Origin of the sequence: Thermocrispum agreste DSM 44070, assembly GCF_000427905.1 — a bacterium.
Lineage (GTDB): Bacteria > Actinomycetota > Actinomycetes > Mycobacteriales > Pseudonocardiaceae > Thermocrispum > Thermocrispum agreste.
Genome location: NZ_KE386604.1, coordinates 543,106 through 769,164 on the forward strand (window position 1 = coordinate 543,106; position 226,059 = coordinate 769,164).

232 protein-coding genes, 1 pseudogene and 1 riboswitch (1 of these 234 only partly in view) are annotated in these 226,059 nt (G+C 70.1%); of the genes and pseudogenes, 143 read left to right on the forward strand and 90 right to left on the reverse strand.

Annotation, left to right across the window (positions count from 1 at the left end; translation table 11 throughout):
- The 3 genes from YWY_RS23405 to YWY_RS0117290 all read right to left on the reverse strand — a co-directional run.
- A partial coding sequence (locus tag YWY_RS23405) for a hypothetical protein (RefSeq protein ID WP_211227651.1) occupies positions 1–893 on the reverse strand: 893 nt, incomplete at its 3' end.
- 35 nt (positions 894–928) lie between these two features.
- Complete coding sequence (locus YWY_RS0117285; protein ID WP_028848638.1) at positions 929–1,279, reverse strand: PE domain-containing protein; 351 nt, start codon at positions 1,277–1,279, stop codon at positions 929–931.
- 252 nt (positions 1,280–1,531) lie between these two features.
- Positions 1,532–2,344 (reverse strand): SGNH/GDSL hydrolase family protein, encoded by an 813-nt coding sequence (locus YWY_RS0117290; RefSeq protein WP_028848639.1) that lies wholly within the window; start codon positions 2,342–2,344, stop codon positions 1,532–1,534.
- A gap of 307 nt (positions 2,345–2,651) precedes the next feature.
- On the opposite strand from YWY_RS0117290, the gene YWY_RS22630 reads away from it, so the two are divergent.
- Positions 2,652–3,341, forward strand: coding sequence for a DUF3159 domain-containing protein (locus YWY_RS22630; protein WP_038045496.1), 690 nt, complete (start codon positions 2,652–2,654; stop codon positions 3,339–3,341).
- On the opposite strand, the gene YWY_RS0117300 is transcribed toward YWY_RS22630, so the two are convergent.
- Complete coding sequence (locus tag YWY_RS0117300; protein WP_028848640.1) at positions 3,280–4,236, reverse strand: threonine ammonia-lyase; 957 nt, start codon at positions 4,234–4,236, stop codon at positions 3,280–3,282. The two genes, YWY_RS22630 and YWY_RS0117300, sit on opposite strands and share 62 nt — an antisense overlap.
- 186 nt (positions 4,237–4,422) lie before the next feature.
- Between YWY_RS0117300 and YWY_RS0117305 the strand changes: the two genes are divergently transcribed.
- Positions 4,423–5,451 carry a hypothetical protein gene (locus YWY_RS0117305; RefSeq protein ID WP_028848641.1) on the forward strand — a complete coding sequence of 343 codons (1,029 nt, stop codon included), beginning with the start codon at positions 4,423–4,425 and terminating at the stop codon, positions 5,449–5,451.
- 270 nt (positions 5,452–5,721) lie between these two features.
- Here YWY_RS0117305 and thiE read toward each other — a convergent pair whose 3' ends face one another.
- Complete coding sequence (gene thiE / locus YWY_RS0117310; RefSeq protein ID WP_028848642.1) at positions 5,722–6,393, reverse strand: thiamine phosphate synthase; 672 nt, start codon at positions 6,391–6,393, stop codon at positions 5,722–5,724.
- A gap of 167 nt (positions 6,394–6,560) precedes the next feature.
- A riboswitch (TPP riboswitch) is annotated at positions 6,561–6,667 on the forward strand.
- On the opposite strand from thiE, the gene thiO reads away from it, so the two are divergent.
- The 3 genes from thiO to thiG all read left to right on the forward strand — a co-directional run bounded on the left by thiO (position 6,659) and on the right by thiG (position 8,756).
- Positions 6,659–7,786 (forward strand): glycine oxidase ThiO, encoded by a 1,128-nt coding sequence (gene thiO, locus YWY_RS0117315; protein ID WP_028848643.1) that lies wholly within the window; start codon positions 6,659–6,661, stop codon positions 7,784–7,786. (Overlaps the previous riboswitch by 9 nt.)
- A complete protein-coding gene (gene thiS / locus YWY_RS0117320) occupies positions 7,783–7,986 on the forward strand; it encodes a sulfur carrier protein ThiS (protein WP_353744561.1) in 204 nt (67 codons plus the stop codon). The genes thiO and thiS overlap by 4 nt, the downstream gene beginning before the upstream one ends.
- A 2-nt stretch (positions 7,987–7,988) precedes the next feature.
- Positions 7,989–8,756 carry a thiazole synthase gene (gene thiG / locus YWY_RS0117325; RefSeq protein WP_245566715.1) on the forward strand — a complete coding sequence of 256 codons (768 nt, stop codon included), beginning with the start codon at positions 7,989–7,991 and terminating at the stop codon, positions 8,754–8,756.
- Positions 8,757–9,106: 350 nt separating this feature from the next.
- On the opposite strand, the gene YWY_RS22635 is transcribed toward thiG, so the two are convergent.
- The 5 genes from YWY_RS22635 to thiC all read right to left on the reverse strand — a co-directional run bounded on the left by YWY_RS22635 (position 9,107) and on the right by thiC (position 14,766).
- Positions 9,107–9,814 carry an HNH endonuclease family protein gene (locus tag YWY_RS22635; protein WP_051310382.1) on the reverse strand — a complete coding sequence of 236 codons (708 nt, stop codon included), beginning with the start codon at positions 9,812–9,814 and terminating at the stop codon, positions 9,107–9,109.
- Positions 9,815–10,346: 532 nt separating this feature from the next.
- Positions 10,347–11,183 (reverse strand): ion transporter, encoded by an 837-nt coding sequence (locus YWY_RS22640; RefSeq protein WP_051310383.1) that lies wholly within the window; start codon positions 11,181–11,183, stop codon positions 10,347–10,349.
- Positions 11,184–11,261: 78 nt separating this feature from the next.
- Positions 11,262–12,068 (reverse strand): ion transporter, encoded by an 807-nt coding sequence (locus YWY_RS0117345; protein WP_028848646.1) that lies wholly within the window; start codon positions 12,066–12,068, stop codon positions 11,262–11,264.
- A 167-nt stretch (positions 12,069–12,235) separates the two neighbouring features.
- Positions 12,236–13,072, reverse strand: coding sequence for a bifunctional hydroxymethylpyrimidine kinase/phosphomethylpyrimidine kinase (thiD, locus tag YWY_RS0117350; RefSeq protein ID WP_028848647.1), 837 nt, complete (start codon positions 13,070–13,072; stop codon positions 12,236–12,238).
- Positions 13,069–14,766, reverse strand: a complete 1,698-nt coding sequence (gene thiC / locus YWY_RS0117355; protein ID WP_084609337.1) for a phosphomethylpyrimidine synthase ThiC — start codon at positions 14,764–14,766, stop codon at positions 13,069–13,071. The genes thiD and thiC overlap by 4 nt, the downstream gene beginning before the upstream one ends.
- 218 nt (positions 14,767–14,984) lie before the next feature.
- Here thiC and YWY_RS0117360 point away from each other — a divergent pair, with 218 nt between their 5' ends.
- Positions 14,985–15,443, forward strand: a complete 459-nt coding sequence (locus YWY_RS0117360; protein WP_028848649.1) for a nitroreductase/quinone reductase family protein — start codon at positions 14,985–14,987, stop codon at positions 15,441–15,443.
- Between the two features lie 3 nt (positions 15,444–15,446).
- Here the strand turns inward: YWY_RS0117360 and YWY_RS0117365 are convergent, their stop codons facing one another.
- Entirely contained in the window at positions 15,447–16,391 is a 945-nt protein-coding gene (locus YWY_RS0117365; RefSeq protein WP_028848650.1) for a S1C family serine protease, read from the reverse strand.
- Positions 16,392–16,613: 222 nt separating this feature from the next.
- Positions 16,614–17,183 (reverse strand): peptide deformylase, encoded by a 570-nt coding sequence (locus YWY_RS0117370; RefSeq protein ID WP_028848651.1) that lies wholly within the window; start codon positions 17,181–17,183, stop codon positions 16,614–16,616.
- Positions 17,184–17,328: 145 nt separating this feature from the next.
- Here YWY_RS0117370 and YWY_RS0117375 point away from each other — a divergent pair, with 145 nt between their 5' ends.
- The 5 genes from YWY_RS0117375 to YWY_RS0117385 all read left to right on the forward strand — a co-directional run bounded on the left by YWY_RS0117375 (position 17,329) and on the right by YWY_RS0117385 (position 20,513).
- Positions 17,329–17,661 carry a DUF3263 domain-containing protein gene (locus tag YWY_RS0117375; protein WP_028848652.1) on the forward strand — a complete coding sequence of 111 codons (333 nt, stop codon included), beginning with the start codon at positions 17,329–17,331 and terminating at the stop codon, positions 17,659–17,661.
- Positions 17,662–17,687: 26 nt separating this feature from the next.
- Complete coding sequence (locus tag YWY_RS0117380; protein WP_028848653.1) at positions 17,688–18,317, forward strand: LytR C-terminal domain-containing protein; 630 nt, start codon at positions 17,688–17,690, stop codon at positions 18,315–18,317.
- A gap of 347 nt (positions 18,318–18,664) precedes the next feature.
- Complete coding sequence (locus YWY_RS24215) at positions 18,665–19,186, forward strand: hypothetical protein (protein WP_156899333.1); 522 nt, start codon at positions 18,665–18,667, stop codon at positions 19,184–19,186.
- Between the two features lie 62 nt (positions 19,187–19,248).
- On the forward strand, positions 19,249–19,797 hold the full coding sequence (locus YWY_RS23845; protein ID WP_169725262.1) for a DUF3558 family protein: 549 nt from the start codon (positions 19,249–19,251) through the stop codon (positions 19,795–19,797).
- A 128-nt stretch (positions 19,798–19,925) separates the two neighbouring features.
- On the forward strand, positions 19,926–20,513 hold the full coding sequence (locus tag YWY_RS0117385) for an HDIG domain-containing metalloprotein (protein ID WP_245566716.1): 588 nt from the start codon (positions 19,926–19,928) through the stop codon (positions 20,511–20,513).
- On the opposite strand, the gene YWY_RS0117390 is transcribed toward YWY_RS0117385, so the two are convergent.
- Both YWY_RS0117390 and YWY_RS23850 read right to left on the reverse strand, forming a co-directional pair.
- Positions 20,477–20,950, reverse strand: a complete 474-nt coding sequence (locus tag YWY_RS0117390; protein ID WP_028848655.1) for an NUDIX hydrolase — start codon at positions 20,948–20,950, stop codon at positions 20,477–20,479. The two genes, YWY_RS0117385 and YWY_RS0117390, sit on opposite strands and share 37 nt — an antisense overlap.
- Position 20,951: 1 nt before the next feature.
- Positions 20,952–21,614, reverse strand: coding sequence for a DUF5919 domain-containing protein (locus YWY_RS23850; protein WP_211227653.1), 663 nt, complete (start codon positions 21,612–21,614; stop codon positions 20,952–20,954).
- A 465-nt stretch (positions 21,615–22,079) separates the two neighbouring features.
- On the opposite strand from YWY_RS23850, the gene YWY_RS24220 reads away from it, so the two are divergent.
- A complete protein-coding gene (locus YWY_RS24220) occupies positions 22,080–22,280 on the forward strand; it encodes a hypothetical protein (protein ID WP_156899334.1) in 201 nt (66 codons plus the stop codon).
- 8 nt (positions 22,281–22,288) lie between these two features.
- Here YWY_RS24220 and YWY_RS0117400 read toward each other — a convergent pair whose 3' ends face one another.
- The 5 genes from YWY_RS0117400 to moeA form a co-directional block, all read right to left on the reverse strand.
- Positions 22,289–24,556 (reverse strand): AAA family ATPase, encoded by a 2,268-nt coding sequence (locus tag YWY_RS0117400; protein ID WP_028848656.1) that lies wholly within the window; start codon positions 24,554–24,556, stop codon positions 22,289–22,291.
- A 117-nt stretch (positions 24,557–24,673) separates the two neighbouring features.
- Positions 24,674–25,642, reverse strand: coding sequence for a CDP-diacylglycerol--serine O-phosphatidyltransferase (gene pssA, locus YWY_RS0117405; protein WP_028848657.1), 969 nt, complete (start codon positions 25,640–25,642; stop codon positions 24,674–24,676).
- Positions 25,639–26,349 carry a phosphatidylserine decarboxylase gene (locus tag YWY_RS0117410; protein ID WP_028848658.1) on the reverse strand — a complete coding sequence of 237 codons (711 nt, stop codon included), beginning with the start codon at positions 26,347–26,349 and terminating at the stop codon, positions 25,639–25,641. The genes pssA and YWY_RS0117410 overlap by 4 nt, the downstream gene beginning before the upstream one ends.
- A gap of 45 nt (positions 26,350–26,394) precedes the next feature.
- Positions 26,395–26,670 (reverse strand): GlsB/YeaQ/YmgE family stress response membrane protein, encoded by a 276-nt coding sequence (locus YWY_RS0117415; RefSeq protein ID WP_028848659.1) that lies wholly within the window; start codon positions 26,668–26,670, stop codon positions 26,395–26,397.
- Between the two features lie 30 nt (positions 26,671–26,700).
- A complete protein-coding gene (moeA, locus tag YWY_RS0117420; RefSeq protein ID WP_051310447.1) occupies positions 26,701–27,936 on the reverse strand; it encodes a molybdopterin molybdotransferase MoeA in 1,236 nt (411 codons plus the stop codon).
- Positions 27,937–28,019: 83 nt separating this feature from the next.
- Between moeA and YWY_RS0117425 the strand changes: the two genes are divergently transcribed.
- The 3 genes from YWY_RS0117425 to groL (YWY_RS0117435) all read left to right on the forward strand — a co-directional run bounded on the left by YWY_RS0117425 (position 28,020) and on the right by groL (YWY_RS0117435) (position 32,049).
- On the forward strand, positions 28,020–28,625 hold the full coding sequence (locus tag YWY_RS0117425; protein WP_028848661.1) for an AIM24 family protein: 606 nt from the start codon (positions 28,020–28,022) through the stop codon (positions 28,623–28,625).
- 33 nt (positions 28,626–28,658) lie between these two features.
- Entirely contained in the window at positions 28,659–29,873 is a 1,215-nt protein-coding gene (locus tag YWY_RS22645) for a serine/threonine-protein kinase (protein ID WP_084609383.1), read from the forward strand.
- A gap of 550 nt (positions 29,874–30,423) precedes the next feature.
- Positions 30,424–32,049: a chaperonin GroEL gene (groL, locus tag YWY_RS0117435; protein ID WP_028848662.1), complete on the forward strand. Its 1,626-nt coding sequence runs from the start codon at positions 30,424–30,426 to the stop codon at positions 32,047–32,049.
- Positions 32,050–32,462: 413 nt separating this feature from the next.
- Here the strand turns inward: groL (YWY_RS0117435) and YWY_RS25060 are convergent, their stop codons facing one another.
- The 3 genes from YWY_RS25060 to YWY_RS0117445 form a co-directional block, all read right to left on the reverse strand.
- The gene (locus YWY_RS25060) at positions 32,463–32,657 is read right to left on the reverse strand and encodes a DUF5701 family protein (RefSeq protein WP_425426149.1); all 195 of its coding nucleotides are present in this window, start codon (positions 32,655–32,657) and stop codon (positions 32,463–32,465) included.
- A complete protein-coding gene (locus YWY_RS24225) occupies positions 32,654–32,854 on the reverse strand; it encodes a DUF5701 family protein (protein ID WP_028848663.1) in 201 nt (66 codons plus the stop codon). Before YWY_RS24225 ends, YWY_RS25060 begins: the two co-directional genes overlap by 4 nt.
- A 439-nt stretch (positions 32,855–33,293) precedes the next feature.
- Positions 33,294–33,503 carry a PspC domain-containing protein gene (locus YWY_RS0117445; protein ID WP_028848664.1) on the reverse strand — a complete coding sequence of 70 codons (210 nt, stop codon included), beginning with the start codon at positions 33,501–33,503 and terminating at the stop codon, positions 33,294–33,296.
- A 173-nt stretch (positions 33,504–33,676) separates the two neighbouring features.
- Here YWY_RS0117445 and YWY_RS0117450 point away from each other — a divergent pair, with 173 nt between their 5' ends.
- Positions 33,677–34,264, forward strand: coding sequence for a type 1 glutamine amidotransferase domain-containing protein (locus tag YWY_RS0117450; protein WP_028848665.1), 588 nt, complete (start codon positions 33,677–33,679; stop codon positions 34,262–34,264).
- A 299-nt stretch (positions 34,265–34,563) separates the two neighbouring features.
- Here the strand turns inward: YWY_RS0117450 and YWY_RS0117455 are convergent, their stop codons facing one another.
- From YWY_RS0117455 to YWY_RS24815, 3 genes and pseudogenes are all read right to left on the reverse strand, one after another.
- Positions 34,564–34,752 (reverse strand): DUF397 domain-containing protein, encoded by a 189-nt coding sequence (locus YWY_RS0117455; protein ID WP_028848666.1) that lies wholly within the window; start codon positions 34,750–34,752, stop codon positions 34,564–34,566.
- Positions 34,734–35,336, reverse strand: a complete 603-nt coding sequence (locus YWY_RS0117460; protein WP_156899336.1) for a DUF5753 domain-containing protein — start codon at positions 35,334–35,336, stop codon at positions 34,734–34,736. The genes YWY_RS0117455 and YWY_RS0117460 overlap by 19 nt, the downstream gene beginning before the upstream one ends.
- Positions 35,313–35,441, reverse strand: a pseudogene (locus YWY_RS24815) (helix-turn-helix domain-containing protein); the annotation flags it as partial. The gene YWY_RS0117460 and the pseudogene YWY_RS24815, both read right to left, overlap by 24 nt.
- Positions 35,442–35,590: 149 nt before the next feature.
- Between YWY_RS24815 and YWY_RS0117465 the strand changes: the two are divergent.
- Both YWY_RS0117465 and YWY_RS0117470 read left to right on the forward strand, forming a co-directional pair.
- Entirely contained in the window at positions 35,591–35,809 is a 219-nt protein-coding gene (locus tag YWY_RS0117465; protein ID WP_028848668.1) for a hypothetical protein, read from the forward strand.
- Positions 35,806–36,036, forward strand: coding sequence for a hypothetical protein (locus YWY_RS0117470; protein WP_028848669.1), 231 nt, complete (start codon positions 35,806–35,808; stop codon positions 36,034–36,036). The genes YWY_RS0117465 and YWY_RS0117470 overlap by 4 nt, the downstream gene beginning before the upstream one ends.
- A 388-nt stretch (positions 36,037–36,424) precedes the next feature.
- Here YWY_RS0117470 and YWY_RS24230 read toward each other — a convergent pair whose 3' ends face one another.
- The 3 genes from YWY_RS24230 to YWY_RS22655 form a co-directional block, all read right to left on the reverse strand.
- Positions 36,425–36,589, reverse strand: coding sequence for a hypothetical protein (locus YWY_RS24230; RefSeq protein WP_156899338.1), 165 nt, complete (start codon positions 36,587–36,589; stop codon positions 36,425–36,427).
- Positions 36,590–36,790: 201 nt separating this feature from the next.
- Positions 36,791–38,431: a DNA repair helicase XPB gene (locus tag YWY_RS0117480; RefSeq protein WP_028848670.1), complete on the reverse strand. Its 1,641-nt coding sequence runs from the start codon at positions 38,429–38,431 to the stop codon at positions 36,791–36,793.
- A gap of 45 nt (positions 38,432–38,476) precedes the next feature.
- Positions 38,477–39,472, reverse strand: a complete 996-nt coding sequence (locus YWY_RS22655) for an ABC transporter substrate-binding protein (protein WP_051310385.1) — start codon at positions 39,470–39,472, stop codon at positions 38,477–38,479.
- A 385-nt stretch (positions 39,473–39,857) separates the two neighbouring features.
- Here YWY_RS22655 and YWY_RS22660 point away from each other — a divergent pair, with 385 nt between their 5' ends.
- From YWY_RS22660 to YWY_RS0117500, 3 genes are read left to right on the forward strand one after another with little or no spacing between them, the layout of a single operon-like run.
- The gene (locus tag YWY_RS22660) at positions 39,858–42,830 is read left to right on the forward strand and encodes a sensor histidine kinase (protein ID WP_156899340.1); all 2,973 of its coding nucleotides are present in this window, start codon (positions 39,858–39,860) and stop codon (positions 42,828–42,830) included.
- Positions 42,827–43,228, forward strand: coding sequence for a roadblock/LC7 domain-containing protein (locus YWY_RS0117495; protein WP_028848671.1), 402 nt, complete (start codon positions 42,827–42,829; stop codon positions 43,226–43,228). The genes YWY_RS22660 and YWY_RS0117495 overlap by 4 nt, the downstream gene beginning before the upstream one ends.
- 14 nt (positions 43,229–43,242) lie before the next feature.
- Positions 43,243–43,638 (forward strand): DUF742 domain-containing protein, encoded by a 396-nt coding sequence (locus YWY_RS0117500; protein ID WP_084609340.1) that lies wholly within the window; start codon positions 43,243–43,245, stop codon positions 43,636–43,638.
- A gap of 148 nt (positions 43,639–43,786) precedes the next feature.
- Here the strand turns inward: YWY_RS0117500 and YWY_RS0117505 are convergent, their stop codons facing one another.
- Positions 43,787–46,075, reverse strand: a complete 2,289-nt coding sequence (locus YWY_RS0117505; protein WP_028848673.1) for a helicase-associated domain-containing protein — start codon at positions 46,073–46,075, stop codon at positions 43,787–43,789.
- 105 nt (positions 46,076–46,180) lie between these two features.
- On the opposite strand from YWY_RS0117505, the gene YWY_RS0117510 reads away from it, so the two are divergent.
- From YWY_RS0117510 to YWY_RS0117525, 4 genes are all read left to right on the forward strand, one after another.
- On the forward strand, positions 46,181–46,399 hold the full coding sequence (locus YWY_RS0117510) for a hypothetical protein (RefSeq protein WP_211227676.1): 219 nt from the start codon (positions 46,181–46,183) through the stop codon (positions 46,397–46,399).
- 59 nt (positions 46,400–46,458) lie between these two features.
- The gene (locus tag YWY_RS0117515; protein WP_028848674.1) at positions 46,459–47,853 is read left to right on the forward strand and encodes an NAD-dependent malic enzyme; all 1,395 of its coding nucleotides are present in this window, start codon (positions 46,459–46,461) and stop codon (positions 47,851–47,853) included.
- 114 nt (positions 47,854–47,967) lie between these two features.
- Complete coding sequence (gene moaC / locus YWY_RS0117520; RefSeq protein ID WP_028848675.1) at positions 47,968–48,438, forward strand: cyclic pyranopterin monophosphate synthase MoaC; 471 nt, start codon at positions 47,968–47,970, stop codon at positions 48,436–48,438.
- Complete coding sequence (locus tag YWY_RS0117525) at positions 48,431–49,465, forward strand: molybdenum cofactor biosynthesis protein MoaE (RefSeq protein ID WP_051310388.1); 1,035 nt, start codon at positions 48,431–48,433, stop codon at positions 49,463–49,465. The genes moaC and YWY_RS0117525 overlap by 8 nt, the downstream gene beginning before the upstream one ends.
- 781 nt (positions 49,466–50,246) lie before the next feature.
- On the opposite strand, the gene YWY_RS0117530 is transcribed toward YWY_RS0117525, so the two are convergent.
- From YWY_RS0117530 to moaA, 3 genes are all read right to left on the reverse strand, one after another.
- Positions 50,247–50,909, reverse strand: coding sequence for a LysM peptidoglycan-binding domain-containing protein (locus YWY_RS0117530; protein WP_028848677.1), 663 nt, complete (start codon positions 50,907–50,909; stop codon positions 50,247–50,249).
- 412 nt (positions 50,910–51,321) lie between these two features.
- Complete coding sequence (locus YWY_RS0117535) at positions 51,322–51,576, reverse strand: MoaD/ThiS family protein (protein ID WP_028848678.1); 255 nt, start codon at positions 51,574–51,576, stop codon at positions 51,322–51,324.
- 1 nt (position 51,577) lies between these two features.
- Positions 51,578–52,588 (reverse strand): GTP 3',8-cyclase MoaA, encoded by a 1,011-nt coding sequence (gene moaA, locus YWY_RS0117540; protein WP_156899342.1) that lies wholly within the window; start codon positions 52,586–52,588, stop codon positions 51,578–51,580.
- A gap of 182 nt (positions 52,589–52,770) precedes the next feature.
- Between moaA and YWY_RS0117545 the strand changes: the two genes are divergently transcribed.
- The 6 genes from YWY_RS0117545 (at position 52,771) to YWY_RS23415 (ending at position 57,853) form a co-directional block, all read left to right on the forward strand.
- Positions 52,771–53,178, forward strand: coding sequence for a TOBE domain-containing protein (locus YWY_RS0117545; protein WP_028848680.1), 408 nt, complete (start codon positions 52,771–52,773; stop codon positions 53,176–53,178).
- Positions 53,175–53,918: a molybdate ABC transporter substrate-binding protein gene (gene modA, locus YWY_RS0117550; protein WP_038045502.1), complete on the forward strand. Its 744-nt coding sequence runs from the start codon at positions 53,175–53,177 to the stop codon at positions 53,916–53,918. The genes YWY_RS0117545 and modA overlap by 4 nt, the downstream gene beginning before the upstream one ends.
- Positions 53,893–54,714 carry an ABC transporter permease gene (locus YWY_RS0117555; RefSeq protein WP_051310389.1) on the forward strand — a complete coding sequence of 274 codons (822 nt, stop codon included), beginning with the start codon at positions 53,893–53,895 and terminating at the stop codon, positions 54,712–54,714. The genes modA and YWY_RS0117555 overlap by 26 nt, the downstream gene beginning before the upstream one ends.
- Complete coding sequence (locus YWY_RS0117560) at positions 54,711–55,805, forward strand: sulfate/molybdate ABC transporter ATP-binding protein (RefSeq protein ID WP_028848683.1); 1,095 nt, start codon at positions 54,711–54,713, stop codon at positions 55,803–55,805. The genes YWY_RS0117555 and YWY_RS0117560 overlap by 4 nt, the downstream gene beginning before the upstream one ends.
- Positions 55,806–55,868: 63 nt before the next feature.
- Entirely contained in the window at positions 55,869–56,705 is an 837-nt protein-coding gene (locus tag YWY_RS22665; RefSeq protein WP_038045504.1) for a metallophosphoesterase, read from the forward strand.
- A 233-nt stretch (positions 56,706–56,938) separates the two neighbouring features.
- Positions 56,939–57,853 carry a DUF742 domain-containing protein gene (locus tag YWY_RS23415; RefSeq protein WP_156899344.1) on the forward strand — a complete coding sequence of 305 codons (915 nt, stop codon included), beginning with the start codon at positions 56,939–56,941 and terminating at the stop codon, positions 57,851–57,853.
- 57 nt (positions 57,854–57,910) lie between these two features.
- Here the strand turns inward: YWY_RS23415 and YWY_RS0117575 are convergent, their stop codons facing one another.
- Positions 57,911–58,126 (reverse strand): hypothetical protein, encoded by a 216-nt coding sequence (locus YWY_RS0117575; protein ID WP_028848684.1) that lies wholly within the window; start codon positions 58,124–58,126, stop codon positions 57,911–57,913.
- A gap of 210 nt (positions 58,127–58,336) precedes the next feature.
- Between YWY_RS0117575 and YWY_RS0117580 the strand changes: the two genes are divergently transcribed.
- Positions 58,337–58,723: a cold-shock protein gene (locus tag YWY_RS0117580; protein ID WP_028848685.1), complete on the forward strand. Its 387-nt coding sequence runs from the start codon at positions 58,337–58,339 to the stop codon at positions 58,721–58,723.
- 163 nt (positions 58,724–58,886) lie between these two features.
- Here YWY_RS0117580 and YWY_RS0117585 read toward each other — a convergent pair whose 3' ends face one another.
- The 3 genes from YWY_RS0117585 to YWY_RS22680 all read right to left on the reverse strand — a co-directional run bounded on the left by YWY_RS0117585 (position 58,887) and on the right by YWY_RS22680 (position 62,429).
- Positions 58,887–59,348, reverse strand: a complete 462-nt coding sequence (locus YWY_RS0117585; protein ID WP_028848686.1) for a DUF2771 family protein — start codon at positions 59,346–59,348, stop codon at positions 58,887–58,889.
- Positions 59,349–59,358: 10 nt separating this feature from the next.
- Positions 59,359–61,506, reverse strand: coding sequence for an MFS transporter (locus tag YWY_RS22675; RefSeq protein WP_084609343.1), 2,148 nt, complete (start codon positions 61,504–61,506; stop codon positions 59,359–59,361).
- Between the two features lie 230 nt (positions 61,507–61,736).
- Positions 61,737–62,429, reverse strand: coding sequence for a glutaminyl-peptide cyclotransferase (locus YWY_RS22680; RefSeq protein WP_038045802.1), 693 nt, complete (start codon positions 62,427–62,429; stop codon positions 61,737–61,739).
- Between YWY_RS22680 and YWY_RS22685 the strand changes: the two genes are divergently transcribed.
- On the forward strand, positions 62,397–63,533 hold the full coding sequence (locus tag YWY_RS22685) for a DUF3027 domain-containing protein (protein WP_342665126.1): 1,137 nt from the start codon (positions 62,397–62,399) through the stop codon (positions 63,531–63,533). The genes YWY_RS22680 and YWY_RS22685 overlap by 33 nt on opposite strands.
- Here YWY_RS22685 and YWY_RS0117610 read toward each other — a convergent pair.
- Complete coding sequence (locus YWY_RS0117610; protein WP_051310393.1) at positions 63,518–63,811, reverse strand: DUF2530 domain-containing protein; 294 nt, start codon at positions 63,809–63,811, stop codon at positions 63,518–63,520. The two genes, YWY_RS22685 and YWY_RS0117610, sit on opposite strands and share 16 nt — an antisense overlap.
- Positions 63,812–63,919: 108 nt before the next feature.
- Here YWY_RS0117610 and YWY_RS0117615 point away from each other — a divergent pair, with 108 nt between their 5' ends.
- A complete protein-coding gene (locus YWY_RS0117615) occupies positions 63,920–64,357 on the forward strand; it encodes a MarR family winged helix-turn-helix transcriptional regulator (RefSeq protein WP_028848689.1) in 438 nt (145 codons plus the stop codon).
- Positions 64,358–65,230: 873 nt separating this feature from the next.
- Here YWY_RS0117615 and YWY_RS0117620 read toward each other — a convergent pair.
- Both YWY_RS0117620 and YWY_RS0117625 read right to left on the reverse strand, forming a co-directional pair.
- Entirely contained in the window at positions 65,231–65,851 is a 621-nt protein-coding gene (locus YWY_RS0117620) for a superoxide dismutase (protein ID WP_028848690.1), read from the reverse strand.
- Positions 65,852–66,127: 276 nt separating this feature from the next.
- Positions 66,128–67,618: a glutamate-cysteine ligase family protein gene (locus YWY_RS0117625; RefSeq protein WP_038045506.1), complete on the reverse strand. Its 1,491-nt coding sequence runs from the start codon at positions 67,616–67,618 to the stop codon at positions 66,128–66,130.
- Positions 67,619–67,809: 191 nt separating this feature from the next.
- Here YWY_RS0117625 and YWY_RS0117630 point away from each other — a divergent pair, with 191 nt between their 5' ends.
- From YWY_RS0117630 to YWY_RS0117645, 4 genes are read left to right on the forward strand one after another with little or no spacing between them, the layout of a single operon-like run.
- The gene (locus YWY_RS0117630) at positions 67,810–68,628 is read left to right on the forward strand and encodes a TrmH family RNA methyltransferase (protein ID WP_028848692.1); all 819 of its coding nucleotides are present in this window, start codon (positions 67,810–67,812) and stop codon (positions 68,626–68,628) included.
- A 29-nt stretch (positions 68,629–68,657) separates the two neighbouring features.
- Positions 68,658–69,275, forward strand: a complete 618-nt coding sequence (locus YWY_RS0117635; protein ID WP_028848693.1) for a DUF2537 domain-containing protein — start codon at positions 68,658–68,660, stop codon at positions 69,273–69,275.
- Between the two features lie 10 nt (positions 69,276–69,285).
- On the forward strand, positions 69,286–69,642 hold the full coding sequence (locus YWY_RS0117640) for an MmcQ/YjbR family DNA-binding protein (RefSeq protein ID WP_028848694.1): 357 nt from the start codon (positions 69,286–69,288) through the stop codon (positions 69,640–69,642).
- A gap of 17 nt (positions 69,643–69,659) precedes the next feature.
- Complete coding sequence (locus YWY_RS0117645; RefSeq protein ID WP_028848695.1) at positions 69,660–70,202, forward strand: MOSC domain-containing protein; 543 nt, start codon at positions 69,660–69,662, stop codon at positions 70,200–70,202.
- Positions 70,203–70,325: 123 nt separating this feature from the next.
- On the opposite strand, the gene sepH is transcribed toward YWY_RS0117645, so the two are convergent.
- The 4 genes from sepH to YWY_RS0117665 form a co-directional block, all read right to left on the reverse strand.
- Positions 70,326–71,180, reverse strand: a complete 855-nt coding sequence (sepH, locus tag YWY_RS0117650; RefSeq protein ID WP_028848696.1) for a septation protein SepH — start codon at positions 71,178–71,180, stop codon at positions 70,326–70,328.
- A gap of 213 nt (positions 71,181–71,393) precedes the next feature.
- Positions 71,394–72,512 (reverse strand): phosphoserine transaminase, encoded by a 1,119-nt coding sequence (gene serC / locus YWY_RS0117655; protein ID WP_425426139.1) that lies wholly within the window; start codon positions 72,510–72,512, stop codon positions 71,394–71,396.
- Between the two features lie 249 nt (positions 72,513–72,761).
- Complete coding sequence (locus tag YWY_RS0117660; protein ID WP_028848698.1) at positions 72,762–74,108, reverse strand: serine hydrolase domain-containing protein; 1,347 nt, start codon at positions 74,106–74,108, stop codon at positions 72,762–72,764.
- 217 nt (positions 74,109–74,325) lie between these two features.
- Entirely contained in the window at positions 74,326–75,486 is a 1,161-nt protein-coding gene (locus tag YWY_RS0117665; RefSeq protein WP_028848699.1) for a citrate synthase 2, read from the reverse strand.
- 255 nt (positions 75,487–75,741) lie between these two features.
- Between YWY_RS0117665 and pdxH the strand changes: the two genes are divergently transcribed.
- Entirely contained in the window at positions 75,742–76,425 is a 684-nt protein-coding gene (pdxH, locus tag YWY_RS0117675) for a pyridoxamine 5'-phosphate oxidase (RefSeq protein WP_028848700.1), read from the forward strand.
- A gap of 121 nt (positions 76,426–76,546) precedes the next feature.
- Here pdxH and YWY_RS0117680 read toward each other — a convergent pair whose 3' ends face one another.
- Positions 76,547–77,572: an SDR family NAD(P)-dependent oxidoreductase gene (locus YWY_RS0117680; protein ID WP_028848701.1), complete on the reverse strand. Its 1,026-nt coding sequence runs from the start codon at positions 77,570–77,572 to the stop codon at positions 76,547–76,549.
- A gap of 73 nt (positions 77,573–77,645) precedes the next feature.
- Here YWY_RS0117680 and YWY_RS0117685 point away from each other — a divergent pair, with 73 nt between their 5' ends.
- Complete coding sequence (locus YWY_RS0117685) at positions 77,646–78,596, forward strand: AraC family transcriptional regulator (RefSeq protein ID WP_038045807.1); 951 nt, start codon at positions 77,646–77,648, stop codon at positions 78,594–78,596.
- 15 nt (positions 78,597–78,611) lie between these two features.
- Here YWY_RS0117685 and YWY_RS0117690 read toward each other — a convergent pair whose 3' ends face one another.
- From YWY_RS0117690 to YWY_RS24465, 7 genes are all read right to left on the reverse strand, one after another.
- Entirely contained in the window at positions 78,612–79,946 is a 1,335-nt protein-coding gene (locus tag YWY_RS0117690; RefSeq protein WP_028848703.1) for a hypothetical protein, read from the reverse strand.
- A gap of 66 nt (positions 79,947–80,012) precedes the next feature.
- On the reverse strand, positions 80,013–81,194 hold the full coding sequence (locus tag YWY_RS0117695) for a hypothetical protein (protein ID WP_028848704.1): 1,182 nt from the start codon (positions 81,192–81,194) through the stop codon (positions 80,013–80,015).
- Complete coding sequence (locus tag YWY_RS22690; RefSeq protein WP_051310394.1) at positions 81,191–81,547, reverse strand: type VII secretion target; 357 nt, start codon at positions 81,545–81,547, stop codon at positions 81,191–81,193. Before YWY_RS22690 ends, YWY_RS0117695 begins: the two co-directional genes overlap by 4 nt.
- A 203-nt stretch (positions 81,548–81,750) precedes the next feature.
- Positions 81,751–82,953, reverse strand: coding sequence for a hypothetical protein (locus YWY_RS0117705; protein WP_028848705.1), 1,203 nt, complete (start codon positions 82,951–82,953; stop codon positions 81,751–81,753).
- Entirely contained in the window at positions 82,950–83,291 is a 342-nt protein-coding gene (locus YWY_RS0117710; protein WP_028848706.1) for a type VII secretion target, read from the reverse strand. The genes YWY_RS0117705 and YWY_RS0117710 overlap by 4 nt, the downstream gene beginning before the upstream one ends.
- 93 nt (positions 83,292–83,384) lie before the next feature.
- On the reverse strand, positions 83,385–84,740 hold the full coding sequence (locus YWY_RS0117715; protein ID WP_028848707.1) for a hypothetical protein: 1,356 nt from the start codon (positions 84,738–84,740) through the stop codon (positions 83,385–83,387).
- Positions 84,741–84,932: 192 nt separating this feature from the next.
- Positions 84,933–85,619 (reverse strand): YbaB/EbfC family nucleoid-associated protein, encoded by a 687-nt coding sequence (locus tag YWY_RS24465; RefSeq protein ID WP_211227655.1) that lies wholly within the window; start codon positions 85,617–85,619, stop codon positions 84,933–84,935.
- 984 nt (positions 85,620–86,603) lie between these two features.
- Between YWY_RS24465 and rpsL the strand changes: the two genes are divergently transcribed.
- The 37 genes from rpsL (at position 86,604) to truA (ending at position 109,149) form a co-directional block, all read left to right on the forward strand.
- Positions 86,604–86,978: a 30S ribosomal protein S12 gene (gene rpsL, locus YWY_RS0117725; protein ID WP_028848708.1), complete on the forward strand. Its 375-nt coding sequence runs from the start codon at positions 86,604–86,606 to the stop codon at positions 86,976–86,978.
- Positions 86,978–87,448 carry a 30S ribosomal protein S7 gene (gene rpsG / locus YWY_RS0117730; protein WP_028848709.1) on the forward strand — a complete coding sequence of 157 codons (471 nt, stop codon included), beginning with the start codon at positions 86,978–86,980 and terminating at the stop codon, positions 87,446–87,448. The genes rpsL and rpsG overlap by 1 nt, the downstream gene beginning before the upstream one ends.
- Before the next feature lie 70 nt (positions 87,449–87,518).
- Positions 87,519–89,624, forward strand: a complete 2,106-nt coding sequence (fusA, locus tag YWY_RS0117735; protein ID WP_028848710.1) for an elongation factor G — start codon at positions 87,519–87,521, stop codon at positions 89,622–89,624.
- 90 nt (positions 89,625–89,714) lie between these two features.
- On the forward strand, positions 89,715–90,908 hold the full coding sequence (tuf, locus tag YWY_RS0117740) for an elongation factor Tu (protein WP_028848711.1): 1,194 nt from the start codon (positions 89,715–89,717) through the stop codon (positions 90,906–90,908).
- Between the two features lie 412 nt (positions 90,909–91,320).
- Positions 91,321–91,626 carry a 30S ribosomal protein S10 gene (rpsJ, locus tag YWY_RS0117745; RefSeq protein WP_028848712.1) on the forward strand — a complete coding sequence of 102 codons (306 nt, stop codon included), beginning with the start codon at positions 91,321–91,323 and terminating at the stop codon, positions 91,624–91,626.
- A gap of 13 nt (positions 91,627–91,639) precedes the next feature.
- Entirely contained in the window at positions 91,640–92,368 is a 729-nt protein-coding gene (rplC, locus tag YWY_RS0117750) for a 50S ribosomal protein L3 (protein WP_028848713.1), read from the forward strand.
- Complete coding sequence (gene rplD, locus YWY_RS0117755) at positions 92,365–93,054, forward strand: 50S ribosomal protein L4 (RefSeq protein ID WP_028848714.1); 690 nt, start codon at positions 92,365–92,367, stop codon at positions 93,052–93,054. Before rplC ends, rplD begins: the two co-directional genes overlap by 4 nt.
- Positions 93,051–93,359, forward strand: a complete 309-nt coding sequence (rplW, locus tag YWY_RS0117760) for a 50S ribosomal protein L23 (RefSeq protein WP_028848715.1) — start codon at positions 93,051–93,053, stop codon at positions 93,357–93,359. The genes rplD and rplW overlap by 4 nt, the downstream gene beginning before the upstream one ends.
- A gap of 10 nt (positions 93,360–93,369) precedes the next feature.
- Entirely contained in the window at positions 93,370–94,203 is an 834-nt protein-coding gene (gene rplB / locus YWY_RS0117765) for a 50S ribosomal protein L2 (RefSeq protein ID WP_028848716.1), read from the forward strand.
- Between the two features lie 20 nt (positions 94,204–94,223).
- On the forward strand, positions 94,224–94,505 hold the full coding sequence (rpsS, locus tag YWY_RS0117770; protein ID WP_028848717.1) for a 30S ribosomal protein S19: 282 nt from the start codon (positions 94,224–94,226) through the stop codon (positions 94,503–94,505).
- An 18-nt stretch (positions 94,506–94,523) separates the two neighbouring features.
- Complete coding sequence (gene rplV / locus YWY_RS0117775) at positions 94,524–94,928, forward strand: 50S ribosomal protein L22 (RefSeq protein ID WP_038045510.1); 405 nt, start codon at positions 94,524–94,526, stop codon at positions 94,926–94,928.
- On the forward strand, positions 94,928–95,767 hold the full coding sequence (rpsC, locus tag YWY_RS0117780) for a 30S ribosomal protein S3 (protein WP_028848719.1): 840 nt from the start codon (positions 94,928–94,930) through the stop codon (positions 95,765–95,767). The genes rplV and rpsC overlap by 1 nt, the downstream gene beginning before the upstream one ends.
- Positions 95,768–95,770: 3 nt before the next feature.
- Positions 95,771–96,190 carry a 50S ribosomal protein L16 gene (rplP, locus tag YWY_RS0117785; protein ID WP_028848720.1) on the forward strand — a complete coding sequence of 140 codons (420 nt, stop codon included), beginning with the start codon at positions 95,771–95,773 and terminating at the stop codon, positions 96,188–96,190.
- Positions 96,191–96,442 (forward strand): 50S ribosomal protein L29, encoded by a 252-nt coding sequence (rpmC, locus tag YWY_RS0117790; RefSeq protein WP_028848721.1) that lies wholly within the window; start codon positions 96,191–96,193, stop codon positions 96,440–96,442.
- The gene (rpsQ, locus tag YWY_RS0117795; RefSeq protein ID WP_038045512.1) at positions 96,439–96,744 is read left to right on the forward strand and encodes a 30S ribosomal protein S17; all 306 of its coding nucleotides are present in this window, start codon (positions 96,439–96,441) and stop codon (positions 96,742–96,744) included. The genes rpmC and rpsQ overlap by 4 nt, the downstream gene beginning before the upstream one ends.
- Positions 96,741–97,112 carry a 50S ribosomal protein L14 gene (rplN, locus tag YWY_RS0117800; protein ID WP_028848723.1) on the forward strand — a complete coding sequence of 124 codons (372 nt, stop codon included), beginning with the start codon at positions 96,741–96,743 and terminating at the stop codon, positions 97,110–97,112. Before rpsQ ends, rplN begins: the two co-directional genes overlap by 4 nt.
- Complete coding sequence (gene rplX, locus YWY_RS0117805) at positions 97,113–97,427, forward strand: 50S ribosomal protein L24 (RefSeq protein ID WP_028848724.1); 315 nt, start codon at positions 97,113–97,115, stop codon at positions 97,425–97,427. It abuts the gene before it with no gap.
- Complete coding sequence (rplE, locus tag YWY_RS0117810; protein ID WP_028848725.1) at positions 97,427–97,993, forward strand: 50S ribosomal protein L5; 567 nt, start codon at positions 97,427–97,429, stop codon at positions 97,991–97,993. Before rplX ends, rplE begins: the two co-directional genes overlap by 1 nt.
- 4 nt (positions 97,994–97,997) lie before the next feature.
- On the forward strand, positions 97,998–98,183 hold the full coding sequence (locus YWY_RS0117815) for a type Z 30S ribosomal protein S14 (RefSeq protein WP_028848726.1): 186 nt from the start codon (positions 97,998–98,000) through the stop codon (positions 98,181–98,183).
- Positions 98,184–98,257: 74 nt separating this feature from the next.
- A complete protein-coding gene (rpsH, locus tag YWY_RS0117820) occupies positions 98,258–98,656 on the forward strand; it encodes a 30S ribosomal protein S8 (protein ID WP_028848727.1) in 399 nt (132 codons plus the stop codon).
- A gap of 17 nt (positions 98,657–98,673) precedes the next feature.
- Positions 98,674–99,213: a 50S ribosomal protein L6 gene (gene rplF, locus YWY_RS0117825; protein WP_028848728.1), complete on the forward strand. Its 540-nt coding sequence runs from the start codon at positions 98,674–98,676 to the stop codon at positions 99,211–99,213.
- On the forward strand, positions 99,213–99,620 hold the full coding sequence (gene rplR, locus YWY_RS0117830) for a 50S ribosomal protein L18 (protein WP_038045515.1): 408 nt from the start codon (positions 99,213–99,215) through the stop codon (positions 99,618–99,620). Before rplF ends, rplR begins: the two co-directional genes overlap by 1 nt.
- A 31-nt stretch (positions 99,621–99,651) precedes the next feature.
- Complete coding sequence (gene rpsE / locus YWY_RS0117835) at positions 99,652–100,272, forward strand: 30S ribosomal protein S5 (RefSeq protein ID WP_028848730.1); 621 nt, start codon at positions 99,652–99,654, stop codon at positions 100,270–100,272.
- 1 nt (position 100,273) lies between these two features.
- The gene (gene rpmD, locus YWY_RS0117840; protein WP_028848731.1) at positions 100,274–100,456 is read left to right on the forward strand and encodes a 50S ribosomal protein L30; all 183 of its coding nucleotides are present in this window, start codon (positions 100,274–100,276) and stop codon (positions 100,454–100,456) included.
- A 2-nt stretch (positions 100,457–100,458) separates the two neighbouring features.
- Positions 100,459–100,905, forward strand: coding sequence for a 50S ribosomal protein L15 (rplO, locus tag YWY_RS0117845; RefSeq protein WP_028848732.1), 447 nt, complete (start codon positions 100,459–100,461; stop codon positions 100,903–100,905).
- A gap of 318 nt (positions 100,906–101,223) precedes the next feature.
- Positions 101,224–102,531: a preprotein translocase subunit SecY gene (gene secY, locus YWY_RS0117850; protein WP_028848733.1), complete on the forward strand. Its 1,308-nt coding sequence runs from the start codon at positions 101,224–101,226 to the stop codon at positions 102,529–102,531.
- On the forward strand, positions 102,528–103,085 hold the full coding sequence (locus tag YWY_RS0117855) for an adenylate kinase (RefSeq protein WP_028848734.1): 558 nt from the start codon (positions 102,528–102,530) through the stop codon (positions 103,083–103,085). The genes secY and YWY_RS0117855 overlap by 4 nt, the downstream gene beginning before the upstream one ends.
- 5 nt (positions 103,086–103,090) lie before the next feature.
- Positions 103,091–103,900: a type I methionyl aminopeptidase gene (gene map / locus YWY_RS0117860; protein WP_028848735.1), complete on the forward strand. Its 810-nt coding sequence runs from the start codon at positions 103,091–103,093 to the stop codon at positions 103,898–103,900.
- A 324-nt stretch (positions 103,901–104,224) separates the two neighbouring features.
- A complete protein-coding gene (gene infA, locus YWY_RS0117865; RefSeq protein ID WP_005443304.1) occupies positions 104,225–104,446 on the forward strand; it encodes a translation initiation factor IF-1 in 222 nt (73 codons plus the stop codon).
- A gap of 35 nt (positions 104,447–104,481) precedes the next feature.
- A complete protein-coding gene (gene rpmJ / locus YWY_RS0117870; protein WP_028848736.1) occupies positions 104,482–104,595 on the forward strand; it encodes a 50S ribosomal protein L36 in 114 nt (37 codons plus the stop codon).
- 202 nt (positions 104,596–104,797) lie between these two features.
- Complete coding sequence (gene rpsM / locus YWY_RS0117875) at positions 104,798–105,172, forward strand: 30S ribosomal protein S13 (protein WP_028848737.1); 375 nt, start codon at positions 104,798–104,800, stop codon at positions 105,170–105,172.
- Between the two features lie 2 nt (positions 105,173–105,174).
- On the forward strand, positions 105,175–105,372 hold the full coding sequence (locus tag YWY_RS0117880; protein ID WP_028848738.1) for a hypothetical protein: 198 nt from the start codon (positions 105,175–105,177) through the stop codon (positions 105,370–105,372).
- Between the two features lie 12 nt (positions 105,373–105,384).
- Positions 105,385–105,786: a 30S ribosomal protein S11 gene (gene rpsK / locus YWY_RS0117885; protein WP_028848739.1), complete on the forward strand. Its 402-nt coding sequence runs from the start codon at positions 105,385–105,387 to the stop codon at positions 105,784–105,786.
- Positions 105,787–105,809: 23 nt separating this feature from the next.
- Entirely contained in the window at positions 105,810–106,415 is a 606-nt protein-coding gene (rpsD, locus tag YWY_RS0117890) for a 30S ribosomal protein S4 (protein ID WP_028848740.1), read from the forward strand.
- A gap of 150 nt (positions 106,416–106,565) precedes the next feature.
- Positions 106,566–107,639, forward strand: a complete 1,074-nt coding sequence (locus YWY_RS0117895; RefSeq protein ID WP_028848741.1) for a DNA-directed RNA polymerase subunit alpha — start codon at positions 106,566–106,568, stop codon at positions 107,637–107,639.
- Positions 107,639–108,283 carry a 50S ribosomal protein L17 gene (gene rplQ, locus YWY_RS0117900; RefSeq protein WP_028848742.1) on the forward strand — a complete coding sequence of 215 codons (645 nt, stop codon included), beginning with the start codon at positions 107,639–107,641 and terminating at the stop codon, positions 108,281–108,283. Before YWY_RS0117895 ends, rplQ begins: the two co-directional genes overlap by 1 nt.
- 59 nt (positions 108,284–108,342) lie before the next feature.
- Positions 108,343–109,149 carry a tRNA pseudouridine(38-40) synthase TruA gene (gene truA, locus YWY_RS0117905; protein WP_211227677.1) on the forward strand — a complete coding sequence of 269 codons (807 nt, stop codon included), beginning with the start codon at positions 108,343–108,345 and terminating at the stop codon, positions 109,147–109,149.
- Positions 109,150–109,715: 566 nt separating this feature from the next.
- On the opposite strand, the gene YWY_RS0117910 is transcribed toward truA, so the two are convergent.
- Positions 109,716–110,438 carry a hypothetical protein gene (locus YWY_RS0117910; RefSeq protein WP_028848744.1) on the reverse strand — a complete coding sequence of 241 codons (723 nt, stop codon included), beginning with the start codon at positions 110,436–110,438 and terminating at the stop codon, positions 109,716–109,718.
- Complete coding sequence (gene eccE / locus YWY_RS0117915; RefSeq protein WP_028848745.1) at positions 110,435–111,646, reverse strand: type VII secretion protein EccE; 1,212 nt, start codon at positions 111,644–111,646, stop codon at positions 110,435–110,437. Before eccE ends, YWY_RS0117910 begins: the two co-directional genes overlap by 4 nt.
- 895 nt (positions 111,647–112,541) lie before the next feature.
- Here eccE and eccB point away from each other — a divergent pair.
- Positions 112,542–114,176, forward strand: a complete 1,635-nt coding sequence (gene eccB / locus YWY_RS22700; protein WP_051310396.1) for a type VII secretion protein EccB — start codon at positions 112,542–112,544, stop codon at positions 114,174–114,176.
- A 713-nt stretch (positions 114,177–114,889) separates the two neighbouring features.
- On the opposite strand, the gene YWY_RS22705 is transcribed toward eccB, so the two are convergent.
- Both YWY_RS22705 and eccD read right to left on the reverse strand, forming a co-directional pair.
- Positions 114,890–116,620 carry a S8 family serine peptidase gene (locus tag YWY_RS22705; protein WP_281169004.1) on the reverse strand — a complete coding sequence of 577 codons (1,731 nt, stop codon included), beginning with the start codon at positions 116,618–116,620 and terminating at the stop codon, positions 114,890–114,892.
- Between the two features lie 221 nt (positions 116,621–116,841).
- Positions 116,842–118,224, reverse strand: coding sequence for a type VII secretion integral membrane protein EccD (gene eccD / locus YWY_RS0117935; RefSeq protein ID WP_028848747.1), 1,383 nt, complete (start codon positions 118,222–118,224; stop codon positions 116,842–116,844).
- A 221-nt stretch (positions 118,225–118,445) separates the two neighbouring features.
- Between eccD and YWY_RS0117940 the strand changes: the two genes are divergently transcribed.
- The 12 genes from YWY_RS0117940 to YWY_RS0117995 all read left to right on the forward strand — a co-directional run bounded on the left by YWY_RS0117940 (position 118,446) and on the right by YWY_RS0117995 (position 132,501).
- Entirely contained in the window at positions 118,446–122,483 is a 4,038-nt protein-coding gene (locus YWY_RS0117940; RefSeq protein ID WP_028848748.1) for a type VII secretion protein EccC, read from the forward strand.
- A gap of 19 nt (positions 122,484–122,502) precedes the next feature.
- Entirely contained in the window at positions 122,503–124,521 is a 2,019-nt protein-coding gene (locus tag YWY_RS0117945; RefSeq protein WP_028848749.1) for a type VII secretion-associated protein, read from the forward strand.
- Between the two features lie 304 nt (positions 124,522–124,825).
- Positions 124,826–125,140 carry a WXG100 family type VII secretion target gene (locus tag YWY_RS22710; protein WP_051310397.1) on the forward strand — a complete coding sequence of 105 codons (315 nt, stop codon included), beginning with the start codon at positions 124,826–124,828 and terminating at the stop codon, positions 125,138–125,140.
- Positions 125,141–125,189: 49 nt separating this feature from the next.
- Positions 125,190–125,477 carry a WXG100 family type VII secretion target gene (locus tag YWY_RS22715; RefSeq protein ID WP_051310398.1) on the forward strand — a complete coding sequence of 96 codons (288 nt, stop codon included), beginning with the start codon at positions 125,190–125,192 and terminating at the stop codon, positions 125,475–125,477.
- Positions 125,478–125,760: 283 nt separating this feature from the next.
- Positions 125,761–126,216, forward strand: a complete 456-nt coding sequence (rplM, locus tag YWY_RS0117960) for a 50S ribosomal protein L13 (RefSeq protein WP_028848750.1) — start codon at positions 125,761–125,763, stop codon at positions 126,214–126,216.
- 11 nt (positions 126,217–126,227) lie between these two features.
- The gene (gene rpsI, locus YWY_RS0117965; protein WP_084609384.1) at positions 126,228–126,707 is read left to right on the forward strand and encodes a 30S ribosomal protein S9; all 480 of its coding nucleotides are present in this window, start codon (positions 126,228–126,230) and stop codon (positions 126,705–126,707) included.
- A 59-nt stretch (positions 126,708–126,766) separates the two neighbouring features.
- Positions 126,767–126,898: a hypothetical protein gene (locus YWY_RS24820; RefSeq protein ID WP_281169005.1), complete on the forward strand. Its 132-nt coding sequence runs from the start codon at positions 126,767–126,769 to the stop codon at positions 126,896–126,898.
- An 88-nt stretch (positions 126,899–126,986) separates the two neighbouring features.
- Complete coding sequence (glmM, locus tag YWY_RS0117975) at positions 126,987–128,321, forward strand: phosphoglucosamine mutase (RefSeq protein WP_028848752.1); 1,335 nt, start codon at positions 126,987–126,989, stop codon at positions 128,319–128,321.
- Positions 128,322–128,479: 158 nt separating this feature from the next.
- On the forward strand, positions 128,480–128,821 hold the full coding sequence (locus YWY_RS0117980; protein ID WP_028848753.1) for a hypothetical protein: 342 nt from the start codon (positions 128,480–128,482) through the stop codon (positions 128,819–128,821).
- 8 nt (positions 128,822–128,829) lie between these two features.
- The gene (locus tag YWY_RS0117985; RefSeq protein ID WP_028848754.1) at positions 128,830–131,325 is read left to right on the forward strand and encodes a hypothetical protein; all 2,496 of its coding nucleotides are present in this window, start codon (positions 128,830–128,832) and stop codon (positions 131,323–131,325) included.
- 3 nt (positions 131,326–131,328) lie between these two features.
- Positions 131,329–131,817: a hypothetical protein gene (locus YWY_RS0117990; protein WP_028848755.1), complete on the forward strand. Its 489-nt coding sequence runs from the start codon at positions 131,329–131,331 to the stop codon at positions 131,815–131,817.
- A gap of 21 nt (positions 131,818–131,838) precedes the next feature.
- The gene (locus YWY_RS0117995) at positions 131,839–132,501 is read left to right on the forward strand and encodes a hypothetical protein (RefSeq protein ID WP_028848756.1); all 663 of its coding nucleotides are present in this window, start codon (positions 131,839–131,841) and stop codon (positions 132,499–132,501) included.
- A gap of 80 nt (positions 132,502–132,581) precedes the next feature.
- Here the strand turns inward: YWY_RS0117995 and YWY_RS0118000 are convergent, their stop codons facing one another.
- Positions 132,582–133,412, reverse strand: a complete 831-nt coding sequence (locus YWY_RS0118000) for a dienelactone hydrolase family protein (protein WP_028848757.1) — start codon at positions 133,410–133,412, stop codon at positions 132,582–132,584.
- 27 nt (positions 133,413–133,439) lie between these two features.
- On the opposite strand from YWY_RS0118000, the gene glmS reads away from it, so the two are divergent.
- From glmS to tsaD, 8 genes are all read left to right on the forward strand, one after another.
- Complete coding sequence (glmS, locus tag YWY_RS0118005) at positions 133,440–135,302, forward strand: glutamine--fructose-6-phosphate transaminase (isomerizing) (RefSeq protein ID WP_028848758.1); 1,863 nt, start codon at positions 133,440–133,442, stop codon at positions 135,300–135,302.
- A gap of 36 nt (positions 135,303–135,338) precedes the next feature.
- Positions 135,339–136,790 carry a bifunctional ADP-dependent NAD(P)H-hydrate dehydratase/NAD(P)H-hydrate epimerase gene (locus tag YWY_RS0118010; RefSeq protein WP_028848759.1) on the forward strand — a complete coding sequence of 484 codons (1,452 nt, stop codon included), beginning with the start codon at positions 135,339–135,341 and terminating at the stop codon, positions 136,788–136,790.
- A 5-nt stretch (positions 136,791–136,795) separates the two neighbouring features.
- The gene (gene alr, locus YWY_RS0118015; protein WP_028848760.1) at positions 136,796–137,938 is read left to right on the forward strand and encodes an alanine racemase; all 1,143 of its coding nucleotides are present in this window, start codon (positions 136,796–136,798) and stop codon (positions 137,936–137,938) included.
- Complete coding sequence (locus YWY_RS22720) at positions 137,935–138,987, forward strand: alpha/beta fold hydrolase (protein WP_245566718.1); 1,053 nt, start codon at positions 137,935–137,937, stop codon at positions 138,985–138,987. The genes alr and YWY_RS22720 overlap by 4 nt, the downstream gene beginning before the upstream one ends.
- Complete coding sequence (tsaE, locus tag YWY_RS0118025) at positions 138,975–139,436, forward strand: tRNA (adenosine(37)-N6)-threonylcarbamoyltransferase complex ATPase subunit type 1 TsaE (protein WP_425426140.1); 462 nt, start codon at positions 138,975–138,977, stop codon at positions 139,434–139,436. Before YWY_RS22720 ends, tsaE begins: the two co-directional genes overlap by 13 nt.
- A 67-nt stretch (positions 139,437–139,503) precedes the next feature.
- Positions 139,504–140,166 carry a tRNA (adenosine(37)-N6)-threonylcarbamoyltransferase complex dimerization subunit type 1 TsaB gene (gene tsaB / locus YWY_RS0118030; RefSeq protein WP_028848762.1) on the forward strand — a complete coding sequence of 221 codons (663 nt, stop codon included), beginning with the start codon at positions 139,504–139,506 and terminating at the stop codon, positions 140,164–140,166.
- Positions 140,163–140,684, forward strand: a complete 522-nt coding sequence (gene rimI / locus YWY_RS0118035; protein WP_028848763.1) for a ribosomal protein S18-alanine N-acetyltransferase — start codon at positions 140,163–140,165, stop codon at positions 140,682–140,684. The genes tsaB and rimI overlap by 4 nt, the downstream gene beginning before the upstream one ends.
- The gene (gene tsaD / locus YWY_RS0118040; RefSeq protein WP_028848764.1) at positions 140,684–141,730 is read left to right on the forward strand and encodes a tRNA (adenosine(37)-N6)-threonylcarbamoyltransferase complex transferase subunit TsaD; all 1,047 of its coding nucleotides are present in this window, start codon (positions 140,684–140,686) and stop codon (positions 141,728–141,730) included. The genes rimI and tsaD overlap by 1 nt, the downstream gene beginning before the upstream one ends.
- Before the next feature lie 32 nt (positions 141,731–141,762).
- On the opposite strand, the gene YWY_RS0118045 is transcribed toward tsaD, so the two are convergent.
- Entirely contained in the window at positions 141,763–143,337 is a 1,575-nt protein-coding gene (locus YWY_RS0118045) for an alkaline phosphatase D family protein (RefSeq protein ID WP_028848765.1), read from the reverse strand.
- A gap of 168 nt (positions 143,338–143,505) precedes the next feature.
- Complete coding sequence (locus YWY_RS0118050) at positions 143,506–144,102, reverse strand: hypothetical protein (protein WP_028848766.1); 597 nt, start codon at positions 144,100–144,102, stop codon at positions 143,506–143,508.
- Between the two features lie 430 nt (positions 144,103–144,532).
- On the opposite strand from YWY_RS0118050, the gene groES reads away from it, so the two are divergent.
- Both groES and groL (YWY_RS0118060) read left to right on the forward strand, forming a co-directional pair.
- Entirely contained in the window at positions 144,533–144,826 is a 294-nt protein-coding gene (gene groES, locus YWY_RS0118055) for a co-chaperone GroES (protein WP_028848767.1), read from the forward strand.
- 125 nt (positions 144,827–144,951) lie between these two features.
- Positions 144,952–146,559 (forward strand): chaperonin GroEL, encoded by a 1,608-nt coding sequence (gene groL / locus YWY_RS0118060; RefSeq protein ID WP_028848768.1) that lies wholly within the window; start codon positions 144,952–144,954, stop codon positions 146,557–146,559.
- Positions 146,560–147,281: 722 nt separating this feature from the next.
- Here the strand turns inward: groL (YWY_RS0118060) and YWY_RS0118065 are convergent.
- On the reverse strand, positions 147,282–147,596 hold the full coding sequence (locus YWY_RS0118065) for a WhiB family transcriptional regulator (RefSeq protein WP_028848769.1): 315 nt from the start codon (positions 147,594–147,596) through the stop codon (positions 147,282–147,284).
- 308 nt (positions 147,597–147,904) lie between these two features.
- On the opposite strand from YWY_RS0118065, the gene YWY_RS0118070 reads away from it, so the two are divergent.
- The 5 genes from YWY_RS0118070 (at position 147,905) to YWY_RS22730 (ending at position 152,239) form a co-directional block, all read left to right on the forward strand.
- The gene (locus tag YWY_RS0118070) at positions 147,905–148,855 is read left to right on the forward strand and encodes a MerR family transcriptional regulator (RefSeq protein ID WP_051310399.1); all 951 of its coding nucleotides are present in this window, start codon (positions 147,905–147,907) and stop codon (positions 148,853–148,855) included.
- A 48-nt stretch (positions 148,856–148,903) separates the two neighbouring features.
- A complete protein-coding gene (locus tag YWY_RS22725; protein ID WP_211227657.1) occupies positions 148,904–149,839 on the forward strand; it encodes a hypothetical protein in 936 nt (311 codons plus the stop codon).
- A gap of 187 nt (positions 149,840–150,026) precedes the next feature.
- A complete protein-coding gene (locus YWY_RS0118080; protein WP_028848771.1) occupies positions 150,027–150,623 on the forward strand; it encodes a response regulator transcription factor in 597 nt (198 codons plus the stop codon).
- Positions 150,624–150,811: 188 nt separating this feature from the next.
- Positions 150,812–151,384 (forward strand): sigma-70 family RNA polymerase sigma factor, encoded by a 573-nt coding sequence (locus YWY_RS0118085; protein WP_028848772.1) that lies wholly within the window; start codon positions 150,812–150,814, stop codon positions 151,382–151,384.
- Positions 151,385–152,239 carry an anti-sigma-D factor RsdA gene (locus YWY_RS22730; protein ID WP_051310400.1) on the forward strand — a complete coding sequence of 285 codons (855 nt, stop codon included), beginning with the start codon at positions 151,385–151,387 and terminating at the stop codon, positions 152,237–152,239. It abuts the gene before it with no gap.
- Positions 152,240–152,471: 232 nt separating this feature from the next.
- On the opposite strand, the gene YWY_RS0118095 is transcribed toward YWY_RS22730, so the two are convergent.
- The gene (locus YWY_RS0118095) at positions 152,472–152,843 is read right to left on the reverse strand and encodes a DUF5319 family protein (protein WP_028848773.1); all 372 of its coding nucleotides are present in this window, start codon (positions 152,841–152,843) and stop codon (positions 152,472–152,474) included.
- A 67-nt stretch (positions 152,844–152,910) separates the two neighbouring features.
- Here YWY_RS0118095 and guaB point away from each other — a divergent pair, with 67 nt between their 5' ends.
- The 4 genes from guaB (at position 152,911) to guaA (ending at position 159,186) form a co-directional block, all read left to right on the forward strand.
- Positions 152,911–154,431, forward strand: coding sequence for an IMP dehydrogenase (gene guaB, locus YWY_RS0118100; protein WP_028848774.1), 1,521 nt, complete (start codon positions 152,911–152,913; stop codon positions 154,429–154,431).
- A gap of 84 nt (positions 154,432–154,515) precedes the next feature.
- The gene (locus YWY_RS0118105; RefSeq protein ID WP_028848775.1) at positions 154,516–155,652 is read left to right on the forward strand and encodes a GuaB3 family IMP dehydrogenase-related protein; all 1,137 of its coding nucleotides are present in this window, start codon (positions 154,516–154,518) and stop codon (positions 155,650–155,652) included.
- Between the two features lie 78 nt (positions 155,653–155,730).
- Positions 155,731–157,431 (forward strand): FAD-dependent oxidoreductase, encoded by a 1,701-nt coding sequence (locus YWY_RS0118110; RefSeq protein WP_028848776.1) that lies wholly within the window; start codon positions 155,731–155,733, stop codon positions 157,429–157,431.
- Between the two features lie 198 nt (positions 157,432–157,629).
- The gene (guaA, locus tag YWY_RS0118115; RefSeq protein WP_028848777.1) at positions 157,630–159,186 is read left to right on the forward strand and encodes a glutamine-hydrolyzing GMP synthase; all 1,557 of its coding nucleotides are present in this window, start codon (positions 157,630–157,632) and stop codon (positions 159,184–159,186) included.
- Positions 159,187–159,190: 4 nt separating this feature from the next.
- On the opposite strand, the gene YWY_RS0118120 is transcribed toward guaA, so the two are convergent.
- Positions 159,191–159,382 (reverse strand): hypothetical protein, encoded by a 192-nt coding sequence (locus YWY_RS0118120; protein WP_028848778.1) that lies wholly within the window; start codon positions 159,380–159,382, stop codon positions 159,191–159,193.
- Positions 159,375–160,655: a PspC domain-containing protein gene (locus YWY_RS0118125; protein WP_028848779.1), complete on the reverse strand. Its 1,281-nt coding sequence runs from the start codon at positions 160,653–160,655 to the stop codon at positions 159,375–159,377. Before YWY_RS0118125 ends, YWY_RS0118120 begins: the two co-directional genes overlap by 8 nt.
- A gap of 126 nt (positions 160,656–160,781) precedes the next feature.
- On the opposite strand from YWY_RS0118125, the gene YWY_RS0118130 reads away from it, so the two are divergent.
- The 3 genes from YWY_RS0118130 to YWY_RS0118140 all read left to right on the forward strand — a co-directional run bounded on the left by YWY_RS0118130 (position 160,782) and on the right by YWY_RS0118140 (position 164,153).
- A complete protein-coding gene (locus YWY_RS0118130; RefSeq protein ID WP_425426141.1) occupies positions 160,782–162,125 on the forward strand; it encodes an ATP-binding protein in 1,344 nt (447 codons plus the stop codon).
- Positions 162,126–162,237: 112 nt separating this feature from the next.
- Positions 162,238–162,903 carry a response regulator gene (locus tag YWY_RS0118135; RefSeq protein ID WP_028848781.1) on the forward strand — a complete coding sequence of 222 codons (666 nt, stop codon included), beginning with the start codon at positions 162,238–162,240 and terminating at the stop codon, positions 162,901–162,903.
- Positions 162,904–163,085: 182 nt separating this feature from the next.
- A complete protein-coding gene (locus YWY_RS0118140) occupies positions 163,086–164,153 on the forward strand; it encodes a Glu/Leu/Phe/Val family dehydrogenase (protein ID WP_028848782.1) in 1,068 nt (355 codons plus the stop codon).
- Positions 164,154–164,215: 62 nt separating this feature from the next.
- Here the strand turns inward: YWY_RS0118140 and YWY_RS23425 are convergent, their stop codons facing one another.
- The 6 genes from YWY_RS23425 to YWY_RS0118170 all read right to left on the reverse strand — a co-directional run bounded on the left by YWY_RS23425 (position 164,216) and on the right by YWY_RS0118170 (position 170,350).
- Complete coding sequence (locus tag YWY_RS23425; RefSeq protein ID WP_051310402.1) at positions 164,216–165,436, reverse strand: serine/threonine-protein kinase; 1,221 nt, start codon at positions 165,434–165,436, stop codon at positions 164,216–164,218.
- Between the two features lie 12 nt (positions 165,437–165,448).
- Entirely contained in the window at positions 165,449–166,903 is a 1,455-nt protein-coding gene (locus tag YWY_RS23865) for a serine/threonine-protein kinase (protein ID WP_084609348.1), read from the reverse strand.
- 95 nt (positions 166,904–166,998) lie between these two features.
- Positions 166,999–167,823 (reverse strand): hypothetical protein, encoded by an 825-nt coding sequence (locus YWY_RS0118155; RefSeq protein ID WP_028848783.1) that lies wholly within the window; start codon positions 167,821–167,823, stop codon positions 166,999–167,001.
- A 188-nt stretch (positions 167,824–168,011) separates the two neighbouring features.
- Positions 168,012–169,010: a hypothetical protein gene (locus YWY_RS22745; RefSeq protein WP_051310403.1), complete on the reverse strand. Its 999-nt coding sequence runs from the start codon at positions 169,008–169,010 to the stop codon at positions 168,012–168,014.
- A gap of 635 nt (positions 169,011–169,645) precedes the next feature.
- Positions 169,646–169,963 (reverse strand): hypothetical protein, encoded by a 318-nt coding sequence (locus YWY_RS0118165; RefSeq protein WP_028848784.1) that lies wholly within the window; start codon positions 169,961–169,963, stop codon positions 169,646–169,648.
- Between the two features lie 114 nt (positions 169,964–170,077).
- Positions 170,078–170,350, reverse strand: coding sequence for a chorismate mutase (locus YWY_RS0118170; RefSeq protein ID WP_028848785.1), 273 nt, complete (start codon positions 170,348–170,350; stop codon positions 170,078–170,080).
- A 237-nt stretch (positions 170,351–170,587) separates the two neighbouring features.
- Between YWY_RS0118170 and pcrA the strand changes: the two genes are divergently transcribed.
- A complete protein-coding gene (pcrA, locus tag YWY_RS0118175) occupies positions 170,588–172,996 on the forward strand; it encodes a DNA helicase PcrA (RefSeq protein WP_028848786.1) in 2,409 nt (802 codons plus the stop codon).
- 567 nt (positions 172,997–173,563) lie between these two features.
- On the opposite strand, the gene YWY_RS24825 is transcribed toward pcrA, so the two are convergent.
- Both YWY_RS24825 and YWY_RS0118180 read right to left on the reverse strand, forming a co-directional pair.
- Positions 173,564–173,686 carry a hypothetical protein gene (locus YWY_RS24825; RefSeq protein ID WP_281169006.1) on the reverse strand — a complete coding sequence of 41 codons (123 nt, stop codon included), beginning with the start codon at positions 173,684–173,686 and terminating at the stop codon, positions 173,564–173,566.
- 315 nt (positions 173,687–174,001) lie between these two features.
- Positions 174,002–174,706, reverse strand: coding sequence for a M23 family metallopeptidase (locus YWY_RS0118180; protein ID WP_028848787.1), 705 nt, complete (start codon positions 174,704–174,706; stop codon positions 174,002–174,004).
- A gap of 1,024 nt (positions 174,707–175,730) precedes the next feature.
- Here YWY_RS0118180 and YWY_RS0118185 point away from each other — a divergent pair.
- From YWY_RS0118185 to purH, 7 genes are all read left to right on the forward strand, one after another.
- Positions 175,731–177,512, forward strand: a complete 1,782-nt coding sequence (locus tag YWY_RS0118185) for a hypothetical protein (protein WP_156899348.1) — start codon at positions 175,731–175,733, stop codon at positions 177,510–177,512.
- Positions 177,513–177,649: 137 nt separating this feature from the next.
- Positions 177,650–178,828 (forward strand): ADP-forming succinate--CoA ligase subunit beta, encoded by a 1,179-nt coding sequence (gene sucC / locus YWY_RS0118190; RefSeq protein WP_028848789.1) that lies wholly within the window; start codon positions 177,650–177,652, stop codon positions 178,826–178,828.
- A 5-nt stretch (positions 178,829–178,833) separates the two neighbouring features.
- A complete protein-coding gene (gene sucD / locus YWY_RS0118195; protein ID WP_028848790.1) occupies positions 178,834–179,721 on the forward strand; it encodes a succinate--CoA ligase subunit alpha in 888 nt (295 codons plus the stop codon).
- 233 nt (positions 179,722–179,954) lie between these two features.
- On the forward strand, positions 179,955–180,590 hold the full coding sequence (locus YWY_RS22750) for a DUF5336 domain-containing protein (RefSeq protein WP_084609349.1): 636 nt from the start codon (positions 179,955–179,957) through the stop codon (positions 180,588–180,590).
- Positions 180,591–180,738: 148 nt separating this feature from the next.
- On the forward strand, positions 180,739–182,196 hold the full coding sequence (locus YWY_RS22755; protein WP_051310404.1) for a cell division protein PerM: 1,458 nt from the start codon (positions 180,739–180,741) through the stop codon (positions 182,194–182,196).
- Between the two features lie 51 nt (positions 182,197–182,247).
- Positions 182,248–182,916 (forward strand): phosphoribosylglycinamide formyltransferase, encoded by a 669-nt coding sequence (gene purN, locus YWY_RS0118210; protein WP_245566719.1) that lies wholly within the window; start codon positions 182,248–182,250, stop codon positions 182,914–182,916.
- Positions 182,913–184,463: a bifunctional phosphoribosylaminoimidazolecarboxamide formyltransferase/IMP cyclohydrolase gene (gene purH, locus YWY_RS0118215; protein WP_028848792.1), complete on the forward strand. Its 1,551-nt coding sequence runs from the start codon at positions 182,913–182,915 to the stop codon at positions 184,461–184,463. Before purN ends, purH begins: the two co-directional genes overlap by 4 nt.
- Here the strand turns inward: purH and YWY_RS22760 are convergent.
- Entirely contained in the window at positions 184,435–185,184 is a 750-nt protein-coding gene (locus YWY_RS22760) for a MerR family transcriptional regulator (RefSeq protein WP_051310452.1), read from the reverse strand. The two genes, purH and YWY_RS22760, sit on opposite strands and share 29 nt — an antisense overlap.
- A gap of 158 nt (positions 185,185–185,342) precedes the next feature.
- On the opposite strand from YWY_RS22760, the gene YWY_RS22765 reads away from it, so the two are divergent.
- The 11 genes from YWY_RS22765 to YWY_RS0118275 all read left to right on the forward strand — a co-directional run bounded on the left by YWY_RS22765 (position 185,343) and on the right by YWY_RS0118275 (position 197,893).
- Positions 185,343–185,765: a DUF6194 family protein gene (locus YWY_RS22765; protein WP_245566749.1), complete on the forward strand. Its 423-nt coding sequence runs from the start codon at positions 185,343–185,345 to the stop codon at positions 185,763–185,765.
- A gap of 189 nt (positions 185,766–185,954) precedes the next feature.
- Positions 185,955–186,515: a hypothetical protein gene (locus YWY_RS0118230; RefSeq protein WP_028848793.1), complete on the forward strand. Its 561-nt coding sequence runs from the start codon at positions 185,955–185,957 to the stop codon at positions 186,513–186,515.
- Between the two features lie 531 nt (positions 186,516–187,046).
- Complete coding sequence (locus YWY_RS22770) at positions 187,047–187,739, forward strand: hypothetical protein (protein WP_156899350.1); 693 nt, start codon at positions 187,047–187,049, stop codon at positions 187,737–187,739.
- On the forward strand, positions 187,739–189,643 hold the full coding sequence (locus tag YWY_RS0118240; protein WP_084609350.1) for a DNA polymerase Y family protein: 1,905 nt from the start codon (positions 187,739–187,741) through the stop codon (positions 189,641–189,643). Before YWY_RS22770 ends, YWY_RS0118240 begins: the two co-directional genes overlap by 1 nt.
- Positions 189,643–193,077, forward strand: coding sequence for an error-prone DNA polymerase (locus YWY_RS0118245; protein WP_028848795.1), 3,435 nt, complete (start codon positions 189,643–189,645; stop codon positions 193,075–193,077). Before YWY_RS0118240 ends, YWY_RS0118245 begins: the two co-directional genes overlap by 1 nt.
- A 303-nt stretch (positions 193,078–193,380) precedes the next feature.
- Positions 193,381–193,623: a helix-turn-helix domain-containing protein gene (locus YWY_RS0118250; RefSeq protein WP_028848796.1), complete on the forward strand. Its 243-nt coding sequence runs from the start codon at positions 193,381–193,383 to the stop codon at positions 193,621–193,623.
- A 282-nt stretch (positions 193,624–193,905) separates the two neighbouring features.
- On the forward strand, positions 193,906–194,169 hold the full coding sequence (locus YWY_RS0118255) for a cytochrome P450 (protein WP_245566720.1): 264 nt from the start codon (positions 193,906–193,908) through the stop codon (positions 194,167–194,169).
- A gap of 25 nt (positions 194,170–194,194) precedes the next feature.
- Complete coding sequence (locus YWY_RS0118260; protein WP_028848798.1) at positions 194,195–194,755, forward strand: hypothetical protein; 561 nt, start codon at positions 194,195–194,197, stop codon at positions 194,753–194,755.
- 27 nt (positions 194,756–194,782) lie between these two features.
- Positions 194,783–195,637: a MaoC family dehydratase gene (locus YWY_RS0118265; RefSeq protein WP_028848799.1), complete on the forward strand. Its 855-nt coding sequence runs from the start codon at positions 194,783–194,785 to the stop codon at positions 195,635–195,637.
- Entirely contained in the window at positions 195,634–196,788 is a 1,155-nt protein-coding gene (locus tag YWY_RS0118270; RefSeq protein ID WP_028848800.1) for an NAD(P)/FAD-dependent oxidoreductase, read from the forward strand. Before YWY_RS0118265 ends, YWY_RS0118270 begins: the two co-directional genes overlap by 4 nt.
- Positions 196,789–196,798: 10 nt before the next feature.
- The gene (locus tag YWY_RS0118275; RefSeq protein WP_211227661.1) at positions 196,799–197,893 is read left to right on the forward strand and encodes a Gfo/Idh/MocA family protein; all 1,095 of its coding nucleotides are present in this window, start codon (positions 196,799–196,801) and stop codon (positions 197,891–197,893) included.
- 336 nt (positions 197,894–198,229) lie between these two features.
- Here YWY_RS0118275 and YWY_RS23430 read toward each other — a convergent pair whose 3' ends face one another.
- Both YWY_RS23430 and YWY_RS0118285 read right to left on the reverse strand, forming a co-directional pair.
- Positions 198,230–199,630, reverse strand: a complete 1,401-nt coding sequence (locus YWY_RS23430; protein WP_051310407.1) for a phosphotransferase family protein — start codon at positions 199,628–199,630, stop codon at positions 198,230–198,232.
- A gap of 700 nt (positions 199,631–200,330) precedes the next feature.
- On the reverse strand, positions 200,331–200,861 hold the full coding sequence (locus tag YWY_RS0118285) for a MarR family winged helix-turn-helix transcriptional regulator (RefSeq protein WP_028848802.1): 531 nt from the start codon (positions 200,859–200,861) through the stop codon (positions 200,331–200,333).
- A gap of 191 nt (positions 200,862–201,052) precedes the next feature.
- Between YWY_RS0118285 and YWY_RS0118290 the strand changes: the two genes are divergently transcribed.
- A complete protein-coding gene (locus YWY_RS0118290; protein WP_028848803.1) occupies positions 201,053–202,600 on the forward strand; it encodes an AMP-binding protein in 1,548 nt (515 codons plus the stop codon).
- 4 nt (positions 202,601–202,604) lie between these two features.
- Here YWY_RS0118290 and YWY_RS23435 read toward each other — a convergent pair whose 3' ends face one another.
- The 4 genes from YWY_RS23435 to YWY_RS24470 form a co-directional block, all read right to left on the reverse strand.
- Positions 202,605–203,714, reverse strand: a complete 1,110-nt coding sequence (locus YWY_RS23435; protein ID WP_051310408.1) for an Rv3169 family protein — start codon at positions 203,712–203,714, stop codon at positions 202,605–202,607.
- Positions 203,715–203,854: 140 nt separating this feature from the next.
- Positions 203,855–204,457 carry a pentapeptide repeat-containing protein gene (locus tag YWY_RS0118300; RefSeq protein WP_028848804.1) on the reverse strand — a complete coding sequence of 201 codons (603 nt, stop codon included), beginning with the start codon at positions 204,455–204,457 and terminating at the stop codon, positions 203,855–203,857.
- Positions 204,454–205,158, reverse strand: a complete 705-nt coding sequence (locus tag YWY_RS0118305; RefSeq protein ID WP_051310409.1) for a DUF3105 domain-containing protein — start codon at positions 205,156–205,158, stop codon at positions 204,454–204,456. Before YWY_RS0118305 ends, YWY_RS0118300 begins: the two co-directional genes overlap by 4 nt.
- 43 nt (positions 205,159–205,201) lie before the next feature.
- A complete protein-coding gene (locus YWY_RS24470) occupies positions 205,202–208,582 on the reverse strand; it encodes a TNT domain-containing protein (RefSeq protein ID WP_038045534.1) in 3,381 nt (1,126 codons plus the stop codon).
- Between the two features lie 98 nt (positions 208,583–208,680).
- On the opposite strand from YWY_RS24470, the gene YWY_RS22790 reads away from it, so the two are divergent.
- From YWY_RS22790 to YWY_RS0118330, 3 genes are all read left to right on the forward strand, one after another.
- Entirely contained in the window at positions 208,681–209,622 is a 942-nt protein-coding gene (locus YWY_RS22790; RefSeq protein WP_342665130.1) for a DMT family transporter, read from the forward strand.
- 156 nt (positions 209,623–209,778) lie between these two features.
- The gene (locus tag YWY_RS0118325; protein ID WP_028848806.1) at positions 209,779–210,630 is read left to right on the forward strand and encodes a bifunctional methylenetetrahydrofolate dehydrogenase/methenyltetrahydrofolate cyclohydrolase; all 852 of its coding nucleotides are present in this window, start codon (positions 209,779–209,781) and stop codon (positions 210,628–210,630) included.
- Complete coding sequence (locus YWY_RS0118330) at positions 210,627–210,899, forward strand: DUF3017 domain-containing protein (protein ID WP_028848807.1); 273 nt, start codon at positions 210,627–210,629, stop codon at positions 210,897–210,899. Before YWY_RS0118325 ends, YWY_RS0118330 begins: the two co-directional genes overlap by 4 nt.
- Here the strand turns inward: YWY_RS0118330 and YWY_RS0118335 are convergent.
- A complete protein-coding gene (locus tag YWY_RS0118335) occupies positions 210,896–211,081 on the reverse strand; it encodes a DUF1918 domain-containing protein (protein ID WP_028848808.1) in 186 nt (61 codons plus the stop codon). The two genes, YWY_RS0118330 and YWY_RS0118335, sit on opposite strands and share 4 nt — an antisense overlap.
- A gap of 268 nt (positions 211,082–211,349) precedes the next feature.
- Between YWY_RS0118335 and YWY_RS0118340 the strand changes: the two genes are divergently transcribed.
- Positions 211,350–211,607, forward strand: coding sequence for a hypothetical protein (locus tag YWY_RS0118340; protein ID WP_028848809.1), 258 nt, complete (start codon positions 211,350–211,352; stop codon positions 211,605–211,607).
- 29 nt (positions 211,608–211,636) lie between these two features.
- Here YWY_RS0118340 and YWY_RS0118345 read toward each other — a convergent pair whose 3' ends face one another.
- Both YWY_RS0118345 and YWY_RS0118350 read right to left on the reverse strand, forming a co-directional pair.
- Positions 211,637–212,341: an SDR family oxidoreductase gene (locus tag YWY_RS0118345; protein WP_028848810.1), complete on the reverse strand. Its 705-nt coding sequence runs from the start codon at positions 212,339–212,341 to the stop codon at positions 211,637–211,639.
- Between the two features lie 10 nt (positions 212,342–212,351).
- Positions 212,352–212,927: an HhH-GPD-type base excision DNA repair protein gene (locus YWY_RS0118350; RefSeq protein WP_028848811.1), complete on the reverse strand. Its 576-nt coding sequence runs from the start codon at positions 212,925–212,927 to the stop codon at positions 212,352–212,354.
- A gap of 722 nt (positions 212,928–213,649) precedes the next feature.
- On the opposite strand from YWY_RS0118350, the gene YWY_RS0118355 reads away from it, so the two are divergent.
- From YWY_RS0118355 to YWY_RS0118365, 3 genes are all read left to right on the forward strand, one after another.
- Positions 213,650–214,873, forward strand: a complete 1,224-nt coding sequence (locus YWY_RS0118355; protein WP_028848812.1) for an NADP-dependent isocitrate dehydrogenase — start codon at positions 213,650–213,652, stop codon at positions 214,871–214,873.
- A 179-nt stretch (positions 214,874–215,052) separates the two neighbouring features.
- Positions 215,053–215,388, forward strand: coding sequence for an SH3 domain-containing protein (locus YWY_RS0118360; RefSeq protein WP_028848813.1), 336 nt, complete (start codon positions 215,053–215,055; stop codon positions 215,386–215,388).
- Positions 215,389–215,489: 101 nt separating this feature from the next.
- Complete coding sequence (locus YWY_RS0118365) at positions 215,490–216,296, forward strand: exodeoxyribonuclease III (protein WP_028848814.1); 807 nt, start codon at positions 215,490–215,492, stop codon at positions 216,294–216,296.
- 111 nt (positions 216,297–216,407) lie between these two features.
- Here YWY_RS0118365 and YWY_RS22795 read toward each other — a convergent pair whose 3' ends face one another.
- Positions 216,408–216,734 carry a thiamine-binding protein gene (locus YWY_RS22795; protein ID WP_038045854.1) on the reverse strand — a complete coding sequence of 109 codons (327 nt, stop codon included), beginning with the start codon at positions 216,732–216,734 and terminating at the stop codon, positions 216,408–216,410.
- Positions 216,735–217,198: 464 nt separating this feature from the next.
- Between YWY_RS22795 and YWY_RS0118375 the strand changes: the two genes are divergently transcribed.
- The gene (locus YWY_RS0118375; protein WP_028848815.1) at positions 217,199–217,480 is read left to right on the forward strand and encodes an Lrp/AsnC family transcriptional regulator; all 282 of its coding nucleotides are present in this window, start codon (positions 217,199–217,201) and stop codon (positions 217,478–217,480) included.
- A 93-nt stretch (positions 217,481–217,573) separates the two neighbouring features.
- Here YWY_RS0118375 and YWY_RS0118380 read toward each other — a convergent pair whose 3' ends face one another.
- Both YWY_RS0118380 and YWY_RS22800 read right to left on the reverse strand, forming a co-directional pair.
- Positions 217,574–218,587 (reverse strand): cytochrome d ubiquinol oxidase subunit II, encoded by a 1,014-nt coding sequence (locus YWY_RS0118380; protein ID WP_028848816.1) that lies wholly within the window; start codon positions 218,585–218,587, stop codon positions 217,574–217,576.
- Positions 218,584–219,906, reverse strand: coding sequence for a cytochrome ubiquinol oxidase subunit I (locus tag YWY_RS22800; protein WP_051310412.1), 1,323 nt, complete (start codon positions 219,904–219,906; stop codon positions 218,584–218,586). The genes YWY_RS0118380 and YWY_RS22800 overlap by 4 nt, the downstream gene beginning before the upstream one ends.
- 55 nt (positions 219,907–219,961) lie before the next feature.
- On the opposite strand from YWY_RS22800, the gene YWY_RS0118390 reads away from it, so the two are divergent.
- Together YWY_RS0118390 and YWY_RS0118395 are read left to right on the forward strand one after the other, a co-directional pair.
- The gene (locus tag YWY_RS0118390) at positions 219,962–220,303 is read left to right on the forward strand and encodes a BlaI/MecI/CopY family transcriptional regulator (RefSeq protein ID WP_028848817.1); all 342 of its coding nucleotides are present in this window, start codon (positions 219,962–219,964) and stop codon (positions 220,301–220,303) included.
- A complete protein-coding gene (locus YWY_RS0118395; protein WP_028848818.1) occupies positions 220,300–221,184 on the forward strand; it encodes a M56 family metallopeptidase in 885 nt (294 codons plus the stop codon). The genes YWY_RS0118390 and YWY_RS0118395 overlap by 4 nt, the downstream gene beginning before the upstream one ends.
- A 95-nt stretch (positions 221,185–221,279) precedes the next feature.
- Here YWY_RS0118395 and YWY_RS0118400 read toward each other — a convergent pair whose 3' ends face one another.
- The 7 genes from YWY_RS0118400 to YWY_RS22810 are packed head-to-tail and all read right to left on the reverse strand — an operon-like array spanning position 221,280 to position 225,594.
- Complete coding sequence (locus YWY_RS0118400; RefSeq protein ID WP_028848819.1) at positions 221,280–222,671, reverse strand: cryptochrome/photolyase family protein; 1,392 nt, start codon at positions 222,669–222,671, stop codon at positions 221,280–221,282.
- Positions 222,658–222,873: a hypothetical protein gene (locus YWY_RS24950; RefSeq protein WP_342665127.1), complete on the reverse strand. Its 216-nt coding sequence runs from the start codon at positions 222,871–222,873 to the stop codon at positions 222,658–222,660. Before YWY_RS24950 ends, YWY_RS0118400 begins: the two co-directional genes overlap by 14 nt.
- Positions 222,870–223,277 (reverse strand): flavodoxin family protein, encoded by a 408-nt coding sequence (locus YWY_RS24955; RefSeq protein WP_342665128.1) that lies wholly within the window; start codon positions 223,275–223,277, stop codon positions 222,870–222,872. The genes YWY_RS24950 and YWY_RS24955 overlap by 4 nt, the downstream gene beginning before the upstream one ends.
- Positions 223,278–223,323: 46 nt before the next feature.
- On the reverse strand, positions 223,324–223,947 hold the full coding sequence (locus tag YWY_RS0118410) for a P-loop nucleotide/nucleoside kinase family protein (protein WP_028848820.1): 624 nt from the start codon (positions 223,945–223,947) through the stop codon (positions 223,324–223,326).
- A gap of 3 nt (positions 223,948–223,950) precedes the next feature.
- Positions 223,951–224,295, reverse strand: a complete 345-nt coding sequence (locus YWY_RS0118415; RefSeq protein ID WP_028848821.1) for a TFIIB-type zinc ribbon-containing protein — start codon at positions 224,293–224,295, stop codon at positions 223,951–223,953.
- A 25-nt stretch (positions 224,296–224,320) separates the two neighbouring features.
- Positions 224,321–224,974, reverse strand: a complete 654-nt coding sequence (locus YWY_RS0118420; RefSeq protein WP_028848822.1) for a response regulator — start codon at positions 224,972–224,974, stop codon at positions 224,321–224,323.
- Positions 224,971–225,594: a sensor histidine kinase gene (locus YWY_RS22810; protein WP_245566722.1), complete on the reverse strand. Its 624-nt coding sequence runs from the start codon at positions 225,592–225,594 to the stop codon at positions 224,971–224,973. The genes YWY_RS0118420 and YWY_RS22810 overlap by 4 nt, the downstream gene beginning before the upstream one ends.
- A 199-nt stretch (positions 225,595–225,793) precedes the next feature.
- Here YWY_RS22810 and YWY_RS0118430 point away from each other — a divergent pair, with 199 nt between their 5' ends.
- Positions 225,794–226,059, forward strand: the beginning of a protein-coding gene (locus YWY_RS0118430) for a DUF5134 domain-containing protein (RefSeq protein ID WP_028848823.1). Its footprint extends 316 nt past the window's final position; 266 of the gene's 582 nt are visible here — the first part of the coding sequence; it begins with the start codon at positions 225,794–225,796; its stop codon lies off the right edge, out of view.

Genomic DNA, 226,059 nt, shown 5'->3' on the forward strand with positions numbered 1-226,059 from the left:
TCTTCCATGCGGCGGCGGGCTTCTTCGGCCTGCCGCTGGGCTTCTTCCTGGCGGCGGCGCGCTTCCTCCTGCTGGCGCCGCGCTTCTTCTTCCATGCGGCGGCGGGCTTCTTCGGCCTGCCGCCGGGCTTCCTCCTGACGGCGGCGGGCCTCTTCCTCCATGCGACGCCTGGCCTCGTCGGCCTGCCGTTGCGCCTCTTCCTGACGGCGCCGTGCCTCTTCTTCCATGCGGCGGCGCTGCTCGTCGTGCTGGTTCGGGTCGTACTGGTACGGGTTGTTCTGTTGCCCCGGGTTGCCCGCGTTGCCGTACTTGTCGGTCAGCTGTTCGGCGTTGGACTTCGTGGTCTTCTCGTACTTCTCGTAGAGGGCGAGATTGTGCCGCGCCGCTTCCTGGTTCCGCTCGACCGCCTCCTCGGCCGCGGTGTCCCACGGCGCAAGGCGGTCCAGGAAACCCGCACCCTCCGGCGGAGGGTCGTCCATGTGCTTCATGTTCTTCCGCAAGTCGGAGAAGTTGTTGCCCTGGTTGTGGAAGCTCTGCGCGTTCTGCTGCAGCGACTGGCTCGTCTTGCGGGCTTCCTCGGCCAGCTTCTTGATCTTCTTGTTCGCCTTCTCGGCGGCCTCGCCACGCCACGCGCCGTCGAGCAGGAGGCGAAGCTTGTCGGCGTTCACGGCGAACTCGTCCTGCTTGCGCGAATGCTCGTCGGCCAGGCGCGACGCGGTGAACAAGGGCTCGGGGGTCCCCTCCTTGACGGCGAGATAGATCGGCAGCGCCTTGTGCACCTCGGTCAGGTCGTCGCTGCCGAAGATGGCCCAGCCCAGATAGAACGGGGCGGTGATCGGGTTGATCGCGAGCGCGGTGTTGCCTACGGTGGTGGCGACTTCTTTCCAGTCCATGGAATCCCCCTAAGCTCCCCGGAGCGGGCGGCCGGTCACAGCTGCCGTCCCGGGTCCCGCATGGAGTCGGCGGTGGCCTGCTCCATCGATTCGTAGGTGGTCAACGCGTTGCGCAGCTGCGGGATCAGCTGGTTGAGGTATGCCACCTGCGCGGAGAACGCCTGCTGATACGCCTGGTTGGTGAGCAGCTGCGAGTTGCGATTGGCGACCTTCTGGCCGGCGTGGTACTGGGTGGACACCTGGTCTGCGGCGGCCGCGGGGAGGTCGAGCATCTCGGCGATCTGCTCGTTGCGGTTCTCCAGCTCCTCCAGCATGTCCTCGGCGAGCTTGATCGCCTGGCGCATCTTGTCCGGGTCGATCTCGTAGCCCTGATCCTTGACCGTCATGGAGTCCCCTGTTCCCTTCGGGTCCGTCGCTCGCGACATCCGATCGGACGCCCGGCTCTCCGCCCTGGTTCCCAGCAGGCTCAGGGTAATGGACCGGAGCACCACGCGGAGGGTGATTCGGCCGCGGATCGACCGGCAGGAGCAGGCCGCGTCCTTGTCCCGACATGCGTCAGCCCCGCCGTGCAGGGCGGGGCTGAAATGGTCCTCTCGGGGCCGGGCCGAGTGCTGTCCCGGCCCGCGGCGGCGTCGGCGTCAGCCTGCCGCGTTCACCATCTCGCTGTCGCCGGTGAGCTGGGCGGGCGGCTTGAGCGGCATCAGCTTCGGCCGCTTCGGCTGCAGGCCGTCGCCGGTGGACACGCCGCGGATCTGCCGCACCAGCCACGGCCAGAAGTGCGTGCGCGCCCAGACCAGGTCGTCGCGGCGGGCGCGCAGCCAGTCCCGGCGGCGGGCCGGCTTCGGCCACGGCTCCCGCCAGTCCTCCTCCACCGGCAGGCCCAGCTCCTCGGCCACCCGCAGCGCGATCCGGCGGTGCGCCTCCGGGCTGAAGTGCAGCCTGTCCTCGCTGAACGCACGCGGGTCCCGCAGCACGTCCATCGCCCACAAGTCGACCACGCGGGTGCGGTACTTCTGCGCGATGGCGTGCAGGTGCGCGTTGTACAGCGCCACCTTGCCGCGCAGCCGGTTGACCACCGAGACCTGGCGGGGGTCCGGACCGGTGAACATGAGCACATCGATGCCCGCCTCGACCAGCTGCCGGATCATGCCGTCGAACATCTCGGCGACGAGGTCGACGTTCGAGCCCGGCTTGATGATGTCGTTGCCGCCTGCGCACACGGTCACCAGGTCCGGGCGCGCCTCCAGCGCCACCGGGAGCTGTTCGTCGATGATCTGGCGCAGCGTCTTGCCGCGGATCGCGAGGTTGGCGTAGGAGAATCCGGGATTGTCCTTGGCAAGCATCTCTGCGACGCGGTCGGCCCAGCCGCGGAAGGTGCCGTCAGGCAGTTCATCGTTCATACCCTCGGTGAAGCTGTCGCCCAAGGCCATGAAGCTGGTGAACCGATGCATGCAGAGTCTCCCTTCTCCTTCCCGGCGGGTCACTGCGCGACGACGTTCACGGCAAGGCAGCACGCCACGGGACCCCTTCGGGGCGTGCACCGATCAAGACGAGAATGCCGGATTGAACGCGACTTTCGCCACTACCAGTAATCCGGACGAACATCGCCATAGTAGCCTGTCCAGCTCCCCGCACGACCCTGACGAGGGCAAACGCCGGCGCACGTCATGCTGCCGGATTGATCACACGGACGTTCGACGCATCACGGCAAGGAAAGTAAGGCTTACCTTCCTTGGCTTTTTGCGGCAGGCTGGACGCGTGAGTGCCGCAGTCCGTCCGGAGTCGTTGGCGACGGTGCTCGGTGGCCGCCGGGGTGCCCTCGACGCCAGCATTCCGCCCGTCGCGTTCGTGCTGGGGTGGCTGGTGTCCGGAAACTCGATCGGCTGGGGCGCCGCGGCCGCGATCACCGTCGCCGTGCTGCTCGGCGTCGTCCGGCTGGTCCGCGGCCAGCGGGTCGCCGCCGTGGTCGTCAGCCTGACGGCCGTGGTGGCCGCCGCGCTGATCGCGCTGTACACCGGCCGGGCCCAGGACTTCTTCCTGCTGCAAGTGCTCGCCAACATCGCCAGCGCACTGACCTGGGCGGCGAGCATCCTGATCCGCTGGCCGCTGCTCGGTGTCGTCGTCGGAACGCTGCTGGGGCAGAAGACGCGGTGGCGGAGGGATCCGGCGTTGCTGCGCGCCTACTCGCTGGCCAGCTGGGTCTGGGTCGCGCAGTACGTGATCCGGGTCGTGGTGTTCGGCGTGCTGTGGTGGGGCGGGTACGTGGTGGCGCTCGGGGTCGCCAGGACGGTGCTGAGCTGGCCGCTGGTGGCTACGGTCATCGCGGTCAGCGGATGGGTGCTGCACCGGGCGCTGCCGGACGGGCATCCGGGCATCCGGCACCCCGTCACTGAGTCTGCTCCGTCAGCACCTCGGCCAGCAGACGAGCATCGACGTTGCCCCCGCTGACGATCGCCACCGTCGGCCCGGCGGGCAGTTCGTGCTGGTGGAACAGCCAGGCCGCGGTGCTGACCGCGCCGGACGGCTCGGCGACCAGCTTGGCCCGGGTGGCCAGCACCCGCATCGCCTGCCGGATCTCGTCCTCGGTCACGGTGACCACGCCGTCCAGCGTCGCCCGCAGGTGCGCGAACGTCAGCTGGGACGGCTCGGCTCGCAGGCCGTCGGCGATGGTGCGGGCGCGATCGGCGGGGTCCCACCGCACCAGCCGCCCGGCGCGCAGGGACTCGGCGGTGTCACCTGCCAGTTCCGGCTCGACGCCGATGACCCGGGCGTTGGGGCACAAGGTGGTGATGGCGACCCCGACCCCGGACGCCAGCCCGCCGCCGGAGACGGGGACCAGGACGGTGCGCACGTCCGGCAGGTCCTCGGCGATCTCCAGCCCGACGGTGCCCTGCCCGGCGATGACGTCGGCGTGATCGAACGGGGCGATGATCACCCGGTCCAGCCGCTCGGCCAGCCGATGGGCGACCGCGCTGCGCTCCGCCATCGGGGCTTCGACGACCTGTGCGCCGTAGGCCTTGGTGGCGGCGACTTTCACCTCCGGCGCGCCTTCCTGCACGACGATGGTGGCAGGCACATCGAACTGCCGCGCCGCGTAGGCGACCGCCTGGGCATGGTTGCCGCTGGAATAGCTGACCACCCCGCGTGCCCGCGTGGTCTCGTCCAGCGCGGCCAGCGCGTTGACGGCGCCGCGCACCTTGAACGCGCCGACCGGCTGCAGGTTCTCCGGTTTGAGCCACAGCTCGCGGCCGTCCCACACCTGGCGGAGCAGGGGAGTGTGCACGGCCTTGTCGCCGATCCGGTCGGCGGCGGCGCGAATGTCGTCGATGGTGATCAAGCGCATGTCCTCCAGATTGCCTTCGCTGCGCGGGCAAGCGTAAGGCAGCGCGGGGGACGAGCGGGCGGCGTTGGCAAATTGAGTCCATTGTGGACGGATGTGCGTGGTGTCCGTTACGTCCGGCAACTATTGCCGGGACCGGAACGTTGACGGTGTGGAGAGTGCAGCCGCGATTCGTTGGGATGTTGGCGAGTGTCGAAGGAAAGGGAACGGGACGGACTCCGGCCCGCCCAGGTCGTGGCTGGCGCACTGGCCGCCGTCACGGCTGCGTTCATCGGTGCGCAGATCGGGGTGTACGGCACCGTCATCGGCGCGGGCCTGCTCAGTCTGGGCACCACCATCGGCAGTGAGCTCTACCTGCGCTCGCTGGAGCGCACCAAGGAAGCGGCCAAGCGGACCAAACATGCCGCGCTGGCCAAGGTGGCGGGGCGGGTCTACGTGCGCGGCCGGGACGACGAACGCACCCAGGCGTTGCCCGAGCAGCGGCGCTGGGGGCAGGACGGCACGCGAGTGATGCCTGCCCGGCACGAAGATGAGCGCACCCGGGTCTTGGCCCGGCAACAGGGCGCAGCTCAGGACGGCACCAAAGTGCTGCCTGCTCAGCAGCAGTGGGCGCATGACTCCACCCGCGTCATGCGGCCCGGGCAGTCAGCCGATCCGGACCCGACGCGCCGCATGGGGGCGCAGGGTGATGTGGTCGACCCGGATGCGCCCACGGTGTACCTCCCGCGCGTTTCCGACGACACCACGGACGCGGACGAGGCCGACGAGACGTCCAAGCCGCGCCGCCGTGTTCGCTGGGGTGTGGTGATCGGCGGATCCGTGGCGGCGTTCGTGCTGGGCATGGCGGTGATCACCGGTATCGAGATGCTGACCGGGAACACGCTGTCCGGGGAGCAGGGGCGGACGATCACCAACGTGCTCGGCGGCCAGCCCGACGGTGATGACCAACAGGAGCGTCCGGCTCCCCAGAAGACCGAGGAGTCCGGCACACCCGAGGCTCCGCCGGAGCAGGACGAGAGCACCGAGGACGAGCAGGAGCCGCAGTCGCCGGAGGTTCCGCAGAACCCTCAGCAGCCGCAGCCGCCTGCGACGAGCGAGCCGCCGGCGTCCAGCGCACCGGCGCCGCCTTCGACGCCGCAAGAGCAGCCCGAGGAGGAGCTGCCGCCACAGCAGGGGCAGAACGAGCGCCCGGCCCAGCAGCAGCCGCCGGCCGAGTGAGCACGGGGTTGTGGCGGGNCGTGTGTGCTGGGCGCGTGGGTCGGCTGGCCGTTGTGGCGGCCGGTCGAGTGAGCAGGGGTTGTGGCGGGNNGTGTGTGCTGGGCGCGTGGGTCGGCTGGCCGTTGTGGCGGCCGGTCGAGTGAGCAGGGGTTGTGGCGGGTGGTGTGTGCTGGGCCGTGAGCCGGCCGCCCGTTGCCGTAGCCGGCCGATGGCGCCCGTGGCGCTGCGTAGCTCCGCCGCAGTGTGCTGGCGACCCGGCCGGGGAACGAATCAGTGCGAGAGCAGCGCGTCCTTGAGCGTGCGAGCGGCTGCCGTCGGATCCTCGGCCTCGGTGATGGCCCGCACCACGACGATGCGGCGGGCGCCGGCGTCGAGGACGGCGGGCAAGCGCTGGTGGTCGATGCCGCCGATGGCGAACCACGGCCGCGCCGGATTCGCCTCCGCCACCGCGCGAACCAGGCCGAGACCGGGCGCAGGCCGTCCTGGTTTGGTCGGGGTCGGCCAGCACGGCCCGGTGCAGAAGTAGTCCACGCCGTCGGCCGCGGCGGCCGCCGTCGCCTGCTCGACCGAGTGGGACGACAGGCCGACGACCATTTCGTCGCCCACCACCCGGCGCGCCAGCGCCACCGGGAGATCGTCCTGACCCAGGTGCAAGACGTCGGCTCCGGCCGCCAACGCCACGTCGGCGCGGTCGTTGACCGCCAGCAGCGCACCGTGCCGCTCGCATGCTTCGGCCAGGACCTCGAGCGCGGCCAGCTCCTCGCGCGCTTCCAGCGGCACGCCGCCGGGCTTGTGCCGCAGCTGGATGATGTCCACCCCGCCGGCCAGCGCCGCATCGGCGAACTCGGCCAGCTCGCTGCGTGAGCCCCTGGCGTCGGTGCACAAGTACAGCCGGGCCTCGGCCAACCGGGCGCGGATCTGATCGCCGTTTGCTCCAGGCACGTCGTCACGGTACCTGGCCCGCCACGAGCGGCCCTGGCCGCCGGTATGTGCTGCGGAGCAGGCCACGCCCGTGCATCCCGCGGCTTCCGGCGCGCGCCGCGCACCGCAACGTGGGAAGTGCCACGGTTGCGAAGTTGGCGCCGGTGCGTCCGGTCACGCTACGGTTGAGGCGTCCGCACGGGAGCCTGCGTATGCGGGCTGAGAGGGAGCTGCGGCTCCGACCGTGGAACCTGATCCGGGTCATGCCGGCGCAGGGAGCGTGATCATGACGACCGACACCCGCAATGGAGCCCGTGTTGCCGTCGTCGGGGGCGGGGTGATCGGGCTTTCCGTCGCGTGGCGAGCCGCCGTGGCAGGCCACGCGGTGACGCTGTTCGACCCCAAGCCCGCCGCGGGCGCCTCGTGGGTGGCCGGGGGCATGCTCGCCCCGGTGGCCGAGGCGTGGCCCGGCGAGGAAGCCGTGCTGGAACTCGGCGAGGAGTCGCTGGCCCGTTGGCCGCGATTCGTGCGCGAGCTGACCGCCGACGGCGCCGACCCGGTGATGAACACCGCGGGCACAGTGATCGCCGCATGGGACCCCGGCGACGCGGCGCAGCTGGAGGTGCTGGCCGGATACCTGCGTCGGGTGGGCCGTGGCGCCGAGCTGGTCGACCGGCGCCAGCTGCGGAAACGGGTCCCCGGGCTGTCCAGCAGGCTGCGGATCGGGCTGTGGGTGCCCGGCGACCTGGCGGTGGACAACCGCAAGTTGCTCCGCGCGCTGCAGCGCGCGTGCGATCACCGCGGAGTGCGGTTCCGGCACGAGTGGGTCGAGGCGGTGGAGCCGGCCACGGTCCGCACCGGCAGCGGAGAGTTCGCGTACGACGAAGTGGTGCTGGCCGCCGGGGCCCGCACCGGCATGCTGCACCGCGAGCTGAAGGACCTGGTGCGCCCGCTCAAGGGCGAGATCTTGCGGCTCCGGGCCCGCCGCACCAGCCTGCCGCCCCCGCCGTTGACCGTCCGGGCGGTGGTGGAGAATCGGCCGCTGTACTTGGTGCCGCGCACCGACGGCGAGGTCGTCGTCGGCGCCACCCAGTACGAGGCCGGCTTCGACGAGACGGTGGCCGCCGGTGGCGTGCGCGAGCTGCTGGACGCGGCGGAGCGGGTCTACCCGAGCGTGGCCGAGTACGAGCTGACCGAGGCCGCCGCCGGGCTGCGCTCGGCCAGCACGGACAACCTGCCGCTGATCGGCAGGCTGTCCGACGGCGTGATCGTGGCGACCGGTCATTACCGCAACGGTCTGCTGCACGCACCGGTCACGGCGGACGCCGTGGTCGCGCTGCTGGAGGACGACGAGCCGCCGGGCGCTGCCCGCGCGGCCGATCCGGCCAGGGCCAGGAAGGAGGCATCGGTGTGATCGAGGTCGAGGTCAACGGCGAGACGCGCCAGGTCGCCCCGGAGACGACGGTCGCCGCGCTGCTGGAGGAGCTCGGTGCCGCGCGCCCCGGTGTGGCGGTGGCGATGAACGGTCATGTCGTGGCCCGCAGCACGTGGGCGGACACGACGTTGTCGGATGGCGCTCGGGTAGAGATCCTCAGCGCCGTGCAAGGAGGCTGACGGTGGACTCCACGCCGCAGGACCCGCTGGTGATCGGCGACGAGAAGTTCGAATCACGGCTGATCATCGGCACCGGTGGGGCGAGCAGCCTCAGCGTGCTGGAACGGACCCTGGAAGCGTCCGGCACGCAGCTGACCACGGTGGCCATGCGCCGCGCCGACGCCGAGGGCGGGTCGGGCGTGCTGGACCTGATCCGCAGGCTGGGCATCAAGGTGCTGCCGAACACCGCAGGGTGCCGCAGCGCCGCGGACGCGGTGCTGACCGCCCAGCTGGCCAGGGACGCGCTGGAGACGAACTGGGTCAAGCTCGAGGTGCACGCCGACGACCGGACGCTGCTGCCCGACCCGGTGGAGACGCTGGAGGCAGCCGAACGGCTGGTCGCGGACGGCTTCACCGTCCTGGTCTACACCAACGACGACCCGGTGCTGGCGTTGCAGCTGGAAGAGGCCGGGTGCGCCGCGGTGATGCCGCTCGGCGCGCCGATCGGCACCGGGCTGGGGATCCGCAACCCGCACAACATCGAGCTCATCGTGGCGCGGGCATCGGTCCCGATCATCCTGGACGCGGGCATCGGCACCGCATCGGACGCCGCGCTGGCCATGGAGCTCGGGTGCGACGCCGTGCTGCTGTCCACCGCGGTGACGCGTGCCGAGGACCCGGTGGGCATGGCGACGGCGATGCGGCATGCGGTGATCGCGGGACGCTACGCCAGGTTGTCCGGCCGCGTGCCGAAGCGGTTCTGGGCGCAGGCATCCAGCCCGCCGCGCTGACCGCGATGGCCGCGCGCGGCGGGTGCGCGTTCTCGCCCGGCTGCGTGTGCCTGACCGTGATCCGGCCGGGCGTGCGCGGCGGGTTCGTGTTCTGGCCGGCTGCGTGCGTCTGATTGCGATCTGTCCGGCCGCGGTGACGTTTCGATCTTGTCGGGTGCGTGCGCCGGTCGCGATGTGACCACGCCCGCCGCGAGCGCGATGGCGCTGCCTGTGCGCGGCTGGGCCGCGATCGCCACAGGTGGCGCTCCACTGGGAATCGTCAGGGCGAAGAGGCCGCCGATGCACCCCGCGCGCAAGATCGAGTCCCGGCTCACCGGCAAGGTCGACGACGGTGTTCCGGGCCCTGCCGGTCAGTTCGGCTGGTCCTTCCAGCAGGCCGGGCTGGACAAGATCCGCCGGGCGGTGTCCTTTTCGCGGGCGTCCATCGCCAGCCCGTACTCCTTCTTGATCGACACCCACTCCGAGACGTAGGTGCAGCGATTGCGCTCGGGCAGCCACTCGGCCAGGTCCTTGTCGCCCTTGGCGCGATTGAGCGTGCCGCTCGCGGCCAGCACGTTCCGCGGGTCGTTGGCGAAGCGCTCCTTCTTCTCGGCAGGCCAGTTCGCTGCGCCCGACTGGTGGGCTTCGGCCAGCGGCACCAGGTGGTCGATGTCGATCGACTCGGGGGAGGGGTGCCTGCGGTTGTCGTAGCTGGTGCGCCAGGTGCCGTCGGTGATCCGGCAGCCCTCGCCGGTGCGCACTTTCCAGCCGTCCCGGATCAGCACCGCCTCGCGGGTGTTGCAGCCGGTGCGATCCCCGACCCATGCCCGCCAGCGCGGATCACCGGTCACCGTGATCCAGTGCCGCCACTCCTCACGGTCGTAGGTGCGGTGGCCGGTTTCCGGCCGGGTCGGAATCTCGTCGAGCAACGCCGCCACGTCAGCGGACTGCTCGGAGACCGCCACCTCGCCGGGCGCCGAAACCGGCCCCTGCTCCTCCGTCTGGCCGGACGCCCAGAAAACGACCGCGGCCACCACCGCCGCCAGCAACGTGCCCACCATCCTGCGCACGTTCGACATGCACACTTCCCCTTTCTCGTCGTCTCGGCGCCCGGGACAACGCACCGGCCTGCCGGGCAGAGGCGGGGACGAGGCGGGCCGGTGTGCTCCCCGGACAAGGGCTCCGGAACGGGTAGGCAAGACGTCGGCAAACAGCGGTGCCAGGCGGCGCAGTGACCGGTCGAAACGCGCGAAACGCTCGATCTCGGGGTCGTCGTCCGGAAGATCAACAATGCCAAACTCGTCATCGGCTGCCGCAGCCGGTGCCGGTTGCGCTGCACCTGGCACGACCCGGGCACCTTCCCGCAGGGCTCGTCTGCTCGTCCGCCGGCGTGAGCCGTCCAGCCGGCACCGCCTCGACCAGGTCGGGCCGGGCTCATGCTCGGGCAACCGCCGCCGGGCACTCCGGCGCGGCGACTCACCGCGTCAGCGACACGACGCACATTCCAGGGGACTCCCCGGCCGGGATCGATCGGAGGGGCCGCAGGCGGTCACTTCGTCGGTAGGAAGCCGGGCTCGCGGGTCGCGCCGTCGGTCACGGGGCGCGCAGGAGTCAGTTCGCGCCGTCGGTGGCGGACACCCGCTGGCCGTCCAGCCCGGCGCGCAGCTGGGCCACCTCCGCCCGCAGCGCTTGCAGCTCCGCGAGGATCGTCGCGTTCGAATCGGCCAGCTCCTGGTGGTGCTGCTCGCCTTCCTGGTGCATCTCCTCACGCAGCTGTGCCTCCATCGCGCTGACCACCACCGCGATGAACAGGTTCAGCACCGCGAACGTCGAGATCAGGATGTAGATCACGAAGAAGATCCAGGCCAGCGGCATCTCGGCCATCACGGCGTCGGCGATGTCCGGCCAGGACTCCCCGGTCATGATCTGGAACAGCGCGAACAGGGACGTGCCCAGATCGCCGAAGTACTGCGGGGCCACGTCGCGGAACAGGTTGGTGGCCATCACCGCGGAGACGAACAGCACCAGGCCGAGCAGCGCCACGATGGACGCCATGCCGGGGATCGCCGACAGCAGCCCGGAGACCACCTTGCGCATGGCAGGCACCGCCGAGATGAGCCGCAGCACCCGCAGCACGCGCAGGGCACGCAGCACGGCGAACGGGCCGCTGGCCGGAACCAGCGCGATCACCACCACCACGAGGTCGAAGACGTTCCAGCCGTCCGAGAAGAAGCGCGGGCCGAAGGCCACCAGCTTGGCCACCAGCTCGGCGACGAAGATCGCCAGCACGATCTTGTCCAGCACGTGCAGCAGGTCGCCGCTGCCCGCCATGATCGACTCGGACGTCTCCATCGCCAGAGTGATCGCGTTGAACATGATGACCGCGATGATGAACTGCTGGAAACGGCGGTTCTCCACCGCCGCGGCCAGGCGGTCACGCCACTGCATCTGCGTCCTCCCGGGTGCACTGTGTCGGCATGAAGCGTGCGGTCGCTCGCTCCAGCTGAACGTCTTGGTTGAGACGGCTCATCCGCTGAGTCGGTTGCGCAGCGCGGCGAGGTCCTCGCGGATCGCCGCCAGCTCGGCGCTGATGCGCTCGTGGGCGGCGGCCAGCTCGTCGGCGTGCTGCTGTTCCTCCGCCCGGATGTCGGCGCGCACCTCTTGTTCCATCTCGTTGACCACGACCGCGATGAACAGGTTCAGCACCGCGAAGCTGGAAACCAGGATGTAGACGACGAAGAAGATCCACGCCAGCGGCTGGGCAGCCATCACTTCCTCGGCGATGTCCGGCCACGACTCCCCGGTCATGGTCTGGAACAGGGAGAACAGCGAACGCCCCAGGTCGCCGAAATAGTGCGGGGACGCCTCGGCGAACAGGGCGGTGCCCATCACGCCCGCGACGAAGATCACCAGCGTGGCCAGCGCGATGATCGACACCATGCCGGGGATGGCGCGCAGAAACGCGCTCACCACCCGGCGCAGCGGCGGGACCGCGGACACCAGGCGCAGCACCCGCAGCACTCGCAGGGCGCGCAGGACCGCGAACGGCCCGCTGGCGGGTATCAGCGCGATCGCCACGATCGCGAAGTCGAACACGTTCCATGGGTCACGGAAGAACGCCGACCGCTGCGCGTACAGTTTCAACGCCAGCTCGACGACGAAGATCGCCAGCGCCATGGTGTCCAGCGCGGCGATCAGGTCGTGATAGTGCCGCTCCAGCGATGCGGAGGTCTGCACGGCCAGCAGCGCCGCGTTGATGCCGATCACCGTGACGATGAACCGTTGGAAGTACGGGTGATCGACCAGCGCACTGACTCGTTCGCGTGGCGTCACCCGGGGATCCCTACGTCATCGGCTGCGTGGTGAATGTCCGCATCGTAACGGCCGTAACGTCCGATGATCATCGGATGGCGGACATCTGTGACGCGTTGCTCGCTGAGCGTGGCGACGCCGGCGAGGACCGCCGGATGCCCGGTGCCGTCGCCGGCGCCGCCGAATGGTCAGCGGCCGTGCACGTCGTCCAGCACCCACAGCGGCGACACCGGGCCGACCCCGGCGCCCAGCGGGTAGGACGCTTGCACGCTGCGCTCGATGAACTGCTTGCCGTGCCGGACGGCCTCCGGCACCGACGCGCCCTTGGCCAGCGCCGACGTGATGGCTGCCGCCAGGGTGTCCCCGCCGCCGTGGGTGTTGTCGGTGTCGTAGCGCGGGCCGGTCAGTTCGGTGAACGTGGTGCCGTCGAAGAGCAGGTCGGTGCACTCCGGGGCGTCGCGCATGTGGCCACCCTTGACCAGCACCCACTGCGGGCCGAGCTCGTGCAACACCCTGGCCGCTTCGCGCTGCTGCTCGCGGGTGCGGACGTCGATGCCGACCAGCAGACGGACCTCGTCCAGGTTCGGCGTCACCAGCGTCGCGCGCGGGAACATCAACCCGCGGATGGCCTCCATCGCCTCTTCCCGCAGCAGCGGGTCGCCGTGCATGGAGGCCGCCACCGGGTCGACCACCAGCGGAACGCTGCCGTTGCGGCCGATGCCCACTTCGTCGACCGCCTTGGCGATCGCGGTGATGATCTCCGCGGTGGCCAGCATGCCGGTCTTGGCGGCGTCCACCCCGATGTCGGAGGCCACCGCGTGAATCTGCGCGGCGACGGTCTCCGGCGGGATCTCCGCGACACCGGTCACCCCGACCGAGTTCTGCACCGTCACGGCGGTGACGGCCGACATGCCGTGCACGCCGTTGGCGAAGAACGTCCGCAAGTCCGCCTGCAGGCCCGCGCCACCGCCGGAATCGGAACCGGCGATGGTGAGGGCCTTCTTCGGCGTCGGCCGCCCGGTCATGGCCTGCCGCTTTCCGCGCCTGCCGCCGCACCGTCGCCGGTCACCGGCTCCACCGGCAGGTAGACCTTGCTGCCCTTCTCGGTGAACTCGCGTGCCTTGGCCGCCATGCCTGCCTCGATCGCTTCCACGGTCTCCAGGCCGTGCTCGGCGGCGTACTCCCGGATGTCCTGGGTGATCCGCATCGAGCAGAACTTCGGTCCGCACATGGAGCAGAAGTGCGCGGTCTTGGCCGGTTCCGCGGGCAGCGTCTCGTCGTGGTAGGCGCGCGCCGTCTCGGGGTCCAGCGACAAGTTGAATTGGTCCTCCCAGCGGAACTCGAACCGCGCCTTGGACAGCTCGTCGTCCCACTCCTGGGCGTAGGGGTGGCCCTTGGCCAGGTCGGCCGCGTGCGCCGCGATCTTGTAGGTGATCACGCCGGTCTTCACGTCGTCCTTGTTCGGCAGGCCCAGGTGTTCCTTCGGCGTGACGTAACACAGCATCGCGGTGCCGTGCCAGCCGATCTGCGCCGCGCCGATGGCCGACGTGATGTGGTCGTAGGCCGGGGCGATGTCGGTGGCCAGCGGGCCGAGCGTGTAGAACGGCGCTTCCCCGCAGAGCTTTTCCTCCAGCTCCACGTTGACCTTGATCTTGTGCATCGGCACGTGGCCGGGGCCCTCGATCATCACCTGCACGTCGTGCTCACGGGCGATCTTGGTCAGCTCGCCCAGCGTCTCCAGCTCCGCGAACTGCGCGCGGTCGTTGGCGTCGGCGATCGAGCCGGGCCGCAGGCCGTCGCCGAGCGAGAACGTGATGTCGTACTCGCGGAAGATCTCGCAGAGTTCCTCGAAGTGGGTGTAGAGGAACGACTCCTTGTGGTGCGCCAGGCACCAGGCGGCCATGATCGACCCGCCGCGGGAGACGATGCCGGTGACCCGGTTGGTGGTGAGCGGGACGTAGCGCAGCAGCACGCCGGCGTGCACCGTCATGTAGTCCACACCCTGCTCGGCCTGCTCGATGACGGTGTCCCGGTACACCTCCCAGCTCAGCTTGGCCGGGTCGCCCTTGACCTTCTCCAGCGCCTGGTAGATCGGCACGGTCCCGATCGGCACCGGGGAGTTGCGCAGGATCCACTCCCTGGTCTCGTGGATGCGCTTGCCGGTGGACAGGTCCATCACGGTGTCCGCCCCCCAGCGGGTGGCCCACACCATCTTCTCGACCTCTTCCTCCACCGACGACCACACCGCCGAGTTGCCGATGTTGGCGTTGACCTTCACCAGGAAGTTCTTGCCGATGATCGCCGGCTCGGACTCGGGGTGCTTGCGGTTGACCGGGATGACCGCGCGGCCCGCGGCCACCTCGTCCCGCACGAAGTCCGGGCTGACCCGCTCGCGTGCGGCGATGAACTCCATTTCCTCGGTGACGATCCCGGCCTTGGCGTAGCCGAGCTGGGTGTTGTGCTCCCGGCCGTCGATCCACGGCTGACGCAGCTTGGGCAGTCCCCGGTGCACGTCGATCTCCGCGTCCGGATCGGTGTACGGGCCGGAGGTGTCGTAGACGTCGAAGTGATCGCCGTTGGTCAGGTCGATCCGCCGCACCGGCACGCGCAAGCCACGCCGTTCGGTGGTGATGTAGTGCTTGCGCGATCCCGGGATCGGTCCGGTGGTGATGGTGGGCTTGACGTCGTTCAGCCGCGTCGAATCACTCAGCGTTGACACGCTTTTCCTCCCTACGCCGGCATTACCCGGACAGGTTCGTGCGGTCGGCGGCACCGAGTCCGCGTGGACATCAGCCGCCCTCTCAGCCCGCTGGTACGAGTACGGCGCGAGCTCCCGCGTGGTTTTGTGCAGTTGTCGGCTTTCGACCTTGCCATGGTCTCCTGCATCGGTTCAAGGTCGGCGCTAGCGTGGTGGCCAGGCCCACGAAAGGTGGACGCATGGCCGAGCGATATGTCGCGCCGGATCGGGCGACGCGAGTGTTCAACTGGTTCGTCGTCCGGCTGACCCGGCTGGGCGTGAGCGTGGCGGGCAGCCGGGAGCTGGCCGTGCCGGGCCGCAAGACCGGCAGGATCCAGCGGGTGCCGGTCAATCCGCTGAAGGTGGGCGGTCGAAGGTATCTGGTTGCGCCGCGGGGCCAGACGCAGTGGGTGAAGAACCTGCGGGTGGCCGGGCGGGCCGAGTTGCGGGTCGGCAAGCGGACCGAGGTGTTCACCGCGAGCGAGGTGGCCGACGAGGACAAGCTGCCGGTGCTGCGCGAGTACCTGCGCCGCTGGGCGTGGGAGGTCAAGGGCTTCCTCGGCGACCTGACCAAGGACGCCCCGGACGAGCGGCTGCGGTCGGCCGCGCCCGGGTTCCCGGTGTTCCGGATCGACCCAGCAGGTCGCCCGCGCGGCTGAGCGTCAGCCGACGGTGAGCTCGGTCGGTGTGGCGAAGACGTCGACCATGGCACCGTTGCGCAGCACGGTCACGGCAAGGCGGGTGCCGATGACCTCGGCGAACAGCTGACGCTGGATGCCTTGCGCGTCTCTGACCGGGGTGCGGGCCACGGTCAGGACGATGTCCCCGGCGCGCAGCCCGGCCACATCGGCAGGGCCACCGGGCACGGTCTCCACGATGCGCAGGCCCGCCCGCTGCCCGGTGCGTTCGGCCACGTCGTCGGGCAGCGGAGCGGGGGTGCCCACGATGCCCAGGTACGCGCGCCGGACCCGGCCTTCGACCAGCAGCGTGCCGATGATCCGGCGCGTGGTGTCGTTGATCGGCACGGCCAGCCCGACCCCGATGCCGGCCAGCGCGGTGTTGATGCCCACCACGCGCCCGGCGGAATCGGCGAGTGCGCCGCCGGAATTGCCCGGGTTGAGCGCCGCGTCGGTCTGGATGACGTCCTCGATCAGCCGGGTGGTGCGGCCGTGCCGGGCGGGCAACGCCCGGCCGAGCGCGGAGATGACCCCGGCGGTCACCGATCCGGACAGGCCCAACGGGCTGCCGACGGCGACGACCAGCTGGCCGACGACCAGGTCGTTGGCGTTGCCGAGTTCGGCGGGGAAGGGCAGCGTGCCGTCCGCGCGCAGCACGGCCAGGTCGGAGAGCGGGTCCGAGCCGACGACCTCGAACGGTGCCTCGGAGCCGTCGGAGAACGTCGCCGTGCCGTGCCGGGAGCTGCCGACGACGTGGGCGTTGGTGATCAGGTGGCCGGGATCGAACACCACGGCCGACCCACCGCCGTGCGGCAGCCGGACGCTGGCCACCTGGGGGGTGAGGCGCCGGGCCACCGAGGTGACCACGCGCGAGTAGGCGTCGAGTGCTTGTTCGTCGAGCGATTCATCGGGCCGGCGGCTGTCCGGCATGACGACCACCTCCACAACGCCGATTACACCGTTACAACGTGAGCGGGGTTGCAATGATGCCCGGTGTCAGCGGTGTTCGCGGTCAGCGAGCAGAAATGGCCGACACGGCGGCCCGGGAGGTGGCCGGGTGCCGAGTCACGGCGTCGGACGCCGTCGGGCGGCCGGACGAGCCGAAGCCGACGTCGTGGCGGGCGGGGCCGCGGTGCGGTCGTGGCAGGGCGGTCAGTCCTCGGGCCTGTCCTTGCTGGGGTCCCAGCTCAAGCCCGGCTTGCCCCACCCCCTGCGCTTGATCATCTTCTTCGCCGCGCGGGCGTACCTGCCGACCAAGCGGTCGAGGTAGAGGTAGCCGTCCAGGTGGTCGGTCTCGTGCTGCAGGCAGCGGGCGAAGAAGCCCTTGCCCTCGACCTCGATCGGGTTGCCGTACAGGTCGAAGCCGGTGACCTTGGCCCAGGTGGCGCGGCCGGTCGGGAACGACTCGCCGGGCACGGACAGGCAGCCTTCGTAGTCGTTGTCCGGGTCCGGCATGGTCTCCGGGCGTTCGGAGGTCTCCAGCACCGGGTTGACCACCAGGCCCTTGCGCCGCTCGCCGAGCTCCTCGTCCGGGCAGTCGTAGACGAAGATGCGCAGATCGACGCCGATCTGGTTGGCGGCGAGGCCGACGCCCTCCGCGGCGTACATGGTCTCGAACATGTCGTCGGCGAGGGTGCGCAGCGACTCGTCGAACTTCTCCACCGGACGCGTCGGCTTGTGCAGCACGGGGTCGCCGGCGATGCGGATGGGGTGAATGGTCACAGCGGGTGAGTGTAAGCGGGACGCGCCGGGCCCGGAGCCGGGCGGGTGCCGGTCCCGCATGATCTAATGAATCCGGGTGGGGAATCACATGCCTGTGATTTCGCCGTGGAGCTCAGGCGCATGCCGGTGAGTCGATCGGAGGAGGATGGACGCTGCGGAGTCGATGTCCCGGGGCGATGAGGGCGCGGTCGCACCGGTTGTCGGCGACCCGCGCGGTCCGGCGGCCGCGGAACTGTCTGATCTGGAACGCCGGATCCTGGCGTTCGAGAACCAGTGGTGGCAGTACGCAGGCGCCAAGGAGAAGGCCATCCGCGAGCAGTTCGGCATGTCGTCGACTCGCTACTACCAGCTGTTGAACCGGTTGCTGGACACCGAACGTGCGCTGCGCGCGGACCCGATGCTGGTCAAGCGCCTGCGCAAGACGCGGGCGGAACGCAGGCGTAAGCGCAGTGCCCGCAGGTTGGGGATCGAGCTGTGATGACACATCGGGGACCAGCTCGGCCGATGCGGCTCGGGGGTATGGCGTTGCTGGGAATCGCCGCGGTCGCGGCCGTCATCGGGGTGGCCAGCGCGATCAGCGGCGACGAGGACGAGCAGGCCTCGCCTCGGCCGGACCGGCCGGAGACGTCGCAGACGCCGGCTCCTGACGAGGAGCCGGGCACAACGCCGAAAGAGCCGGAGCCGAGCCGGCCTCCGGAGCAGTCCACGGAGGTGTCCGAGCCACCGCGGTCGTCGGCTCGCCCGCCCGAGTCCGGCAAGCCCGGCGGGGCCGGGGACGGCACGCGGGGCGGGACGTCCGACGGTTCGGCGCGGCCTGCAGGCGGCGCCAAGGGCGACGCGTACAAGTGGGTGTCGATCCGCGTCTACAACAACAGCAAGATCAAGGGGCTGGCGTCGCACGCGGCCGACGACCTGCGGTCCCGCGGCTGGAACGTGGTCGCGGTCGGGAACTACTCGCAGGGCATCATCTACGAGACCACGGTGTACTACCGGCCGGGCACCAGCGAGGAGGCGGCCGCGAAAGCCATCGGTGCGGAGTTCGGCATGCGGGTCGAGCCGCGGTTCCCGGGCATCGAGGACTCCAGTCCCGGCGTGATCGTCATCGTCACCAAGGACTACGTGGGCGGCAAGTAGGCGATCCGGGCGCGTGCTGGCGACGGGCGGCCGGGCCACGCGTCGGCCGCCAGGCTGCGAGGTCATCCGGGCGCGTGTGGGCGACAGGCGACCGTGGCGCCGAAGAGCGCGACGGTGCCGAGGCGGGCGCGTTCTGGCGACGGTTCGTTGGAGAAGCCGCATCACGGGCAGGACGAGTTCGGTCCGGTGGCTCGGGTGCGGTCGTGCCGGGCCTGCGAGGGCGTGGTGTGTTGCGGCTGTTCGCGCGACCGCGGCTGGGTTTCGGCGCCGTCGACGTCCAGGTGCGGAAGTCCAGGCGGGGTGTGCCGCGCTGGGAGCAGGTGCCAGCTGATGGTACGGGCGGGCGAATGCTCGTCCGAAGTGCCTATTTCTCCTGGTCAGCGTTGGTAAGCTGGCCGCCGCGTACTGAGTGTGAGGGGGGTTGTACGCATGGCTTTCGTCCCCACCGGGCCGGCCGTTCCCGCTGGCGGAAAATCGGAGGTAGCGTCGCAGCACTGTTCGGCTCCAGCGCCAAGAACTCGGCAGCCGTCGAAGGAGCCAAGGCATTCCGGGGCGCCGCCAAGGCAGGCAAGTTCGCCGTCGATCCCGACCAGGCACAGAAGGCAATCAGGCAGCTTGAAGACGCTGAGGACAGCCTGAAGAAGGCTAGCGCCATCTCCGAGTACCTGGCACAGCTGCCTATCGGGAACACGCCGTTCGCATCCAACAGCGCCGCGCCCGCCTACGCGGAGGCTGGACAGTCCGCCAAGAATTCACTCGAGGCGACGAGGAAAGTGCTTCAATACTATCGAGAAGGCATCGACGCTGCCATGAAAAACTACCGGCGCCTCGATGATTCTGCGGCAACATCGTTCGGAGGGAAGACTTGATGAGGTGCTGGGCCCGTTCTGCTCGGCTGGTTTCGGCAACCGTGGCGACAGGATTGTTGGCGATGAGCTCGGCTTGCTCCACCGAAGAGGGACGGGCTGTCGCTGGTAGTCAGAATACCCCGAGCAGTCCCCCGCCAGCCAGCTTGGCTCCGCAGTCATCCGATGGTCGGGGTAGCCCAGAAGGGCAACTCGACAAGGCCGTGGCGTGCGAGTTGCTCACGACCGAAGAAGTCAATCAACTGGATAAGAATTACAAGAGTTGTGAGATCGTCGATCAAGGTTCGGTTGGTCCCAATAGTGACACATGTACAAGGCAGTCCAAAAGCAGCGACTCCTCCGGAGGATCCGTTGTCGTGGGGATTGCCATCTGGTCGAAGCTGACGATCGACAACTACAAGACAACACCCAATGATCAGGTCGTCGACGGCCAAGTCGGTGGGCGGCCGGCCAAGCAAATCAAGGATGATTCCGGCGAGTGTGTTGTGACGTTCGCTGCCGAGCAGGGGCGAGTCGATGTCGTGGTGGAGGCTGACTCAGTAGAGCGTGCTTGCGAGATTGCTGATCGGGCGGCCGAGGTGGTCGAGCCCAAAACACCGGAACCAGCCAACTAGTTCCGACGATCGTCAGCAGCGGGTCGGCCGGCGCCGCTCGCAGCCGATGGATCAGTGGCCACCGGCGGTGGTTGGCTCAGGCGAACGGCGGGGTTGATCCGCTTCATGTTGCAGGTAACGTCGAGCGAGTGGCGACGAGCATGACCGACCTCGTGCGCCAGTCTGCCGGGCTGGCGGAGCAGTTGATGCGGCCGCTGGGGCGTCGTTGGGCTCATGTGCAAGCAGTGGCCCGTGCGGCGACTCAGTGGGCATCGGTCTTGGCGCCCGAAGAGCGGCCGGTGCTGATCGCCGCCGCTTGGCTTCACGACATCGGATACGCCGCCGAGCTGGTCGACACAGGATTTCATCCCCTCGATGGTGCCCGCTACCTTCGTGCCGAGGGTTGTCCGGACCGTGTCGTCGACCTGGTGGCACATCATTCAGGGGCGCGGTTCGAAGCGGCCGAGCGTGACTTGAGAACGGAGCTGGCCGAGTTCGAGCTCGAAGACACCCCGGTCATGGACGCTTTGGTCACGGCGGATCTCACGACCGGCCCCGCGGGCGAGCAGGTCAGCTATCAGCAGCGAATCGCAGAGATACTTCGGCGCTACCCACCCGAGGACCCGGTTCATCGGGCGTGGCTTCGGGCCGCGGACCCGATGAAGGCGTGCGTGGTGCGAACCCAGGAGCGCATACGCCGTCATCCGATGAACGGCTTCGGTCTCCTCTCCACATAGTGCTGGATGCGAAGACGCATGGACGGGTGGATGCTCAGCCGGTCGAGCTGGTCGACATCGACCCAGCGCACTTCTTTCGTCTCCGTGCCGTCCTCGCGCGCATGACCGCCGACCAGCCGCGCCGAGAAGCAGATCGAGAATTCTTGCCGGACCTCGCCGTCGTCGTAGGCCATGACGTGGTTCGGGTCCGTGTAGAGCCCGACGATGCCCGTCAGCTCGACGGTCACGCCCGTCTCTTCTTCGACTTCCCGGACCGCCGTTGCCGAGATCGACTCGCCGATCTCGTGGCCGCCTCCCGGCAGTGCCCAGAGGTCGTTGTCAGTCTTGTGCACGAGCAGGATTCGCCCCTCGTCGTCCTGCACGGCCACCGTGACCGACGGCACCACACTGTTGGCTTCGGGAGCTTTCGGATCGTAGTAGTAGTCGACTCGTGCCACGTCAGCTGCTTACCTCACTTCCGAAAGGCTTGGCGGCGTCCCAAACTTTGTGAAAGCTCTGTTGGTAGTGGTCGAAGATTCGCCCACCGGGAACGTGCTGCAGGTGAAGCACGGGGTTGAACGGAGTACCTGAGCCGTACGTGTGGAGATTCACGAGCATCGTTGTGTCGCTGCGAAAGATCGAATTGTACAAGGGTGTGTCATGGAGCCGAACCTCGATGCCCGGTGCGTTGATGGCTTTGCGCACGTAGTTCAAGACGATATCTATCCGGGTGGACAGTGCGGAAGCGGGTAGGCCTTCCTCTTCGCTGCGACGACGAACTTCGCTGAAGTCGGGATCGCCGAAAAGAAGGCGAATGCGAGTCCCCGCCTTCGCCTTCTCGATCAGTACGTCAGCAAGATCTGGTCGGCTGTCGAAGAGAAACTTTCCCGCGTAGGCCAGGATGTCGAGGGCCTCTGTTGCGCCGTCGATGAGTCGAACCCACGTCGTGTACGGAACGCATCCACGATTCGGATAGATCTGAACGAACTCGGCATTCCATGCCCTCTTTGGGTCACGGGATCGTCGTTCAGCTCTGGCCAAAGATAGGTTTCGTCTCGGCCGAGAATGGTGGCCGTCTTCCAACGATGCTCGCGGTAAGGCAACCGGTTCGTGGTGATCCACCGCTCCACCGTCTTGCGGTTCACGCCTACTTGCTGAGCGAGTTCGGCAACTGTCAGTCCGGCTGCTGAGATACATCCACGTAGCCGTTCGTTCGGCACCGCACCCCCTTGGTACTTCATGGGACGTCCCACCGAGTTCTGTGCGTCCCAGGACGTCCGCAGATGTCCCGGCAGGCCGTTTCTCGTCCTCCATTTTCGCGATTTCATGAGATTAGTCAAAACAGTGCGCAGAGTCGGCACTCGATTGGAGGCATTGTTGCAATGCCGCTCCCGGCTAGCTACTCGGACGTCGGCAATGGAGCTTTCGAACGGTTCGCGTTCGCGCCACGACTTGGGGACCTTGATGTGCCGCCGAGCCGAGAGGAGTGGATGCGTACGCCGCACCCGTATGACTACTCGCACAAGCGCTATCCCTGTGCCAGATGCGGCCTGTGGCCGGGGCCGATGTCCACCGGAGTCAGTCGCAGTGACGTGCACCGATGCGGCGCTAGCTGTTGTGTTGCGTCAGCTCCAGTGGGCGCTGGACAGCGTAGCCCGCGATGTCGCGAGCCTCACCACAGTCCGTGCCGAGGAGCTGGCAATGTTGCTGGAGGAGACGGCTGCGCTCGTCCGCGTGTCGCGAGGGCACAAGATCGTCGAATGCGCCACCGAAGCCGACGCCGGCTGAGATCTGGCCTAGCTGCGTGACGCGGCGTATGCGGCTAGGGCGGCGAGTTGTTCCGGGTCGAGTGAGGGGCGGACGGTCTCGCGTGCTTTCGCCAGGTGGGCGGCGGTGACTTCGGTGGCATCCAGGGATTCGCGCATGGCGGTGAGAGCGGCTTCGCGAATCAGGGCGGCGCAGTCGGCTGCCGAGTAGCCGTCGAGCTCGGCCGCCAGTGCGTCCAGGTCCACCGACTCGGCCAGGGGTGTGTGTTTGGCGGCGGCGCGCAGGATGGCTGCCCGGGCTTCGGTGTCCGGTGGCGGCACGTAGATCAGCCGTTCCAGGCGCCCTGGCCTGAGCAGCGCGGGGTCGACCAGCTCGGGGCGGTTGGTCGCGCCGAGCACGACGACGTTGCGCATCGGTTCCACGCCGTCCAGCTCGGTGAGCAACGCGGCGACCACGCGGTCCGCCACCCCGGAATCCGACGACTGACCACGCCGCGGCGCCAGCGCATCGACCTCGTCCAGGAAGACCAGCGACGGCGCGGCGTCCCGGGCACGGCGGAAGAGTTCCCGCACCGCCCGCTCGGACTCGCCGACCCATTTGTCCATCAGTTCCGCGCCCTTGACAGCGAAGACGTTCAACGCCCCCGTGCCTGCCAGCGCGCGTACCAGATAGGTCTTCCCGCCCCCGGGTGGCCCGTAGAGCAAGACACCGCGCGGCGCCGACACTCCGAGGCGGGCGAACGAGTCCGGGTACCGCAGCGGCCACAGCACCGACTCGGTCAGGGCCTGCTTGACCTCGGCCATGTCGCCGACGTCGTCCAGCGTCAGACCACCCGTGGCCAGCGTGTCCGACTCCGACATGGAGATCGGGCGCACGGTCTGCAGCGCGTCGAGCAAGTCCTGCTGCGAAACCACCGGATTCTCCGCGTCGCGCTGTCGCACGGCCGCACGCAGCGCCGCGTCCCGCCGCAAGGCGATGAGATCGGCGGCAACGAACCCCGGCGTCTGCTCCGCGATCGCGCCCAGGTCGATACCGCTTTCCAACGGCACGTCCCGGAGCAGGATCCTCAGCAGCTCGGTGCGCACCTCCTTGGTGGGCAACGGCAACCCCAGCTCCCGGTCCAGCAGCCCGACGGCACGCAACCGGGGGTCGACCGCTTCCGGGTGCGCAGTCGTGGCGACGATCGCCAGCCCGGGGTTGGCCAGTGCCGCGCGCAGCCGATCGATCAGCACGGTGGCCACCGGCGGCGGCTGGCTGGCCGGAAGCAGCGCATCGACGTCGGTCACCAGCAGAACGCCAGGGCCTTGCGAGCGAGCCCGTTCGACCGCGGCCTCCAGCGCCGACACCGCCGCGTTGGGTTCCAGCACCGCCACCGACGGTCCGGCCAGCAGCGACACCGGAAGATCGAGCGCGTGCGCAACCGACCGCACCACAGTGGTCTTGCCGACCCCTTCCGGTCCGGCCAGCAGCACGCCGAGCTGTCCGGACGCCCCGAGTTTCGCCAGCAGCTCGGGGTGGCGGAAGGCGAGCTCGAACCACTCGGTCAACGTCTGCGCGACCGTGCGAGCACCGGCCAGGTCGGCCACCGGGATCGGCTCGGGCAGCTCCGGCTGGGGTTGTTCGACCAGAACGCGCACCGATTCGCTCCGCTGCGCTGCCTGCGTGGTCTGGGGTCCGCTCGAGGCAGGCGTCGCCGTCGTCGTGGCGGGCTGGCTGGGGCTCGGCCGGGGAGGGTCGTGCCGCCAGCCGATCACCGTCGACGGGCCCACCGACACCGGCCCCTCGGGATCCGTGGCGGTGATGGTCAGCAGCTCGGTGGTCCACGTGGCGCCGATGGCCCGGGACAGGCGGGTGCGGGCGTCGGCCGGGTCGACCCCGGGTTCCGGCGCGAGATCCTGCGGCAGCAGCGAAATCGCGTCACCGGCCGTGAACACCTTGCCCATCAGGGCCAGCCGCAACGTGTCGGCCTGCAGCGACAGCGTCGCCATCCGCGAACCGGCGACGGTCACCGTGCGGGCGTGCGCGACGGTGGCAGGCGCGACGACCACCTCGGAGCCCTCGGTCAGCCCCACGTTGGACAACGTGACGTCGTCGACCAGCACGACACCCGGCGGCTGGCTGGACTCCGCAGGGGCCGCCAACGCCGCGCTGACCCGCGACCCGATCAACCGCACAGCATCCCAGGCGCGCAACCCGAGTGCGTCGATCACCTCGCGATGCAGCCGCACGACACCCCGGCGGGCGTCGAGTGCGGACGGGGTGAGCCGGAGGGTCAGGGCCAGCTGCGGTTCGGTCACACGAGTCTCCTGTTTCCAGCCCCGGTGGGAATGTGCGGCGGCTCGTCCGTGAGCCTAATCGCCCACCGCCGCGCCCGTGCCGCACGACGCGAGCACGACGCGAGCACGACGCTGGGATCAGCGCCCCGGGTTGTTCCGGCGCAGCCCGATCCGCCGCCAGTTGCGCTGACGCTCCGCGCGGGGACGACCGTTGGCGGATTGGGCGGCGCGCTTCGCCTCGCCGTGGGTGAAGCCGGCGCGGGGCAGCCGCATGCGGCCACCGGCGATGTGCGCCACCCGCGGCCTGCGGAGGCTGAGGCGGCGGGCCCGTCGCGTGCTGCGCCGGATGGCGCGCCGCTCGCGCGGTGGGACGTCCCACGCCTCGGGGTGGTTGGCCAGCCAATGGTGCCGGTGCACCGCGTACGGGATGTGCGCCAGGTAGCCGATCAGCAGCACCATCAGCGTGGTCATCGAGAACTGGATCACCGCGGCCGCCAGCAGCCCGACGCCGACCAGCAGCGGGGCGACGGCCTTCGCGGGCACCTTGACCGCCTTCACCGACAGCGTCGGGATCCGGCTGATGGCCAGCATGGCGATGGCGATGATCCACCCCCAGACCACCGGGCCGTCCGACCACCAGCCGGGACCGAACGCGGAGGTGGCCATGACCGGCATCAACGCCAGCAGGCCGCCGGCGGGGGCGGGCACGCCGACGAAGAACTCGTTGGCGTACGGCGGCTGATCGGCATCGTCCAGCAGGGTGTTGAACCTGGCCAGCCGCAACACCATGCACACCGCGAAGATCAGCGCGGCGACCCAGCCGAACCGGCTGCCGTCGGCCTGCCACACGAACAGGATCAGCGCGGGCGCGACACCGAAGGAAATCGCGTCGGACAGCGAGTCCAGCTCCGCGCCGATCTTCGACGTGGCGTCCAGCAGCCGCGCGATGCGGCCGTCCAGGCTGTCCAGCACCGCGGCCACCACCACGCAGGCGATGGCCAACTGGAAGCTCTTCTGCAGTGCGAACTGCACCGAGGACAACCCGGCGCACAGCGCCAGGACGGTGATGGCGTTGGGCAGGAGGCGGACCCCGCTGGCGGGCTTCATGCCTTCGTCGACTCCCGATGGTCAGCAGGCAGCTCGGCCAGCGTGGTCTCACCGCCGATGGTGCGCTGACCGACACGCACTGTCACCGTGCTGCCCGCGGGCAAGTACAGGTCGACGCGGGACCCGAAGCGGATCAGCCCGTAGGTCTGGCCGACCCGCACGGCCTGCCCCTCGGACACCTGGCAGACGATGCGGCGCGCGATCAGCCCGGCGATCTGCACGACGGCGAGCTCGTGGCCGGTGCTGGTGTGCAGCAGGACGCTGTTCCGTTCGTTCTCCTCGCTGGCCTTGTCCAGATCGGCGGAGAGGAACTTGCCTGGCCGGTAGGCGACTCGCTGGACGTGGCCGGTGGCCGGGACACGCTGGACGTGCACGTCGAACACCGACAGGAAGATGCTCACCCGCGGCAGCGGCCGGTCGGCCATGCCCAGCTCGGGCGGCGGCACCGCTTCCTCGATCAGCGACACCACGCCGTCGGCCGGCGCAACCGCGACGTCGTCCCGGGCAGGCGGCACCCGCTTGGGCTCACGGAAGAACCACGCCGTCGCGGCCGCACCGAGCAAGCCGAGCGTGCCGAGCGGCCGCGCGAGCTTGCGCAACACGAAGGCACTCGCCAGTGCACCGAGCACGAACGGGCGCCCCGCCGGGTGCATCGGGGGGATGGTCTGGCGTGCGAGTTCCGCCGCGTGCCGAACAGTGCCGCGCATGCCCGACTCGGGCGCAGGCGTTTCCGGTCTGGCCACGCCCTTACGCTACCGCCTGCGTTGCACCGCCCCATCGACGGCTTTGAGCAGGACGAGCAGCACGATCGCGCCGAGCACCGCGACCCCGAAGCTGCCGAAGTCGAACTCGAAGACCTTCTCCCGCCCGGTCACCAGCCGGTAGATGAGCCCGCCGAGCGCCGCACCGACGATGCCGACGAGCACGCTGACCAGGCAACCGCGCCGAGGCCGGTCGCGTCCACCGACCACCACGTTGGCGGCCCAGCCTGCCAGCGCTCCGAACACGATCCAGGCGAGCAATCCCATGGCCGCGATGGTAGTGATCGTCCGAGCCGGTCAACCGAGCAGCAGCACGTCGACCAGGTCGCCCTCGGCGAGCTCGGTGGCCTCCTCGGGGATGTCGATCAGGCAGTTCGCCTGGCTGAACGCGGCCAGCAGGTGCGAACCCGGTCCGCCGCGCGGCCCGACCGTGCCGGTGACGCTGCCCTCGTCCCAGGTGAAGTACCCGCGGCGGAACTGCCGCTTGCCCGCGGGCGCCCGCAGGGCCTCCAGCAGCCGCGCCCGCACCCGCTGCCGTTCGGTCTGCCGGTGCCCGAGCAGCTTGAGCAGTGCAGGCCGCAGGAAGACCTCGAACGACACCGCCACGCTGACCGGATTGCCGGGCAGCGTCACGATCGGTGTCGAGCCGATGCGTCCGCAGCCTTGCGGCCCGCCCGGCTGCATGGCGACCTTGGTGAACTCCACACCGCGCGCGGTGAGCGCGTCCTTGACCACCTCGTAGGCACCCGCGCTGACCCCGCCGGTCGTGACCACCAGATCGGCCTCGGCGGCTCGGGGCGTCAGCAGCCGCATGAACTCGTCCACGTCGTCGGCGACGGCGCGGAGAACGTCGACCTGGCAGCCGAGCGAGCCGAGGGCGGTGGCCAGATACACCGAGTTGGACTCGTAGATCTGCCCGTGCCGCAGCGGCGCGGGCGGCACCACCAGTTCCGAGCCCGTGGCGACGATCAGGACCTTGGGGGGCAGGTAGACCGGCAGCTCGCCGCGGCCGATAGCGGCGGCGAGTGCGAGCTGCGCAGGCCCGAGCCGGGTGCCCGCGGTCAACGCGGTGGTGCCGCGGCGGATGTCCTCGCCGGCGTGCCGCACGCTCGTCCCACGCGGGGGAGCAGCGTGGATGGTCACGCGCTCGGTGCCGGCGTCGGTGTCTTCGACCTTCACCACGGTGTCGGCGCCTGCCGGCATCGGGGCGCCGGTCATGATCCGATGCGCGGTGCCCGGCTGTAGCGCCGGAACGTCGGTGCGGCCCGCGGGAATGTCCGCGGCCACCGGCAGGGTCACCGGCCGTTCGCCCGCCGCCGCCACGTCCTCGGCGCGGACCGCGTAGCCGTCCATGGCGGAGTTGTCGAACGGTGGCAGGTCCACATCGGCGTTGACGTCGGCGGCCAGCACCAGGCCGGCACAGGCCTGCAGGGGCAGCGCGTCTGCCCGCGGCGGCGGCATCAGGCCGGCGATCGCCGCACGGTGCTCGTCGACCGAACGGCCTGCCCGGGAGGGTGAGTTCGCAGTGCTCATGGTGAGCACATCATCCCGCGCCCACCGGCCATGCCACACTCTGCACTCGCTGGAAACGCTGATCGCGCGAACGGAGGAACCTGGTGGAGGTACACACCCGGCACACGCCGTCGTTCGGGGTCGCGCGCTTGGGACTGCGCGGCGGCGAGGCCGTGCGCGCTGATCGGGACGCGTTGCTGGCCTGCAGTTTCGGGGTGACCATCGCGCCGGACGGGCGCGGCAAGAGCAACCGCGTGGTGTTCACCGCCCCTTCCGACGGCGGGTGGATCGATCTGGCGCCCGCCGCCGCCGGTGACGTCTATGCGCTGGAGCTGGACGGCCAGCGTGGCTGGTGTGTGGCGCGCGACGCGGTGCTGGCGGAGCCGCCGGGCGTGCGCCGGAACCCCCAGTGGCCGGGGTTCGCCCCGCTGTTCGGGACGGAGACGGGATTCCTCGAGTACTGCAGCGGGGTCGGCACGCTGGTGCTCACCTGCGCGGGCCCGATCGACGCGTTCGAGCTCGCGCACGGCGACCTGATCTCGATGAACCCGGCCTACCTGCTGGCCTACCCGGAGGGCATGCAGTGCAGGCTGCGGGCGATCGACCCGGCGGGCCACCAGTCGCTGCGCACCGGCGAGGGACTGTTGCTCGACTTCGCAGGCCCGGGAACCGTGTTGTCTCGCGCCCGCGCGTCACGCGCTTCGGTCTAGGCTGTCGGCGAGCACGGCAGAGAAGGGATGAGCATGCCGGACGAGGCGACTGCCGACCCGGCGGCGGGGGAGAGCCCTGCCAAGGACGCTACCGACCTGACGGGCCGCAGGCTCGGCAACTATCGCATCGACGGTGTCCTGGGCAAGGGCGGCATGAGCGTCATGTACCGCGCCACCGACGTTCGGCTGGGGCGCAAAGTGGCGCTGAAGGTCATCGGTGAGCATCTGGGCGCCGATGCGGAGTTCCGCGAGCGGTTCGTCGACGAGGCGCGCAACACGGCGGCGATCGACCACCCGAACATCGTGCCGCTGTACGACTTCGGCGAACTGGACGGCATGCACTACATCGGCATGCGGCTGGTCGACGGGGCCGATCTGGCCAGCATCATCTCCGGCGGGCCGATGGAGCCGTCGCGCGCGCTGAGCTTGCTGGAGCAGGTGGCCGACGCGCTGGACACACTGCACAAGCGGGGGCTGGTGCACCTGGACGTCAAACCGGCCAACGTGCTGGTGACCCAGCGCGAGTCGATCCGAGAGCACGTGTACGTGGCCGATTTCGGGTTGACCAGGCGCGGCGCGACAGGGCACCGCACGCGGGGCGGGGACTTCCTCGGCTCGCCGACGTACGCGGCGCCGGAGCATCTGCGTGGGGAGCCGCTGGACGGCCGGACCGACCAGTACGCGCTGGCGTGTGTGTTGTTCGCTTGCTTGGCGGGGCGGCCGCCGTTCATGGGAGACGTGCCGACGGTGATCAAGGGCCACCTGAACACGCCGCCGCCTCCGGTCACGCGGTACGCGCGCACGCTGCCGCCCGCGATCGACGGCGTGTTGGCGCGCGGGATGGCGAAGAACCCGACGGAGCGGTTCGGCAGCTGCGTGGAGCTGATCTCCGCGGCGCGGGAGGTGCTGCTGGAGAAGCCGAAGGAGGCGCGCCCGCCTGCCGGGCCGCCGAACGGGCCCAGCGTCAGTGGCCCGCACCGGATCCCGCCACAGCCGCCGCAGCACCCGCAGCAACCGCATCACGGGTTTGCTCCGCAGCAGCCGCAGGGAGGCCCCCCGGGAATGCCGCCCGGCTACGGCCCGGCGATGGGCATGTGGCCGCCGCAGCCCCCCGCGGGCGGCCCGATTGCCGGTCCGCCACCGGTGACCGCGGGCAAGAGCGGCCCGCCGGGGTGGGTGATCCCGGTGCTGTGCGGGATCATCGCGGTCCTGGTCGGCGTGATCGTCGTCCTGCTGATCACCGGCTGAAAGGCCCGGCTCGCGCGAGGGGTACCCGCGGGCCGCCGAGGCGTCCGCGGCTTCGTGAGCTCGAGAGCGGCAGCGCGCGACGCCGCGCCCCGCAGGGGCGGTGAGGAAACCAACCAATGCCTCGGACCGAATGGTCCAGTGGGGACACCTTCAGCCGTACGAATCGATCGGTCCGGGTGCTTCGCCATCGGGCGAGTCGACGGCGTGCGGCGGGCGTGTGGGCCCGTGCTGGACGGGTGCATGGATCAGGGGCTCCAGCCTGCCGCAGGGCCGTGCGTGGGTGGTGTCCGATCTCCGTCGAGGGCCGTTGTCACCGGCTCGGTGGGAGACCTCTCAACACGGGACCCCGAAGTTGCACTCGAAGACCGAGAGTGCTAAACACGGAGTTGGCACTCTCACCGTGAGAGTGCTAGGTCGGGACGGTGAGGCCGCTTCCGTTGAGGAGCCGGTCGTCCGTCGCGGGCACCGAGCCTGGCCAAGCTGTAAGAGTCCTGCCGTGCGGCCGTGGAAGCTGCCGTCACGGCGCCCAATACCGGAGGACCGTACCGACATGGCCAAATTGATCGCGTTCGACGAGGACGCCCGCCGCGGTCTCGAGCGCGGCCTGAACACCCTCGCCGAAGCCGTCAAGGTGACGCTGGGCCCGCGTGGCCGCAACGTCGTGCTCGAGAAGAAGTGGGGCGCGCCGACCATCACCAACGACGGTGTTTCCATCGCCAAGGAGATCGAGCTCGAGGACCCGTGGGAGAAGATCGGGGCCGAGCTGGTCAAGGAAGTCGCCAAGAAGACCGACGATGTCGCCGGCGACGGCACCACCACGGCCACCGTGCTGGCTCAGGCCCTGGTGAAGGAAGGCTTGCGCAACGTCGCCGCTGGTGCTGACCCGGTTGCCCTCAAGCGTGGCATCGAGCAGGCCGTCGAGGCGGTGACCGAGCAGCTGCACAAGTCCGCCAAGGAGGTCGAGACCAAGGAGCAGATCGCCGCCACGGCGTCCATCTCCGCGGCCGACCGCACCATCGGTGAGCTGATCGCCGAGGCCCTGGACAAGGTGGGCAAGGAAGGCGTCGTCACCGTCGAGGAGTCGCAGACCTTCGGCCTGGAGCTGGAGCTCACCGAGGGTATGCGCTTCGACAAGGGCTACATCTCGGGTTACTTCGTCACGGACGCGGAGCGCCAGGAGTGCGTCCTGGAGGAGCCGTACATCCTGCTGTACGGGTCGAAGATCTCCAACGTCAAGGACCTTCTCCCGATCCTGGAGAAGGTCATGCAGACCAACAAGCCGCTGCTGATCATCGCCGAGGACGTCGAGGGTGAGGCGCTGGCCACCCTGGTCGTCAACAAGATCCGCGGCACGTTCAAGTCCGCTGCCGTGAAGGCTCCGGGCTTCGGCGACCGCCGCAAGGCGATCCTGCAGGACATCGCGATCCTGACCGGCGGCCAGGTCATCACCGAGGACGTCGGCCTGAAGCTGGAGAACGCCGACCTGTCGCTGCTGGGCAAGGCCCGCAAGGCGGTCATCACCAAGGACGAGACCACCATCGTCGAGGGTGCCGGCGACGCGGACCAGATCCAGGGCCGGGTCAACCAGATCCGCACCGAGATCGAGAACTCCGACTCCGACTACGACCGTGAGAAGCTGCAGGAGCGGCTGGCCAAGCTGGCCGGCGGTGTGGCCGTCATCAAGGCCGGTGCCGCCACCGAGGTCGAGCTGAAGGAGCGCAAGCACCGCATCGAGGACGCGGTGCGCAACGCGAAGGCCGCGGTCGAGGAGGGCATCGTCGCCGGCGGTGGTGTGGCGCTGCTGCAGGCGTCCAAGGCCGCGTTCGACGGGCTGAAGCTCGAGGGTGACGAGGCCACCGGTGCCAACATCGTCAAGGTCGCGGTGGAGGCCCCGCTCAAGCAGATCGCCATCAACAGCGGTCTCGAGGGCGGCGTCGTGGTGGAGAAGGTCAAGACCCTGCCCGAGGGCCACGGCCTGAACGCCGCCACCGGCGAGTACGAGGACCTGATCGCGGCCGGCGTGATCGACCCGGCCAAGGTGACCCGTTCTGCCCTGCAGAACGCCGCCTCGATCGCCGCGCTGTTCCTGACCACCGAGGCCGTCGTCGCCGACAAGCCGGAGAAGGAGAAGGCTGCCGCCGACCCGTCCGGTGGCATGGGCGGCATGGACTTCTGACGGTCACGCGAGGTGTGAACCTCCGGCGGCCGTCAAGGTCGACCACGCAAAAGGCCCGGGTGCGCGCACCCGGGCCTTTTTCGCGTGCCGACACCGAACGTGTTCGTGGGAGTGGGTTGGCTCCTCCTGGCATCCACGGCGGAATCCCACGCTGGTGCTGTCTCCGCGACCTTTTACGCGTGCTGGCACGGGCTCGGTGGGCGTCTGGCGGGTCTTGGGTGTTGGTCGACGGCTGCGGGCTGTCCGGCAGGTTTCGAGTGGTCATGCGTCGGCTGGGCGTTCGTCGTGGTCCGGGCAGTCTTCGACCGGCCCGGGTGGCTGCCCGGCACGTCCTGGGGGCTTGCTAGGCGAGTCCGATGCGTTCGGCGCACGAGGCCGAGCCGGGGCCAGGTGTGCGGGTTGCCCGCCCAGCATCAGCCCAGCTTCGGGGCCTGTTGCTGATCCACAGCGCAGGCCCCGCTTGTTCCCGCGCAGGCCCTCGACTTGTCCCTGCCACGAGATGCCAGCAAAAAGAAGCAGTTGGTCCTCTCCAGCGACGCGGGGTACTGGGTGATGAACGCGATGCGTACGGCGACCGTCAGCGGCGATCCGCCCTGCTCCAGGATCAGAGCAGCGGCAGGGCCTTGTTCGGCGTCACGTTCACGGTCGCCGCACCCTGGTGGACATCGGTGATCAGGTAGGCGTCGCCTGCGGGCACGGCGACGTCGTCGATGGGCTGGAAGCGGTCGATGTCCTCCGGCTCGAAGACGCTGAATTCCGCTTTGCCGCCGAGCTCGGTGCAGGCGATCTGATCGGGGATCGGCACGAGCTTGGGCTGACGACAAGGGTGAAGGGCACCCGAGCGCGAGTGGGCTCGCCGGGTAGGGCGGACTCACGCAGCGGCGTGACCAGCTCGAGCTCGTGCGGTGGTATGGCTAGCTCGGGCTTGTGCGGTGGTATGGCTAGCTCGGGCTTGTGCGGTGGTGCGAGTGGCTCGGGCTTGTGCGGCGCAACCAGCTCGCGGAATTCGGATTCGGTCAGCCCGGCGGCCGCCGGATACCCCTTGTCGACGAGCTTCCGCACCTGGCGATCGAACTCGGCTACGGCATCGAGGGGAGCTGGCCCACGTACCTCCTGGTCGGCCGACGGCGTCAAGGCCTTCAACGGGGCGGCCGCTCCCGTTGTTCCAGGTGGTTCCCGGTCGTCGGCCTGCTCGGCCGGTGACCGTCGTGCCACCCCCGGCGTCGATGCCAGGGCAGCGCCGGTCACTCGCTGGGCATGAGTATCCAGCAGATGGCGTAGACCACCGCCGGTGTGCCGATCCCGACGACGGTGGCAACAGCCAGCAGGATGCGCAGCAGGGCGGCGTCCATGCCGAGGTACTGGGCCCAGCCCCCGCACACGCCGGCCACTATCCGGTCGGTCTCGCTCCGGCGCAGTCGTTTCGGGCCGGCGGAGTTCGATTCGGTCGTCATGGCTCCACCCTCGCCGACATCGGTCCGGCGCACATCGGGGAGCGACCCTGAGTCGACCCTGAATCCGACCTGGCCACGCCTCGGGGCTGCCCGGCACGACGGCAAGACGGCGGCGAGGTTTGACCGACCCGGTGGCCGTGCAACCCCGCTGGTACCGATTCGAGGAGGTAGCAGTGGCCGACACCCTGCAAGGCAAGACGATCGCTTTCGTGGCCGCCCCGGAGGGCACCGAACAGGTCGAACTGACCGAACCGTGGCAGGCGGTCGAACGGGCAGGTGGTACGCCGAAGCTGCTGTCCACCCAGCCCGGTTCCATTCAGGCGTTCGACCACCTGGAGCCCGCCGACGAGTTCTCGGTGGACGACAGCGTGGAAGCCGCTTCGGTGGACGACTACGACGGGCTGGTTCTCCCCGGCGGGGTCGCCAACCCGGACATCCTGCGCACCAACCCGGCGGTGGTGCGGTTCGTCGGCGAGTTCTTCTCCCGCGGGCTGCCGGTCGCCGCGATCTGCCACGCGCCGTGGACGCTGATCGAGGCCGACGTGGTACCCGGCCGTCGGCTGACCTCGTGGCCGAGCCTGCGTACCGACTTGATCAACGCGGGCGCGGAGTGGGTCGACGAGGAAGTCGTGGTGGACAACGGCCTGGTGACCAGCCGCAAGCCGGGCGACCTGCAGGCGTTCTGCGCCAAGATGGTCGAGGAGTTCGCCGAAGGCAAGCACGCCGGCCAAGCCAGCGGAGCAGCCGCGGCCAAGACCTGACGACCAGGGCCGGGCGCCATGTCTGAGGGCAAGCCCTGACCTGAGGCCACGCCCTGAGGTCAAGCCCTGACCTGAGGCCACGCCCTGAGGTCAAGCCCTGACCTGAGGCAAGCCCTGAGGCGGTGGTGGTCGGTACGTGCTCCGCATTCCGGCTCGGTACGCCTGCTGAAGACCGGACCGGGTGCGTGGCTCGGCAAACGACACCACCGGGCGCTGAGGCTTCGTCACGCCCGACGTCTGCGGAATGACCTCTGGCTACCAGGAACCCTGGAGCCAGAGGTCTTCCGTGTCAGACAGTGTCAGAACTCGCCTTTGATGACGCCGTCTTTGAAGGCTTCCCACTCTGTCTTGGTGAAGCGCAGCACGGGCCCCTCGCGATCCTTGGAGTCGCGGACGAGCACGGTGTCACCGTCGAAGGCGACCTCGACGCACGCGCCGGTGGCAGACGACCGGGACGACTTGCGCCAGGTCAGCCCTTGCTGCTCCATTCTTCTGCTACCTCCTGTATGAGTTCAACTGACTGCCGACGCGACAGTGCCTCAGCGCGGATCAGATTCCACCGATATTTGGTGTATTCAACGATCTCACGATCGTTGATCAGTACGCCGTGCACCGGTGAGTCCGCGTACGCGTACTCCTGGCCCTCGACGGTGGCGATGCCGAATGACCCGTCCAAATGCGTGTAGATGCCGCAATTGATAGGAATCACTTGGATGATCAGCCGATTGGCGAGCTCGACCACGTGCTCAAGCTGCTTCGCCATGATTTCCGGGCCGCCCACGAGGTTGCGTAAAGCCCGCTCATCGATCAGGGCTACGTAATCGATGTCCTTACTCAGTACCGACTGTCGTTTCAGTCTGGCAACTACCTTGTTCTCGTTGTCGAGCAGCGCACGTACGTAATCCTCGAGCTGCATCAGGCCAGGTACAAACGACAGGTCGAACCACAAGATGTGGCTGGCCTGCTGCTCCACGTCGAACCACGACCTGAGCCACTCCGGCGTCAGGTCGTACGTCAGCGCGTACTGACGCAGACGAGTCAGCAGCCCGTCCGTCTTGAGCACGTCGTCCATCACCCGGACGAACTGCTCACTCGGCGGCTTGTCGCCGCATTCGACCTTCTCGATCAGGCTCGTCGAGAAGGCCGAGGCTTCGGCGAGTTGCTCGCGGGTGAGGCCGGCACGTTCCCGCGCGCCGCAGCTCGCTGGCGAGCAATCCCATCACGTCGGTCACACCCCCAAGACTCTGGTCCCCACAGTTGACCACACAACCACCGTGGGTGTGTGGTCCGTTTCACAGTGTAGTCGACGCCACCGACAATTTCGGCATGACATGGCTTTCGGGATCGTGCTCGTCCACCTACGGCGCGGCCTACGTGATCACCGACGCCTATCCGGAAGGGGTGATCCGCATCAGTGACGAGGACGTCCGCGCGGACCAGATGAGTGACGATGGCGGGTACGCGGACGAAGCGGAGCGGCAGCGGGTCGTGCTGGACGAAAGCGTCGGCTTTCCGCGCGTGGAACGGGGGCTCTACCAGCCGTGATCGAGCAGAACCGGGAGTTGCTCACCCAAGTGGCGAGTGTCAACCCGGGCATGGTGTCCACGCTGCTTGCTCTCGACGGGCAGTTGCGGGCCGGGCCGCTGCCGCCGCCACAAGTACTCCACCACTACGGCCAGCTCATCTGCCGCTTGGGGGCGGCCATCATCGCGCACGCCGAGCGGCAGAACGCCGCGGCCATCGAGCCGGGCGACCTGCCGGACCGGGCCTAGCCGGTCGAGGCCGACACCGTCACGTCCGGAAGCCGCGGCCGTCCCTGGCGCGGGGCGAACCTGGCCTGGTGCCGCCGGGCACGCCGGCTGAGCCGCCGGCTCCCATCGGTCGACAGTCGCGCAAGCGCAAGCGACGACATCCGGACGACGCCGAATGCCGCACGACCCACACGGCACGGGAACGGCACAACGAGAAGGGCGCCGAGACCACAAAGAACGAGGCCCTGCCGTCCCCTCTCGGGATCGGCAGGGCCTCTTCAGCTGTGCCGCAGCGGCGGTATCCCCGATCACCCCCATCCGCTGCGACCTCGCTGACGGGGCGACCCGGACGCGGCTAGGAGAAACCGACTGGGACTGCGAGACACCTCGGTGCGTCCGGGTGCCCGGGTCAGTGGGTCGGACGCGCCGTACGGTGCGCCCGACGGCTCTCCTTGCGGGCCTTGCGCTCCGCGCGGCGGGCAAGCGCCTGCTTTCCGACGCGCTGGGCGGTGGCCTCCGCGCGCAACGTCACGGCCCGGTCGGCGGCGAGCTGCTGGTAGATGTAGTCGTGCATTGCGGGCCTCCTACTTCTGGTCTGCTACCAGGTTCTCGGTAAGGCCCACCCCCTGGCATCGGTCATTCACCCCGAGATGCCGGGCACACCGCCGCCGGCCGCGGCGACAGGTAAGGGATTACGTAGCTCGACGTGACCGGCCTCGCATGATCCCTTACCCTGCCGGGCTTGATCGCTAAGGGGTCACGTGACCTGCGGAAATCAGCCGTCGAAGGCTTCCGCGTCGCGGATGGTGTACGCGTAGCCCTGTTCGGCGAGGAAGCGCTGCCGATGCGCTGCGTAGTCGGCGTCCACGGTGTCGCGGGCGACGATCGAATAGAAGTGCGCCTGCCGCCCGTCCGCCTTGGGCCGCAGCAGCCTGCCCAGCCGTTGCGCCTCCTCCTGCCGTGACCCGAAGGTGCCGGAGATCTGGATGGCCACCGCCGCCTCCGGCAGGTCGATGGAGAAGTTCGCCACCTTCGACACCACCAGCGTGCGGAGCTCGCCAGAGCGGAACGCGTCGAACAGCCGCTCCCGCTCCGCGGTGCGGGTCGACCCCTGCAGCACCGGGGCGTCCAGCTCAGCGCCGATTTCCTCCAGCTGCTCCAGGTACGCGCCGATGATCAGCACCTGCTCGCCGGCGTGCCGCTGCAGGATCGACTTGATCACCCGCATCTTGGACCGCGCCGTGGAGCAGATGCGATACCGCTGGTCGGCATCCGCCGTGGCGTACGCCATCCGCTCGGAGTCGGTCAGGGTCACGCGGACCTCGATACATTCCGCCGGGGCGATCCAGCCCTGCTGCTCGATGTCCCGCCACGGCACGTCGTACCGCTTCGGGCCGATGAGGGAGAACACGTCACCCTCCCGACCGTCCTCGCGCACCAGCGTGGCCGTCAACCCCAGTCGGCGCCGGGACTGCAGCTCGGCGGTCATCCGGAACACCGGCGCGGGCAGCAGATGCACCTCGTCGTAGATCACCAGGCCCCAGTCGCGGGAGTCGAACAGCTCCATGTGCCGGTAGGCGCCTTTGGTCTTGCGGGTCAGCACCTGGTAGGTGGCGATGGTGACCGGGCGGATCTCCTTCCGCTCGCCGGAGTACTCGCCGATCTCGTTCTCCGTCAGCGACGTGCGGGCGAGCAGTTCACGCTTCCACTGCCTGCCCGCGACCGTGTTGGTGACCATGATCAACGTGGTCGCCTCGGCCCTGGCCATCGCGGCGGCGCCGACCAGCGTCTTGCCCGCGCCGCACGGCAGGACCACGACGCCGGAGCCGCCCGCCCAGAAGGCGTCCGCCGCTTGGCGCTGGTAGTCACGCAGCTGCCAGCCTTCCTCCCGCAGCTTGATCGGGTGCGACTCGCCGTCGACGTAGCCGGCGTGGTCCTCCGCGGGCCAGCCGATCTTGAGCAACGCCTGCTTGAGCCTGCCCCGCTCGGACGGGTGCACGGCGACGGTGTCCTCGTCGATCCGGTCCCCGAGCATCGGGGCGATCTTCTTGTTGCGCAGGACCTCCTCCAGCACCGCCCGGTCGGTGGTGGTCATGACCAGGCCGTGCGCCGGATGGTTGATCAGTTGCAGCCGGCCGAACCGCGCCATCGTGTCGACCACGTCGATCAGCAGCGGCTGCGGGACCGGGAAGCGCGAATACCGGGTCAGCGCGTCCACGACCTGTTCGGCGTCGTGCCCGGCGGCACGCGCGTTCCACAGCGCAAGCGGCGTGATGCGGTAGGTGTGCACGTGCTCAGGTGCACGTTCGAGCTCGGCGAACGGCGCGATGGCCATGCGAGCTTCCTCGGCGCCGGGGTGGTCGACCTCGAGCAGTACGGTCTTGTCCGACTGGACGATCAACGGACCAGTGCTCATCCGTCCTTTATAACCGCGTGCGCCGGGCAGCCTGCGTCCGGTGCGTCATGCTACGGCGCCGACCCCGTCCTGCTGAGGCAGCATCGAGGCCACGTCGACCCGTTCGGACACCACGCCTGCCCGGTAGAACAAGTCGGCCGCGCGCTGCAGCCGGACTTCGTTCAGCGACGTGGGGAACGTGCCGAGGGCCACCAGCTGCGTGGTGGTCGGATCCACCCCGGTCAGCTCGCTCAGCTCCGCGCGCACGACGGCGCCGTTGGTGGCCAGTTCCTGAGACTTGACGAGCGCACGACGGAACGCCGCATACACCTCCGGCTGCTGGCGCGCGTGATCATGCGCCGCCACATATGACGAGAGCGGGAAATCGAGCAATGCGCCCCGCGCGGTGTCCATGACGACCTCGGCGCCGTACTCCTTCTGGGCCTTGCTGATGTCCGGCTCGGTCATCCAGGCCGCGTCGATCCGCCCGCTGCGCAGCGCCGAGATCTGCTCCGCATAGCGCATTTCGACGAACGTGATCCGCTCCGGGTCGACGCCCTCGGTGGCCAGCCGCAACCGGGTGGCCAGCTTGCCGAACGGGTGGCCGGGCGCGATGCCGATGACCGGTTTCGGCCTGCGGGTGGGCGCTTCGTAGTCGCGCCCCGGCAACGCCACCAGCGCCATCGTGTCCGGCCCGCACGCGTAGGCCTCGCCTTGCAGCTCGAACCGGGCACCACCCGCGGCCCGGCGCAGCATCACGTAGTTGCTTGCCAGTCCGACGTCCGCGCTGCCGTCCAGAACGGCCCGCAGCACCTCGTCGTCGGTGGCGCTGTCCACCACCTGGACATCCAGGCCCTCCGCCGCGAAGACTCCGCGCTTCACCCCGAGCCGCAGCGGCACGCTGTCGATGGACGACGTCGCGGCGACACGGAGAGTGTGCTGCTCGGGCTGATACGGCCGTTCGGGTGAGATCACCGAACACGAGACGGCGAGCAACGCCACGCACAAGCCCGCTCCGATCGCCGGCCACCGCCGGAGCCGCCGGATGAGCGTCACGTGCATCGTCGCCGTCCAAACCCGGGATCGTGCAGGTCTTGGCGGATTCTAGCCAGCTGAGCGGTGGCGAATCAGCCGCTCATCGGCGGTTCGATCGGGCGAATGATCGGGCAAATCGGACGTCATGCACGGTGCGTCGGCACGCGCGGCTGCACGTGCGGGCTGCTTTCCTCGCCTTCGTTTGGGCATTACTCTCCAGGCGTTCTCACTCGTTCCCATGAACAACCACAGTGTTCGCGAACCCGTCGGGGGCGCGGGGGATCGCGGAGCGTGACGAGGCACCACCGAAAGGGGCGTAGTGCGGCAGAACGGCCAGGAGGGTGATGCGGTGGCGCGCGCACCCGAACCTGAGCGTGCTGGACGCGATCGGCTGGGCACCAAGATCGCACAGATGCGCCGTACCCGCTCCGGGACGCCGTGGCGGCTGCGGAACTGGTCGCTGCGCACCAAGCTGGTTGCGGTCCTGCTCATCCCAACGCTGACCGCGCTGGTGCTGATGGGCGTGCACTTCGACAGCAAGCTGCGCGCGGCGAACAGCCTCACCGAGCTGTCGGCGCGGGTGACGGCAGATCGGGCCATGTCCAACGTGGTGCACGCGCTGCAGCGGGAACGAGATCTCACCGTGCGCTACGTGGCCAACGGGCGCAGGTCCGCCGAGGCCGACGAGATCGCCGAGCAGCGGCGCCGGGTGAACATCCGGGTCGGCACCTTCAGCCGCGTCTACGCCTCGGTCAAATCGAAGATGGACGACGCGGCCGTGCAGGACCTGGACCGGATCCGCCAGGAGCTCAACGGCCTGTCCCGGCTGCGTTACGGTGCCGAGCACGACAAGTACCCGGCGAGCAAGGTGCTGGCCGGCTACAGCGCGTTGATCGCGGAGATGCTGGCCACCCGCGGGCGCACGGTGACCGCGGTGAGCGAACCGGAGCTGGTGCGGCTGCAGCTGGCCGCCACCGCGGTGAGCCGGATCAAGGAACAGCTGTCGATCACCCGCGGCCTGGTCGACGAGGCGCTGGCGGTCGGCAAGCTGTCCGTGGACGCCCGGCGCGAGCTGGCCGGGGCGAACTCCGACCTGGAGGCATGGCGCAGCGAGTTCGAGACGTTCGCCACCGAAGAGCACAAGCGCATGTATGCCGACAAAGTGACGGGCATGCTGGTCGACCAGCGCAACGAGCTGCTGGACACGGTGGTGGCGCGCAGCGAGAACGGCCGCTCGCTGCAGGGCATCGACCGCTCCCAGTGGGACACCGCGGCGACCTACACGTCGAACCTGGTCTTCGAGGTGGAGCAGGCGCTGCAGGCCGAGATGCAGGAACGCACCGACGCGCTGGCCGACGAGGCTCGCACCTCCGCGCTCCGGGACGGCGGCATCGTGCTCGTGTTGCTCGGCTTCGCCGCACTGCTGGCCGTGGTCATCGGGCGTTCACTGCTCCGCCCGCTGCGCACCCTGCGCAGCACCGCGCTGGAGGTGGCCGAGTTCCGGCTGCCTGCGGCGGTGCACGGGTTGCTGGCCAGCCCGCGCGGCCCGCGCAAGACCGACGTCGCGCCGGTGCCGGTGGACAGCACGGAAGAGGTCGGACAGGTGGCGCGGGCGTTCGACGCGGTGCACGCCGAAGCCGTACGGCTGGCCGCCGAGCAGGCCGAGCTCCGGCAGAACGTCAACGCCATGTTCCTCAACCTGGCCCGCCGCGGGCAGGAGCTGGCCGAGCGGCAGCTGGACGTGCTGGACGGCATGGAAGCCGACGAGCAGGACCCGGACCGGCTGGAGAAGCTGTTCGAGCTGGATCACCTGGCCACCAGGTCGCGCCGGGTGGCGGAGAACCTGCTGGTGCTCACCGGCAACGACTTCGCCAGGATGCTGCCGGGCGCGATCCCCGCGTCCGAGGTGATGGCCGCCTCGCTGTCGGAGATCGAGCACTACCAACGCGTCCAGCTGTCCACCATCCCGGAGATCGCGGTGCGCGGCGACGTGGTCGGCGACGTGGTGCACGTGATCTCCGAGTTGCTGGAGAACGCCACCAACGAGTCCGGAGATGAACCGGTGTCGGTGGTCAGCTCGATCACCCGGGACGGCGCCTGGATGGTGGAGATCACCGACCGCGGCGAGGGCATGTCCGACGAGGAGCTCGAGCGGGCCAACGCCCGGCTGGCCAACCCGCCGGAGATCGACGTGGAGGCGTCCCGTCGGATGGGGCTGTACGTGGTGGCCCGCCTCGCTCGCCGCAACGGGCTGGAAGTGCGGTTGCGGCACGCGCCGACCGGCGGCCTGACCGCCGTGGTGGTGGTGCCTGCGCGGTTGATCAGCGAGGTGCCGCCCAGCGGCACCCGGCGCCGCGACGAGGACGATCCGAACCGACCGCTGGACTGGCTGGAGACGGCGTCGCGCAGGCAGGCCGTGCGGGAGGCGCACACCGCGCAGATGCGGGACTCGTCCCGTGCGGTGCGGGACACCTCCGGACCGGTGCGGGATGCGTCTGCGCCGCCGCGGGTCGCGCCGATCGAACAGCGGCCCAGCCCGAAGCTGGTGCAGGACAGCCCGCTGGAGGAGGACGGCCCCACCGAACGCATGCCCGCGTACCGGGACCTGCTCACCAAGTGGTTCGAGCAGGTGCAATCCGGGCTGCGCGAACGGGCACGTGACGCGGACGACGGGGACGACTCCGTGGACGAGAATCAGCTGGGCGTGCTCGCCGAGCCGGACCTGGCCACCCCGGGCAAGCAGGCAGAACGCCGTGGCGAACCCACCCGGCCGCCATCGCCGGAACCGCCGACCAAGCCCGGGTACCATCCGGTGCGGCTGCCCTCCGGCGGTGAGGTCACCGAGCAGGACGACGCCGGCTCGGACGCGGGGACCCGTCGGCAGGACATCGACGATCGGCTGGCCGGGCGACCGTCTGGCGGGCCGGAACTGGACGCGCGCACGGTCCGCATGACGCGGCGGCAACACGCGGCAATCGAAGTGAGCGCGCAGCTCGCGGAACAGCGAGCGGCGGCGGGGCGAACCCACGCCGAGTCCGACCGCGTCTCTCATGACGGGCGGGACAACGGGCCGAACGGCGCCGGGCACACCCACCACGGTGACCGTTCGCAGCAGTCGGCCGGGGACCAGGCGGCCGACGGTGCGCTCCGGGCGGGCGGCGACCCCGATCGGACGACGTCCGCGACGGTGCGTAATCGGCCGATCTCCCGTGCTCCGGACGCGGTACGCGTCCGCATGAAAAGTCTGGCCGAAGGTCGCCGAAGGGCTCGACAGGCCGGGCGCGACGAATACCCTGAGTCGGGACGTTCAGCGACCGCCGGATCCCCGCGGCACCAGTGGCCGGCGAACGGCGCAGGAACGGGAGGCGAGAAGGAGGGTCAGTGACCGCGTCCGCTGGGCAGGCCGCGGCCGGGTACGGCTGGCTGGTTTCGGATTTCGTCCAGCGGGTCGCAGGAGTCGCTCATGCGGTCATCGTCGCGCCGGACGGGCGCTTGCGCGCCGGGTCCCCGCGACTGCGGCCGGAGCGGGCCGAGCAGCTGTGCTCGATCGCGGCACGGCTGATGCGGCTGACGGAGGAGGCCGCCACGTCGTTCAAGGGCGGGGCGGTCGCGCAGACGGTAGTGGAGATGGAGCTCGGGTACCTGTTGCTCACGTCGATCGGCGACGGCTCGGCGCTCGTGGCGCTGGCGTCACCCAACTGCGACCTGGGTGACGTGGCCTACGAGATGGCCACGCTGGTGGACCTGATCAACGAGCGGCTCGGCTCCGGGCAGACGTGGTGAGGAGCGTGACGCGGATGGACGGACCGACCAGGTATCCGGTTGCCGGTGCCGCCGGGGCCCCTGCCCAGCGGCATGTGTCGCTGGCCAGGCCGTACGCCCGCACCGGTGGCAGGACCAGGCCTGGCCAGGATCTGTCCCTGGAAGCGCTGGTCACCACGAGCGAGCAGGGCCGCAGGTACGAGGGTGCGCGGACCGAGGAGCACCGCAGGATCTGCGATTTCTGCACCTCCGCGCGCACCCTGGCGGACATCGTGGCCGAGCTGCAGCTGCCGCTCGGCGTGGTCAAGGTGATCGTGGCCGACATGGCCGCCGAAGGGCTGGTACTGGTGCATCAGCCCGGCCTGGCGTTCGGTGACCGCTCCTCCCGCGAGTTCATGCAGCGGCTGCTCACCAGCTTGCACGCGCTGTAGGGCGGGCTTCCGGGAGCCGAACCCGGACACCGGCGTGCGGGACCAGCTTGCACGCGCTGTGGGGCGGGCCGTCGCCGGCAATGCGCAGCCGTGCGCGAATTCGTTGCCGCCGGGCCGGCGATGCAGTGCTCCTTTCCTGGTACGAGTGTCAGTCCACGTATGCGGCTGACGTGATGCGGTGCAACGGATACCGGTCGTTGTCCGCGCCGTCGAGGATTCCGGCGCTGACCCGCACCGGGGTGACCACCCGCTGGGCAGCGGTTCCGTTGGCATCGACGTAACCGATCCACACCTGCCTGCCGGAGCGGACCGCCTCGGTGAGCAGCTGAACGGTCGCCGACGTGTCCCCGGTACCGCCCGCGTTGCGAACTCCCTCGCTGCGCCGCGCCGCGGCGGCAGCGTCCCCGGCACGCATGCGCGCCACCACCTCGGCGGCTTGTTCCTCGGACAGCGGGCGCGCCGCCGGGGCCCGCCTGCCGGGGTTGCGCGGCGGTGCCACCCGGCGACCACGCGGGGCCAGGTCGACGACCTGGCCGTCCACGCCTTCCGCCGCCGGGGAGAAGCCCGCGGCGCGCAGCCCGTCCAGCACTTCGGCCAGCGGCAGCGGGCTGACCAGCACCGTGGGGGCGATCCGGCGCAGCTGCAGGTCCTCGGCGGCCGGATGCGACACCACTTCGGCGATCAGCACCTCGTCGTCGCTGCGCAGGAACGAGGACGCCGCCCCACCGCGAAGCCTGCCGTGGCGGCGGGCGACGTCGTCGATCAAGTACGTCAGCGACTGTGGCACCGGAGTCCGCGAGCGCTTCCGGAAGAACTCGTGCAGCTCGCCCGCGGTGCGGCCGCTGTCCAGGGCGCGGCGCACGGACTGCTCGCTGATCCGGTACACCGTGGCGTGCCCGGCCGATTCGATGTCGGCGATCGCGGCCATCTCGTCGGCCAACGCCGGTTCGAGCGGGCCGGGCGCCACCACGGTGAGGTCGGCTTGCACCAGCACGTGGTCGACCGGCTCGGGAAGCGCTTGCGTCATGGCCACGGTGGCCCGCCGCCGGACGTCCTCGAGTGATTCGCCCTGCTCCGGCTCGGCCAGCAGTGCGCGCGTGGCCGAGGACACCGCGCCGAGCGCGGTCACGCCGAGGGCCGCGGCTTCCGCCAGGATCCAGCGGGCCGCGTCGTCGCGAAGCCTGCCGCCGCGCCGAGGATTCCGCCACGCCAGCAGGGCGATCAGCTCGGCGTCGTCCACGATCCCGGTTCCTGGCGGCAGGTCGGCCAGCGCCCGCAGCACCCTGCGCCGCACCGACGGCGCGGTCGGCCGGTGCAGCCGGTCGGACAGCGGTGCGGGAGCATCGCCCCGCCGCGCCGGGTTCGCGCCGTCGGACGTGGCGTCCGGCCGGTCGTGCGCCAGGCCCGGCATCCGGGGCATGTCCAGCCATGCGGCGGCCAGGGTGGTCCACCGCGCGGCCGGTCCGACCGCCAGCCAGCTGTCGGCCAGCGTCGTGGGCACGAACTCCGGGGTGGTCGAGCCGCTGTCGGCCACCAGGCCCGCGGCGAGCAGCACCTCCACCAGCAGCACCGCGCGCGGCTCGTCGACCTCCAGCTCGCGGCACACCCGGCGCACCTCGCGCACGCCGAGCCCGCCCGCCTTGAGCACCGGTGGCGGATTCTGCGACCACGACGCCAGCAGCGCGCCGACCTGGCGGCACAACTCCATCGCCTCGCCCGCGGCGGTGCGGTCGACCGACTCCTGGCCGAACGACCGGGTGCGGACTTCGGGTTCGCGCAGCGTCTCCTCGGTGAAGGCACGTCCGCCACGCAAGTACAAGCCGATCTCGCGCGGCAACTCGACCGTCTGCGTGTCGCGGCGGATCAGCAGACCGCGGGCGAGCAGGCGCTGCACCGGTGTGCGGGCGGAGTCCAGGTCGACGTCCACGGCGGCGTCGCGGGTGCGGCCGATGGGCGGGCCGGACGCCAGCTTGTCCAGCACCTTCCGCTCGTCGTCGGGCAGCCCGGTGAGCAATTCCGCCACGTCCTGGCCGGCCAGGGCAGGCAGGCTGCGCCCCAGCCCGGCGGGGAACGGCCCGAGGGCCTCGCGGACGGCCGGAAGCGTGCTGACCCCTTCGTCGGCCGACCAGCACAGGGCCAGCCGTTCCAGCGCGGCCAGATCGTCGGCCGCGTCGACGCCGAGCAGGTCGTCCACCGCGGTCTTGGCAACCGGCTCGGTGTCCGCGCCCAACAGCAGCAACGCCTCCGCGACGGCCAGCTGGCGCGCGTTGAGCTGCTCGCACGCCCTGGCCACCGATCCGGCGGTGGCGGCCCGCCTGGCCAGCACCTCGGTGTCGGCGGGCGGCGGGGTCGCCAGGTCGCGCCGAGCCATGAGCAGCGCGGCGAGCTGCTCGTCGGAGGCGGAACGCAAGACGTCGGCAAGCATCATGGCCACAATACGGAAGACGCCGTGCGACGCGTCACGACCAGGTGACCGGCCGGTATGCGCAGGCCGGGCGGTGGAAACGCACCCGCATGCCTTAGGCTGTCGAACGCCGGTGAGATGTCGGTGTGGACAGCGGAGGATGACGTGGCTGGCGGCAAGAAGCTGAAGAAGGAGCGCATCGATCCGTCCTGGCCCCAGGTGCCCGACGGCGGGATCCCGGTGAGCGAGCTGGCCGCGGACCGGCAGGGGTCGCTGTCGCCGTTCGGCGAGGTCAGCTTCCCGCAGGAGCGGGTGCCGTACGAGCATCCGGAGACCGAGATCAACAAGACTCCGTGATCCGCTCCGGCCGCCCTCGCGACTGACGACGTTCGACGATTTCGACTGCGGAGTGTTCCATGGCTGTCCCTGGCCCCGGTTACTCGATCACGGTCCGGGCGGAAGCCCCTGCGAAGGCAAGCACGGCGGGTGACCTGACCACGACGGTCGGCCAGGTAGGCGGCGTGATCACCGCGTTCGACATCGTCGAGTCGCATGCCGACTCGATCGTCGTCGACATCACGGCGAACGTGCGGGACGCCGAGCACGCCAACGGCGTCACCGACGCGCTGGACCAGCTCGAGGGCGTGCGGGTCCGCAAGGTCTCCGACCGCACGTTCCTCATTCACCTGGGCGGCAAGATCGAGGTCACCTCGAAGGTCGCGTTGAAGAACCGCGACGACCTCTCCCGCGCCTACACGCCGGGCGTGGCCAGGGTGTGCACCGCGATCGCCAAGAACCCGGAAGACGCCCGGCGGCTGACCATCAAGCGCAACACCGTCGCGGTGGTGACCGACGGCTCCGCGGTGCTCGGCCTGGGCAACATCGGCCCGGCCGCGGCGCTGCCGGTGATGGAGGGCAAGGCCGCGCTGTTCAAGAAGTTCGCCGGGGTGGACGCCTGGCCGGTCGTGCTGGACACCCAGGACACCGAGGAGATCATCCGCACCTGCGAGATCCTGGCGCCGCAGTACGCGGGCATCAACCTGGAGGACATCAGCGCCCCGCGGTGCTTCGAGATCGAGGCCCGGCTGCGGGAGAAGCTGGACATCCCGGTGTTCCACGACGACCAGCACGGCACCGCGATCGTGGTGCTGGCGGCGTTGCGGAACGCACTGCGCGTGGTGGGCAAGCGGCTGGAGGACGTCACCATCGTCGTGTGTGGCGTCGGCGCCGCGGGCTCGGCGATCATCCGGCTGCTGCAGCTGAACAACCCCGGCAACATCGTGGCGGTCGGCCGGGACGGCATCGTCACCGAGCAGACCAACGACAAGTCGGAGAACATGCTCCGCATCGCCCGCACCACCAACAAGAACGGGCTCACCGGAACGCTGCACGACGCCCTGGTGGGCGCCGACGTGTTCATCGGGGTCTCCGCGCCGAACCTGCTCGGCGCCGAGCACGTCGCCACCATGGCCAAGGACCCGATCGTGTTCGCGCTGGCCAACCCGGACCCGGAGATCGACCCGATCGAGGCGCAGAAGCACGCCGCCGTGGTGGCCACCGGCCGCAGCGACTACCCGAACCAGATCAACAACGTGCTGGCGTTCCCCGGGGTGTTCCGCGGTCTGCTGGACGCGCACGCCAAGAACATCACCGACGAGATGCTGATCGCGGCGGCCAACGCGATCGCGGACGTGGTGGACGGCGACCGGCTCAACCCGTCGTTCATCGTGCCCAGCGTGTTCGACTCCGCCGTGGCGCCCGCGGTCGCCGAAGCGGTGAGCGCGGTGGCGCGTGGCGAGAAGCGCGACTGATCCGGCACGTCGCACGCCGGTGCCTGCCGCCGCAACCGGTCGTCGGCGGTCACGGCCCCGGTGCCGCACGATCTGGTGGCAGCCGGTCCGGGTGACCGGCAGTAGCCTGCATATGTGAGCGAGTTGAGTCACCTCGACGCGTCCGGCGCGGCCCGCATGGTCGACGTCTCCGAGAAGGCCGCGACCACCCGCACGGCAGTGGCGACCGGTGTGGTGCGGACGACGCCCGAGGTCATCGGGCTGATCAGCGAAGGCGGGCTGCCCAAGGGGGACGCCCTGGCGACCGCGCGGGTGGCAGGCATCATGGCCGCGAAACGCACCCCGGAGCTGATCCCGTTGTGCCACCCGTTGGCCATCTCCGGCGTCAAGGTCGACTTCGAGCTGGCCGAGTCGGAGGTGCGGATCACCGCCACCGTGCGCACGACGGATCGCACCGGGGTGGAGATGGAGGCGTTGACCGCGGTCGCGGTGGCCGGTTTGACGGTGCACGACATGATCAAGGCCGTCGATCCCGCCGCCACCCTCGACGCGGTGCGGCTGGAACGCAAAGAAGGCGGAAAACGGGGGGTATGGACCCGTGACTGACCAGCAAGCTCGGCACGCCAGGAACGGTCAGCGGCGGACCGCGCGGGTGGTGGTGGCGTCGAACCGCGCCGCCGCCGGGATCTACCCGGATCGCACCGGGCCGATCATCGCGCAGTGGCTGGCCGCCCGCGGCTTCGCCGTGGAGGGCCCGGTGGTCGTTCCGGACGGGGACCCGGTCGGTGCCACGCTGCAGGACGCCGCCGAAAAGGGACTGGACCTGGTGATCACGACCGGTGGGACCGGGATCTCGCCGACGGACCGCACGCCGGAAGTCACCGCCGAGGTCGTCGACTACCACGTGCCCGGGTTGGCCGATGCCATCCGCCGCGCAGGCCTGCCCCATGTGCCGACCGCGGTGCTGTCCCGGGGAACGGTGGGGGTCGCCGGGCGGACGCTGATCGTGAACCTGCCCGGGTCACGCGGCGGCGTGATGGACGGCCTCGGGGTTCTCGAGGGGGTTCTCGACCACGCGCTCTCGCAGATCGCGGGCGGAGACCACGAACGAGCGGGCGAGCAGGACGCCTCGGCCGCCGCTGCAGTGAAGGAGCAGGCCATGTCCAGCAAGACCGCCGCCGGTACCGGTGGCGAATCCGGCGAGCGGGCCGTTCGGGTCGTGCTTGCCGAGATCACCGAGGAGAAGCTGGACGTCGCGGAGCACGAACGGCTGGTCGCCGACGAAGCGGCTGGTGCCGTGGTGTCGTTCGCGGGTGTGGTGCGCAATCACGACGGTGGCCGGTCGGTGGCCGCCCTGCACTACGAGGGGCACCCCACCGCGAAGGACGTCTTGCGGTCGGTGGTCTCCGAGGTGGCCGAGCGGCATCCGCAGATGCGGGCCGTGGCGATCAGCCACCGGATCGGCGACCTCGGCATCGGGGACGTGGCGCTGGCCTGCGCGGTGTCGGCGCCGCATCGGCGGGAGGCTTTCGCCGCGTGCGCGGACCTGGTCGACACGGCGAAGGCGCGACTGCCGATCTGGAAGCACCAGCGCTTCACCGACGGCACCGACGAGTGGGTCAACTCGCCGTGACAGTGGCAGCTCCGGTGGCCTCCGCGGCAGTTGTCCACAGGCCTGGGGACAACTGAACCGTCGACGTGGGGGCGGTGACCGGTTCTCCGGCCGCCGTGTTCCGGTTTCCGGGCCGGCTCGCGGCGTCCCACTGTCAGCTGCGGCCTGCTGGCCGAGTGTTCGTGGCCGGGGATGGTCCGTGTGAGCCGGCGCGCTTCGGATGGCCGCGATCTGGCCATGGGTGCTCGGCGCCTGGCTGCGGTTTGCCTGCTGTGAGGGCGTGGCCCCGGCCTGGTCGCCCTATCACGGCTCGGGCATCCAGCAGACGCGCAGCGGCCGCATCTTCGGGCTGACCAGGGTCGTGGCAGGGCAGGTGCGATGGCTTGGTGCTGCTGTGTTTGTGCGTCGTGGCCTGCTGTGCCGTATGAAGGGTTCGTCGTGTGCTTTCGGGGCGCTGTCGCGGTGGCTTGTTGCCGCTTGGCGTCCCGCCGTCAGCTGCGGCCTGTTCGCCGGGTCAAGGAAGGGTTCGCCGGGGCCTGGCGGTTTGCGTCCACTGCGGTGCACCCGCAGCGGTGCGCCGCCGCCAGGCCCCGGCCTTCACACCCGATCGCGGAAGGTAGGGGGTCGGCCCGCCAGGCGGTCAGCGGGCCGACGAACCGGCTGTGGGGGAACCAGCCGGGGATGGGGGAGCGCGGTGGGGCCCGCCGCGCGTGCACCGCACGCGCCGCAGGCCCCGTCGCATCGCATCGCCGGTCGGACGACCGGCCGGATCACCGGTCAGCTCACCGGGCCACCGAGCAGATCACTTGGTGGCGATCTTCTGGCCGACCAGGATCAGGTCAGGGTCGCTGATGTATTCCTTGTTCAGCTGGTGCAGCTTCTTCCAGCCGCCCTTGATGTTCTTCTCGGCCGCGATCTCGGACAGCGTGTCGCCCTTGCGGACCGTGTAGTCGCCGTTCGGGTTGGACTTGGTCACCCTGGCGCGCACCGGGGCGGCCTTCGGGGCGGGCTGAGCAGGCTTGGCCTGCTGCTGCTTCTGCTCCTGGGCGCCACCACCCTCGGTGTTGGTGCCCTGGTAGCTCTGGCCGCTGCCACCGGCGTTGTACCAGCCGGTCTTCGCCGAGCACGCGGGCCATGCGCCGGGACCCTGCGCGGCAAGGACCTTCTCGGCGATGCGGATCTGCTCGGCCCGCGACGCCTGGTGCGGCATGCCCTGGCCACCGTAGGCCTGCCAGGTGCTCGGCGAGAACTGCAGACCGCCGTAGTAGCCGTTGCCGGTGTTGATCGACCAGTCCCCGCTGCTCTCGCACTGCGCGAGCATGTCCCAGTTCGGGTTGTACCCGGCAGCGTTGGCCGGAGCGGCGGCGATCGCCAGCGGGGCGCCCATGGCCATGCCGGTGGCGGCAACGCGGGCGATGTTGCGGCGAATGGTGGACGGCTTTCGGTGCTTGCCTCGATAAGACATGGGGACGTACTCGTACCTCCGCGCCACCGCACTGCGCAGGGGTCGTCCTGCGCGCGTCCCTGTCCCGGAGTTCCTTCGGATCGGGGGATGGGTTGCGGGGTCCCACCGGACAGGGCATGGCGAGCGGAACCCCGTGCTGTGGCCGGTTCGGGGCCGACCGAGCATCGACGGTACGTAATCGCGTTCGATAACGGAAATGAAACGATGTGTGATCTACCTCACAGTAACGCGAGCTTTTCGCCTGAGATTGCGACCTTTTCGCAGGTCAGAGGCTTGTTATCGACCCGTGTCCAAGCCGAGATCAATTACCCAGGGTGAGGTTTGGCTCACGTGTACTGTGACCGCTACTACGTTCGTGGCAGGGCTCGTCGCCGCTTCGGCGGGCCGGTCCGGCCGGGTCCTGCGGCGCGGCTCAGCCGCCCGCGAAGGGTGGCAGCACGTCCACCTGTTCGCCGTCCGCCAGGGCCCGCTTGCGGTCGGTGGTGGCCACCCCGTTGATCAGGAAGCTGGCCATGGACAGCACCCGTGCGAGCTTGCCGGGATGGTCGGCGGCCAGCCGTGCGACGAGATCGTCCAGGGTGGCGCCGTCCGGCATGGCCACCGCCTCCGAGTCGGCGCCCGCCGCGGCGCGGGCCGATGCGTAGTAGTTGACCTGGACCTTGAGCATCTCACCCACCAATCGCACTCATCGGACGCAGCGGCTGGGCGAATCCCGCGGAGTTGATCTCGTGACCGGGGCCCTTGGCCCACATGGTGGCCCGCCAGGCGTTGGCGACGTCCTCGTCGGAGCCCCCGCTGCGCAGGATCGTCCGCAGGTCGGTCTCGTCCGTGCTGAACAGGCACGACCGCAGTGAACCGTCCGCGGTCAGCCGGGTGCGGTTGCACGCCTGGCAGAACGGCTTGGTCACCGAGGCGATGACGCCGACCTCGCCGGGGCCGCCGTCGACCAGCCAGCGTTCCGCGGGTGCCGACCCGCGCTCCGCCGGGCTGGGCTCGAGCGTGAACTCGGTGCGGAGGATGGCCAGGATCTCGTCGGCGGTGATCATTTCCGCGCGGTTCCACTGGTGCTGGGCGTCCAGCGGCATCTGCTCGATGAACCGCAGGTGGTAGCCGTGCTCCAGGCAGAACCGCAGCAACGAGCAGGCTTGGTGGTCGTTCACCCCGCGCAGCAGGACGGCGTTGACCTTCACCGGGCGCAGCCCGGCTTCCTGGGCGGCGCGCAGCCCTTCCAGTACGTGGTGCAGCCGGTCGCGCCGGGTGATCTCGACGAACGTCTGCCGGTCGATCGTGTCCAGCGAGACGTTGATTCGGTCGAGACCGGCTGCGGCCAGCCGGGCGGCCCGCTTGGCCAGGCCGATGCCGTTGGTGGTCATGGCCACCCGGGGGCGCGGGCGCAGCGCCGTGATCTCGGCGACGAGGTCTTCCAGTCCGCGCCGCAGCAGTGGCTCACCGCCGGTCAGGCGGATGTCGGTGATGCCCAGGTCGCGCACCGCGATGCGGAGCACGCGCAGCAGTTCCTCGTCGGTCAGGATGTCCGCACTGGGAAGCCAGTCCAGCCCTTCCGCGGGCATGCAGTACTGGCAGCGCAAATTGCATCGATCGGTGAGGGAAACGCGCAGATCGGTAGCGACGCGGCCGTACTTGTCGATCAACCCCGGGGTGTCCGGGCGGCCGGCCATGTCGGCTCCTCCGTAGTCGCGCATCACGCGAGGGAGTCCAAGGTTGATCGCCGTCACACCACCCAGGGTAGCCGTGGGGGCAACCGTTGCGCGCCCACCAATTCCGCGGTTCAGCGCGTGAATTTGCACATGCGGAGCCACGAGCTGGATTCTGACGTACGTGCGGATCTAGACTTCAAATCGTGCCGCTGTATCGGATTTCGGAAGCCGCTCAGCTCCTCGGCGTCAGCGACGACACGGTGCGCCGCTGGGTCAAGGCGGGCGAGCTGACCGCGAGCACGGACGCCGCGGGGCGTGCGGTGGTCGACGGCGCGGAGCTGGCGGCCAAAGCGCGGGCGTACGCGGCCGAGGTGGCCGACCCGTCCGCGGTGAACCGGTCGGCGCGCAATCGTTTCGTCGGCCTGGTGACCGACGTGGTGTCCGACACCGTGATGGCACAGGTCGAGTTGCAGTGCGGTCCGCATCGGGTGGTGTCGCTGATGAGCTCGGAAGCGGTGCGGGAACTCGGGCTCCGCCCCGGTTCGCTGGCGGTCGCGGTCGTCAAAGCCACCACCGTCGTGGTGGAGACCCCGCAGCGGAGGCAGGCATGAGGCTGACGAGGGTGGTCGCAGCGGCTGCCATCGCCCTGTTGCTGGCGGGGTGCGCGACGGCGGAGGCGACGCGCACGGTCACGGTGTTCGCGGCCGCTTCGCTGACCGAGACTTTCGAGCAGCTCGCGGAGAAGTTCGAAGCCCGCCGCGAGGGCGTGGACGTGCGGCTCAGCTTCGGCGGATCGTCCCGGCTGGCGGAGCAGCTGGCCGAAGGGGCACCGGCGGACGTGTTCGCCGCGGCCGACGACAAGGCGATGGCGAAGGCGGTGCAGGCAGGGGTGATCGACGGCGAACCGCAACGGTTCGCGCGGAACCGGATGACCATCGCCGTGGCCCCGGGCAACCCCAAGAAGATCGACGGCTTGACCGGCCTTCGGGGCGACGTGGTGCTGGTGACCTGCGCTCCCGAAGTGCCATGCGGCCGGGCGGCGCAGGCGTTGGCGGCGAACGCCAACGTGCGTCTGCAACCCGCGAGTGAAGAACCCGACGTGAAATCCGTGCTCGGCAAGGTCGCGGCCGGGGAGGCCGATGCGGGCCTGGTCTACGTCACCGACGTGCGGGCGGCCGCTGGCAAGGTCGACGCGGTGCCGATCACCGGCGCTGATGCCGTGGCCAATGCGTACCCGATCGCCACGACCCGGGAAGCCGCGGAGCCGGATCTGGCCAGGCAGTTCGTCGAATTCGTGCTCAGTGACGAAGGACAGCGGGTGTTGCGTGACGCGGGATTCGACGCTCCGTAGCGGGCTTCGGTCGCCGCGGCTGCTGTGGATTCCTGCGGCGGCTGGCCTGGCGCTGATCGTGCTGCCCGTGGCCGGGCTGTTGTTCCGGGTCGACTTCGCCCGGCTGCCGGAGTTGCTGACCTCGCAGGCTTCGCTTGACGCGCTGGAGCTGTCGCTGGTCACCGCGGGACTGTCGACCCTGCTGTGCGTGCTGCTCGGCGTACCGCTTGCTGTCGTGCTGGCCCGGGTTCGTCGAGGTGGCCGTGTGCTGCGCGCTGTGGTGGTGCTGCCGTTGGTCATGCCGCCCGTGGTGGGCGGGCTCGCGTTGTTGTACCTGCTCGGCCGCAACGGCTTCGCCGGATACCTGCTGGACGTGGTTGCCGGGGTGCGGGTCCCGTTCACGACCGCTGCGGTGGTGCTGGCGCAGACGTTCGTGGCCATGCCGTTTCTGGTGATCAGCCTGGACGGTGCGATTCGCGCCGGGGGAGACGAGTACGAGCGGGTGGCCGCGACACTCGGCGCGGGGCCGTGGGTGGTGTTCACCCGGGTGACGCTGCCGTTGCTGCTGCCGCCGTTGGCGTCCGGTGTGGTGCTCAGCTTCGCCCGCGCTCTCGGCGAGTTCGGCGCCACGATCACGTTCGCCGGCAGCCTGCAGGCGGTGACACGAACGCTTCCGCTGGAGGTCTACGCGCAGGCCGAGGCGGACGTGGAAAGCGCGGTGGCGTTGTCCTTGCTGTTGATCGTGGTGGCGATCGCGGTGATCGTGGCCGCGGGCCCGCGCATGACCGCGCGTGTGACCGAGGGGGCCCGGCCATGACGCTGCGGGCCGTCGTGCGGGCGGCGCGCGGACAGTTCCGGCTGTCGGTGGAGTTGTCCGCGGAGCGTGGGCACGTGGTCGCCGTGCTGGGGCACAACGGTGCAGGCAAATCGACACTGCTGGACTGCCTTGCCGGGCTGCTGCGGTCCGACGAGACGTCCGTCCGGCTCGACGGCCGCGAACTCGGTTCGCTGCCGCCGCATCGACGGCGGGTCGGCCTCCTGCGGCAGCGCCCGTTGCTGTTTCCCCACTTGACCGTGCGGGACAACGTGGCCTTCGGCCCACGGGCGGCGGGGGCGAGCCGACGCCAGGCGCGGGCCATCGCAGGCAGGTGGCTGGCCGCCGTCGGCGCCGAGGAGTATGCGGATCGGCGGCCGGACCAGCTGTCCGGCGGCCAGGCCCAGCGGGTGGCGCTGGCCCGCGCGCTGGCGACCGAGCCCGAGCTGCTGTTGCTCGACGAGCCACTGGCCGCGTTGGACGCCGATGCCGCCCCGGCGATGCGTGCCCTGCTGCGCACGGTGTTGCGTTCGGCATCGAAACGGGTGACGGTCCTGGTGACGCACGACCCGCTCGATGCGCTCGCGCTGGCAGACACCGCGCTGGTGCTGGCCGATGGCCGGGTGGTGGAGCGTGGACCGACGCAGCGCGTCCTGTCCGCGCCGCGTACTCCATACGCTGCGCGTTTGGCCGGGCTCAACCTGGTGGCCGGCGAAGCCGTCGAAGGTGGACTGCGCACGCCGGACGGCGACCTGCTCAGCGGATTGCACGCCGAAGGGCTCGAGCCGCATACGCCCGCCGTCGCGGTGTTCGCGCCGTCGGCGGTGTCGGTGTACCCGCGCGGCAAGTCGGTGCCGGGCAGTCCCCGCAACACCGCGGAAGCGGTCGTCGCTGCGGTGGAGCCGCACGGGCCGGTGATCCGGGTACGCACCCGCGCCAGTGGCGGCTGGGCCGGTGGGCTGACGGCCGATCTGACCCCCGCAGCCGTCGCCGATCTGGCCTTGGACCCCGGCAAACCCGTCACGGTCGTGGTGAAAGCCACCGCGGTCGATGTGCACCCGGCATCGTCCCTTTCGGCCGCCCGGTCCGCCTGAACTGACCGGCTCGACGGCCTGAGCTGCCACAACGCCCCGCACGGGCCTACAGTTGAAACGACTATGAGTGACAGGCAGCGGCCCACGTACGTCGTCGGCGACGTACACGGCCACCGGGACCAGCTCGCCGACGCGCTGCGCGCCGCCGGCCTGCTCGACGACGACGACCGGTGGGCAGGCGGGAACGCGCGCGTGTGGTTTCTCGGCGACTTCGTCGACCGTGGCCCGGACGGCATCGGCGTCATCGACCTGGTGATGAGCCTGGCCGACCAGGCGGGCGAAGCCGGTGGTGCGGTCGACTCGGTGCTCGGCAACCACGAGATCCTGATGCTCGGCATGTACACGTTCGGCGACACCGCGGTGCCGTCGGACTTCGGCATCCGCAGCTTCGCGCGCAGCTGGCTGCTCAACGGCGGGCGAATCCGGGACATCCAGGGACTGACCGACCGGCACCTGGAGTGGCTGACCAGCAGGCCGGTGATCGCGCACGCGGCCGATCACCTGCTGATGCACTCCGACACCACGGCCTACCTGGAGTGGGGCGACGACGCGAACTCGATCAACAAAGCGGTGCGCGACATCCTGGCCGGGGACGACCTGGTCGAGTGGTGGGACGTGTGGAGCCGCATGACCACCCGCTACGCCTTCCGCGGGCCGGACGGGCCGGAGGTGGCCGGCCTGCTGCTGGAGCGGCTGGGCGGGCAGCGCATCGTGCACGGGCACAGCGTGATCGCCGACCAGATGGGCGTCGCCCCGGAGGACGTGACCGGGCCGCTGCTGTATGCGGGCGGCAAGGTGCTGGGCATCGACGGTGGCGTGTTCGTCGGCGGGCCGATGCTCGTCGTGTCTTTGCCGTACCAAGAGCCGGGCGGGGACGCGGAACCGCGCGACGCCGAATGACCTGCCCGCGCGTCCCACGACCGGGACGCATTCGCACCGTGGCGGTGGACTGCGCCCGCCGGGAGGCAGGCCTTAGAGTGAGCCCTTGATCCGACGGCAGGTGAGGAGCTTCGAGGGAGGAACCAATCATGGGCGGCTCCCGCGGCGTGTTCCGGTGGAGCGGTCGTCGCCGGACGCCTGCCGTGACCCAGGTGCCCGCGGCATCAGCCGAGAGCGACGAGAGCGAGAGCCGCGTGGCGGTGGATCGGAACGCGCACGACAGCGCGGCCACCGCGAAGGTGGCGGAGCCCGCCTGGCCGGACGAGGGGCCCGACGAAGAAGGCCCGGCCCAGCAGGTCGTCGGGGAGCCGGTGATCGCCGGCGAGTCGCCGGACGCCGAGAACCCAGCAGATGCCGATCCCCTGCAGACGGAAGCGCAGGTCACGGGCGTCGGCGAGCAGAACGCCGTTGACGAAGCCGACGCTGCGTCGGATGCGGAAGCGGTGGCTGACGACGGTCGGGGAACCGAACACACGGTCGCGCATCCCTCCGAGTCCGACCAAGACACTGCGCGCGGTGATGCCGAGTCGAAGCGCGCGGCCAGCGTGGACGCCGAGCAGTCAGGCTACGCGCGCGAAGAAGGTGCGGCCCCGGCGGAATCCGACGCTTCGGACGGAGCAGAAGAGGCCGAGCCGGCTGAGGTCGTCATGGCGCAGGAGGCAGCGGGGCAGTCGGAGGGTGCGAAGCCCGCCGAGGCCGCACACGGCGCAGCAGGCCCGACGCCGCAGCAGCCGGACACCGGGCCGACGCCGGTGCGTGAGGAGACGGACGACTTAGGGGAGGTCGCCTGGGTCCGCCCCTACGTCTGGACCGGGGGCAAGACCACCTCCCCGCCCACGTTCGCCATGGAAACCCTGGTGAGCGCGAAAGCCGCCGGCCCCGCCGCGGCGGTCAAGGACGAGCACCGGCGTGTCCTCGAGCTCTGCGCGCAGCCTCGCTCGGTCAGCGAGGTGGCTGCGATGCTGTCGGTGCCGCTTGGCGTGGCCAAGACCCTGCTCGCCTCGATGGTCGAGGAGAACCTGATCACCGTGCATCCGGCAGGTTCCGGTGCGGAAGGACCGGACCTGGAGCTGATGCAACGGGTGCTGCGCGGCCTGCGCGACCTCTAGCCGTCGCCGCACGGCCGGAGCAGGCCGAAGCGCGTGCGGCCGGTGCTTTCCGGCTGGTCAGCCGCGGGCGCGCGCTTCCCGCAGCAGCGCCACCAGGCCGAGGGCGAACCCGATCGTGGTCAGCCCGATCGCCGCGACGTTGAGCCACCACGGCAGCTCGGTCTGGCCCGCGGCGTACAACCCGAGGATCACCAGCACCCCGAGGATCCCGGCGGCGAAACAAGCCACCGCGGCCTGGACCATCCGGTGCGGTCGACGGTGCGAAGCGGTCACGAGGACAAAGGGTACGGATGCTTGTGTCGCGCACCGCAGGCGCATGAGAAACCTTCGCGCCGGGCCTTCTAAACTCGCTACGCTGTACTTGACGCGCGTCGGGAGGGCGACCCCCCGGGGCGCGTTCGTCGTGCGAGCAGGCTTGCGCGCGTACGCGCGTACTCGAGGAGTTCGTGCGCGCGCTCGAGCAGAAAAGGAACGGTGAGTTCGGTGCCGACCGGCAGGGTCAAGTGGTACGACGCGGAGAAGGGCTTCGGGTTCGTCTCCCAGGACGGGGGCGAGGACGTGTACGTCCGGAAATCGGCGTTGCCGCGTGGCGTTGAGACGCTCAAGGCCGGACAGCGCCTGGAGTTCGGGATCGCCGACGGACGTCGCGGTCCGCAGGCCCTCTCGGTGCGGCTGATCGACCCGCTGCCGTCGGTCGCCGAGGCTCGCCGCCGCCCCGCCGAAGAGCTGCACGGCGTGATCGAGGACATGATCAAGCTGCTGGAGGCCAGGGTGCAGCCCGGGCTGCGGCGTGGCCGGTATCCGGAACGCCGCCACGCCAAGCGGATCGCCGAAGTGCTGCGGGCGGTTGCGGACGATCTCGATCCGTAGTCGTGGTGTCCGCGCACCCCACGCGGTGGGGTGCCGGGAAGGCTCCGGATTCCTGCCGCACCTGTCCGGACCCGCGCCCCACGCGGTGGGGTGCCGGGAAGGCGAACGGCGTGGCCGGGCGGAAGATCCAGTCCGCGCCCCACGGGTGCCGGGTGCCTGACGGTCAGCGGCCGCGCAGCTGCACGGACCACACGCCCCTGGCGACGATCACGCCGCTGTCGTCGAACGCGGCCCCGGCTTGCTGGATCTCCACCGTGAGCAGCCGCTGGCCAGGCGCGGGCCGCGCGGTGTAGGCGTAGGCCTCACCTGGGCTGAAGAACTCGTGCTGTACCGGCTGGGGACGGCCTTGCGCGTCCACCGACTGCACGTACACGAGCCAAGGAGATTCGGCGACCTCGGGCGGCACGGAGATCTGCATCGGCCGGTCGGGACGCACCGTCATGAGCCCTGCGGCCTGCGGGTTGGCCTCGCATTCGGTCACCCGTACGTCGCAGTACTGCACCGGTGCGAGCTGCATGGTCTTCCCGTCGGCGTACACCGTCAGCTCCGGAGGGCCGGACGCCGAGCAACCGGCGACGGTCGACGCGAGGGCAGCGAGCAACACGGCGGGCAAACGTCGCGGCATGCGCCGAAGCCTACTGGGGCGTCCATTTGGTGGTGCGCGGCCGCCGCTTGGTTCCGTCCGAACCGGACGGGCCACCGGTGGCGGGCGCCGCGCCTGCGGGCTCCGCTGAGCCGGAAGACGGCGCCGATCCCGCGGGCGTTCCGGACGTCGCTGCGGCAGCCCTGCGGCGACTGAAGATCTCCCGGCTCGGCAGCAACGACTTGCCGCGCCGCACCAGGATCGTCTGTACCAGGCCGAGCACCAGCAGGACGGAGATCACCAGGAAGCCGAGCCAGTAGGTGGGCGGCAGCAGCAGGCCGATCGCGCCGCCGAAGCACCAGGCCATCTGCAGCACGGTCTCCGACCGGCCGAACGCCGACGCGCGGGATTCCTCCGGCAGGTCGTGCTGGATGACCGCGTCCAGGCTGATCTTGGCCAGCGCGCTGCAGGTCGCGCCGATCAAGGCCACCAGCGCGGCCGTGGCGATCCCCGGCAGCAGCGCGGCCAGCACGGTGGCGGCGAGCGTGGTGGCGACCGCGACCGTGGTGACCTGGTCGGTGCCGCCCAGGTGCAGCCGGGAGCCGATGGCGTTGCCCACGAAGCCACCCGCGCCTGCGGCGGCACCGAGCACGCCGAGCAGCAGCAGCTGGACGAACGGGCTCTGGTCGTGCTGCTCCGCGGACGCCTTGACCGCGAACGCGGCGAACAGCATCAGGAATCCGGTCAGCAACCGGATCGTGCCGTTGCCCCACAGCGCCACCAGCACGCCGACGGTGATCGGCTGCTTGCCCGCAGGCTTGCGCCGGATGGCCTGCGAGTTCAGCGTCGCGGGCACCTCGCCCTCGGTGACCTCCACCCAGGACGGGATGCGCATCGCCTGCACGGTTCCGGCGACACAGATCGCCGCGGCGACCCAGGCCGCGCCCGGCGAGCCGGCGATCCAGCTGAACAGCGACGCGATGGCACCGCCGACGGCACCGGCGCCGAGCCCGAACACGGTCAACCGGGCGTTGGTCTTCGACAGGGTGATCTCCGGCGGCACCACCCGCGGGGTGACCGCCGACTTGAGCACCATGTACGACTTCGACAGCACCATCTTGCCCAGCGCCGCGGGATACAGCGCCCAGTTGTCGAAGTTCAGCGCGATGACCATGCACATCACGGCGGACGCGGCCGACGCGACGGCCATGGCCAGCCGCCTGCCGCGTTGGATCTTGTCCAGCGCAGGCCCGATCAGCGGCGCGATGACCGCGAACGGCGCGATGGTGATCAGCAGGTAGAGCGCGACCTTCCACTTCGACTCGGCGGTCGCGGCGGAGAAGAACAGCGTGTTGGCCAGCGCGACGGCCAAGGCCGCGTCGCTGGCGTAGTTGAGCATCAGCGACCAGCTCAGCGACGTCAGGCCGGACTCGTGGGCACCGTCGGCCCGGTGCACCCGCTGGAACAGCCGCACCGCGCGCTCGGACAGCTCCCGGCCGCGCATGGCCGCCACCCTGGTGACCGTGAGCTTCTTCGGCCACGGCCGCCCGTCCGGACCGACGGGACCGTCACCGGGCGGGACCTGGCCGCCGCCGGGAGGCACGTGCCCGCCGCCCGGCGGTTGGCCACCGTGCCCGCCGGCGTGGCCAGGCGGCTCGTGCCCCGGCCCCTCGTAGTGCGCGCGGCCCCGCTGGTCGTAGCCGCCGGGATGCGGGTAGCCATGCTCGTCGCGGCCCCGATACCCGCCGCGCTCCGGGTAGGGCCGCCCTGCGGGCCCGTCGTAGAACCGCTGCCTCCGCTCGTCGTAGGGCCGCTCACCGGGCGGCGGGGCCTGGCGCTCGTAGCCGCGGGACCGGTGACCCGGAGGCCGGAGGTAGCCGTCCGTTCCGTAGCGCTCCCAGCCGGGCGCGCCCGGCTCGGCCTGCTCACGCGGCTGCCTGCGCTGCTCCCGCTCCAGTTCGACGGTGTAGGCCTGGTCGGCGGTGATCCGGTGCGGAGGATCCTCCACCGGCGGCCTGGCAGCGGGCGGCTCGGCGAATCGCTTGGTCGGCGGGGGCGTGACGGCGCCCCGCGAGCGGCGCGTCGGCTCGGGATCCGGGACCCACTTGCGGGCGGGCTTGTTGCGGCCGCGACGGGACCGGCCCCCGAACACCGAGGGGCCCTTCCTGTCGTCGGAACCGGAACCGATCACTCTTCTCATCCTGCCTCATCGGCTCGTGTCGTGCGCGCAACACCGCTGCAAGATGAGGTGAAACTCGGGGAGGTCCCGGACCCGGTGTATGCGGTGCGCCCGGGCCACCACTTCGGTGAGACGACCGAGGAGTTCCCGGACCCGGTGCATGCGGTGCGCCCACGCGCTGCGGACCGTGGCCTCGCTCGCGCTGTGGCCGGCCGCGGCGGCCGGGTGCGCCCACGCACTGCGGACCGTGGTCACCCGGCGGGGACGAAGCGCACGCGGAACGTCTTCGGCCACAGCTTCCCGGTGATGAAGAAGGCGTCCGTGCCGGGAATGGCGGCGATGCCGTTGAGCACGTCGGCGTGCGCCCGCTCGTGCGGCTTCAGCAGGCCGGATGCGTCGATCTCGCCGGTGACGACGCCCGCGTCGGGGTCGATGCGCAGGATCGTGTCGGTCTGCCAGACGTTGGCGTAGACCACGTCGTCGACGCACTCCAGCTCGTTGAGGTCGTCCACCGGCATGCCGCCGGAGCGGATCCGCACCCGGCCGATCTCGGCGAACGTCCGCGGGTCACGGAAGGTGAGCACGTCGGTGCCGTCGCTCATCACCAGCCGTTCGGCTTCCGGCTGGTGGCACAGTCCCCAGCCTTCGCCGGAGTAGCGAACCCGCTCGCGCTCCTCGAGCGTGCGGGGATCGCGGCGGAAAGCGACTCCGTCCTGCCAGGTAAGCTGCCACAGGTCCGTGTCGGTGACGGTGATCCCTTCGCCGAACATCGGGGAAGGGAGCATGATCCGGCGCAGCTCCTTGCCCGTGGTCAGATCGATCGCACGCACGTACGACTGGCCGACCCGGCCGGTGCCCTCGTACAGTGTCCCGCGCGCGATCTCGAACCCCTGTGTGAAAGCGTTCCGATCATGGCGAAGCGTTTCAAGGACCTGTACGCGCAGGCGCTCGGGCGGTTGTTGCGCGACGAGCGCGTCCCGAGCACCCTCCGTGCCCGGATCGCCCGGTTCGCAGGCGAGCACGGCCATGCAGCCGACGACGGCAGTCAGCCGCGAGAGCAGCAGCTTGAGCGGCACCGTGCGCCGAGCGAGCCAGCCGCACCCGTCCCGCCGTCCGCGAGCGGGGCCGCGAGCGCGCCGGAGCAGGCGGCGTCCGGCGCCGAGCAGGTCCAGCCGGAGGAGACGACGTCCGCGGTGCACCGGCCCAGCCTGCCAGATTCCCCGACGTCTATTCTCGAGCCCATGACCAGCGCGACCGAGGCACCACCACGGCCGGCACCGGAGCTGCTGGACGCGGTCGAGACCGCCCGCGCCGTCGCCCGTGAGGAAGCGGCGGACCGCGGCTACGACGAATCCGCGGTCGGCGACTACGTGGACCAGGTGGTCGAGGACGCTGCGGCGGTGACGTACCGCTTCGAGGCGCACGTGCCCGGTTACCGCGGTTGGCGCTGGGAGATCACGCTGGCGTCGGCCGGGGAGGGCTTCCCGGTCACGGTGAGCGAGGCGGTGCTGCGCCCCGGCCCGGACGCGCTGGTGGCCAAGCCGTGGGTGCCGTGGGAGCAGCGGGTGCGGCCGGGCGACCTGGGGGTCGGCGACCTGCTGCCCGCCGACCCGAACGACGAGCGGCTGGTTCCCGGCTACCTGCACAGCGACGATCCTGCCGTCGAGGAGGTGGCGCGCGAGGTCGGGCTCGGCCGGGTGCGGGTGCTGTCCTTCGAGGGCAGGATGCGGGCCGCGAAGCGCTGGCGTTCCGGTGAGTTCGGCCCGCGGTCGGACATGGCACGCAGCGTGCGGGAGACCTGTGGCACCTGCGGGTTCTACTACCCGCTGTCGGGCGCGCTGCGGGCGGCCTTCGGCGCGTGCTGCAACGAGTACTCGCCCGCGGACGGCCGGGTCGTGCATGTCGAGTACGGCTGCGGCGCGCATTCCGAGATCAAGGTGCAGCGTAGTTCCGGGGTGCCGGTGGCCGAGCTGGTCTACGACGACACCCAGCTGGACGTGGTGCCGCTCGGGTCGAACGCGGACGACCGCGGTCAGAGCCCGCGCTGAGCCCCGCGCGATCCGCGCCGGGAGGCCCAGCGCTGCCAGGAAACGACGCCCATCCCGACGAATCCGAGGACGAGCCCGGCCAGCGAGGTCTGTGGCCAGATGCCGACGTCGGCGTCGAACGCGTAGCGAAGCACCAGCGAGACGCCGAGGGCGACGGCCCATGCCCCGGTCCCGACGAGCAGCGGCGGCCGCAGGTCCACCAAGCTCTTGGGCAGGTCGGGTGGGGTGCGCCGACCGTCCGCGGTGGCGGCGCCATCCGGGTTCCGGTCGGTGGTCATGACCGAAGCCTACCCACGCCCGTCCCGGTCCGCCGCCGGCACCGTGCTGCCTGCCGGATCCCGCTCCCGACCTGCGTCATGGCGGTGCCGACTCGGTAGGCTGGCGGAATGGACACCGTGCCGCGGACCAGTGATCGTGGGCTGGCCGCCCGGTTGCGGCTGGCCGTCGTCCGGCTCAACCGCCGCTTGCGGGCGCAGAACCCGCCGACCGACGTCACCCTGACGCAGCTGTCGGCGATGTCGACGCTGCACAAGTGCGGGCCGATGACGCCGGGGCAGTTGGCGGCCAAGGAAGGGGTGCAGCCGCCGTCGATGACCAGGGTGATCGCGGCGCTGGAGAAGATGGGCTACGTCGAGCGCCGGGCCCATCCCACCGACGGCAGGCAAGCGATCGTCGAGCTGAGCCGCCGCGGCGTGGACTACGTCAAGGCGACCATCACCGCAAGGGAAGCGTGGCTGGACGAGCAGCTGGCCAAGCTCACTCCGCAGGAGCGCCAGATCCTCGACCAGGCGGCGGAACTGATCCAGCGAATGGCTGAACAGTAGCGTGTTCGCGCCCACGATCCGGACCCCGTGTTGCACGGCAGGTGAGGTTAGGCTAACCTCAGTCGCGTCGCTTCGTGGTGGGAGCGGCAGTCAGTTCGGGAACGCACGAAGGCCCCGTGGCGGAGGACGCGCCACGGGGCCTCGTCGCGTCGTCAGGATACTCCGGCAGGCCTGTCGATCAATGTGATGTCGGGCGGCGTCCGGCCGATGCCGTCGGTGGTGTCGGGCCACATCACCTGTCGATCGGGCTGCTGGTGATGCGCGGATGATCCGGCTGGTCGCTGAGGTCGTCGGGGTCGGGGTGGTGTGGCGTGGTGGTGCCTGGCGTCGCTTGGGGCCGGGGTGGGCGAATGCCGGGCTGGCTTGTTGTGGTGCGGTGCTGTGGCTGGTTACGAAGGTTCGTGGGCCTGCGGGCACTGGGTCGGTGTCGCGGTGGGCGGTGGCGGGGGGGGGGTGCCCAGGGGCCTGAGCCGGGCCGTGCCGGGCGGTGTGCGGCCATTGGCGTGATCCGGCTGGTCGCGGGTCACCGAGGTCGTCGAGGTCGTCGCGGTGGTCCGGCAGCGTCTGGCGTTCCGTGGTCGGGCCGGGCGCGTGTCGAGTCGGCTTGCCGTGGCAAGGTGGGTGGCCGTTCCCCGCAGTCGTCGCGTGTCCCGGATCAGCGTGCTGCCACCCGGTCGCGATGCGACTGCCACTCTGCGGTCGGCGCGCACAGTCACTGCCGTCGTCTGGTGTGCGGTCGGTGCGCTGGTCAGGCCTGGCTCCTCCTGCCCGCCGCACCCGCGGTGAACCGTCCGTTCGCCGATGAACACCCCGTTTGCCGTGACGGCCCGGTCCGGCACATGGCCGGACCGGGCCGGGAAAGCACGGGTGGCGTCAGCCGAGCAGGCCGTTGCCGCCGTTGACGGCGTTCTCGAACCGCTTGGCGATCTCCGCCCAGTTGTAGACGTTCCACAACGCCTTGACGTAGTCCGCCTTGACGTTCTTGTACTGCAGGTAGAACGCGTGCTCCCACACGTCGGTCATCAGGATCGGCGTGGTGGGCAGCGCCATGTTGTTGTGGTGGTCGCGCAGCTGCTGAATGACCAGCCGCTTGGCCAGCGGGTCCCAGGACAGCGCAGCCCACCCGTTGCCCTGGATCGTGGTGGCCACCGCGTTGTAGTGCGCCTGGAACTTGTCGAACGAACCGAAGCTCTCGTCGATGGCGGCTGCCAGCTCACCGGTCGGCTTGTCACCGCCCTCCGGCGACAGGATCTTCCACCACACCACGTGGTTGGCGTGCCCGGCCAGGTTGAACGCCAGCGTGGTCTCCAGGCCGACGATCGCCCCGTAGTCACCCGCGTCGCGGGCCGCGGCCAGCTTCTCCATCGTGTCGTTCGCGCCCTTGACGTAGGTCGCGTGGTGCTTGCTGTGGTGCAGTTCGTTGATCTCGCCGGAGATGTGCGGCTCGAGTGCGCCGTAGTCGTAGTCGAGATCGGGAAGCTCGTAGAGCGCCATCTGTGCTCCCTCAATTCACACGGGTGGGAATTCCGCTATTCAACCTAGTCCGGATCACTACCCCGGTCGAACCGGGTGATCAAGAGCTACCAGCCACGATGCAACTTCCACCACGGTGGAGGTCAACGCGGTGTGGTCACGACCACTTCGTACCCACCCGGCGGGCAAGTCAACCACGCGATGCAGCCGGCGCGCGTGAACCCGGGCCGGGGCGCACACCGGTCAGCGTGCGCCCCGGCCGCCTGCACCCGCGACGAAACCCGATCGTCCGGAGGCCTACACCGGCCACTCGTGCACCGGATCGCCACCGTGCATCAAGCCGACGTAGTCGGCCAGCATGGCGCGCAACGCGTGCTCACGGTCCATGCCCGCCCGCTCCAGCTTGTCCACCGTCGCACGCTGCCACGCGGCGCCGTTGCGCCTGGTCAGGCAGCGCTGCTCGATGATGCCCAGGTAGCGGTCGGCGACCGTGGCATCCACGTTGGCGGCAGCCAGCCCCTCGGCGGCCAGCGGCAGCAGCTCACGAAGCACCAGCTCGTCCGGCGGCACGCAGCCGAGGCCGGGCCAGTACAGCTCGGCGTCCATGCCGAACCGCGCCCCACGGTGCATGTTGTCCTCGGCGGCCTGGAAGGACATCGCCGTCCACACCGGGCGCTCGGCCTCGGCCAGCGCACGCTGCGCGCCGTAGAAGAACGCCGCGTTCGCCACCATGTCGGCCACCGTCGGCCCGGCGGGCAGCACGCGGTTCTCCACTCGCAGGTGCGGCTGGTCGTCCACCACGTCGTAGACCGGGCGGTTCCACCGCCACACCGTGCCGTTGTGCATGCGCAGCTCGGTCAGTTTCGGCGTGCGCCCGGACGCCAGCGTGTCCAGCGGATCCTCCGGGTCGGTGTCGGTGAGCAGCCCGGGGAAGTAGCGGACGTTCTCCTCGAACAGGTCGTAGATCGAGTTGATCCACCGCTCGCCGAACCACACCCGCGGCCGCACGCCCTGGTTCTTCAGCTCCTCGGGGCGGGTGTCGGTGGACTGCTCGAACAGCGGGATCCTCGTCTCGTGCCACAGCGCCTTGGCCAGCAGGAACGGGGAGTTGGCCGCCACGGCCAGCTGCACCCCGGCCAGGCACTGGGCGGCGTTCCAGTACGCGGCGAACTTGTCCGGGCTGACCTGCAGGTGCAGCTGCATCGACGTGCAGGCGGCCTCGGGCAGGATGGTGTCGGAGTACGCGCGCAGCCGCTCGGGCTGGCGGCCGGGCAGCGCCACCCCGTCCATGGTCAGCAGCGTGTGCTCACCGCGCTCGGCGAGGATCTTGTCGTTGAGCGTCAGATAGCGCGGATTGGCGGTCAGCCATTTGGCCTCGAAGTGCTCGGCGCCCAGCGTGGGCAGGATGCCGATGAGCGCCAGCCGGGACCCCCATTCGCCCGCTTTGGTGTCCGCGTCGGACAAGAACGTGCGCAGTTCCAGGTCGAGCTCGAACAGCGATTCGCCGTCCAGCCTGCGGGGCGGCACGTTCAGCTCCAGGTTGTGCCTGCCCAGCTCGGTGGTGAACGACGGGTCGTCCAGCGACTCGAGCACTTCCGCGTTGGTCATCGACGGGCGCATCTGCTCGTCGATCAGATTCAGCTCGATCTCCAGTCCGATGCGTGGCGGCTGGGCGACGAAACTGCCTTCGGCCAGCATCTGCGCCAGGGTGTCCAGGCACCGTTGCACCTTGCGCCGATAGCGAGCGCGATCCGACGAGCTCGCGCTCGCCAGCCCATCGTCGGTCATGCTGTGCGCTCCCCGCCCCGTTCGTCTTGTGGCTCTCGTGCGAACCCCGGCCTGTAACGGTGACACGGGAATTGCCGCAGCGGCTAGCGGCCAAACCGGTACAACGGGTGAGGCGGACTTGACGCTCCGCGATCGTGCCTGGTCGTCGACCTGGTGCGCCGGGGACCGGGCGCTGCGGCAGACTCAGCCACGTGGCTGTGTTCGTGGACGTGGGCGATCCCGCCGACCCACGGTTGGACGACTACCGCGACCTCAAACGTGCCGACCGCCGCCCGGATCGGCCCGGCGGCCGCGGTCTAGTGATCGCCGAGGGCACCAACGCCGTGCAGCGGCTGCTGGACTCGCCGTATCCGGTGCGCTCGGTGCTGGGCATCCGCCCGCGCGTCGACGATCTGGCGGCGCGGCTGGCCGCGCTCGACGTACCGGTCTACGTCACGTCCGCGGAGGTCATGGACGCCGTGATCGGGTTCCACCTCAACCGCGGGGTGCTGGCGGTCGCCGACCGGGCCGCCCCGGTGAGCTGGGAACGACTGCTGTCCGGACGGGTGCTGCTCGGCTTGGAAGGCGTCAACGACCACGAGAACATCGGCTCGTTGTTCCGCAATGCCGCCGCCTTCGGGGTGGACGGTGTGCTGGTCGGTCCCGGCTGCCCGGATCCGCTGTATCGGCGCAGCGTCCGGGTGTCGATGGGGCACGTGCTGCATGTGCCGTTCGCGCGGGTGGACGACATCGGAGCGGCGGCCAGCAAGCTGCGTGCGGTGGGTTTCACCATCGCGGCACTGACGCCCCGGCCGGGTGCCGTGCCGGTCCGGGACTTCGCCCGGTCCGTCGAGCGGGCGATCCTGTTCCTCGGATCGGAAGGGCACGGGCTCAGCGAGGACGTGCTGTCGGTGGCCGACGTCGCGGTCCGTATCCCGATCGCCAAGCACGTGGACTCGCTGAACGTCGCGGTGGCCGGCGCGATCGCCTGCTACGAGATGGCCGAACGAGCTAGGCTCGGCCAACGATGACCGCCGAGGACCGCCGCGCGCCGACGATCGTGGAATTGCGTGTCCGGGGCGACCGCGCGGTGCTCGTCGACGGGCGGCATGCCGCCGGCCTGGCGCCCGAGGAATTCCCGCTGAACGACGAGCTGGCGGCGGCGCTGCACGAGTGGGCCAGGGTCGCCACGGCCATCCGGGCGACGCGGCGCGACGACGGATCCGACACCGAAACCGTCGGGGTGGTCAGCCGCCGTGGTCATCAGCTCGCCGGCCGGGTGGCCGCCGAACTGCGCCGCCCGGTGCGTTACGTCGACCCGGTCACCGGCTCGACCGTGGTCGTCGTTCCCCGGGAACCGGTACGACGGGTGCCACGGCCCGACGAGGGAACCCGGTGGTTCCGGCGCTCGCCCGGAGAGCCCACGCCGTGGGGGCCGGGCCTGACGGTGTCGGTGATGATCGGCGCGGTGGTGCTGGTCGGCATGCTGGCGTTGACCACGACCATCGCCGAGGCGGTCGCCGGCTGGGCGGCGTTGCTCGCCGCGTCGATCGTCAGCGGGGGCATGGCACCGTCGCTGTGGCTGGGGCGGAACGTGCCGACCATGCGCTGGGTGTGCTTCGGTGCCGCCGGGGGACTGGCCATTTCCTGGCTGGGCGTGCTGATCGTGGTGTTCTAGCCTGGTCGCCATGCCCGATGACCCGCTCCCGCGCCTGCGCGCGCTGTGCCTGGCCCTGCCGGAGACGACCGAGCGGGTCAGCCATGGCGAACCTGCCTGGTTCGTGCGGGACCGGAAGATGTTCGTCACCTATGCCGACCACCACCACGACGACCGGCTCGGTTTCTGGTGTGCCGCGCCGCCCGGGGCGCAGGAAGCGCTCGTCGGCAGCGACCCGCAGCGCTTCTTCCGTCCGCCGTACGTCGGCCATCGCGGCTGGTTGGGGGTCTACCTGGACGTGCCGCAGGACTGGGACGAGATCGCGGAGATTGTGCGTGATGCGTATCGCTGCGTAGCCCCCGAAAAGCTGCTGGCTCAGCTCGACTGATCCGGCAGACTGGCCCCATGCGCCCTGTGGTCACCGCGGTCAGCTCCAGCCCGACCCATTCGTTCAGCAAGCAGAATCAGCCGGAGATCACCGTGATCGCCGGCGAAGGCGTGGCGGGTGACGCCCACCGCGGCACCACGGTCAAGCACCGGTCACGCGTGCGGCGCGATCCGACCCAGCCCAACCTGCGGCAGGTCCACCTCATCCACGCCGAGCTGCACGACGAGCTGAACGCCCAAGGGTTCAGCGTCAAAGCAGGTGACCTCGGCGAGAACGTCACCACGCGCGGCGTCGACCTGCTCGGGCTGCCCACCGGTACCCGGTTGCGTCTCGGCGACGAAGTGGTGGTCACGGTGACCGGGCTGCGGAATCCGTGCTCGCAGATCGACGATTTCCAGCGCGGCATGCTCAAGGCGGTGATGTACCGCGACGCCGACGGCGAGATCGTGCGCAAGGCGGGCGTCATGGCCACCGTGGACGTCGGCGGCGTCGTCCGGCCCGGGGATGCGATCACGATCGAGCTGCCCGCCGGACCGCACCAGCCGCTGAAACCCGTGTAGTGGTGCGCATCGGGACTCCGCCGGGCCCGCGGTCAGCCAACTACCTCAGGACGCCGCCCCGAGGTCAGCCAAGCGGCCCAGGGTGTTGCCGGGGCCGTGGCCGGCCGCCGTAGGCACACCGGTTCAGCCGCGCTGGCTCTTGACCCCCAGCAGCACGTCCTCCCACGCCGGGACCACCGGGTGGTTCTTCCGGCCCTTCCGCCGGTTGTTGGAAGCCGGGACCTTGGGGATCTCGGTGGTGTCGTCCTCGTTCTGCTCCGGCTCGGACTCGCGGTTCGGCGCGTGGCGCTCCGCGCTCCGCGCCGGGGTTTCCTGGTAGGCCTCCTCCAGCGTGCCCTGCACGTCCTCTTCGCGCGGCGCGGGGGCGGTCTCCTCCACCACCGGGCGCAGCTCGCGCGACCTGCCCTCCGGGTCGAGCAGATCCTCGGCGGGCTCGTCCAGCGCGACGGCTGTGCCGCCGTGCGCCCCCGGCGAGTAGGACCAGTGCGCCCGGTTGTCCGAGCGGCCCGCCTTCCACCGCAGGCAGACCACCCACTTGCCGTCCTCGCCGCGCCAGGCGTCCCACTCCGCGCTGCTGTAGTCCTGGCCGCGCACCGCGAATGCGTGCGCCACGACGTCGCCCAGCGTCTGCACGTCCGGGCCGTCTTCCCGCATCGGGTGGGCCTGCTGGGCCAGCTCGGCCATCCGGGATCGCTCCAGCAGGACCGGGTAGGCGAAGCGTTCGACCCGGTGCTCCGGCATGCCTGCCGCGGCGGCGACCTGCTCGACCGTCTCGCCGGCACGGATGCGGGCCTGGATTTCGCGTGGGCGCATCTGGCTCTCCAAACTGATTTGCACCTGACCGAGCCGACTGAGGTCGCCCCGAGCTGCCGCGCGCAGTCGTTCGTCCACGGGGACCGAGTACTTCTCGCCTGCGGAGTCAACGAGCACGACGGACTTGCCGTCCTCGTGCAGTCCGACGATCCGCAGTGCTCGCATGTATCCCGCCTCCCACGACGTCACCTGTCTGGGTGTCAACCGTAGTTCGGCGTGGCGGCTTGACGGGCGAGACTCGCCGACGCGCCCACAGGTTGGTGGAGTCGATCACGCAATCGGGCGATCCTTTTGCCCGAAAAGTCCGAAACAAGTGAAACGCCGGACCTGGGTGCCAGGTCCGGCGATCGCTGATGCGGCGAAAACGTCAGGCCGAGGTCAGCCGAGCCGCTCGACGACCCAGTCCACGCACGCGGTGAGCGCGGAGACGTCGTCCGGCTCGACGGCCGGGAACATACCGATGCGCAGCTGGTTGCGGCCCAGCTTGCGGTACGGCTCCACGTCCACGATGCCGTTGCTGCGCAGCGTGGCGGCCACCGCGGCGGCATCCACCTCGTCGGTGAAGTCGATGGTGCCCACCACCTGCGACCGCAGCGCCGGGTCGGCGACGAACGGCGTGGTGTAGGAGGTCTTCTCCGCCCACGTGTACAGCCGGTTCGCCGAGTCGGCGGTGCGCTTGGTGGTCCACTCCAGGCCGCCGTTGTCCAGCATCCAGCGGATCTGGTCGTCCAGCAGGAACAACGTGGCCACCGCGGGGGTGTTGTAGGTCTGGTCCTTGCGCGAGTTGTCCAGCGCGGTGGTCAGCGACAAGAACTCCGGCACCCACCGGCCCGAATTACCGATCTCCTCGATGCGTTCGATGGCGGCGGGGGAGAGGATCGCCACCCACAGCCCGCCGTCGGAGGCGAAGGACTTCTGCGGGGCGAAGTAGTAGGCGTCGGCCTGGGTGATGTCCACCGGCAGGCCGCCCGCCCCGGACGTGGCATCGATGGCCACCAGTGCACCCTCGCTGCCTTCCGGTCGCTGCACCGGCACGGCCACCCCGGTCGAGGTCTCGTTCTGCGCCCACGCCACCAGGTCGGCACCTTCGGCGTAGCGGAACTCCGGCGCGGTGCCCGGCTCGGCGCTGACCACGATCGAGTCGGCCAGGAACGGCGCGCCGTTGGTGACCTTGGCGAACTTGGTGGAGAACTCCCCGTAGGCGAAGTGCTGCGCCCGTTCGCGGACCAAGCCGAACGCGGCCGCGTCCCAGAACGCCGTCGAGCCGCCGTTGCCCAGCACCACCTCGTAGTCGTCGGGCAGCGAGAACAGCTCGCGCAGACCGCTGCGGACACTGCCGACCAGGGACTTGACCGGCTTCTGACGGTGGGACGTGCCCATCACCTTGGCCCCGGCGGAGGCCAGGTTCGCCAACTGCTCCGGCCGCACCTTGGACGGCCCGCAGCCGAAGCGGCCGTCGGATGGCTTGAGGTCTGACGGGATCTGCAGCTCGCTCATGCTGCTCACGGTAGTCGTGGCCGCACGACGCCGGGACACCGAGGCCACAACGTCACACCGGGCGTCCAGCATGTGGGAGACGACGCTGGATTGCGCACGTTTTCCGCGGGCCGGTGGCCGCCACGGAGGGTGGCCAGCGCGTTGAGACCGCGCGGGTACGGCTTCCGGGGGTCGGTGGCCGCCACAGGCCGGGCGCAACGTCCAGTGGGCCGCCTGCTGCGGTGCGGGACAGTGCCGGTTGCCGCCGGGTCAGCGCCACCCTTTCGGATCCACGCCGCCGGGCACCGGCGCTTCCGGGTCGTACGGGGTGCGGGTGAAGATGAACGTCGCCAGGTCCAGGTACCGCGGCTTGCCGTCCGCGTCGCGGCCCACCCGCAGCGTCTCGCCCGCGTAGTAGCCGTCCAGGCCCACCCACTCGTCCGGCCCGGTGGGCCGGAAGCGCGACCGCCGCCCGCCGTCGCCCACCGGGGCCAGGTACAGCCAGCCGTTCGGCAGGATCCGCAGGAGGTGCGGCGTCGGGCCCCAGTGCCACAGGCCGGTCAGCTCCAGCAGCGCGGTGTCCACCTCGGCGGGCTGCCACGGCTGCGGCAGCGGCGGTTCGTGCTGGTCGGCCAGCGCGATCAGGTCGAGCGTGAACGCCAGGATCGGCACGCCGGAGGTGGTGTTCGCCATGGCCAGCGCGCCGGTGCCGGACTCGGTGTCCACCATCGTGCAGGCCACGAAGCCGGGCATGGACCCGGTGTGCCCGGCGTAGGCGCGCCCGTCGCGGCGGGCCAGCTGGAGCCCGAGACCGTAGCCGGACAGCCACTGCGCGCCGTCCTCCACCGTGGCGACGGCGCGCATCTCCGCCACCGTGTCCGCCGAGAGCACGCCGGAGGTGTGCCCGCTGATCAGCGAGGTCAGCCGGGACAGGTCGTGCACGGTCGACCACAGCTGCCCGGCGGGCGCCATGGCGCCGGTGTCCGGTGCGGGCTCGGGCAGCACCACGTCGGCGAACGGGTGCACGGCCCAGCCTTGCGCCGCGTGGTCGTCCGGGTGCGGGGTGGTCCGGGTCATGCCGAGCGGGTCGAGCACCTCCGCCTTCAGTGCCTCCAGCCACGAGCTGCCGCGGAGCCTGCCGACCAGCTCGCCGAGCACCCCGTAGCCGACGTTGGAGTAGTGGAACTGCTTGCCGGCCCGCAGTTTCAGCTGCTCGGGGGTGAGTCCGGCGGCCAGCTCCGCCCAGTCGCCGCCCGGGCTGCGTTCCCACCACGACCCGGGCGCCTCGGACGTCAGCCCGCCGGTGTGCGAGAGCAGCTGCGCCACGGTCAGGTGGCCGAACGGCGACTGGCCGAGGTGGGCGCCGATCGGGTCGTCCAGCGCCAGCTTGCCCTCGTCGCGCAACCGCATGACGAGCACCGCGATCAGCGTCTTGGTGATCGAGCCGATGCGGTACTGCGTGTCGTTGTCCGGAGGCGATCCGTCGACGAAGCCGCGCGCGGCCGACCAGACGAGCTCACCGTCGCGAACCACACCCGCCACGAGGGACGGCGCGCGGCCACGGACCTGTTCCGTGGCGAGCCTCGACAGCAGCGCGTACTCGGTGGTGGGAAGCATGCGTGACATTCTGCAATCAGGTCGCGGGCTGGGTGCCCAATGTTGCCGCTGACCACAAAGGACCGGACGGGACGCGCATCGGGCAGCTCGGCTGGAGGCGGCCCGGCGCCGGATCGACGTCGCTGGTAGTGCCCGGCCAGCGGTCCGGAACGGGACGAACGCCCAGCGCACGCTCAGTTGTGCCACCGGCACGTCTGCGACAGTGGCCGCGCTGCGCTCAAGAATGCTCAGGGCCCCGGCCGATGGGGGTGACGGTCTCCCAGCCGTCGACCTCCTCGGGGCCGCGTGGGCCCGGTCCGACGTAGTCGGCCGACGGACGGACCAACCGCCCGGTGCGCTTCTGCTCGAGGATGTGCGCGCACCAGCCGGCGGTGCGGGCACAGGTGAACATGGCGGGCATCATGTGCGGCGGCACGTCCGCGAAGTCCAGCACCACCGCCGCCCAGAACTCCACGTTGGTCTCGATCGCCCGGTCCGGGCGACGTTCGCGCAGTTCGGCCAGTGCCGCCCGCTCCAACTCCGCGGCCGCCTCGTACCTGGGGGCGCGCAGGCTGCGCGCGGTACGCCGCAGCACCCTGGCCCGCGGGTCCTCGGCCCGGTACACCCGGTGACCGAAGCCCATCACGCGTTCCTTGCGGTCCAGCAGGCGTGTGATCAGGCCGCGGGCGTCGCCGGTGCGTTCGACCTCCTCGAGCATCGGCAGCACCCGCGCGGGTGCGCCGCCGTGCAGTGGGCCGGACATGGCCCCGATGGCGCCGGAGAGAGCGGCCGCCACGTCCGCGCCGGTGGAGGCGATGACGCGGGCGGTGAAGGTCGAGGCGTTCATCCCGTGCTCGGCGGCCGACACCCAGTACGCGTCGATCGCCCGCACGTGGGCGGGGTCCGGCTCGCCCCGCCACCGCGTCATGAATCGCTCGGTGGTGGTGGAGCACTGGTCGATGCGTTCCTGCGGGACCGCGGGCTGGTGGATGCCACGCGCGGACTGCGCCACGTAGGACAACGCCATGACAGCCGCCTGGGCCAGGTTCCGGCGGGCCTCCTCGTCGGTGATGTCCAGCAGCGGCCGGTACCCCATCACTGGAGCCAGCATCGCCAGCCCGGCCTGTACGTCGACCCGGACGTTGCCGGTGTGCACCGGGATGGGAAAAGGCTCGGCGGGCGGGAGGCCGCGGCCGAACTCCCCGTCCACCAGCAGCGCCCAGACGTCGCCGAAGGTGACCCGGCCCGTGAGGTCTTCGATGTCCACTCCGCGGTAGCGCAGGGCGCCGCCGTCCCGGTCCGGTTCGGCGATCTCGGTGCGGAACGCGACGACCCCTTCCAGGCCGGGGACGAAGCCGCCGGCGTCGGTGGTCGTGTCGGATGCCCTGTCGGAGGTCATGGCCCAGCCCTTCTCGCCGTACCGGCCCGGCGGACGATGCGCTTCGCGGCGGTGGTGCCGGCGCGGCGGGCGAAGGCTGGGTCGGTTGGTGTGGTCGACGTGCGGTCGTGTGATTTGTCACGTCGTGCTGCTATCGATAATGGTCCCGCCGGTGCTCGAGCTCCAGTGGCTGTCCGGGGACTTCCCTTTCCGTCTGCGCACGCTTTAACGTCTGTTGGGACCTGTCCGCTCCGCAAGATCCGGAGGCGCTGCAGCATGTCCCAGACCACCACAGATCACGGCGAAGTACCCGACATCGCCGTTGCCCTGCCGGGGATGCGGGTCTCCTACGAAGGCGAGGCCCTCAACGAGTCCGATCTGGCTCCGACGTGGACTGAGCAACTGCAGCGGTGGCTGGACGACGCCATCCGGGCCGGCGTGGCCGAGCCGAACGCGATGGTGCTGGCGACCGCGGACCCGGAGGGGCGGCCGTCGTCACGCACCGTGCTGTGCAAGGGACTGGACAGCCGGGGGGTGTCGTTCTACACGAACTACACCTCCGCCAAGAGCCACGAGCTGGAAAGCACCTGGTACGCCTCGGCGACGTTCCCGTGGTACCCGCTGCACCGGCAGGTGCACATCAGGGGCAGCGTGGAGAAGGTGTCGGCCGCCGAGACGGCCAAGTACTGGGCGTCCCGGCCGCGCGGGTCCCAGCTGGGCGCGTGGGCGTCCCCGCAGTCGGGCATCGTTCCGGACCGCCGCGCACTGGAGAACGCCCTGCGTGCCGTCGAGCGCAGGTTCGCCGACGTGGAGGAGGTTCCGCCGCCGCCGCACTGGGGTGGCTGGCGGATCAAGCCGGACGTGGTGGAGTTCTGGCAGGGCCGGGAGGACCGGCTGCACGACCGGCTCCGCTACGTGCGGCGTGACGACGAGTGGCGGATCGAACGGGTCGCTCCCTGACCCCCGCGTCCGGCGTCTCGCGCCGCGACCGCTGCGCCCGAAGCGGCGGCCGTGACCGCGGCCGCGGCCCGCCGGGCGCGCCACGTGCCCGGAATGCCGCCCCGCACCCGCGGTTGCGGCGTCAGGCGCGTATGAGCCGTTCACTCAGCTCCCACAACCGCTTGGCCGAATCGGGGTCGATGGCGTGCGGCGCCACGTCCGTGGACGGCGGCCGGTCGATCCGGCCGGGCAGCGGGGAGTCGTCGACCGGCGTGATGTCGTTGTCCTTGAGGTAGACCCCGCCGATGCCGTCGAGCAACGGGCTGGTGGCGGCGAACACGGCGGTGCTGGCTCCCTGCGCGGGCGTCTTCAACCCCCGTCCGGGGTCGATGACCGGATTCCCGTCGGCGTCGGCCGCGCCCATCGCGCGGATCATCTCGTACCAGCGGTCGTCGTACTGCGGGGGAGCGCCGGGCTCGCGCGCAGGCCCCAGGTTGGTGGCCAGGATGATCCCCGGATGCACCGCGTATCCGCGGATGCCGTCGGCCGACCACCGGCGGTCCAGCTCGACGCTGAACAGCACGTTGGCCGTCTTCGACTGCCCGTAGGCCACATGCCCGTCGTACGGGGTGCGGTGGAAGTTCGGGTCGTCCCAGATGATGTCGGTGACCCGATGCGCCCCGGAGGTCAACGTCACCACCCGTGCCTCGCCCGCCGCGCGCATGGCGGGGTAGAGACCGGTGGTGAGTTGGAAATGGCCCAGGTGATTGGCGGCGAAGTGGTACTCGTAGCCCCGTGCGTCGCGTCGCAGTGGGCCCGCCATGACCCCGGCCGAGTTGATCAGGATGTGCAGCGGCCGCCCGGACCCGAGATAGTGCCGCACGAACGCGTCGATCGACGCCGGATCGACCAGGTCGACCCGGTACGTCTCGACGGTCGCGACCCCGTCGAGCGCGGCTGCGGCCCGGCCGGGATCCCTGGCCAGCACGGTGACGTCCGCTCCGGCGCTGCTCAGTGCCCTGGTCATCTCCTTGCCGAGACCGCTGTGGCCGCCGGTGATGACCACGTGCCGGCCGGTCAGGTCGATGCCTGCCAGCACGTCGTCGACGGTCGACGCGGCCGTGAACGGCGTTCCGAGTGGCTTCTGGCGAGCGATCGTGTCGGTCATGCCTTCATGGTTTCGCCCGCCTTGTGGACTGTGAATATTTGCGCGTCCGGATTTGTTGCGCGAGAGTATGGCCATGTCCGGCGATCAGCTGTCCGAGGTGTTCTCCCTCGTCGAGGTCGAGGGGGTGTTCTCCGGCGCGGTGATCGCCCGCGGGGCGTGGGTGGCCAGCGGCCCGATTCCGCATGCGCTGAAGTTCTTCGTGATGCTGTCCGGGCGGGCCAGGCTCACCGCCGACGGCGTGCCCGAGCCGGTCGAGCTGCAGGAGGGCGACGTCGGCATCTTCAACGAGCGCGGCTGGGTGGAGCTGCGTGGCGGGCCGCTGGACGAGACGCCGCGGCGGGTCGAGCCGCAGCTGGACTTCCCGCCGTCGGCACTGATCGGCGCCGATCTGCGGCACGACGACGTCTACGTGGGAGGGCGCATCGACGTCGACGAGTCTGGTGCCGCGCTGCTTCGCCAGGCCCTGCCGCCGTTTTCGCACGTGCGGGCGTCCGCGCCCGGCGGGGAGGGGCTGCGCATCACGGTGCGCCGGTTGTTCGAGGAGCTGGCCGGCCAGCGGCTCGGGTCCGCGTTCGCCGTCCGGCAATACGGTCAGCTGCTGTTGCTGGAGATGCTGCGGGCGTACCTGGAGCAGGCGGAACAACCGCCTGCGGGGTGGCTCCGGCTGCTGGCCGACGAGCGGCTGAGGCCGGCGGTCACCATGATGCACCGGGAGCCGGGACGGGCGTGGGGGCTCGCCGAGCTGGCGAGGGCGTGCGCCATGTCCCGCGCTTCGTTCGCCGAGCGCTTCCGGCGTGTCGCCGGGATGCCGCCGCTGACGTATCTGAGCAAGTGGCGCATGATGCTGGCGCAGCGTGCGCTGGCCGACGACGAGACGCGGATCGGTTCGCTGGCCACGCGGCTGGGTTACGCCTCGGAAAGTGCGTTCAGCAACGCGTTCAAGCGCCAGATCGGTGTCTCTCCCGCGGCTTATCGCCGTCAGCTGCGCGCCGGCCGCGAGGAAGAACCCGCTCGATCGGCATGACGCGCCCACCGGGGCTCACGATGGCCGGGCCGTCCGGTGGGAACTGTCCTGCATGAGCCGCTGGAACATGCTCGGCTTGCGGCTGGGGAAGAACGTGACCTTGACCAGGACGATCGCGATCACGGCGGGAAAGATGGCCATCGACCCAAGACTTGCGGTCTCCTCGCCCGAATCGGCGCTGGAGACGCTGGCCGCGACGACGGGGAGGACGGCCAGCGCCACCAGGCCCGCCACCAGGCCGATGCGTGCCACCAGCTTGGTGGGGCTGAGCGGTACCCGGCCTGCGGCCATCCGGCGCTCGTTCACCCGGGCGACGAGACTGCGGCGGGGCAGCTGCCACGCCGCTGGTCCCTGCGCGTGCAGCCTGCCGATGAACTGTTCCACCTGGTACCCGGGGAAGACCGTGCGCCACGTGTGTGCGGGGATGGCGGCGGCGAGCCGCACGAGGTGGGCGGCGTTGCTGAGCACCGTCCACTCGGACAGCGAGCCGTTGTCGTTGGTCCACAGCGCTCCGCGGTGCATGGCCACGAACCGGATGCGGAACCACGGATCCGCCACCATCAGGCGCTGCACTTCGGGAGTCAGTACGGCACGCGCGAACGCCTCGTTCTCGGCTTCCACGGCGAACTGCGCGGCGAACTCCGGCTCCCACCCCTCGGCCACGGGCGTCAACCGGGCGCTCGGCAGCAACGCGCCGATGGTGTTCCTGGCCAGCCGGTAGTCCTCGAAGATCGAGGCCTTGGCCGTGCCGCCGGCGCCCCGCTGCTCGGGGAGCGCCCGTGCCTTGATCAGCAACGCCGGGGTCGGCGGGCAGGCCAGCTGCACCAGGCTGTGCGTGGCGTCGATCGCCTCGACGACTTGCCCGGTCCTGGTCTGGTCGAAGACCCCCCGAGCGGGCGCCGCGACACGGTCGCGGTACTGCATGCCGAGCACCCGCTGACCGTTGAAGTCGAACTCCACCGCGAAGTCGAAGCCACCGGAAGGGTCGTCATGACCGACGGCCCGGCCGGGCCCGGCCAGCACGCCGAAGCTGGGCCGGCCCGGCATGTCCGCGGTGAAGATCCGCCCGGTCTTGCCCGCCAGCCGGTCGGCCCAGGAGGACTGCTGGTACTTCCGCAGCCAGAACCACGCGGCGATGACGACCGGCACCGCACCCCACGCCCACATCCACGGGCCGCTGAACGTGCCGTACGTCAGCATGCACACGGTGGCCGTGGAGGCGGCCAACCCCGCCGCGCTGACCAGGAGCCGCCGCGCCGTGTCCTTGGTCCGCGTGGCGACGAAGAGCAACAGCACGGCCAGGCCGTAGCCACCGAAGATGATGGCCACGTCCAACGGTGAGAACTTCATGCGCTCCCTTATAGCGCTCTCCGCCGGGCGGCCGCCCCCGATTCCGGCGATTTCTCACCTGTTTGATCACATTTGCAGGTCCTCGCGGGTCTCCGCGGTGCTCCGGTCGCCGCCGATCTCGCTCTTGTCGTACATCGGCTCCCGGTCTTCCTTCCAGTCCTCGAAAGGCTCCTTGACACCCTGCCGGTAACCGCCCTTGGCCGCGCCGATGCCTGCTTTGATGCCCGCTCCGGTCGCCAGCGTGGTCAGGGCCTCCTTGGACATCATCAGTCCCGCCCTGCCGTCGACCGTGCCGGCCAGCGTGCTCGCCAGCGTGGTCGCCACCCGCCTGCTGGGGACGAACATGTCGTGCGCGGCCTTCGACCCGATCAGCGGGATCCGCCTGCTGCCTGCCGCGACGGTCTTGCCGAGGCGGAACTTCTCGGCCAGCTGCACCAGTCGGCCGTTCAGCTTGACCAGGAACTGGCCCAGCTCGTCCAGCAGCTTGCCCAGCTTGCCGAGGTAGCGGGAGATCTTGGCGAACACCGACGCCACCTTGCCGACGGTGGCGGTCATGGCCGCGGCGACCGAGCTGCCGAAGCTGATCACCGAGGAGGCCAGCGCGGGCAGCCAGATGGTGATCAGCCAGGACACCAGCTCGGAGATGATGGCCTTGATGACCTCCTCGATCACCGTCATGATGATCGACCAGGTCTGCAGCACCTCGGACACGGCGCCTGCGGCCGAGCCGATGCCCTTGATGCCCCGGCTGAAATCCGTCACCGCGTTCTTGGCCGCCTCGCCGGGCTCCCCGTCCCAGCTCTGCAGCCCCTGCTGGCCGGTGCGGTGGAAGTCCTCGCCCAGCTCGACGAATCCGCTGGCGATGGTGGCGAAGTTGTCCGAGGCCTTGCTGAGGCTCGGACCGTCGCCGGAGACGTAGTGCAGCATGTCCTGCAGCGGCTGGACGAGCTCCAGCAGCATGTCCAGCCCGGCGGCCACCAGGCTGCCGATCGGGTCCATGGTGAAGAACAAGGCGTCGGCGTAGGCGCCGCCGACGAACTTGGCGCCGTTGAGGGCCATCGACTTGGCCGCTTGCCCGAGGTCGCTGACCTCGTCGATCTCACCGAGGTCCTGCGCGGTGTTCTTGGCCAGGTCGTAGGCCTTGCCCACCACCGGTATCCGGGAGACCGCACGGTCCGCACTGGCCTGCAGACCCTCGTCGTGCGGCTGGACGTCCAAGGCGTCCGCGATGCTCTTCTTCTCGGTCACCGCGTACCCTCCTCGCCCTTCGGATCGTCCGCCGTGCCGTCGATGGTGGCCTCGTGCTTGCCGAACTGGATGACGCTGGCCTCTTCGTTGCTGTCGTAGACGTTGGCGGCCGCGGTGATCTTGTCGGCCAGCGTTTCCACGCCTTCCTTCATCTCGGCGAGCAGGTCACGCAACTCGGCCAGCCGGTCGGTGTACTGGTGCTTGAAGTGGGAGCCGATGATGCCCCACGCCTCGTTGGTGACGTCCGCCTGGTCGATCAGCGCGCCGAACTTGTCCGCTTCGCTGGTGTAGTAGCTGAGGTTCTTCGCGTACGTGCGCAGTTCCGGTGTGTTGACGTTGATGTCAGAGCCCATGTAGTGCCCCCGTCGCCGTGGCTTTCGCGCAGATATTGTCCGGGACGACCCCGACGGCGAGGAAGGTTTTGAACGATTTTTCCGAGACTCGATCGGACACGGCGGGGCCGTAGCCGCCGAAGGTGACGGCTACGGCCCCGTGGTGGGAACTCATGCGCTCCCGCGGCGCTTGTGCCGGGACGGACGTCCGCTGTTGCGGTCGGTCACATCTGCAGGTCTCTGCGGACCTGGGCGGGATCCCGGTCACCGCCGATCTTGCTCTTGTCGAACGCCGGTTCTTTCACGCTCTTGTCGCACGTCTGCTCGTGGCTGCGCGTGTCCTGGTAGGCGTCCTTGCCCTCCTGGTACAGCGCCTTGCTGGTGCCGATTCCGGACTTGACGCCCGCCCCCTTGCCGAGGGCCTGCAGGCTCTCCTTGGAGACCATGAAGCCGAACTTCTCCTTGACGCCGTTGGTCAGGCGGCCGCCCATCGTGGTCAGCACCCGGTTGCTGACCTGGAACATGTCGTGCGTCGCCTTGGAGCCGATCAGCGGGATCGTCCGTTCACCCGCCTTGACCAGCTTGCCGATGCGGAACTGCTCGGCCAGCTTCAGCAGCTTCTCGGTGCAGGTGACCAGGAACCGGCCCAGCTCGTCCAGCAGCCTGCCCAGCATCCACAGGTAGCGGCCGATCCTGGTCAGGGCGGCCGCCACCCGGTGCGCCGATGCGGCGGTCGCCGCGGCGACCGAGGCGCCACAGGTGATCACCGAGGTGGCCAGCGCGGGCAGCCAGATGGTGATCAGCCACGCCACCACCTCGGTGATGATCGCCTTGATGACCTCCTCGGTTACCTTCATGATGATTCCCCAGGTCTTGAGTACCTCGGAGATGGAGCCCGCGACGGAACCGAGCCCCGCGATGCCCCTGGAGAATTCCGCGATCGCTTTCCGCGCGGCGTTGCCGGCATCCTCCTGCCAGTCCTTCAACGCCTTGTCGGCGGTGTCGTCGAAGTCGTTCGACAGCTCGACGAATCCCTTGGCGATGGTGGCGAAATTGTCCGCCGCCTTGCTGAGGCTCGGCCCGTCGCCGGACACGTAGTGCAATGCGTCCTGCAATGGCTGGACCAGCTCCAGCAGAATGTCCAGCCCGGCGAGAATCAGATTGCCGATCGGGTCCATGCAGAAGAACACGGCATCGGCGAGACACCCGGTGACGAACTTCGCGCCGTTGGCCGCCATGGACTTGGCCGCCTGATCCAGGTCGCTGAGCCCGTCGACCTCACCAAGGTCCTGCTTGATGTCCCTGACCAGCTTGTAGGCGTCGCCCGCGAACGGTACCCGGAGAAGCGCGCGTTCCGCGCTGGCCTTCAGGCCCTCGTCGTGCGGCCGGACGTCCAGCGAGTCCGCGATGCTCTTCGTCTCGGTCACCGCTTGCCCCCTTCGCGCGGACCGTCGATCTTGGCCTCGAACCGGCCGAACGTCATCGACGTGTCGTCCTCCATGCCCTGGTAGACCTTGGCGGCCGTGGTGATCTTGTCGGCCAGCGCTTCCACGCCCTCTTTCATCACGCCGAGCAGATCACGCAACTCGGCCAGCTTGCTGGTGTATTGCTCCTTGTAATGGGAGCCGATGATTCCCCACGCCTCGTTGCTGACGTCGGCCTGGTCGATCAGCGCGCCGAATTTGTCCGCCTCGCTGGTGTAGTAGCTGAGATTCTTCGCATAGGTCTGCAATGCCGGTATGTCGACCTTGACTCCGGACCCCATGGACGATCCCCTCATCATGATCTTCGCCTGTTCGCTGTCTGTGACGGAACAGGCGCGAAGGGTGGTTCCCGGAATTTTCCGGCGAAGCGCGGATCAGGCTCGGCTGGAACGACGTGGCGCGGCCGCGGCTCTCCTGGTGGCGTAGAGCGGCCGCACCATCAGGTAGGCGAGCAGCACCATACCCGCGCCGAACACCGCCAACGCGATGGCGTCGAGGGTGTCACGGGCCGCCTGCGTGGGCTCGGACCAGCCGAAGATCGCGTCGGTGGCCATGTACCCGCCCAGACCCGCGATGGCAAGGGCCAGGATCAGGCGCGTCACGAGACCACCCGCGCTGACCGGGGTGCGGAGGGCGATCGTCCGGCGCTCGTTGACGGCGTCCACCAGCGTTCGGCGATGTGGGCGTCGTGCGGTGTCGCTGCCCCATCCCTCCGCCGAGGTGTCCGCGGCACGCAGTGCGGTGGCGAACGTGTCGTCCGCCCAGATGCCGGAGGGCAGCAGCGCGGCGAGCGCGGTGAGCCTGCGGGAAGCGTCGAACAGCCGGGTTTCGGTCAGCCTGCCCCAGCGCGTCGTCCACACCACGCCGTCGCTGAACACCACGTCACCGAGGCGGAACCAGGGGTCGGCCAGCAGGGCCCGCCGCACCTGCGGGGTCAGCGCCCGCGCCGCCAGCTGCGGGTCCGCCGCCTGCACCTCGAACCACTTGCCGAACTCGCCGTTGAAGGCCACGGTTTCGGTGGCCTTGCTCGGCCGGATGGCCCCGGTCATGTTGCGGGTGTAGCGGGCGTCGTCCAGCGGGTTGATCGGGCCGGCGTCCGTGCCGTGCGACTCGTGCCGCTCTTGGCCGCTGCGGGGACGGATGATCAGCGTGGGGATCTCCGGGGTGCGCACCTGCACCATGGCGAACGTGCCGTCGAGGTCGGAGAGCTTGGCCAGCGTCCCGCGCCACGGTTCCACCTGGTCGGCAGGTGGCTGCAGGTGCAGGTACTGCACGCCCAGGACGTCGATGCCCTGCGTGCGGAGGGAGATCGCCGCCTCGAAGCCGGCGCCCGGGTCGTCCGGCTGGCGGGCGCGTCCCGCGCCGGGCAGCAGGCCGAAGGCCGGCCGGTCGTGCAACCGTCCGTGGTAGTACTGCGCGCGGCCGCCCGCGGCCAGCCGGTCCATCCAGCGGAGCTGGGCGAAGCCCCGCCACCAGATCCACCACGCCAGCAGCGCCGAACCGCCGCCGACCAGGAGCGCAAGCACCACCGGGTTCCACGCCAGAGAGAACCAGTAGTAGGTCGTGGCCGACGCGAGCAGGCCGGCGGCGGCGTAGGAGAAACGGGCCCACGTGCGCCGGCGCGGGTCCTGGTGAGCGGCGGCCCTGTCCTGCCATCGAACGCCGAGCGACAGGCAGGCCACAGCCGCGGCGTAGCCGCCGAGAAGGAGCAACCCCTGGTATCCGTGCATGGCGAATGCGGTGGCAGCCGGGTGCCGTGTCAGGTACGTCCCGTGGCTTGCGCCCTGGTGAAGCGCTCACGTCGCGACGCCGATCACGGCACGAGCGAGCCGGCCGGGCAGGGTAAGTGAGCCGCTACGCGCCTGGTCGTCGGCGGCGTCGGCTCGGTACCCGGAACCGGCCCGGCCTGGCTGGGCTCGGGCTCAGCGCTCGAAGACCGAGCCGAAACCTTCTTCCTCGTCGTCGTCGAAGTCCACGACGCGGCGGCGTGGTGGAGCGGGCGGACGCTGCTGCGGCGGCGGGCCTGCGGGACGGCCCTGGGTCGGGCCGGCGCCGTACGGGCCCGGGGCGCTCGGCGGTGGAGCTGGGCGTGGCGGCGCCTGCGGACGCGGCGGCTCCGGACGGGACGGCTCCGGCGCCGGCTCGTCCGTCGGCCCGAACTGCATCTCCTGCGGCTGCCCGGCGGGCGTCGTCGGGGCTGGCTCTTCGTCGGCCCTGCGCAGTTCCTCCACCGAGACGCCGAACGCCTCGGCCTGTGCCTGCAGGACCTGCTCGCTGATGGCGCCGCCCATGTCGCCCATGTGCGACTCCACCACCTTCGCCTGCTTGCGCGCCGCGGCGGCCACCGCACGGTTGAGCGTCGCCATGATGCCGGCCGACAGCGAGCTGGCCTGCTGGCGCAGCGCCTCCTGGCTCAGCTGGATGTCCTTGATGGCGCCGCCGGGGCCCGCCACCACGCGGATCGACCCGTCCGGAGAGGTCGCCACCGACTCGAGCTCGCCGAGTTCTTCCTTCATGCGTTCCAGCCCGGCGAACTGCTGCTGCGCCTGCTGGATTCTCGACTGGAACTTCTCGAACTCCTTCAGCAGCTGCTCCATCTCGGCTGACACGGCGAACCCCTCACCTGAAGTCGACGGCTGTGGTTGTGCCCATCATGGTGCACTCCCGGCGTTCGCGGGGCTCGTTCGGCGGATTTCACCGTGCTCGGGCGTGCGAGGCTGCACGGGTTCGCCTGCTTGGGCGGCGGGGGACCGCCATGTCCGGCGGCTGCACCCAGCAGCGTGCCGATCCACACGGCCAGGCCGCCGGGGATCGGCATGTGTCCGGCTGGGTTCGGTGGTGTCCGGTCGGGTCGGCGGGTGTCGTACTGAGCGCGGCAGGGTCGGACGGTCACGCCTGTGGGGGTTGCGCGTGGGGGCGGCTCGGCGGAGGCGGGGGATCGGCATGTGTCCGGCTGTTGTTGTTCGTGTGCGGTGGTCGGGCGTCTGTGCCATACGGCAAGCAGAGCCGGAGCCTTTGGTGCGGCAGTATCTGGTGGTCGTTTGGCAGTGTTCGGCTGGGTTCGGTGGTGTCGGGCCGGGTCGGTGGGTGCCGTACTGAGCGCGGCAGGGTCGGACGGTCACGCCTGTGGGTATGGAGCCGCCAGTGCCGGGACGGCTCGGCAGACCGCGGCAGGCGCTTCACGGCCTCACGTGCCCGGACTGCGCCGGTGTTTCGTCGTCGCCGAGACCCGCCCAGCCCGTGGCGCTCGTTGACGTGGGTCGGCCGAGCGGGTACACCTTGAAGTACAAGGAGGCGGTGGCTGGCGCCGTGCGCGGTCGGATGCGCCAAGACCACCCCCGATTGTGGAGCCTGAAAACAGGCGAGTATCTTTGACGTCTGTGCCCGACGTTGTCGGGCTGCTCCGTGTGCTCGTCATACACGTTGCCAGCAACGTGTCCGGCCAGGCGGAGCGACAATCCTCGGCCAACCCGATGGAGCAGTTGCAGGGCTTGTGTGCCTTGTCGCCGGGCGACACGCCCGACCTCGGGGACCGGGCGAGACGAAGACAAGACAGACGCGAGCAGTAGCAACACGAGAAGAAAGCTGGTCCATTGCCCACGATCCAGCAGCTGGTCCGGAAGGGCCGCCAGGACAAGGCCGCCAAGCAGAAGACCGCGGCGCTGAAGGGGAGCCCCCAGCGGCGCGGCGTCTGCACGCGCGTGTACACCACGACCCCGAAGAAGCCGAACTCGGCGCTGCGCAAGGTCGCTCGCGTGAAGCTGACCAGCGGCATCGAGGTCACTGCCTACATCCCCGGCGAAGGCCACAACCTGCAGGAGCACTCGATGGTGCTCGTGCGTGGCGGCCGGGTGAAGGACCTCCCCGGTGTTCGCTACAAGATCATCCGCGGCGCACTCGACACGCAGGGCGTGAAGAACCGCAAGCAGGCGCGCAGCCGGTACGGCGCGAAGAAGGAGAAGGGCTGATGCCTCGTAAGGGACCGGCCCCCAAACGGCCAGTGATCAACGACCCGGTTTACGACTCCCCGTTGGTCAGCCAGCTGATCAACAAGGTGCTCAAGGACGGCAAGCGCTCGCTCGCCGAGCGCATCGTCTACCAGGCGCTGGAGGGCTGCCGGGAGAAGACCGGTACCGACCCGGTGGTGACCCTCAAGCGGGCGCTGGACAACGTCAAGCCGTCCATCGAGGTGAAGAGCCGCCGCGTGGGTGGCGCCACCTACCAGGTGCCGATCGAGGTCAAGCCGGGGCGTGCCACCACGCTGGCGCTGCGCTGGATCGTGACGTACGCGCGGGCGCGCCGCGAGAAGACGATGGTCGAGCGGCTGCAGAACGAGTTGCTGGACGCCAGCAACGGTCTTGGCGCGAGCGTGAAGCGGCGCGAAGACACCCACAAGATGGCCGAATCGAACAAGGCGTTCGCGCACTACCGCTGGTGACGGCCGGCACCGGCCCGCGCCCACCCGCGTAGGTCGGAACCCACACGCTTACCGACAAGGGGTTTTTTCGATGGCACGCGACGTGCTGACCGACCTGAGCAAGGTCCGCAACATCGGCATCATGGCGCACATCGATGCCGGCAAGACCACGACCACCGAGCGGATCCTGTTCTACACCGGCATCAACTACAAGATCGGCGAGGTGCACGACGGCGCCGCGACGATGGACTGGATGGAGGAGGAGCAGAAGCGAGGGATCACCATCACCTCGGCTGCTACCACCTGCTTCTGGAACGACCACCAGATCAACCTCGTCGACACCCCCGGCCACGTCGACTTCACCGTCGAGGTGGAGCGCAACCTGCGCGTGTTGGACGGCGCGGTCGCGGTGTTCGACGGCAAGGAGGGGGTCGAGCCGCAGTCCGAGCAGGTCTGGCGCCAGGCGGACAAGTACAACGTGCCGCGCATCTGCTTCATCAACAAGATGGACAAGCTGGGCGCGGACTTCTTCTTCTCGGTGCGGACCATCCAGGAGCGGCTGGCCGCCCGTCCGCTGGTGATCCAGCTGCCGATCGGCGCGGAGAACGACTTCCAGGGTGTCATCGACCTGGTCGAGATGCGCGCGCTGACCTGGCGCGGTGAGGTCCGCAAGGGCCAGGACTACGAGATCGAGGAGATCCCGGCGGAGCTGGCCGAGCAGGCCGCCGAGTACCGGGAGCAGCTCATCGAGGCGGTCGCCGAGACCGACGACGAGCTGATGGAGAAGTACTTCGGCGGCGAGGAGCTGACGCCCGCCGAGATCAAGCGCGGCATCCGCAAGCTCACCATCGCGCAAGAGGTCTACCCGGTGCTGTGCGGCTCGGCGTTCAAGAACAAGGGCGTGCAGCCGATGCTGGACGCGGTGATCGACTACCTGCCGTCGCCGCTGGACATCCCCAGCATCGAGGGCGTGCTGCAGGACGGTGAGACGCCGGCGAGCCGCAAGCCGTCGAGCGACGAGCCGTTCGCCGCGCTCGCGTTCAAGATCATGTCGCACCCGTACTTCGGCAAGCTCACCTACATCCGGGTCTACTCGGGCCAGATCGACTCGGGTGCCTCGGTCGTCAACGCGACCAAGGACCGCAAGGAGCGCATCGGGAAGATGTTCCAGATGCACTCCAACAAGGAGAACCCGGTCGACATCGCCAGGGCCGGCCACATCTACGCGGTGCAGGGCCTGAAGGACACCACCACCGGCGACACGCTGGCCGACCCGCAGAACCCGATCGTGCTCGAGTCGATGACGTTCCCCGAGCCGGTCATCGAGGTGGCGATCGAGCCGAAGACGAAAGCCGACCAGGACAAGCTGTCCACGGCGATTCAGAAGCTGGCCGAAGAGGATCCGACGTTCCAGGTCAAGCAGGACGAGGAGACCGGCCAGACGATCATCTCGGGGATGGGCGAGCTGCACCTCGAGGTGCTGGTGAACCGGATGAAGTCCGACTTCAAGGTCGAGGCGAACATCGGTAAGCCGCAGGTCGCCTACCGCGAGACGATCCGCAAGACCGTGGAGCGGTACGAGTACACGCACAAGAAGCAGACCGGTGGTGCCGGGCAGTTCGCGCGGGTCATCATCTCGCTCGAGCCGCTGGACACCTCGTCCGCGGACGGTGCGCTGTACGAGTTCGACAACAAGGTCACCGGTGGCCGCATCCCGAAGGAGTACATCCCGTCGGTGGACGCCGGTGTGCAGGACGCCATGCAGTACGGCGTGCTGGCCGGATACCCGCTGGTCGGGTTGAAGGTGACCCTGTTGGACGGTGCGTACCACGAGGTCGACTCTTCGGAGATGGCCTTCAAGGTCGCAGGTTCGATGGCCTTGAAAGAGGCCGCGAAGCTGGCGAAGCCGGTGCTGCTCGAGCCGATGATGGCGGTCGAGGTGACCACGCCCGAGGAGTACATGGGCGACGTCATCGGTGACTTGAACGCCCGTCGTGGTCAGATCCAGGCCATGGACGAGCGCGCGGGCGTCCGTGTCGTGAGGGCACAGGTGCCGCTGTCGGAGATGTTCGGGTACGTGGGCGACCTTCGGTCGAAGACCCAGGGCCGCGCGAACTACTCCATGCAATTCGATTCCTACGCCGAGGTTCCGCAGAACGTGGCGAAGGAAATCATCGCGAAGGCGACCGGGGAGTAGTCCCCGCCGCCCGCGGGCATGGGGTCTCCCCAGGGTCCGCACTACGACCAAAAGCAACGCAAGTCGAAAACAGTCCAGGAGGACATTCCAGTGGGCAAGGCCAAGTTCGAGCGGAGCAAGCCGCACGTCAACATCGGCACCATTGGTCACGTCGACCACGGCAAGACCACGCTGACCGCGGCGATCACCAAGGTGCTGCACGACAAGTACCCGGACCTGAACGAGTCGAGGGCGTTCGACCAGATCGACAACGCGCCGGAAGAGAAGCAGCGCGGTATCACGATCAACATCTCGCACGTCGAGTACCAGACCGAGAAGCGGCACTACGCGCACGTGGACGCCCCCGGTCACGCGGACTACATCAAGAACATGATCACCGGTGCCGCCCAGATGGACGGCGCGATCCTGGTGGTCGCCGCGACCGACGGCCCGATGCCGCAGACCAAGGAGCACGTGCTGCTTGCCCGCCAGGTCGGCGTCCCCTACATCGTGGTGGCGCTGAACAAGGCCGACATGGTCGACGACCCGGAGATCCTCGAGCTGGTCGAGCTGGAGGTCCGGGAGCTGCTCAACGAGTACGACTTCCCGGGTGACGACGCCCCGGTGATCAAGGTCTCCGGCCTGAAGGCACTGGAGGGCGACCCGGAGTGGACCAAGAGCGTGCTCGAGCTGATGGAGGCGGTCGACGAGAACGTGCCGGACCCGGTGCGTGAGATCGACAAGCCGTTCCTGATGCCGATCGAGGACGTCTTCACCATCACCGGTCGCGGTACGGTCGTCACCGGCCGTATCGAGCGCGGTGAGATCAAGCTGAACGAAGAGGTCGAGGTCGTCGGTATCCGCGAGAAGACGCTGAAGACCACGGTGACCTCGATCGAGATGTTCAACAAGATGCTCGACTCGGGTCAGGCCGGTGACAACGCCGCCTTGCTGCTGCGTGGTGTGAAGCGTGAGGAGGTCGAGCGTGGTCAGGTCGTGACCAAGCCCGGCACCACCACCCCGCACACCGAGTTTGAGTGCCAGGTCTACATCCTGAGCAAGGACGAGGGTGGCCGGCACACGCCGTTCTTCACCAACTACCGTCCGCAGTTCTACTTCCGCACCACCGACGTGACCGGTGTGGTGACGCTGCCCGAGGGCACCGAGATGGTGATGCCGGGTGACAACACCACCCTGCAGGTCAAGCTGATCCAGCCGGTCGCGATGGACGAGGGCCTGCGGTTCGCCATCCGTGAGGGTGGCCGCACCGTCGGCGCCGGCCAGGTGACCAAGATCATCAAGTGATTTCCCGGCTGAGGCGGTCGCTGCGCTGACGCGAACGGCATCCGTGCTCGGAAGCGTTCGCGGAAGGCGGTGACCGCCTCAGCGCGCTGGGGGCCGGTTTCACCGTGCTGGCCAGGCCAAACCGCCCCCCGGTGTGCGGGCGTGAAATCGCCTGTGCAACACTAGACGGGTTGCTCGACGTGGGAGCGGCCGATTGTGCAAATCGGCCGCTCCGGCGTGAGTACCTGCCAAGGGATTGCGGCTGATCCGCAAGCCATTGGGCCGCTGCATCGGCGGCCCGCGCAACAAGACCACCCGCAACGACGACTGTTGTGCCCCGGTCTGTGTCCCACAAGCGCGACACACCCGACCGCGTGGACCGGAGCGCAAGCCGTTGACCAGCGGAAACGATACGAAGGAACGGGCTGCCACCATGGCGGGACAGAAGATCCGCATCCGGCTGAAGGCCTACGACCACGAGGCCATCGACTCGAGTGCGCGCAAGATCGTGGAGACGGTCACGCGCACCGGGGCGAGCGTGGTCGGGCCGGTGCCGTTGCCGACCGAGAAGAACGTCTACTGCGTCATCCGCTCGCCGCACAAGTACAAGGACTCGCGCGAGCACTTCGAGATGCGTACGCACAAGCGGCTGATCGACATCGTCGACCCGACGCCGAAGACGGTCGACGCGCTGATGCGCATCGACCTGCCCGCCAGCGTCGACGTGAACATCCAGTGAGGGCCTCAGCGACATGTCTGACAGGCAAGTGAAGGGGATCCTGGGCACCAAGCTCGGTATGACCCAGGTCTTCGACGAGAAGAACCGGGTGGTCCCGGTCACCGTCGTCAAGGCGGGGCCGAACGTGGTGACCCAGATCCGGACCAAGGACAAGGACGGCTACACCGCGGTGCAGCTGGCCTACGGCGACGTCGACCCGCGCAAGGTGAACAGCCCGTCGGCGCGTCGCGAGCTGCGCAAGTCCGGTAAGCCCGCGCGCAAGGTGCGCAACTGGGTGGTGAACTCGCCGCTGGCCGGCCACTTCGAGAAGGCGGGAGTGGCGCCCAAGCGCCACCTGGCCGAGCTGCGCACCACCGACGCGGAGAACTACGAGGTCGGCCAGGAGATCACCGCCGACATCTTCACCGCGGGCAGCAAGGTCGACGTGACCGGCACCAGCAAGGGCAAGGGCTACGCCGGTGTGATGAAGCGGCACGGCTTCCGCGGCCAGGGGGCCAGCCACGGCAACCAGGCCAAGCACCGCGCGCCGGGTTCGATCGGTGGCTGCGCCACCCCGGGCCGGGTGTTCAAGGGCATGCGGATGGCCGGCCGGATGGGCCACCAGCGGGTGACCACGCTCGGCCTGACCGTGCACGACGTCAAGGCCGACGAGGGCCTGCTGCTGATCAAGGGCGCGGTTCCGGGCCCGCGGGGCGGCCTGGTGTTCGTCCGCAGTTCCGTGAAGGGCGGTGCCGCCGAATGACCACCACCGTGGACATCAAGACCCCTGAGGGCAAGAAGTCGGGCACGGTCGAGCTGCCCGCCGAGATCTTCGACGTGCAGGCCAACGTGGCGCTGATGCACCAGGTGGTGACGGCGCAGCTAGCCGCGGCTCGGCAGGGCACGCACGACACCAAGACCCGCGGCGAGGTCCGCGGCGGCGGCAGCAAGCCGTACCGGCAGAAGGGCACCGGCCGGGCCCGCCAGGGCTCCATCCGGGCGCCGCAGTTCGCCGGTGGTGGCGTCGTGCACGGCCCCACGCCGCGCAAGTACGACCAGCGCACTCCGAAGAAGATGAAGAAGGCCGCGCTGCGCGGTGCCCTCTCCGACCGGGCGCGCGCCGGCCAGGTGCACGTGGTGACCGAGCTGGTCACCGGGGAGAAGCCGTCGACCAAGGCGGCCAAGGCCGCGCTGGCCGCGGTCACCGACGCGGAGCGGGTGCTGCTCGTGCTGCACCGCGACGACGAGCTGGGCTTCCTGTCCGCGCGCAACCTGCCGAACGTGCACCTGATCACCCCGGACCAGCTCAACACCTACGACGTGCTGGTCAACGACGACGTGGTGTTCACCAAGGCTGCGCTGGACGTGTTCCTCTCCGGCCCGGCCAAGGGCAAGAGCGCCAAGGCCACCGCCCGCTCGAGCGAAGTGGAAGGGCGTGACGAGCAGTGAGCGCGATCAGCATCCCGGACTACCGCGACATCCTGATCAAGCCGGTCATCTCGGAGAAGTCCTACGGCTTGCTGGAGGACAAGAAGTACACCTTCGAGGTGGCGCCGGACGCGAACAAGACGCAGATCAAGATCGCCGTCGAGAAGATCTTCGACGTCAAGGTCGTCAAGGTGAACACGCTGAACCGGCCGGGCAAGCGCAAGCGCACCCGGTACGGCTACGGCAAGCGCAAGGACCGTAAGCACGCGATCGTGACGCTGTCGGCGGACAGCAAGCCGATCGAGATCTTCGGCTCAACGGCGTAGGGGTTCAACAATGGGTATTCGCAAGTACAAGCCGACGACCCCCGGTCGCCGTGGCGCGAGTGTGGCGGACTTCGCCGAGATCACCCGCAGCCGACCGGAGAAGTCGTTGCTGGTGCCGCTGAGCAAGACCGGCGGCCGCAACTCCTCGGGCAAGATCACCACCCGGCACAAGGGTGGCGGTCACAAGCGGGCGTACCGGCTGATCGACTTCCGGCGCGCCGACAAGGACGGCGTGCCCGCCAAGGTCGCGCACATCGAGTACGACCCGAACCGGTCCGCCCGGATCGCGCTGCTGCACTACGCCGACGGCGAGAAGCGCTACATCATCGCGCCGAACCGGCTCAAGCAAGGCGACGTGGTGGAGTCCGGCCCGTCCGCGGACATCAAGCCGGGCAACAACCTGCCGCTGCGCAACATCCCGGTCGGCACGGTGGTGCACGCCATCGAGCTGCGCCCGGGTGGCGGCGCCAAGATCGCCCGGGCCGCGGGCGCCAGCGTGCAGCTGGTGGCCAAGGAGGGCCCGTACGCGCAGCTGCGCATGCCGTCCGGCGAGATCCGGAACGTGGACGTGCGCAACCGGGCCACGGTCGGTGAGGTCGGCAACGCCGACCACGCCAACATCAACTGGGGCAAGGCCGGCCGCAACCGGTGGCGCGGCAAGCGCCCGAGCGTCCGCGGTGTCGTGATGAACCCGGTGGACCACCCGCACGGTGGTGGTGAGGGCCGTACCTCCGGTGGCCGTCACCCGGTGAACCCGAACGGCAAGCCGGAAGGGCGTACTCGCCGCCGCAAGCCGTCCGACCGCATGATCGTTCGCCGTCGTAAGACCGGTAAGCGTCGCTGAGCAGGAGGAAGGAGTTCGAGATGCCACGCAGCCTGAAAAAGGGCCCGTTCGTGGACGACCACCTGCTCAAGAAGGTGGACGCGCTGAACGAGGCGAACAAGAAGACGGTGATCAAGACCTGGTCCCGCCGGTCGACGATCATACCGGACATGATCGGCCACACCATCGCGGTGCACGACGGCCGCAAGCACGTGCCGGTGTACATCACCGAGCACATGGTGGGGCACAAGCTCGGCGAGTTCGCCCCGACCAGGACCTTCAAGGGTCACGTGAAAGAAGACCGCAAGTCGCGTAGGCGCTAAGAGGGATTGGAAGCAACGATGAACGCCCCAACGAACGCGGCCGAGGCGCAGGAGCTGCCGACGGCTGTCGCGCGGGCTCGTTTCGTCCGGGATTCGCCGACGAAGGTGCGCCGGGTGATCGAGCTGATCAAGGGCCGCAGCGTCGCCGACGCCCTGGCGGTCCTGAAGTACGCGCCGCAGGCGGCCAGCTACCAGCTGGCGAAGGTCATCCAGAGCGCCGCGGCGAACGCCGAGAACAACCTCGGGCTCGACCCGGAGACCCTGTGGTTGAAGAGCGTGACGGCCGACGAGGGTCCGACCCTGAAGCGGATTCGCCCGCGTGCGCAGGGCCGTGCGTACCGGATCCGCAAGCGGACCAGCCACATCACGGTGGTTGTCGAGTCCCGACCGAAGCAGGCTAAGAAGAAGGCAGGTGGCCGGTAGTGGGCCAGAAGATCAACCCGCACGGTTTCCGGCTCGGCATCACCACCGGCTGGAAGTCGCGCTGGTACGCCGACAAGCAGTACGCCGAGTACGTCGGTGAGGACGTCAAGATCCGCGACCTGCTGACCGCGGGCATGGAGCGGGCAGGCATCTCCAAGGTGGAGATCGAGCGGACCCGCGACCGCGTCCGGGTGGACATCCACACCGCGCGGCCGGGCATCGTGATCGGCCGCCGCGGCGCGGAGGCCGACCGGATCCGTGCCTCGCTGGAGAAGCTCACCGGCAAGCAGGTGCAGCTGAACATCCTCGAGGTGAAGAACCCCGAGGCGGACGCCCAGCTGGTGGCGCAGGGCATCGCCGAGCAGCTGTCCAACCGTGTCGCGTTCCGCCGCGCCATGCGCAAGGCGATCCAGACGTCGATGCGGTCGCCGCTGGTCAAGGGCATCAAGGTGCAGTGCTCCGGGCGCCTCGGCGGCGCCGAGATGTCCCGGTCGGAGCACTACCGGGACGGCCGGGTGCCGCTGCAGACGATGCGTGCCGACATGGACTACGGGTTCTTCGAGGCCCGCACCACGTTCGGCCGGATCGGCGTGAAGGTGTGGATCTACAAGGGCGATCTCGTCGGCGGGCTGAAGGCCAAGGCCGAACGTGAGGCGCAGGCGGCCGAGCGTGCCCAGCGGCGGGAGCGCCCGTCGCGGCGCAGGCCCGCGCCTGCCGCGGCACCTGCCCAGGCGCAGGCGGCGCAGGCTGCCGACAGCCAGAAGGCCGACAGTGCCGCCGCCGAGGCTGCTGCGCCCGCAGCGGCGGAGCCGGCGGCTGAGAAGAAGACGGAGGGCTGAGCCATGCTGATTCCGCGCAAGGTGGCTCACCGCAAGCAGCACCACCCGCGGCGCAAGGGTATGGCCAAGGGCGGCACGAAGGTGCACTTCGGCGAGTACGGCATCCAGGCTCTGGAGCACGCGTACGTCACCAACCGGCAGATCGAGGCCGCGCGTATCGCCATGACCAGGCACATCAAGCGTGGCGGCAAGATCTGGATCAACATCTTCCCCGACCGCCCGCTGACCAAGAAGCCCGCCGAGACCCGTATGGGTTCCGGTAAGGGTTCGCCGGAGTGGTGGGTGGCCAACGTCAAGCCGGGCCGGGTCATGTTCGAGATGACCTACCCGAACGAGGCGGTGGCCCGCGAGGCGCTGCGTCGGGCGATCCACAAGCTGCCGATGAAGTGCCGCATCGTTTCTCGGGAAGGAAGTGAGTTCTGAATGGCCGCAGGAACGTCTGCGTCCGAGCTGCGTGAGCTCACCACCGAGGAGCTGGTGCTCCGTCTGAAGGAGGCCAAGGAGGAGCTGTTCAACCTGCGCTTCCAGATGGCCACCGGTCAGTTGGAGAACAACCGCAGGCTGCGGACGGTCCGCTCGGACATCGCCAGGATCTACACGGTGATGCGCGAGCGCGAGCTCGGTCTGTCGGTCGCCCCGGAAGATGACGAGGTCGGAGAGGAAGCGAAGGCATGAGCGACAAGGCGGAGGCGGTCGCCAAGCAGCCTGTGCAGAACCCGGCCTCGGGCCGGAACTTCCGCAAGGTGCGTGAGGGCTACGTCGTGTCCGACCGGATGGACAAGACCATCGTGGTCGAACTCGAGGACCGCAAGAAGCACCCGCTGTACGGCAAGATCGTGCGCTCGACCAAGAAGGTCAAGGCGCACGACGAGGAGAACACCGCGGGCATCGGCGACCGCGTCGTGATCATGGAGACCCGCCCGCTGTCGGCCACCAAGCGCTGGCGGCTGGTGAAGATCGTGGAGAAGGCGAAATGATTCAGCAGGAGTCACGGCTGCGGGTCGCCGACAACACGGGTGCCAAGGAGATCCTGACCATCCGCGTGCTCGGTGGTTCCGGCCGCCGGTACGCGAGCATCGGCGACATCATCGTGGCCACGGTCAAGGACGCCATCCCTGGCGCCAACGTGAAGAAGGGCGACGTGGTGCGCGCGGTCGTGGTGCGTACCAAGAAGGAAAAGCGTCGTCCGGACGGCTCGTACATCAGGTTCGACGAGAACGCCGCGGTGCTCATCCGCAACAACGACAACGAGCCGCGCGGCACCCGTATCTTCGGCCCGGTCGGCCGCGAGCTGCGAGACCGTAAGTTCATGAAGATCATCTCGCTGGCACCGGAGGTGCTGTAGATGAAGATCAAGAAGGGCGACACGGTTCTCGTCATCTCCGGCAAGGACAAGGGCGCCAAGGGCAAGGTCATCCAGGCCTTCCCGCGCGAGAACAAGGTGATCGTGGAAGGCGTGAACCGGGTCAAGAAGCACACGCGCATCAGCCAGACCCAGCGCGGTGGGCAGACCGGCGGCATCATCACCCAGGAGGCGAAGATCCACGTCTCCAACGTGATGCTGGTGGACTCCAACGGCAAGCCCACGCGCGTCGGTTACCGCTTCACCGAGGACGGCAAGAAGGTGCGCATCGCCCGGACCACCGGTGAGGAAATCTGATGACGGCAACCGTTGAGAAGGTCGCGCCCCGGCTGAAGGTGCGCTACCGGGAAGAAATCAGGCCAGCGCTGCAGCGCGAGTTCGGCTACACCAACGTGCACCAGATCCCCACGGTCACCAAGGTCGTGGTGAACATGGGCGTCGGTGACGCCGCTCGCGACTCGAAGCTGATCCAGGGCGCCATCAACGACCTGGCGGCGATCACCGGCCAGCGGCCGGAGATCCGGCGGGCGCGTAAGTCGATCGCGCAGTTCAAGCTGCGTGCCGGCATGCCGATCGGGGCCAGGGTCACGGTGCGCGGGGACCGCATGTGGGAGTTCCTGGACCGGCTGCTGACCATCGCACTGCCGCGTATCCGGGACTTCCGTGGGCTGTCGCCGAAGCAGTTCGACGGGCACGGCAACTACACGTTCGGCCTGACCGAGCAGTCGATGTTCCACGAGATCAGCCCGGACTCGATCGACCGGCAGCGGGGCATGGACGTCACCGTGGTGACCACCGCGAACAACGACGAGGAAGGCCGTGCGCTGCTCAAGCACCTCGGCTTCCCGTTCAAGGAGAGCTGATCCCATGGCCAAGAAGGCACTGATCGCCAAGGCGAAGCGCAAGCCGAAGTTTCGCGTGCGGGCCTACACCCGGTGTCAGCGGTGCGGTCGGCCGCGCTCGGTGTACCGGAAGTTCGGCCTGTGCCGGGTGTGCCTGCGCGTGATGGCGCACCGCGGCGAGCTGCCGGGCGTGAGCAAGTCCAGCTGGTAAGACGACGACTTCGAGATCGCCACAGGCCCGGAGGCAACGCCGGGAACCAGGTGAGAAAGGTTGACAGGCTCATCATGACGATGACCGACCCGATCGCAGACTTCTTGACGCGTCTGCGCAATGCCAACTCGGCTTATCACGACGAGGTCGTGGTGCCGCACTCCAAGCTCAAGGAGAACATCGCGGAGATCCTCAAGCGCGAGGGTTACATCGCGGACTACCGCACCGAGCAGGGGGACAAGCACAAGAACCTGGTCGTGAAGTTGAAGTACGGCCCGAACCGTGAGCGCAGCATCGCGGGTCTGCGCCGGGTGTCCAAGCCCGGCCTTCGGGTCTACGCGAAGTCCACCGAGCTGCCGAGCGTGCTCGGTGGCCTCGGTGTGGCGATCATCTCCACGTCCTCCGGTCTGCAGACCGACCGGCAGGCGAAGCGCAACGGCGTTGGCGGGGAAGTCCTCGCCTACGTGTGGTGAGAGGGGAGGAAGGCACGATGTCCCGTATTGGCAAGCAGCCGATCGCCATCCCCTCCGGCGTCGACGTCACGATCTCCGGCCAGCAGGTCACCGTGAAGGGCCCGAAGGGCACGCTGACGCACACCGTCGCCGAGCCGATCAAGGTGAGCAAGGCCGAGGACGGCACGCTCCGGGTGACCAGGCCGGACGACGAGCGGCAGAGCCGTGCGCTGCACGGGCTGACGCGGACCCTGGTGAACAACCTGATCATCGGCGTCACCGAGGGCTACGAGAAGAAGATGGAGATCCACGGCGTCGGGTACCGGGTCCAGGCCAAGGGCTCCGACCTGGAGTTCTCGCTCGGCTACAGCCATCCGGTGCTGATCAAGGCGCCGGAGGGCATCACGTTCAAGGTCGAGTCGCCGACGAAGTTCTCGGTCTCCGGCATCGACAAGCAGAAGGTCGGCCAGGTCGCGGCGGTCATTCGCCGGCTGCGGCGCCCCGATCCGTACAAGGGCAAGGGCGTGCGGTACGCGGGTGAGCGCATCCGCCGCAAGGCCGGAAAGACGGGTAAGTGATGGCAGCGACACAGCAGGCGACAACGAAGCGCACGCCCGTCGGCAGGGACGTGTCCACCCGCCGCCGCTTGGCCCTGGCGCGGCGCCACGCGCGGCTGCGCAAGAAGGTCAAGGGCACGCCGGAGCGTCCGCGGCTGAACGTGAAGCGGACGTCGCGGCACATCCACGTGCAGGTGATCGACGACATCGCCGGTCACACGCTGGCCGCGGCCTCGTCCATCGAGCCGGACGTGCGTGCGGTGCAAGGCGACAAGAAGGCCAAGGCCGCCAAGGTGGGCGAGCTGGTCGCCCAGCGCGCCAAGGCGGCGGGCATCACCGCGGTGGTGTTCGACCGGGGCGGTCACGACTACCACGGACGGGTAGCCGCCCTTGCCGACGCGGCACGCGAGGCGGGGTTGAAGTTCTGATGCAGGTCAACGACAACGGAAGGAAAGCCTGATGCCGGGACGTACACGGCAAGGCGGCGGATCGGGCTCCGGCGACCGCGAGCGCCGGGAGCGGCGGGACCGTCGTGACGGTGGCCGTGGCGGGGCGGCCCAGGAGAAGAACCCGCACCTCGAGCGCGTGGTCGCGATCAACCGCGTCGCCAAGGTCGTCAAGGGTGGCCGGCGGTTCAGCTTCACCGCGCTGGTCGTCGTCGGCGACGGCGACGGGAAGGTCGGCGTCGGCTACGGCAAGGCCAAGGAAGTTCCCGCGGCCATCGCCAAGGGCGTGGAAGAGGCGAAGAAGAACTTCTTCGAGGTGCCGCGCATCGGCAGCACCATTCCGCACCCGGTGCAGGGCGAGGCTGCAGCCGGCGTGGTCCTGCTGCGCCCGGCCAGCCCCGGTACCGGTGTGATCGCCGGTGGCCCGGTGCGTGCCGTGCTGGAGTGCGCGGGCGTCCACGACGTGCTGAGCAAGTCGCTGGGCAGCGACAACGCGATCAACATCGTGCACGCCACGGTGGCGGCGCTGAAGAGCCTGCAGCGTCCGGAGGAGGTGGCCGCCCGCCGCGGCCTGCCGCTGGAGGACGTCGCCCCGGCTCGCATGCTGCGCACCATGGCGGGGCAGGGGGTGTGACGTGGCCAAGCTGAAGATCACCCAGGTAAGAAGCACGATCGGCACCAAGAAGAACCACCGGGACTCGCTGCGCACCCTCGGGTTGCGCAAGATCCGGCAGTCCGTGGTGCGTGAGGACAGCCCCGAGGTGCGCGGCCTGGTGCACACCGTGCGCCACCTCGTGGTTGTTGAGGAGGTCAAGTAGCCATGGCCATCAAGGTCCACCACCTGCGGCCGGCACCCGGTGCGAAGCGGGACAAGGTCCGCGTCGGCCGGGGTGACGGCTCGGGCAAGGGCAAGACCGCCGGCCGCGGTACCAAGGGCACCAAGGCACGCAAGCAGGTGCCTGCCGGTTTCGAGGGTGGGCAGATGCCCATCCACATGCGGCTGCCGAAGCTGCGTGGCTTCAACAACCGGTTCCGCGTCGAGTACCAGCCGGTCAACATCGGCGACATCGTCAAGGCGTTCCCGCAGGGCGGCCAGATCGGCGTCGACGACCTGGTGCAGGCCGGCCTGGTGCGGAAGAACAGCCTGGTCAAGGTGCTCGGAGACGGTGAGGTCGGCGACGTCAAGCTGGACGTCACGGCGCACAAGTTCTCCGCGTCCGCCAAGGAGAAGCTCAGCGCCGCTGGTGGCAGCGCCACCACGCTGTAACCAGCCGGAGGCAGTCAACCCCTGGTCACGGCGCCAAGGACGCTGTGAGCAGGGGTTGACTCGTCAGAGGGTGTGCACACGACGGGTACGGCATGCCGGTGAGCCAGCTGACTTTCGTCGGGAAATCCGCCCTGGCGGGCAGCTGGGTTTCGCAGGGCTGTTAGGCTTCGCGGAAGCCCAGCGGGGCCGAAGTGCCACGTTGCGCTCTCTGGCGTGCCCGTGCGCCGCACGACACCAGTAGTCCAGACATCCGCCGGCGCCACCGGCGGCCGAGCCCATCGTCGGGCCGTACCGACGATGCAACAGGAGGTCCCCCGCGTGCTCAGCGTCATTCGCTCGGCTCTCGCGACGCCAGACCTGCGCAAGAAGATCCTCTTTACCCTGATGATCGTGGTGCTGTACCGGGTCGGCGCGGTGACCCCGGCTCCCGGTGTGTCGTACGAGGCGGTCCAGGCCTGCCAGCCCGATCAAGGGGAACAGGGCGTCTTCTCTCTGCTGAACCTGTTCAGCGGCGGGGCGCTGCTGCAGCTGTCCATCTTCTCGACCGGGATCATGCCGTACATCACGGCGAGCATCATCGTCCAGCTGCTCACCGTGGTCATCCCGCGCTTCGAGGAGCTGAAGAAGGAAGGCCAGGCCGGGCAGAACAAGCTCACCCAGTACACCAGGTACCTGACCATCGCGCTGGCCGTCCTGCAGGCCACCGGTGTGATCGCGTTGGCGACCCGCGGGGGCATGTTCGCCAACTGCCCGCAGGACGTCATTCCGGACAGCAGCGTGGGATCCACCGCGTTGATCGTGCTGACCATGACCGCGGGCACCGCGGTGATGATGTGGATGGGTGAGCTGATCACCGAGCGCGGCATCGGCAACGGCATGTCGCTGCTGATCTTCCTGAACATCGCCGCCCGCATCCCGATCGAGGGCGAGATCATCCTGAGCAACCAGGGTGGCGCGGTGTTCGCCGTGGTGTGCGTGTTCGTGCTGGCGATCATCTCCAGCGTGGTGTTCGTCGAGCAGGGCCAGCGCCGCATCCCGGTGCAGTACGCCAAGCGGATGGTCGGGCGCCGGATGTACGGCGGCACGTCGACCTACCTGCCGATCAAGGTGAACCAGGCGGGCGTCATCCCGGTCATCTTCGCCTCGTCGCTGCTCTACCTGCCGGACCTGATCAGCAGGCTGGTGACGCCGGAGACGGAGACGAGCTGGTTCAAGCGGGTGATGGCGGAGTACGTCACCAACCAGTCCAACTGGGTGCACATCGCCATCTACTTCGCGTTGATCATCTTCTTCACGTACTTCTACATCTCGATCACGTTCAACGTGGACGATCGAGCCGAGGACATGAAGAAGTACGGTGGCTTCATCCCGGGCATCCGGCCCGGCAGGCCGACCGCCGAATACCTGCACTTCGTGCTGAACAGGATCACCCTTCCGGGGTCGATCTACCTCGGCATCGTGGCGATCCTGCCGAACTTCTTCCTCGACCTGACCGGTGAGGGCAACAACCAGAACTTCCCGTTCGGCGGCACAGCGGTGCTGATCATGGTCGGTGTCGCGCTGGACACGGTGAAGCAAATCGAGAGCCAGCTGATGCAGCGCAACTACGAAGGGTTCCTCCGATGACCAACCGGCTCGTGCTGGTCGGCCCTCCGGGAGCCGGCAAGGGAACGCAGGCGGTCCGGCTCAGCGAAGAGCTGGGCATCCCGCACATCTCCACCGGTGATCTGTTCCGCGCGCACATCGCGCAGGAGACGGAGCTGGGTCGCCAGGTCAAGGAGTACCTCGACTCCGGCAAGTTGGTGCCGGACGAGGTCACCAACGCCATGGTGCGCGAGCGGCTGGCGTCTCCCGAGGCGGCGAACGGGTTCCTGCTGGACGGCTTTCCCCGCAACGTCGGGCAGGCCGAGGAGCTCAAGCGCATCCTGGCCGAGTCAGGGCACGAACTGGACGCCGTGGTCGAGCTGCGGGTCGACGAGGACGAGCTGGTGAAGCGGCTGCTGGCGCGCGGCCGCAGCGACGACACCGAGGACGTGATCCGGCACCGCCAGCAGGTGTACCGCGACGAAACCGCCCCGCTGCTGGAGTACTACGCCGATCGGCTGGTCACCGTGGACGGTGAGGGCGAGATCGCCGAGGTCACCGCTCGGGTGCTGGAAGCGCTCAAGCAGCGGTCGTGACCGGGTTGTTCGGCAAACGGCGTGGCAAGCGCATCGAGCGCAAGACGCCGGGCGAGCTGGAGGCGATGCGGGCCGCCGGGCTGGTGGTGGCGCGCACGCTGGCGGCGGTGGTGGCGGCCGCGCGGCCCGGGGTCAGCACGGGTGAGCTGGACGAGCTGGCCGAGCAGACGATTCGCGACGCCGGTGCGGTGCCGTCGTTCAAGGGCTACCACGGCTTCCCGGCTTCGCTGTGCACGTCGGTGAACGAGCAGGTGGTGCACGGGATCCCGAGCCGGAAGCAGGTGCTGGCCGACGGCGACCTGCTGTCGGTGGATTGCGGCGCGATCCTGGACGGCTGGCACGGCGACGCGGCGGTCACCGTCGGCATCGGTTCCGTGGCGGACGCGGATCATGCGCTGTCCGAAGCCACCAAGGCCGCCATGCAGGCGGGGATCGAGGCCGCGCGTCCCGGCGGTCACCTGACCGACATCTCGCACGCGGTGGAAACCGCCGCGCGGCAGGCGCGCGAGCGGGACGGCGTCCGCTACGGGCTGATCGAGGAGTACGGCGGCCACGGCATCGGGCGGCAAATGCACATGGATCCGTTCCTGCCCAACGTGGGCAAGCCGGGTCGCGGTCCGCGGCTCGAGCCGGGTGTCACGCTGGCCATCGAGCCCATGCTGACCGGCGGCTCGGCGGACACCAAGGAGCTGGACGACGGCTGGACGGTGGTCACCGTCGACGGATCACGGGCCGCGCACTGGGAGCACACGGTGGCGGTCACCGACGACGGGCCGTGGGTGCTGACCGCGCTCGACGAGCCGAAGGCGGCCTGAGCCGCCGGGAATCATCCGCCAGGCCGGTGCGTTGATGACAGGGCAAGCACTGATTCCGCGCGATCCCGGCCGAAATTGCGCCGCAGAGTAGTCAACTGATCACTCAGGGTGTGAAAGGGCTCGCGGATGCCGACCGTGGAGCCTTGGGGCATCGTCCCAGGGTGACCCCGGTTTCACAGCGGAATCGGACATGCGTACACTTGGAGACTGGCGTTTCACCACGTCCATTCCTTTGTGCCTTCATCTGCTCATGGGATGCGGCACGGTGTGCGTCGATCATAAGCGCACTTTCACACTGTTCAACCATCACGAAACGCGGAGGACATGGCTAAGAAGGACGGGGCCATCGAGGTCGAAGGCCGCGTAATCGAACCGCTTCCCAACGCGATGTTCCGCGTCGAGTTGGAAAACGGACACAAGGTCTTGGCGCACATCAGCGGCAAGATGCGGCAGCACTACATCCGCATCCTGCCCGAAGACCGAGTCGTCGTGGAGCTTTCGCCCTACGACCTGTCCAGAGGCCGCATCGTCTACCGCTACAAGTGAGCGGTTGAGCAGGGCACGAGCAGGAGACGACAGACGTGAAGGTCAGGCCGAGCGTCAAGAAGATCTGCGACAAGTGCAGGGTGATCCGCCGGCACGGGCGGATCATGGTGATCTGCGAGAACCTGCGGCACAAGCAGCGTCAGGGCTGATCACCGCGCACCAGCGCCAGATATTTGACAGCTGAACACATCTCCCCATGCCTGCCTCGGCGTTCCGCCGAGGTCGACCCCCGGACTTCAGGCCGGGGCCGGGACACGCCGAAGCGCAAGCGGGCGTGACTGACGAGCGAGTCGGTCCCGGGAGCGGATGGGGAGCAGACCTGAAGAACGACAGACAAGGAGTACCGCGCCAATGGCACGACTCGCCGGCGTGGATCTTCCCCGCGACAAGCGGCTGGAGATCGCGCTGACCTACATCTACGGCATCGGCCGTACGCGTTCGAAGGAAACGATCGCGGCGACCGGGCTGAACCCGGACATCCGGGTGCGGGACCTCAGCGACGAGGACATCGCGAAGCTGAGCCGCTACATCGAGGACAACTACACCGTCGAAGGTGACCTTCGGCGGGAGGTGCAGGCGGACATCCGGCGCAAGATCGAGATCGGATGCTACGAGGGTCTGCGCTGGCGCCGCGGCCTGCCGGTGCGTGGTCAGCGCACCAAGACCAACGCGCGCACCCGCAAGGGGCCGAAGAAGACGGTCGCAGGGAAGAAGAAGGCCAGGTAACCGTGAGCATCCAAGGCAGGAAGATCGTGCGCATGGGCCAGGCCCAGCGCTACGGGACCTGTGTGTCGCCGCGGTCGCTGTACGCGCGGCCGATGGCCCTGCGGCAGTTGTACACCGACGCAGGCACCCTCATCCGGCGCGGCCAGCGGGAAGCCGCGGCCGCTGCCGCAGCAGCAGCTTCGCAAGAGAACTCGCGCTAGGAGTCATCAAGCATGCCACCCAAGTCCCGCGCGGGGGCCAAGAAGGGCCGCCGCAAGGAAAAGAAGAACGTCCCGCACGGACACGCGCACATCAAGAGCACGTTCAACAACACCATCGTGTCGATCACCGACCCCAACGGTGCGGTGATCTCCTGGGCGTCGGCAGGCCACGTGGGCTTCAAGGGCTCGCGCAAGTCCACGCCGTACGCCGCGCAGATGGCCGCCGAGAACGCCGCGCGCAAGGCCCAGGAGCACGGCATGAAGAAGGTCGACGTGTTCGTCAAGGGCCCCGGCTCCGGCCGTGAGACGGCGATCCGTTCGCTGCAGGCCGCCGGGCTCGAGGTCGGCAACATCCAGGACGTGACCCCGCAGCCCCACAACGGCTGCCGCCCGCCGAAGCGGCGCCGGGTCTGAGGCGAGGGGAGGAGTAGCACACCATGGCCCGTTACACCGGACCTGTCACCCGGAAGTCGCGCCGGCTCAAGGTCGACCTGGTCGGCGGAGACAAGGCGTTCGAGCGGCGCCCGTACCCGCCCGGTCAGCACGGCCGCGGCCGGGTGAAGGAGAGCGAGTACCTGCTGCAGCTGCAGGAGAAGCAGAAGGCTCGCTACACCTACGGCGTGCTGGAGAAGCAGTTCCGCCGCTACTACGAGGAAGCGCACCGCAAGCCCGGCAAGACCGGTGAGAACCTGCTGCAGATCCTCGAGTCGCGGCTGGACAACGTGGTCTACCGGGCTGGCATCGCGCGCACCCGGCGCCAGGCCCGCCAGCTGGTCAGCCACGGCCACTTCCTGGTCAACGGCAAGAAGGTCAACATCCCCAGCTACCGGGTGTCGAAGTTCGACATCATCGACATCCGCGACAAGTCCCGCAACATGCTGCCGTTCGTGGCGGCGAAGGAAGCCTACGGCGAGCGGCCAGTGCCCAGCTGGCTGCAGGTGGTGCCGGAGACGCTGCGCATCCTGGTGCACCAGCTTCCGGAGCGGGAGCAGATCGACGTTCCGGTGCAGGAGCAGCTGATCGTCGAGTTGTACTCGAAGTAGCCCGTGGTCGCCCCGGTGGCGCAGCAGCCACCGGGGCGGCACTGCGGCGCGTCCTCAAGACCTCCGCAGCGGCACGCACAGGCCCTTGCGGGGGCACCACAAAGAAAACCGATGTCATATGGCGGGCATCGGGAGAAAAGGAGAAGGTCAATGCTGATTTCTCAGCGTCCCAGCCTGACCGAGGAGCCGGTCAACGAGACCCGCTCCCGGTTCGTGCTCGAGCCGCTCGAGCCGGGCTTCGGATACACCCTCGGCAACTCGCTGCGCCGCACGCTGCTGTCGTCCATCCCGGGCGCGGCCGTGACCAGCATCCGCATCGACGGGGTGCTGCACGAGTTCTCCACGGTCCCCGGGGTGAAGGAAGACGTCACCGACATCATCCTGAACATCAAGGAACTGGTCGTCTCCTCCGAGGAAGACGAGCCGGTCACCATGTACCTGCGCAAGCAGGGCCCTGGTGAGGTCACCGCGGCGGACATCGTGCCGCCCGCCGGCGTCACCGTGCACAACCCGGACCTGCACATCGCGTCGCTGAACAGCAAGGGCAAGCTCGAGATCGAGATGGTCGTCGAGCGCGGCCGCGGGTACGTGCCCGCGATGCAGAACAAGCAGGCGGGTGCGGAGATCGGCCGCATCCCGGTCGACTCGATCTACTCGCCGGTGCTGAAGGTCTCCTACAAGGTCGAGGCCACCCGTGTCGAGCAGCGCACCGACTTCGACAAGCTGATCCTCGACGTGGAGACCAAGCCGTCGATCACCCCGCGGGACGCGGTCGCATCGGCGGGCAAGACGCTGGTCGAGTTGTTCGGCCTGGCCCGCGAGCTGAACGTGGACGCCGAGGGCATCGAGATCGGCCCGTCGCCGCAGGAGGCGGACACCATCGCCGCCTACGCGATGCCGATCGAGGACCTGGACCTGACCGTGCGGTCCTACAACTGCCTCAAGCGCGAAGGCATCCACACCGTGGGCGAGCTGGTGTCCCGCAGCGAGGCCGACCTGCTGGACATCCGCAACTTCGGCGCGAAGTCGATCGACGAGGTCAAGATGAAGCTCGCCGGTCTCGGCCTCACCCTCAAGGACAGCCCGCCCGGATTCGACCCGGGTGCGGCCGCGGTGTCCTACGAGGGCCAGGGCTGGTCGTCCGGCTCGACGGCGAGCGCCGGGAAAGACATCGGTAACGATCTTGGCGACGGCCAGGATTACGCAGAGACGGAGCAGCTGTAATGCCTACCCCAACCAAGGGCACGCGGCTCGGCGGTTCGCCGGCGCACGAGCGGTTGATGCTGGCCAACCTGGCCACCTCGCTGTTCGAACACGGCAGGATCACCACGACGGAGGCCAAGGCGCGTCGGCTGCGGCCGCTGGCCGAGAAGCTGATCACCAAGGCCAAGCGGGGTGATCTGCACAACCGCCGGCAGATCATGAAGGTCATCCGGAACAAGGACGTGGTGCACAAGCTGATCGCGGAGATCGGCCCGCACTTCGCCGACCGCCCCGGTGGCTACGTCCGGATCACCAAGACGCTGCCGCGCAAGGGCGACAACGCTGCGATGGCCGTGATCGAGCTGGTGCAGGAGAAGGTCGCCGCGAAGGCCAAGCGCACCGCCAAGAAGGCCGCCAAGGCGGAGACCAAGCCTGCCGCGGAGGAGACCAAGGCCGAGGCTGCGGAAGCCAAGGCGGAGGCCGCCGAGGAGCAGGCCGAGACCAACGCGGAGGCCACGACCGAAGCCGCCGAGGAGGCCAAGGCAGAGGACGCCGCGTCGGAGCAGGCCGACCAGGCGGAGGAGCCTGCCGAGCAGGCCGCCGAGCCGGAGGCCAAGGAAGAAGCCAAGGACGAGGCCAAGAGCGACAAGGACGGCGAATCCTGATTCGACCGGATCGTCCCGACGAGCCCGCTGCCGATCACACCGGTGGCGGGCTCGTCCGTCTGCGCTGGGACATCAGCTACGACGGCACGCACTTCTCCGGGTGGGCCAAGCAGCCGGGCAGGCGCACGGTGCAGGGCGTGCTGGAGGAGACCACCGCGCAGGTGTTGCGGATGTCCGAGCCGGTGCGGTTCACCGTGGCGGGTCGTACCGACGCAGGCGTGCATGCCAGCGGCCAGGTCGCTCACGTCGACTTGCCGCCGGTGGATGTCGAACGGCTGCTGTACCGGCTGCATCGTGCGCTGCCCGAGGACGTCCGGGTGCTGGACATCCGGCCCGCGCCGCCGGGTTTCGATGCGCGCTTCTCGGCGATCCGGCGGCGCTATGTCTACCAGGTTTCCGACGCCCCGTGGGGTGTCGATCCGCTTCGCCGGTTCGACACCCTGGGGTGGCCGAAGCCGCTCGATGTGCAGCGGATGAACGCGGCGGCGGAGGCGTTGCTCGGGCTGAACGACTTCGCGGCGTTCTGCAAGCAGCGGCCGGGGGCGACGACCATCCGCGAGCTGCAGGAGCTGCGGTGGGAGCGGGCCGGTGAGCACCTGCTGCGTGCCCATGTGGCGGCCGATGCGTTCTGCCACTCGATGGTGCGCAGCCTGGTCGGGGTGCTGCTGCTGGTGGGGGACGGCCGTCGGGACGTGGAGTGGCCCGCCGAGCTGCTGCGCCGCAAGCAGCGGGACAGCGCGGTCGCCCCGCCGCACGGACTGACCCTGGTCGGGGTCGACTACCCGCCGGACGAAGAGCTGGCCGCGCGTGCCGAGCAGACCAGGAACGTACGCGCCGCCGTGGAGCCGCGGGAACAGCACAGCTAGCGGTGCGGCCGGCCGCTGATCATGCCTGCGGACGACCACGGGCGAGTCTCCGCGGGATGAGCCCTTCAGCGGCGTCTGGGCGCGACGACGCTGAAGTGCGGCCGTGTCACGCACGATCCACTTCGGGTCGTGGCGCTCGCTCGCCTTCGAGTCGTGGCGCTCGCTCCACTTCAGGCCGCGGCGCAGCTGGGGTGGGCAGCTCCCCACCTGCCGTCCATGATCACCCACACGGTGTACTTCGGCTCGTGTCGCGGCGCGGCCCGCGGCGTCGTGAACATCCGCTTGGGCAGCGGTTCTCTAGCTGACGTCCGCCTCGCCCGGATTGTCGTCGAGATAGCCGCGACCGCTACGGGCAGCGGTGGCGGGACGGCCTGGAGCGACAGGCCGTCTCGCAGCGCCCTAGGGTGCCCTGGGCTCTTTCTCTCGACGAGCGTTGTTGCTCCCGAGCTGATGGGGCGCCTCGTCCCGGGTGACCGGCTCGAGGTCGGGTCTGTCGGCGTCGCGCTCGGGCGTCGTGGAGCACTTGCCCGTTCGCAGAGTGCTGTTGTCCCAGGGCCGATTGCCGCCTAGTCCCGGGTGACCGGCCCGAGCAGGTGGGCTTCCCGCTGCGAGTTGGTCACCAGCCGGAACGGCCGCCACAAGTTCCGGCCCAGCGCGATCACCTGGTCGTCCTGCAGACCGGTGAGCTGGTTGGTCATCTGCGGCGGCAGGTTCCAGATCCGGCCGGCCAGCTCCGCCTGGCCCACCGGCAGCCGCTGCATCAGCACCAGGTCCGCCGAGTTGGCCAGCGACGTGGCCTGCGGGTGCAGGTACGGCAGCACGTAGATGGTGGTGTGCCACGGCGTCCGCGGTGGGAAGAGATCCTGCGGTGTCGGGCCACCGTCGTGCACCACCAGCAGCGGGGCGTTCTCCGACGCCCTCGGCAGCTCGACCGGGGAGAGCCGGCGAATCTGCACGTGGGGCAGCGGGCGCCCGTCCGGCTGGGTGCCCGCCGCCTGCTGGATCGGGTACCAGGCCTGCTCGCGACCGGTGGCGACGATGATCCACGCGCCGACCGCCATCGCCCGCAGCGTGACCTGCCTGGCCAGGTAGAGCCCGCCGACCAGCACGATCCTGGTCGGTTCGGAACGCAGCGCGGCGACGGACAGGGGCGTGCCGTTGGCGTCCTGGCCGAGCACGATCCCGCCCCGGTCGCCGGAAGGGCTGATCGCGTCCAGCAGCGTCGGATCGACGGTGAACTCCGGAGCGACACCCGCCTTGTGTGCGGTGTCCCGCAACCGTGAACTCACGTGGCCCCTCCTAGCGGCAAGGTGGCGGTCAGACCGGCGACCTGCTGACCGCGCAGCGGCGTCAGTGCGATGTCCGCGCTCTCGGCGAGCTTGGTCAGGTGCTTGTCGGCAGCGGCCAGCTCACGCTCGTTCCGCGCGCTGATGCGGACCACGCCGCGCAGCCCGATGGTGCCTTCGTCCGGCGACGGCACGATGGTGATGGCCACCGTGGCCGACAACGCACGCAAGCTGGTGAGGTTGTTCAGCGTGGCGTTGACGCGTCCCTTCGGCCACCGGGTGATCGCGTAGCTGGAGTGCCGGACACCACCGGCGGTGACCCGCATCTTGTGCTCGGTGAGCTTCACTCCGCCACCGGCGGCCACCGCGGCGTTGAGCTCGGCCGCGGTCACCCCGGCGCGCAGCAGCTCGTCCGGGTCCAGCGGGCGGGTCGGCACCCCGCGGGACTCCAGGGCGCTGCGCACACGCGACAGCGCACCGATCAGCGCACGGTGGGCACCGACGACGCCACCACCACGTTCGCGGATGGCCGCCGGGCAGCGGAGCGGGTCCAGCCGCACGGCGATCCACGTGGTGCGGCGCGCGGCAGCGGGCAGCGGGCCGAGCACCTCCATGTAGGAGTTCAGCGCGGGCGAGTCGGCGGGGAGCGCCGCGCTGCCCGGGTAGGAGTGCCAGATCGCCTGGATCGAGTCCAGCACCACGCCGCGGTCCTCCAGGCACGGCTGCAACACCGACAGCGGCAGCGACGAGGAGTCCGTGGCGTTGCTGATCAGCGCCGGGGTCGGCTCGACGAGCAGCACGGCGGTCCAACAGCCGTCGTCCCACGCCAGGCCGACCGGCTTGCGGTCGTGATCCCGGCCGCGCGCGACCACCAGCTTGGGGATGGCCGCACGCAGCACGTTGACCCGCGGATCCGACGGGCCGATGACCGAGTCCTCGCTCTCCTCGGACAGTTCCTCCAGCGAGGCCTGCCGGACCGGCGGCCGGGGCATGTTGTGCTTGCGCAGCGCGTACCGCAGCTCCAAGCCCAGCCACTGGGTGAACCACTGGCCACGCCACCGCAGCATGGCCAGGACCAGCGCGACCAGCACGATGCCGATGGCGATGAACACGGACGCCTTGTTGCGCATCGCCGCGATGACGATGGCCCCGATGGCCACACCGAGCTCGATGGTGACCAGGTTGGCCACCGGCAGGCCGAACAGGTTCATCGTCGTGGCGTTGCGCCGGGCCGGCCCGACCGACGTGGGCCGGGGCGGCCGCTGCGGCGGCGGGCCCGCCACCGGCGGCTGCGGTGCCATGCCGGGGATCGCGGGCATACCGGCCACCGCGGGCGTCCTGGTCAGCGCGGGCTGTGCCGGGCGGCGCGGCGCGGGCGGCTGCGGAGCCGGTTGCGCAGGCACCCCACCGGACGGCGGCCCGGCAGGAGCCGACGGCTTCACCGCGGGCTGAGCTTGCGGTGCGCCGCCCGCGGGCGGCCGCTGCCCGCCTGGCGGCGATCCGGCAGGACGTTGTCCGCCCGGCGGCGCGGGCGGGCGCTGGTTGCCAGGCGGAGATGTGCGTGGTGGCGCAGGCGGCTGCTGGCCGGGGCGCGGGCCGCCGGGCGGCGCTTGCCTGCCGCCGGGCTGCTGGCCGGCGGGCCGGTTCGGCGGCGGTCCGGGTGGCTGGCCGGACGGTTGCTGCGTACCCCCAGGTTGTGCGGTGCCCGGACGCATCGTGTCGGGCCGTCCCGGGGGCGGCGCCGGTGGCCGAGCAGGGCCGGAAGCCGGCGTGCCGCGGCCCGGTGGTGGTACGGTCGGCGGTCCCTGTGGACGCCCGGGCTGCTGTGGTCCCTGGCCACGCCCGTTCGGGCGTTGAGGCGGTCTAGTACCTGCCATCCGCTCGTTTCTCTTCCCCTCGTGCCCGTACGCCGGGCACGTTACCTGCTCCCCACTTGACGAACCCTATCGGCAATTGGGAGGAACCCAACACCGGATGGGTCGTGGACGGCTATCCTGCGAACCGTACCGCGATGGGGAGAGTTGCCGGGGGCATTTCGCCGAAGTCGGCCCACCGCCGTCGGCCGGAGTGAACCCTCCCGAGTGAAGAGGACGTTGGTCGAACCTGATGGCATCGAACCCGACCCGGAAAACCGAAGTCCAGGCCTACAGCTTCGAAGTGCGCCGGATGAACTCCGCGCTGGTACGGCGCGACCCGGTGATGCTGCACGACCCGCTACGGACGCACTCGCGGGCCACCGTGGTGGGTGTCGTGCTGGGCATCGTCGGCCTGCTCGGGTTTCTGATCTTCGGGATCCTCAAGCCGAACCAGCAGCCGCCGGACAGCGGCATCGTGATCGGCAGGGAGTCGGGCCAGATCTACGTCAAGACCGACAACCCGGAAATGCTCATCCCCACGTTCAACCTGGCGTCCGCCCGGTTGATCCTGCTCGGCCAGCAGCAGAAGGCCGCGCAGGGGCAGGGGCAGGGCGGCCCGGAGAACATCGAGGTGGTCGAGCCAACCATCGTCCCGGACGAACGGCTGGCCAACATCCCGCGCGGCAGGTTGCAGGGCATCCCGGGCGCGGACGTCGAGCTGCCCAAGGCGGACCAGCGCATCTCGGACAACTGGGCGGTGTGCCACAACCTCCCGCTCAACCCGAACTATGCGCCGGAAGAGCGGATCAAGCGGGCGATGGAGGAGCAGGAGACGGCCGTGCTGGCCGGGTTGCCGTCGTCGCAGCTCGGCAAGCCGCTGGCGCCCAACGAGGCCATCTACGTCGAGACGCCGGGGACGCAGGAACGCTATCTGCTCTACCGCCCGGCGGAGGACGTGAACAACCGGCGCGGGATCGTGCGGGCGCAGATTCCGCGGCCCAACGAGCCGGACGGCAGGGTGATCGCCGAAGCGCTGCGGCTGAACGACCGTCAGCCGCGCTCGATGTCGCTGGGCCTGCTCAACGCCGTGGAGAAGGTGGACCAGCTGGTCCCGCCGGAGCCGGAAGGCCGGGGGGAGCCCAGCGAGATGGTCGAGCTGCAGGCGGGTACGAAGACGACGATCGGCGAGGTCTTCGTGGCCGACCCGGCGGGCAACGCGCAGTTCTTCGTGGTGCTGCGGCACGGCAAGCAGCGCATCAGCCAGGCGGCTGCCGAGCTGATCCGGCTGAAGTACTCGGTGACCAAGGAGCTGCAGCAGGTGTCGCCGGACCGGCTGGACGACATCCCGGACGCGCCGGAGGACGAGCGGCTCGACCTGGACGACTACCCGGTGACCATGCCGACGGTCATCGACATGGAGACCTACCCGACCACCTGCCTCGGCTGGGAGCTGGCCAACGGCAAGGGGCGGACGACGCTGTACGTCGGCAACGAGGGCCTGCCGTTCCCCAAGCGGGCCGACGGGCAGCCACTGCGGGTGCAGGTCGGCAAGGCGAACGAAGAGCGGATCGCCATCCACTACTTCTACATGCCGCCGGGGCGCGCGGCCGCGGTGCACGTGGCGACCAGCGAGGCCGGGTTCGAGTCCGGCCCCATCCAGTTGATCTCCGATCGGGGGCTGCGCTTCGGCGTGCCGGACCTGGCGACGGCGAAGGCGCTCGGGTTGGAGCCGCTGCGACCGGCACCGGCGAGCATCGTGAAGCTGCTGCCGACCGGGGCGTCGCTGAACGTGCAGGACGCTCAGATGACGTATGACTCGTTCGAGCCTCCTCCGGGCAGCGAAAGCCCGCTCGGCCAGGACATTCCGGTGCAGACGGGCGGCTAGCCGGACGGGGGACGGTGGCCGTGGGTCGTCCGGTCGGCGGGCTGTGGCCGGGTGGCGGTGTTCGGCGGCCATGGTTCGGTGCCGGCGACTTGCGGGCTGCGGTCGGGTGACGTGGCTGTGTCGCCAAGAGTTCGGCTGCTACCACTGCTGGTCGTCGTTCGCGGATGCCCGCCACGTTCATCCGTCAGAGGGGCCGCTCCCTTTTCGTGGCGGACTCCGGGCAAGGGCAGTGCCCTTGAACGTTTGCCGCACAGGTGGCACGGGCCGAACGTGCGCTCCGGCCCCGCCGGGTGACGTCAGAGCGCTGTGGCCGGTTTCGTCGGCAGGTGACTGGCGCTCAAGCTGTCGGGCGGTTGGCAGGCGGAGCGGCAGCGGGCTGATCGCGGTGAGATCCGGGGATCCTGGCGGTGTCGCTGCTCGTCCGTCACGAGGCGACCGGGACCGAGAAAACCGTCACGAGGCGACCGGGACCGAGAGAAGGTGTCCGGCGGCTCGGAGGCCCGAGGGACACCGGCCTGATCCCGGCCGGGTCCAAGGCCCTGCGGCATCGCGGTCGGCTTCGGCCGATGGCGACTGGCACCGGGCCGGCGTCAAGGCATGTGCGGTCGGAGGCATGGCGTTCCGACCAGCACGATGCCCTCGGCGGTGCCGGACTCCGGTGCGATGGCAGGTACTGGTCGGCACGCACCTCCGGCGTCGGCAGGGAACCGCCGTCAGGCGGATGCCTTCTTGGCCTTGTACCGTCGCACCGAACGGACCACGAACAACGTGATCCCCAGGGCGGCGAAGGCACCGCCTGTGCCGCCCAGCGCCACGTACATCGGCACCGGATCGGGTTCGTTCAGCGGCGGCATGTCGGACGGCAACGCCCTGTCCTCGGCGTGCTCGAGGTCGCCCGCATCGGGCAGCTCGTCCGACACCGCGGCCATGGGGTCGATGACGCCGTACCCGACGAACTGATCACGTCCCGCGGCCGCGCCGGGGTGCTGCGCCGTGCGCTGGATCCGCTCGATGATCTCCCTGGCCGTGAGCTCGGGATGCATCTGCTTGACCAACGCGGCGACGCCGGCCACGTAAGGCGCTGCGAAGCTGGTCCCCTGCAGCGGCTGCGGCTTGGTGCGGTCGCCGTTGAACGTGGCGTTGATGATGGCGTTGGTGCCCGCCGGGTCGATCGAGATGATCTCGGTGCCCGGAGCGGCCACGCTCACCCACGGCCCGCGCATGCTGAAATCGGCGACGCTGCCGTCCCTGCCGATCGCGGCGACCGCGAGCACGGTGCCGTCCGCGGAGAACCACGGCGGGATCACCAGGGTGCGCGGCTGATGCTTCGGGGGAACGCGCGGGTCCTCGGGGAGGGGCGCGTCGTTCTGCAGGCAGGTGCCGCCGGAATTCGGCGGGGCCGCGTTCCCGGCCGCGGCCACCGCGACCACGTTGTGGTCCGCGGCGTACTTGAGTGCCGCGCGGACTTTCACCTCGTCACCTTGCGGACGGAACGCATGGTCGTCGTTGGGGAAGAGCGGGCGACATGCGTCGACCGACATGTTGATGACATCGGCGCCTTTGTCCACGGCGCGCACGATCGCTTGCGCGAGGGTGTCGAGATTGCCCGCGCCCGCCGGGTTGTCCTGTGCGCGCGGCTCGTTGGGGGCCTGCTGGCTGGAGCTGGTCTTGTTGTTGCGCTTGGCCTCTTCCCTGGTCTTCCTGATCTCCTCCTGGAGTTGCTCCAGCTTCTGCTCGGCTTCCCGCGCCCGCTGCTCCGCTTCTTGTTGTTTGCGGCGTTGCCGTTCCGCCTCCCGGCGTTCTTCCCGCTCGCGCTCGATCTGTTCGTCGGACTTCTCCGTCCAGTTCTGGCTGGACTGCCGGATGGAGATGATGTGCGCGTCCGGCGCGACGCCGGTGAAACCGATGCTCGGGTCCTTCGGGTTGGCCGCGATGATGCCCGCGACCTGGGTGCCGTGCCCGTCGCAGTCCTCCAGGCCCTGCGCGCCGTCGGCGCCCTCGATGTAGTCACCGCCGGCTTCCAGCCGCGACGCGGGCAGATGGTCGTTCGGGGTGACCCCGGTGTCGATGACCGCGATCTTGATCGGCCTGTTCTTCTCGTCGTTCCAGCCGACCTTGCCGTGCGGGCTGCGCTGCCGGACGTATTGCTGTACCTCGTGGATGCGCAGGAACCGCTGCGCCCACGGGCCTTCCTTGAGGATCTGCTCCGACGGGATCTCCCGCTGGGTGAACGAGGACTCGATGCACTCGGTGACCTGTTCGTGCGGCTTGGCCGGGCGACCGGTGTCCTTGGGGACCGAGGACGAGATCGGGCCCTGCGGCGCCCACGGCGGCTTCTCCTCCTGCTGTGCCGCAGCGGGCACGGGCGCCAGCCCGGAACCGATGGTGCCGAACAAGAACGTGAGCGCGACAGCGCCCGCCATGGCCGTACGTCGCGTAGCCACTCGTCTCCCCATCCGTTGCGACGGCTAACCCCCTGCGGGAGCTTACCCGCCGGATCATGCACCGGTGCGCGTTCTCGTCAACTTCGCCGGCCCGGACGACGCCATGCTCGAAACTGCCGTCACGACTGGCGTCACTGTGTCGTGCCACCGGGCCGGACCGTGGTCGAACCGGCTCATCGCCGACCGCGTGCCCTGCCAGGCCCCGGCCCCGCTCCGGACGCTCAGCCGAGCAGGCTCGAGCCCACCGAGCGGACGTGGTCGTAGAGACCGAGGACGCCGAGCGCGAGCGGCAGCACCGAAGCGATGCACACCGCCTCCAGGATCTCCACCGTGCGCCGCAGCGGCGGCGAGAAGCGCTGCTTGGGGAACACCACACCGACCACCAGCGCGGCGGCGCCGACCAGGACCAGCGTGCCGAACACCCAGATGAGCCGCTCCTCCGGAGTGGCCGCCCACAGCCAGCTGAGCAGGATGCCGGCGGCGGCCACCATGCCGACGGTCAGCAGCGCGATCGCCTGGCTGCCGTTGGCGTAGGTGCGCGCCCGCAGCAGCAGGGCGAGGGTCGCCGCGATGGACAGCAGCAAACCGAACGTGCCCGCCGGAGCGGCGAGCACCGAGGAAATCGCCACGACCGAGCCGCAGCCGATCAACAGACCGGTCATGTACTCGTGCGCCACCGACGTGCGACGCTCGATCAGCTCGTAGTCCGGGAAGCCGCTGTCCTCCTTCAGTTCCTCCGCTGTGCTCGGCACCACCGGGGACGGCAGCTTGGCCAGCAGGATCGTGGCCCGCGGCAGGTAGGAGATCAGCGCGAGCGCGACCGCGGCCGCGGCAGCGGCGAACCCGGCCGTCGGAATGTCGTCGTCCAGGATCAGCGCGAAGACGAACGTCACCGCGCCCAGCGCACTTGCCGTCGCGGCCGCGATGAACGTCGAGATACCGGATCCGATCAACGCGATCGACGCGGCGGCGACGATCAGCATGAACACGCTCGCCAACGCCAAGTTCGCGGGCAGCTGGGCGCCCGGCACCGTGTAGAAGCCGGACACGAACGCCATGGGCAGACCGCCTGCCGCGGCGATCACCACCCCGGTGGACGCCGCGTCGTACACCTTCGACAGCGTGGCCCCGAGCGCGACGCAGGCGATGGCGAAGACGCCGCCGATGATGGCTGCCGCCAGACCGCTGCCACCCGGGAACAGCCGCCCGCCATAGAACAGAGCCACGGCCGCAGCGGCCAGCGCCAGTCCGCCACCGATGTGGCCCATGCGCCGCGCCGTCTCCGGCGTCCACGGACGGAAGTTGTCCGGGGTCACTTCCGCAATGGCGCCCACGACGTCGTCGTACAGCGGTGGCGGCGGGTTCTCGCTGCGCTTGCGCAGCTGCAGCAGTTCGCCGTCCAGCACCCCGAGCGACGCGAGCGTGCGGCTCGGGTCGAGCGGAGCGGACTCGCCCAGCTTCGCCAGCACCCAGCCGCCGTGCCGGGAACCACCGTCGCTGGACGTCTCCCTGGCCATGTCGACCACCAGCGGCAGCAGGTCCGCCACCGCGACGTCAGCGGGCAGCGCCACGTCGATCCTGGTGCGCGGTGCCACCACCGTCACCCGGCTGAATACCGTCGTGCCCGAAGCCACTGCAGATGCCCCCTACTTCGTCGGTCGTCGGCCCTGTTATATCGGACTTCGCCTGCTCGCACAGCGGCAACCCAGGATTCCACCGGATCAATTTCGGTCACCTGGCACCCGAGGCAGGTCGAGGTTCGCTACCGTGTCAGACGGTTGCGGCCCAGTCGCGTCCAGTCGCCGAGGTGTAGAGGGGTTCATCGGTGAGCACGGTTCAGTTCAAGAGGCCACCACGCATGCCGGCGCCGCGCACGCCCGGCGGCGAAGTGCACTTGGAGCCACCGCCGGAGATCCCGCGCAACATCCCGGGCAACGTCGTCCAGAAGATCCTGCCGTTCGTCATGATTCTGGCGACGCTCGGCATGGTCGCCTTCATGTTCACCGCGATGCGCGACCGGGGCGGGGTCAACCCGTTCTTCCTGATGATGCCGGTGATGATGCTGGTGTCGATGGGCGGCATGTTCCTCGGCGGCGGCCGCGGCGGCGCGCAGAAGAAGGCCGAGATGAACGAGGACCGCAAGGACTATCTGCGGTACCTCGGGCAGATGCGGGAGCGGGCCCACCAGGCGATGCGCGAGCAGCACGCCGCGCTGGAATGGGTCCACCCGCACCCCAGCACGCTGCTGACCATCGCGGGCAGCCGCCGGATGTGGGAGCGGCGGGCCAGCGACAAGGACTTCATGCACCTGCGGGTGGGGTTGAGCTCGCACCGGCTGGCCACCCGGCTGGTGCCGCCGCAGACCGGGCCGGTGGACGAGCTGGAACCCATCTCCACGCTGGCGCTGCGCCGGTTCACCAGGGCGAACTCGCTGGTGCGCAACCTGCCGACGCAGATCTCGGTGCGCGGTTTCGCCGCCATCAGCCTCAACGGCGAACGCGAGCACGTGCTGTCGTTCGCCCGTGCCATGCTGGCCCAGCTGGTCACCCTGCACAGCCCGGAGGACGTGCTGGTTGCGGTGGCCTCGGCGGGCAAGGCCAAGCGGGACTGGGAGTGGGTGAAGTGGCTGCCGCACGCCCAGCACCCGACGCTCACCGACGGCATCGGCCAGCTGCGCATGATGGCCAGCTCGCTGCAGCAGATCGAGGACTGGCTGGCCGAGGAGCTGGCGCCACGCCCGCGGTTCCAGCGCAAGGCGCCGTACACCGACGGGCCGCACATCGTGATCATCGTCGACGACGCGGACATCAGCCGGGAAGAGCGGATCGTCATCGACGAGGGCCTTGCCGGGGTCACCGTGCTGGACATCTCCGGGCAGCTGAACCGGCTGGCCGCCCGGCGTGGCCTGCGGCTGGAGGTCAAGGAGGGCCAGCTCGGCGCGCGCAACGCGGGCGGCGTCGAGTGGTTCGGCACCCCGGACTCGCTCAGCCTGGCCGAGGCGGAGGCGATCGCCAGGCGCATCTCGCCGTACCGGATCGGCACCACGGCGCAGGGCGAGGAGGAAGAAGACCACCCGCTGATGTCCAACCCCGGCCTGCTCGAGCTGCTGGGCATCCCGGGCGACGCGATGACGTTCGACGTCCAGCAGGCGTGGCGGCCGCGCCCGATCCGCGACCGGTACCGTGTCCCGTTCGGCGTCGGCGAGCACGGCCAGCCGGTGTACCTGGACATCAAGGAAGCGGCCGCGGAAGGCATGGGGCCGCACGGCCTGTGCATCGGTGCGACCGGTTCCGGTAAGTCCGAGTTCCTGCGCACCATCGTGCTGGCGATGATGTGCACCCACTCGTCGACCCAGCTCAACTTCGTGCTGGTCGACTTCAAGGGTGGTGCGACGTTCCTCGGCCTGGAGGCCGCGCCGCACGTGTCGGCGGTCATCACCAACCTGGCCGACGAGGTCGTCCTGGTCGACCGTATGAAGGACGCGCTGGCCGGTGAGATGAACCGCCGTCAGGAGGCGCTCAAGCGCGGCGACGGCAAGAACTACAAGAACTTCAAGAACGCCTGGGAGTACCAGAAGGCGTGGGAGAACGGCGCCGAGATGGATCCGATGCCGGCGCTGTTCATCGTGGTCGACGAGTTCTCCGAGCTGCTGTCGGCCAAGCCGGACTTCATCGACCTGTTCGTCGCCATCGGCCGTCTGGGCCGGTCGCTGCAGATGCACCTGCTGCTGGCCTCGCAGCGGCTGGAGGAAGGCAAGCTGCGCGGTCTGGACTCGCACCTGTCCTACCGCATCGGTCTGAAGACGTTCTCCGCCGCCGAGTCGCGGGCGGCCATCGGTGTGCCGGACGCGTTCGAACTGCCGAACGTGCCGGGTGGCGGGTACCTGAAGTACGACACCAACACGCTGGAGCGGTTCAAGGCGGCCTACGTCTCCGGGCCGTACCGGCCGGCTGGCATCAAGACCGCACCCGGTTCGAAGCAGAACGTGGTGCGGGCGGACAAGCGGCCGCGGTTGTTCGTGCCGGACTACGTCGAGCCGCCCAAGGAGCCGGAGCCGGAACCCGAGCCCGAGGTCGAGGAGAAGAAGAAGGACGACGAGGAGTCGGTGGACGAGCCGACCGAGCTGGAGGTCATCGTCAACCGGCTGATCGGCCAGGGCCCGCCCGCGCACGAGGTGTGGCTGCCGCCGCTGAACGAGCCGAACTCGCTGGACACGCTGCTGCCGAACCTCAACCCGACCGAGGACCGCGGCCTGAGCCCGGTGGGTTTCTTCGGCAACGGCAAGCTGCAGGTGCCGATCGGCATCATCGACCGCCCGTACGAGCAGCGGCGTGACCCGCTGTGGGCGGACTTCTCCGGCGGCGCCGGGCACGGCGCGGTCGTCGGTGGTCCGCAGTCCGGCAAGTCGATGATGCTGCGCACCATCATGATGGCGCTGGCGTTGACGCACACGCCGGAAGAAGTGCAGATGTACGCCGTCGACCTCGGTGGTGGCACGCTGGCCTCGATGGAGGCCCTGCCGCACTGCGGTGGCGTCGCGGTGGCCCGGCGCGAGCCGGACAAGGCGCGCCGCATCGTGGCCGAGATGTCGACGCTGATCACCGAGCGCGAGGCCCGGTTCGGCGAGCTCGGCGTGGACTCGATGGCGGAGTTCCGCAACCTCAAGCGGCAGGGCAAGATCACCCCGGAGCAGGATCCGTTCGGTGACGCGTTCCTGTTCGTCGACGGGTGGAAGGCGCTGCGCGACGAGTTCGAGGAACTGGAGCCGCAGATCACCAGGCTGGCCCAGCAGGGTCTGGCGTTCGGCGTGCACGTGGTGATCGCCAACAACCGGTGGGCGGACATCCGGCCGGCGATCAAGGACATGCTGGGTACCCGGTTCGAGCTGCGGCTGGGTGACCCGAGCGAGTCGGACATCGACCGGCGGGTGGCGGCCAACGTGCCGCAGGGCCGTCCCGGCCGCGGCCTGACGCACGACAAGCTGCACTTCCTGTCTGGCCTGCCGCGCATCGACGGCTCGAGCGACCCCGAGACGGTCGGTGACGGCGTCGCAGACGCCATCGCGCGGATCGACGCGGCGTGGAAGGGCAGGCACGCACCCGCGGTGCGGATGCTGCCGAGCAAGTTCGACTACTCCGAGCTGCTGGCGCAGGACCAGCACCGCGACTCCAAGCTCATCCCGATCGGCCTCAACGAGGACGAGCTGGCGCCGGTGTACCTGGACTTCGACGCCGATCCGCACTTCTACGCGCTGATGGACGGCGAGTCGGGCAAGACGAACCTGCTGCGCCAGATCATCCGCGGCATCCAGGACCGCTACACGCCGAAGGAAGCGCTGGTCATCCTGGTGGACTTCCGCCGGACCCTGCTCGGCTTCATGGAGGGCGAGCAGCTGCTGGCCTACGCGGTGTCGGCCAACCAGCTGACCGACGTGATCAAGCAGGCGGCGGGCTCGATGACCAAGCGCCTGCCCGGTCCGGACGTCACCCAGGAACAGCTGAAGAACCGGTCCTGGTGGAAGGGCCCGGAGCTGTTCCTGATCGTCGACGACTACGACCTGGTGGTCACCCAGAGCGGCAATCCGCTGCAGCCGATCGCGCCGTTCCTGCCGCAGGCCAAGGACGTCGGCCTGCACCTGGTGATCACCCGGCGCGTCGGTGGTGCCAGCAGGGCGATGTTCGACCCGGTGCTCGGCAAGCTCAAGGAGCTGTCCATGCCCGGCCTGCTGGGCAACGGTTCCCGCGACGAAGGCCAGCTGATCGGCAACCTGCGTGCCCAGGCCATGCCGCCCGGCCGAGGCTTCTTCGTCTCGCGGAAGACGGGCAAGCAGTTGATCCAGGTCTCGTGGATCGACCCGGAGTGAGGCTCGCTAGGGTCGTTGCATGAGCCTGCGGGTGGCCGTCGACTTCGGCACGTCGAGCACGTGTGTGGTCGCATCGCTGTACGGCCGTGAGCCGCAGGTGGTGATGATCGACGGACATCCGTTGCTGCCGTCGTCGGTGTTCTGCGCCGAGGACGGGACGCTGTTCGTCGGCCGGGAAGCGGAGCGGCAAGCGGCCGTCGATCCGGCGCGCTACGAACCGAACCCGAAGCGCCGGATCGACGAGGGCGAGCTGCTGCTCGGCACCACCGTGGTGCCGGTGCTGGACGCCATCCGGGCCGTGCTGGAGCGTGCGGTGTCCGAGGCGCGCCGGCTCGGCGGCGGCGCGGACGTCGACCTGCTGGTGCTGACCCACCCCGCGGACTGGGGTGTGCTCCGCACCAGGGTGCTGCGGCAGGCTGCGGCCGGGCTGGGCAACGAGATCACCCTGCTGCCCGAGCCGGTGGCCGCTGCGCTGTTCCACGCGGCCACGTTCACCCCGTCCCCGAACGACCGCACGGTGGAGTTCAGCGATTCGGCCGGTGACGTGCTGGCCGTGCTGGACATGGGGGCGGGCACGGTCGACGTGTCGGTGGTCAAGAAGGAGAGCGGCCCGGGCAGCCAGGCCGGGTACCGCGTGCTGGCCACCAAGGGAGACCCGAGCTTCGGCGGCGCGGACATCGATCAAGCGTTGCTGGAGTTCATCGGCGGGCAGGTCGCCCACACCGACCCCGAAGCGTGGCGGGCGCTGATGGAGGCACGCACGCTGGGCGACCGCAGGCGGCGCCGGGTGCTTCGGCAGGACGTCCGCGGGGCGAAGGAGACGCTCTCCCGGCACGCCTACACCGACGTGCCGATGCCGCCGCCGTTCGCCGACGCACACGTCACCCGGGAAGATCTGGAGCGGCTGATCGCAGGCCCGCTCGGCCGCGCGGTGGAGATGACCGCGATGGCCATCGACGAGGCGGGCCTGCGGCCCAAGCAGCTCACCGGCGTGTTCCTGGTGGGCGGCACCAGCCGGATCCCGATGGTGGCTCGGCTGATTCACGAACGGCTCGGCATCGTGCCGATCACGTGGGACCAGCCGGAGACCGTCGTGGCGCGCGGCGCGATGCTGACGGTGCTGAGCGCGAAGGCGGAACCGGCTCGCTCGCGGCAGACGATCACGCAGCCGACGTCGGCTGCACACGCGGATGCGACCGTCCCGGCGACCACGCCGGTGCCGCCGGGGCACGGTTCGGCGGCCGCCCCGACGCTCCCAGCCACCGCGCCGGCGACACCGACGACCCCGAGTGGCGGGTTCGCGCAGCCCGCCACCGGTCCCCGGCCGGCGGTGTCCGGCGGTCACCGCCCGCCGGTGTCGTCCGGTTCCGGTCAACCACCGGCCTCCCCGTCCGGGGCCGCCCAGCCGGCCGCCGCACGAAGCTATGCCCCGGTTTCCGTGGCGGGTTATCCCGCGCGGGTGTCCGCCGGCTCCGACGGCGGCAAGGACGGGGTCAGGAAGAAGGCGCTGATCGGCGCCGGGGTGCTCGCTCTCGTCGCGGTGGTGGTGGCCGGCGTCGTGCTGCTGATGCAGCCGAAGGACGACGACCAGGGGGAAGCCGAGGAGAACCGCATCTCCGCGTTCGGTTACTCGTTCACCTACCCCGAGAACTGGACCCAGACCGACACGGTCCAGGAGGACAAGCAGGTGGCCATCCGGCCGGAAGGTGAGGAAGACGGCCCCAACTTCGTGTCGGTGCAGCGGTTCGACATCGGCTACGACTACGAGGACAACCGGGATCGGTTCATCACCGAGCTGCAGAACCGGTTGGAGGAGACGGGCCGGAACATCAAGCGGTTCAAACCCGACGACGTCTTCGCCGGCCGCCCGGTCATCACCTACATCGAAACGTCCGGCGACACCGCCACGGTGTGGCTGGTCATCGCCAAGGACGACAAGCAGCTGAGCATCGGGTGCCAGTGGGGCGGAGACGCCAGGGAAAAGGTCGAGTCCGCGTGCGAACAGGTGGTGCGGACCATCCGGTTCACCGGCGAGTGAACGCCACCCCGGCCCGGTCGGGTGATGTCGATGCGCGGCGTTCGCGGGCGTGAACGTTTCCGCGTCCCGATCGTTGATCGGGGCGAACTCGCAGGTCAGAGCCTATGTGGCGGGCGCGGTGACGGTCTCGCGCCGACTGTCGGCGGCGCTCGGTTCCGCCCGCGGCGTTCACTACTGCAACTACTTGCGCATACTCGCTGACGGGGCGGAACCAGTCATGGCAGGGTCAGCGTCGTAGGGGGCGTACGAAGGCAGAAGGAAGTACGCCGGAAGAGAAGCTCACAGAAAAGGGGGCCAGCCTCTCATGGGCGGTTACAAGGGTGAAGTCGCAGATATCACCAATGCGCACAAGAACCTGATGGACGTCAAGGCCGACCTGGACACCGCGGTCAACAACCTGGAGGCCGCGATGGGCGAGGTGCTCAGCCAGTGGCAGGGCACCGCGGCCAACGCCTTCCGTCAGCTGATGGAGCGCGTGGACGAGAAGGGTCGCTCGCTGAACGCCTCGCTGGAGAACCTGGCGGTCCTGCTGGAGAAGGCGGGCTCGACCTACCAGCAGATGGAAGAGGAGGGCGCCGGCAGCTTCAGCGGCGGGTCGTTCTCCGCGCTGGACGGCTGATCAACCACACCACAGGCACACCACGGATCTGACGTAAGGGGAACTCGCAATGACCATTCAGGTTAACTACGCCGCGCTGGAGCGGGCCGCCGACGAGGTGAACAGGGCCCAGCAGCTGATGAACACCAAGCTGGAGGAGGTCGAGGCCGAGGTTCGCCGGCTGGCCGCCAGCTGGGAAGGTGAGGCGCAGACCGCCTACCAGACCGCGCAGAAGAAGCAGAACGAGGCGCAGGCCGAACTGGCTCAGGTGCTGGCCCAGATCGAGACCGCGATCATCGACGCCAAGCAGCGCTACATGAGCGGTGAGCGGGGCATCACCGAGTCCTTCGGCGGCTGACCTCTCCATCGGCGAGACGTCGCGGGTGTGGCCCGGACCGGGTGGGTCCGGGCCACACCCTTTGTGCTGCCCGGGATCCGGCGGCACGAGCGCGGGTCGCGGCCGGTGAAGGCCGTGTCGCGACCCGGGCGCCGGGCAAGACCCCACCCCGCTGCGAAGCGGCGTGCACCAACCGGGTATCTTGGGACGTCGTTGTGCGATGCAGCGCGCCCGGATATGGGGAGCGCGCGGCCCGTACACCCATCCACAAGCCTGCAAGACCAGTTGACGACGAGGTAGCACCGTGTCCACGTACACGCCCAAACCCGGCGACATCACGCGCGCCTGGCATGTGATCGACGCCGAGGGGATCGTCCTCGGCCGTTTGGCGACCGAGGTCGCGAACCTGCTGCGCGGCAAGCACAAGCCAACGTACGCACCGCACGTGGACACCGGTGACTACGTCATCGTTGTCAACGCGGAGAAGGTCGTGCTGACCGGCAACAAGCGCGACCAGAAGCGGGCCTACCGGCACAGCGGTTACCCGGGCGGCCTGCGCAGCCGGACCTACGGCGAGCTGCTGGCGACCAAGCCGGAGCGGCTGGTGGAGAAGGTCGTCAAGGGCATGCTGCCGAAGAACAAGCTCGGTCGTGCGCAGGCCAAGAAGCTGAAGGTGTACGCAGGGCCTGAGCACCCGCACGCGGCACAGCAGCCGCAGCCGTTCAAGATCAGCAAGGTCGCGCAGGTGAGCGCACAGTGAGCGAGGAAACCGTGACCACCACCGAGTCCCCGGCTGCCGGCGAGTCCGTCGCGGCCGTCATCACCAGCGAGACGCCCGCCGCTCCGCGTCCGTCCCGCGCTGCCGGTGGTAGCGCGCAGACCGTCGGGCGCCGCAAGGAAGCCGTGGTGCGGGTGCGTCTGGTCCCCGGCAGCGGCCAGTTCAAGCTGAACGGCCGGTCGCTGGAGGAGTACTTCCCGAACAAGGTGCACCAGCAGCTGATCCGCGAGCCGCTGGAGCTGGTGGAGAAGTCGGAGAGCTTCGACATCTTCGGCAACCTCCGCGGCGGCGGCATCAGCGGCCAGGCGGGCGCCCTGCGGCTGGCGATCGCCCGTGCGCTGGTGGAGATCGACCCGGACGACCGCCCGGCGCTGAAGAAGGCGGGCTTCCTGACCCGCGACGCCCGGGTCAAGGAGCGGAAGAAGGCAGGCCTGAAGAAGGCCCGCAAGGCGCCGCAGTACAGCAAGCGCTGACGTTCGTCGTGCCCGAACGCCCATCCGGCTCGAGCCGGGTGGGCGTTCGTGTTTGCGCGATGTGTTTCGACGCCGACGCGAGCGGCCGCTTCGCCACGGACGTGCGGCGCGAGGCCGGGTTCCCGGTGATCGTGGGAATGCCCGGCGTGGTCGAACCCGCCAAGCTGATGCGGATCGCGCCCAGGGTGTGACGGCGCAACCGCAGCCCCCGTGCGGTCTTCCCGGCGGACAGCCGCTACCGTTGGTCGGGTTTTCAGGCACGAGGAGGTCCCGCTCAAGATGGCACGGCTGTTCGGAACCGACGGTGTGCGCGGGCTGGCGAACGGCGATCTGACTCCCGCGCTGACGATGTCGCTGGCGGCCAGCGCTGCCCGGGTGCTGGCGGCGCACGACCGGTCGCACCGCCCGGTCGCGGTCGTCGGCCGCGACACCCGCGCCAGTGGCGAGATGCTGGAGGCGGCCGTGGTGGCGGGACTGACGTCGGCAGGCGCCGACGTGCGCAGACTCGGTGTGCTGCCCACGCCCGCGGTGGCGCACCTGGTCGCGGAGACTGGGGCGGACCTGGGCGTGATGATCTCCGCTTCGCACAACCCGATGCCCGACAACGGGATCAAGCTGTTCGCGGCCGGCGGGCACAAGCTGCCGGACGCGATCGAGGACGAGATCGAGGCCGGCATGAACGCCGCGGTCGACGGGCCGACCGGGGCGGCCATCGGCCGGGTCGTCGATCTCGAGGACGCCATGGACCGGTACGTGGCGCACTTGGTGGGTGCCGTGTCCACCAGGCTCGACGGCCTGAAGGTCGTGGTGGACTGTGCGAACGGCGCGGCCTCGGTCGCCGCTCCGGAGGCGTATCGCCGGGCAGGCGCCGAGGTGATCGCCATCCATGCGGAGCCGGACGGCATCAACATCAACGACAACTGCGGGTCGACCCACCTGGACAGCCTGAAGGCGGCCGTGGTGGAGCACGGCGCCGACCTGGGGATCGCGCACGACGGTGACGCCGACCGGTGCCTGGCGGTCGACGCCGAGGGCAACGAGGTCGACGGCGACCAGATCATGGCGGTGCTGGCGCTGGCGATGGCCGAGTCGGGTGAGCTGACCGACCAGACCCTGGTGGCCACGGTGATGAGCAATCTGGGCCTGCACCTGGCCATGCGCAAGCACGGCGTGAAGGTGAAGACGACCGCGGTCGGCGACCGTTACGTGCTGGAGGAGCTGCGGGCAGGCGGCTACGCGCTGGGCGGGGAACAGTCCGGCCACGTGGTGATGCCTGCCTACGCGACCACCGGTGACGGGCTGTTGACGGCGCTGCGGTTGATGAGCCGGATGGCCGGCACCGGCCGCACGCTGGCCGACCTGGCCGGTGTCATGCAGCGCCTGCCGCAGGTGCTCGTCAACGTGCCGGTCGCGGACAAGGCCGCGGTCGCCTCCTCGTCGGCGGTGGCCGCCGTGGTGGCCGATGTCGAACGGGAACTGGGGGACAACGGCCGGGTGCTGCTGCGGCCGTCCGGCACCGAGCAGCTGATCCGCGTCATGGTCGAGGCGACCGACCTGACCGTCGCCCAGGCGGCTGCGGACCGGCTGGCCGGAGTCGTCGCGGCCAACTCGTAATCCCTGGTCACAGGCCCACCCCCCCTGTGCGTGTGCAAAACACGCAATCGGCTGCGCGGCCTGGGCGCGGTGGGTAGATTCGATGTGCACGTGAACGGCACCGGAAGCGCCCGACGCACGTCGAAGTGCAGACGGGACGCTGACTTAGGGGGAACGACATGGCGCCGAAGGGCGGCAAAGGCTTCAGGCAGGAGTGGGACGAGATCGAGGAGATCAACAACGATCTCGTCGATCTGAAAGAGGCTCTCGAGACGGCCGCAAAGCGGTACGTCGGCGGCGCAGATGCAGGTCCAGAGCACTTCGGTTCCGAGCGGCTGAACGCGGGCAACAACGCGGGAGAGGGTTTCCGCAAAGCGGTCGAGGCAATTACCGAAGGTCTCGACGACGCCATCGCGTATCTCGGGGCGTTCACGGCGAAGACTACGTCCGCGATCGAGACTCATCAAAAGGCCGACCGTGCCGCTGAGGACGAATACATCAAGACTGCGAAGGGTGTGTGAGCCGACCGATGAGTGAAAACGCGGACCACATCCGAGAAATTCTCGCCGACGAACCCGAGGTAGACCAGAACGACGTCAGCAAGAGGAAGCTGGAAGGCGACAACAAGCTGGCCAGGTTCCGGGAGCTGATGTGCGGTCGCGGGACCAAGATCTACACGATGTGGCGAGACAGCAAGGCGCGGTCGGGTACCACGGACTGGGTGCAACCGTGGAGTGAAGCGGATCAGCAGAAGGTCGAGGATCTGAAGTACTTCCACTTCGGCGCGATAGACGCGTCCGTGGAGCGACTGCAGAAGCTGGAGGGCGTGGCGGAGGCCATGTCCAACGGCGCTCATGACGCGATGCGCGCGCTGGCCCCGGTCTGGGAGGGGGACAGCGGAGACGCCGCGCGGAACTCGCTCAAACGGTTCGTGCAGTACAGCACGGAAGCCGCGGATGCTTGGAAGAATTTCGCGCAGGCGGCGACTGCCCTTCGGGACGAGATGCGGCGGACGCTCGAGGACGTTATTCGTACCCTTGACGAGTCGCCGATATCCGACTATATCGGATATTACAACCATCTCAACTCTGAAGACGAAGAAAAGTTCAACAATAATCTTTCAGAGGTAGTATATTTTCTGGAGCTGCACGGATACCCGGGAATCACTCCGGAACAAGCGCAAGAACTCGCCGACGACAAACTTAATTCCTTTCTTTGGATGGTGGCCGGAGGAGAGGTTGCCGGTCACGTGAAGTGGCTGGACGACCACGCCTTTTGGTACAGCCACTCCATGCATACGTATCGGCAGCAGCTCGACAACGCCCGGGATACGTTCGAGCGTTTGCTGAACACGTTCGGCGACAAGTACCACTCGAGCAGCGCGCTGCAGGACCTCAACCCGCTTATCGAGGTTCGCCCGGCGTCGGACAAGCCACGCAGGGGGGGCGGTCAGGACAACGGCTCCACTTCGCCCAGCGACTCCGGCGGTTCACGCGGCGGCGGTGGCGGGTCGTTCGGCGGCGGAGGCGGCGGGTCGTACCCGGGTGGGTCGTACACGCCGTCGGTATCCACTCCCAGCAGCTCGACACCGTCGACGACTACTCCGTCGGACGCGGACATCAAGAAGCCGGAGGACGGCACCAACCCGGTGACCGGGAAGCCGTTGGAAATCGATCCGCGCACGGGCAAGCCGTACCCGATCGATCCGGAAACCGGTGAGCCGATCAAGGACTACGACGACCAGGACACCACCACGGTGCGGCAGGGTGACGGGGAGATCTCGGTCACTGAGCCCAGTGCCACCGGCGAGATGAAGGTCACCCTCGATGACGGCAAGGGTGGCACGAAGACCTACAACCTCGACTTCGACCCGACCAGGGGCCCGGAGGACGCCAAGGGCGACAAGGACGCCCAAGGGCAGTCCGTCGGTGGTACGGCGTCCGGGGCCTTCGGGCCGCAGGGTTCGGCGGCGCGGGACGTGCCGGGTGGCAAGGCCGGCGCCGAGGACACCGTGCACACGCCGGGTGAGGACGGCAAGATCCGGATCAAGGACGGCGATGTGGAGATCGTCGCCCAGCAGCCGGAAGGCGCCGACGGGGTCACGGTGGTCAGGGTCGACGACGGTTCCGGGGAGCCGGTTACCCAGATCCTGGGTGACGAGGAGGCCGTCGAGGAGTACAAGCGGCAGCTCGCGGAGGAACGCCAGACTCTGATCAGCCAGCGGGAAGCGCTGGAGGCCCGCGACAACGTCCCGTCCAGCGAATGGGAGGAGCTGTCCAAGAAGGAGCAGGACTTCCGGGAGCGCGGCGGCATGCTGCCCGGCGACGACGTCAGCTCCGGCAAGGGGGCCTCGCACGCCACGTCCGCCGAGGAACGGTCGCCGGCGCAGTCTGTGTTCGACGCCGCGGAGCGCGAACGCCACGCGGTCAGGGTCTCGTCGCCTGTCGAGTCTGCTGAGGAAAGGTCCGCGCCGCGGTCGGTGTTCGATGCCGCCGAGCAGGAACGGCAGGCGGGGCGTTCCTCCATCGGTGGATCCGCGATGTCGGAGCTCAAGGCCGACGGTGGCGGACCCGGTGTCGGCCACGGTGTCAGCAGTAGCAGCGGTGGCGCCAGCGCGTCCATCCCCGGCGGGGGAGGCGGCGGTGGCGCATCCACCATGGGTGGCGGCGCCGGGGGCGAAAGCATCGGCGGCAGTGCTCAGAACCTCAACGCCGGCGCGCACAGTGGCGCTGTGCCGGGCGGCGGTGCGCCCGCTGGTGCTCCTGGCGGTGCTTCGGCTGGCGGGCCGGGCGTCGGGACTTTGCCAGGTGGCGGGGATGCGGTCGGTCCTCGCGGTGGTGCACCGATGATGGGCGGCGCGGCGCCGATGATGGCCGGAGCCGCGGGTGCGGGCGGTAACGACGAGTCCCGTTCGTCGTCCGCGCAGTACCAGGTGCCGGACACCGCGCTGTTCGAGCCGGAGGTGCCCGAAGGGCCGTTCGGTGTGGCACGCATCAGCGGCAGCCTGGACGACGAGGAGGCGTAACCCGTGGTCTTTCTGCCGGAAAGCAGTTCCCGGCCGGCGATCCTCGACGAGTTCGCCCAGATTCGCGCCGAGTACCGGGCCAGGGCCGAGGAGATCAGCGAGGAGGCCCGCCAGCGCGCCGCCGAGATGAAGAAGGAGCAGGAGCAGCGGCAGAAGGAACTCGAAGAGTGGAAAGCCGCGCGCGAGGCTGAGAAGAAGGAAGAGAAGGCCAAGGACGCCGAACAGGACAAGAAGCCGGAGAACCCGTGGGCCCAGCGTCCGCGGCTGCCGGACGCCGGAGCCCGCATCGGGCAGATCGAGGACGACGAGTACGACGTCCCTGAGGAACCGCCGTCCCCTCCGGCTCCGCCGCCGAGGCCGGTTGCGGTCGATCCGCAGCCCGAGGCGGCCCCGGCCACGCCGCCTGCTCCGGAGCCCGCGCAGCCGTCCGGCAGCCGGTGGGCGCCGGACGACGACGAGGACTTCGAACAGGGCAACTTTCTCCGCGGATAGCGGCCGAGCAGGGAGCGATCGATGACCAACCCGCACGGGTGGCAGCCGGGCGACTGGCAGGGGCAGCAGCCATACCCCGGTCAGCACGCCAACCCCGGTCAGGCGGCAGGGCAGCAGCCCGTCCCGCCGCCTCCGCCGGGCCAGGTGGCCGGCCCGGGCGCACCAGGTGCGGGTGGTCAGGAGGGTCCCTTCCCGGCATTCAGCGTTCGTGAGCTGGCCTGGGTGGTGTTCGGGATCGCGCTGATCACCGGGCTCGTCCTGCTCGGCAAGTACGGCTACGAAGCCGTCGACAACATGCTCGAGAAGAGCTGGGGTGAAGGCGGCTTCGCCGCCGCGGCGGCGGTCGGCGGGTTCTTCCTGGCGCTGGGCGCGATCCTGTTCCGCCGGCGCTCCCGCGCTGGGCGGGTGCTGATCATCCTCGGCGCGATCTTCTCGCTCGGCGCGCTCGATTTCGAGGACGCCGCCGCGTACGGGTTGGTCGGTGCCGCGGTGATCGCTGCGATCCTCGCCGTGGCGGGCAAGAGCTGGCTTCGGCCGAAGGTCCCCCGGTGGGGCCCCGGCTTCCCGGGTGGTTACGGATATCCCCAGCCGGGCCCGCCGGTTCCCGGTGCTCCGTACGGGCAGCAGCAGCACATGCCGGGAGGCCAGCAGCCCTTCGGCCCGCCGCCGGGCGGGTATCGGTAGTCGCTTCGGACCATGTGCGGCGCGTTCGTGATGGGAGCGGGAAATGCCGTGGCTCCTGCGGTGCCCGCTCCACGGCGGCCTTACCGCAGGTGAGCCTTCTCCTTGTCCGGTGACCGCTCGAACGTGATCGGCGCTCGCTTGACGCTCGCCTGCAACAGCTCCCGGTACTTGTCCGCACCGGTCAGCTCGGCGAGGAAGAACGCCGTGAACAGCGCATAGACCAGCCGCTGGGTCGCGCGCTGCGGTTTGCCCTGCAGGAACAGCTGCGTCCAGTGGAAGCCCTCGGTGACCGCCAGGTGTGACGACTTCTCCAGTTCCCGGACCTGCACCGGCCCGGCCCAGGAGCGGGCGATCGCGTGCGCATGGCCGATCGGCGGGGCGACCACATCGTCCGCCACGGCCAGGTGCAAGCCGGGAGCTTCCACCGACCGAGCGGCGTCCGCGGCCGAGGGAAGGGTCTGCGCCGGGGCCACAGTGGCCACCGCCTTCGGCCGGTCCTTCGGGTCCCGGTTGGCCGCGGCCAGCACCGCGGCACCGCCGCCGGTGGAATGCCCGGCCACGCCCAGCAGCTCCGGGTCGACGCTGATCCCGCTCGGTCCCAGCCGCACGTGCGCGACCAGTCGCAGCGCGGTGCGCAGGTCCGCGGCGAAGGCACGGTGGGACGGCACCGGGCCGGTCTGGGTCGCGGGCGCCACCGCCACGATGCCCCACGACGCCAGGTGCCGGAGCAGCCCGGCGTACCGGCGGGGCGGCTGCATCCAGCCGTGCCCGAACGCGACGGCGGGCAATCCCAGCCCGGCGCGCGGGGTGAACACCACGCCGGGGAGCCCGACCAGTGCCAGGTTGCCGAGCGACACCTGGTGCGGGCCCGGGTAGCTCAGCTCCTCCAACAGCACCTTCGGCTTGGCCATGCACCGACCCTAGTACCCTGGCTGCCCGTGTGTGGAATCGTGGGTTACGTCGGGCACCGCTCGGCGCTGGACGTCGTCATCGGTGGCCTCCGGCGCTTGGAGTACCGCGGATACGACTCCGCCGGGGTCGCGGTCCTCGACGGGGACGGCGGGCTAGCCGTCGAACGCAAGGCGGGCCGACTGGGCAACCTGGAGCAGCAGCTCGACGCCGTCGGCCGGGATGCGTTCGCCGGCTCGGCGGGCATGGGCCACACGCGCTGGGCGACGCACGGCCCGCCGGTCGACCGCAACTCCCACCCGCATCGGGACACCTCCGGCAAGGTCGCCGTGGTGCACAACGGCATCATCGAGAACTTCGCGACCTTGCGCGCGGAACTGGAGGCGGCCGGGATCGAGCTGGCGTCCGACACCGACACCGAGACGGCCGCTCACCTGATCGCGCTCGAGTACGCCGAAGGGCCGACGGCCGGTGACTTTCCCGCATCGGTGCGCGCGGTGTGCCGCCGCCTGGAAGGCGCGTTCACCCTCGTCGTCGCGCACGCCGATCACCCGGACGTGATCGTGGCCGCGCGGCGCTCGTCGCCCCTGGTGGTCGGCGTGGGTGAGGGCGAGTACTTCGTCGCCTCCGACGTCGCGGCGTTCATCGAGCACACCCGGGAAGCGGTCGAGCTCGGTCAGGACCAGGTGGTCGAGATCAGCCGCGACGGGTACCGGGTCACCGACTTCGCCGGCGAGCCCGCAGAGGGCAAGCCGTTCACGGTGAACTGGGACCTGTCCGCCGCGGAGAAGGGCGGCCACGACTACTTCATGCTCAAGGAGATCGACGAGCAGCCGGAGGCGCTGGCCAACACGCTGCGCGGCCACTTCTCCGGCGGCCGGATCGTCCTGGACGAGCAGCGGCTGACCGACCAGGACCTGCGCGACGTCGACAAGGTCTTCGTGGTGGCGTGCGGCACCGCGTACCACTCCGGGCTGGTCGCCAAGTACGCCATCGAGCACTGGTGCCGGCTGCCGGTCGAGGTCGAGCTGGCCTCGGAGTTCCGTTACCGCGACCCGGTGCTGGACCGCGACACCCTGGTGGTGGCGATCTCGCAGAGCGGGGAGACCGCGGACACCCTGGAAGCGGTCCGGCACGCCCGCGAGCAGAAGGCCCGTGTGCTGGCCATCTGCAACACCAACGGCGCGCAAATTCCCCGCGAGTCCGACGCGGTGCTCTACACCCACGCGGGCCCGGAGATCGGGGTGGCGGCCACCAAGACGTTCCTGGCGCAGATCGCCGCGAACTACCTGGTCGGCCTGGCACTGGCGCAAGCGCGCGGCACCAAGTACCCGGACGAGGTGGCGCGCGAGTTCGCCGAGCTGGAGGCCGCTCCGGCCGCGGTGCGCAAGGTGCTCGGCACGGTCGATCAGGTGCGCGAGATCGGCAGGCGGTTCGCGCAGTCGAAGGCGGTGCTGTTCTTGGGCAGGCACGTCGGCTATCCGGTGGCGCTGGAGGGCGCGCTCAAGCTCAAGGAGCTGGCCTACATGCACGCCGAGGGCTTCGCCGCCGGTGAGCTCAAGCACGGGCCGATCGCGCTGATCGAACAGGACCTGCCGGTGGTCGTGGTGATGCCGTCGCCGAAGGGCAGGGGCGTGCTGCACGCGAAGCTGGTGTCCAACATCAGCGAGATCCAGGCGCGCGGGGCGCGCACCATCGTGATCGCCGAGGAGGGCGACGAGGCGGTGCGGCCGTTCGCCGACGAGCTGATCGAGATCCCGGCGATGCCGACGCTGCTGCAGCCGCTGGTGGCGACGGTGCCGCTGCAGGTGCTGGCGGCCGAGATCGCCAGGCAGCGCGGGTTCGACATCGACAAGCCGCGCAATCTCGCCAAGTCCGTCACCGTCGAGTGACCATCGGCGGCCCCGGTCGTCGGTACGGTTTCTGACATGCGTGAGGTATGGACGACCGAGCGAGTGCGCGCCGCGGAGGCCAAGGTGCTCGCCCGCACGCCGCCCGGGGCGTTGATGCGCCGTGCGGCGTTCGCGGTGTCCGTGCGGGCCGCTGAGCTGCTGTCCGAGCACGCCGGTCGGGTGGCGGGCACCCACGTGGTGCTGTTCGTCGGATCCGGCGACAACGGAGGGGACGCGCTGTGGGCCGGCGCGATGCTGCGTCGCCGGGGCGTCGCCGTGACGGCCGTGCTGTTGAACCCGGAGCGGGCGCATCGCGAAGGGCTTGCCGCGCTGCGCCGCGCCGGTGGGCGAGTGGTCGAACCGGCGCAGGCAGGTCCCGCGCTGGACAGGGCGGACCTGGTCGTCGACGGCATCGTCGGATTGTCCGCCCGCGGAGGCCTGCGGCCGCAAGCCGCCGAGCTGGTGGCGCAGGCCGGCGCGCCGATACTCGCCGTCGATCTCCCCAGCGGTGTCGAACCGGACACCGGTGCGGTCGAAGGCGAGGCGGTGCACGCCACCGCCACCGTGACATTCGGCGCGTACAAACCGCTGCACTTTCTCGAACCCGCGGCCGGCCTGTGCGGGGACGTGCGCTTGGTCGACATCGGAATCCGCCCGGAGCTCGGTGATCCTGATTTCGTCGCGCTCGACCCCGCCGATGTCGGGTTGGCCTGGCCGGTGCCGCGGTCGGCCGACGACAAGTACACCCAGGGCGTGACCGGCGTCGTCGCAGGGTCGAGCCGTTTCCCGGGTGCGGCGGTGCTGGCGGTGGGCGGCGCGGTGCAGGCGACGTCCGGGATGGTGCGCTACGCCGGTTACGCAGCGGACGCGGTGCGCAACCGGTGGCCGGAGGTGATCGCCACCGGATCGTTGGCCGACAGCGGCCGGGTGCAAGCGTGGGTCGTCGGGCCGGGCAGCGGAACCGGGTCGGATTCCCAGGAAATGCTGCGGGAAGTGCTGGCCGCGGGCGTCCCGGTGTGCGCAGACGCCGACGCCACGACGATGATCGCCCAGAACCCGGACTTGCTGCTCGCCAGGGACCCGGACACCCCACTGGTGCTGACCCCGCACGAGCGCGAGTTCGAACGGCTGGCCGGCTCCGTCGGCACCGACCGGATCGCTGCCGCTCGCCGTGCGGCGCAGCGCTACCACGCCGTCGTGCTGCTCAAAGGGCACTGCACGGTGATCGCCGACGACAAGGGCCACACCTACGTGCAGCGTTCCGGTCGGTCCTGGCCGGCGACTGCCGGATCGGGCGACGTGTTGTCCGGAATGATCGGCGCGCTGCTGGCCGCAGGCTTGGAACCGGCGTTCGCGGCGGCCTGTGCCGCACTGGCGCATGACGAGGCGGCTGCCCGTGCCGCGGCGAACGCTCCCACGTCCGCGTCCTCGATCGCGGCCGCTATCCCGGAGGCCGTCCGCGCGCTGCGCGGCTTCGTGCGACCATGACCCGCATGTCCCCCCACAAGAGTGCACCCCGTGCCGAGGTGGTCGTCGATCTCGACGCGATCCGGCACAACGTCGCGCTGCTTGCCGGGCGCGCGGCGGACTCGGGCGCGGCGACGATGGCGGTCGTGAAGGCCGACGCCTACGGCCACGGCGCGGTCCCGGTGGCCCGTGCCGCGCTGAGCGCGGGAGCGAGCTGGTTGGGGGCCTGCTCGCTGCAGGAAGCGCTGGTGTTGCGGTCGGCGGGAATCACCGCACCGGTGTTGAGCTGGCTGGAAACCCCGGACGTCGACTACGCCGCGGGCATCGCGGCCGACGTCGACCTGTCGGCCAGCTCGCGCGGCGAGCTGGCGCGCATCGCCGCGGCCGCCGAGCGGGCGGGCAAGCGAGCCCGGGTGCATCTGAAGATCGACACCGGGTTGTCCAGGAACGGCTGCCCGAAAGACGAGTGGCCGTGGTTGTGCGCGGACGCCGCCGCCGCGGACGACGTCGAGGTCGTGGCGATCTGGTCCCACCTGGCGTGCGCCGACGAACCCGGGCACCCGTCGATCGACGAGCAGGGCAAGCGGTTCGACGCGGCGTACCAGGTGGCGCGGGCGGCCGGGCTGGATCCGAAGCGGCACATCGCCAACTCCGCGGCCACCCTGACCAGGCCGGATCTGCACTACGACATGGTGCGCACCGGCATCGCGATCTACGGCCTGAACCCGGTCGGCACCGACGACGACCTGCGGCCCGCGATGACCTTCCGGTCGGCGGTGGCGCTGGTGAAGCGCATCGAGGCCGGGGAGTCGGTCTCCTACGGCCACACCTGGACCGCGGCCACCGACACGTTCCTGGCCCTGGTCCCGGTCGGCTACGCCGACGGGGTTCCACGCTCGCTGTCCGGGCGCCTCGACGTCTGGCTCGACGGGCAGCGTCGCCCGGTCGTCGGCCGGGTGTGCATGGATCAGATCGTCGTCGACTGCGGTGACCACCAGCCCGAACTCGGCGCGGAGGTGGTGCTGTTCTCCGACGGGAGGGCGGGGGAGCCCACGGCGCGGGAGTGGGCGGACACCCTCGGCACCATCGACTACGAGATCGTCACCGGCATGTACCGGCCGCGCGTGGTCCGGCGCTATGTCGGCTCCGGAACCGGGGATGCGGTTTGAGGCGGTTGTCCATCCGCGGCGAACGCCGCGACGCCGATCCGTACGCCGGCGAGCCGTTGGGGGATCTGGCTCCGGACCGGGTGAGCACCGTGGCGGCCGACGAGGGCACCCCGCTTGCGGTTCAGGAGATCCTGCCGGACGAAGGCGGTGAGCCGGAGATCACGCTGGTCGGTGTGCACGGCTTCGCGCTGTCCAGCGCGACCTGGTACTTCCAGCGCCGGGACCTGGCCGCGCTGCGGCTGCCCCGGGTGCGCCAGGTGTACTACGACCACCGCGGCCACGGCCGGTCCGGCTCCAGCACCCGCGAGACCGGCACGATCGAGCAGCTCGCCGCCGACCTGCACGCCGTGCTGCGTGCGGTGGCCGGCGAGGGGCCGGTGGTGCTCGCCGGGCACTCGATGGGCGGGATGACCATCATCGCGCTGGCCGAGCAGGCACCGGAGCTGTTCACCGGCCGCGTCCGCGGGGTGTGCCTGATCACCACGGCCGCCGGGGAGGTCGGCAGCACCGGGGTGGCTCGGTCGGTGCTGGCCCGCTACAGCCCGATCGGCAGGCTGAGCGGCCTGGCGACGCTGCAGCCGAAGCTGGTCGAGCTGCTGCGCTCGGCGGGCGGTCGGATCACCAGGCAAGCGGTGCGGCGGCTGGCGTTCGGCGACAACCGGGTGCCGGAGAGCGTGCAGCGGTTCCTGCTGGCCGAGCTGGACGGGACGCCGGTGCACCAGCTGGTGAACTTCATCGCCACGCTGGGCGAGCACAACCGCTACGACGCACTGCAGGCGCTCCGGGAGACCGATGTGATGGTCATCGGCGGGGAGAAGGACCGGATCACCCCGATGTCGCACAGCGAACGCATCGTGGCCGAGCTGCCCGAGGCCGAACTGGTGTGCATCCCCGGCGCCGGCCACATGGTGCAGCTGGAACAGCCGGAGGTGGTCAGCAGCCACCTCATCGACCTGGTGCAACGCTGTGCCGGGGTGGGCCGTGCGCCCTCGCGGCGCACGGCGGGTACGAGCCGGGGGCGGAAACGCACGCGGAGGTGGTTGCGGTGAAGCTGGAGCTGCCGACGCCCGAGGACACGGTGGACCTGGGCAAGGCCATCGGCGCCCAGGCCAGGGCGGGCGACCTGGTGCTGCTGACCGGTCCGCTCGGTGCGGGCAAGACGGTGCTGGTGAAAGGCATCGCGGCCGCGCTCGGGGTGCAGGGGCGGGTCAGCTCGCCGACGTTCGTGCTGGCCAGGGTGCACGAGCCCGGCCCGCGCGGGGTCGGCATGGTGCACATCGACGCCTACCGGCTGGGTGGCGACGTCGATCAGCTGGAAGACCTGGGGATCGACACCGCCGCGGACGACTCGGTGGTGGTCGTCGAATGGGGCGAGTTCGTCGCCGACCGGTTCGGCCCGGACTACCTGCTGGTCCGGCTGGAGCGGCGGCCGGACGACGTGCGGGTGGCCGAGCTGGAACCGCACGGTTCCTGGAAGGGCAGGAGCCTGCCCGGCTGACCCGTCCGTCCGGCTCGCCGACACCGCGCGTTCACGCCCGGCCAGCGGGTCGTACGCTGGGAAGGTCATGCTGGTTCTCGCCCTGGACACCTCGACCCCTGCGGTCACCGCCGGTGTGGTCGAGCTGGGCCCGGACGGCGCCGAGACGCGCGCCGAGCGGGTCACGGTCGACGCGCGCGCCCACGGTGAACTGCTCACGCCGCATCTGCTGGAGGCGGTCGGCGCCGCCGGCATCGCGCTGAACGATCTGGCCGCCGTGGTCTGCGGCTCGGGTCCGGGACCGTTCACCGGACTGCGTGCGGGGCTGGCGACGGCGGCGTCGCTCGGCCAGGTGCTCGACGTCCCGGTGTATCCGGTGTGCGGGCTGGACGCCATCGCCGCGGAGGCGTCGGTCCAGGCGAAGTTGCTGGTCGTCACGGACGCCCGCAGGCGCGAGGTGTACTGGGCGGTCTACGACGCGGACGGCACGCGGCTGCACGGCCCGGCGGTGGACCGGCCGGACGAGATCGACCTGACGGGCGTCGAGTACGTCGCCGGGCACGGGGTCCAGGTGTATCCGGATGCGTTCGAGCTGACCGCGGTGGAACCGTGGTACCCGTCGCCACGTGGCCTGGTGCTGGCGGCGGCGGACGAGCTGCGCTCCGGCGCGGATCCGGCACCGCTGACCGCGCGCTACCTGCGCCGCCCGGACGCGCAGGAACCCGGACGGCCGAAGCGGGTGCTGGTATGAGCGCCGTGAGTGCCGAGAACGCCGTCACGCTCCGGCCGATGACCGGGCAGGACATCGACCGATGCCTGGTGCTGGAGCGCGAGCTGTTCGCCGAGGAAGGCCCGTGGAGCGCCCAGGCCTTCCGCACCGAGCTGAGCTCGGACACCCACTACCTGGTGGCGGTCGACTCGTCCGGCGAGATCGTCGGCTATGCCGGGCTGGCGGTTCTGGGACGGCAAGGCGACGCGGGTGGCGTCGAGACTGAGGTCCGCACCATCGCGGTGGCCCCGAGGGCGCGGCGCCGGGGCATCGGAACTGCGCTGCTGACCGCGCTGCTGAGCAAGGCGGACGAGCTCGACGCCCCGGTGTTCCTGGAGGTACGGGTGGACAACCAACCGGCGTTGCGGCTGTACGAGCGTAACGGCTTCCAGCAGATCGGGGTGCGCAAGCGCTACTACCGCCCGGTCGGCGTCGACGCCTACACGATGCGCCGCGAGGCACGCAGCGCCCGGGCCCGCGCCGAGGAGGCGACGGGCTGATGGCGAAGATCATCATGGGCATCGAGACCTCGTGCGACGAGACCGGGGTCGGCTTGGTGCGGTTGCACGACGACGGCACGGTCGAGCTGATCGCCGACGAGGTCGCTTCCAGCGTGGAGCAGCACGCCCGATTCGGCGGCGTGGTGCCCGAGATCGCCAGTCGTGCCCACCTGGAGGCCATGGCGCCGACGGTGCGCCGGGCGTTCGATGCGGCCGGCCTGACGCTGAAGGATGTCGACGCCGTGGCGGTGACCGCCGGTCCCGGGCTGGCCGGGGCGTTGCTGGTCGGAGTCGCCGCGGCCAAGGCCTACGCGGCTGCCCTCGGCGTCCCGCTGTACGGCGTGAACCACCTGGCCGGCCACGTCGCGGTGGACACGCTCGAGCACGGCCCGCTCCCCACGCCCTGCCTGGCCCTGCTGGTTTCCGGCGGCCACACCCAGTTGCTGCGGGTGGACGACATCGCGGGGAAGATCACCGAGCTCGGCTCGACGGTCGACGACGCCGCCGGTGAGGCCTACGACAAGGTGGCCCGCCTGCTGGGGCTGCCGTATCCCGGGGGCCCGCCGATCGACAAGGCCGCGGCCGGGGGCGACCCCGAGGCCATCGCGTTCCCGCGGGGGATGACCGGGCCGCGCGACGCCAAGTACGACTTCTCGTTCAGCGGGCTCAAGACGGCGGTGGCCCGCTGGGTGGAGGCCGCGGAGCGGCGCGGCGACGAGATCCCGGTCGCCGACGTGTGCGCGTCCTTCCAGGAAGCCGTCGCCGACGTGCTGACCGCGAAGGCGGTGGCGGCAGCGGCCGAGACCGGGATCGACACGCTGGTGATCTCCGGTGGCGTGGCCGCGAACTCCCGGCTGGCCGGGCTGGCCCGTGAGCGGTGCTCGGCGGCGGGTGTCCGGCTGCGGATTCCCCGGCCGCGGTTGTGCACCGACAACGGCGCCATGATCGCCGCGCTGGGAGCGCACGTGGTGGCGGCCGGGGTGCCGCAATCCTCCCTGGATTTCTCGGCGGCCCCCGGCCTGCCGGTGTCCACCGTCACGGTCTGACGCGGCGCGTCGTCCGTCGGTCCGGAGCGCTCTCACACGCGATGCAGCGTGGGATCCCCGTCTGCCACGACGAACGACGCGTCCGTGACGGCATTCGCGCCGGGTTGCGACACCTTCGACAGAATCCGGAAGTCGGCGCGTACTTCGTCCGCGGTGAACTTGGTCCGCACATAGCCGCGCCGGTTCCGGAAGTACTTGATGTGCGGGTTCTCGCGCAGCACCTTCTCGTTGGTGCTGTCGTCCCCGTCGAAGCCGCTGGTGATGGACGTGGTGACGAATTCGACGGCCACGTCGTCCCCGGCCGAGCCGTCGTAGGCAGCTTTGACCTCGGCGGCCCAGTGCCGGTGCACGTCACCGGTGAGCACGATCCCGTTGCGCACCTGTGAGTCACGCAGCGCCGCGGTGATCTTCTGCTGAGAAGCGGCGTAGCCGTCCCAGGCGTCCATGCTGTATCCCTTGTCGGCACCGGCGACCAGGTCGCGGCGGGAGAAGAACACCTGCTGCCCGAGCACGTCCCAGCGCGCGGTCGAGGAGCGGAACCCGTCGATGAGCCACTGCTCCTGGTCGGCACCGGTGATGGTGCGGTTCGGGTCGAGCCGCTCTTCGCAGCCGACCTGGGTGCCGTCGCCGCACGCCTGGTCGGACCGGTACTGCCGGGTGTCGAGCATGTGGAACGTGGCCAGCGAGCCCCAGTGGTAGCGGCGGTAGAGCTGCATGTCGATGCCGTTCGGCTTGCTGATCGGCCGCAGCGGCATGTGTTCGTAGTAGGCACGGAAGGCCGCCCTGCGCCGGTCGAGGAACGCCTCGCCCGGGGTGTCGGTGTTTTTCTCCGGGGTCTGGTTCGCCCAGTTGTTCTCCACCTCGTGGTCGTCGAAGACCACCAGCCACGGCGCGGCCGCGTGCGCGCGCTGCAGGTCCAGGTCCGTCTTGTACTGCCCGTGTCGCTGGCGGTAGTTGGCCAGCGTGATGGTCTCCGGCCCGAGAACCTTGCGAACGTCCTTGGCTTTGGCCTTGTACTCGTACTGGTAGTCGCCGAGGTGCAGGATCAGGTCTGGGTTGTCCTCGGCCATCCTGCGGTACGCGGTGAAGTAGCCCTCGCCGTAGTGCGCGCACGAGGCGAAGCACATGGTCAGCTCGCCGAGCGTGCCCGGGGCAGGCGCGGTGCGCGTGCGGCCGACGTCGGACAGGTTGCCCTCGGCACGGAACCGGTAGAAGTACTCCCTACCGGGCTCCAGGCCTTCCGGGATCACGTGCACGCTGTGGGCGTAGGCCCGTACCGCCTCCACCGACCCGCGCTGCACGATCTGGGTGAACTTCTCGTCGGCTGCCAGCTCCCACTCCACGGTCACCGTCTTGTCCGGCATCCCGCCGTAGCCGTCTGCCGCCGTCGGGTTCGGCGCCAGCCGAGTCCACAGCACGACGCTGTCCGGCAGCGGATCACCGGACGCGACTCCCAGGTTGAAGAACGGCCCCCTCGGCAGGCGCACCCCTGCGCCTCGGGTGGCCTGTGCGCGGGCCAAGGCGCCGCCGATCGCGGCCAGGCCGAGCGCACCGGCCCCTCCCAAAAGGACCGCCCTGCGGGTGACAGGCGTAGTCGTGTCGGACACCGGGACCCCCTTCAACGCGGTGTGTGCAGTGACGCACATCACCGTGGCGAGGGAAGGGGGACAGAGCAACCGGCAGTGGTCTGCAGGTGGTGAATTCCTCACTTTCGACGTCAGCCGAAAGGGGTATGACGCTTGTCACCGGCGGGCAAGCACGGCAGGCGGACGCGGTCAGGCCGGGGGCGGGGTGGCTCCGCTCGCCGGACGGACGGCCGCGCGCGCGGCCAGGATCGACGCGACCACGGACAGCACGGTGAGAGCCAGGCTCGCGTACAGACCGACCCCGGGTTCGATGTCGATGAAACGCTCCCCAGTGGCCACGTCCTCGTCGTGGATGGTCGAGCGAGGCACACCGAACCGGTCGGCCAGTGCATTCATCACGTCCCGGACGGTCGGCAGCGTGACCCACGCCAGCACGATGGACACCAAGGCGGCAGCGGCCAGTCCGAGCCAGCTCAGCCAGCGCACGGTGGTCCACCGCGCCGACAGTGGTGATGCGGCCACGACGCCGCTGCCCACCAGCAGCAGGACCGCCACCGCGGCAGGCAGGGACGCCCAGGCCGTCCCGGACTCCGCCTCGATGGCGTTGGCCGCCGCCCCGGCCATGCCCGCCGGGCTGGTGGCGTCGAGGTGGGTGCTGACCGACGACCAGGTGAGGAACGAGAAGGTGGTGGCGGCGACGGCGGTGGCAATGCCGAACCATTGCGACCACCGCGGCCATGTCGCCTCCGCTGGGGCTGCCGCCGGATTGTCGGGTGCGCCGGTCACAGTCGAGCTCTCTTTCCGCGGGCGGCCACGACGGTCCGCCGAGTGCCTGCCACGGTAGTCCTTGTCGCCGGCGGGCGGGTGCCTGAGCGCTGGGTGCGGTAGATCGACGTCACCGGTAGTCCTTGCCGTCGGCGAGCGCGCCCCGGCGCACTGGACGCTTGCTCGTCACGGCACGGGCGGGCTTTCGGTGCGATGTGTCGCCGACGGTCGGCACGGCGTGACCTTCGTCCGCGACTTACCCGGTGACCTGGTCGTTTGCCCCAGGTCACGGTGGCCAACGCAGGTCACAGGGGGCCCGGTTGCACGGCTAGCACTCACATGGTTAGAGTGCTAAGTGCAAGCGATGAACACGCCCGGCACCCGCGACGACGGGGGTGGGAGTCGTGACCCCAATTCCGACAACGCTTTCTCGACCGTGGAGGTCAACCCGGTGAGCGTGAACATCAAGCCGCTTGAGGACAAGATCGTTGTCCAAGCGAGCGAGGCCGAGGAAACGACGGCTTCCGGTCTCGTCATCCCCGACACCGCCAAGGAGAAGCCCCAGGAGGGCAAGGTCCTTGCCGTTGGCCCGGGCCGCATCGACGACAAAGGCAACCGTATTCCGCTCGACGTGAAGGTCGGCGACGTCGTCATCTTCTCGAAGTACGGCGGCACCGAGGTCAAGTACAACGGCGAGGAGTACCTGATTCTCTCGGCCCGCGACGTGCTCGCGGTGGTCAACTGACCTCGGCCGCGTGGCCGGATGTCCCCGGCCTGACGTGGTTTCTGTCAGCCAGACGCCCCGGCCCCGCGGAAGAAGGGGCCGGGGCGTTCGGTTTGTTGTGACCAGAAAGGGACTCGAGGCGAGCAATGCCTAAGCAGATCAACTTCGACGAGGACGCGCGGCGGGCGCTGGAACGGGGTGTGAACAAGCTCGCCGACGCCGTCAAGGTGACCCTCGGGCCGCGCGGACGCCACGTCGTTCTGGGCAAGAAGTACGGCGGCCCGACGATCACGCTCGACGGTGTCACGGTGGCTCGCGACATCGAGCTGGAGGACCCGTTCGAGGACCTCGGCGCGCAGCTGGCCAAGAGCGTGGCCACCAAGACCAACGACGTGGCCGGTGACGGCACCACCACGGCCACCGTGCTGGCGCAGGCGCTGGTCAAGCACGGCCTGCGCAATGTCGCCGCGGGCGCCAACCCGACCGAGCTGAACCGGGGCATCCAGGCGGCCACCGACAAGGTCATCGAGGTGCTCAAGGCCAAGGCGACGCCGGTGAAGGGCCGCGACGAAATCGCCCAGGTCGGCACGGTGACCTCGCGTGACGCCCGGATCGGCGAGTTGCTCGGGGAAGCGGTGGAGAAGATCGGCGAGGACGGTGTGATCACCGTCGAGGAGTCCTCCACGCTGGCCACCGAGCTGGTCATCACCGAGGGCGTGCAGTTCGACAAGGGCTACATCTCCGCGCACTTCGCGGCCAACGCCGAGGACCAGCGGGTGGTGCTGGAGGACGCCTGGGTGCTGCTGCACCGGGAGAAGATCTCCGCGCTGGCGGACCTGCTGCCGCTGCTGGAGAAGGTCGTCGAGACCAAGAAGCCGCTGCTGGTCATCGCCGAGGACGTCGAGGGCGAGGCGCTGTCCACCCTGGTGGTGAACACGCTGCGCAAGACGCTGAGCGCGGTGGCGGTGAAGGCGCCGTTCTTCGGCGACCGGCGCAAGGCGTTCATGGACGACCTGGCGGTGGTCACCGGGGCGCAGGTGGTGTCCGCCGAGATCGGCCGCAAGCTGTCCGAGGTGGGGCTGGACGTGCTGGGCAAGGTCCGGCGCGCGGTGATCACCAAGGACGACACCACGCTGGTGGACGGTGCAGGCACCAAGGAGGCGCTGCAGGCCCGCATCGCGCAGATCCGGCGCGAGATCGAGACCACCGACTCCGACTGGGACCGGGAGAAGCTGCAGGAGCGCCTGGCCAAGCTGGGCGGTGGCGTGGCGGTCATCAAGGTCGGTGCGGCCACCGAGACCGAGCTGGCCGAGCGCAAGCACCGCATCGAGGACGCCGTCGCGTCCACCAAGGCGGCCGTCGAGGAGGGCATCCTGCCCGGCGGTGGTTCGGCGCTGGCGCACGCCGCCAAGGAGCTGACCGACGACCTGGGCCTGTCCGGAGACGCGGCGACCGGTGTGGCGATCGTGCGCGAGGCGCTGACCGCTCCGCTGTACTGGATCGCCAGCAACGCCGGATACGAGGGCTCGGTGATCGTCTCCAAGGTGACCGAGCAGGAGTGGGGCCGCGGCTTCGACGCCACCACCGGTGAGATGACCGACCTGGTCGCGGCCGGCGTGGTGGACCCGGTGAAGGTCACCCGGTCCGCGGTGGCCAATGCGGCTTCGATCGCCCGGCTGGTGCTGACCACCGAGTCGTCGGTGGTCGACAAGCCGGAGGAGTCCGACGACGAGGACCACGGCCACCAGCACTGATCACGGTCACGTCCCACGAGGACTGTCACTGGAATGTCCCCACCGGGGGCGGCTCCACCAGGGGCCGCCCCCCCGTTTTCGTTGGAGGCGGGGGGTGTCGGGTTGGTGTCTCGGGTTCGTTGGAGGCAGAGGGCGCCGGGCAGGTGTCCCGGATCGTCGCGACCGGAGCGGATGACCGTCGGCTCGGCGCCGGGTTGGCCGAGTGCAGCCTGCCGACCCGTCCGCGCGGGACTCGTTCCCTACTGGGGAAGACCGTTGGCCTGGTCAGGTGCTCTTGGCGGTGGGGCGAGACTGTGATCAAGCGGGTGTGGTTCGGCGCACCGGGCGTGCCCGGTTGACCCGGATAGTGCGGTTCGCCGTGTTCGCGCTGCGCAGGCCCCGTTCTGGTCGGTCGTACTCGTTGACGGCTGCCTGGGCCGGTGCTGCGCGGCCGCTGTGACGAAGCGTGCCATCGCTCGTCGGCCGAGTGCTGCCGACTCCGGTGGAACCAGTGCTGCCGGTTCCGCCGGAACCAGTGCTGCTGTCGCCCACCGAGTCAGCGGCCGGTGTGTCACTGTCCGGCGGGACGCGGGCCGGTGTGTCACTGTTCGGCGGGCCGCGGGAGCGTTCTGCCTGCAACGCTCGAACGGCCGGTACTCTGCTTTCGCCTGCCCGGTGCCCGGACAGGCGAAAGGGACGGTCTCCCGCAGGGAGCCGCCCCTTGGCGTGTGGTCGTGAGCTGGTCAGCCGCCGGCAGCCATGGCCAGCGCCCGCTCCTTCTTCTTCTGCGCCTTGATGATCGACTCGCGTTCGGACTCCGACAGCCCGCCCCAGATGCCGTACGGCTCATGCACCGCCAGCGCGTGCGCACGGCAGATTTGCAGCACCGGGCAGGTTTGGCACACCGCTTTTGCCCGGGCTTCCCGTCTGGCTCGCGCTGGACCGCGTTCCCCGTCCGGGTGGAAGAAAAAGGCACTGTCCATTCCCCGGCATGAGCCCTCCAGTTGCCAGTCCCAGAAATCGGCGTTCGGGCCGGGTAGCCTGCGTGTGTCTGCCATGGTGATCCGCCTCACGTTCGCCGTGTGTTCCGGCTGGTCGTGCGCCGGAGCCGGGTTGCCCGGATGCTCCATTCGGCGCGGTGGCCGTAACGTTAGAACCGCGCCAATAGTTGTTCAACAGAGCAAGGTCATTTCATTCATTAGATATCCCCCGCGCAAGTTAGACACCTCCATTTCGCGCACCCCAAGTGGACGTGATCGCCTGGTCAGGCGAGGTTTACCCACACCGGCTGGCAACTATTCACGATCCGGCGGCTGAAGTTGCCGGGGCGGCCGGTGCCCGCGATATTGGGTGCGTGCGAGCACCGATGTCGGAGCCGGATACCAGGCATGCCGCACGCACCACCGCCGAACCGACTCTCCCGGTGTCCGCGGTGGCACGTCGGCTCGGCGTGGCCCCGGCGACGCTGCGCACATGGGATCGCCGCTATGGCGTGGGGCCGAGCGGCCACATCAACGGAAGGCATCGCCGTTACACCGCGTTCGACATCGCTCGGCTGGAGATCATGCAGCGGGCTCTGCTGGCGGGTGCGTCGACCGCCGAGGCGGCCAAGTACGCGCTCGAGTCGGTGGTGACCGACCCGGCGGCGGCCGAGGTCCTGCCCCAGCCCCGGCGGGGTGGGCAGATGGAGCAGGAGACGCCGCGGGCGTCCCGGCTCGCCCGTGGCCTGAGTGCGGCCGTGTTGCGGTTGGACAGCCATCAGGCTCAGTTGCTGGTGGAGGAGGCCGTCGCGACCGTCGGTCCGGCGGTCGCGTGGGAGGACGTGGTCCGGCCGGTGGCCGAGGCGATCAGCGACCAGTGGCGGGCGAGCAACCCGGGGCCGGAGGCGAAACAGCTGCTGAACGGGCTGATGCTGGCGGCGCTGCACCGGGCGACGCCGGTCGCGCGCCGTCCGCGCAACCACCACCCGGTGCTGCTGGCGGACATGCCCGGTGCGCGATCCGATCTGACCGTTCCCGCGCTCGCGGCGGAGCTGGCCCGGCGCGGCATCCACCCGATGACGTTCGGCACCGGGTTGTCCGCTGACGCCGTGATCAGCGTCGCCCGGCGTACCAGGCCCGCCGCGGTGGTGCTGTGCGCGCACCGCGCTGAGAACGCCGATGCCACGCTTTTCCGGCGGCTTGCCCGCGGACGCTCCCGTGGCCGGCTGTTCGCCTGCGGCCCTGGCTGGCAAGACGTGAAGCTTCCGGAAACGGTCGAGCCGTTGGCCACGTTGGCCGCCGTCGTCGAGCGGGTCAGTTACGTCCTGCTCGGCTGACGCTCGCCCACGGGCCGGTCGGCCGGTGTCGGAGCCGATACTGATCCGGTGCATGCGCTGCCGGCCGACCTGCGGGCAATGGCCTTCCGTGGGGCACCGATCGACAACCGTGCCCTCGCTGCCGCCGCCACCGCCGATCCTGCGACCAGGTGGCTGGCCGCCGTGACCGTGGGCGCACAAGGCCGTTACGCGGCGGCTTACGCCCTGCTCGAGCCGCTGTCGGTGGCCACGGACCCGGTGCTGGCTTCACTGGCATGCAGCACGATCGGCTCTCACCGTCGCCAGCTCGGCGGGCATCACGCGGCTCGCAGGTGGGATGCGCTTGCCGCGCGGCACGCGGCGCGCGCCCGCAGCGACGGCGTCGGCACAGATCCCGACGGCATCGGTCCCACGGGCGCGCTGGCGGATGCGCTGCTCGGCTTGGCCGCCGATGCGCTGGCGGTCGGACGGCTCGCCGAGGCCGCAGCTCTCGTCGACCGCGCGGCGGCCCCGGCGCGGGGGAGCTGGCGGACCAGGGTGCGGCATGCCTGGGTCAGCGCGGAGCTTGTGCTCGCATCCGGCCGGGCGTCCGCCGCCGTCGCGCCTGCCGAGCGGGCCGCGGCGCTGGCTCGCGAACACGGCGCGGCCCGCCACGCCGTGAAGTCGGACATCGTCCTCGCCGTCGCACTGGCCACGGCCGGGTCGGCAGGGGAGCGGGCCCGGCGCCTGGCCCTGCAGGCACTGGAGGCGACGGAAGGGGCGGGCTGGCACTCGCTCTGCTGGCCGGCGGCACTGGCGGCAGCGGACGCCTCCGCCGATGCCGGGGACGGGCGGTCGGCGGCCTGGCTCCGCCGCCGGGCCGGAGATCATCTGCACAGAGTGTTACGGGCCGCGGATGCCGCCGGACGGCGCATCGCAGAGCACTCACCGTGGGTACCAAATGTCGACAAACTTCTCGATCGCGCCCAAACGAGGACATTTGGGGGACGATCTTGTGCAAAATAGGCCACCAGATCGTGTCAAGGTCGGCCCAAAAGCGTCCGATAGGGGGTTATGAGACGTCACCCGGCTGCCGGACAGCTTGACCGTTCCGGACTGGCTGGTTGCCCTCCGGTGTGGGGTGCACCGGGAGGACTGGCTGCTGGCTGGTGACTGTGAGTAGCGTGTGATGGACGATGAGAGAGGAACTCCCGTGACGACGGTCTTGATCTGTGACGACCGGCGCAGTGTTCGCGAGGGGCTGACGCGGGTGATGTCAGCTGTGCCAGGGGTCAGTCGCATTGACTGCGTGGCGCACGGTGACGAGTTGCTCGCGCGCTATTCCCGACAGCCGGTGGACGTCGTGCTGGTGGGGACGCAGCGCGCCGTGCCGACCGGAGTCGAGGCCACCCGGCGCCTGGTGGCCGCCCACCCGCAGGCGAACGTGATCGTTTTCGGCGCCCCGGACGACGCGGGCAGCATCGCCGCCGCCATCGCCGGCGGTGCGCGTGGCTACCTGCGCTGGGACGCCTCGCGGCCCGAGCTCGTCGCCGCGCTGGCACACACGCTGGCCAGCACGTCGGTGCCGTCGCAGCGGCAGCCGTCCGACCCGGGCGTGCAGCTGACCGAGCGGGAGCTGCAGGTCCTGCGCGGAATGAGCCAGGGCAAGAGCAACGGGCAGATCGGCCGCGAGCTCTACCTGTCCGAGGACACGGTGAAGACGCACGCGCGCCGGCTGTTCCGCAAGCTGGGCGTGCGCGACCGGGCGCAGGCGGTGGCGCACGGATTCCGGCGCGGGCTCGTTTCCTGAGGTGCGTGGAGCGAACAAGGGCCTTGCGGAACGCGGGGCCCTTGTTCGTTTGCCCGGATGCGCGCGATGCCGGGTGGACTCGACCGGTACGGTGGTACGAAGCGGCTCGGGTGATCCGGAACTAGCCACGCGCCGAGCACTTACCAGCACTTTGTCGTCAATGAGTAACACTGGGACAGTTGTCTGCGATGGCCAATGTGGGGGACGGACTGGACGAGTCGGTCGCCGCTGCCGTTGAGGGGGATCCCGAGGCGGTCGAGCGGGTGCTGGCTGCCGTCCGTCCTTTGGTTGTGCGCTATTGCCGAGCGCGCGTCGGCAGGCAGGAAAGGTCGTTCGCCTCGGCGGACGACGTGGCCCAGGAGGTGTGCCTCGCGGTGCTGACGGCTTTGCCCACGTACCGGGATCAGGGACGACCGTTTCTGGCCTTCGTGTACGGCATCGCGCAGCACAAAGTCGCCGATGCGCACCGCGCCGCGTCCCGCAACAAGGCGGACCCGGTGGCCGATGTGCCGGACGACGTGGAACGGGACATCGGCCCCGAGCAGCACGCGCTGCAGGGCGAGCTGAACGAACGCATGTCGAAACTGCTGGAGATCCTGCCGGAGAAGCAGCGCGAGATCCTCGTACTGCGCGTCGTGGTGGGGTTGTCCGCGGAGGAGACCGCGGAAACGGTCGGCTCGACGCCGGGTGCGGTGCGGGTGGCGCAGCACAGGGCGCTGGCTCGGCTGCGCAAAGCATTGGCCGCAGAGGAGGTGGTCTGAGTGTCGAACTCACACGACGAGTCGTCGACGCCTGACCTGGCGGCCGTGCACGCCGACGACGCGTTGCTGGACGCGCTGGGTGGCTCGGATCGCAAGGTGGCCGACGAGCTCGGCTCCGCCGAGCTGAACTCGCTGCTGCTGGCCTGGAGCCGGGAAGTCGACAGCGAGCCGATGCCGGAGCTGGTGGACGCCGAGACGGCGCTGGCCACGATCCGCGCGGCGCGCGAGTCGCACCGCAACGACAAGGCGCGGCGGCGCCGCATGCTGATCCCGGTGGCGGCGGCTGCGGCCGTGCTGGGGGTCACGTTCGGTGGTGCCAGCATCGCCGCCAGGGACGCACAGCCCGGTGACACGCTGTGGGGCCTGACCCAGGTGCTCTACGCCGACAAGGCGGCGTCGGTCGAGGCCTCCTACGACGTGCGGGCGGAGTTCAAGCGCGCTCGCGAGGCGCTCGACGACGGCGATTTGAACGTCGCGCGGGACGCGCTGGAGAAGGCTCGCAAGTCGCTGCAGAACGTCGCCGAGGAAGACGACCACGACGGCCTGCAGCGCGAGCACGACAAGTTGCGTGACGAGCTGGATCGGGGCGGAAGCGCGCCGGACGACAAGCCGACGACGCCGGAGGGCGACGACCCGCCGTCGAGCAACCCGTCTTCGCCAGGTGGCAGCAGCGACCAGCCGAGCGAGCAGCCGCCCAGCGAGCCCAGCAGCGAGCCGAGCGAGCCGAGCACCGAGCCGTCCACGCCGTCGGCGCCGCCGTCGAGCGCGGAGTCCGATCAGGACCACTACTCGTCACAGCCGCGGACCAACGGCGCGGAGAGCGCCACCGAGCCACGGGGCGAAGACGGCGGCTAGCAAGCGCCCGGCCCGGAAACGAGCGGGCGAGAAGCGTCACATCCGGCTGGGGCGAGATGCATCACACCTGGTGACCGCTCGGGCCGGGACGGCGCGCAAGCATGAAGCCGCAGATCGCGGCTTCGGCTGACCTTCGGTTGGGCTTCGGTCGCCTGTGCACGGCTCCGCTCGGGCGCGCAGCGGCGCCGTGCGATGCATGCGGACCGCCTCGTCCGCGGCATGCGGTCGGAAATCAGCGTGCGGACTGGGTGGCGCGCACTCCTTCGGCGAAGCCGCGGCAGTAGTCCCAGCTCACGTAGTCCATCGGGTTCGGGGCGAACGCAGGCTCGTGCGGCCGCACCTGACCGTCGGTGAGCAGCTGCTCCAGGCTGGCACGCAGCAGGTGCCACTCGTGGTAGTGCGGCTCGTTGCAGTCGGCGCAGTCGACCACGATCCCGCGGATCCCGCGCGGTTCCAGCAGCCGCTGGTACAGCTGCAGATCCTGCAAGTCGGCCAGCAGCTCGGCCCGTTCCTCCTCGGTCAGCGGAGGTGCGGGCTCGTCGTCCATGTCTGCCAGGCTCCGCGCCGGGTCGTCCGGGTCGTCGGCGAATGGGTCGGGCGGCATTTCCTGCGAGTGCACATCGAAAACGGTACAGGGTCGGCTCCGGTGGCTGTCCAGATACCATCGACGCATGACCCCCCACACTCGGCCTGACGAGGAGTTCCTTCCCAGCAAGTTCGCGCCGCTCGGGCTGACGTTCGACGACGTGCTGCTGCTTCCGGCGGAGACCGACGTCGTCCCCAGCGAGGTGGACACCACCGCGCGCCTGTCCCGCAACATCACGCTGCGAATCCCGCTGGTTTCGGCGGCGATGGACACCGTGACCGAAGCCCGGATGGCCATTGCCATGGCCCGTCAGGGCGGGATCGGCGTGCTGCAGCGCAACTTGTCCATCGACGATCAGGCGTCGCAGGTCGAGGTGGTCAAACGCTCCGAAGCGGGCATGGTGACCGACCCGGTGACGTGTTCACCGGAGGACACGCTGGCCGAGGTGGACGCGCTGTGCGCGCGGTATCGCATCTCCGGTGTGCCGGTGACCGATCCGGACGGCACGCTGGTGGGCATCATCACCAACCGCGACATGCGCTTCGAGGTGGACCACTCGCGCAAGGTCGCCGAGGTGATGACCAAGCCGCCGCTGGTCACCGCGCAGGTCGGGGTGTCGGCGGACGTCGCGCTGAGCCTGCTGCGCAGGCACAAGGTGGAGAAACTGCCGATCGTGGACGGCGCGGGCAAGCTGCGCGGGCTGATCACGGTCAAGGACTTCGTCAAGACCGAGCAGTACCCGAACGCGACCAAGGACCCGGACGGCAGGCTGCTGGTCGCCGCCGCGGTGGGCGTCGGCGTGGACGGTCGCAAGCGTGCGCACGCCCTCGCGGACGCGGGCGTGGACGCGATCGTGGTGGACACCGCGCACGGTCACTCGAAGAACGTGCTGGAGACCATCGCCGTCCTGAAGAAGGAACTGGGCGACACGGTCGACATCATCGGCGGCAACGTGGCCACGCGGGCGGGCGGCCAGGCGATGGTGGACGCGGGCGCCGACGCGGTGAAGGTCGGGGTCGGCCCGGGGTCCATCTGCACCACGCGCGTCGTCGCGGGTGTCGGGGTGCCGCAGATCTCGGCCATCTACGAGGTCGCGCAGGCGTGCAAGCCCGCAGGGGTTCCGGTGATCGGTGACGGCGGCATCCAGTACTCCGGTGACATCGCCAAGGCCATCGCAGCCGGTGCCGACACGGTGATGCTGGGCAGCCTGCTGGCAGGCACCGACGAGTCGCCGGGCGACGTCATCCTGGTCAACGGCAAGCAGTACAAGACGTATCGCGGCATGGGATCGCTGGGGGCCATGCAGTCCCGTGCGGGCGGCAAGTCGTACTCCAGGGACCGCTACGCGCAGGACGACGTGCTCAGCGACGACAAGCTGGTTCCGGAGGGCATCGAGGCCCGCACACCGTACCGGGGGCCGCTGGCGACGGTGGTGCACCAGCTGGTCGGCGGGTTGCGCTCGGGCATGGGCTTCACCGGCGCGCGTACCATCGCCGAGCTGCAGCAGGCGCAGCTGGTACGGATCACCTCGGCAGGCCTGAAGGAGTCGCACCCGCACGACGTGATCATGACGGCGGAGGCGCCGAACTACACCATGCGGAGCTGACCGCTCGGCCGGCGCGTGGCGCTGCTCGCGGTGCGTCCCGGCCACCGCGGGCACGCGCTGGCCGGGAAAGCTAGGCTCTAGCCCGTGCGTGATGTGATCGAGATCGGCATGGGCAGGACCGCCCGGCGGGCCTACGACCTGGACGACGTGGAGATCGTGCCGTCGCGGCGGACGCGGTCGTCGAAGATCGTCTCGACCGCCTGGCAGATCGACGCCTATCGCTTCGAGCTGCCGTTGGTGACCCATCCGACGGATGCGATCGTCTCGCCGGACACCGCCATCGCCATCGGCAAGCTCGGCGGGCTCGGCGTGCTCAACGCCGAAGGGCTGTGGGCCAGGCACGCCGACGTCGACGAGGCGTTGCAGACGCTGCTGGTGGCGGCGGAGAACATGGAGGACCCGGCGGCGCTGACCCGTCAGTTGCAGCAGCTGCACGCCGCGCCGATCCGCCCGGAGCTGATCACGGCCGCGCTGAAGAAGATCCGGGACGCCGGCGTGACGGTGGCCGCCCGGGTGAGCCCGCAGAACGCCGCCGAGCTGACCCCGCACCTGCTCGACGCCGGGGTGGAGATCCTGGTGGTGCAGGGCACCATCGTGTCGGCCGAGCACGTCAGCGGCGAGGACACCGAGCCGCTGAACCTCAAGGACTTCATCGCCAACCTGGACATCCCGGTGATCGCGGGCGGGGTCAGCGACTACCGCACGGCGATGCACCTCATGCGCACCGGAGCCGCCGGGGTGCTGGTCGGCCACGGCTACGCGCCCGGGGTCACCTCCACCGACCGGGTGCTGGGCATCGGCGTGCCCATGGCCACCGCGATCATCGACGCGGCGGCGGCTCGCCGCGACTACCTCGACGAGACGGGCGGCCGCTACGTCCACGTCATCGCCGACGGCGGCATCAGCTGCAGCGGTGACCTGGCCAAGGCCATCGCGTGCGGGGCGGACGCCGTGATGCTCGGCGCCCCGCTGGCTGGCTACCGGGACGCTCCCGGCCGGGGCCTGTACTGGACCGCTGCCGCGGCGCACCCGTCGTTGCCGCGGTCGCGTATCGCCATGGGCCCGGACGTCGACGTCGATTTGGAGACGCTGCTTTACGGGCCGTCGTTCGAGCCGGATGGCCGGATCAATTTGTTCGGCGCGCTGCGCCGGGCGATGGCCAAGACGGGCTACTCCGACTTGAAGGAGTTCCAGAAGGTCGGGCTCACGGTGCGCGCGTGAACTCCACCGGTCGATCGCGGTGACTCGTAGGTAACTTACCCGTAGTCAGAAGCGGCCGCCGCGGTTACCCTGGCCGCTATGCCCACCAGCTACGACTATGACGTCATCATCGTCGGCTCGGGGTTCGGCGGCAGCGTCTCGGCCCTGCGGCTGACCGAGAAGGGATACCGGGTCGCGGTCATCGAGGCAGGCAGGCGGTTCTCCGACGAGGACTTCGCCGAGACGTCGTGGAACCTGCGCAAGTTCCTGTGGGCCCCGGCCCTGGGCTGCTACGGGATCCAGCGCATCCACTTGCTGGACGACGTCCTGGTGCTTGCCGGGGCGGGCGTCGGGGGCGGCTCGCTGAACTACGCGAACACCCTCTACCGCCCGCTCAAGCCCTTCTACCAGGACAAGCAGTGGGCGCACATCACCGACTGGGAGTCCGAGCTGGCCCCGTACTACGACCAGGCGTCCCGCATGCTCGGGGTGGTGGAGTGCCCGCTGGACACCCCGCACGACGAAGTGATGCGCAAGGTCGCGGCGCGGATGGGCATCGCGCACACCTACCACCCGACCCAGGTCGGGGTGTTCTTCGGCAAGCCGGGGCAGACGGTGCCGGACCCGTTCTTCGGCGGCGTCGGCCCGGCGCGCACCGGATGCATCGAGTGCGGCAACTGCATGGTCGGCTGCCGGCACAACGCCAAGAACACGCTGACCAAGAACTACCTGTACCTGGCCGAGCGCAACGGCGCCAAGATCATCCCGATGACCACGGTGACCGCGGTGCGCCAGCGCACCGACGGCGGTTTCGACGTCGACATCCGCAAGACCGACCGGCGGTCGAAGCGCTTCCGGCACACGCTCACCGCGGAGAAGGTCGTGCTGGCCGCGGGCACCTGGGGCACCCAGAACCTGCTGCACCGGATGCGGGACACCGGGCAGCTGCCCCGGCTGTCCGCTCGGCTCGGCGAGCTGACCAGGACCAACTCCGAGGCGATCATCGGCTCGTCCCGGTTCGCCGTGGACCCGCAGCGGGACTTCAGCCGGGGGATCGCGATCACCTCGTCCATCCACCCGGACGAGAACACGCACCTGGAGCCGGTGCGCTACGGCAAGGGCTCCAACGCGATGGGCCTGCTGCAGACGCTGGCCACCGAGGGCGACAGCGACGTGCCGCGCTGGCGGCAGTTCTTGTCCTTCCTGCTGCGGCACCCGGTCACCACCGCCCGGCTGATGCACCAGTACCGGTGGAGCGAGCGCACCATGATCCTGCTGGTCATGCAGAGCCGGGACAATTCGCTGACCACCTACACCACCAAGCGGTTCGGCCGCCGCTGGTACCGGTCCAAGCAGGGGCACGGCGAACCGAACCCGGCGTTCATCCGGGCGGGCTACGAGGCCAACCAGCTGATCGCCGAGGAGATCGGCGGCATCGCGGGCAGCACGTGGAGCGAGCTGTTCAACATCCCGATGACCGCGCACTTCCTGGGCGGGTGCGTCATCGGTGCGACCCCGCATGAGGGCGTGATCGACCCGTACCACCGGGTGTTCGGCCACCCGGGCCTGTCCGTGGTGGACGGCTCGGCGGTGAGCGCGAACCTGGGCGTGAACCCGTCGCTGACCATCACCGCGCAGGCCGAACGCGCGATGGCGTTCTGGCCGAACAAGGGGGAGGAGGATCCCCGGCCGGCACCGGGCAGCCCGTACCGCAGGATCAAGCCGGTGCCGCCGCGCCGTCCAGCGGTTCCCGATGGCGCGCCGGGCGCGTTGCGGCTGCCGCTGGTCGAGGTCCGCTGACTCCGCGGCCTCCGCGGCGTTCTGACGCCCCCCGTGGGCGGGAAGACCCGTGAGCGGGCTGTGCAGACCTGATCCGACGAGGTGCGGCGCGGACGGCCGCGGTGGTGCCCGCCGCGCGGTCACGGCAGTTTGTGTCGCACTTCGCGCAACACCGTCGCCCGCGCCGGTGCCGTACGGGCGACCTGCGATGATGACGTCATGTCGCAGCAGCAATCCGGCCCGGTGCTCGTCGTCGACTTCGGCGCACAGTACGCACAGTTGATCGCCCGGCGAGTGCGCGAGGCGCAGGTCTACTCGGAAGTCGTCCCGCACACCACGCCGGTGTCCGAGCTGCTCGCCCGCAACCCGTCGGCCATCGTGCTCTCCGGCGGCCCGTCGTCGGTTTACGAGCCGGGGGCGCCGATGGTCGACCCCGAGCTGTTCGAGGCAGGCGTGCCGGTCTTCGGCATCTGTTACGGCTTCCAGGCGATGGCCCGCGCGCTGGGCGGCGAGGTCGAGCACACCGGCAACCGCGAGTACGGCCGCACCGAGCTGACGGTGGTCGACCCCGGTGTGCTGCACGCCGAGCTGCCCGCGCGGCACCCGGTGTGGATGTCCCACGGCGACGAGGTGAGCAAGGCGCCGGAAGGCTTCACGGTGACCGCGGCCAGCCCCCGGGCGAGCGTGGCGGCGTTCGAGAACCTCGAGCGGAGGCTGGCGGGCGTGCAGTACCACCCGGAGGTGGCGCACTCCCCGCACGGGCAGGAGGTGCTGCGACGGTTCCTGCACGACGTCGCGGGCGTCCGGCCGCAGTGGACGACCGCGTCGATCGTCGACGAGCAGGTGAGCAGCATCCGGGAGCAGATCGGCGACGGCAGGGCGATCTGCGGCCTGTCCGGCGGCGTCGACTCCGCGGTGGCGGCCGCGCTGGTGCAGCGCGCCATCGGCGACCGGCTGACCTGCGTGTTCGTCGACCACGGGCTGCTGAGGGCCGGGGAGCGGGCCCAGGTGGAACGGGACTTCGTGGCGGCCACCGGTGTCCGGCTGGTCACCGTCGACGCCCGGGACCGGTTCCTGAACGCGCTGGCGGGCGTCACCGACCCGGAGCAGAAGCGCAAGATCATCGGCCGCGAGTTCATCCGGGTCTTCGAGCAGGCCGAGCGCGACCTGAAGGCCGAAGGCGACTACCGCTTCCTGGTCCAGGGGACCCTCTACCCGGACGTGGTGGAGTCCGGCGGCGGAGCGGGCGCGGCCAACATCAAGTCGCACCACAACGTCGGCGGGCTGCCGGACGACCTGCAGTTCGAGTTGGTCGAGCCGCTGCGGCTGCTGTTCAAGGACGAAGTGCGGCGGGTCGGCGCCGAGCTCGGCCTGCCGGAGACGATCATCCACCGGCATCCGTTCCCCGGGCCTGGCCTGGCCATCCGCATCGTGGGCGAGGTGACCGCCGAGCGGCTGGAGACGCTGCGTGCGGCCGATGCGATCGCCCGAGAGGAACTGTCCGCGGCGGGCCTGGACCGGGAGATCTGGCAGTGCCCGGTGGTGCTGCTGGCCGACGTGCGCAGTGTCGGTGTGCAGGGTGACGGCCGCACCTACGGGCATCCGGTGGTGCTCCGCCCGGTGTCCTCGGAGGACGCCATGACGGCGGACTGGACCCGGCTGCCCTACGACGTGGTGGAACGGATCTCCACCCGCATCACCAACGAGGTGGCCGAGGTCAACCGGGTCGTGCTGGACGTGACGTCCAAGCCGCCGGGGACCATCGAATGGGAGTGACCGGCTAGCGGCGCAGCGAGGCCGCGATCAGCCCGATCCCCATCAGCCCGGCCAGCACGGCGAGGAACCACCGCAGATCCAGGTCGGGCAGCAGGTTCTTGCCGCCCAGGATGTAGGCCGCGACCAGGATCGTACCGAGACCGCCTGCCAGGGCGATGGGATCGACGCGTCGTTGTCGAGGGGCCGGCTCAGCCACGGGTCACCTCCACTCTGCCCACCACGCTGGACACGTCCAGGGTGATCTTCGGTCCGTCGCCGATGCCGTCGTCGGTCAGCGAGACGCCGTCCGTGCCCAGGCCGTGCACGGTCCGGCCGAGGCACTGCACCTCGCCGACCGAGGTCTCGCAGGTCACGGTCACGTCCGCGTTCTCCGGCACGACGACCAGCGCTTCGCCGAGGCCGACCGCCACCTTGGTCTTCACCGGATCGGAATCCGCGGGAAGCCCGCTGAGGTCGAGCTCCACCCGGCCGCCGGTGCGCTCGTACTCGTCCAGCACCTCGGCCGTGCTCACCGGCCGCACGTCCAGCTCGCCGAACCCGCCCCCGGGCAGATCCGCGATGGGGAGCACGGTGACCAGCAGGCCGATTGCGCTGAGCGGTACGGCCAGCCCGAGCAGCTGGCGCCCGGTGCCTGCGAACGAGCTCAGCACCATGCCGAGCCCGAGCACAGCCAGCGAGAGCCCGATGACGGTGCTGACGGTGAACCACCCGTTGCCGAGGATCGCCAGCGTGGTCCCCACGGCCGCGGTCAGCAGCGTCGCGCCCAGCGTGATCCCCGGGCTCACCGGTCGCATCCGGCGCGCGGGTGCAGCCGGCTCGGACCACGAGTCCGGCTCGGCCGATCCGGCGTGCACCGGTTCGTCGGAGAACTGCCAGCCCAGCGGGTCGGCGCCGAGTGGATCCCACGCACCCGGCGGGGGCTGGTAGTTGCTTTCGGTCGACTCGTCCGGCGACAGCGAGGTGGGCTGCGCCGAGAACGACGCGGGAGCCGCGTCCTCCGCCACCGGGGCGATCGGCCGGTTCTGGTCACCTCGGTTGTGATGCAGCATGAACACTCCGATGAGGATCAGCGCTCCCAGGACGACGCCGGTGCCGTTGAACCACCAGCCGCCGAACGTCCAGCTGGCCGCGGGGAACAAGGCGATGCACAGGCCGACGGTCATGTGCGGCGGGGTGGAGCTGCGGCCCTTGCCGAGCAGTGCCTCGAGCGCGGAGACCTTGTCCCGCTCGTCCGGCAGCAGCAGCCAGCCGAGCAGGTAGAGCAGCACACCGAAGCCGCCGAAGAACGTCGCCACGACCAGCGCGATGCGCGGCACCACCGGATCGATGCCGTACCGGGCGGCCACGCCTGCCGCCACACCCGCGATCTTGCGCCCGCGGCGGACCCGTCGCGGGCGGCTGATCCAGAAGTCCCGGAGCGTCTCGGCGACGTCCATGCCGCCGGATCGGTGGGGTGCTTCGGTGTTCATGCCGTCGATGATGCTCCGCCCGCGGTGCCGGACACATCCGGGAACAACCCTGATATCGCACCGCGGCACGATTCAGGGGGAATCCCGGATGCGGCCCCGATGCGGGCCGTGTGAGCATGAGCCCTGGTGACTACACGACGCGAACAGCCAGCCGCCGCCGGGCCCACCGCGACGTCGGTGAGCCCGATGGTGGTGCGCGCACCGGCGGGTGTGAAGGTGCCTGCCCGGATCAAGCCGTCGGGGGTGGCCGAACCGGAGCCGGTGGCTCGCATGACCCGCAGGCGCAACGGCCGGGTGCTGGCCGGCGTGGCCGGCGGGGTGGCGGACCACCTCCGCGTGAAGGTCAGCACGGTCCGGCTGGTGTTCACGCTGCTGTGCGCGCTCAGCGGGGTCGGCGTGATCCTGTACGGCCTGCTGTGGATCTTCGTGCCGCAGCGGGCGGCCGACGACGACGTCGAAGTCACCCCGCGCGAACGCCAGCAAGCCATCGCGTTGCTGGCGCTGGGCGGCGCGCTGGGGGTGCTCGGGGGCACGCTCAGCGGATCGTTCAGCGCCTGGGTGGCGGTTCCGCTGGCGGTTGCGCTGGTCGGTGCCGTGCTGGTGTGGCGCGAGGCCGACGAGTCGCAGCGCCGCCGCTGGCGCCGGGGACCGGTCGGGGCGGTTCTCGGTGGGGGCGGCTGGCAGGCGGCGCTGCGCATCGTCGCCGGTGCCGCGCTGGTGCTGACCGGGCTCGGCGTGGTGCTGCTGCGCGAGGGGACGTTCGAACAGGTGCAGTTCGCGCTGGTCGCGGTGGTGGCGACGCTGATCGGGGTGGCCGTGCTGACGGTGCCGTTCTGGCTGCGCATCACCCGCGACCTGGTCGAGGAGCGGCGGGAGCGCATCCGGCAGGAGGAGCGGGCGGAGATCGCCGCGCACCTGCACGACTCCGTGCTGCAGACGCTGGCGCTGATCCAGAAGCAGGCGGACGCGCCGCGCGAGGTGGTGCGGCTGGCCAGGGGACAGGAGCGGCAGCTGCGCACCTGGCTCTACGGCGCGTCCGGCTACGGCGCGGGGAAATCGGATCGCGGCGGCTCGGCACAGCGGCTGTCCGAGGCGCTGGCCGAGGTGTGCGGCGAGGTGGAGGACACGTTCGCCATCTCGGTGCAGCACGTCACGGTGGGCGACGTCGAGCTCAGCGAGCCGATCGTCGCCGTGGTGCAGGCGGCCAGGGAGGCCATGGTCAACGCCGCCAAGCATGCCGGGGTGCAGGAGGTCAGCGTCTACGCCGAGGTGGAACCGGGCAAGGTGTCGGTGTTCGTGCGCGACCGGGGCAAGGGATTCGACCCGGACGCCGTCCCGGCGGACCGGCACGGCCTTGCCGATTCCATCCGCGGCCGGATGACCCGCAACGGGGGACGCTGCGAGGTGCGCACGGCCATCGGCGAAGGCACCGAGGTGCGGCTGGAGATGCCGGTGCGGGAGCAGGCATGAGGACGGATCACCTGGGTGGGGTGCGGCAACGTGCCCGCCGCGCCCGCCCGGCTGTACTAACCTGGTCGAATCGCCACCGCGGCGACGTGGGCAAGGTTGAGAGGCGAATGGGATGACCCAGGCACGTGAACCGGTGACGGTGTTCTTGGTCGACGACCACGGGCTGTTCCGTACCGGTGCCCGCACCGAGCTGGAGAACTTCTCCGACAAGGTCCGCGTCGTCGGCGAGGCGGGTTCGGTGCGGGAAGCGGTTGCCGGAATCGCCCGCACCAAGCCACAGGTGGTGCTGCTCGACGTGCACATGCCGGACGGCGGCGGCTCCGAGGTGCTGCGCCGGATCCGGCCCGAGTACCCGGACATCAAGTTCCTGGCGTTGTCGGTGTCCGACGCCGCCGAGGACGTCATCTCGGTCATCCGTGGCGGTGCCCGTGGCTACGTGACGAAGACGATCTCCTCGCGTGACCTGGTGCAGGCGATCCTGCGGGTCGCCGACGGCGACGCGGTGTTCTCGCCGCGGCTGGCCGGGTTCGTGCTGGACGCGTTCGCCGACCGGCCGGGAGCGGCGCCGATCTCCGACCCCGAGCTGGACCTGCTGACGCCGCGCGAGCGGGACGTGTTGCGGCTGCTGGCGCGCGGCTACGCGTACAAGGAGATCGCCGCCGAGTTGTTCATCTCGGTCAAGACGGTGGAGACGCACGTGTCGTCGGTGCTGCGTAAGACGCAGTTGTCCAATCGCTACGAGCTGTCGCGCTGGGCGTCGGATCGGCGCCTGGTCTGAGCCCCGGGTCTGGCCGTCCTCGGTCGCGCCCGTGACCGGCCCACGAGCGGGGTGCGGCCAGATTTGTCGCTTTCCGATGGTGATTCCGCGGCGATTTCAAGCCAGGATGAGGGCACCACCCTTACGTGACGGGCCGACGCGCCACAAGCGCTGCGGCCCCATCGCTGAAGGAGTCATCACTCATGACCCTGGGAGTATTCGAGAGAGGGACTGGCCACGAGCAGGTCGTGTTCGGCTACGACCGGGCAACCGGCTTGAAGGCCATCGTCGGGCTGTATTCCACCGCACTGGGCCCCGGCCTCGGGGGCACCCGCTTCTACCCCTACGCCAGTGAGGACGAAGCGCTCGACGACGTGTTGCGGCTGTCGCACGGCATGGCGTACAAAAACGCGCTCGCCGGGCTGCCGCTCGGCGGCGGCAAGGCCGTGATCATCGGCGACCCGGCGGTGGCCAAGACCCCGGCCCTGCTGGAGGCCTACGGGCGTTTCGTCGACTCGCTGGCAGGCCGCTACATCACCGCGGTCGACGTGGGCACCGACGCCGCGGACATGGACATCGTCGCCACCCAGACCAAGTACGTCGTGGGGCGGTCGGCTGCCGCCGGCGGCATCGGCGACCCTTCGCCGTACACCGCCTTCGGCGTCTACCAAGGCATGCGAGCCGCGGCGGCGCACCGCTGGGGCAGCGAGAGCCTGGCGGGCAAGCGCGTCGGTGTTGCGGGGGTCGGCAAGGTGGGCCACCTGCTGCTCGGCCACCTGCTGGAGGAAGGCGCCGAGGTGGTCATCACCGACGTCCGGCAGGAAGCCGTCGACGCGGTGCGGCGCCTGTATCCGAACATCGCGGTGGCTGCGGACACCGACGAGCTGATCCGCACCGAGCTGGACGTCTTCGCGCCGTGCGCGATGGGCGGTGTCCTGCACGACGGCAACGTGGACGCGCTGGCGGCGGAGATCGTCTGTGGGGCGGCGAACAACCAGCTGGCGCATCCCGGCCTGGCGGACGCCCTGCACCGGCGCGGTGTGCTGTATGCGCCGGACTATCTGGTCAACGCCGGTGGCGTCATCCACGTCGCGGACGAGCTGCACGGCTACGACGCCGACCGGGTCAGGCAGCGCACAGCACGGATCTTCGACACCATGCGCGAGGTGCTGACGTTGACGGAGAAGGAGAACGTCACACCGCTGGCGGCCGCGAACCGCTTGGCGGAGGAGCGCATGGCAGCCGGGGCGCCGGCGGCGGCTTCGCGCTGACCCGCACGTGACTTGCCGGACAGGGGTCGCGCATCGGCCGGTGTGCGGCCCCTGCGGTGCGGTCACGACCGGATCAGGACCAGTTCGGCGAATGCCATGCCGACCAGGACGGCGAGCACTACCGCGGCGGCGATGACCGCCGGAGACGGCAATCCGAGGGCGCGCAGACCGCTGGGCGGCTGTTGCCGTGGTTGGGCCAGGTCGAGGTCTTGATGCGGCCATGGGATCGCGCCCGCGCCACTCGAGGGCTGCCGAGTCGCCCCGGCGTACGCCGGTTGCTCACCGAGTTGCTGAGGCACCCCGGCAGGCATCGGCTGGCCGCCGAGCTGGTGGGCCGCACCGGTGGAAACCGGCGATCCACCGGGCTGCTGCGTCGCGCGGGGATCGGCCGGATGGCCGCCGAGTTGGTGGGTGGCCTCCGACTGGGCGGGTTGCCCAGACCGCTCCGGTGCCCCGGGCGCGGGTGCTGCCTGCTGAGCGAACGGCTGCGTCCCCGACCCACCCACCAGCGGGACGGTGCCGGTGTGCTGGCCCGCGGTGGCCTGCCCAGTCCGGCTGGTCCGGGCGGAGCCGCGGAGCTCGGACCACACCTCCGCCATCGCCGGCCGTATCGTCGGATCGACGAAGAGCATCCTGGCCAGCAGCGGCTGCAGCGGGGTCCCGGCCAGGTGCTGGAACGTCGCCGTCTCGTGGCCCGCGGTGAATGGAACGTACCCCTCGGCGGCGTAGAACAGGGTGGCGCCGAGGGAGAAGACGTCCGATGCGGGCGTCGGATGGCTGCCGCCGACCACCTCCGGCGCCTGGTAGTCGGCGTCGGCATCCAGCCCGCCGATGCCGAAGTTGGTGATCAGCACCCCGCCGTCGTCGGCCAGCAAAATGTTCGACGGCTCGATGGCCCGGTGCAGCAGCCCGATCTCGTGCGCCGCCGCCACCGCCGCGGAGACGTGCGTGCCCAGCATCGTGGTGTCGGCGACGCCGAGCCTGACGTGGCCGGTGAGGAACTCCGCCATCGAACGGGACGGCACGTACTCGGTGATGAGCCACACCTCGGGCCCTTCCGGGAACACGTCGTAGACCGTGACGGCGCAGCGGTGCCGCAGCCGCGCGGCGTGCTTGGCCTGTTCCAGGGCGAACGAGATGTCCTGCGGGTTGGACACCGCCACCGGCTTGGCGACCACGGTGCGATGCACCCGGGTGTCCTGGGCGATCCACGCGAAACCGGCGCGCCCGCGACCGATCGGCTGACTGAGCCGATAGCGGTCGCCGATGAGCGTGCCTTCCATCGCCGGGGCCCGCTACGCCTCGCCGGACGCCCCGCTCGACGGAGGCGACGAAGGCGTCGACGGCGGTGGGTCGGACGGCTGGATTGGTGGCTCCTGGTCGTCGTCGCCGCTGCCGCCGTCGTCGGTCGACGGCGGGCCCTCCGGCGGCTCCTCCGGTTCGGCCGTCGGCTCGTCCTCGGGCTCGGGCACCTCGGTGGTGAAACCCGGCGGGGGTGGCTCGGGTTCCTCGGACCGCTTGGACGTGCTCGTCGTGGTGGAGGTCGTCGGCGGCGGCTTCACGTCCTCCTTGCTGGGTGAGGTGTCCTGCTTGACCTGACGGGCCGAGGAGTCCGTTGACGAGTTCGTGTGCGAGCCGACCGGTGGCGCTTCGTCGGTGCCGCCGGAGAAGTACAGCGCCAGCGCGGTGATCCCGCCGATCAGCAGGGCCGCCGCTGCCGCGGGCTTGAGCCAGCCACGCGGACGCGTGTCGTCGTCCTCGTGCGGTTCCGGTTCGGGCTCGTCTGCGGTGCGCAGCGCGGTCGTCGGCTCCGCCCGCTCGATGGGACGGGTGTGTGCGTCGTCGAACTCGTCGCGGAGATCGCCGGACACCGCACCGGCCACCATCGCGGTCGGGCCGTCGTCCACCGGGCCGCCCAGCGGTGTCTCCCCACGGGCGACCGCGGCCAGCAGGCGCTCCGCCTCGGCTGCGTTCGGCCTGCGCTCCTTCTCCGGATGCAGCAGCACGGCCAGCACGCTGGTCAGCGGCCCGGACCGGCGCGGCGGGTTGATCTGACCCGCGGCCACCGCGTGCAGCAGGCTGAGCGTGTTCTCGCTGAGCCCGAACGGCGGCTGGCCCTCGGTGGCCGCGTACAGCGTGGAGCCGAGCGAGAAGATGTCCGACTCCGGCCCCGGCGGCTGGCCGATGGCCACTTCGGGGGCCAGGTAGGCGGGCGTGCCCGCGATCATCCCGGTCTTGGTGACCGTCACGTCGTCGACGGCGCGGGAGATCCCGAAGTCGGTGATCTTCGCCGTCCCGTTGCGGTCCAGCAGGATGTTCGCAGGCTTGATGTCCCGATGCACCACGCCGACCTGGTGCGCGGCGGCCAGCGCCGATGCGACCTGCGCACCGATCCGCGCCACCTCCATCGGCGGCAGCGTCTTGCGTGCCTGCAGCACCGCCGCCAGGCTGGTCGACTCCAGGTACTCCATGATCAGGCACGGCTGCCCGTAGTCGTCGGTGACCACGTCGAACACCGTGATGGCGTTCGGGTGGTGCAGCCGCGCGGCGATGCGGCCTTCCCGCATCGCCCGCTGCCTGGCTTCCCGCTGCTCGGCCTCGTTGAGGCCGGGCTGCAACATCAATTGCTTGACGGCCACCGTCCGGCCAAGCAGTTCGTCATGCGCCTGCCAGACAGCACCCATGGCGCCGGTGCCGATCCGCCTGACGATGCGGTATCGGCCCGCGACAACACGACCTTCGTCGCTCAAAACTGCTGCCCCTGTTGTTCTCGGCGAAGCACGGCGCGGCGGAACTCTACCCCACACGCATGCCCCAGTGGAGGGTTGTTGCCCAGACTAGGGCGTCACTGTCCGCACACGGCGGGGGTACCGGGTTCCACCGCACGGGGGCCGCCGGCCAAGCGCTGCGACGACAGCAGGATGACGTCGACGATCGCGGGCGGATCGACCCGCAGTTCGTGGTCGACCCGGTAGGCACCGCCGCCGAGTGTGGTCATCGTCACACTCGCTCGCACCCGGTCGTCGGTGAGTTGACGCAGGTCACGGACTTCGACCCGGTCCAGGGTGCGCCACACGGTCAGCAGCGTCTGGCGTTCGTCGTCCGACAGGCGCCCGCCGAGCATGGCCAGCGCGCGGGCGGGTTCGTCGGCCAGCCTTCGGTAGAAGATGATCGCCAGCTCGCACGGGTCGGGGGTCCACATCGCTCGATGTGACGATTCGGGTTCCTGGTACCGTACGCTGGCTCCGCCTGCCGACGACGCGGCGCCGCCCGGCCGCTGCGCCGCCGGTGACGGGGCGGCGGCCACTTCGCCGTCGTGTTCGATGCCTGCCAGCGCGGGCAGCCCGGAGACCTGCTGCGGACCGCTGTGGGGAGGTGCGTCCCGCCGCTGCCGGTCCAAGAACGCCGCCGCGACGACGGCGGCGCACAGCAGCGCCACGGCGGTCACCAGGGCGGCGAGCTTGGCCACCCGGATCGCGGCGTGCTCCGGTTCCGGCTGCGCGGGGGAGATGTCGTCGTCGCCGGCCGAACCTGCTTCCCCGGCAGGCTCGGCCGGTTCGTCGGCGGCCGGGTCGGATGCGCCCGACCCAGCGGGGTAGCGGACCTCCTCGATGCGGCTGGGCGACCGCATGGCGTGGTCGCTGCCACGAGTGAAGCCAACCACCGGCATCGCCTCACCTCGGCGCGTGCAGTCCGACAACTTGCGGGCGGCGGCGTCGCCGCGCCCGGAAACGCACCTACAGCCAACGACGAGGACCGGCGGGAGAGCCAGTGATTGTCGGTAAATTGACGCTCATTGTCGACAAGCGGTTCGATCATGGTCCGAACGGGTTAAAAGATGCACATGCAGGTGAAATTTCACCGGCAATCCTGCGTGATCTTGTCCCCTTCTTCGAACCGGAGAGTGCACTGCTGGGTCTCGCTGGTGCCGTCCTGATACACCACGTTGACCGTGTTGACGGTGACCCGGTTCTTCTGGTCGATGTAGATGTGCTTGACCTCGAAGTAGGCGATGTCGGCGTAGCGCTTGGCCAGTGCTTCCGGGCCCTGCGCGTACAGGTCGCCGCCGGTCTGCGCGTGCGCCACTTCCGGGTGCTCGGTGATCTCGTTGAGGAAGGTCTCCGACCGGTCGCCCATCGTCTTCGCATCCGGCGGGAAGTTGAAGATCGAGTCGCGCCGGATTTCCCGCGGGGCGGTCACCGGCGGCGGCTTTTCCGGCGGGCTGGTCGGCTTCGTCGAGTCGCCAGGGCTGGTCGGCGTGTCCGGCGTCGACGGTTTGGCGCTGGGTGTGGTGCCGCCCGGGGTGGTGTTGCCCGAGTTGCTGGTGTCGGTGATGTCGGCCATGTCGGCGATGCGCTGCGGCTCGCTCGAACTGCTTCCGGGGGCGCTGCGGGTGGGCCCGCCGTCGTCCGGGTCGCGGTCGGCGATGCCTTCGTCGTGCATCACCGGCGGCTGACCGCGGAAACCGGTCCAGCCTTCCACGTCCGTGGTGTGTGGCGACTGACCGACCAGGTAGGAGCCGGCCAGCACCAGTGCGACGGCGACGCCGCACGACGACATCGTGGCGAACCAGGCGGCCTTGCGCCAGCTGCGCGGCGGGGTGACCGACGCCGGGACGTTGCCCAGGTCGAACTTGCTCAGGCCGCCAGGGGGTGGGGCGACGTAGACCCGGACGTCCTCGGTCTCCTCTGTCGCGGGGGTCAGGGTGACCCGGGTGCGCTGTGGGGGCTTGGGGGCGTCCGGCTCGGCGGAATTCCTGCCCGCGGTCTGGCCGGGCTCATCGGACGTCGCCGCCTCGCGGCTGCCGGTTTTCTGGGCGGGGATGTCCGGCTGGTCGTCGCTGTGGGACGGTGGCACGGCTTCGGCCGGGACCTGGGCCGGAAGGTCCGGGTGGCCGGCCGCCGGTTCACCGGTCGACCCGGCCGGAGCAGATGCTCGACGCGGCCGCCGGGCGGTCGCGGCGGACCGTGCCGCGGTTCGTGGGCGCTCGTCGCCTCGCGGCCGACGGCTGACGTTCTCCCCGGCCGACGGCATCGCGGGGGCTGTGGTGGGGAGTGTGCCGGACAGTGAGCCGACCGGCGGGATCTCTTCCGTGGGTGCGTCCGGGGCGCGGTGCCTGCCGCCGCTGGCCTCCGGGTCGACCGTGGGGGTCCATGCGGCTTCGTTGTTCGCTGTGCGCCTGTGCCGTCCCGGACGGTGGGGCGGGGTGGTGTGTGCAGAACCCGCGTGGCTCATGCCCCAGTGACCCCCCTTGCCGGTGTAGCTGACGGCACATCCCGGGTTATTCCGCCGAATGGAGTAGCGGAGAGTGATCTCGCGTGCGCGGTGCGTCTCGACCGATGCGCGCGAATCTTCACGTGCATCAGCGTAGGAACTTACTGCGCGTTACCCCAGTCGGGGGCTCGATTTGCCCTGAATGTCACCCGGGTGCGGGCATCCTTCCGGGTGAAGTCACGCTTTGATGTCAGAGTGGCCGCGACGAGCCTTGCCGGTCAGCGCTCGATGCGGTAACGCTCCTGCGTTTCCCGCAAGGACTGCGCGGCCACCGCGCCGCTGCAGCCTGCCAGCAGCATGGCGAGCACGTCGACGGCGACGGACTCGGCGCCGGTCATCGCCAGGCCCAGCAGTGCCGCCACCGTGGTGCCCACGGCGAGCGCTCTGCGGCTGCGCACGTATGTGGCAACCGGTGCGCCACCGGCACGGCGGCGCGCTGCATTGTTCAGTAGCGCGAGGTATGCGCCGTGGCCGACCGTGGCCAGCACACCCGCGATGGCGACGACGACGGCGATGATGTTGACGATCGTGCCCATGAGTCGAGTGTGCGCGCATTGGGCGCGCAGGACCTCAGGGATTTTCCCCCAGATGTCGGCGCCGGCACCCGGTCGCCTGCGGCGCGTCGCGCGCCGGGTGCCGGATCGACGTGGTCACCGGCCCAGCCTGCCGCGGCCCAGGTTGAGCAGCGCGAGGGCGAGCTGCCTGCCGTCCGGGCCCAGCTCGCGGTAGCGGGCGAGCACGTCCATCTCGCGGTTGTAGACGATGCGGGGCCCGCCTGCGGCCATGCGGGCGGCGCCGATCTTCCTGGAGACCTCCACGCGCCGCTTCACCAACCGCAGGATCTCGGCGTCGATCTGGTCGATCTCTTCCCGCAGCCGGTCGATGTTGTCCTGCTCCGTGGGCTGTGTGGTGTCGGTGGTCACGGTTTCCTCGTCTCCGTCCTGCCACCCGGCCCCAGAGCCGACGAAAGCCCCGGGGTCGGAGGACTCCGGGGCTTGTGATGGCTTGTTCGGCACTAGGCGATCACGGGAGCCGGAGTCCGGTTCCCGTAAAAAAATCGCCCGTCGAAATGCCGCATGGGGCCATTGTTGCACATCGTTGCCGAACCGCGGTAGCCGCGCCGGTGTGATGTGGGCGGGAGCAAGTACCGTGGACAGTCGATGAGCACCCTTTTCGACCTGAACGACCACACCCCCGCCGGCCGCGCGGCCGAGGTGGACGAGCTGCTTGCCGACCTCAACCCGGCACAGCGGGCCGCGGTGCAACACCAGGGCAGCCCGCTGCTGGTGGTCGCAGGCGCGGGCTCGGGCAAGACCCGCGTGCTGACCAGGCGGATCGCCTACCTGCTGGTGGCCAGGGACGTCCACCCCGGCGAGATCATGGCCATCACGTTCACCAACAAGGCGGCCAACGAGATGCGCGAACGCGTCGTCGACCTGTGCGGCCGCCGGGCGAACGCGATGTGGGTGTCGACGTTCCACCGGATGTGCGTGCGGGTGCTCCGGCGGGAGGCGAAGACGCTCGGCATGTCGTCGAACTTCAGCATCTACGACGCCGACGACACCAAGCGGCTGGTCACGCTGGTGGTGCGGGACCTCGACCTGGACCCGAAGAAGCATCCGCCGCGGGCGCTGGCCCATCAGATCTCGGACTGGAAGAACGAACTGGTCGACGTCGAGGCGGCGGCTGCCGTGGCGGCGGACGGTGCGCAGCGGGTGGCCGCGGAGGTCTACGCGGAGTATCAGCGGCGCCTGGAGCAGGCGAACGCGTTCGACTTCGACGACTTGATCATGCGCACGGTGCACCTGCTGCAGCAGTTCCCGGAGACCGCGGAGTACTACCGCAGACGGTTCCGGCACGTGCTGGTGGACGAGTACCAGGACACCAACCACGCGCAGTACGTGCTGGTGCGGGAGCTGGTCGGGCCCGACTCGGCCGATTCGGACGTCGAGCCCGCGGAGCTGTGCGTGGTGGGCGATGCGGACCAGTCCATCTACGCCTTCCGTGGCGCGACGATCCGCAACATCGAGGAATTCGAACGGGACTTCCCCGACGCCCGCACCATCCTGCTGGAGCAGAACTACCGGTCCACCCAGACCATCCTGTCCGCGGCCAACGCGGTGATCTCCCGCAATCCCAACCGCAGGGAGAAGCGGCTGTGGACGGACGCGGGCGACGGCGACAAGATCGTCGGCTACGTGGCTGACAACGCGCACGACGAGGCGGCTTTCGTGGCCGGTGAGATCGACGCGCTGGTCGATTCCGGCAAAGCCAAGTACTCCGACATTGCCGTCTTCTACCGCACCAACAACCAGTCCCGGCCGTTCGAGGAGATCTTCATCCGGCTCGGCTTGCCGTACCGGGTGGTCGGCGGTGTGCGGTTCTACGAGCGGCGCGAGGTCCGCGACGCGCTGGCCTACCTGCGGGTGCTGGCGAACCCGGAGGACACGGTCAGCCTGCGGCGGATCCTCAACGTGCCCAAGCGCGGCATCGGCGAGCGGGCCGAGGCCACGGTGGCCGCCTACGCCGAGCGCGAGCGCATCTCCTTCTACGCGGCGTTGCGTGCGGCTGCCGAGGGCAAGATCGAGTCGCTGAACCCGCGCTCGCGGAACGCCATCGCCGCCTTCGTCGAGCTGTACGACGAGCTGCGGCAGATGGTGCTGGACGATGCCGACCCGGCGGACATCCTGGAAGCGGTGCTGGATCGCACCGGCTACCGGGCCGAGCTGGACGAGTCCGACGACCCGCAGGACGCCACCAGAGTGGACAACCTCACCGAACTCGTCACCGTGGCGCGTGAGTTCGCCGAAAACACGGTCGGGGAGCCGGTGGACGCCGACGCCGCGGCGGCGGCCGATGCGCCCGCGCAGAGCCTGCTGGACGGTTTCCTGGAGCGGGTGTCGCTGGTGTCCGACGCGGACTCGGTGCCCGACCCCGACGCGGACGGCGACCCGGAGGAGCAGAGCGGTGTGGTCACGCTGATGACCGTGCACACTGCCAAGGGTCTGGAGTACCCGGTGGTGTTCTGCACCGGGTGGGAGGACGGTGTCTTCCCGCACATGCGTGCGTTGTCCGACCCGACGGAGCTGGCGGAGGAGCGGCGACTGGCCTACGTGGCAATCACCCGGGCGCGAGAGCGGCTGTACGTGTCGCGGGCGCTGGTGCGCGCCGCATGGGGCTCGCCGGTGCACAATCCGGCCTCCCGGTTCTTGGACGAGATCCCGGCCGATTTGGTCGAGTGGCGGCGAGAGGAACCGGTGGAGAGTCCGGCGGGGCCGCGCGCCGCGACCAGGTGGGGGCGTGGCGGTGGCTGGGGCAGCGATTCGGCGCAGGCGCGTATCGCCGCGGGTGGTATGCGTACGACGTCGTTCTCCGGCTGGAAGGCAGCCGCGGCGAAGCCGGCGCTGCAGCTGGAGGTCGGCGACCGGGTGAACCACGACAAGTACGGCCTGGGCAGGGTGATCGCGACCGACGGGTCCGGGCCGCGGGCGACCGCAACCATCGACTTCGGCTCGGCGGGCACGGTGCGGCTGATGCTGATCGGCAGCGTGCCCATGACGAAGCTGTGATTGGTGGCGGCCTGCGCGAGCTGACGGCGTGCCCGGCTGCGCCGGTACGTGCTGTCGGTGTTCATCGGTGCCGTGCTACCCGTACTGCCCGTACTGCCCGTTGGGCTTGCTCGGCGGCTGTTGGCCCCACGCGCTCTTCGGTTTGTGCCCGGCGGCCGGGTCCGCTCGTTTGATTGGTCCTCCGCGTTACCGGGGGATCGGCGTGGGGTTGGTTGGATTGCTGGTCCTCGGCGCTCGGTGACCGATCCGGGCACGTTCCGTCCGTTGTGGTCGGTGGTTGTGGGTCCCTGGGTGCTTGTCGGTCGTGCGCGGCGGCCGGGTCCTCCGCATCGATCGACCTCCGCGCTCCCCGTTCGCCCTGGTCGGCAGCTGTGCCCGGAACGAGGCTGTGATCGACTCGCCGCGCACGGCCGCGCGGGCCCGGTGACCGCCCCGGCAGAGGGCCGACGTGGATTTGCGGAGCTGGTGAGGGGCAGCCCCAGCGAGCAGTACGTACCCACGAAGCAGAGCTCGCTGGGACTGCCTGGTGCAGCGCTGCGCAAACCCCGACAGCAGCGCCACGTGGGTTCACTCCCGGTATTCCCTGCGAGGTGGTAGCCGCGGTGTGACCGACTGTCCCCTGGCGATGACGTCCGCGGCGCACCGGGTGTCCCCTGTGGTGATCACGTACTCGCCCAAGGCTCGGTTCATGGTTGGCTGATCGTTCCGGTGCGCGGGACGGTGCACGGCGAAGCGTTCGATGCTACAGTTGATTCGAACAGGTGTTCGATTCATCTGGGGGTGGTGTGCGATGAAGTCGTCAGCAGGCGTCGAGCGTTGGAGGGGGCCGCCAGCGCTGGAGATCGGCCGACTTCAGGCATGGCCAAAGGCCTGGCCGGAAAGCGGGCAGCCGAAGATGGGCAGCCGGCAACGGCAGCACGACTGCCCATCGGTGGCATGGTCGCAGCACGTCGACGACGTGCCGGTCGGATCGTGAGATCCCGTGGGGGAGGGATCAGCCGGAGGTCAGTAGCTGATGCCGTGCTTGTTGAGCCAGGCCAGCGGGTCGATCTTGGTGCCGTGCTCGCCAAGCCAGACCTCGAAGTGCAGGTGCGGCCCGGTGGACTGACCGGCGTTGCCGATCTCGGCGATCTTCTCGCCTGCCTTGACGCGCTGTCCCACGGTCACGTTGTAGGTGAACATGTGACCGTAGACGGTGACGGTGCCGTCGTCGTGCTGGATGCGTACCCAGTTGCCGAACCCGCTGGCCGGGCCGGCCTCGATGACGACGCCGTCGGCAGCCGCGACGATCGGCGTGCCGAGCGCGTTGGCGATGTCGATCCCGTAGTGCGTGGTGCCCCAGCGGGCGCCGAAGCCGGAGGTCAGCACGCCTGCCGCGGGCCGGACCACGTCCGGGCGCATGGCTTCTTCTCGCGCCTTGCGGGCGGCTTCGGCCTCGCGCTCCTTGCGCGCGTCGGTGAAGCGCTGGGCGCCGGACAGCTTCTTGGCCTCGGCGCGGGCGGAAGCGGCCTGGTTCGGCTTGCTGACGTCGACGACCACGGGCGCAACCGGTGCGGCCGGGGCGACGTCGCCACCGACGCCACTGGCGCCGTAGGCACCTCGTGAGCTGGCAAGGGACACATCATCGGCGGTCTGGCTGGCAGCGCCCTGCAGGGTCTGCCCTGCGGTTGCTGCGGCGAACGCGCCTGCAGCCACGGCGGCGACGACCATCCGGCCACGCAACGCCGACGACGGCGGCGCGAGCCGGTGGTGAGTGCGCGGCCGGTTGGCGGCGCTCTCCAATGCAGCCTGCAGGGCCGGGGACGCAGTACCGCCGGGGGAGCGGTGTCGTGCCAAGGCGGGGCCTTCCAGTACTCGGGGTGCCGGTCGCGTCCGGGGAACCGGGCGGGGGATCCCGGTGAAACGGCGTCGGGGGCGCCGCTTCCGTGTCGTCCCGGAGGACGGCCCGTCCCGTTCGTGACCGGTTTGTAATGGGGACCGCGCGACTGTAACGAATCGGTACCGCTCGGTGCAAGATCCCCTCGGCGGTCTGGGCCAAGTGAGTGGCGAAGATCGCGGGCCAAGCTGGGGTGATCACCGACGGTAGTTTCCGATTTACGCCGTTTGAGGTGACGCGCGTCACGTATTCGACTGCCCGAAGGGGCGGCCGAAGTGGCTCGCCGTCCTGCTCGCACCCGTCCTCTTACGGGTCGGCCGGCTGCCTTTTGGCGGGCCGACCGGTCGCCGCCGGTCGCCTTCTCGCGGGTCGACCGGTCGCCTTCTGACGGGGCGCCAACGGCCTTCTTACGGGGCGGCAGGCCCGGGTTGTTCCGTCGAACAGGCGGTTGTTCGCACGCGTGGGGCGTTGCTGTGTCGTCGAGGCAGCGTTGCAGTGCTGTGTCGTCGAAGTGCAGAAAACGAGGTGCAGAGCACGCAGAGAACTCTGTCAGCGAGGCTCAGCGCAGAGCCGGTCGAGCTACGCCGAGCGGGAGGCACGTGGGGCGCGAAGCGGACCGGGCAGGGGGCGAAGCCGATCGGGCAGGGGGCGAAGCCGGCCGAGCGGGCCTGGGCGGGGCAGGAGGTAGCCGCGCGCCGGGAGAGCTGCCCGCGGGTGCGGATGCGGAGTCACGATCCCGTGCGGAGGTAGCCGCGGGCGAAGCGAGCTGCCATGGCCCCACCCGTGCGCTGGTCCGATCGGGCACCCGCGCCGCGTGGCGCCGGAGACTGTGCCGAAGGCTTGCTACGTTCGCAAGCAATGCCTGCTACATCGCGCTCCAGCACCGCGAGGACGGCGGGGCCGTCGGCCGAGACGGCTGGGACAGCCACCGGCTCCCGGCTGTCTGTCCCCGTCCTGGCTGCCGCCGGGGTGTCGGCCGCGGCCTTGGCTGGCGGCGCGCTGATCGGAGTCGTGCACGAGGGTCCGGAGAGTGGCCGCCCGGCCTTCACTTCGTGGCCGCTGCTGGTGGTCCTCGCCGTCGCGCCCGCGGCAGCCGCCTGGCTGCTGGTGGTCCGCGGCCGCTCCGCGACGGCCGCAGGGCTGCTGATCGGCGTGGCGGCGCTGGCCCCGGGCCGGGCGATCGTGGACGCGCAGTTCGCCGTGGACGCTTCCCGGGCCATGCGGCCGGAGTTCCTCGTTCCTGGTTCGGTGAGCGCCGAGCCCGCCTTCGGCGGACTCCTCCTGCTGCTGGCCGGCCATGCGGCGGCGGTGGTCGCCGGAGTGCTGGCGGCGCGCGCGGCTGTGGCCCTGCCCGACGATGCGCAAGGTCCGGACCGGGGTGTTCGTGGTCTCGGTGTCCTGGCGGTCGGGGCGGCGTTGGCGCTCGCCGTCGGCGTGCTGATGCCGCCGTACGACTCGGCCGATGCGAACCTGCTGGACGGCTCGGCGCTGGACGGTCCGGCGCTCGTGGTGCTCGGATCGCTGGCGATCGGGCTCGCCGCGATCGGAGCGGTCGTGACCGCACTCACAGTGCCGTCATGGGGTCGGTTCACCGGCGTGCTGGCCGGCGTCGCCGTCGCGGGTGCTTCGCTGGCACTGCCGAACCTCGTCGGGGTGGCAATGCAGTCCTGGCTGTCCCTGGCCGCCGGACCGATCCTGGTCGTCGGCGCGGCCGTCGTCCTGCTGGCCGTTCCCATCGCGGGCTCGGTCGGAATCGCCGGCACGGGCGCGCCGCATGCCGAGACCGACAGCGCTCCGAGGGATGTCGGCAAGAGCGCGGGCCGGAATGCCTACCGCGTGGGCTCGGGCCCGCAATGGCTGTATGTCCTCGGCGGCGCGTTCGCCGTGTCGGCTGCCGTCGGCGCGGTGGTGGCGGCCCGCCAGCCGCTGGTGCAGACGTCGGCGGGCGGGGCGGCCGTCCTGTCGGATGCGCAGGCCGTATTGATTCCGGCGGGGATCGTGCTCGGTGTGCTCGGCGTCGGCTTGCTGATTCCGCGGCTGGCCGAGCCGGTTCGCCCGGCCGTCGCGGTGGCGTGGGCCGGTGTCGTGCTGGCCGTCGGACCCGCGCTGCAGTTGGCCGTTGCCGCGCCGGACGTCCTGGTGGACGCGACGGCAGGGCCCGGCGCCGTGTACGCGGCGCTCGCGGCCGGAGCCGCTGCACTGGCCGGCGGGTGTGCGGCGGCGGCCGGAGTGCTGGAACGGGACGGGGTGCCCGGTGTCACGAGCCCCGCGGCAGAACGATGGCTCGTGTTGCCTGCCGCGGCCCTGGCCGTCGGGGCCTTCGTTTTCCCAACGGCCGAGTCGGCCGATCAGTACCGGGGTGCCGCCCTGCTGCACCCCGTCGACGTCGCGTTCGGCGGCACGCTGGTCGCCGTGGCGGTCGCGGCGGGTGCACTGATCCTGGTCCCGTGGAGCCGAGCGGCACGCGCCGTCGGGACGCTGGTCGGTGTGCTGTCCGTGCTCCTGCTCCGCGCGCTGGAACCGCTGCTGGTTTCCGCGGCCGCCGGGGTGGGCGTGTGGCTGGCGTGCGGCTGCGCCGCGCTGGTGATCGTCCTGCTGGTGCTGGTGGTGCGCCGAATGCACGCCGAGAGTGATCGGTGACCCACTTCACCGGCCTCCGGCTGCAGGTTTACCGGGCGAGTCGCTAGGGTCACTGTGTCACAGAACTGTCCGGAAGCTGTCCCGCAGTTGTTCCGACAGTCGTTCCACAACGACGTGTCGTCAGGAGATGCTCCACGGTGGACCTCTACGAGTACCAGGCGAGGAATGTCTTCGCCGCCCACGGCGTCCCGGTGCTGCCGGGATCCGTGGCAGCTACCCCGGAAGAAGCACGCGCTGCGGCCGAGAAGATCGGCGGCCAGGTGGTGGTCAAGGCCCAGGTGAAGACCGGCGGGCGGGGTAAGGCCGGTGGCGTGAAGCTGGCCGACACCCCGGACGAAGCCCGTGAGAAGGCCGAAGCCATCCTCGGGATGGACATCAAGGGCCACATCACCCGGAAGGTTCTGGTCGCGCAGGCCTCCGACATCGCGGAGGAGTACTACTTCTCCTTCCTGCTGGACCGCGCCAACCGATCGTTCTTGTGCATCGCCTCCGCGGAAGGCGGCGTGGAGATCGAGCAGGTCGCCAAGGAGAAGCCGGAAGCGGTGGCCAAGATCCCGATCGACCCGCTCTCCGGGGTCGACCTGGCCAAGGCGCGGGAGATCGCGGCCGCGGCCAACTACCCGGAGGCGATCCGGGACGCCGCGGCGGAAGTCATCGTCAAGCTGTGGGAGACCTTCGTGGCCGAGGACGCCACGCTGGTCGAGGTCAACCCGATGGTGCGCGACCCGCAGGACAGGATCATCGCGCTGGACGGCAAGGTGACGCTGGACGACAACGCCGCGTTCCGGCAGCCGGGGCACGCCGAGCTGGTGGACGTCCAGGCCGAGGATCCGCTCGAGGCCAAGGCGAAGGCCAAGGGCCTCAACTACGTCAAGCTGGACGGGCAGGTCGGCATCATCGGCAACGGCGCGGGCCTGGTCATGTCCACGCTGGACGTGGTCGCCTACGCCGGGGAGAAGCACGGCGGGGTGAAGCCGGCGAACTTCCTCGACATCGGCGGCGGCGCCTCCGCGGACGTGATGGCGGCGGGCCTCGAGGTCATCCTGAGCGACCCCGACGTCAAGAGCGTTTTCGTCAACGTCTTCGGCGGCATCACCGCGTGCGACGCGGTGGCCAACGGGATCGTGCAGGCCTTCAAGCTGCTCGAGGAGCGCGGCGAGACGATCGACAAACCGCTGGTCGTGCGGCTGGACGGCAACAACGCCGACGAGGGCCGCCGGATCCTCGACGAGGCGAAGCTGCCCGGCGTGCAGCGGGTGGACACGATGGACGAAGCGGCCGACAAAGCCGCCGAGCTCGCGAACGCGGGGGTCTGACAGCGATGGCTATCTTCCTCAACGAGAACTCCAAGATCATCGTCCAGGGCATGACGGGCTCGGAGGGCACCAAGCACACCGCCCGCATGCTGGCCTCCGGTGCGAACGTCGTCGGCGGCGTCAACGCCCGCAAGGCGGGCCAGCAGGTCGAGATCGGCGGCAAGACGCTCACCGTGTACGGCACGGTCAAGGAGGCCATGGCGGAAACCGGCGCGAACGTGTCGGTGCTGTTCGTGCCGCCGAAGTTCGCCAAGGACGCGGTGATCGAGGCGATCGACGCCGAGATCGAACTGGCCGTGGTGATCACCGAAGGCATCCCGGTGCACGACTCGGCGTACTTCTGGGCGCACGCCAAGGCGAAGGGCAACAAGACCCGCATCATCGGGCCGAACTGCCCGGGCGTGATCAGCCCCGGCAAGTCCAACGCGGGCATCATCCCCGCCGACATCACCGGTCCCGGCAAGATCGGCCTGGTGTCCAAGTCGGGGACGCTGACCTACCAGCTGATGTACGAGCTGCGGGACATCGGCATCAGCACCGCGGTGGGCATCGGCGGTGACCCGGTCATCGGCACCACGCACATCGACGCGCTGGAGGCCTTCGAGCAGGACCCGGAGACCTCGCTCATCGTGATGATCGGCGAGATCGGCGGGGACGCCGAGGAGCGGGCCGCGGAGTTCATCAAGGCCAACGTGACCAAGCCGGTGGTCGGCTACGTCGCTGGCTTCACTGCCCCGGAGGGCAAGACGATGGGCCATGCGGGCGCGATCGTCTCCGGATCGTCCGGTACCGCGGCGGCCAAGAAGGAGGCCTTGGAGGCCGCGGGCGTGCGGGTCGGCAAGACCCCCAGCGAGACCGCGGAAATCGCGCGCGAACTGTACAAGGCGCTCTGAACCGCCAGGCGTCGGTTCAAGATCGCCTGATCGAAGGGCGTTTCGGCCACCGTGTGGGTGGCGGGAACGCCCTTCGGCGTATTCTTCGCCAAGGCGTCCGGCGAACGCAGTGAAACCGACGCGCCTCGGCGCACGTCGGAGCGGCGAAGTCGGCTAGTGTCCGCGCACGACGTGCCAGGTCCACGCGGCGCGTGGTGTCGGCCCGAGATCCCCAGACACAACAGGAGAGACGGATGAACTTCCCGAGCGGTGGGTTCCCTGCGCAGGGGCCGCAGCAACAGCAGCAGGGCGGCCAGTTCTACCCACAGCAGCAACAGCACATGGCAGGCAAGAAGATCGACATCGGGATGATCCTCAACCTCGTCGTGGCCTTCCTCGGCCTGCTGGTGCTGTTCTTCGGGTTCATCAACCTCGGGGGTGACAGGAGCTTCTACGAGTACAGCTTGGGCTGGGTGCCGGGGCTCTACCTACTTGCCGGCCTGGCCGCGTTGATCGGCATTCTTCCCGGCGACGCCAAGACCGGGGCGTGGCCTGCGGCGGTCTCCCTGACGGCCACGTTCGGCTTCCTTTTCACGGTCTTCGAGATCACTGGCGAGATGCAGGCGGGCGGCGTGCTGGTGCTGATCTTCGGCATCCTGCAGACGCTGGTGGCGGTCGCCGCCTACCTGTTCGGCGAGCAGATCATCAAGCTCCCGGCGGGTGGCCAGCCCGGTTTCGGCCAGCCCGGTTTCGGCCAGCCCGGGGGTTTCGGCCCGCAGCAGCCGCAGCAACACCAGCAGTTCGGCCAGCCGGGTGGCCAGCAGCAGGCGCAGCAGCCCACCACCTACACCGGTCACCAGGGGCAGTTCTCGCAGCCCCCGCAGAGCTGACCGCACGACGCACGTCCACGGCCGGCGTTCCGGGCGGAATGCCGGCCGTTGTGCTGCCGCCCGCCGGTTCCTCAGCCGGGTGGGTGTCGACACATCGCGGCGCGCCTACCCCCGGACGGGCTAATCCGGATGTCAAGCTGCAGTCACGATGGTGAGGCAGACAATCGCCCGCGGCGCCAGGACGGAGCGCATCCGCGTGCTGCTGGCGGCGGCGATCTTGCCGCTGGCGGCAGGGTACGCGGCCGTGGCCGCGCTGCTCGCGGTGGTCGCCGCACTGGCCACCCAGGCGTCGTTCCAGCCGGAACAGATCCTGCTCGCCGCCGCGCCGGGCTGGCTCGGTGCGCACCAGGTGCCGTTGACGTTGAACGGCAGATCCTTGGCGATGCTGCCGATGGGGTTGACCGTGCTGGTCGGCGTTCTCGTGGCGCGGGCGGCGGCGGGCGCGGCGGAACGGCTGGGCGGACGCAGGACGCATCGGGCCGCCGTGATCGTCGGGACCATCGCGGCGGCGCATGCGATCGCCGGGGTGAGCATCGCCATCGCTTCCTACGGAGCCCGGTTGTCCGCGGACCCGCTGGAGTCCTTCTTCATTCCCGGTCTCATCGCGGCGGCAGCGGCGACGATCGGCCTGATCCGGCCCTGCGGGCTCGCGGCCGCCGTGCGGCCGTACCTCGTTCCGGCGGCCACCGCGGGCATTCGCGCCGGGATGCTGGGGCTCGTCGGGCTGCTGACGGTGGGAAGCGTCGTTTTCACGGTCGCATCGGTGTTGTCCGCTCCGCAGGCGCAAGGACTGTTCGCCGCGGGCGCGCCCGGTTTCGGCAGCGGTCTCGGCATGCTGCTGCTGTGCCTGGCCTACGTGCCGAACGCCGTGCTGGCATCGGTCGGATTCGTGGTCGGGCCGGGATTCGCGTTCGGTGACCTGCGGCTGAGCCTCTACTCGTACACGGCGGCCGACATGCCCGCGGTGCCCTTGCTGGCCGCGCTTCCCGAACAACCGGCCTCCTGGTGGCGCGCCCTGGTGGTGTTGCCGCTCGGCGTGGGCATGGCCGTCGGCATGCGGCTGCGGACGTCCTCCCCGAGCCCGCTGCACCGGGCCCGGTCGGTCGTCGTCGCTGGTGCGGTCGTCGGGTTCGGCATGGTCGTGCTCGGTGCGCTGGCGAGCGGCCGGATCGGCGCCAGGGGCGGATTGGCGCTGGATCTGGCCGCGGTGTCGGCGGCCGCGTTCTGCTGGATCGTCATTCCGGCGGGGCTCGTCGCGCATTTCGCCGGCGAGCGCCCGCCGAAGGTCGAACGGCGGAAGAGAGCCGGCGCCGGGACATCGTCGCCGGAAACCGCGGGCGAGCACGCGGATCAGCCGACGGTGGACGGCGAGGCAGAGCAAGCAGCGGCCGTGGACCAGGAGCAACCCGAAAAGCAGCAGGAGGACCGCGAGGCGGCCGAGCATCAGCCCGGACAGCCCCCAGCGGACCAGCAGCAGGCAGATGATCGGCAGGCGGATGACGAGCCACCAGAGCCGAAGGACGCCAACGAGGCGCAGGCGAGTGCGGGCAAGCCAGCGGAGAGCAAGCCCACAGGTGACGATCCCGAAGAAGACGCGCAGCCGTGACGTCTTCTAGGGTTGCTGGTGTCGTCATCCCGGTGAGAACGAGGCCCGTAGGTGCATAGCGAGTCGGAATCCCCCGCAGCAGCCGCCACGGACGGGGTGCGGGTCACGCTCCCGAACCCGGCTCGGCTGGTGGTCCTGGCCTCCGGATCGGGCACGCTGTTGCAGACTTTGCTGGATGCTGCGGCGTCACCGGACTACCCGGCCGACGTGGTGGCGGTGGGGTCCGACCGGTCGAAGGCCATGGCGTTGCAGCGAGCGCGCGATGCCGGGGTGCCGGACTTCGTGGTCCGGCTCGCCGACCACGCCGACCGGGCCGAGTGGGACGCGGCGCTGACCGACGCCGTCACGGCGTACCGTCCGGATCTGGTGGTCTCCGCCGGTTTCATGAAGCTGCTCGGCCCGCGTTTCCTGGCGCGGTTCAGCGCGCGTGTGATCAACAGCCATCCGGCGTTGCTGCCGTCGTTCCCCGGTATGCACGCGGTCCGTGACGCGCTGGCCGCGGGGGTCAAGGTGACCGGTACGACGGTGCATTTCGTCGACGCCGGGATGGACACCGGGCCGATCATCGCGCGTCGTTCGGTGGAGGTGCTGCCCACCGACGACGAGGAGAGCTTGCACGAGCGGATCAAGGTCATCGAGCGGAGGCTGCTGGTCGACGTGGTCAGCACGTTGATCCGGCGCGGCTGCACCATCGTCGACGGGAGGGTCGAGATTCCATGACTGGTACGCGTCCGGTGAAGCGCGCCCTCATCGGGGTGTCGGACAAGACCGGGCTGGCCCGGCTGGCCACCGGCCTGCACGAGGCGGGCGTGGAGATCGTGTCGACCGGCGGCACGGCCAAGGCCATCGCGGAGGCCGGCGTGCCGGTCGTCCCGGTGGAGCAGCTGACCGGGTTCCCCGAATCGCTCGACGGCCGGGTCAAGACGCTGCATCCGCACGTGCACGCCGGGCTGCTGGCGGACATGCGCAAACCCGCGCACGTCCGGCAGCTCGACGAGCTCGGCATCGCACCGTTCGACCTGCTGGTGGTGAATCTGTACCCGTTCGAGCAGACGGTGGCTTCGGGTGCCGCGCCGGCCGAGTGCGTCGAGCAGATCGACATCGGCGGACCGGCGATGGTGCGCGCGGCGGCCAAGAACCACCCGAGCGTGGCCGTGGTGGTGGATCCCGCTCGCTACGAGTGGGTGCTGGACCGGGTCGCCGCGGGCGGGTTCACGCTGGCCGAGCGGCAGCAGCTCGCTGCGCAGGCTTTTGCGCACACGGCGAGCTACGACGTGGCGGTCGCCTCCTACTTGAACAGCGTCGTGGCACCCGAGCCGGACACCGCGTTTCCCACGTGGGTGGGAGCTACCTGGCGGCGGGCCAACATGCTGCGGTACGGCGAGAACCCGCACCAGCAGGCGGCGTTGTACGTCTCGGGCCGCTCCGGCCTGGCGGCTGCACAGCAGCTGCACGGCAAGGAGATGTCGTACAACAACTACGTCGACGCCGACGCGGCCCTGCGGGCCGCCTACGACCACGAGCGGCCGGCGGTGGCGATCATCAAGCACGCCAACCCGTGCGGCATCGCGGTCGGCGCGGACGTCGCGGAAGCCCACCGCAAGGCGCACGCGTGCGATCCGCTGTCGGCGTTCGGCGGGGTGATCGCGGCGAACACCGAGGTGTCGGTGGCCATGGCCGAGCAGGTCGCCGAGATCTTCACCGAGGTCATCGTGGCCCCGTCGTACGAAGACGGCGCGGTCGAGGTGCTGCAGCGCAAGAAGAACGTGCGCATCCTGGTCTGTCCGCCGCCGGAGCGCACCGGAGCCGAGATGCGCGCGGTGTCCGGCGGCCTGTTGCTGCAGTCGCGCGACGCGGTGGACGCCGAGGGCGACGACCCGGCGAACTGGCAGCTGGTGTGCGGGCCGGCCGCGGACGCCACCACGCTGGCCGACCTGGAGTTCGCCTGGCGGGCGGTGCGGTCGGTGAAGTCCAACGCCATCCTGCTGGCGCACGACGGGGCGAGCGTCGGTGTCGGCATGGGTCAGGTCAACCGGGTCGACTCCTGTCGGCTCGCGGTGCAGCGTGCCGGTGACCGTGCCGTCGGGGCGGTCGCCGCCTCGGACGCCTTCTTCCCGTTCCCGGACGGTCTGGAAGTGCTCGCAAAGGGTGGCGTGCGGGCCGTGGTGCAGCCGGGCGGCTCGGTGCGGGATGCCGAAGTGATCGCCGCGGCGGAAGCGGCGAACGTGACGATGTACTTCACCGGGGTCCGGCACTTCGCCCACTGACCTCGTCGAGCGTGCCGGCCGGGCTTTCGGTTCGGTCGTCGCCGAGCAGCGCGGCCAGTGCGGCGGTGCCTGCCAGCATCGCTTTCGAGCGTGCGTCGAGGGTTTCGTCGCGCGCGGCAAGCATCCGGTGTATGTCGTCGAGCTCGTGCTGCCTGCGAAGCTGCGGCATCACCTCAGCGAGCAGCGTGATCGGATATCCCGCTCGCCGTAGCTGATGGACGATGCGTGCATCGCGCACCTGGGCCGGTGTGTAGCGCCGGACCTTGGTGCCCGGGTCGCGGCTGGGAACGACCAGGCCTTCCGCGTCCCAGTGCCGCAGGGTCGACGGGCGCACGCCGAGCGCTTCGGCCAGCTCGGAAATCGTCATGGCGTCCGAGGGACGAACGTCCGTGATCGGTTCGAGGGTGATCGTTTCGGCGGCTTGTTTGGCCATGGCGAGCTGCCGGCGCTGGCGGTCCAAGTCGGCGTGCGCCGCGTCCAGTCGTGCCAGGGCACCGGAGATGTCGCCCGCGTTGACCGCGCGCAGCACCTCCTTGGCTTCCGTCGGCCCCATTCCGGCAGCGAATCCGCGGTAGGCCCGCGCGGCGTGGATGTGCCTGTCCTGGTAGATGCGGTGGCCGGCCGGCGTGCGTTCCGCTGGCGGGATCACTCCGCCCTGTTCCAGCAGGCGAATCTGCTGGACGGAGTACCCGCTGCGGCGCGCCACGTCGACCGTTCGCACAACCCCCACTTTCGAGTCGGGAGCTCCTGACCAGGGCGATTATCGACGAAAGTCGCCATAAGCACTTCAATGAAACGCTTCATGCATGGACAAAGACGAGATCATCGAGCTGGTTGCGGGGTTTCCCGGTGTGCTGACTGTGCTGCCTGGCCCTGGTGATGGCTCTCCGGAGATCAGCTGGGGGGGGGGACGCCTTCTTCTACTACGCACCGGACGGGGTGCCACCGGCGAAAGGGCAGCCGTTCGCGACGGTCGTGACGAAGGATTACCCGGGGGACGAGGACTCACGGCTGGATCGTTCCGGCGTGTTCCGGGTGAACGTGTTCGCAGGGCGGGAGGCCTTCGAGCGCTGGACCGGTCGCTCGCCCCGCGAGGCCGCGGTGGAGAAGGTGGACGTGAGTCGGTTCGACGTGATCTTCGCGCACCCGGTCTACGGGTCGCTCGGATGGCTGGCCGTGGTCAATCCGGGCCCGCGCACCGAGGCGGCGGTGCGGGAACTGCTCGGCGAGGCGTGTCGGATCGCGCGGGCCAGGTACGAGCGGCGGGAACGACGCAGACAGCGGGTGAGTGATCACCGGTGAGCACCGCGAATCTGGGGTAAGTTTCCCCGCATGACCGCGCAGGGTCCGACGTGGCAGGCGGCGTCCGGCCCAGGACGTCCGTCGTCTCCGGCTGCGTATCGGCAACCGCCGCCTACGGCCGCTTACCGGCGCCCGCCGACGGCTGGTCCACCCCGTCGGCCGCGGCCTCCTCGGCCGCGCTGGCCGTTCGTGCTGATCGGTGTCGTGCTCGGTGCGGTGGCGCTGGTTGGCGGATATCTTGCGCTGGTCTTCTACAGCTCGGTCGGTGTTGCACCGCTGGCGGATCCGGTGCCCGAGGAGTGCACGGTGTCCGCCGAGCTGCTCGCCGAAGCCGGTACGCCGAGCTGGCAGAGCGGTCCGTTGCACATGCGTGACGGCGTGGAGGGTGTCTCCTGTCGCTGGGTCGCCGGGCCGGACGAGCATGTTCGTAAGCGGCAGCTGAGCGTGGAGGTCGACCGTTATCACGCCAAGCCCGCCGCGCAGGAAGCGGTCGTCGAGCTGACGGCCGGGCGGGGTGGCATGAGCGAGCTGAGCGATGTGGGTGACGAGGCGTTCGTGCGCGCCGTCGACGGGAACGCCGAACTCGTGGCCCGCCGTGGACGGACGGTCGTCGCGGTGCAGCTGGCTGGCTCCGACAAGACCTTCTTCAGCGGACTGCTCGGAGAATCGGAGGATGTCGCCGTGCCTGCCGAGCGACTGAAGAAGCTGGTCGTCGCCGTGGGCCGCGAATTGCTCGCCGACGCACGGTGAGTCGGTGAGGGTTCGGTGCGTCTGCATCGCACCAGGTACCCTCCCGCCCACACCACGTCCTACCGTTCTGCGGGGTTTGCGATGGCCCGGGCTCTGCGGTCGATGCCGACGGCGTGACACGGCTGCCTTCCGTCGTTGGCCCACCGGGCGAACGACGGTTCTCACGCCCCGACGAACCGAGCGGACCACCCTGCCCGGCGGTCCTTGCGCCAGCAGGGGCCTGCGCTTGTTTCGGATGCCGTCGGTTACAGGTTGCTGCGATTGGTGCCGAATTCGTCGGGCGAGGGGTGCCTGGCGCGTTCTCAACCACTCCGACCTGTGGTTTTCCTCGGCCAGCTGACTCGATGGAATGGCCGGTGACGGTGCGCTTGACAAGTGCCCCGGAGGTGGCGTTCACTATCACTATCGAACATATGTTCGAGAACGAAGCCACCGTCGCTCCACGGTGGCCGATGACCGGGAGCTGCCGCCCGGTCGTGGTTTCCGGGAGGTGATGGGATGTCGGGCGCGCGCACGTCCACGGTGCCAGAGGTGGCCGACACCGTGGATGCGGTCGCTCGGCTGGCGTCGTTGCCGGGGTTGACCACCGCGAGTGAGGTGGCAGCTGACGTTGCGGGAGCGTCAGCGACGGGGAAGCTCCTTCCGGTGGTGCCCGAACTGGAGGCCGTGCTGCCCCTCAGGGGCCTGCGGAGGGGCAGCACGGTTTCGGTCACCGGGGCGCGGTCGGTGTTGCTCGCGCTGCTGGCCAGGGCGACCGCGGCGGGGTCGTGGGCCGCCGTGGTGGGGATTCCGGACGTCGGGTTGGCCGCCGCCGCCGAGCTGGGCGTCGAGCTGTGCAGGACGGCGCTGGTCCCGCGCCCGGGTCCGGACGTGGTGCGGGTGGCTGCGGCGTTGCTGGACGGGGTGGACATCGTCGTGGTGCCGGGCGGGACGAGCATGGCGGCGGCGTCCGCGCGCAGGCTGACCGCCCGGGTGCGGCACCGGGGCGGCGTGCTCGTCGCCGAAGGCCGATGGCCTGGGGCGGACGTGGAGTTGGTCTGCACGCCCGGCTCCTGGGACGGAGTGGACGAATTCGGGCGGGGCTACCTGTCGGCCCGCACCATGCGGATCCAGGGGCGCGGCAAGTCCTCGGCCCGGGTGCTGGAGACGACCGTGCTGCTGCCCGGGCCCAGCGGTGGTGTCGAAGCGGGCGAGCACGCGCGGAGGCTCGAGGTGGCGAGCTGATGCGGCAGCGAGTGACGAGGCGGTGGCGTGTTTCGCGGGCAGGCCAGGCGGTGCCGGAGCGGGAGGCGGCGCGATCGGTGGATACCCGTCCCAGCGATGCGGATGCCGGGCAGTCCGGAGGAGGCAAAGCCGCGGCGAGTCCGGATGGCGCGGCCGGTGCGCAAGGCGCGTTTCCCGGGGATGCCGGTGCTGGGAGCTCCGGCTCCGGCGAACGATCCGCGGCGGATGCGCAGCAGGCGGCGCGGCTGGTGGTGGTGTGGTGTCCGGATTGGCCGGTGACGGCCGCGTGCGTGGCCGCCGGTGTTCCCCTGCACCATCCCGCGGCGGTGTTCGCGGCCAACCGGGTGGTGGCTTGCTCTGCGGTGGCGCGGCGCAACGGGGTCCGGCGCGGGATGCGCAGGCGGGAGGCGCAGGCGTCATGTCCGGAGCTGGCGGTGCTTGCGGTCGACCCGGCGCGCGACGCGCGGTTGTTCGAGCCGGTGGCCGCCGCGGTGGAAGAGCTGGTGGTCGGGGTGGACGTGGTGCGTCCCGGGGTGGTGGCCGCCCCGGTGGACGGGGCGCTGACCTACTTCGGCGACGAGCATCGGCTGGTGGAAAGCCTGGTGGGCCACGTGTCGGCCATGGCGGGGGTCGAGGTGCAGATCGGGATCGCCGACGGGTTGTTCGCCGCGCTGGCGGCGGCTCGCCGGTCGTGCGTGGTGGAGCCGGGCGGCAGCCGCAGGTTCCTGGCGCCGCTGCCGGTGACCGAGCTCGATCAGCCGGGCAGCGTCCTGGCCGAGTTCGACGGCTGTGCCGATCTGGTCGCCGATCTGGTCGACCTGTTGCGCAGGCTGGGGCTGCGCACCTTGGGGCAGTTCGCCGAGCTGCCGGAGCGGACGGTGAGTTCGCGGTTCGGCAGGCTCGGCATGCTGGCCCATCGGCTGGCCAGCGGCTTGTCCGAGCGGCCGCTGGACCGGCGCAAGCCGCCCGCCGAGCTGGCGGTGGAGGAGACGTTCGACGTCCCGGTCGGCACGGTGGAGGAGGCCGCCTACGTGGCGGAGCGGATGGCCGGGAAGCTGCACGCGAAGCTGGCGGGCCGGAACCTGGCCTGCACCCGGCTGGGCATCTATGCGCGGACCCTCAGCGGTGAGGAGCTGTCCCGTGTGTGGCGCTGCGGCGGGACGGACGGCGGCACCAATGGCGTTCCGGTGGCCGCACGCGGCATCGCGGACAGGGTGCGCTGGCAGTTCGACAGCTGGCTGCAGGGTGAGCAACGGCCGCAGAGCGGTGTGGTGACGCTCCGGCTGGAGCCGGAAGAGGTGGTCGAGGCCTCCCTGCTGCAACTGCACCTGTGGCGTGGTGGAGCTGGGGACAACCCGGCGGACGACGATGCAGACGAGCGGGCAGGCCGGGCGCTTGTCCAGGTGCAGCGGCTGCTCGGGCCGGAAGCCGTGGTCACCGCGGTGCTGGGCGGCGGGCGGGGCCCGGCCGAGCGGGTGCGGCTGGTGCCGTGGGGTGAGGCCAGGGGCGACGAGGAAACCCTGCGGCGTGGTGCGGGCGCGCAGCAGGAAGTTCCGACCTGGCCGGGCAGGCTTCCAGCGCCGTCGCCGGCGACAGTGCATCCGGAGCCGGTGCGCGCGGCGGTGGTCGATCGCCGGGGTTTGCCGGTGCGGATGACCGAGCGCGGGGTGCTGAACGCACCGCCTGCCCGGGTGGCGGTCGACGGTGGGCCGTTGCGCGAGGTCACCGCGTGGGCGGGGCCGTGGCCGCTGGACGAACGGTGGTGGGATCCCCGCGCGGCCGGGCCTGCCGCACGGATCCAGGTGGTGGTGTCGGAAGGGCCCGCTGCGGCCGGCCGAGCGCTGCTGTTGCGCTGCCGCGAGCAGCAGAGCCCTCGCTGGCAGGTGGAAGGGGAGTACACGTAATGGGCTGGTTCAACTTGCCGCTGCCGTGGTCGGAGATGGAGCGCACGCTCTCCGGCCACCCCACGCAGCAGTCAGGCGACGGTGGAGACAGCCCGGCATGGACGCGGCGCCGGGAGGGCTACTTCCGCCCGGACGACCTGGCGGAGCTGCAGTTCGACGACGACGCGGGAGCGCGGCCCCGGGTGCCGTACGCCGAGCTGCACTGCCACTCCAACTTCAGTTTCCTGGACGGTGCCAGCCACCCGGAGGAGCTGGTGGAAGAGGCGTCCCGGCTCGGCCTGGACGCCATCGCGCTGACCGATCACGACGGCATGTACGGCGCGGTCCGCTTTGCTCAGGCGGCCAAGGAGCTAGGGGTGCGCACGGTCTACGGAGCCGAGCTCGGTTTCGGCAGGCGGGACGAGCCAGCCGGGCAGGCCGGCCGGTGGCCCGCCGGCCAGGAGCGTGAGCTCCCGCCGCAGCCGCAGGCCCGCTCCGGGCCCGCCGATCCCGCCGCGGAGCACCTGGTGCTGCTGGCCAGGGACGCGCAGGGCTATTCCGCGCTTTGCGCGGCGATCACCGACGGACAGCTGGCCGGTCACGAGGACCCGGAGAACCGGCTGGCGGAGAAGGGCAGGCCGCGGTATTCGCTGCCGGAGGTGGCCGAGCGGGTCGCCGGGCGGGTGGCGGTTCTGACCGGGTGCCGGAAAGGCCCGCTGCGCTCGGTGCTGCCGTCGCCGGACGCCCCGCGGGAAGCACGCGTCGAAGGCTACCGGCGGGCGGCGCAGCGCTTGCGGGAGCTGACTGCCCTGTTCGGCAAGGACAACGTCTACGTGGAGCTGTTCGATCACGGCCTTCCGGCCGACACGGCCCACAACGACACCATGGCGGCGCTGGCCGCGGAGTTCGGCCTGCCCACGGTGGCCACCACCGGCGCGCATTACGTCACCCCGTCCCGGGGCAGGCTGGCCGCGACGCTGGCGGCGATCAGGGCCAGGCGCAGCCTCGACGAGCTGGACGGATGGTTGCCGCCGTCGGCGGGGGCCCACCTGCGCTCCGGTGCCGAGATGCAAGCGCGCTTCGCGCGGTATCCGGGGGCCGTCCAGCGCGCCGCTTTGCTGGGAGTGGAGTGCGCGTTCGATCTCGAGCTCATCGCGCCGGACCTGCCGCCGTTCGACGTGCCGCCCGGCCACAACGAGACGAGCTGGCTGATCCAGCTGACCTACGAAGGCGCGGTGGCGCGCTACGGCACGCGCTACCAGAACCCGAAGGCCTACGCCCAGATCGAGCACGAACTCAAGGTGATCACCGAGCTGAACTTTCCCGGCTACTTCCTGATCGTGGCCGACATCGTGCGGTTCTGCCGGGAGAACGACATCCTCTGCCAGGGGCGCGGCTCGGCGGCCAACTCGGCGGTGTGCTACGCGCTGGGCATCACCAACGTCGACCCGGTCGCGCACGGCCTGCTGTTCGAGCGCTTCCTGGCGCCGGAGCGGGACGGCCCGCCGGACATCGACGTCGACATCGAGTCCGATCGCCGCGAAGAGGTGATCCAGTACGTCTACCGCAAGTACGGCAGGCTGAAGGCCGCCCAGGTGGCCAACGTCATCACCTACCGGGCCCGGTCGGCGGTACGGGACGTGGCCAGGGCGCTGGGGTATGCGCCGGGGCAGCAGGACGCCTGGAGCAAGCAGATCGACCGGTGGACAACCCACGCGGCGAACGCGGACAACGACGTGCCCGACGAGGTCGTCGACCTGGCCAATCAGCTCGGTGACTTTCCGCGCCACCTCGGCATCCACTCCGGCGGGATGGTGCTGGCGGACCGACCGGTGAGCGAGATCTGCCCGGTGGAGTGGGCGCGGATGCCCGGGCGCAGCGTGCTGCAGTGGGACAAGGACGACTGCGCCGCGGTCGGCCTGGTGAAGTTCGACCTGCTGGGGCTCGGCATGCTCTCGGCCATCAAGTACGCCGTGGAGATGGTGCGCGACTACCAGGGCATCCACATCGACCTGGCCAAGTTGCCGCTGGAGGACCCGAAGGTCTACGACATGCTGTGCCGGGGCGACGCGGTGGGTGTCTTCCAGGTGGAGAGCCGGGCGCAGCTGGCCACCTTGCCGCGGCTGAAGCCGCGCACCATCAAGGACCTCGCCATCGAGGTCGCGCTGATCCGGCCGGGGCCGATCCAGGGCGGGTCGGTGCACCCCTACATCCGGCGCCGCGCCGGGGTGGAGAAGGTCACCTACGACCATCCGCTGACCGAAAGGGCGCTGCGCAAGACGCTCGGCGTGCCGCTGTTCCAGGAACAGTTGATGCAGCTGGCCATCGACGTCGCCGGGTTCGACCCGGCGGAGGCCGACGAGCTGCGCAGAGCCATCGGCGCGAAGAGATCCGTGCGCCGGATGGAGGCGTTGCGGCAACGCTTCTACGACGGTGCCGCGGCCAACGGTGTCGACCAGCCCACCGCCGAGCGGATCTTCGCCAAGCTGGTCGCGTTCGCCAACTTCGGCTTCCCGGAAAGCCATGCGTTGAGCTTCGCGTACTTGGTCTTCGCCAGCGCGTACCTGAAGTGCTACTTTCCCGCGGCGTTCTGCGCAGCGCTGCTCCGCGCGCAGCCCATGGGCTTCTACTCGCCGCAGTCGTTGGTGGCCGATGCCCGCCGGCACGGCGTGACGGTGCTGGGGGCGGACGTGAACGCCAGCCTGGCGCATACCACATTGCGCCCGGACCCCGATGGTGGCGAGCCTGCGGTGCTGCTGGGGCTGTCGTCGGTGCGCACGCTCGGTACGGAGCCTGCCGAGCGCATCGTCGCCGAACGCCGGGCGCACGGGCCGTACCGCAGCATGACCGATCTGGCCAGGCGGGTGCGACTGACCACGCCGAAGATCGAAGCCCTGGCCACCGCTGGCGCGTTCCGCGAGCTGGAGCCCGATCGGCGCAAGGCGTTGTGGTCCGCGGGGGCGGTCGCGCAGGAGCGGCCGGAGAAGTTGCCGGACAGCGGCGTGGGTGTGGAAGCGCCGCCGCTGCCCGGGATGGAGAAGGTGGAAGTTGCGATGGCCGACGTGTGGGCCACCGGGTTGTCGCCGGACAGCTTCCCGATCCAGTTCCACCGGGAAAGGCTGGACAGGCTGGGTGCGGTGCCTGCGGCCAAGCTGGTCGAGATCCCGCACGGGACCCGGGTGCTGATCGGCGGGGCGGTGACGCACCGACAGCGACCGGCCACTGCCAACGGCATCACGTTCCTCAACCTCGAGGACGAGACGGGGATGGTCAACGTGGTGTGCACCAAGGGGTTGTGGGCGCGCTACGCCACGATCGCTCGTTCCAGCCCGGCGCTGCTGGTCCGGGGAGTGGTGGAACATGCCGCGCGCGGCGCGGGTGTGGTGAGCGTGCTGGCCGACAAACTGCAGCACCTCGACGTGCGGATCCGCACCAAGTCGCGTGATTTCCATTGAGTAGGACGCGTGGGGCTCCGCCGAGCAGGACGGGTGGGGTTCTGTCGGGCAGGGCGGATGCCGGACTCGGTTGAGCAGGCCGAGTGCCGGATCGTGCGGCCGTTGCCATCCAGGGCATCAGTCGTACCGAACCCGGCAACCACCGCTCCTTGATCGGCGAACCACGAGAAGGTGACGGGAGGGGGTGATTACGGCGGGAAGCACCTCGGTGTGACCCACGACATAGGTATCGAAGTAGGTGGTTTGACCAATTGGGTTGGTTTCCGCCTCCACGGCAGCATCGACGCTGGCAAGGAGGTCACCATGAACGCAGCCGACGTTCTCGAGCTGGAAAAGATCGCGATCACCCAGTTGGTCGCGCACAGCGACATCTGGGCCGACCTGGCGGAGCCCACCCCGCAACGGAACGCTGGCGCATCCGTCAGCGCCGACTCCGTGCGGAGGTTGGAGCAGCTGGGCCTCGTGACGCGATCACCAGCCCGCAACGGGGTCTCGCTCACGTCAGCCGGTGTGGAGGCGCTTGCCTACTTGGCCAAGTCGTGGTGAGGCCACAAGGACCGGCTTCTGGAGGCACGGTCCGCTCGTGCCGGGGCAGGCAGACTGCAGGCTACCGGGCTGGGTGTAGGGGGCCGGGCCGGCTGCAAGGGCACCGGTCGGCCGTAGGGGGCACCGAGCCGGCTGTGGTGGCACCGTGCCGGAACCTGTTCGGCCATGGGCAGACCTGTTCGGGGGGTGATCTGTTCGGCAATCGGGCTGATCTCCGCGGCACGCTGGGTGGGCCGAGAGCCTGGATGCGTGGATCCCGTGATCCGCTGTGGTGGGGGATCCGTGCCTCGCGAGCAGGCCTTCCACGATCCGGACCGGCTGCTGGTCGACCGGGCCAGCGAAGGCCCGCATCTCGCCTTCGGTAAGGGCGAGCACTTCTGCCTCGGGGCGCCCATCGCCCGCCTGGAGACCAGGGTCGGGATCACCACCTGGCTGCGGCGGACGAAGGAGATCACGTTCGACATCGATCCGGACGACGTCGAGTACCTGCCGAGCTTCGCGCAGCACGGCATCGTCCGGCTGCCACTGCGGTTCACCCCGGCATGAGCGCTGCTTCGCGTGAGGTGGGCGAATGATCGTCGAACTCCGGCCCGCGGCCGAGCGAAGCTGGCAGCTGCTGACCGACCGGATGGCGTCCGAACCGGACCCGCGCAAGCGCGCGAACCTGGAGGTGGTCGCGCGCCACGTGCGGGAAGAAGTGCGCGGTGACGTCGGCGCGCTGATGAAAACCCTGGTCCCGGAGCCGGTCTACGAGATTTGGGGCGCGTCCGACTCGGCAGGCCCCAAGGGCTACGACGAGGTCGAGGCGTTCTACGAAGCGTCGATCGCCATCGGCAAGAACCGGCTCGAGTTCGAGATCTCGGCCGTGCTGGTCGAGCACGGCCTGGTGGCGACCGAAGGGATCTTCCGGCACGCCTACGACGGCGAGCTGTTGACGCGGCGCGGGTTCGCCGCCGCCGACGTCGAGCACGACGCCTGGTACCTCGTGGAGTACCGGGCGCTGATCCTGTGGCCGATCGACGCCAACGGGCTGATCGAGGGCGAGCGCATGTATGTGGGGGAGAAGCCGCGCATCGTGCGCCGGCTCGAGCCGGGCGAGTGCGACCACCTCGGTCCGGTGGATCGCGGCTGACGACACGACGGAGAGGACGCAGGTTCGATGGCATTGGATCCGGACGCGGTCGGCGCCGAGTCGGGACCGCGGCGCGTCACCTGGCAGAGCAAGGACTGCATCGTGTACGCCCTCGGGGTGGGGGCAGGCGTCGACGAACTCGCCTACACCACCGACAACACCAAGGGCGTCGAGCAGCAGGTGCTGCCGACCTACCCGGTGGTGCTCGGCATCGACCCGGGCATCTTCAAGCGGTTCGGCACGTTCGACTGGGCCAAGCTCGTGCACGCCGAGCAGGGCGTCGAACTGCTCCGGCCGCTGCCCACCCAGGGCGCGGTCCTGGTCACCACGCGCATCGTGGACATGTTCGACAAGGGCAAGGCCGCCTTGGTCGTGACCGGTTCCGAGGCGGTGGACGAGGACACCGGGGAGCCGATGTTCCGCACCCGGTCCGCGTTCTTCATCGGCGGCGCCGGTGGCTGGGGCGGCGACCGCGGCCCGAGCGCGACCTGGCAGGCGCCGGACCGGGTGCCCGACCACACCGTCACGTATCCGACCAGGCCCGAGCGAGCGCTGCTCTACCGGCTGTCGGGTGACCGGAACCCGCTGCACTCCGATCCGGCTTTCGCCCGCCGCGCCGGCTTCGAGCGGCCGATCCTGCACGGCCTGTGCACCTTCGGCTTCACCGGCCGAGCGCTGCTGCACACCCTGGCCGGTGGCGAGGCAGGGCGTCTGCGCGGCATGGACGCACGGTTCGCCGCTCCGGTTCTGCCCGGCGACACCCTGCACATCGACATCTGGACCGATGGCGCGGGCGAGGCGTTGTTCCGGACCCGTAAGGACGACGGCACGGTCGTGCTGACCAACGGCCGGTGCCGGTTCGACGCGGACGGTGCGCGGTGACGGTCGTCGTCGCCGGTGCGGGCCTCGCCGGCCTCCGCGTCGCGGAAGAGCTGCGCAAAGCCGGCTACGACGGCGAGTTGATGCTCGTCGGAGCGGAGCCCACGCCGCCCTACGACCGGCCGCCCCTGTCCAAGGAGGTGTTGCAGGGTCGCCGCTCGCCTGCGGCGATCCGGCTGCGCGACGATGCGTTCTTCGCCGATCACGGCATCACGTTGCGCCTGGGTTCGCGGGTGACCGCGGTCCATCCGCAGCGGAAGAGCATCGTGCTGGCAGCGGGGGAGACCATCGGCTACGACCGCCTGGTGATCGCGACGGGCCTCCGGCCTCGGACGCTTCCCGGAACCGAATCCGTCCCCGGCGTACACACGCTGCGCTCCCTGGACGACTGCCTCGCCCTGCGGCGGCGGCTGGACGGAGCGGACTCGGCGATCGTGGTGGGAGCGGGCTTCGTCGGCTGCGAGGTGGCGGCAAGCCTGCGGGTGTGCGGGCTGAGGGTCCATCTCGTCGAGCAGCAGCAGGCGCCGCTGGCGGGTGTGCTCGGCGAGACGCTGGGCGAGTTGGTTGCGCGCTGGCATCTGAAGGCCGGGGTCGACCTGCGATGCGGCTGCGGGGTGGCGGAACTGAAGCAGTCGGATCGGAAGCTGCGCGTGACGTTGACCGATGGTGCCGAGCTTGCGGCCGACGTCGTGGTCGTCGGCATCGGGTCCGTTCCCGAAGTGAGCTGGCTGGCCGGCAGCGGGGTCGAGGTAGGTGACGGCGTGCTCTGCGATGAGCGCGGGCGGACCAGCGTCACCGACGTGTGGGCGGTCGGAGATGTCGCGGCGTGGCGGGGACCGGGCGGCCGTCACCGGCGCACCGAGCACTGGACGAACGCGGGAGAGCACGCACGGGTGGTGGCGAGGGACATACTCGGCCTGCCTCCGGACGAGCCCGCGGTGCCCTATTTCTGGAGTGACCAGTACGGCCTGCGCTTGCAGGTCTTCGGCGATGTTCGGGCGTCGGCAAAGGTCCGCGTGGAAGAAGACGACGGCAGACGCTTCCTCGCGACGTGCGCGGTAGACGGACGGTTGACGGCTGTGGTCGCCGCGGGGATGGCTGGCAAGGCCACCAGGCTGCGGCGCCGCATCGGTGAGCCCGTCGGCGATGGCTAGCGCGAATGGCATGCTGCCCGTAGGGGTGGGCATCGTGGGGTTGAGCGCTTCCGGCGGTTGGGCCGCCCGGGCTCATCTGCCCGCGCTCTCCGCCGTGGGAGACTTCCGGCTGACGGCCCTCGCCGCCAGCTCAGCCGCAGCGGCGAAAGCGGCGGGTGAACGCTACGGCGTTTCCGCGACGTTCTGTTCCGCGGCAGAACTCGCGCATCACCCTGATGTCGATCTTGTCGTCGTGGCCGTGCGGGCAACCGAGCATGAGCAAGCCGTCCTCGCCGCGATCGACGCGGGCAAGCACGTCTACTGTGAGTGGCCCTTCACTGTCTCCACCTCGGCGGCCGATGCGCTCGCGCGGGCGGCCCGCACCAAGGGGGTGCGCGGAATCGTCAACCTGCAGGCACGTTCGGCTCCGGTGATCCGCTACGTCAGAGACCTCGTCGCTTCCGGCTGGGTCGGCGATGTCCTGTCCACGACCGTGGTGGCCTCGGGCATGGCATGGGGCGAGCAGGTCGATTCCCGCACGTCGTACGTGCTCGATCGGGACGGCGGCTCGACGATGGTGACGATCCCGTTCGGCCACGTGATCGACGCGGTGACCTACTGCCTCGGCGACCTCGCGGAGGTCGGCGCGCTCATGGCGAACCGGCGCCCCCGAGTGCGGGACCGAGAGACCGGCGAGATCGTCGCGAAGTCGGCGGAAGACCAGATCGCTGTGCACGCGACGCTGGAGGACGGCGCGGTCGTGTCGGTGCACATGCGAGGCGGCCGGTCGCGTGCGACCAACTTCCATTGGGAGATCAACGGCACCGAAGGTGACCTTGTCATCAGCGGTGATCACGGCCACGTGCAGCTGGCGCCCCTGGTTCTGCGTGGCGCCCGGGGCGGGGATGGCGAACTCACCGAACTTGTCGTGCCGGACGAGTACCACCTTGCTCCGGTGAACCGCGAGGTTCCGTGGGGCAATCTCGCAAACGCGTACGCGGCCATACTCCAGGATCTCCGTGGCGGCGGTACTTTCNTGCCCGACTTCGATCACGGTGTTCGTTTGCACAGGGTGATCGACGCCGTTTGTGTGGCGGCGGCCAGTGGCGAACGGCGGCGGCTGTGACGGGCCGTGCGTACGCGGCCNTNCTCCNGGATCTCCGTGGCGGCGGTACTTTCNTGCCCGACTTCGATCACGGTGTTCGTTTGCACAGGGTGATCGACGCCGTTTGTGTGGCGGCGGCCAGTGGCGAACGGCGGCGGCTGTGACGGGCCGTGCGTACGCGGCGGACCCGGGGAGCCGACACCGCCTTGGACGAGCAGCGTGAACCCGTGGCTCACCGGCGATCCAGCGCCGCGTTTCGGTGACAGGATCGCCCCGAGAAAGGTCCGGAGGTCGCCTCCCGGTCGTCGGAGCTGTGGAGCATGTACGTCGTGTCGTTCCGTTCAGGGCGCGTCGACGTCAGAGGCGGAATGCGGTGCGGACGGCGCGCAGCAGGAATCGTGGGGTCATGAGCAGCCCTGCCATCGCGTCGGACATCTTGTTGGGGTTGGCAAGGAACTTGGCGCGCATCCGGTACGCGGAGATTCCGCGCCACACGTCGTGCCACACCGTGTAGAACGTGAGCCGATCGGCATCCGGGGGTGACCCGCCGGCGTCCTGATAGACCGTGAGGAACGCGTCCCAACCGGCGACCGCCTCGACACTCGGGCGCACGTACGTCAGATCCTCTGCGGGGTCACCCAGGTGAGAGCGCTCCCAGTCCAGGACCGCGGTGAGCGTCGACCCGTCCAGCAAGAGGTTGTGCAGACCGTAATCGCCGTGGACCAGCACGGGATCGCGCACGTCGCCCGGCGCGTGGGCGCGAAGCCATCCCAGCACGAGGGCGAACAGCGTGGCGAACGGCATCGACGGCGTGGAAACGGCGGCCAGCACGGCCTGCCGCTCCTCGATCGCCGCGACGATTTCCTGCCGCGTGACCATCGGCGGCAGCGGCGTGTCCGTGAGGCCGCTGGTGTCGAGGGAGTGCAGCCGAGCCAGTGCGGCGGCGATGGCGGTGACGGCTGGGAGCTCGATCGGTGCGGTTGGTCCCCAGACGTCACCGCGTGGCTGCCCGGGGACCCGCCGGGTGGCGAATGCGGGCGCACCCAGGATGTCTTCGTCCAGCCACAATGGCTCTGCCACCGGGACGCCACCCTGCCATGCGAACGAGAGCGCGGCGAACTCCCCGCCCAAGGTGTGCGCCGTCCTTCCGGAGGCCACCTTGCGGATCACGATGTCGTCGGCGCCGCCGGAATGCTCGACCCGGACGGCCAGCATCTCCTTGGAGAAGCCGCCCGAGAGCATGCGCACGTCGGTGATGCGGTGGACCGTGACCCCTGGCCCACTGTGTGCACTCAGGCATGCCAGGAGTTGTTCCTCGGTCACGGGTGGCGGTGGTGCGGTGCGGTATGCGGTCGATGCGTCCCGTTCGGGAGGGCCGGTGCGATGCGCCGTGACATCCGGCAAGTCGGTCTCGACCAGCACGGATGCGATGTCGCGCAGTGCTGCTGCGGCGTCGCGGTCGCTCGTCGCGCGCACGGCCAGGTCGTCGGCGTGCTCGCCGAGCGCCCCGAGCAAGGCATCCGTCCCGCCCCAGACCTCGGGCAGCAAGGTGGTGACACCGGCCCGCAGGGCGTCGGCGTGCTGTTCCCGTCGTCGCACCACCTGGTCGTCCAGCGACGCACGATGGTGGAGGGCTGCGGCCAGTTCCTGGATGGCGGCGGACTGATCGCTCTCGGCGGGGACAGCCGTCAGCTCGAGCGCGAGTGCTTGTTCGACCGCTGCGGTGGCCTCCCGTTCCGCCGACAGCTGTGCGTCCACCGGCCACTCCTTCCCATTTACTCTAATGTCAGAGTAATTGACGTTAGACTAATGTGCCAGGGTGGCGGAGTGGGACGGAGGGTCGGCCTGCCGGAGAGTGGTTCCGCAGCGGCGCCGGCTGCTGGGCGTTGGCGGCCGGAGGTGGATCTGCCGCGGCTGTGGCTGCGTGGGGAGTGCTCGCCGTCGGCAGCGGGCCGGCTCCGAAAGCTGGCCGGCGAGCTGATCGACGCGTTCATCGGCTCCAGCCTGTGGCGCAGCTCGGCGGCGACTGATGCTCATGGCGGCCGAGTCTGGTACGGCCTGCTGGTACCGGCCCGGCTGCCGAGATCCCGGCCGATGCGGTCGGGTGCGGCCGCGGGGATGCGCCCTGAGTCGGGTTCTGTCTCAGTCGTCGTCACGACCTTCGTCGCGGTGCGCGGCTCCGTCGAGCTCCCAGCTTTCGACGCGCACCAGACCGGATGCTCCCCAAGGGGGCCGTGCGACCGATGGGTTGCGCTCGCGGTGAATGGCGGATGGGTATCGCCGTGCTTCGGTGGCGGGTGCGATCAGGTCGCGGCTGTGTCGTGATTCGCCATCGTGTCGGGCGGACAGGGGAGTGTCGTCCTCTCCAGCTGTGGCGGGCAGGCCTGGCCGGGGCGACGAGCGCGGCAGCCGCAGGGTCACCGGGTGCCGCTGCCGGATGGTGTATCAGGCGTCGTGATCAGCGGCTGGTATCGCCGGCTGCTGCTCGCAGGTCGGCAAGCAGGCCGACCAGGTTCTCCACGTCCTTCGGCTTCGCGTCGCCCATGCCGAAGCCCATTTCGCTCAGCGTCATCGTCGCCTTGTGCACCAGCTTGCGGCCGGTGGCGGTGATGGTGATGCACGTGGCCCGCCGGTCGGTGGGATGCGGGGTGCGGCTGATCAGGCGGCGCTTCTGCAGTCGGTCGGTGGCCAGGGTGGCGGTCGTGGCGTGCACCATCAGGCTACGGGCGAGATTGCTGATCAGCCGGGTGCCATTCTCCGACAGCTGCAAGGTCATCAGGACCAGGTAGTCGGTGAGGTTCAGCCGGTGGGCGCGCAGCGCCTCTTCCACGGCGTCCACGACCAGCCGCTGATACCGCAGCAGGGACGTCATGGCCAAAAAGCGCTGCTCGTCTCCCTGCAGACCCTGCTCCTGCCAGTAGTGGTGCGCCCAGTCCACGGGGTCGGAGATGGTGTCCGGTGTGGCGGTACCGGCTTTGCGTGCGGCCATGGGCGTCGTTTCCCCCAGTCGGTTCGGTAGGGGCGGTGGTCTGTCGCTCGACAGTTTACTCCGCGTCGTTTTCTCCGCAGTACCGCCGGGCGGCGGCGTGCCGTCCCGGCCGCCACAGGAAAACATCCAGTGGAAAATATTTCATCGCTAGACTAACATCGTGCGGTGGTTCCGATCGACGAGGAGATGGGATGACCTTCGCCGCGGTGTTGGCCCGGCAGCGACCCGGGGAGATCGCGCTCCGTTCCGCGGGCCGGGAAATGAGCTGGGAGCAGGTCGATCGGCTGCTCAAGCGCATGGTCAACGGGCTGCTGGCGGTTCCTTTCCGCCCGGATCGGCGGGTGGCCGTGTTCGCGGAGAACTCGGCGGAGACCTTGCTCTGCTACGTCGCCGCGATGCTGGCCGGTTGCTCGGCGGTGCCGGTGAACTTCCACCTCACCGCCGACGAGGCCGCCTACATCTTCGCCGACGCCGGAGTCGACGTGGTGCTGGCCGACGCCGCGACCGGCAGGCGGGCGGTCGAGGCGGCCAGGGTCGCAGGAGCCGGGCTGGTCGTCGTCCGGGGCGAGGCGGTCGCCGGTGCCCGCTCCTGGGACGACTGGCTGGCCTCGGCGTCGGACGTCGAACCACCGGTCGATCATCCGCCGCTGCCCCCGCTGGTCTACACCTCCGGCACGACGGGCAAGCCCAAGGGCACGCCGCTTCCTCCGACGTCCTTCGTGGGCGGGGCGGACATCGCCGACCACGTCGAACGGCTGAAGCGGAACCGCTGGGCCGAATTCGGTCCGCATCTGGTCGTCGGGCCGATGTACCACAGCGGGCCGCTGGTGAGCACTCGCCTGCTGGTCGCGGGGGTGCCGGTGACCGTGCTCGGCAGGTTCAACGCCGAGACCGTGCTCAGCTCGATCGACAAGTACCGGATCGGCAGCACGGTCATGGTGCCGACGCATTTCATCCGGCTGCTGGCGCTGCCGCCGGAAGTGCGTGCGCGCTACGACGTGTCGTCCCTGCGCTATGTGCTGCAGGTCGGCGCGACATGCCCCGTCGACGTGAAGCGGTCGATGATCGAATGGTGGGGAGAGGTCATCTGGGAGAGCTACGGCGCCAGCGAAGTGGGCACCACGTGCCTGATCAGTGCCACCGAGTGGCTGGCGCACGTCGGCTCGGTCGGCAGGCCGATACCGCCGTTCGAGGCGCTGGTCGTCGACGAGCAGGGCAACGAGCTCCCGCCCGGCCGTCAGGGCCGCTTGTACTTCCGGGACACCACCTGGCGCGGCATCGTCTACCACCGCGCCCCGGAGAAGGAGCGCAGCGTTCATCTCGCGCCGGGGGTGTTCACCCTCGGTGAGGTCGGCTACATCGACCAGGACGGCTACGTCTACATCACCGACCGGTTCTCGGACATGGTCGTCTCGGGCGGGGTGAACATCTACCCGGCCGAATCGGAGCAGGTGCTCGCCGCGCATCCGGACGTGGTGGAGGTGGCGTGCATCGGAGTGCCCCACCCGGAGATGGGCGAGGAGCTGAAGGCGGTGGTCGTGCCGCGTGACCCGCAGTCGCCGCCGGACCCCGCCGAGCTGCTGACCTTCTGCCGGGATCGCCTTGCGCACTACAAGTGCCCGCGCTCGGTGGCCTTCCTGGCCGCATTGCCCCGCTCGGCCATGGGCAAGCTGGACAAACGCACGCTCAAGGAGCGATTCGCGTCGTCCGGCACGCTGGACCAGAAGATCTTATCATAAATATTTATGCACTAGATTTATTTCGATGAGGAGCGGGTTCCCGATGGCGCGCACGTCCATGCCCCAGGATGCTGACGAGCTCCAGCTGTCGCTGCTGCAACTGCTGCGGTTGAAAGGACGGGTCAAGCCGGACGATCTGCCCGGTTCGCTGCGGCGCCCGGAGGACGTGTGCGCCGCCCTGCTGGCTTCCGCCGTCACGGACGGGTTCTGCGTGCAGAAGGGAACGAGCGCGCGGCTCACGCCCCAGGGCCGGGAACGGCTCGCCGCGCTGCTGGCCGCCGAGCGCGACCGGGTCGACCAGCAACGCCTTGCCGGGCTCTACGACGAATTCGATGTCGAGCACGAGGTCGCCGACGCGCCGCCGGGTGCCGTCGCGGTCGACGAGTTCTCCGTCGAGCGCCAGGCGCTTGCCATCGGCGTTCTCGCGATACTGCAGCGCCAGGAATGTCTCGCCGGCCTCGGCGAACAGCACCACGTGCAGCATCGCTTGCCGTGGTGCGGTGGGCATGTCGGCCGTCATGCTCGGATCGCCGTGGGATTTCTCGAACCCGCCCACGCCCGGCCGGACCCCCCACGAGTGGTCACGGGCTCCCCACCAGTCGTCGACCTCGACGCGCCCCTCGCCGTAGTCGATCCACCCGTGCCAGCGCCCGACCTGGTCGTAGCGGGTCATGTCCTGCATCGTGCGGCCCGCAGGCGCGTCGAAGTGGTGCGGTTCGAGGTGCACGGGGAACGACGACGTCCAGGTCAGGTCGGCAGCGAGTGGGCTGGAAACCGGATCGACCGTCAGGCGGATCGTCCGGAACGGCTCCGCGACGACGATGCGCACGTCGCCCACGGTCATCGCGTCACGATCGTCGTCCAACGGGCGTGCGAACCGGGCGTTGTACTGGCGCGACCCGGCTTGCATCGCGACGTAGCCGTCGCAGCTGCCGGTGTTCTTGTAGCAGCCGATGCCGGCGATCAACGCTGCCGAACCGGCCGGGTCGACGGCGCTGAGCCAGTACCGGTCGAAGAACCGCACGTCGGAGGTCGCCGCATGGCGCATCGGGAACGCGGTCTGGTGGAGCAGTGTCTCGTCGAGGTCGCACCAGTCCGGGTGCCCGAGGTGCATCGTCTGCCGCTCCCACGATGTCTGTAGTTCAAATGTTTATCGCTAGAGTAAATGGGATGGACGCGGCGGGCAATCCGGTGCGATGCCGTCGGTTGAATTCGAACTGAGATGGTTGCGGCAGACAAGCCGGTGCGAAGCCGTCAGCCGAACTCGATCCGCAGGCCCATGGCTGCCGCGTACGCCAGCGCGATGTCGACGTCGACCCGCGCCCCGCTCAACACGGCCACCGCCAAGGACGAGCCCTCGACCGCGGCGCCGCGGAGGTCGGCTCCCTCGAGCCGCGTGCCGGACAAGCGGGTGCCGCGCAAGTCGGCGTTGCGCAGGTCCGCATCGCGCAGGTCGGTCTCGGTGAGGTTGGCCTCGCGCAGTCGCAGGCCACGCAGGTCCACTCCGCGCAGGGATGCGCCACCCAGGGAGACCAGCGTCAGATCGGTGTCCAGGAGCGAGATCGGCCGCATCCGGCACTCGGTGAACGTCGAGCCGACCAGCGAGCAGTCTCGCCATGCGCTGTCGGCCAGCACCGTCCGGTGGAACGTGCAGCTGTGGAATCCCGACGCCCGGTGCCGTGACTCGCCGAGGTCGGCGCGGGTGAAGTCGCATTCCACGAAGACGCAGTTCCCGGTGCGCAGCCCACGCAGGTCCGCGTCGGTGAAGTCGCACGCGGTGAAGCGCCTGCCGGACCACTCCTGCCCGGCCAGGATCGCGTCCCGGTAGTTCTCCCCGGCGGTGTCCCGCCCGGTCACCGGCCGCCGTCCTCCGGCATGGCGTTCGGCCCGGGCGGCGAGGCTTCGAAGGGCGGAGGAGCAGCCGCGTCGAACTCCGGGTGCGTGCACGGAGCATCCGGCTCCGGCGTGGTCTTCTGGTTCTGCCGCAACGCGGCGATGAACTGGTCGATCCGCGGATCCTGCGGGTCGTCGACCTTCAGCTGATACCCCCAGGCCTGCAGCGAGATGGGGCTGTCCTGACCGGGGTAGGGCGACATCATCGTGTACGGGCGGTCCTTGACCCTGGCCGCGAGCGCGTCGATCACGGTGGGGTCGACCTTCTCCGGCTCGTAGGTGATCCACACCGCGCCGTGCTCGAGCGAGTGCACCATGTGCTCGTTGCGTACCGGCACGTCGTAGACGTTGCCGTTGCACTCCGCCCACACCGTGTCGTGCGGGCCGCCGAACGGCGGCGTCTCCTCGTACGCGACCCGCTGGCCCGGGGCGGTGTGCTCCAAGCTGGGGAAGTGCTTGAACCGGATCCCCTCGATCTGCTCCGGATCGCTCACCGGCGGCGGGGCGTCTGCCGACGGGCCCGGCGCGGGTGCCGACGGCCCGGCCGACGGTGCCGCGGGGTTCTGCTGCTTCTCGGCACCGATCGGTGTTCCGGCTTCCTTGCTGGAACACGCCGTGACCACACACAGGGCCACGGCGGCCAGCGCTACCAGACGCGGTTTCACCCGGCCGAGACTAGCCGACCCCGGGGCCGGCCCCGGCTGGATGTCAGGCGACCGGCGGTTCACCTGGCTCCAGCTCGATCAGCACGCCCTCGGCCAGCAGCTCCTCGATCGACGCGGGCAGCACGTACGCCGTGCCGCCACCGGGCTGGTTGAACCACGGGATCGCCACACCGGTGAGTGCTTCGATCGGCTGCTGCACCCGGTACACGTGATACGGGCGGTTGACCCACTCGGGCACCAGCGACCGCTCCGGGAACGGCGTACCCGCCACGTAGGTCAGGTTGCCGTCCGGGTCGCCGAACCGGTCCAGCTCGCTGCCGACCGGCAGGTCGGCCAGCTTCTTGCCGCGGAACAGGGTCAGCGGCGGTTCTCCCGGCAGCGGCTGAATGGGCCAGTTGCCCGGCGCCGACGGCATCCCCGGCGACGGCACGTTCGGGTGCGGCCGCGGCGCCCCGGAATCCCTCGGCTCGGCCGCCGCGCCCGCGCTGCCCGCGGCCGATGTGGCGATCGAGGGCGGCGGCACCGGCCCGGCCGCAGGCGGCGGGACCGGACGCGGTTCGGCCGCCGGAGAAACGTCCGGCCTGGCCGTCGGGAGCGAGCCGGCCGGCGCCCGGCCGGGTTCGGCAGGGGGCTCACCCCGGTCTCCGGAACGCCCGCCCTCGTCGCCCTGCTCCGCGGCCGCTCGCCCGTTCGGCTCCAGCAGGATCTTGCCGAGCATGAACGCGGCGGCGTCCGCGGCGTCGCCGAACACCGACGAATCGGACAAGCTGTCGTCGTACCGGCCGACGCGCCAGCCCTCCGGCACCTGCTCGAGGCTCCAGCCCACCTTGATCGGCTCGCCGATGCGGTACGCGGCTCCGGGCACACCCAGCTCCTCGAGCTTGCGCTGCAGCCTGGCGAACGCGGGCTCGCCGAACGGAGCCTCGGCGCGTGCCGCCGCCTCGGGCTGCCGCCGCGGCGGCGCACCGATCGGCTCGGGGTCCTGCCTGGCGAACTCGGGCGGCGCGAAGCCCCCCGGACCGGGCAGTCCCGGCGCTTGGCCGCGCGACTCGGCACCTGCGAAACCCTTGGCAGGGTCGGTCGGCGTGCCGGTTGCGGCGGCATCGTCCCGCGTCCGCTGGTGTTCGGGCGCGAAGCCGTGCTGGCCGGCCATCGGCTCGGGCGACGGGGAGTGGTCGGCACCGAGCTCCGGTCGAGCGCCGAGACCGGGGCGAGCGCCCTCGGCGAATCCCTCGGCACCACCGAAGGCGTCCGCCTGCTCGGAACCGAAGTCGCCGCGGGGCCGGTCGGCTGCCCGGAAGTCTTCGTGGGGCCGGTCGGCAGCTCGGAAGTCTTCGTGGGGCCGGTCGGCTGTCCGGAAGTCTTCGTGGGGCCGCTCGGGCGCCCCGAGATCCCTGGCTGCCGTCTCGGTCCCGCCGCCGAAGCCGCCGTCGGCGCGCTCGTCGCCCGGACCCGGTGGGCCTTCCGCCATGCCCATCGGCTCGTGCTCGTCACCGTCGTCCGCGGTGTCTTCGGCTTCCGGCCCCTCGTGCGGCTGGAACGTGACCGGGATGTCGGCATCCGCGAGGTCGTCCGCGTCCGGGTCGTCGTCCAGCACCGGGCTGAAGTACTGGGTGCTGATGTGCTCCTGCGCGCGGCGGTGCGCATCCTCCGCCGACTCGGCCGGGGCCTCGCTGTCGTCGTCGGCCTCGTCGTCAGCGAAACCCGGCGTGAAGTACTGGGTGCTGACGCGTGCTTGCGCCTGGCGGTGCGCATCCTCGTCCTCGCCGGGCCGCTCCGCGCGCTCGTCCGAGGGCGCGTCCTGCGCGCCGGGCTGCGAGCGCGCGAAATCCGGCGTCCACAGCTGGGTGACTTCTTCCGGCGCCTCCGGCTCGTTGCCCGGCTCCCGGTGCGTGCCGCCCGCGTCGCGGTCGTCCTCACGACCGAACGGGGATCGCGCCGCGAAGCCTGCGGCACCCAGACCCGCCCCCGCGGCTCCGGCCACCGCGCCGGGGCCGGGCGAACCGGCGGGCGGCTCGTCCGTGCGGCCGGGCCCGCCCTCGCGGCTCGCGCTCGGCTGCCCGCCCACGGCACCGCTTGGCACCGCCGGGTCTTCGTCCACCGGCTGGAAGCTGCTGAACTCGTCGGTGGTTTCCTGCCCGTCCGGCTCGTCGGCGTCCGGCCGATGCCGTTCCGCACCCGCCGACCAGGCGTCCGGACGGCCACCGGGACCGCTCGATTGGCCGGGACGGCCGGGACCTGCGGTACCCGGCTCGCCGGGAGCGCCGAGGCCGCCGACTCCGTTCAGGCCCGCACCGACGCCTGCCTGGTCACGCGCTTGCGGAGCCGCACCCGGCGCTGCGGGCTGACCAGCACCACCCGGGATGGGCGGCATCGGGCCGCCCCGGCCTGCCGAGGCGCCGGGCTGGCCGAAGCCTCCCGGCCGTCCGAACCGCCCCTGGCCGCCCGCGTCACCGAACCGGGGACCGGGAGAAGCCCCTGGTACGTCGGCGGTGCCGGACGCGCCGGGAGCGCCGGCAGGAGGCGGTCCGGCGAGCCTGCCGGGCCCCTCCCCCGGGCGGGGCATCGGCGGGCCACCCAGCGCCGCGGGCTGCTCGGGAGCCGCGTTGCCGCGCGCGAGGTAGTCGGCGGCCGCCGCGCGCTGCTCCTCGCTGACCTCGGGAACGCGATAGCCGTTGTCCCGGATGTGCGCCAGCAGCGCAGGCTCCGGAGTCACCCCGTACTTGCGCAGGTAGTACGGCACCGCAGCGGGCCAGATCCACTCGCCGTCGCTGTGGAAGCCGACCGGGACGGCAGGTTCCGGGTTCTCCGCCAGCTGGTCGACGTCGAAGCCGCGGCCGGGACGAACCACCGGCGCGTCCTCCAGGTAGGCCAGCACGTCGGCTTGCTCCTCCGGATCCAGCTCGTCCCGGTCGATCACCGGGCGGCCGGAGGAGTCCGTCCCGTCGAACACGCGCGCGATGTGCAACCGCGGGCCGGGCCGCTCGGGCCCCAACCCGGCCAGCCGCCGCATCAGCCACTCCGGCACGTTTTCCTCCGAGCGAGGGAACATGCGGAGCTCGTCGGCGTAGGCCTGGGGTGGCGGCAGCAGCTTCCACTCCGGCTCTTCCCTGTCGTACTCCAGGTTGTAGCTGGCCGGAGCCTCCAGCGTGTAGTGCGCGTTGAACCACGTGCCCCGCTGTTCGCGATACATGCCGCTGCGCAGCCTGGCGAACAGCGTCGCGATGTCGTGCGTGGCCACCCATTCCGTCACGGAGCCGTCGGCGAGGGTAATCTCGCCATCGAGCTCGTGGTACCGGCCGACGGTCCGGTAGTGAACGACGATTCGCTTCCAGTCCCGCGGTGCGGCCCGCAACAAAGCAAGACCGATCTGTTTGACCAGGGTGTCCTGCTCGGGTGCGCTCAGCTGCGTCGGGTATGCCACCCAGACATCTTGACTCGATTTCGGCGATTTCGCACTGGCAGTACGGGAAGACATGAAGGGCGGACGAGCTGAGTAACGGGCGTCGGAAGGCACTGGGAATCGCACTCGCTTTCCTGGGCGGACTGGCGGTTGCCGGTCAGTCCAGCATCAACGGCCGGTTGGCCGATCGGGTGGGGGACGCGTTCTTCGCCGCGGTGGTCTCCTTCGGCGGGGGCCTTGTGGTGTTGCTCGCATTGCTGTGTGTCATGCCCCGGATGCGGTCCGGTGTCCCGCGGATCAGGACCGCGCTGCGCGACGGGACCCTGCACTGGTGGCATCTGCTCGGCGGGCTCGGCGGCGCCACGCTGGTCGCGGGGCAGGCGGTCACCGTCGCCGTGCTCGGCGTGGCGATGTTCACCGTCGGCGTGGTGACCGGGCAGACGGTGAGCGGCCTGCTGGTCGACCGGGCGGGGCTCGGGCCCGCGGGCCCGCAGGCGATCACCCCGCAGCGGCTGGCGGGCGCGGTCGTGATGCTGATCGCGGTGGTGATCACCACCGGCGGTGGGCTGACCGCCGTGGACGGCCGGGTCTGGCTGCTGGTGCTGCCGCTGCTCGGCGGCGCCGCGGTGGCCGTCCAGCAGGCGATCAACGGCCGGGTGGGCGTGGCCGCGGCGAATCCGATGACCGCGACGTTGGTCAACTTCGTGGTGGGCACCGCCGCGTTGCTGCTCGGCTGGGCCGTGTCGTTGATGGTGCAGGGCGGGCCGGGTCCGCTGCCGTCCAACCCGGTGCTCTACACCGGCGGGCTCATCGGGGTGGCGTTCATCGCGCTGATGGCGCTCGTGGTGCGCTGGACCGGTGTGCTGGTGCTGGGGCTGGCCACCATCGCCGGCCAGCTCTCCGGCTCGCTGGTGCTGGACCTGGTGCTGCCCACCAGGGACGCGCCGGTCACGCTCACCACCGTGCTCGGCGTCGGGCTGGCGATGGTGGCCATCGCGGTCACGGTCTTCCGCCGCAGGCCGCGCGTGCTCCCGCGGCCGGAGCGAACGCCGGTGGCCTGACCGACGGCGGCATCGGCGGGGCCGGTGCGGCAGGCAGGCGGGGCCGGTGCGGACGAGGTGCCGAGCCGGGCCGGGGAAGCAGGAGCGGCTGCCCGCCGACCGGGACTGACCGTTAGAGTTCCGGCCGTACCGGATCGACACGAGGATGCGGGTGGTATGTCAGCACAGGTACTGGACGGCAAGGCGACCAAGGACGCGATCTTCGCCGAGCTTGCGCCGCGGGTGGCCGCATTGGCCGAGCGCGGCGTCGTGCCCGGGCTGGGCACCGTGTTGGTCGGGGACGACCCCGCATCGCACTCCTACGTGAAGATGAAGCACGCCGACAGTGCGAAGCTGGGCATCACGTCGATCCGTCGTGACCTGCCCGCGGACACCACGCAGGACGAGCTGAACGCGGTGATCGACGAGCTCAACGCCGATCCTGCCTGTCACGGCTACATCGTGCAGCTGCCGCTGCCCGGGCACCTGGACACCTCCCAGGTGCTGGAGCGCATCGACCCGGCCAAGGACGCCGACGGGCTGGCGCCGCTGAGCCTGGGCCGCCTGGTGCTCAACGAGCCGGGCCCGCTGCCGTGCACGCCGCGCGGCATCATCGAGCTGCTCCGCCGTTACCAGGTGCCGATCGCCGGAGCGCGGGTGGCGGTGGTCGGCCGCGGCATCACGGTCGGCCGCACGCTCGGCCTGCTGCTGACGCGTAAGTCGGAGAACGCCACGGTCATCGCCTGCCACACCGGCACCAGGGACCTGGCGGCCGAGACGCGCTCGGCGGACATCGTGGTGGCCGCCGCCGGGGTACCGCACCTGATCACCCCGGAGATGGTCAAGCCGGGTGCGGCCGTGCTGGACGTCGGGGTGAGCCGGGTGGACGGCAAGCTCGTCGGCGACGTGCATCCCGACGTCGCCGAGGTGGCGGGTTACCTGGCGCCCAACCCCGGTGGTGTCGGGCCGATGACCAGGGCGATGCTGGTGACCAACGTGGTCGAGGCCGCCGAGGCAGCAGCGCCGTGAACGCAGCAGTGCGCGCCCACCTTCCGTTCGCCGTGGTCCTGGCCATCGTCGCGGCCGGGTTCGTGCGGATCGCGCAGTACCACTGGCGGGAAGGGTCGGTGCTGGTCGCCGTCGCGCTGCTGGTCGCGGCGCTGCTGCGGGCGGTGCTGACCCCCGAGCAGGCCGGGCTGATCGTCATCCGCAGCCGCGGCGTCGACGTCCTCGCCTACACGGCACTCGGGGCGATGATCCTGTTCGTCGCGCTGACCATCACCAAGGGGCCGATCTAGTTCTTGTGCACCACGACGGCATCCGGCCCCGGGAACATCAACGTCTCCCTGCCGTCGTCGAAACGCACCAGGTAAGGCGGCTTGCCGTTCTCGCCACGGACCTCGATGATCTCAGCCTCCTGCTCGGCAACACCGACCTTCGGGCCGTGGACGAGGATCTTGTCACCGGTTGAGGCTCGCATCGTCAGATCACCTCCACCTTCAGACTAGGAAATTCCGGGCGCCACGGTCGACAATCCGATCCGGTGCCCGGCCGCCATGCCCCGTTGCGGTGGTTGCCGTTGCGAGCGGCGTCCACGGTCAGCGACCGGCTGTGGCGGGGAAGGCGTTCGCGTCATGGCAGTGCGTGCCATCGGCCGGGCCATGTGTCGGCCGCCGGGATGCGGTTCCGCCCGGGTCGTTTGCCGGTGGGCGGCCTCGGGAACCCGCCCGCATCGGGAGGTGAGGCCCATGGCCACCTGCGACGTGTGCGGCAACGACTACTGGATGACGTTCGAAGTCACGACCACCAGCGGCGACGTGTACACCTTCGACTCGATCGAATGCGCGGCACAGAAGATCGCGCCGGTGTGCGAGCACTGCGGCTGCCGCATCCTCGGCCACGGTGTCGAGGTGAGCGGCCGGTTCTACTGCTGTGCGCACTGCGCCCGGCACGCCGGCGGCGAGGGCGAGAAAATCCGGGACACGGTCGGCGCCCACCCCGGCTGACGGTCAGCGCGGCCGGATGACCACCTCGGTCACGTGTGGGCTGACAATCTGCGCGGCCGGATGATCACCTCGGTCACGTGGGCCTCCGGCGTCGCGCTCACCGCCGCCTGCACCGCGGCTGCGACCGATTCCGGCCGCAGGAACTCCTCGGGCCGGTACGGCCTGCCCTCGCCCGCCACGATGGCCTGCTGCATGGGGGTGTCGGTGCGGCCGGGGTAGATCGACGTGACGCGCAGCCCGGGCTCCTCGGCGCGCAGCGCGTCGGCGAACGCGCGCAGGGCGAACTTGCTCGCCGCGTAGGGCCCCCAGCCGGGGCGGGCGTTCCGCCCGGAGCCGGAATTGATCAACACGACGTGGCCGCCCGCCGCCCGCAGCGCAGGCAGCAGCAAACGGGTGAGCTCGGCGACCGCGACCACGTTGATCTCCAAGTTGTGCCGCCACACCTCCGCGGCGGCTTCCTCGACCCTGCCCAGCGCCGCGACGCCTGCGGAGTGCACGAGGACGTCGAGCGAGTCGATGCCTGCCGCGGCTTCCGCCACCGCTTCCTGGTCGGTGAGGTCGACCGGCCACGCCGTGGCATCGGGCAGCTCGCCGGCCAGTGCGGTCAGCGCTTGTCGGTTCCGGCCGCCCAGCAGCAGGCTGTGCGTGCCCGCCAGGGCACGGGCGACCGCGGTGCCGATGCCCTTGCTGGCGCCGGTGATCAGGGCGCGGGGTCGCGGGTGGGCTGAGCTCATGCCGGACTCGTCATCCCTTCGCCTGCTTGGCGGCTGCCTTCTCCGCCTTCTTGAACGCGCGGACCTCCTGCAGGCTTTCCGGGCCGGTCACGTCCGCCACCGACCGGCGGGCGGACTCCTCGGCGTAGACGCCGGCCACCTGCTCCCAACCGTCCGGCCGGACACCGCGCTGCTTGGCCAGCAGGGCGAGGAAGATCTTGCACTTCATCTCGCCCCACCCGGGCAGCGCCTTGAGGCGGCGGAACACCTCCGCGGCGTCCGGGTCGTCCCTGGTCCAGATGGCCGCCGTGTCGCCGTCGTACTGCTCGACGATCACCTTCGCCAGCTGTTGGATGCGGCGGGCCATCGAGCGCCCGTACCGGTGGATCGCCGGGGGAGTGGCGCACAGCTGCTCGAACTCCGCCTCGTCGGCTTCCGCGATGGCGCGGATGTCGAAGCCGCCCATCCGGTCGGCGATCTTCTTCGGCCCCGCGAACGCGTGCTCCATCGGGTACTGCTGGTCCAGGGTCATGCCGACGAGCAGGGCGAACGGGTCGCGGTCCAGCAGCCGGTTCGCCTCGTCGTCGGTCGTCAGCCACAGCGCCATGCGCCCATCTTGGCACGCGCCGGCCAGCCCGGCTCCGGCGCGAGGGGCCGGGGCCCAGCACCCTGGCGCCTACTTCGACACCGCCGCATCCCGGCTCCGGCGCGAGGGGCCGGGGCCGGGGATGGCCGTCCGGCACATCGCGGGAGTCTTGCCATGACCCCGGTGCGGAGCAGAGGGATGGGTCAGTCCGCGTCGTCGCGGAGGTCGGCATTCCGGGCCGCTTGCGTACCGCTTCCAGGCTGGTCAGTCCGCGCTGTCCCGGAGCTCAGGCACGGGACTTCAGCTGAGCCACGTCGAAACAAAGGTCAGTCCGCGCTGTCGCCGTGGTCAGGCCGTGCACCGGCGTCCTCGGTGTATGCCTCATGCACCCATGTCGGCGCCAGCGGCGATCTGGCCGTCTTCGTCGGCGAGGCCGGGCCGCGGACGGCAGCGGAGCGGTGGGGTCCCTGCTGTCGCGCACGTCAGGCAAAGCGGCCGGGGCCGGGGAGCGGTGGCCCAGCTGTCGCGGAAGTCGGCGTGATGCCCCCTGGGTCGCGGGCGGCAGGGGCCCGGACTTCCGCATCGGCAACGTCATGCTGTCGACCACCCTCGGCCGCGGGCGGCAGGGGCCCGGGTCACGGGCCCGCGAGGGTACGCTGCGACCGGTCGCCCGTATACCAGTACGCTTGTACCGTTAGCGACGACAACCCGCAGAACCTCCGTTGAGAGGAGCGTCCCCGCTCATGTCGAAGATCAAGGTCCAGGGAACCGTCGTCGAGCTCGACGGCGACGAGATGACCCGCATCATCTGGAAGTTCATCAAGGACAAGTTGATCCACCCGTATCTGGACGTCAACTTGGCCTACTACGACCTGTCGATCCAGGAGCGGGACCGCACCGAAGACCAGGTCACCATCGACGCCGCGCACGCCATCAAGGAGCACGGCGTCGGTGTCAAGTGCGCCACCATCACCCCGGACGAGGCCAGGGTGGAGGAGTTCGGGCTGAAGAAGATGTGGCGCAGCCCGAACGGCACCATCCGGAACATCCTCGGCGGCGTGGTGTTCCGCGAGCCGATCATCATCTCCAACATTCCGCGCCTGGTGCCCGGGTGGAAGAAGCCGATCATCATCGGCAGGCACGCGCACGGTGACCAGTACAAGGCGACCGACTTCAAGGTGCCCGGCCCGGGCACGGTGACCATCACCTACACCCCGGAGGACGGCTCCGAGCCGATGGAGCTGGAGGTCGCCACGTTCCCGGAGGGCGGCGGCGTCGCGCTCGGCATGTACAACTACCGCAAGTCCATCGAGGACTTCGCCCGCGCGTCCTTCAACTACGGCCTGGACCGCGGCTACCCGGTCTACATGTCGACCAAGAACACGATCCTGAAGGCCTACGACGGCATGTTCAAGGACGTGTTCCAAGAGATCTACGAGAAGGAGTTCAAGGACAAGTTCGAGGCCGCGGGCCTGACCTACGAGCACCGGCTGATCGACGACATGGTCGCCGCCGCGCTGAAGTGGGAGGGCGGCTACGTCTGGGCCTGCAAGAACTACGACGGCGACGTGCAGTCCGACACGGTCGCGCAGGGCTTCGGCTCGCTCGGCCTGATGACCTCGGTGCTGCGCACCCCGGACGGCCGCACCGTGGAGGCGGAGGCCGCGCACGGCACGGTCACCCGGCACTACCGGCAGCACCAGGCGGGCAAGCCGACCTCGACCAACCCGATCGCCTCGATCTTCGCTTGGACCAGGGGCCTGGAGCACCGCGGCAAGCTGGACAACACCCCGGAGGTCATCGGCTTCGCCAACACGCTGGAGCAGGTGGTCATCGAGACCGTGGAGAGCGGCAAGATGACCAAGGACCTGGCGCTGCTGGTGGGCAACGACACCCCGTGGCTGACCACGGAGGAGTTCCTGGCCGCGCTGGACGAGAACCTGCAGCGGAAGATGGCCGCTGCCTGATCGGCCTGATCGGCCGCGCCGCCCGGATGGCAGTCACCCCCGATCGGCTGAAATCGCCCGTCGCAGGGCCGCGATCGGACGGCCATCCGGGTGGCGCGTGTCCCGGACGTGACTGACCGGGGTTACGTTGCTATATCTAGGCGCAGCGTTTCGCGGCAGAGCACGGCGAGGAGCACCGGGTGATTTTGGGACTACCGAAGCGGGCACTGATCATCGCCGCAGTGCTCGTCGGCGTCTCGGTGATCTACATCATGGGCGGTGAGCCGCGCGCGGGCGGCTCGGCAGGCGGCGGGAGCACCCATACCAACGGTCCCGGCTGTCAGTTCACGGTCTCCGCGGACGTGCTCAACGTCCGGGCCGAGCCGTCGATCCGGTCGAAGGTGATCCGGCAGCTCACCCAGGACGAGACCGTCGACGCCAGGCCGACGGTGCGCAACGGCTTCCGGAAGCTGGCCGACGACGGCTGGGTGTACGAGGAATACATCACCCCGGTCGAGGACGCCACCTGCCGCTGACCGGCTTGCCGCGCCGCTCGGCCGAGCACCGGGTTTGGTCGTGCCCACACCCGGCGCGACGTGCCCGCGAGGGTGTCCGGCGCGCGCGGTAGCCTGCCGCCGTGCTCAGGCTGTCCACGATCAACGTCAACGGGTTACGCGCCGCTGCGCGCAAGGGATATGTCGAATGGTTCGCCGCCACGGACGCCGACGTGGTCGCTTTGCAAGAAGTGCGCGCCGAGCCGGAGCAGCTTCCCGACCACGTACTGCGGCCGGAGGGCTGGCACGCCCAGTTCGCCCCGTCGGCGATCAAGGGGCGGGCCGGTGTCGCCCTGCTGTCCCGCCGCGAGCCGCAGGCCGTCCGGGTCGGCTTCGGGGATCCGGAGTTCGACACCGCGGGCCGGTACGTGGAGTGCGAGTTCGAGCGGGTCGTCGTCGGCAGCGTCTATCTGCCCAGCGGTGAGGCGGGCACGCCGAAACAGGCGGAGAAGGAACGGTTCATGGGGGCGTTCCTGCTGTACCTGGCGCAGCTGCGGCGGCGGGTGGCCGCCGCGGGCAAGCAGGCCGTGATGATGGGCGACTTCAACATCGCGCACACCGAGAACGACCTGAAGAACTGGCGCGGCAACCGGAAGAACTCCGGCTTCCTCCCGGAGGAACGGGAGTGGCTGACCAGGCTGTACGAGGGCGCGGGGTACGTGGACGTGCACCGCAAGCTCGTGCCGGACGGGCCGGGGCCGTACACGTGGTGGTCCATGCAGGGCAGGGCGTTCGACAACGACGCGGGGTGGCGTATCGACCTGCAGGTGGCCACCGCGGAGCTGGCCGAGTCCGCGGTCAGCGCGCGGGTCGAGCGTGCCCCGGCGTGGGACAAGCGGTGGTCGGACCACGCGCCGCTGACCATCACCTACGACTGGCCGGGGCTGTAGCGCCACCGGGCCGGTCGAGCGCGGCGACGGCTGTGGCCCGGCCGAGCGGGTGACGGTCGTGGTCGAGCCGGTCCGCTGCTCGTCCCGGCAGGCGCCTGCCGAGCCGGCCGGTCAGTCCTGCTGGTCCGCGCGGGACGAACCCTCGGCCAGGTACTTCTCCACCCGCTCCACCTTGGCCTTGAGCTGGTTGTCGTAGCCGGGGCGGATGTCGGCCTTGAGCACGAGTCCGACGCGCGGCGAGCGGGCGGCGACCACGTCGACGGCGCGTTTGATCACCGCCATCACCTCGTCCCACTCGCCTTCGATGTTGGTGAACATGGCGTTGGTCTCGCAGGGGAGACCGGACTCGCGAACCACGCGCACTGCCTCGGCGACCACCTCGCCAACGCCGCCGGTTTCGTCGTTTGCTGCCGGGCTGATGCTGAATGCAACGATCACGCCCACAGTCTGGCTCAGAGCGGGCCGGTCGTGCAGGGGCTTCGGTGACCGGCCGGCGCTGGCGGGCTGTGGTGCTGTGGTGCTGGGGCGCTGGCGGGCTGGGGTGCTGGGGCGCCCGCGCGCTTCCCTGCTGCCGTGCTCCCGTGCGCACGTCCTCCCGTACGCCCGCACGCACGTGTGCTCGCACGCGCGCGAGTGGCCGCGAGTGGCCTGGCCTCAGACGACCGGCCTGCCGGTGCGCAGGCGCCGACGCGCGCACGCGCGCGAGTGGCCTGGCCCCATCGGTAACATGCGCGGGCCCGCGGCCACGTGCGCACGCGCGAGGCGGTGCACTCCGCCACCGAGCCGCCGGGTCGCGACCCCGCAGCCACGTGCACACGCGCGCGAGCGGCCTGGGCGCCACCGCGGTGACCGGAATGCGAGACTGAAGCCCGAGCCGACCGACACGCTGCGAGGAGCCTGACGTGATCACTGCGATCGTGCTGATCAATGCCGACACCCATCGCATTCCCGAGGTCGCCGAGACGCTGGCCGGGCTGGACGGTGTGAGCGAGGTCTTCTCGGTGACCGGGCAGTTCGACATCCTGGCCATCGTGCGGGTGCGCAGGCACGAGGAGCTGGCCCAGGTCATCCCCGGCCGGATCAACAAGGTCGACGGCGTGCGGTCGACCGAGACGCACATCGCCTTCCAGACCTACTCCAAGCACGACCTGGAGGCCGCGTTCGCGCTCGGCGCCGAGCACTGACCGGCAACCGGGCGGCCAGCTCGGCGTCACACAGCCTGCCGCGCACCGTCGACGCCCGCCCACTCGTTCACGCGGACTACCGTGTCCGCGGCCTCATCGGCCCGCCACGGTGTTCCGATCCGTGGCCCTCGCTTCGGCCGTCGTTCGCGGCGCGCGCAGCACGCGGATCATGTACCAATAGCTGGGCAGCACGATCATCAGCCCGCAGATCAGGATGCCCAGGATCAGGCTCGCGGTGCCCTCACTGGCCACGCGCAGCGGAACCTCGCCCGGCAGCACCCACGGTTGCATGGCCAGGGCCCACCCACCGAGCAGGGCGGCGGGCGCACCGGCGGCCGCCACCCGCGCCAGCTGGTAGTGCCCGCGCCTGACCAGTTCCAGGGCGAGCGCCCCGCACACCACGCTGATCGCCATGGCGGGCAGCGACAGCTGCCGGGCGAACCACGCAGGCAGCAGCGGCAACGCCGCCAGAGCCAGGCCACCGGCGATCACCCCGGTGACCAAGGCCCGTACCCGCAGGCGGTTCACCAGTTCCTCGTCGCCTTCCCGGTCGGCGTCGGCGGTCAGGTAGACCGCGGCCAGGAAACCGCACGCCGCCACCGCCAGCAGCCCGCTCACCAGCGGCAGCGGCGCCAGGAACGGTGCGAGGAAGCCCGCCGACCCGTCGGCGCGCACCCTGCCGGTGGTGATCCCACCGGCCGCAGCGCCGAAGGCGAACGGCGTGACCAGCGAGGACACCGCGAAGATCCGGGCCCACAGCCCGGTGCCACGGACCGGCCTGCCCCCGTACGGCGCGCCGTACTGGCGGAACGCGAACGCGGCACCGCGCAGCACGATGCCCAGCAGCGCGATCGACAACGGGCCGGTCAGTGACCGCGACAGCGCGGCGAACGCCTCGGGGAAGCCGGAGAACAACGCGATGGCCACGAAGATCAGCCACACGTGGTTCGCCTCCCACACCGGCGCCATGGACCGCACCACGAGCTCGCGTTGCCGCCGCTGCCGGGACAGGTCCCACAACCCGGCGCCGAAGTCCGCGCCGCCGAGCACCGCGTAGGCGGTCAGCCCGACGAGGACCAGCAATCCCAGGCCTTCGGTCACCGTCATGCCGCACTCCGTTCCATCTCGACGGGCGCCGGATCGGTCGGCCGCGGCCCCTGGGCGATGCGCCGCAGGATCGCGACCAGCGCGACCGACAGCGCCAGGTAGACCGCGATCGTCACGTACAGGTAGATGGCTAGCCCGGTCTGGCTGGTCAGCGCGTCAGCGGTGCGCATCACCTGGAAGACGATCCACGGCTGCCGCCCGACCTCGGTGACGATCCAGCCCGCGATCAGCGCCACGAACGGCGCAGGCCCGGCGGCCGCGAGCGCGAGCAGGAATCGCCGGTCGTCGGTGGGATGACCGCCGCGCCGCCGGTCGCGGCGATACCGCCACGCCGCGTAGGCCGCGAGCGCGATCAACGCGACACCGATGCCGACCATGACCTGGAAGGCCAGGTGGGTGATGCCCGCGGGGGGCCGATCGGCCGCCGGAATGGCGTCCAGCCCGGTGATCCGCGCGTCCGGGTCGAACCGCAGCATCAGCGACAGCAGCTTGGGAATCTCGAACGGCCCGAACGAGAAGGCCGCACCGTCCTGGGTGACCTCGACACCCTCCATCGCCGCGAACTTGGCCGGCTGCTCGTCGGCCACCACCCTGGTCGCCCAGTCACCGACCAGCGCCTGCGGCACCGCAAGGCTCAGCCCGAGCGTCGCGCCCGCCGCCAGCCCTCGGCGGTGGTAGCCGTCCCGCTTCGCCGGGTCCCGCAGCATGGCGGTGGCGTACACCGCGGCGACCGCCAGCCCGGTGCACATGAATGCCGCCAGCAGCATGTGCGTCAGCTGGGTTCCGGTCGTCGGGGTCAGAAACGGCCCGAGCGGTTCGGTGGAGATCAGCTCGCCGTCCGGGCCGCGGACCAGGCCGACCGGGCCGTTCATCCACGCATTGGCGGTGGTGACGAACAGCGCCGACGCCACTCCGGACAGCCCGATCGGGATCCCGCACAGCAGGTGCTTGCGCGGGCTGAGCCGGTCCCACCCGTACAGGTAGAGCGCCAGGAAGATCGCTTCCAGGAAGAACGCGAACGACTCCAGCGTGAACGACACCCCGAACGCCGAGCCGAAGCGTTCCATGAAGTGCGGCCACAGCAGGCCGAACTCGACCGACAGCACGGTCCCGGACACCGCGCCGACGGCGAACAGCACCGCCACCGCCTTGGACCAGCGGCGGGCGAGTGCGGTCCAGCGGACGTCCCCGGTGCGCAGTCCCCGCCACTCGGCCCAGAGCATCAGCCACGGCATGCCCACGCCGAGCACGGCGAACACGATGTGGAAGCCCAGGGACAACGCCATCTGCTCCCGGGCCGCGGTCAGGTCGTCGAGCATGACACCACCATACTTCTACATCACGTAGAATTTCTACGTGCTGTAGAATACAGGCATGCCACCCTTGCCCGATCTGGAACGTGCCGTGATGGACGTGCTGTGGTCCGCCGATCGCCCGCTGACCGCGCGGGACGTGCAGCAGGCGCTGTCCGATCGCGCGCTGGCCACCACCACCGTGCTCACCGTGCTCGGCAGGCTGGAGCGCAAAGGACTGGTGAGCCGCGCCAAAGCGGGCAGGGCGTACCAGTACCGGCCGCGGTCGAGCAGGGAGGAACACATCGCCGAGTTGATGCGGGACGTGCTGGACGCGGCACCGGATCGCGCCGCTGCGCTGGCCAGCTTCCTCGGCACCGTTCCGCCTGACGACCGCAAGACGCTGCGCGACCTGTTGCGATGACGTGGGCCTGGCCGGTGCTGCTGGTGCTCGGGGTGGCACTGGCCGATCCGGTGAGCCGCTGGCTCGCCGCAGCGTGCTGGACGCACCGGGACCCGGTCGGAGCGCTGTTGCTGTGGCAGGCGGTCGGGCTCGCCGGTGGCCTGGCGCTGCTGGGCGCGGGAGTCACGGCCGCGCTGGCGCCGCTGGGCGACGGCCTGTGGGACGCCGCCGGAGCGGTACTGGACGGACGGCTGGCGGAGCTGGACGCCTGGCGGTGGGTCGTACTGGCGATCACCGTCGTAATCGCCGCTCGATTGCTGGGCGTGCTCGCGGTCGTCGGAGTGCGGACCTTGCGTGCGCGCCGGAGGCATCGCGGCCTGCTCGACGTGCTGGCGACGCCGTGGCCTGCGGTCCCCGGCGCGCTGGTGCTGGATCACCCGGTTCCGGTGGCCTACTGCCTGCCGGGGCCGAAGTCCCGGGTCGTGGTCAGCCGGGGCGCTTTGACCACGCTCGAGCGCACGGAGTTGTCCGCGGTGCTCGCGCACGAGCAGGCTCACCTGCGTGAGCGGCACGATCTGGTGGTGCTGCCGTTCGTCGCGTGGGGTGCGACCGTTCGCGGCGTGCCCGGGTTGACTGCCGCGCAGCGCGCAGTGGCGGCATTGATCGAGATGCGGGCGGATGACGTGGCCGCCAGGGAAGTGGGCGACGAGGCGCTCGGAAGAGCCTTGCAGGCTGTGAGCGGCGGAGCCCACGGCGCCACGCACACCGTGTTCACCGCGGCCACCGAGCAGCGGCTGGCCCGGGTGCACGACCGCCCACCGCCGCTACCGCTGGCAGCGCGCGTCGCGGTCAGGCTTGCGGCGCTGCTGCTCCTCGCGGTGCCGACCGCGCTGCTGCTGTAGGCGAGCAGCGGACGGTGATCGTGGAGCCGATTCAGCCTACGCATCCCCCTCGCGCCGTTGCCTCGAGCCGTCCCCGGCGCGCCCACCACGAACGATCAGCCGCGTGCCGCTTTGACCAGGTCGTAGGCGGCCAGCGCTTCCTGACGTTCTTCAGCGTGGTCCACCATCGGCGCGGGATAGTCCCCGGCTTCGCCCCGAGACAGCTTCCACGGCTGGTGAACGGCCTTGCCAGGCACATGGGCCAGCTCGGGTACCCAGGTCCGTACGTAGTCGCCGTCGGGGTCGAAACGTTCCCCCTGCGTGGTCGGGTTGAAGATCCGGAAGTAGGGCGCCGCGTCGGTGCCGCAGCCGGCGACCCACTGCCAGTTGTGCTGGTTGGACGCCAGGTCGCCGTCGACGAGCAGGCGCATGAAGTGCCTGGCTCCCCACCGCCACGGCAGGTGCAGATCCTTGACCAGGAACGATGCGGTGACCATCCGGATCCGGTTGGGCAGCCATCCTTCGGCTTTCAGCTGGCGCATGCCCGCGTCCACGATCGGGAAGCCGGTCCGCCCGTCGCACCAGGCCGCGAAGGCACGCTCGGCAGCTACGCCTGACGCCGTCGGGAGGACGTCGAAGGCCTTGTCGTAATTCCTCCGCGCCGTCTCCGGGCGGTGGAAGAGCACGTCCGCGTAGAACTCGCGCCAAGCGAGCTCGCTGCGGTAGGCGGCCACGCCTGCTCGGCGTCCGTCGGACAGGTCGGCGAGCATCGTGCGCGGGTGGATACACCCGAACTTCAGGTACGGCGACATCTGGGAGCTGCCCACAGGCTGCGGACGGTTGCGCTCCGATCCGTAGTCCGCCAGCTGATCATCGACGAAGGACCGCCACGCCCGCAGCGCTGCTCGCTCACCGGGCTCGGGGAGCCGGGCCGGTGAGTCCGCCGATGGCACGTCGGCACGCTCGACGCCGACGTCGGCCGGATCGATCCACCGCAGGGTGCCGGCACCCGTTTGCGCAGGGTGCGGCCACCCGTGGTCGAGCCAGGCACGACGAAACGGGGTGAACACCTTGAATCGCTCGCCGTTGCCGGTGTGCACGCGGCCAGGAGCCACGGCATACGGAGATCCCGTGGAGACGAGCTCGACACCTCGGGCGTTCAAGGCTTCGCTCACCTGCTGGTCGCGCCGTGTGCCGTACGGGCCGTAGTCCGCGGCGACATGAACGGAACCGGCATTCACAGCGGATGCCACCTGGGGGACGACCTGCGCGGGTTCACCACGCACGATCAGCAGCCGGCCGCGCAGCGATTCGCCGAGTTCGCGCAAGCAGCCGTACAGGAACGCCGTCCGGGCCGTTCCTGACGGCCCCAGCAACACCGGATCGAGCACGAAGACCGCAAGGGCTCGCGATGCGCGTTCCGCTGCCGCGATCAACATCGGCTGGTCGGCCAGCCGTAGATCGCGACGGAACCAGACGACGGCCGTCCGGTGGTCAGCCGGCGGCACGTTTCAGCGCCGAGGCGGCGTCGACGACCCGGCGAGCCGTGAGCGCCGCGCTGGCGAGCGCCTTCTCGTCCGGAGGGATCTCACCGTTCTGGCTGGTGTGCGAGCCACCGTAGGGGTTGCCCTGCACGAACTGGTCGTCCTCGGTATAGCCGGGGGTGACCACGATGCCGCCCCAGTGGTAGATGACGTTGAACAGCGTCAACAGCGTGCTCTCGTGGCCGCCGTGCTCGTGCCCGTGGTGACGAAACCGCCGAAGACCTTGTCGGTCAGCTTGCCCGACTGCCACAGCCCACCCGTGGTGTCGATGAACTGCTTGAGCTGCGCGGCCACGTTGCCGAAGCGGGTCGGCGTGCCGAACAGGACGCCGTCGGCCCACTCCAGATCGTCCAGCGTCGCTTCCGGGACGTCGGAAACCTGCTCGAGGTGTTCGGCCCAGTCCTCGTTGGCCTCGATCGCTTCCTGCGGCGCAAGTTCCGGCACCCGCCGCAACCGCGTCTGGGCCCCGGCCTTTTCCGCACCGTCGGCAGCGGCCTTGGCCATCTCGTGCGTCGTCCCGGTGGCGCTGTAGTAGATGACCGCCACGCAGACGTCGTTGGTTGCGTTCACACCCGCGGCTACCCGGCCGGGCGGCCGCACGAAACAGCAGGTCGGGTCACAGCCGTGCCAGCACCCACTCCCTGGCGATCCGCAGCGTCTCGGCGACCGGCCGGTGAGTGGTGTCCACCAGCTCCACCGGCGGCTCGAGCGACGCCGCGGATTCGCTCAGCCACCGGGCGAACCGCAGCATCTCGGCGATGCGTTCCTCGTCGTCCCATGCGCGCCACTTGGGGCGAGCCCGCAGCCGCGCGGCGAGGACGTCCGGTTCTGCTGTCAGGGCCAGATAGTGCACCGCGGAGAACAGCGCCCGTTCCGGGCGCGGCTCGAGCTCGGGCGGAACCACGGTGCCGCACAGCACCACCGGGCGGCCCGACTGGTGGATCATCGCCGCCAACCGCAGCCATGCCGACCGGAAGCGCGGGTGCCCGTCCTCGTGGTCGCGCAGGCCGGCGGTCCACAGCACGTCCTGTTCCAGCACCACGACCTTGTCGCCGAGCGCGCGTGCCAGCAGCGGCCCGATGGTCGACTTGCCGCCCGCGCTCGGCCCGGTCAGCGCGAACAACGGGAGACGCAGAAACGGGCGCTGGTGACCGCAATACCCGCAGAGCAGCAGCGTGCCGCGTACGTCGGGCCGCTCGGTGCGCTCGCCGCACCGCGAGCAGATCAGCGGGTCGAGCACGTGTCAGTCGAACAGTTCCTCGAGGAAACTGCGGGCGCGGCGGCGCTTGTGGTGCCGGTAGCCGTACGGGCGCGGCGAATCCGGGTAGTAGCCGCCGTGGTAGGGCCGGGGGCTGTCCGGGTAGTAGGGCGAGTGCTGCTGGTGACGGGGCGGCGGGGGCGGGGCCGTGCCCGGACCGTCCGGTGTGTACGGCGGCGGAGCCGCCGAGTAGTACGCGGCCTCGGCCGCGGCGATCTGCTCGAGCTCCCCTCTGTCCAGGAAGACGCCCTTGCAGCCTTCGCATTGCTCGATGTGCACACCGTTCTTGTCGACGGTCCGCATCAGGTTCTGGCACTTGGGACAGATCACGATCACCAGCGTACTGACTGCCTGATCAGCCGGTCAGCCCCGATTGGTAGGCCACCACGACCAGCTGGGCCCGGTCTCGTGCGCCGAGCTTGGTCATGGCTCTGCCCACGTGGGTGCGGACCGTCGCCGGGCTGATGACCAGCCGGTCGGCGATCTCGTCGTTGCTCAGTCCCTCGCCGACCAGGCCGACGATCTCCTTTTCCCGCTCGGTCAAGGTGTCCAGCAGCGGATGCGGGTTGCGTGGCCGCCGCTGCTGCTCGACGAACGTGCTGATCAAGGTGCGGGTGACGCTCGGAGACAACAGCGCCCCGCCGTCCGCCACGGTGTGGACGGCCCGCAGCAGGTCGGCGGGCGGGGTGTCCTTGAGCAGGAATCCGCTGGCGCCGTGGCGGAGCGCCTCGAAGACGTACTCGTCGATCTCGAAGGTGGTCAGCACGATGATCCGGGTGCCTGCCAGCTCGGGGTCCGCGGTGATGCGGCGAGTGGCTTCCAGGCCGTCGATGCCGGGCATGCGGATGTCCATCAGCACGACGTCCGGCCGCAGCCGGCGCACCGCGGCGACGGCGGCCGTGCCGTCGGCTGCTTCCCCGGCGAACTCCAGCCCGTCCTCGCTCTCGATCAGCGCGCGCAGCCCCAGCCTGACCAGCTCCTGATCGTCGGCGACCAGCACGGACGTCATGCCTTCCCTCCCGTCGGCAGGCTGGCCCGGACCGTGAAGCGGCCGTCCGGGGTGCGTCCGGCGAAGAACTCGCCACCCACCGAGCCGACCCGTTCGGCCATGCCCCGGATGCCGAATCCCGTTCCGTCGCCGGTGTGGTCCCCTGCGTCCGGATTGGACACCTCGATGACCACTGCGTCGGGGTCGTACCGCAAGCGCACAGTGGCGATCTTCTGCTCGCTGTGCCGCAGGACGTTGGTCAGCGACTCCTGCACCAGCCGATAGCCTGCGACGTCGACCGCGTCCGGCAGCTCACGCCGCGTGCCGGTGGTTTCCACTTCGACCCGCAGGCCGGCCTCGGTCATCCGGCGGCGCAGGTCGTCCAGCCGGTCCAGGCCCGGCGTGGGCGCGCGGTCGGTGTCCTTCCGGCGCACCACGGCCAGCGTGCTGCGCACCTCGCTCAGCGCCTCGGTGGCCGTCCTGCTGATCGCCTGCAGTGATCGCTGTGCCTGGTCCGGGTCCCGGTCGAGCAGGTGGAGGGCCACGTCGGCCTGCATCTTGATCGCGGCCAGCCCGTGCCCGACCACGTCGTGTACTTCCTGGGCGATCCGGAGCCGTTCCCCGGCGACCCGCTCGCGCACCGCCTCCGCCTGCTCGCGATCACGCGCTTCCCGCTGCAGCCGCGCGTCCGCTCAGGAACGGATATCCGCGTACGTCAGATTGCGTAGGCCCCTCTGTCGTCGCGGGGTCACGCGCCCGTGTCAACCGCAGTGCCAACACTCTGCGTAGTCACACGGTTGCGGGCTGACAACGGCGCTTCGCCGGTGCACGGTCAAGATCATGGACGCACCTGTCGCCGTGCTGTGGGTGTGGTCGGTGTTCTTCGCGATCATGGCGGCGTCGTCGGCGTATCGGCTGGCACTCGCCGGCGACCTTGCCGGTCGTCGGGCCGGGATCGACCGCGTGGACGAGGCCGCCGACCTGCTCATGTGCCTGGGCATGCTGGCCATGGTCAGCCCGCTCGGCGGGCCGGTTCCGCTGGCCGGGTGGCGGGCGATCTTCGTGGCCGCGGCGGTTGCGCTCGGCGCCGCGTGGTGGCGGCGCCG

Coding starts and splice junctions, on each gene's coding strand:
- YWY_RS0117285 (WP_028848638.1), bottom strand. CDS start 1,279: ATGACGGTCAAGGATCAGGGCTACGAGATCGACCCGGACAAGATGCGC.
- YWY_RS0117290 (WP_028848639.1), bottom strand. CDS start 2,344: ATGCATCGGTTCACCAGCTTCATGGCCTTGGGCGACAGCTTCACCGAG.
- YWY_RS0117300 (WP_028848640.1), bottom strand. CDS start 4,236: ATGCGCTTGATCACCATCGACGACATTCGCGCCGCCGCCGACCGGATC.
- thiO (WP_028848643.1), top strand. CDS start 6,659: ATGACGACCGACACCCGCAATGGAGCCCGTGTTGCCGTCGTCGGGGGC.
- YWY_RS22635 (WP_051310382.1), bottom strand. CDS start 9,814: ATGTCGAACGTGCGCAGGATGGTGGGCACGTTGCTGGCGGCGGTGGTG.
- YWY_RS22640 (WP_051310383.1), bottom strand. CDS start 11,183: ATGCAGTGGCGTGACCGCCTGGCCGCGGCGGTGGAGAACCGCCGTTTC.
- thiD (WP_028848647.1), bottom strand. CDS start 13,072: ATGACCGGGCGGCCGACGCCGAAGAAGGCCCTCACCATCGCCGGTTCC.
- YWY_RS0117360 (WP_028848649.1), top strand. CDS start 14,985: ATGGCCGAGCGATATGTCGCGCCGGATCGGGCGACGCGAGTGTTCAAC.
- YWY_RS0117365 (WP_028848650.1), bottom strand. CDS start 16,391: ATGCCGGACAGCCGCCGGCCCGATGAATCGCTCGACGAACAAGCACTC.
- YWY_RS0117375 (WP_028848652.1), top strand. CDS start 17,329: ATGGACGCTGCGGAGTCGATGTCCCGGGGCGATGAGGGCGCGGTCGCA.
- YWY_RS0117380 (WP_028848653.1), top strand. CDS start 17,688: ATGCGGCTCGGGGGTATGGCGTTGCTGGGAATCGCCGCGGTCGCGGCC.
- YWY_RS24215 (WP_156899333.1), top strand. CDS start 18,665: ATGCTCGTCCGAAGTGCCTATTTCTCCTGGTCAGCGTTGGTAAGCTGG.
- YWY_RS23845 (WP_169725262.1), top strand. CDS start 19,249: ATGAGCTCGGCTTGCTCCACCGAAGAGGGACGGGCTGTCGCTGGTAGT.
- pssA (WP_028848657.1), bottom strand. CDS start 25,642: ATGAAGCCCGCCAGCGGGGTCCGCCTCCTGCCCAACGCCATCACCGTC.
- YWY_RS0117410 (WP_028848658.1), bottom strand. CDS start 26,349: ATGCGCGGCACTGTTCGGCACGCGGCGGAACTCGCACGCCAGACCATC.
- YWY_RS0117415 (WP_028848659.1), bottom strand. CDS start 26,670: ATGGGATTGCTCGCCTGGATCGTGTTCGGAGCGCTGGCAGGCTGGGCC.
- moeA (WP_051310447.1), bottom strand. CDS start 27,936: ATGAGCACTGCGAACTCACCCTCCCGGGCAGGCCGTTCGGTCGACGAG.
- YWY_RS22645 (WP_084609383.1), top strand. CDS start 28,659: ATGCCGGACGAGGCGACTGCCGACCCGGCGGCGGGGGAGAGCCCTGCC.
- groL (WP_028848662.1), top strand. CDS start 30,424: ATGGCCAAATTGATCGCGTTCGACGAGGACGCCCGCCGCGGTCTCGAG.
- YWY_RS0117445 (WP_028848664.1), bottom strand. CDS start 33,503: ATGACGACCGAATCGAACTCCGCCGGCCCGAAACGACTGCGCCGGAGC.
- YWY_RS0117455 (WP_028848666.1), bottom strand. CDS start 34,752: ATGGAGCAGCAAGGGCTGACCTGGCGCAAGTCGTCCCGGTCGTCTGCC.
- YWY_RS0117460 (WP_156899336.1), bottom strand. CDS start 35,336: ATGGACGACGTGCTCAAGACGGACGGGCTGCTGACTCGTCTGCGTCAG.
- YWY_RS0117465 (WP_028848668.1), top strand. CDS start 35,591: ATGACATGGCTTTCGGGATCGTGCTCGTCCACCTACGGCGCGGCCTAC.
- YWY_RS24230 (WP_156899338.1), bottom strand. CDS start 36,589: ATGCACGACTACATCTACCAGCAGCTCGCCGCCGACCGGGCCGTGACG.
- YWY_RS0117480 (WP_028848670.1), bottom strand. CDS start 38,431: ATGAGCACTGGTCCGTTGATCGTCCAGTCGGACAAGACCGTACTGCTC.
- YWY_RS22655 (WP_051310385.1), bottom strand. CDS start 39,472: ATGCACGTGACGCTCATCCGGCGGCTCCGGCGGTGGCCGGCGATCGGA.
- YWY_RS22660 (WP_156899340.1), top strand. CDS start 39,858: ATGCGCCGTACCCGCTCCGGGACGCCGTGGCGGCTGCGGAACTGGTCG.
- YWY_RS0117500 (WP_084609340.1), top strand. CDS start 43,243: ATGGACGGACCGACCAGGTATCCGGTTGCCGGTGCCGCCGGGGCCCCT.
- YWY_RS0117510 (WP_211227676.1), top strand. CDS start 46,181: ATGTCGGTGTGGACAGCGGAGGATGACGTGGCTGGCGGCAAGAAGCTG.
- YWY_RS0117515 (WP_028848674.1), top strand. CDS start 46,459: ATGGCTGTCCCTGGCCCCGGTTACTCGATCACGGTCCGGGCGGAAGCC.
- YWY_RS0117530 (WP_028848677.1), bottom strand. CDS start 50,909: ATGTCTTATCGAGGCAAGCACCGAAAGCCGTCCACCATTCGCCGCAAC.
- YWY_RS0117535 (WP_028848678.1), bottom strand. CDS start 51,576: ATGCTCAAGGTCCAGGTCAACTACTACGCATCGGCCCGCGCCGCGGCG.
- moaA (WP_156899342.1), bottom strand. CDS start 52,588: ATGGCCGGCCGCCCGGACACCCCGGGGTTGATCGACAAGTACGGCCGC.
- modA (WP_038045502.1), top strand. CDS start 53,175: ATGAGGCTGACGAGGGTGGTCGCAGCGGCTGCCATCGCCCTGTTGCTG.
- YWY_RS0117560 (WP_028848683.1), top strand. CDS start 54,711: ATGACGCTGCGGGCCGTCGTGCGGGCGGCGCGCGGACAGTTCCGGCTG.
- YWY_RS22665 (WP_038045504.1), top strand. CDS start 55,869: ATGAGTGACAGGCAGCGGCCCACGTACGTCGTCGGCGACGTACACGGC.
- YWY_RS0117585 (WP_028848686.1), bottom strand. CDS start 59,348: ATGCCGCGACGTTTGCCCGCCGTGTTGCTCGCTGCCCTCGCGTCGACC.
- YWY_RS22675 (WP_084609343.1), bottom strand. CDS start 61,506: ATGAGAAGAGTGATCGGTTCCGGTTCCGACGACAGGAAGGGCCCCTCG.
- YWY_RS22685 (WP_342665126.1), top strand. CDS start 62,397: ATGGCGAAGCGTTTCAAGGACCTGTACGCGCAGGCGCTCGGGCGGTTG.
- YWY_RS0117610 (WP_051310393.1), bottom strand. CDS start 63,811: ATGACCACCGACCGGAACCCGGATGGCGCCGCCACCGCGGACGGTCGG.
- YWY_RS0117615 (WP_028848689.1), top strand. CDS start 63,920: ATGGACACCGTGCCGCGGACCAGTGATCGTGGGCTGGCCGCCCGGTTG.
- YWY_RS0117620 (WP_028848690.1), bottom strand. CDS start 65,851: ATGGCGCTCTACGAGCTTCCCGATCTCGACTACGACTACGGCGCACTC.
- YWY_RS0117625 (WP_038045506.1), bottom strand. CDS start 67,618: ATGACCGACGATGGGCTGGCGAGCGCGAGCTCGTCGGATCGCGCTCGC.
- YWY_RS0117640 (WP_028848694.1), top strand. CDS start 69,286: ATGCCCGATGACCCGCTCCCGCGCCTGCGCGCGCTGTGCCTGGCCCTG.
- YWY_RS0117645 (WP_028848695.1), top strand. CDS start 69,660: ATGCGCCCTGTGGTCACCGCGGTCAGCTCCAGCCCGACCCATTCGTTC.
- sepH (WP_028848696.1), bottom strand. CDS start 71,180: ATGCGAGCACTGCGGATCGTCGGACTGCACGAGGACGGCAAGTCCGTC.
- serC (WP_425426139.1), bottom strand. CDS start 72,512: ATGAGCGAGCTGCAGATCCCGTCAGACCTCAAGCCATCCGACGGCCGC.
- YWY_RS0117660 (WP_028848698.1), bottom strand. CDS start 74,108: ATGCTTCCCACCACCGAGTACGCGCTGCTGTCGAGGCTCGCCACGGAA.
- YWY_RS0117665 (WP_028848699.1), bottom strand. CDS start 75,486: ATGACCTCCGACAGGGCATCCGACACGACCACCGACGCCGGCGGCTTC.
- pdxH (WP_028848700.1), top strand. CDS start 75,742: ATGTCCCAGACCACCACAGATCACGGCGAAGTACCCGACATCGCCGTT.
- YWY_RS0117680 (WP_028848701.1), bottom strand. CDS start 77,572: ATGACCGACACGATCGCTCGCCAGAAGCCACTCGGAACGCCGTTCACG.
- YWY_RS0117685 (WP_038045807.1), top strand. CDS start 77,646: ATGTCCGGCGATCAGCTGTCCGAGGTGTTCTCCCTCGTCGAGGTCGAG.
- YWY_RS0117690 (WP_028848703.1), bottom strand. CDS start 79,946: ATGAAGTTCTCACCGTTGGACGTGGCCATCATCTTCGGTGGCTACGGC.
- YWY_RS22690 (WP_051310394.1), bottom strand. CDS start 81,547: ATGGGCTCTGACATCAACGTCAACACACCGGAACTGCGCACGTACGCG.
- YWY_RS0117710 (WP_028848706.1), bottom strand. CDS start 83,291: ATGGGGTCCGGAGTCAAGGTCGACATACCGGCATTGCAGACCTATGCG.
- YWY_RS0117715 (WP_028848707.1), bottom strand. CDS start 84,740: ATGCACGGATACCAGGGGTTGCTCCTTCTCGGCGGCTACGCCGCGGCT.
- rpsG (WP_028848709.1), top strand. CDS start 86,978: ATGCCTCGTAAGGGACCGGCCCCCAAACGGCCAGTGATCAACGACCCG.
- fusA (WP_028848710.1), top strand. CDS start 87,519: ATGGCACGCGACGTGCTGACCGACCTGAGCAAGGTCCGCAACATCGGC.
- rpsJ (WP_028848712.1), top strand. CDS start 91,321: ATGGCGGGACAGAAGATCCGCATCCGGCTGAAGGCCTACGACCACGAG.
- rplC (WP_028848713.1), top strand. CDS start 91,640: ATGTCTGACAGGCAAGTGAAGGGGATCCTGGGCACCAAGCTCGGTATG.
- rplD (WP_028848714.1), top strand. CDS start 92,365: ATGACCACCACCGTGGACATCAAGACCCCTGAGGGCAAGAAGTCGGGC.
- rplB (WP_028848716.1), top strand. CDS start 93,370: ATGGGTATTCGCAAGTACAAGCCGACGACCCCCGGTCGCCGTGGCGCG.
- rpsS (WP_028848717.1), top strand. CDS start 94,224: ATGCCACGCAGCCTGAAAAAGGGCCCGTTCGTGGACGACCACCTGCTC.
- rplV (WP_038045510.1), top strand. CDS start 94,524: ATGAACGCCCCAACGAACGCGGCCGAGGCGCAGGAGCTGCCGACGGCT.
- rplP (WP_028848720.1), top strand. CDS start 95,771: ATGCTGATTCCGCGCAAGGTGGCTCACCGCAAGCAGCACCACCCGCGG.
- rpmC (WP_028848721.1), top strand. CDS start 96,191: ATGGCCGCAGGAACGTCTGCGTCCGAGCTGCGTGAGCTCACCACCGAG.
- rpsQ (WP_038045512.1), top strand. CDS start 96,439: ATGAGCGACAAGGCGGAGGCGGTCGCCAAGCAGCCTGTGCAGAACCCG.
- rplN (WP_028848723.1), top strand. CDS start 96,741: ATGATTCAGCAGGAGTCACGGCTGCGGGTCGCCGACAACACGGGTGCC.
- rplX (WP_028848724.1), top strand. CDS start 97,113: ATGAAGATCAAGAAGGGCGACACGGTTCTCGTCATCTCCGGCAAGGAC.
- rplE (WP_028848725.1), top strand. CDS start 97,427: ATGACGGCAACCGTTGAGAAGGTCGCGCCCCGGCTGAAGGTGCGCTAC.
- YWY_RS0117815 (WP_028848726.1), top strand. CDS start 97,998: ATGGCCAAGAAGGCACTGATCGCCAAGGCGAAGCGCAAGCCGAAGTTT.
- rpsH (WP_028848727.1), top strand. CDS start 98,258: ATGACGATGACCGACCCGATCGCAGACTTCTTGACGCGTCTGCGCAAT.
- rplF (WP_028848728.1), top strand. CDS start 98,674: ATGTCCCGTATTGGCAAGCAGCCGATCGCCATCCCCTCCGGCGTCGAC.
- rplR (WP_038045515.1), top strand. CDS start 99,213: ATGGCAGCGACACAGCAGGCGACAACGAAGCGCACGCCCGTCGGCAGG.
- rpsE (WP_028848730.1), top strand. CDS start 99,652: ATGCCGGGACGTACACGGCAAGGCGGCGGATCGGGCTCCGGCGACCGC.
- rplO (WP_028848732.1), top strand. CDS start 100,459: ATGGCCATCAAGGTCCACCACCTGCGGCCGGCACCCGGTGCGAAGCGG.
- YWY_RS0117855 (WP_028848734.1), top strand. CDS start 102,528: ATGACCAACCGGCTCGTGCTGGTCGGCCCTCCGGGAGCCGGCAAGGGA.
- infA (WP_005443304.1), top strand. CDS start 104,225: ATGGCTAAGAAGGACGGGGCCATCGAGGTCGAAGGCCGCGTAATCGAA.
- rpsM (WP_028848737.1), top strand. CDS start 104,798: ATGGCACGACTCGCCGGCGTGGATCTTCCCCGCGACAAGCGGCTGGAG.
- rpsK (WP_028848739.1), top strand. CDS start 105,385: ATGCCACCCAAGTCCCGCGCGGGGGCCAAGAAGGGCCGCCGCAAGGAA.
- rpsD (WP_028848740.1), top strand. CDS start 105,810: ATGGCCCGTTACACCGGACCTGTCACCCGGAAGTCGCGCCGGCTCAAG.
- YWY_RS0117895 (WP_028848741.1), top strand. CDS start 106,566: ATGCTGATTTCTCAGCGTCCCAGCCTGACCGAGGAGCCGGTCAACGAG.
- rplQ (WP_028848742.1), top strand. CDS start 107,639: ATGCCTACCCCAACCAAGGGCACGCGGCTCGGCGGTTCGCCGGCGCAC.
- eccE (WP_028848745.1), bottom strand. CDS start 111,646: ATGAACCTGTTCGGCCTGCCGGTGGCCAACCTGGTCACCATCGAGCTC.
- eccB (WP_051310396.1), top strand. CDS start 112,542: ATGGCATCGAACCCGACCCGGAAAACCGAAGTCCAGGCCTACAGCTTC.
- YWY_RS0117945 (WP_028848749.1), top strand. CDS start 122,503: ATGAGCCTGCGGGTGGCCGTCGACTTCGGCACGTCGAGCACGTGTGTG.
- YWY_RS22710 (WP_051310397.1), top strand. CDS start 124,826: ATGGGCGGTTACAAGGGTGAAGTCGCAGATATCACCAATGCGCACAAG.
- YWY_RS22715 (WP_051310398.1), top strand. CDS start 125,190: ATGACCATTCAGGTTAACTACGCCGCGCTGGAGCGGGCCGCCGACGAG.
- YWY_RS24820 (WP_281169005.1), top strand. CDS start 126,767: ATGTGTTTCGACGCCGACGCGAGCGGCCGCTTCGCCACGGACGTGCGG.
- glmM (WP_028848752.1), top strand. CDS start 126,987: ATGGCACGGCTGTTCGGAACCGACGGTGTGCGCGGGCTGGCGAACGGC.
- YWY_RS0117980 (WP_028848753.1), top strand. CDS start 128,480: ATGGCGCCGAAGGGCGGCAAAGGCTTCAGGCAGGAGTGGGACGAGATC.
- YWY_RS0117985 (WP_028848754.1), top strand. CDS start 128,830: ATGAGTGAAAACGCGGACCACATCCGAGAAATTCTCGCCGACGAACCC.
- YWY_RS0117995 (WP_028848756.1), top strand. CDS start 131,839: ATGACCAACCCGCACGGGTGGCAGCCGGGCGACTGGCAGGGGCAGCAG.
- YWY_RS0118000 (WP_028848757.1), bottom strand. CDS start 133,412: ATGGCCAAGCCGAAGGTGCTGTTGGAGGAGCTGAGCTACCCGGGCCCG.
- YWY_RS0118010 (WP_028848759.1), top strand. CDS start 135,339: ATGCGTGAGGTATGGACGACCGAGCGAGTGCGCGCCGCGGAGGCCAAG.
- alr (WP_028848760.1), top strand. CDS start 136,796: ATGTCCCCCCACAAGAGTGCACCCCGTGCCGAGGTGGTCGTCGATCTC.
- tsaB (WP_028848762.1), top strand. CDS start 139,504: ATGCTGGTTCTCGCCCTGGACACCTCGACCCCTGCGGTCACCGCCGGT.
- rimI (WP_028848763.1), top strand. CDS start 140,163: ATGAGCGCCGTGAGTGCCGAGAACGCCGTCACGCTCCGGCCGATGACC.
- tsaD (WP_028848764.1), top strand. CDS start 140,684: ATGGCGAAGATCATCATGGGCATCGAGACCTCGTGCGACGAGACCGGG.
- groL (WP_028848768.1), top strand. CDS start 144,952: ATGCCTAAGCAGATCAACTTCGACGAGGACGCGCGGCGGGCGCTGGAA.
- YWY_RS0118065 (WP_028848769.1), bottom strand. CDS start 147,596: ATGGCAGACACACGCAGGCTACCCGGCCCGAACGCCGATTTCTGGGAC.
- YWY_RS0118070 (WP_051310399.1), top strand. CDS start 147,905: ATGTCGGAGCCGGATACCAGGCATGCCGCACGCACCACCGCCGAACCG.
- YWY_RS0118085 (WP_028848772.1), top strand. CDS start 150,812: ATGGCCAATGTGGGGGACGGACTGGACGAGTCGGTCGCCGCTGCCGTT.
- YWY_RS0118095 (WP_028848773.1), bottom strand. CDS start 152,843: ATGCCGCCCGACCCATTCGCCGACGACCCGGACGACCCGGCGCGGAGC.
- guaB (WP_028848774.1), top strand. CDS start 152,911: ATGACCCCCCACACTCGGCCTGACGAGGAGTTCCTTCCCAGCAAGTTC.
- YWY_RS0118110 (WP_028848776.1), top strand. CDS start 155,731: ATGCCCACCAGCTACGACTATGACGTCATCATCGTCGGCTCGGGGTTC.
- guaA (WP_028848777.1), top strand. CDS start 157,630: ATGTCGCAGCAGCAATCCGGCCCGGTGCTCGTCGTCGACTTCGGCGCA.
- YWY_RS0118125 (WP_028848779.1), bottom strand. CDS start 160,655: ATGAACACCGAAGCACCCCACCGATCCGGCGGCATGGACGTCGCCGAG.
- YWY_RS0118135 (WP_028848781.1), top strand. CDS start 162,238: ATGACCCAGGCACGTGAACCGGTGACGGTGTTCTTGGTCGACGACCAC.
- YWY_RS0118140 (WP_028848782.1), top strand. CDS start 163,086: ATGACCCTGGGAGTATTCGAGAGAGGGACTGGCCACGAGCAGGTCGTG.
- YWY_RS23425 (WP_051310402.1), bottom strand. CDS start 165,436: ATGGAAGGCACGCTCATCGGCGACCGCTATCGGCTCAGTCAGCCGATC.
- YWY_RS0118155 (WP_028848783.1), bottom strand. CDS start 167,823: ATGCCGGTGGTTGGCTTCACTCGTGGCAGCGACCACGCCATGCGGTCG.
- YWY_RS0118165 (WP_028848784.1), bottom strand. CDS start 169,963: ATGGGCACGATCGTCAACATCATCGCCGTCGTCGTCGCCATCGCGGGT.
- pcrA (WP_028848786.1), top strand. CDS start 170,588: ATGAGCACCCTTTTCGACCTGAACGACCACACCCCCGCCGGCCGCGCG.
- YWY_RS24825 (WP_281169006.1), bottom strand. CDS start 173,686: ATGAACCGAGCCTTGGGCGAGTACGTGATCACCACAGGGGACACCCGG.
- YWY_RS0118180 (WP_028848787.1), bottom strand. CDS start 174,706: ATGGTCGTCGCCGCCGTGGCTGCAGGCGCGTTCGCCGCAGCAACCGCA.
- YWY_RS0118185 (WP_156899348.1), top strand. CDS start 175,731: ATGCCTGCTACATCGCGCTCCAGCACCGCGAGGACGGCGGGGCCGTCG.
- sucD (WP_028848790.1), top strand. CDS start 178,834: ATGGCTATCTTCCTCAACGAGAACTCCAAGATCATCGTCCAGGGCATG.
- YWY_RS22750 (WP_084609349.1), top strand. CDS start 179,955: ATGAACTTCCCGAGCGGTGGGTTCCCTGCGCAGGGGCCGCAGCAACAG.
- YWY_RS22755 (WP_051310404.1), top strand. CDS start 180,739: ATGGTGAGGCAGACAATCGCCCGCGGCGCCAGGACGGAGCGCATCCGC.
- purH (WP_028848792.1), top strand. CDS start 182,913: ATGACTGGTACGCGTCCGGTGAAGCGCGCCCTCATCGGGGTGTCGGAC.
- YWY_RS22765 (WP_245566749.1), top strand. CDS start 185,343: ATGGCTCTCCGGAGATCAGCTGGGGGGGGGGACGCCTTCTTCTACTAC.
- YWY_RS0118240 (WP_084609350.1), top strand. CDS start 187,739: ATGCGGCAGCGAGTGACGAGGCGGTGGCGTGTTTCGCGGGCAGGCCAG.
- YWY_RS0118245 (WP_028848795.1), top strand. CDS start 189,643: ATGGGCTGGTTCAACTTGCCGCTGCCGTGGTCGGAGATGGAGCGCACG.
- YWY_RS0118250 (WP_028848796.1), top strand. CDS start 193,381: ATGAACGCAGCCGACGTTCTCGAGCTGGAAAAGATCGCGATCACCCAG.
- YWY_RS0118260 (WP_028848798.1), top strand. CDS start 194,195: ATGATCGTCGAACTCCGGCCCGCGGCCGAGCGAAGCTGGCAGCTGCTG.
- YWY_RS0118265 (WP_028848799.1), top strand. CDS start 194,783: ATGGCATTGGATCCGGACGCGGTCGGCGCCGAGTCGGGACCGCGGCGC.
- YWY_RS0118285 (WP_028848802.1), bottom strand. CDS start 200,861: ATGGCCGCACGCAAAGCCGGTACCGCCACACCGGACACCATCTCCGAC.
- YWY_RS0118290 (WP_028848803.1), top strand. CDS start 201,053: ATGACCTTCGCCGCGGTGTTGGCCCGGCAGCGACCCGGGGAGATCGCG.
- YWY_RS23435 (WP_051310408.1), bottom strand. CDS start 203,714: ATGCACCTCGGGCACCCGGACTGGTGCGACCTCGACGAGACACTGCTC.
- YWY_RS0118325 (WP_028848806.1), top strand. CDS start 209,779: ATGTCAGCACAGGTACTGGACGGCAAGGCGACCAAGGACGCGATCTTC.
- YWY_RS0118335 (WP_028848808.1), bottom strand. CDS start 211,081: ATGCGAGCCTCAACCGGTGACAAGATCCTCGTCCACGGCCCGAAGGTC.
- YWY_RS0118340 (WP_028848809.1), top strand. CDS start 211,350: ATGGCCACCTGCGACGTGTGCGGCAACGACTACTGGATGACGTTCGAA.
- YWY_RS0118345 (WP_028848810.1), bottom strand. CDS start 212,341: ATGAGCTCAGCCCACCCGCGACCCCGCGCCCTGATCACCGGCGCCAGC.
- YWY_RS0118350 (WP_028848811.1), bottom strand. CDS start 212,927: ATGGCGCTGTGGCTGACGACCGACGACGAGGCGAACCGGCTGCTGGAC.
- YWY_RS0118355 (WP_028848812.1), top strand. CDS start 213,650: ATGTCGAAGATCAAGGTCCAGGGAACCGTCGTCGAGCTCGACGGCGAC.
- YWY_RS0118380 (WP_028848816.1), bottom strand. CDS start 218,587: ATGACGGTGACCGAAGGCCTGGGATTGCTGGTCCTCGTCGGGCTGACC.
- YWY_RS22800 (WP_051310412.1), bottom strand. CDS start 219,906: ATGCTCGACGACCTGACCGCGGCCCGGGAGCAGATGGCGTTGTCCCTG.
- YWY_RS0118390 (WP_028848817.1), top strand. CDS start 219,962: ATGCCACCCTTGCCCGATCTGGAACGTGCCGTGATGGACGTGCTGTGG.
- YWY_RS0118395 (WP_028848818.1), top strand. CDS start 220,300: ATGACGTGGGCCTGGCCGGTGCTGCTGGTGCTCGGGGTGGCACTGGCC.
- YWY_RS0118420 (WP_028848822.1), bottom strand. CDS start 224,974: ATGACGTCCGTGCTGGTCGCCGACGATCAGGAGCTGGTCAGGCTGGGG.